The organism is Brevundimonas sp. (assembly GCF_035935935.1).
Classification (GTDB): domain Bacteria; phylum Pseudomonadota; class Alphaproteobacteria; order Caulobacterales; family Caulobacteraceae; genus Brevundimonas.
The window spans coordinates 1-217,141 of the sequence record NZ_DASYWO010000009.1; the positions used below are offsets into that span (position 1 = coordinate 1).

Annotated in this window: 232 protein-coding genes and 4 tRNA genes (1 of these 236 cut by a window edge); 129 read left to right on the forward strand and 107 right to left on the reverse strand. The window is 69.6% G+C overall.

What is annotated here, in order from left to right; genetic code table 11:
• Positions 1-343 precede the first annotated feature (343 nt).
• The gene (locus tag VGR32_RS09110; RefSeq protein ID WP_327449903.1) at positions 344-742 is read left to right on the forward strand and encodes a hypothetical protein; all 399 of its coding nucleotides are present in this window, start codon (positions 344-346) and stop codon (positions 740-742) included.
• A gap of 464 nt (positions 743-1,206) precedes the next feature.
• Positions 1,207-1,551, forward strand: a complete 345-nt coding sequence (locus VGR32_RS09115; RefSeq protein ID WP_327449904.1) for a hypothetical protein — start codon at positions 1,207-1,209, stop codon at positions 1,549-1,551.
• A 469-nt stretch (positions 1,552-2,020) separates the two neighbouring features.
• Here the strand turns inward: VGR32_RS09115 and VGR32_RS09120 are convergent, their stop codons facing one another.
• From VGR32_RS09120 to VGR32_RS09130, 3 genes are all read right to left on the reverse strand, one after another.
• Positions 2,021-2,809, reverse strand: coding sequence for a 3-hydroxybutyrate dehydrogenase (locus VGR32_RS09120; protein WP_327450563.1), 789 nt, complete (start codon positions 2,807-2,809; stop codon positions 2,021-2,023).
• Positions 2,810-2,958: 149 nt separating this feature from the next.
• Entirely contained in the window at positions 2,959-3,726 is a 768-nt protein-coding gene (gene yaaA, locus VGR32_RS09125; protein WP_327449905.1) for a peroxide stress protein YaaA, read from the reverse strand.
• Positions 3,727-3,769: 43 nt separating this feature from the next.
• Positions 3,770-5,218 (reverse strand): FAD-binding oxidoreductase, encoded by a 1,449-nt coding sequence (locus VGR32_RS09130; protein ID WP_327449907.1) that lies wholly within the window; start codon positions 5,216-5,218, stop codon positions 3,770-3,772.
• 54 nt (positions 5,219-5,272) lie between these two features.
• Between VGR32_RS09130 and VGR32_RS09135 the strand changes: the two genes are divergently transcribed.
• The 3 genes from VGR32_RS09135 to VGR32_RS09145 all read left to right on the forward strand — a co-directional run bounded on the left by VGR32_RS09135 (position 5,273) and on the right by VGR32_RS09145 (position 7,236).
• Entirely contained in the window at positions 5,273-5,689 is a 417-nt protein-coding gene (locus VGR32_RS09135; RefSeq protein WP_327449908.1) for an NUDIX hydrolase, read from the forward strand.
• A gap of 76 nt (positions 5,690-5,765) precedes the next feature.
• Complete coding sequence (locus tag VGR32_RS09140; RefSeq protein WP_327450565.1) at positions 5,766-6,773, forward strand: SPFH domain-containing protein; 1,008 nt, start codon at positions 5,766-5,768, stop codon at positions 6,771-6,773.
• Between the two features lie 4 nt (positions 6,774-6,777).
• Positions 6,778-7,236, forward strand: coding sequence for an NfeD family protein (locus tag VGR32_RS09145; RefSeq protein WP_327449909.1), 459 nt, complete (start codon positions 6,778-6,780; stop codon positions 7,234-7,236).
• Here VGR32_RS09145 and rnhA read toward each other — a convergent pair.
• The gene (gene rnhA, locus VGR32_RS09150; protein ID WP_327449910.1) at positions 7,233-7,673 is read right to left on the reverse strand and encodes a ribonuclease HI; all 441 of its coding nucleotides are present in this window, start codon (positions 7,671-7,673) and stop codon (positions 7,233-7,235) included. The genes VGR32_RS09145 and rnhA overlap by 4 nt on opposite strands.
• A 104-nt stretch (positions 7,674-7,777) precedes the next feature.
• Here rnhA and VGR32_RS09155 point away from each other — a divergent pair, with 104 nt between their 5' ends.
• From VGR32_RS09155 to egtB, 6 genes are all read left to right on the forward strand, one after another.
• Complete coding sequence (locus VGR32_RS09155) at positions 7,778-7,996, forward strand: twin-arginine translocase TatA/TatE family subunit (RefSeq protein WP_327449911.1); 219 nt, start codon at positions 7,778-7,780, stop codon at positions 7,994-7,996.
• A gap of 29 nt (positions 7,997-8,025) precedes the next feature.
• Entirely contained in the window at positions 8,026-8,595 is a 570-nt protein-coding gene (gene tatB, locus VGR32_RS09160; protein ID WP_414642905.1) for a Sec-independent protein translocase protein TatB, read from the forward strand.
• Positions 8,592-9,476 (forward strand): twin-arginine translocase subunit TatC, encoded by an 885-nt coding sequence (gene tatC / locus VGR32_RS09165; protein WP_327449912.1) that lies wholly within the window; start codon positions 8,592-8,594, stop codon positions 9,474-9,476. Before tatB ends, tatC begins: the two co-directional genes overlap by 4 nt.
• 74 nt (positions 9,477-9,550) lie before the next feature.
• Positions 9,551-9,856 carry an SCP2 sterol-binding domain-containing protein gene (locus VGR32_RS09170; RefSeq protein WP_327449913.1) on the forward strand — a complete coding sequence of 102 codons (306 nt, stop codon included), beginning with the start codon at positions 9,551-9,553 and terminating at the stop codon, positions 9,854-9,856.
• A 75-nt stretch (positions 9,857-9,931) separates the two neighbouring features.
• Positions 9,932-11,143, forward strand: a complete 1,212-nt coding sequence (locus VGR32_RS09175) for an acyl-CoA dehydrogenase family protein (RefSeq protein ID WP_327449914.1) — start codon at positions 9,932-9,934, stop codon at positions 11,141-11,143.
• A gap of 123 nt (positions 11,144-11,266) precedes the next feature.
• Entirely contained in the window at positions 11,267-13,420 is a 2,154-nt protein-coding gene (egtB, locus tag VGR32_RS09180) for an ergothioneine biosynthesis protein EgtB (protein WP_327449915.1), read from the forward strand.
• A 4-nt stretch (positions 13,421-13,424) separates the two neighbouring features.
• Here egtB and VGR32_RS09185 read toward each other — a convergent pair whose 3' ends face one another.
• Positions 13,425-13,649 (reverse strand): general stress protein, encoded by a 225-nt coding sequence (locus VGR32_RS09185; protein WP_327449916.1) that lies wholly within the window; start codon positions 13,647-13,649, stop codon positions 13,425-13,427.
• Between the two features lie 108 nt (positions 13,650-13,757).
• On the opposite strand from VGR32_RS09185, the gene VGR32_RS09190 reads away from it, so the two are divergent.
• Entirely contained in the window at positions 13,758-13,928 is a 171-nt protein-coding gene (locus tag VGR32_RS09190; protein WP_327449917.1) for a hypothetical protein, read from the forward strand.
• 38 nt (positions 13,929-13,966) lie between these two features.
• On the opposite strand, the gene VGR32_RS09195 is transcribed toward VGR32_RS09190, so the two are convergent.
• The gene (locus VGR32_RS09195; RefSeq protein WP_327449918.1) at positions 13,967-14,638 is read right to left on the reverse strand and encodes an MBL fold metallo-hydrolase; all 672 of its coding nucleotides are present in this window, start codon (positions 14,636-14,638) and stop codon (positions 13,967-13,969) included.
• A 46-nt stretch (positions 14,639-14,684) separates the two neighbouring features.
• Here VGR32_RS09195 and VGR32_RS09200 point away from each other — a divergent pair, with 46 nt between their 5' ends.
• The 5 genes from VGR32_RS09200 (at position 14,685) to VGR32_RS09220 (ending at position 19,839) form a co-directional block, all read left to right on the forward strand.
• Positions 14,685-15,605, forward strand: a complete 921-nt coding sequence (locus VGR32_RS09200) for a polysaccharide deacetylase family protein (RefSeq protein ID WP_327449919.1) — start codon at positions 14,685-14,687, stop codon at positions 15,603-15,605.
• Between the two features lie 142 nt (positions 15,606-15,747).
• Complete coding sequence (gene tig, locus VGR32_RS09205; RefSeq protein ID WP_327449921.1) at positions 15,748-17,091, forward strand: trigger factor; 1,344 nt, start codon at positions 15,748-15,750, stop codon at positions 17,089-17,091.
• Positions 17,092-17,174: 83 nt separating this feature from the next.
• A complete protein-coding gene (locus VGR32_RS09210; RefSeq protein ID WP_327449923.1) occupies positions 17,175-18,098 on the forward strand; it encodes a hypothetical protein in 924 nt (307 codons plus the stop codon).
• Between the two features lie 98 nt (positions 18,099-18,196).
• A complete protein-coding gene (locus tag VGR32_RS09215) occupies positions 18,197-18,838 on the forward strand; it encodes an ATP-dependent Clp protease proteolytic subunit (RefSeq protein WP_327449924.1) in 642 nt (213 codons plus the stop codon).
• A 53-nt stretch (positions 18,839-18,891) separates the two neighbouring features.
• Complete coding sequence (locus VGR32_RS09220; RefSeq protein WP_327449925.1) at positions 18,892-19,839, forward strand: hypothetical protein; 948 nt, start codon at positions 18,892-18,894, stop codon at positions 19,837-19,839.
• 3 nt (positions 19,840-19,842) lie between these two features.
• Here VGR32_RS09220 and VGR32_RS09225 read toward each other — a convergent pair whose 3' ends face one another.
• Complete coding sequence (locus tag VGR32_RS09225; RefSeq protein WP_327449927.1) at positions 19,843-20,487, reverse strand: HAD-IB family hydrolase; 645 nt, start codon at positions 20,485-20,487, stop codon at positions 19,843-19,845.
• A 190-nt stretch (positions 20,488-20,677) separates the two neighbouring features.
• Between VGR32_RS09225 and clpX the strand changes: the two genes are divergently transcribed.
• From clpX to VGR32_RS09250, 5 genes are all read left to right on the forward strand, one after another.
• On the forward strand, positions 20,678-21,946 hold the full coding sequence (gene clpX / locus VGR32_RS09230; RefSeq protein ID WP_327449929.1) for an ATP-dependent Clp protease ATP-binding subunit ClpX: 1,269 nt from the start codon (positions 20,678-20,680) through the stop codon (positions 21,944-21,946).
• A gap of 61 nt (positions 21,947-22,007) precedes the next feature.
• Positions 22,008-22,757 carry a triose-phosphate isomerase gene (tpiA, locus tag VGR32_RS09235; protein WP_327449931.1) on the forward strand — a complete coding sequence of 250 codons (750 nt, stop codon included), beginning with the start codon at positions 22,008-22,010 and terminating at the stop codon, positions 22,755-22,757.
• A 79-nt stretch (positions 22,758-22,836) separates the two neighbouring features.
• On the forward strand, positions 22,837-23,274 hold the full coding sequence (gene secG / locus VGR32_RS09240) for a preprotein translocase subunit SecG (RefSeq protein ID WP_327449933.1): 438 nt from the start codon (positions 22,837-22,839) through the stop codon (positions 23,272-23,274).
• Between the two features lie 91 nt (positions 23,275-23,365).
• On the forward strand, positions 23,366-25,015 hold the full coding sequence (locus VGR32_RS09245; RefSeq protein ID WP_327449935.1) for a CTP synthase: 1,650 nt from the start codon (positions 23,366-23,368) through the stop codon (positions 25,013-25,015).
• A gap of 64 nt (positions 25,016-25,079) precedes the next feature.
• Entirely contained in the window at positions 25,080-25,346 is a 267-nt protein-coding gene (locus tag VGR32_RS09250) for a hypothetical protein (protein ID WP_327449937.1), read from the forward strand.
• A 72-nt stretch (positions 25,347-25,418) separates the two neighbouring features.
• Here the strand turns inward: VGR32_RS09250 and glnA are convergent, their stop codons facing one another.
• Together glnA and VGR32_RS09260 are read right to left on the reverse strand one after the other, a co-directional pair.
• Positions 25,419-26,825: a type I glutamate--ammonia ligase gene (glnA, locus tag VGR32_RS09255; RefSeq protein WP_327449939.1), complete on the reverse strand. Its 1,407-nt coding sequence runs from the start codon at positions 26,823-26,825 to the stop codon at positions 25,419-25,421.
• Positions 26,826-26,897: 72 nt separating this feature from the next.
• On the reverse strand, positions 26,898-27,236 hold the full coding sequence (locus VGR32_RS09260; protein ID WP_327449941.1) for a P-II family nitrogen regulator: 339 nt from the start codon (positions 27,234-27,236) through the stop codon (positions 26,898-26,900).
• 115 nt (positions 27,237-27,351) lie between these two features.
• Between VGR32_RS09260 and VGR32_RS09265 the strand changes: the two genes are divergently transcribed.
• A complete protein-coding gene (locus VGR32_RS09265) occupies positions 27,352-28,191 on the forward strand; it encodes an NAD(P)H-hydrate dehydratase (RefSeq protein ID WP_327449943.1) in 840 nt (279 codons plus the stop codon).
• Here VGR32_RS09265 and VGR32_RS09270 read toward each other — a convergent pair.
• The gene (locus VGR32_RS09270; RefSeq protein ID WP_327449945.1) at positions 28,169-28,837 is read right to left on the reverse strand and encodes a J domain-containing protein; all 669 of its coding nucleotides are present in this window, start codon (positions 28,835-28,837) and stop codon (positions 28,169-28,171) included. The two genes, VGR32_RS09265 and VGR32_RS09270, sit on opposite strands and share 23 nt — an antisense overlap.
• 44 nt (positions 28,838-28,881) lie before the next feature.
• Here VGR32_RS09270 and VGR32_RS09275 point away from each other — a divergent pair, with 44 nt between their 5' ends.
• The 7 genes from VGR32_RS09275 (at position 28,882) to VGR32_RS09305 (ending at position 37,303) form a co-directional block, all read left to right on the forward strand.
• Positions 28,882-29,187, forward strand: a complete 306-nt coding sequence (locus VGR32_RS09275; RefSeq protein WP_327449947.1) for a BolA family protein — start codon at positions 28,882-28,884, stop codon at positions 29,185-29,187.
• A gap of 73 nt (positions 29,188-29,260) precedes the next feature.
• A complete protein-coding gene (locus VGR32_RS09280; RefSeq protein ID WP_327449949.1) occupies positions 29,261-31,069 on the forward strand; it encodes an ATP-binding protein in 1,809 nt (602 codons plus the stop codon).
• 41 nt (positions 31,070-31,110) lie between these two features.
• A complete protein-coding gene (locus VGR32_RS09285) occupies positions 31,111-32,763 on the forward strand; it encodes a cisplatin damage response ATP-dependent DNA ligase (protein ID WP_327449951.1) in 1,653 nt (550 codons plus the stop codon).
• 31 nt (positions 32,764-32,794) lie between these two features.
• A complete protein-coding gene (locus VGR32_RS09290; protein ID WP_327449953.1) occupies positions 32,795-33,319 on the forward strand; it encodes a hypothetical protein in 525 nt (174 codons plus the stop codon).
• Positions 33,320-33,362: 43 nt separating this feature from the next.
• Positions 33,363-34,352, forward strand: a complete 990-nt coding sequence (locus VGR32_RS09295) for a mechanosensitive ion channel family protein (protein WP_327449955.1) — start codon at positions 33,363-33,365, stop codon at positions 34,350-34,352.
• Between the two features lie 2 nt (positions 34,353-34,354).
• Positions 34,355-35,371: a threonine aldolase family protein gene (locus VGR32_RS09300; protein ID WP_327449957.1), complete on the forward strand. Its 1,017-nt coding sequence runs from the start codon at positions 34,355-34,357 to the stop codon at positions 35,369-35,371.
• Positions 35,372-35,416: 45 nt separating this feature from the next.
• Entirely contained in the window at positions 35,417-37,303 is a 1,887-nt protein-coding gene (locus VGR32_RS09305; RefSeq protein WP_327450569.1) for an ABC transporter ATP-binding protein/permease, read from the forward strand.
• Here the strand turns inward: VGR32_RS09305 and VGR32_RS09310 are convergent.
• From VGR32_RS09310 to VGR32_RS09325, 4 genes are all read right to left on the reverse strand, one after another.
• Positions 37,300-37,767: a chemotaxis protein CheE gene (locus tag VGR32_RS09310; RefSeq protein WP_327449959.1), complete on the reverse strand. Its 468-nt coding sequence runs from the start codon at positions 37,765-37,767 to the stop codon at positions 37,300-37,302. The genes VGR32_RS09305 and VGR32_RS09310 overlap by 4 nt on opposite strands.
• 1 nt (position 37,768) lies before the next feature.
• On the reverse strand, positions 37,769-38,314 hold the full coding sequence (locus tag VGR32_RS09315) for a response regulator (RefSeq protein WP_327449961.1): 546 nt from the start codon (positions 38,312-38,314) through the stop codon (positions 37,769-37,771).
• Between the two features lie 89 nt (positions 38,315-38,403).
• Positions 38,404-39,360, reverse strand: a complete 957-nt coding sequence (locus VGR32_RS09320; RefSeq protein ID WP_327449963.1) for an acetyl-CoA carboxylase carboxyltransferase subunit alpha — start codon at positions 39,358-39,360, stop codon at positions 38,404-38,406.
• An 83-nt stretch (positions 39,361-39,443) separates the two neighbouring features.
• Entirely contained in the window at positions 39,444-40,346 is a 903-nt protein-coding gene (locus tag VGR32_RS09325) for a tyrosine recombinase (RefSeq protein ID WP_327449966.1), read from the reverse strand.
• Positions 40,347-40,367: 21 nt separating this feature from the next.
• On the opposite strand from VGR32_RS09325, the gene VGR32_RS09330 reads away from it, so the two are divergent.
• Together VGR32_RS09330 and aroB are read left to right on the forward strand one after the other, a co-directional pair.
• On the forward strand, positions 40,368-40,931 hold the full coding sequence (locus VGR32_RS09330; RefSeq protein WP_327449968.1) for a shikimate kinase: 564 nt from the start codon (positions 40,368-40,370) through the stop codon (positions 40,929-40,931).
• Positions 40,928-42,034, forward strand: coding sequence for a 3-dehydroquinate synthase (aroB, locus tag VGR32_RS09335; RefSeq protein WP_327449970.1), 1,107 nt, complete (start codon positions 40,928-40,930; stop codon positions 42,032-42,034). Before VGR32_RS09330 ends, aroB begins: the two co-directional genes overlap by 4 nt.
• Here aroB and VGR32_RS09340 read toward each other — a convergent pair.
• Both VGR32_RS09340 and tadA read right to left on the reverse strand, forming a co-directional pair.
• Positions 42,031-42,441 carry an MliC family protein gene (locus VGR32_RS09340; protein ID WP_327449972.1) on the reverse strand — a complete coding sequence of 137 codons (411 nt, stop codon included), beginning with the start codon at positions 42,439-42,441 and terminating at the stop codon, positions 42,031-42,033. The genes aroB and VGR32_RS09340 overlap by 4 nt on opposite strands.
• Before the next feature lie 37 nt (positions 42,442-42,478).
• A complete protein-coding gene (tadA, locus tag VGR32_RS09345; RefSeq protein ID WP_327450571.1) occupies positions 42,479-42,925 on the reverse strand; it encodes a tRNA adenosine(34) deaminase TadA in 447 nt (148 codons plus the stop codon).
• A 12-nt stretch (positions 42,926-42,937) separates the two neighbouring features.
• Here tadA and VGR32_RS09350 point away from each other — a divergent pair, with 12 nt between their 5' ends.
• Entirely contained in the window at positions 42,938-44,344 is a 1,407-nt protein-coding gene (locus tag VGR32_RS09350) for a pseudouridine synthase (protein ID WP_327449974.1), read from the forward strand.
• Here VGR32_RS09350 and VGR32_RS09355 read toward each other — a convergent pair.
• Both VGR32_RS09355 and VGR32_RS09360 read right to left on the reverse strand, forming a co-directional pair.
• Positions 44,327-44,998 (reverse strand): CDP-alcohol phosphatidyltransferase family protein, encoded by a 672-nt coding sequence (locus VGR32_RS09355; protein WP_327449976.1) that lies wholly within the window; start codon positions 44,996-44,998, stop codon positions 44,327-44,329. The two genes, VGR32_RS09350 and VGR32_RS09355, sit on opposite strands and share 18 nt — an antisense overlap.
• Positions 44,995-45,381 (reverse strand): hypothetical protein, encoded by a 387-nt coding sequence (locus VGR32_RS09360; protein ID WP_327449977.1) that lies wholly within the window; start codon positions 45,379-45,381, stop codon positions 44,995-44,997. Before VGR32_RS09360 ends, VGR32_RS09355 begins: the two co-directional genes overlap by 4 nt.
• Positions 45,382-45,418: 37 nt before the next feature.
• Between VGR32_RS09360 and VGR32_RS09365 the strand changes: the two genes are divergently transcribed.
• The 3 genes from VGR32_RS09365 to rsmD are packed head-to-tail and all read left to right on the forward strand — an operon-like array spanning position 45,419 to position 47,625.
• The gene (locus tag VGR32_RS09365) at positions 45,419-46,384 is read left to right on the forward strand and encodes a phosphatidate cytidylyltransferase (RefSeq protein WP_327449979.1); all 966 of its coding nucleotides are present in this window, start codon (positions 45,419-45,421) and stop codon (positions 46,382-46,384) included.
• Positions 46,365-47,048: a lysophospholipid acyltransferase family protein gene (locus tag VGR32_RS09370; RefSeq protein WP_327449981.1), complete on the forward strand. Its 684-nt coding sequence runs from the start codon at positions 46,365-46,367 to the stop codon at positions 47,046-47,048. The genes VGR32_RS09365 and VGR32_RS09370 overlap by 20 nt, the downstream gene beginning before the upstream one ends.
• A gap of 1 nt (position 47,049) precedes the next feature.
• Positions 47,050-47,625, forward strand: a complete 576-nt coding sequence (gene rsmD, locus VGR32_RS09375; RefSeq protein ID WP_327449983.1) for a 16S rRNA (guanine(966)-N(2))-methyltransferase RsmD — start codon at positions 47,050-47,052, stop codon at positions 47,623-47,625.
• Here the strand turns inward: rsmD and VGR32_RS09380 are convergent.
• Entirely contained in the window at positions 47,608-47,883 is a 276-nt protein-coding gene (locus tag VGR32_RS09380; RefSeq protein ID WP_327449985.1) for a YjhX family toxin, read from the reverse strand. The two genes, rsmD and VGR32_RS09380, sit on opposite strands and share 18 nt — an antisense overlap.
• 196 nt (positions 47,884-48,079) lie before the next feature.
• On the opposite strand from VGR32_RS09380, the gene VGR32_RS09385 reads away from it, so the two are divergent.
• Complete coding sequence (locus VGR32_RS09385) at positions 48,080-49,162, forward strand: kelch repeat-containing protein (protein WP_327449987.1); 1,083 nt, start codon at positions 48,080-48,082, stop codon at positions 49,160-49,162.
• Between the two features lie 111 nt (positions 49,163-49,273).
• Here VGR32_RS09385 and VGR32_RS09390 read toward each other — a convergent pair whose 3' ends face one another.
• Positions 49,274-49,786, reverse strand: a complete 513-nt coding sequence (locus VGR32_RS09390; protein ID WP_327449989.1) for a hypothetical protein — start codon at positions 49,784-49,786, stop codon at positions 49,274-49,276.
• A 101-nt stretch (positions 49,787-49,887) separates the two neighbouring features.
• On the opposite strand from VGR32_RS09390, the gene VGR32_RS09395 reads away from it, so the two are divergent.
• On the forward strand, positions 49,888-50,391 hold the full coding sequence (locus tag VGR32_RS09395) for a cytochrome C (RefSeq protein WP_327449991.1): 504 nt from the start codon (positions 49,888-49,890) through the stop codon (positions 50,389-50,391).
• A 184-nt stretch (positions 50,392-50,575) separates the two neighbouring features.
• Here VGR32_RS09395 and VGR32_RS09400 read toward each other — a convergent pair whose 3' ends face one another.
• Positions 50,576-51,067, reverse strand: a complete 492-nt coding sequence (locus VGR32_RS09400) for a low molecular weight protein-tyrosine-phosphatase (protein ID WP_327449992.1) — start codon at positions 51,065-51,067, stop codon at positions 50,576-50,578.
• 145 nt (positions 51,068-51,212) lie between these two features.
• Here VGR32_RS09400 and VGR32_RS09405 point away from each other — a divergent pair, with 145 nt between their 5' ends.
• The gene (locus VGR32_RS09405; protein ID WP_327449994.1) at positions 51,213-52,145 is read left to right on the forward strand and encodes a hypothetical protein; all 933 of its coding nucleotides are present in this window, start codon (positions 51,213-51,215) and stop codon (positions 52,143-52,145) included.
• Positions 52,146-52,159: 14 nt separating this feature from the next.
• On the forward strand, positions 52,160-52,723 hold the full coding sequence (locus tag VGR32_RS09410; RefSeq protein WP_327449996.1) for a hypothetical protein: 564 nt from the start codon (positions 52,160-52,162) through the stop codon (positions 52,721-52,723).
• A gap of 21 nt (positions 52,724-52,744) precedes the next feature.
• On the opposite strand, the gene mutL is transcribed toward VGR32_RS09410, so the two are convergent.
• A complete protein-coding gene (gene mutL / locus VGR32_RS09415; protein ID WP_327449998.1) occupies positions 52,745-54,595 on the reverse strand; it encodes a DNA mismatch repair endonuclease MutL in 1,851 nt (616 codons plus the stop codon).
• Positions 54,596-54,644: 49 nt separating this feature from the next.
• A complete protein-coding gene (locus VGR32_RS09420) occupies positions 54,645-55,187 on the reverse strand; it encodes a DUF2061 domain-containing protein (RefSeq protein ID WP_327450000.1) in 543 nt (180 codons plus the stop codon).
• A 132-nt stretch (positions 55,188-55,319) separates the two neighbouring features.
• Here VGR32_RS09420 and guaB point away from each other — a divergent pair, with 132 nt between their 5' ends.
• The 5 genes from guaB to VGR32_RS09445 are packed head-to-tail and all read left to right on the forward strand — an operon-like array spanning position 55,320 to position 60,339.
• Entirely contained in the window at positions 55,320-56,777 is a 1,458-nt protein-coding gene (gene guaB / locus VGR32_RS09425; protein WP_327450002.1) for an IMP dehydrogenase, read from the forward strand.
• 24 nt (positions 56,778-56,801) lie between these two features.
• A complete protein-coding gene (locus tag VGR32_RS09430) occupies positions 56,802-57,200 on the forward strand; it encodes an MAPEG family protein (protein WP_327450004.1) in 399 nt (132 codons plus the stop codon).
• A 10-nt stretch (positions 57,201-57,210) separates the two neighbouring features.
• Entirely contained in the window at positions 57,211-58,440 is a 1,230-nt protein-coding gene (locus VGR32_RS09435; protein ID WP_327450005.1) for an RsmB/NOP family class I SAM-dependent RNA methyltransferase, read from the forward strand.
• Positions 58,437-59,990 carry a glutamine-hydrolyzing GMP synthase gene (gene guaA / locus VGR32_RS09440; RefSeq protein ID WP_327450007.1) on the forward strand — a complete coding sequence of 518 codons (1,554 nt, stop codon included), beginning with the start codon at positions 58,437-58,439 and terminating at the stop codon, positions 59,988-59,990. Before VGR32_RS09435 ends, guaA begins: the two co-directional genes overlap by 4 nt.
• 4 nt (positions 59,991-59,994) lie before the next feature.
• Entirely contained in the window at positions 59,995-60,339 is a 345-nt protein-coding gene (locus VGR32_RS09445) for an arsenate reductase (RefSeq protein WP_327450008.1), read from the forward strand.
• On the opposite strand, the gene VGR32_RS09450 is transcribed toward VGR32_RS09445, so the two are convergent.
• Together VGR32_RS09450 and VGR32_RS09455 are read right to left on the reverse strand one after the other, a co-directional pair.
• Positions 60,336-60,575, reverse strand: a complete 240-nt coding sequence (locus tag VGR32_RS09450) for a DUF2188 domain-containing protein (protein WP_327450009.1) — start codon at positions 60,573-60,575, stop codon at positions 60,336-60,338. The genes VGR32_RS09445 and VGR32_RS09450 overlap by 4 nt on opposite strands.
• Before the next feature lie 14 nt (positions 60,576-60,589).
• Positions 60,590-61,399: an endonuclease/exonuclease/phosphatase family protein gene (locus VGR32_RS09455; protein ID WP_327450011.1), complete on the reverse strand. Its 810-nt coding sequence runs from the start codon at positions 61,397-61,399 to the stop codon at positions 60,590-60,592.
• A 139-nt stretch (positions 61,400-61,538) separates the two neighbouring features.
• Between VGR32_RS09455 and VGR32_RS09460 the strand changes: the two genes are divergently transcribed.
• The 8 genes from VGR32_RS09460 to VGR32_RS09495 all read left to right on the forward strand — a co-directional run bounded on the left by VGR32_RS09460 (position 61,539) and on the right by VGR32_RS09495 (position 68,369).
• Entirely contained in the window at positions 61,539-61,943 is a 405-nt protein-coding gene (locus VGR32_RS09460; protein ID WP_327450013.1) for a DUF6249 domain-containing protein, read from the forward strand.
• Positions 61,944-61,967: 24 nt separating this feature from the next.
• Positions 61,968-62,522, forward strand: a complete 555-nt coding sequence (locus VGR32_RS09465; RefSeq protein ID WP_327450015.1) for an RNA polymerase sigma factor — start codon at positions 61,968-61,970, stop codon at positions 62,520-62,522.
• Positions 62,512-62,931: a hypothetical protein gene (locus VGR32_RS09470; protein WP_327450017.1), complete on the forward strand. Its 420-nt coding sequence runs from the start codon at positions 62,512-62,514 to the stop codon at positions 62,929-62,931. The genes VGR32_RS09465 and VGR32_RS09470 overlap by 11 nt, the downstream gene beginning before the upstream one ends.
• Positions 62,932-62,982: 51 nt before the next feature.
• Positions 62,983-63,819 (forward strand): 3-methyl-2-oxobutanoate hydroxymethyltransferase, encoded by an 837-nt coding sequence (gene panB, locus VGR32_RS09475; RefSeq protein ID WP_327450019.1) that lies wholly within the window; start codon positions 62,983-62,985, stop codon positions 63,817-63,819.
• Between the two features lie 92 nt (positions 63,820-63,911).
• Positions 63,912-64,685, forward strand: coding sequence for a tetratricopeptide repeat protein (locus VGR32_RS09480; protein WP_327450021.1), 774 nt, complete (start codon positions 63,912-63,914; stop codon positions 64,683-64,685).
• A gap of 11 nt (positions 64,686-64,696) precedes the next feature.
• Positions 64,697-66,079 (forward strand): PQQ-like beta-propeller repeat protein, encoded by a 1,383-nt coding sequence (locus VGR32_RS09485; protein WP_414642906.1) that lies wholly within the window; start codon positions 64,697-64,699, stop codon positions 66,077-66,079.
• 41 nt (positions 66,080-66,120) lie between these two features.
• Positions 66,121-67,746 (forward strand): ribosome biogenesis GTPase Der, encoded by a 1,626-nt coding sequence (der, locus tag VGR32_RS09490; RefSeq protein WP_327450025.1) that lies wholly within the window; start codon positions 66,121-66,123, stop codon positions 67,744-67,746.
• A 2-nt stretch (positions 67,747-67,748) separates the two neighbouring features.
• The gene (locus tag VGR32_RS09495; RefSeq protein ID WP_327450027.1) at positions 67,749-68,369 is read left to right on the forward strand and encodes a hypothetical protein; all 621 of its coding nucleotides are present in this window, start codon (positions 67,749-67,751) and stop codon (positions 68,367-68,369) included.
• Positions 68,370-68,394: 25 nt separating this feature from the next.
• On the opposite strand, the gene VGR32_RS09500 is transcribed toward VGR32_RS09495, so the two are convergent.
• The 13 genes from VGR32_RS09500 to VGR32_RS09560 all read right to left on the reverse strand — a co-directional run bounded on the left by VGR32_RS09500 (position 68,395) and on the right by VGR32_RS09560 (position 80,389).
• Entirely contained in the window at positions 68,395-69,150 is a 756-nt protein-coding gene (locus VGR32_RS09500; RefSeq protein WP_327450029.1) for an SDR family NAD(P)-dependent oxidoreductase, read from the reverse strand.
• Positions 69,151-69,187: 37 nt separating this feature from the next.
• Positions 69,188-69,529: a VOC family protein gene (locus tag VGR32_RS09505; protein ID WP_327450031.1), complete on the reverse strand. Its 342-nt coding sequence runs from the start codon at positions 69,527-69,529 to the stop codon at positions 69,188-69,190.
• A gap of 6 nt (positions 69,530-69,535) precedes the next feature.
• Entirely contained in the window at positions 69,536-71,041 is a 1,506-nt protein-coding gene (gene purF / locus VGR32_RS09510) for an amidophosphoribosyltransferase (RefSeq protein ID WP_327450033.1), read from the reverse strand.
• A 26-nt stretch (positions 71,042-71,067) separates the two neighbouring features.
• Positions 71,068-71,664 carry a CvpA family protein gene (locus VGR32_RS09515; protein WP_327450035.1) on the reverse strand — a complete coding sequence of 199 codons (597 nt, stop codon included), beginning with the start codon at positions 71,662-71,664 and terminating at the stop codon, positions 71,068-71,070.
• Between the two features lie 28 nt (positions 71,665-71,692).
• Positions 71,693-73,060, reverse strand: a complete 1,368-nt coding sequence (gene radA, locus VGR32_RS09520) for a DNA repair protein RadA (protein WP_327450037.1) — start codon at positions 73,058-73,060, stop codon at positions 71,693-71,695.
• A gap of 69 nt (positions 73,061-73,129) precedes the next feature.
• The gene (alr, locus tag VGR32_RS09525; protein WP_327450039.1) at positions 73,130-74,161 is read right to left on the reverse strand and encodes an alanine racemase; all 1,032 of its coding nucleotides are present in this window, start codon (positions 74,159-74,161) and stop codon (positions 73,130-73,132) included.
• A gap of 32 nt (positions 74,162-74,193) precedes the next feature.
• Positions 74,194-75,675, reverse strand: coding sequence for a replicative DNA helicase (locus VGR32_RS09530; RefSeq protein WP_327450041.1), 1,482 nt, complete (start codon positions 75,673-75,675; stop codon positions 74,194-74,196).
• Positions 75,676-75,766: 91 nt separating this feature from the next.
• Positions 75,767-76,135: a hypothetical protein gene (locus VGR32_RS09535; RefSeq protein ID WP_327450043.1), complete on the reverse strand. Its 369-nt coding sequence runs from the start codon at positions 76,133-76,135 to the stop codon at positions 75,767-75,769.
• A gap of 119 nt (positions 76,136-76,254) precedes the next feature.
• Positions 76,255-76,836 (reverse strand): 50S ribosomal protein L9, encoded by a 582-nt coding sequence (gene rplI, locus VGR32_RS09540; RefSeq protein ID WP_327450045.1) that lies wholly within the window; start codon positions 76,834-76,836, stop codon positions 76,255-76,257.
• A 1-nt stretch (position 76,837) separates the two neighbouring features.
• Complete coding sequence (rpsR, locus tag VGR32_RS09545) at positions 76,838-77,113, reverse strand: 30S ribosomal protein S18 (RefSeq protein ID WP_327450047.1); 276 nt, start codon at positions 77,111-77,113, stop codon at positions 76,838-76,840.
• 11 nt (positions 77,114-77,124) lie between these two features.
• Positions 77,125-77,514, reverse strand: a complete 390-nt coding sequence (rpsF, locus tag VGR32_RS09550; protein ID WP_125257068.1) for a 30S ribosomal protein S6 — start codon at positions 77,512-77,514, stop codon at positions 77,125-77,127.
• A gap of 169 nt (positions 77,515-77,683) precedes the next feature.
• Positions 77,684-78,904 carry a class I SAM-dependent methyltransferase gene (locus tag VGR32_RS09555; RefSeq protein WP_414642911.1) on the reverse strand — a complete coding sequence of 407 codons (1,221 nt, stop codon included), beginning with the start codon at positions 78,902-78,904 and terminating at the stop codon, positions 77,684-77,686.
• Positions 78,905-78,937: 33 nt separating this feature from the next.
• Positions 78,938-80,389 (reverse strand): deoxyribodipyrimidine photo-lyase, encoded by a 1,452-nt coding sequence (locus tag VGR32_RS09560; RefSeq protein ID WP_327450050.1) that lies wholly within the window; start codon positions 80,387-80,389, stop codon positions 78,938-78,940.
• 105 nt (positions 80,390-80,494) lie between these two features.
• Between VGR32_RS09560 and kdsA the strand changes: the two genes are divergently transcribed.
• From kdsA to VGR32_RS09580, 4 genes are read left to right on the forward strand one after another with little or no spacing between them, the layout of a single operon-like run.
• On the forward strand, positions 80,495-81,355 hold the full coding sequence (kdsA, locus tag VGR32_RS09565) for a 3-deoxy-8-phosphooctulonate synthase (protein ID WP_327450052.1): 861 nt from the start codon (positions 80,495-80,497) through the stop codon (positions 81,353-81,355).
• Positions 81,356-81,373: 18 nt separating this feature from the next.
• Positions 81,374-82,828, forward strand: coding sequence for a D-glycero-beta-D-manno-heptose 1-phosphate adenylyltransferase (rfaE2, locus tag VGR32_RS09570; protein ID WP_327450054.1), 1,455 nt, complete (start codon positions 81,374-81,376; stop codon positions 82,826-82,828).
• On the forward strand, positions 82,825-83,826 hold the full coding sequence (gene rfaD, locus VGR32_RS09575) for an ADP-glyceromanno-heptose 6-epimerase (protein ID WP_327450056.1): 1,002 nt from the start codon (positions 82,825-82,827) through the stop codon (positions 83,824-83,826). The genes rfaE2 and rfaD overlap by 4 nt, the downstream gene beginning before the upstream one ends.
• Positions 83,823-84,962, forward strand: a complete 1,140-nt coding sequence (locus tag VGR32_RS09580; protein WP_327450058.1) for a DUF3089 domain-containing protein — start codon at positions 83,823-83,825, stop codon at positions 84,960-84,962. Before rfaD ends, VGR32_RS09580 begins: the two co-directional genes overlap by 4 nt.
• On the opposite strand, the gene recG is transcribed toward VGR32_RS09580, so the two are convergent.
• A complete protein-coding gene (gene recG / locus VGR32_RS09585) occupies positions 84,911-86,983 on the reverse strand; it encodes an ATP-dependent DNA helicase RecG (RefSeq protein WP_327450060.1) in 2,073 nt (690 codons plus the stop codon). The two genes, VGR32_RS09580 and recG, sit on opposite strands and share 52 nt — an antisense overlap.
• Positions 86,984-87,095: 112 nt before the next feature.
• Between recG and VGR32_RS09590 the strand changes: the two genes are divergently transcribed.
• Together VGR32_RS09590 and mfd are read left to right on the forward strand one after the other, a co-directional pair.
• Entirely contained in the window at positions 87,096-87,398 is a 303-nt protein-coding gene (locus tag VGR32_RS09590) for a succinate dehydrogenase assembly factor 2 (RefSeq protein WP_327450062.1), read from the forward strand.
• Positions 87,398-90,856, forward strand: a complete 3,459-nt coding sequence (gene mfd / locus VGR32_RS09595; RefSeq protein WP_327450064.1) for a transcription-repair coupling factor — start codon at positions 87,398-87,400, stop codon at positions 90,854-90,856. Before VGR32_RS09590 ends, mfd begins: the two co-directional genes overlap by 1 nt.
• A 12-nt stretch (positions 90,857-90,868) precedes the next feature.
• Here mfd and VGR32_RS09600 read toward each other — a convergent pair whose 3' ends face one another.
• On the reverse strand, positions 90,869-92,188 hold the full coding sequence (locus tag VGR32_RS09600) for a GGDEF domain-containing protein (protein ID WP_327450066.1): 1,320 nt from the start codon (positions 92,186-92,188) through the stop codon (positions 90,869-90,871).
• Between the two features lie 161 nt (positions 92,189-92,349).
• On the opposite strand from VGR32_RS09600, the gene VGR32_RS09605 reads away from it, so the two are divergent.
• Positions 92,350-93,282, forward strand: coding sequence for a YihY/virulence factor BrkB family protein (locus VGR32_RS09605; protein ID WP_327450068.1), 933 nt, complete (start codon positions 92,350-92,352; stop codon positions 93,280-93,282).
• Here the strand turns inward: VGR32_RS09605 and VGR32_RS09610 are convergent.
• Both VGR32_RS09610 and VGR32_RS09615 read right to left on the reverse strand, forming a co-directional pair.
• A complete protein-coding gene (locus VGR32_RS09610; RefSeq protein ID WP_414642907.1) occupies positions 93,251-93,487 on the reverse strand; it encodes a sulfurtransferase TusA family protein in 237 nt (78 codons plus the stop codon). The two genes, VGR32_RS09605 and VGR32_RS09610, sit on opposite strands and share 32 nt — an antisense overlap.
• Entirely contained in the window at positions 93,484-93,972 is a 489-nt protein-coding gene (locus tag VGR32_RS09615) for a CinA family protein (RefSeq protein ID WP_327450070.1), read from the reverse strand. The genes VGR32_RS09610 and VGR32_RS09615 overlap by 4 nt, the downstream gene beginning before the upstream one ends.
• 90 nt (positions 93,973-94,062) lie before the next feature.
• On the opposite strand from VGR32_RS09615, the gene VGR32_RS09620 reads away from it, so the two are divergent.
• Positions 94,063-96,336 carry a fused MFS/spermidine synthase gene (locus tag VGR32_RS09620; protein WP_327450072.1) on the forward strand — a complete coding sequence of 758 codons (2,274 nt, stop codon included), beginning with the start codon at positions 94,063-94,065 and terminating at the stop codon, positions 96,334-96,336.
• A gap of 1 nt (position 96,337) precedes the next feature.
• On the opposite strand, the gene VGR32_RS09625 is transcribed toward VGR32_RS09620, so the two are convergent.
• Positions 96,338-97,489, reverse strand: a complete 1,152-nt coding sequence (locus tag VGR32_RS09625; protein ID WP_327450074.1) for a bifunctional 2-C-methyl-D-erythritol 4-phosphate cytidylyltransferase/2-C-methyl-D-erythritol 2,4-cyclodiphosphate synthase — start codon at positions 97,487-97,489, stop codon at positions 96,338-96,340.
• 53 nt (positions 97,490-97,542) lie between these two features.
• Here VGR32_RS09625 and dusB point away from each other — a divergent pair, with 53 nt between their 5' ends.
• From dusB to hflX, 6 genes are all read left to right on the forward strand, one after another.
• Positions 97,543-98,550, forward strand: coding sequence for a tRNA dihydrouridine synthase DusB (dusB, locus tag VGR32_RS09630; protein WP_327450076.1), 1,008 nt, complete (start codon positions 97,543-97,545; stop codon positions 98,548-98,550).
• Positions 98,551-98,610: 60 nt separating this feature from the next.
• Positions 98,611-100,869: a sensor histidine kinase gene (locus VGR32_RS09635; protein ID WP_327450078.1), complete on the forward strand. Its 2,259-nt coding sequence runs from the start codon at positions 98,611-98,613 to the stop codon at positions 100,867-100,869.
• A gap of 9 nt (positions 100,870-100,878) precedes the next feature.
• Positions 100,879-102,300: a sigma-54 dependent transcriptional regulator gene (locus VGR32_RS09640; RefSeq protein ID WP_327450080.1), complete on the forward strand. Its 1,422-nt coding sequence runs from the start codon at positions 100,879-100,881 to the stop codon at positions 102,298-102,300.
• The gene (locus tag VGR32_RS09645) at positions 102,300-103,163 is read left to right on the forward strand and encodes a D-amino-acid transaminase (protein WP_327450082.1); all 864 of its coding nucleotides are present in this window, start codon (positions 102,300-102,302) and stop codon (positions 103,161-103,163) included. Before VGR32_RS09640 ends, VGR32_RS09645 begins: the two co-directional genes overlap by 1 nt.
• An 84-nt stretch (positions 103,164-103,247) precedes the next feature.
• Positions 103,248-103,493: an RNA chaperone Hfq gene (gene hfq, locus VGR32_RS09650; RefSeq protein ID WP_125257087.1), complete on the forward strand. Its 246-nt coding sequence runs from the start codon at positions 103,248-103,250 to the stop codon at positions 103,491-103,493.
• Positions 103,494-104,789, forward strand: a complete 1,296-nt coding sequence (hflX, locus tag VGR32_RS09655) for a GTPase HflX (RefSeq protein WP_327450084.1) — start codon at positions 103,494-103,496, stop codon at positions 104,787-104,789.
• Here hflX and VGR32_RS09660 read toward each other — a convergent pair.
• From VGR32_RS09660 to VGR32_RS09670, 3 genes are read right to left on the reverse strand one after another with little or no spacing between them, the layout of a single operon-like run.
• Complete coding sequence (locus VGR32_RS09660; RefSeq protein WP_327450087.1) at positions 104,786-105,343, reverse strand: DUF1643 domain-containing protein; 558 nt, start codon at positions 105,341-105,343, stop codon at positions 104,786-104,788. The two genes, hflX and VGR32_RS09660, sit on opposite strands and share 4 nt — an antisense overlap.
• Entirely contained in the window at positions 105,340-106,125 is a 786-nt protein-coding gene (gene mazG / locus VGR32_RS09665; protein WP_327450091.1) for a nucleoside triphosphate pyrophosphohydrolase, read from the reverse strand. Before mazG ends, VGR32_RS09660 begins: the two co-directional genes overlap by 4 nt.
• Positions 106,122-107,465 carry an MFS transporter gene (locus VGR32_RS09670; RefSeq protein WP_327450093.1) on the reverse strand — a complete coding sequence of 448 codons (1,344 nt, stop codon included), beginning with the start codon at positions 107,463-107,465 and terminating at the stop codon, positions 106,122-106,124. The genes mazG and VGR32_RS09670 overlap by 4 nt, the downstream gene beginning before the upstream one ends.
• 98 nt (positions 107,466-107,563) lie before the next feature.
• Between VGR32_RS09670 and VGR32_RS09675 the strand changes: the two genes are divergently transcribed.
• The 4 genes from VGR32_RS09675 (at position 107,564) to ygiD (ending at position 110,319) form a co-directional block, all read left to right on the forward strand.
• On the forward strand, positions 107,564-108,442 hold the full coding sequence (locus VGR32_RS09675; protein ID WP_327450094.1) for a D-alanyl-D-alanine carboxypeptidase family protein: 879 nt from the start codon (positions 107,564-107,566) through the stop codon (positions 108,440-108,442).
• Positions 108,435-108,866, forward strand: a complete 432-nt coding sequence (locus tag VGR32_RS09680) for a hypothetical protein (protein ID WP_327450095.1) — start codon at positions 108,435-108,437, stop codon at positions 108,864-108,866. Before VGR32_RS09675 ends, VGR32_RS09680 begins: the two co-directional genes overlap by 8 nt.
• A gap of 89 nt (positions 108,867-108,955) precedes the next feature.
• Positions 108,956-109,567 (forward strand): NAD(P)H:quinone oxidoreductase, encoded by a 612-nt coding sequence (wrbA, locus tag VGR32_RS09685; protein WP_327450097.1) that lies wholly within the window; start codon positions 108,956-108,958, stop codon positions 109,565-109,567.
• The gene (gene ygiD, locus VGR32_RS09690; RefSeq protein WP_327450099.1) at positions 109,564-110,319 is read left to right on the forward strand and encodes a 4,5-DOPA dioxygenase extradiol; all 756 of its coding nucleotides are present in this window, start codon (positions 109,564-109,566) and stop codon (positions 110,317-110,319) included. The genes wrbA and ygiD overlap by 4 nt, the downstream gene beginning before the upstream one ends.
• Here ygiD and pyrC read toward each other — a convergent pair.
• Genes pyrC through ruvX form a run of 4 tightly spaced genes read right to left on the reverse strand, consistent with a single transcriptional unit; the run spans position 110,316 to position 113,981 of the window.
• Complete coding sequence (gene pyrC, locus VGR32_RS09695; RefSeq protein ID WP_327450101.1) at positions 110,316-111,590, reverse strand: dihydroorotase; 1,275 nt, start codon at positions 111,588-111,590, stop codon at positions 110,316-110,318. The two genes, ygiD and pyrC, sit on opposite strands and share 4 nt — an antisense overlap.
• The gene (locus VGR32_RS09700) at positions 111,587-112,570 is read right to left on the reverse strand and encodes an aspartate carbamoyltransferase catalytic subunit (protein ID WP_327450103.1); all 984 of its coding nucleotides are present in this window, start codon (positions 112,568-112,570) and stop codon (positions 111,587-111,589) included. Before VGR32_RS09700 ends, pyrC begins: the two co-directional genes overlap by 4 nt.
• Positions 112,571-112,593: 23 nt before the next feature.
• Positions 112,594-113,517 carry an AEC family transporter gene (locus VGR32_RS09705; RefSeq protein WP_327450105.1) on the reverse strand — a complete coding sequence of 308 codons (924 nt, stop codon included), beginning with the start codon at positions 113,515-113,517 and terminating at the stop codon, positions 112,594-112,596.
• Positions 113,517-113,981 (reverse strand): Holliday junction resolvase RuvX, encoded by a 465-nt coding sequence (gene ruvX / locus VGR32_RS09710; protein WP_327450577.1) that lies wholly within the window; start codon positions 113,979-113,981, stop codon positions 113,517-113,519. Before ruvX ends, VGR32_RS09705 begins: the two co-directional genes overlap by 1 nt.
• A 69-nt stretch (positions 113,982-114,050) precedes the next feature.
• On the opposite strand from ruvX, the gene VGR32_RS09715 reads away from it, so the two are divergent.
• From VGR32_RS09715 to gatA, 4 genes are read left to right on the forward strand one after another with little or no spacing between them, the layout of a single operon-like run.
• Positions 114,051-114,617, forward strand: a complete 567-nt coding sequence (locus tag VGR32_RS09715; protein WP_327450107.1) for a hypothetical protein — start codon at positions 114,051-114,053, stop codon at positions 114,615-114,617.
• Positions 114,614-115,213: a class I SAM-dependent methyltransferase gene (locus VGR32_RS09720; RefSeq protein ID WP_327450109.1), complete on the forward strand. Its 600-nt coding sequence runs from the start codon at positions 114,614-114,616 to the stop codon at positions 115,211-115,213. The genes VGR32_RS09715 and VGR32_RS09720 overlap by 4 nt, the downstream gene beginning before the upstream one ends.
• Positions 115,214-115,269: 56 nt before the next feature.
• Entirely contained in the window at positions 115,270-115,557 is a 288-nt protein-coding gene (gene gatC, locus VGR32_RS09725) for an Asp-tRNA(Asn)/Glu-tRNA(Gln) amidotransferase subunit GatC (protein ID WP_327450111.1), read from the forward strand.
• Positions 115,554-117,032 carry an Asp-tRNA(Asn)/Glu-tRNA(Gln) amidotransferase subunit GatA gene (gene gatA, locus VGR32_RS09730; protein WP_327450114.1) on the forward strand — a complete coding sequence of 493 codons (1,479 nt, stop codon included), beginning with the start codon at positions 115,554-115,556 and terminating at the stop codon, positions 117,030-117,032. The genes gatC and gatA overlap by 4 nt, the downstream gene beginning before the upstream one ends.
• Positions 117,033-117,049: 17 nt before the next feature.
• On the opposite strand, the gene VGR32_RS09735 is transcribed toward gatA, so the two are convergent.
• A tRNA-Cys gene (locus VGR32_RS09735) sits at positions 117,050-117,123 on the reverse strand.
• 166 nt (positions 117,124-117,289) lie between these two features.
• Here VGR32_RS09735 and VGR32_RS09740 point away from each other — a divergent pair.
• From VGR32_RS09740 to VGR32_RS09760, 5 genes are all read left to right on the forward strand, one after another.
• Complete coding sequence (locus tag VGR32_RS09740; RefSeq protein ID WP_327450579.1) at positions 117,290-117,922, forward strand: protein-L-isoaspartate O-methyltransferase; 633 nt, start codon at positions 117,290-117,292, stop codon at positions 117,920-117,922.
• Between the two features lie 121 nt (positions 117,923-118,043).
• Positions 118,044-119,597, forward strand: a complete 1,554-nt coding sequence (locus VGR32_RS09745) for a TolC family outer membrane protein (protein ID WP_327450116.1) — start codon at positions 118,044-118,046, stop codon at positions 119,595-119,597.
• Positions 119,598-119,705: 108 nt separating this feature from the next.
• A complete protein-coding gene (locus VGR32_RS09750) occupies positions 119,706-120,305 on the forward strand; it encodes a DUF2497 domain-containing protein (RefSeq protein WP_327450118.1) in 600 nt (199 codons plus the stop codon).
• A gap of 104 nt (positions 120,306-120,409) precedes the next feature.
• Positions 120,410-123,121 (forward strand): valine--tRNA ligase, encoded by a 2,712-nt coding sequence (locus tag VGR32_RS09755; protein WP_327450581.1) that lies wholly within the window; start codon positions 120,410-120,412, stop codon positions 123,119-123,121.
• On the forward strand, positions 123,118-123,849 hold the full coding sequence (locus tag VGR32_RS09760; RefSeq protein WP_327450120.1) for a TlyA family RNA methyltransferase: 732 nt from the start codon (positions 123,118-123,120) through the stop codon (positions 123,847-123,849). Before VGR32_RS09755 ends, VGR32_RS09760 begins: the two co-directional genes overlap by 4 nt.
• A gap of 108 nt (positions 123,850-123,957) precedes the next feature.
• Here VGR32_RS09760 and VGR32_RS09765 read toward each other — a convergent pair whose 3' ends face one another.
• A complete protein-coding gene (locus tag VGR32_RS09765) occupies positions 123,958-124,533 on the reverse strand; it encodes a hypothetical protein (protein ID WP_327450121.1) in 576 nt (191 codons plus the stop codon).
• A gap of 145 nt (positions 124,534-124,678) precedes the next feature.
• On the opposite strand from VGR32_RS09765, the gene VGR32_RS09770 reads away from it, so the two are divergent.
• A complete protein-coding gene (locus VGR32_RS09770; RefSeq protein ID WP_327450122.1) occupies positions 124,679-125,929 on the forward strand; it encodes a class I SAM-dependent RNA methyltransferase in 1,251 nt (416 codons plus the stop codon).
• A 75-nt stretch (positions 125,930-126,004) separates the two neighbouring features.
• On the opposite strand, the gene VGR32_RS09775 is transcribed toward VGR32_RS09770, so the two are convergent.
• The 3 genes from VGR32_RS09775 to VGR32_RS09785 form a co-directional block, all read right to left on the reverse strand.
• Positions 126,005-127,075, reverse strand: coding sequence for a PA0069 family radical SAM protein (locus VGR32_RS09775; protein ID WP_327450123.1), 1,071 nt, complete (start codon positions 127,073-127,075; stop codon positions 126,005-126,007).
• A 180-nt stretch (positions 127,076-127,255) separates the two neighbouring features.
• A tRNA-Leu gene (locus VGR32_RS09780) sits at positions 127,256-127,340 on the reverse strand.
• 85 nt (positions 127,341-127,425) lie between these two features.
• On the reverse strand, positions 127,426-129,042 hold the full coding sequence (locus VGR32_RS09785) for an amino acid permease (RefSeq protein WP_327450124.1): 1,617 nt from the start codon (positions 129,040-129,042) through the stop codon (positions 127,426-127,428).
• A gap of 150 nt (positions 129,043-129,192) precedes the next feature.
• On the opposite strand from VGR32_RS09785, the gene hrpB reads away from it, so the two are divergent.
• Both hrpB and VGR32_RS09795 read left to right on the forward strand, forming a co-directional pair.
• On the forward strand, positions 129,193-131,619 hold the full coding sequence (hrpB, locus tag VGR32_RS09790) for an ATP-dependent helicase HrpB (protein ID WP_327450125.1): 2,427 nt from the start codon (positions 129,193-129,195) through the stop codon (positions 131,617-131,619).
• A 67-nt stretch (positions 131,620-131,686) separates the two neighbouring features.
• Positions 131,687-133,228, forward strand: a complete 1,542-nt coding sequence (locus VGR32_RS09795) for a cryptochrome/photolyase family protein (protein ID WP_327450127.1) — start codon at positions 131,687-131,689, stop codon at positions 133,226-133,228.
• Here VGR32_RS09795 and VGR32_RS09800 read toward each other — a convergent pair.
• The 3 genes from VGR32_RS09800 to VGR32_RS09810 are packed head-to-tail and all read right to left on the reverse strand — an operon-like array spanning position 133,225 to position 136,324.
• Positions 133,225-134,022 carry an RNA methyltransferase gene (locus tag VGR32_RS09800; RefSeq protein WP_327450129.1) on the reverse strand — a complete coding sequence of 266 codons (798 nt, stop codon included), beginning with the start codon at positions 134,020-134,022 and terminating at the stop codon, positions 133,225-133,227. The two genes, VGR32_RS09795 and VGR32_RS09800, sit on opposite strands and share 4 nt — an antisense overlap.
• Positions 134,019-134,909 carry a class I SAM-dependent methyltransferase gene (locus VGR32_RS09805; RefSeq protein WP_327450131.1) on the reverse strand — a complete coding sequence of 297 codons (891 nt, stop codon included), beginning with the start codon at positions 134,907-134,909 and terminating at the stop codon, positions 134,019-134,021. The genes VGR32_RS09800 and VGR32_RS09805 overlap by 4 nt, the downstream gene beginning before the upstream one ends.
• Positions 134,906-136,324, reverse strand: a complete 1,419-nt coding sequence (locus VGR32_RS09810) for a glycosyltransferase family 2 protein (RefSeq protein ID WP_327450133.1) — start codon at positions 136,322-136,324, stop codon at positions 134,906-134,908. Before VGR32_RS09810 ends, VGR32_RS09805 begins: the two co-directional genes overlap by 4 nt.
• A 121-nt stretch (positions 136,325-136,445) precedes the next feature.
• Here VGR32_RS09810 and VGR32_RS09815 point away from each other — a divergent pair, with 121 nt between their 5' ends.
• The 4 genes from VGR32_RS09815 to VGR32_RS09830 are packed head-to-tail and all read left to right on the forward strand — an operon-like array spanning position 136,446 to position 139,595.
• Positions 136,446-137,078, forward strand: coding sequence for a TetR/AcrR family transcriptional regulator (locus VGR32_RS09815; RefSeq protein WP_327450135.1), 633 nt, complete (start codon positions 136,446-136,448; stop codon positions 137,076-137,078).
• Positions 137,075-137,872, forward strand: a complete 798-nt coding sequence (locus tag VGR32_RS09820; protein WP_327450137.1) for an ABC transporter substrate-binding protein — start codon at positions 137,075-137,077, stop codon at positions 137,870-137,872. Before VGR32_RS09815 ends, VGR32_RS09820 begins: the two co-directional genes overlap by 4 nt.
• Positions 137,869-138,858, forward strand: a complete 990-nt coding sequence (locus VGR32_RS09825; protein WP_327450139.1) for an iron ABC transporter permease — start codon at positions 137,869-137,871, stop codon at positions 138,856-138,858. The genes VGR32_RS09820 and VGR32_RS09825 overlap by 4 nt, the downstream gene beginning before the upstream one ends.
• Positions 138,855-139,595: an ABC transporter ATP-binding protein gene (locus VGR32_RS09830; protein ID WP_327450141.1), complete on the forward strand. Its 741-nt coding sequence runs from the start codon at positions 138,855-138,857 to the stop codon at positions 139,593-139,595. The genes VGR32_RS09825 and VGR32_RS09830 overlap by 4 nt, the downstream gene beginning before the upstream one ends.
• Here the strand turns inward: VGR32_RS09830 and VGR32_RS09835 are convergent.
• Positions 139,585-141,639: a lytic transglycosylase domain-containing protein gene (locus VGR32_RS09835; protein ID WP_327450143.1), complete on the reverse strand. Its 2,055-nt coding sequence runs from the start codon at positions 141,637-141,639 to the stop codon at positions 139,585-139,587. The two genes, VGR32_RS09830 and VGR32_RS09835, sit on opposite strands and share 11 nt — an antisense overlap.
• A 101-nt stretch (positions 141,640-141,740) precedes the next feature.
• On the opposite strand from VGR32_RS09835, the gene dapA reads away from it, so the two are divergent.
• On the forward strand, positions 141,741-142,625 hold the full coding sequence (gene dapA / locus VGR32_RS09840) for a 4-hydroxy-tetrahydrodipicolinate synthase (protein ID WP_327450145.1): 885 nt from the start codon (positions 141,741-141,743) through the stop codon (positions 142,623-142,625).
• Positions 142,625-143,095: an SsrA-binding protein SmpB gene (smpB, locus tag VGR32_RS09845; RefSeq protein WP_327450147.1), complete on the forward strand. Its 471-nt coding sequence runs from the start codon at positions 142,625-142,627 to the stop codon at positions 143,093-143,095. The genes dapA and smpB overlap by 1 nt, the downstream gene beginning before the upstream one ends.
• A 6-nt stretch (positions 143,096-143,101) precedes the next feature.
• Here the strand turns inward: smpB and VGR32_RS13445 are convergent, their stop codons facing one another.
• Positions 143,102-143,932 carry an NYN domain-containing protein gene (locus VGR32_RS13445; protein WP_414642908.1) on the reverse strand — a complete coding sequence of 277 codons (831 nt, stop codon included), beginning with the start codon at positions 143,930-143,932 and terminating at the stop codon, positions 143,102-143,104.
• Here VGR32_RS13445 and folK point away from each other — a divergent pair.
• The 11 genes from folK to VGR32_RS09905 all read left to right on the forward strand — a co-directional run bounded on the left by folK (position 143,931) and on the right by VGR32_RS09905 (position 153,858).
• Positions 143,931-144,491 carry a 2-amino-4-hydroxy-6-hydroxymethyldihydropteridine diphosphokinase gene (gene folK / locus VGR32_RS09855; RefSeq protein ID WP_327450149.1) on the forward strand — a complete coding sequence of 187 codons (561 nt, stop codon included), beginning with the start codon at positions 143,931-143,933 and terminating at the stop codon, positions 144,489-144,491. The genes VGR32_RS13445 and folK overlap by 2 nt on opposite strands.
• A gap of 85 nt (positions 144,492-144,576) precedes the next feature.
• Positions 144,577-144,936, forward strand: a complete 360-nt coding sequence (rpoZ, locus tag VGR32_RS09860) for a DNA-directed RNA polymerase subunit omega (protein ID WP_125257462.1) — start codon at positions 144,577-144,579, stop codon at positions 144,934-144,936.
• 101 nt (positions 144,937-145,037) lie between these two features.
• Positions 145,038-147,200, forward strand: a complete 2,163-nt coding sequence (locus VGR32_RS09865; protein ID WP_327450153.1) for a bifunctional (p)ppGpp synthetase/guanosine-3',5'-bis(diphosphate) 3'-pyrophosphohydrolase — start codon at positions 145,038-145,040, stop codon at positions 147,198-147,200.
• 17 nt (positions 147,201-147,217) lie between these two features.
• Entirely contained in the window at positions 147,218-148,036 is an 819-nt protein-coding gene (locus tag VGR32_RS09870; RefSeq protein ID WP_327450155.1) for a TIGR00730 family Rossman fold protein, read from the forward strand.
• Entirely contained in the window at positions 148,033-148,617 is a 585-nt protein-coding gene (gene pyrE / locus VGR32_RS09875) for an orotate phosphoribosyltransferase (protein ID WP_327450157.1), read from the forward strand. The genes VGR32_RS09870 and pyrE overlap by 4 nt, the downstream gene beginning before the upstream one ends.
• Positions 148,618-148,625: 8 nt before the next feature.
• Entirely contained in the window at positions 148,626-149,366 is a 741-nt protein-coding gene (locus VGR32_RS09880) for a pyridoxine 5'-phosphate synthase (RefSeq protein ID WP_327450159.1), read from the forward strand.
• Positions 149,363-149,767: a holo-ACP synthase gene (gene acpS / locus VGR32_RS09885; protein WP_327450161.1), complete on the forward strand. Its 405-nt coding sequence runs from the start codon at positions 149,363-149,365 to the stop codon at positions 149,765-149,767. The genes VGR32_RS09880 and acpS overlap by 4 nt, the downstream gene beginning before the upstream one ends.
• A 331-nt stretch (positions 149,768-150,098) precedes the next feature.
• The gene (gene lepB / locus VGR32_RS09890) at positions 150,099-150,974 is read left to right on the forward strand and encodes a signal peptidase I (RefSeq protein ID WP_414642912.1); all 876 of its coding nucleotides are present in this window, start codon (positions 150,099-150,101) and stop codon (positions 150,972-150,974) included.
• Complete coding sequence (gene rnc / locus VGR32_RS09895; RefSeq protein WP_327450163.1) at positions 150,967-151,695, forward strand: ribonuclease III; 729 nt, start codon at positions 150,967-150,969, stop codon at positions 151,693-151,695. Before lepB ends, rnc begins: the two co-directional genes overlap by 8 nt.
• Positions 151,692-152,657, forward strand: coding sequence for a GTPase Era (gene era, locus VGR32_RS09900; protein ID WP_327450165.1), 966 nt, complete (start codon positions 151,692-151,694; stop codon positions 152,655-152,657). Before rnc ends, era begins: the two co-directional genes overlap by 4 nt.
• Positions 152,647-153,858 (forward strand): serine hydrolase domain-containing protein, encoded by a 1,212-nt coding sequence (locus VGR32_RS09905; RefSeq protein WP_327450167.1) that lies wholly within the window; start codon positions 152,647-152,649, stop codon positions 153,856-153,858. Before era ends, VGR32_RS09905 begins: the two co-directional genes overlap by 11 nt.
• Here VGR32_RS09905 and VGR32_RS09910 read toward each other — a convergent pair.
• From VGR32_RS09910 to VGR32_RS09935, 6 genes are read right to left on the reverse strand one after another with little or no spacing between them, the layout of a single operon-like run.
• Complete coding sequence (locus VGR32_RS09910; RefSeq protein WP_327450169.1) at positions 153,855-154,514, reverse strand: dihydrofolate reductase family protein; 660 nt, start codon at positions 154,512-154,514, stop codon at positions 153,855-153,857. The two genes, VGR32_RS09905 and VGR32_RS09910, sit on opposite strands and share 4 nt — an antisense overlap.
• Positions 154,514-154,903, reverse strand: coding sequence for a DoxX family protein (locus VGR32_RS09915; RefSeq protein WP_327450171.1), 390 nt, complete (start codon positions 154,901-154,903; stop codon positions 154,514-154,516). Before VGR32_RS09915 ends, VGR32_RS09910 begins: the two co-directional genes overlap by 1 nt.
• Before the next feature lie 35 nt (positions 154,904-154,938).
• On the reverse strand, positions 154,939-155,382 hold the full coding sequence (locus VGR32_RS09920) for a VOC family protein (protein WP_327450173.1): 444 nt from the start codon (positions 155,380-155,382) through the stop codon (positions 154,939-154,941).
• Between the two features lie 23 nt (positions 155,383-155,405).
• A complete protein-coding gene (locus VGR32_RS09925; protein ID WP_327450175.1) occupies positions 155,406-155,885 on the reverse strand; it encodes an SRPBCC domain-containing protein in 480 nt (159 codons plus the stop codon).
• 26 nt (positions 155,886-155,911) lie between these two features.
• Positions 155,912-156,415: an SRPBCC family protein gene (locus VGR32_RS09930; RefSeq protein WP_327450177.1), complete on the reverse strand. Its 504-nt coding sequence runs from the start codon at positions 156,413-156,415 to the stop codon at positions 155,912-155,914.
• On the reverse strand, positions 156,399-156,746 hold the full coding sequence (locus VGR32_RS09935; RefSeq protein WP_327450179.1) for a metalloregulator ArsR/SmtB family transcription factor: 348 nt from the start codon (positions 156,744-156,746) through the stop codon (positions 156,399-156,401). Before VGR32_RS09935 ends, VGR32_RS09930 begins: the two co-directional genes overlap by 17 nt.
• A 108-nt stretch (positions 156,747-156,854) precedes the next feature.
• Here VGR32_RS09935 and VGR32_RS09940 point away from each other — a divergent pair, with 108 nt between their 5' ends.
• Positions 156,855-157,313, forward strand: a complete 459-nt coding sequence (locus VGR32_RS09940) for a nuclear transport factor 2 family protein (RefSeq protein WP_327450181.1) — start codon at positions 156,855-156,857, stop codon at positions 157,311-157,313.
• On the opposite strand, the gene VGR32_RS09945 is transcribed toward VGR32_RS09940, so the two are convergent.
• Positions 157,246-158,268, reverse strand: a complete 1,023-nt coding sequence (locus tag VGR32_RS09945) for a hypothetical protein (protein ID WP_327450183.1) — start codon at positions 158,266-158,268, stop codon at positions 157,246-157,248. The two genes, VGR32_RS09940 and VGR32_RS09945, sit on opposite strands and share 68 nt — an antisense overlap.
• A 90-nt stretch (positions 158,269-158,358) precedes the next feature.
• On the opposite strand from VGR32_RS09945, the gene recO reads away from it, so the two are divergent.
• From recO to parC, 3 genes are all read left to right on the forward strand, one after another.
• On the forward strand, positions 158,359-159,090 hold the full coding sequence (recO, locus tag VGR32_RS09950; RefSeq protein ID WP_327450185.1) for a DNA repair protein RecO: 732 nt from the start codon (positions 158,359-158,361) through the stop codon (positions 159,088-159,090).
• 84 nt (positions 159,091-159,174) lie between these two features.
• Positions 159,175-160,782: a M28 family metallopeptidase gene (locus VGR32_RS09955; protein ID WP_327450187.1), complete on the forward strand. Its 1,608-nt coding sequence runs from the start codon at positions 159,175-159,177 to the stop codon at positions 160,780-160,782.
• Between the two features lie 75 nt (positions 160,783-160,857).
• Complete coding sequence (gene parC, locus VGR32_RS09960; RefSeq protein WP_327450189.1) at positions 160,858-163,059, forward strand: DNA topoisomerase IV subunit A; 2,202 nt, start codon at positions 160,858-160,860, stop codon at positions 163,057-163,059.
• Here the strand turns inward: parC and VGR32_RS09965 are convergent.
• Positions 163,042-163,794, reverse strand: a complete 753-nt coding sequence (locus VGR32_RS09965; protein WP_327450191.1) for an arginyltransferase — start codon at positions 163,792-163,794, stop codon at positions 163,042-163,044. The two genes, parC and VGR32_RS09965, sit on opposite strands and share 18 nt — an antisense overlap.
• Before the next feature lie 103 nt (positions 163,795-163,897).
• Entirely contained in the window at positions 163,898-164,800 is a 903-nt protein-coding gene (locus VGR32_RS09970; RefSeq protein ID WP_327450193.1) for a flagellar motor protein MotB, read from the reverse strand.
• A gap of 130 nt (positions 164,801-164,930) precedes the next feature.
• On the opposite strand from VGR32_RS09970, the gene VGR32_RS09975 reads away from it, so the two are divergent.
• Genes VGR32_RS09975 through VGR32_RS09985 form a run of 3 tightly spaced genes read left to right on the forward strand, consistent with a single transcriptional unit; the run spans position 164,931 to position 166,794 of the window.
• Entirely contained in the window at positions 164,931-165,440 is a 510-nt protein-coding gene (locus VGR32_RS09975; RefSeq protein WP_327450195.1) for a flavin reductase family protein, read from the forward strand.
• Positions 165,437-166,327: an NAD(P)-dependent oxidoreductase gene (locus VGR32_RS09980; RefSeq protein ID WP_327450197.1), complete on the forward strand. Its 891-nt coding sequence runs from the start codon at positions 165,437-165,439 to the stop codon at positions 166,325-166,327. The genes VGR32_RS09975 and VGR32_RS09980 overlap by 4 nt, the downstream gene beginning before the upstream one ends.
• Before the next feature lie 20 nt (positions 166,328-166,347).
• Positions 166,348-166,794 carry a hypothetical protein gene (locus tag VGR32_RS09985; RefSeq protein WP_327450200.1) on the forward strand — a complete coding sequence of 149 codons (447 nt, stop codon included), beginning with the start codon at positions 166,348-166,350 and terminating at the stop codon, positions 166,792-166,794.
• Between the two features lie 2 nt (positions 166,795-166,796).
• Here the strand turns inward: VGR32_RS09985 and VGR32_RS09990 are convergent, their stop codons facing one another.
• Together VGR32_RS09990 and hemB are read right to left on the reverse strand one after the other, a co-directional pair.
• Positions 166,797-167,489 (reverse strand): carbonic anhydrase, encoded by a 693-nt coding sequence (locus VGR32_RS09990; RefSeq protein ID WP_327450202.1) that lies wholly within the window; start codon positions 167,487-167,489, stop codon positions 166,797-166,799.
• A 70-nt stretch (positions 167,490-167,559) separates the two neighbouring features.
• On the reverse strand, positions 167,560-168,564 hold the full coding sequence (gene hemB / locus VGR32_RS09995) for a porphobilinogen synthase (protein WP_327450204.1): 1,005 nt from the start codon (positions 168,562-168,564) through the stop codon (positions 167,560-167,562).
• A 78-nt stretch (positions 168,565-168,642) separates the two neighbouring features.
• On the opposite strand from hemB, the gene VGR32_RS10000 reads away from it, so the two are divergent.
• The 7 genes from VGR32_RS10000 to hemA all read left to right on the forward strand — a co-directional run bounded on the left by VGR32_RS10000 (position 168,643) and on the right by hemA (position 175,581).
• The gene (locus tag VGR32_RS10000; RefSeq protein ID WP_327450206.1) at positions 168,643-169,782 is read left to right on the forward strand and encodes an acyl-CoA dehydrogenase family protein; all 1,140 of its coding nucleotides are present in this window, start codon (positions 168,643-168,645) and stop codon (positions 169,780-169,782) included.
• A gap of 76 nt (positions 169,783-169,858) precedes the next feature.
• Positions 169,859-170,563, forward strand: a complete 705-nt coding sequence (locus tag VGR32_RS10005; protein ID WP_327450208.1) for a hypothetical protein — start codon at positions 169,859-169,861, stop codon at positions 170,561-170,563.
• Between the two features lie 39 nt (positions 170,564-170,602).
• Positions 170,603-171,655, forward strand: coding sequence for an enoyl-CoA hydratase/isomerase family protein (locus VGR32_RS10010; RefSeq protein ID WP_327450210.1), 1,053 nt, complete (start codon positions 170,603-170,605; stop codon positions 171,653-171,655).
• Positions 171,656-171,711: 56 nt separating this feature from the next.
• The gene (locus VGR32_RS10015; protein WP_327450212.1) at positions 171,712-172,476 is read left to right on the forward strand and encodes a hypothetical protein; all 765 of its coding nucleotides are present in this window, start codon (positions 171,712-171,714) and stop codon (positions 172,474-172,476) included.
• 10 nt (positions 172,477-172,486) lie between these two features.
• A complete protein-coding gene (locus VGR32_RS10020) occupies positions 172,487-173,251 on the forward strand; it encodes a methyltransferase (protein ID WP_327450214.1) in 765 nt (254 codons plus the stop codon).
• The gene (mmsB, locus tag VGR32_RS10025) at positions 173,196-174,224 is read left to right on the forward strand and encodes a 3-hydroxyisobutyrate dehydrogenase (protein WP_327450585.1); all 1,029 of its coding nucleotides are present in this window, start codon (positions 173,196-173,198) and stop codon (positions 174,222-174,224) included. Before VGR32_RS10020 ends, mmsB begins: the two co-directional genes overlap by 56 nt.
• Positions 174,225-174,354: 130 nt before the next feature.
• The gene (hemA, locus tag VGR32_RS10030) at positions 174,355-175,581 is read left to right on the forward strand and encodes a 5-aminolevulinate synthase (RefSeq protein ID WP_327450586.1); all 1,227 of its coding nucleotides are present in this window, start codon (positions 174,355-174,357) and stop codon (positions 175,579-175,581) included.
• A gap of 67 nt (positions 175,582-175,648) precedes the next feature.
• On the opposite strand, the gene VGR32_RS10035 is transcribed toward hemA, so the two are convergent.
• Positions 175,649-176,512 carry an RcnB family protein gene (locus VGR32_RS10035; protein WP_327450216.1) on the reverse strand — a complete coding sequence of 288 codons (864 nt, stop codon included), beginning with the start codon at positions 176,510-176,512 and terminating at the stop codon, positions 175,649-175,651.
• 138 nt (positions 176,513-176,650) lie between these two features.
• Positions 176,651-177,262 (reverse strand): RcnB family protein, encoded by a 612-nt coding sequence (locus tag VGR32_RS10040; RefSeq protein WP_327450218.1) that lies wholly within the window; start codon positions 177,260-177,262, stop codon positions 176,651-176,653.
• Positions 177,263-177,425: 163 nt separating this feature from the next.
• On the opposite strand from VGR32_RS10040, the gene VGR32_RS10045 reads away from it, so the two are divergent.
• A complete protein-coding gene (locus tag VGR32_RS10045; protein ID WP_327450220.1) occupies positions 177,426-178,154 on the forward strand; it encodes a glutathione S-transferase family protein in 729 nt (242 codons plus the stop codon).
• Positions 178,155-178,317: 163 nt separating this feature from the next.
• Positions 178,318-178,620: a sel1 repeat family protein gene (locus VGR32_RS10050; RefSeq protein WP_327450222.1), complete on the forward strand. Its 303-nt coding sequence runs from the start codon at positions 178,318-178,320 to the stop codon at positions 178,618-178,620.
• Here VGR32_RS10050 and VGR32_RS10055 read toward each other — a convergent pair whose 3' ends face one another.
• Complete coding sequence (locus tag VGR32_RS10055) at positions 178,621-179,328, reverse strand: polysaccharide biosynthesis/export family protein (protein ID WP_327450224.1); 708 nt, start codon at positions 179,326-179,328, stop codon at positions 178,621-178,623.
• Positions 179,329-179,474: 146 nt separating this feature from the next.
• Here VGR32_RS10055 and VGR32_RS10060 point away from each other — a divergent pair, with 146 nt between their 5' ends.
• Both VGR32_RS10060 and VGR32_RS10065 read left to right on the forward strand, forming a co-directional pair.
• Positions 179,475-180,920, forward strand: a complete 1,446-nt coding sequence (locus VGR32_RS10060; RefSeq protein ID WP_327450226.1) for a GumC family protein — start codon at positions 179,475-179,477, stop codon at positions 180,918-180,920.
• A 52-nt stretch (positions 180,921-180,972) separates the two neighbouring features.
• Positions 180,973-181,674, forward strand: a complete 702-nt coding sequence (locus tag VGR32_RS10065) for a hfsB (protein WP_327450228.1) — start codon at positions 180,973-180,975, stop codon at positions 181,672-181,674.
• Here the strand turns inward: VGR32_RS10065 and VGR32_RS10070 are convergent.
• Genes VGR32_RS10070 through VGR32_RS10085 form a run of 4 tightly spaced genes read right to left on the reverse strand, consistent with a single transcriptional unit; the run spans position 181,655 to position 186,539 of the window.
• The gene (locus tag VGR32_RS10070) at positions 181,655-182,605 is read right to left on the reverse strand and encodes a glycosyltransferase family 2 protein (RefSeq protein WP_327450230.1); all 951 of its coding nucleotides are present in this window, start codon (positions 182,603-182,605) and stop codon (positions 181,655-181,657) included. The genes VGR32_RS10065 and VGR32_RS10070 overlap by 20 nt on opposite strands.
• A gap of 1 nt (position 182,606) precedes the next feature.
• On the reverse strand, positions 182,607-183,536 hold the full coding sequence (locus VGR32_RS10075; protein ID WP_327450232.1) for a glycosyltransferase family 2 protein: 930 nt from the start codon (positions 183,534-183,536) through the stop codon (positions 182,607-182,609).
• Positions 183,533-184,984 carry a lipopolysaccharide biosynthesis protein gene (locus tag VGR32_RS10080; protein WP_327450234.1) on the reverse strand — a complete coding sequence of 484 codons (1,452 nt, stop codon included), beginning with the start codon at positions 184,982-184,984 and terminating at the stop codon, positions 183,533-183,535. The genes VGR32_RS10075 and VGR32_RS10080 overlap by 4 nt, the downstream gene beginning before the upstream one ends.
• Position 184,985: 1 nt before the next feature.
• Positions 184,986-186,539 (reverse strand): exopolysaccharide biosynthesis polyprenyl glycosylphosphotransferase, encoded by a 1,554-nt coding sequence (locus VGR32_RS10085; RefSeq protein ID WP_327450236.1) that lies wholly within the window; start codon positions 186,537-186,539, stop codon positions 184,986-184,988.
• Between the two features lie 126 nt (positions 186,540-186,665).
• Between VGR32_RS10085 and VGR32_RS10090 the strand changes: the two genes are divergently transcribed.
• Both VGR32_RS10090 and VGR32_RS10095 read left to right on the forward strand, forming a co-directional pair.
• A tRNA-Ser gene (locus VGR32_RS10090) sits at positions 186,666-186,757 on the forward strand.
• Positions 186,758-186,796: 39 nt separating this feature from the next.
• A tRNA-Ser gene (locus tag VGR32_RS10095) sits at positions 186,797-186,886 on the forward strand.
• A 7-nt stretch (positions 186,887-186,893) separates the two neighbouring features.
• On the opposite strand, the gene VGR32_RS10100 is transcribed toward VGR32_RS10095, so the two are convergent.
• The 5 genes from VGR32_RS10100 to VGR32_RS10120 form a co-directional block, all read right to left on the reverse strand.
• Positions 186,894-188,012 carry a tyrosine-type recombinase/integrase gene (locus VGR32_RS10100; protein ID WP_327450238.1) on the reverse strand — a complete coding sequence of 373 codons (1,119 nt, stop codon included), beginning with the start codon at positions 188,010-188,012 and terminating at the stop codon, positions 186,894-186,896.
• On the reverse strand, positions 187,985-188,119 hold the full coding sequence (locus tag VGR32_RS10105) for a hypothetical protein (RefSeq protein WP_327450240.1): 135 nt from the start codon (positions 188,117-188,119) through the stop codon (positions 187,985-187,987). Before VGR32_RS10105 ends, VGR32_RS10100 begins: the two co-directional genes overlap by 28 nt.
• 73 nt (positions 188,120-188,192) lie before the next feature.
• A complete protein-coding gene (locus VGR32_RS10110) occupies positions 188,193-188,702 on the reverse strand; it encodes a MerR family transcriptional regulator (protein ID WP_327450242.1) in 510 nt (169 codons plus the stop codon).
• Positions 188,703-188,752: 50 nt separating this feature from the next.
• Positions 188,753-188,914, reverse strand: a complete 162-nt coding sequence (locus VGR32_RS10115; RefSeq protein ID WP_327450244.1) for a hypothetical protein — start codon at positions 188,912-188,914, stop codon at positions 188,753-188,755.
• A gap of 98 nt (positions 188,915-189,012) precedes the next feature.
• On the reverse strand, positions 189,013-189,342 hold the full coding sequence (locus VGR32_RS10120) for a hypothetical protein (protein WP_327450246.1): 330 nt from the start codon (positions 189,340-189,342) through the stop codon (positions 189,013-189,015).
• 301 nt (positions 189,343-189,643) lie between these two features.
• Here VGR32_RS10120 and VGR32_RS10125 point away from each other — a divergent pair, with 301 nt between their 5' ends.
• From VGR32_RS10125 to VGR32_RS10135, 3 genes are all read left to right on the forward strand, one after another.
• The gene (locus VGR32_RS10125; RefSeq protein ID WP_327450248.1) at positions 189,644-190,417 is read left to right on the forward strand and encodes a hypothetical protein; all 774 of its coding nucleotides are present in this window, start codon (positions 189,644-189,646) and stop codon (positions 190,415-190,417) included.
• A gap of 9 nt (positions 190,418-190,426) precedes the next feature.
• Positions 190,427-191,092 carry a hypothetical protein gene (locus VGR32_RS10130; RefSeq protein ID WP_327450250.1) on the forward strand — a complete coding sequence of 222 codons (666 nt, stop codon included), beginning with the start codon at positions 190,427-190,429 and terminating at the stop codon, positions 191,090-191,092.
• A gap of 377 nt (positions 191,093-191,469) precedes the next feature.
• Complete coding sequence (locus VGR32_RS10135) at positions 191,470-192,438, forward strand: hypothetical protein (RefSeq protein ID WP_327450252.1); 969 nt, start codon at positions 191,470-191,472, stop codon at positions 192,436-192,438.
• A 90-nt stretch (positions 192,439-192,528) separates the two neighbouring features.
• Here the strand turns inward: VGR32_RS10135 and VGR32_RS10140 are convergent, their stop codons facing one another.
• From VGR32_RS10140 to VGR32_RS10170, 7 genes are all read right to left on the reverse strand, one after another.
• Positions 192,529-193,173, reverse strand: coding sequence for a hypothetical protein (locus VGR32_RS10140; protein WP_327450254.1), 645 nt, complete (start codon positions 193,171-193,173; stop codon positions 192,529-192,531).
• A complete protein-coding gene (locus VGR32_RS10145) occupies positions 193,170-193,448 on the reverse strand; it encodes a hypothetical protein (protein ID WP_327450256.1) in 279 nt (92 codons plus the stop codon). Before VGR32_RS10145 ends, VGR32_RS10140 begins: the two co-directional genes overlap by 4 nt.
• Before the next feature lie 285 nt (positions 193,449-193,733).
• Positions 193,734-194,966, reverse strand: a complete 1,233-nt coding sequence (locus VGR32_RS10150) for a phage major capsid protein (protein WP_327450257.1) — start codon at positions 194,964-194,966, stop codon at positions 193,734-193,736.
• A 191-nt stretch (positions 194,967-195,157) separates the two neighbouring features.
• On the reverse strand, positions 195,158-195,376 hold the full coding sequence (locus VGR32_RS10155) for a hypothetical protein (protein WP_327450259.1): 219 nt from the start codon (positions 195,374-195,376) through the stop codon (positions 195,158-195,160).
• Between the two features lie 14 nt (positions 195,377-195,390).
• Complete coding sequence (locus VGR32_RS10160; protein ID WP_327450261.1) at positions 195,391-195,612, reverse strand: hypothetical protein; 222 nt, start codon at positions 195,610-195,612, stop codon at positions 195,391-195,393.
• On the reverse strand, positions 195,605-195,769 hold the full coding sequence (locus tag VGR32_RS10165) for a hypothetical protein (RefSeq protein WP_327450263.1): 165 nt from the start codon (positions 195,767-195,769) through the stop codon (positions 195,605-195,607). The genes VGR32_RS10160 and VGR32_RS10165 overlap by 8 nt, the downstream gene beginning before the upstream one ends.
• Positions 195,770-196,088: 319 nt before the next feature.
• Positions 196,089-197,369 carry an AAA family ATPase gene (locus VGR32_RS10170; protein ID WP_327450265.1) on the reverse strand — a complete coding sequence of 427 codons (1,281 nt, stop codon included), beginning with the start codon at positions 197,367-197,369 and terminating at the stop codon, positions 196,089-196,091.
• Positions 197,370-197,705: 336 nt separating this feature from the next.
• Between VGR32_RS10170 and tmk the strand changes: the two genes are divergently transcribed.
• The 5 genes from tmk (at position 197,706) to VGR32_RS10195 (ending at position 201,201) form a co-directional block, all read left to right on the forward strand.
• On the forward strand, positions 197,706-198,332 hold the full coding sequence (gene tmk / locus VGR32_RS10175; RefSeq protein WP_327450267.1) for a dTMP kinase: 627 nt from the start codon (positions 197,706-197,708) through the stop codon (positions 198,330-198,332).
• Positions 198,329-199,312, forward strand: coding sequence for a DNA polymerase III subunit delta' (locus VGR32_RS10180; RefSeq protein ID WP_327450269.1), 984 nt, complete (start codon positions 198,329-198,331; stop codon positions 199,310-199,312). The genes tmk and VGR32_RS10180 overlap by 4 nt, the downstream gene beginning before the upstream one ends.
• Positions 199,306-200,094 (forward strand): TatD family hydrolase, encoded by a 789-nt coding sequence (locus VGR32_RS10185; RefSeq protein ID WP_327450271.1) that lies wholly within the window; start codon positions 199,306-199,308, stop codon positions 200,092-200,094. Before VGR32_RS10180 ends, VGR32_RS10185 begins: the two co-directional genes overlap by 7 nt.
• Positions 200,091-200,894: an MBL fold metallo-hydrolase gene (locus VGR32_RS10190; protein WP_327450273.1), complete on the forward strand. Its 804-nt coding sequence runs from the start codon at positions 200,091-200,093 to the stop codon at positions 200,892-200,894. Before VGR32_RS10185 ends, VGR32_RS10190 begins: the two co-directional genes overlap by 4 nt.
• 124 nt (positions 200,895-201,018) lie before the next feature.
• The gene (locus VGR32_RS10195) at positions 201,019-201,201 is read left to right on the forward strand and encodes a DUF3606 domain-containing protein (protein ID WP_327450275.1); all 183 of its coding nucleotides are present in this window, start codon (positions 201,019-201,021) and stop codon (positions 201,199-201,201) included.
• A 67-nt stretch (positions 201,202-201,268) separates the two neighbouring features.
• Here VGR32_RS10195 and VGR32_RS10200 read toward each other — a convergent pair whose 3' ends face one another.
• From VGR32_RS10200 to lipA, 17 genes are all read right to left on the reverse strand, one after another.
• Positions 201,269-203,107, reverse strand: coding sequence for a hypothetical protein (locus VGR32_RS10200; RefSeq protein ID WP_327450277.1), 1,839 nt, complete (start codon positions 203,105-203,107; stop codon positions 201,269-201,271).
• Positions 203,108-203,123: 16 nt separating this feature from the next.
• A complete protein-coding gene (locus VGR32_RS10205) occupies positions 203,124-203,786 on the reverse strand; it encodes a DUF305 domain-containing protein (protein WP_327450278.1) in 663 nt (220 codons plus the stop codon).
• A gap of 81 nt (positions 203,787-203,867) precedes the next feature.
• A complete protein-coding gene (locus VGR32_RS10210; RefSeq protein WP_327450280.1) occupies positions 203,868-204,482 on the reverse strand; it encodes a DUF998 domain-containing protein in 615 nt (204 codons plus the stop codon).
• A 13-nt stretch (positions 204,483-204,495) separates the two neighbouring features.
• Positions 204,496-205,899, reverse strand: coding sequence for a dihydrolipoyl dehydrogenase (gene lpdA, locus VGR32_RS10215; protein ID WP_327450282.1), 1,404 nt, complete (start codon positions 205,897-205,899; stop codon positions 204,496-204,498).
• Positions 205,900-205,909: 10 nt separating this feature from the next.
• A complete protein-coding gene (locus VGR32_RS10220; RefSeq protein WP_327450284.1) occupies positions 205,910-207,217 on the reverse strand; it encodes a pyruvate dehydrogenase complex dihydrolipoamide acetyltransferase in 1,308 nt (435 codons plus the stop codon).
• A complete protein-coding gene (locus VGR32_RS10225; protein ID WP_327450286.1) occupies positions 207,214-207,531 on the reverse strand; it encodes a DUF5076 domain-containing protein in 318 nt (105 codons plus the stop codon). The genes VGR32_RS10220 and VGR32_RS10225 overlap by 4 nt, the downstream gene beginning before the upstream one ends.
• Complete coding sequence (locus tag VGR32_RS10230; RefSeq protein WP_327450288.1) at positions 207,528-208,910, reverse strand: pyruvate dehydrogenase complex E1 component subunit beta; 1,383 nt, start codon at positions 208,908-208,910, stop codon at positions 207,528-207,530. The genes VGR32_RS10225 and VGR32_RS10230 overlap by 4 nt, the downstream gene beginning before the upstream one ends.
• Before the next feature lie 3 nt (positions 208,911-208,913).
• Complete coding sequence (gene pdhA / locus VGR32_RS10235; RefSeq protein ID WP_327450290.1) at positions 208,914-209,933, reverse strand: pyruvate dehydrogenase (acetyl-transferring) E1 component subunit alpha; 1,020 nt, start codon at positions 209,931-209,933, stop codon at positions 208,914-208,916.
• Between the two features lie 113 nt (positions 209,934-210,046).
• Positions 210,047-210,379 carry an FtsB family cell division protein gene (locus VGR32_RS10240; protein WP_327450292.1) on the reverse strand — a complete coding sequence of 111 codons (333 nt, stop codon included), beginning with the start codon at positions 210,377-210,379 and terminating at the stop codon, positions 210,047-210,049.
• A 90-nt stretch (positions 210,380-210,469) separates the two neighbouring features.
• Positions 210,470-211,747 carry a phosphopyruvate hydratase gene (gene eno, locus VGR32_RS10245; protein ID WP_327450294.1) on the reverse strand — a complete coding sequence of 426 codons (1,278 nt, stop codon included), beginning with the start codon at positions 211,745-211,747 and terminating at the stop codon, positions 210,470-210,472.
• Positions 211,748-211,815: 68 nt separating this feature from the next.
• Positions 211,816-212,445, reverse strand: a complete 630-nt coding sequence (locus VGR32_RS10250; RefSeq protein ID WP_327450296.1) for a hypothetical protein — start codon at positions 212,443-212,445, stop codon at positions 211,816-211,818.
• A 94-nt stretch (positions 212,446-212,539) separates the two neighbouring features.
• A complete protein-coding gene (gene rpmF / locus VGR32_RS10255) occupies positions 212,540-212,722 on the reverse strand; it encodes a 50S ribosomal protein L32 (RefSeq protein ID WP_125257185.1) in 183 nt (60 codons plus the stop codon).
• 114 nt (positions 212,723-212,836) lie between these two features.
• The gene (locus tag VGR32_RS10260) at positions 212,837-213,427 is read right to left on the reverse strand and encodes a GNAT family N-acetyltransferase (protein WP_327450299.1); all 591 of its coding nucleotides are present in this window, start codon (positions 213,425-213,427) and stop codon (positions 212,837-212,839) included.
• Positions 213,384-213,914 carry a GNAT family N-acetyltransferase gene (locus tag VGR32_RS10265; RefSeq protein ID WP_327450302.1) on the reverse strand — a complete coding sequence of 177 codons (531 nt, stop codon included), beginning with the start codon at positions 213,912-213,914 and terminating at the stop codon, positions 213,384-213,386. Before VGR32_RS10265 ends, VGR32_RS10260 begins: the two co-directional genes overlap by 44 nt.
• Positions 213,907-215,016 carry an NAD(P)/FAD-dependent oxidoreductase gene (locus tag VGR32_RS10270; protein ID WP_327450304.1) on the reverse strand — a complete coding sequence of 370 codons (1,110 nt, stop codon included), beginning with the start codon at positions 215,014-215,016 and terminating at the stop codon, positions 213,907-213,909. The genes VGR32_RS10265 and VGR32_RS10270 overlap by 8 nt, the downstream gene beginning before the upstream one ends.
• On the reverse strand, positions 215,013-215,468 hold the full coding sequence (locus VGR32_RS10275) for a type II toxin-antitoxin system RatA family toxin (protein ID WP_327450306.1): 456 nt from the start codon (positions 215,466-215,468) through the stop codon (positions 215,013-215,015). The genes VGR32_RS10270 and VGR32_RS10275 overlap by 4 nt, the downstream gene beginning before the upstream one ends.
• Before the next feature lie 7 nt (positions 215,469-215,475).
• Positions 215,476-216,438: a lipoyl synthase gene (gene lipA / locus VGR32_RS10280; RefSeq protein WP_327450308.1), complete on the reverse strand. Its 963-nt coding sequence runs from the start codon at positions 216,436-216,438 to the stop codon at positions 215,476-215,478.
• 155 nt (positions 216,439-216,593) lie between these two features.
• On the opposite strand from lipA, the gene VGR32_RS10285 reads away from it, so the two are divergent.
• On the forward strand, positions 216,594-217,141 hold the 5' end (the start) of the coding sequence (locus tag VGR32_RS10285; protein ID WP_327450587.1) for an AMP-binding protein. It continues 1,000 nt past the right edge of the window; 548 of the gene's 1,548 nt are visible here — the first part of the coding sequence; the start codon lies at positions 216,594-216,596; its stop codon lies off the right edge, out of view.

The window sequence follows — 217,141 nt, forward strand, 5'->3', positions numbered from 1 at the left end:
GCCGGACGAAGGACGGATCGCTCGAAATCTGGTTGAACCCGGCAGGCCGCGATCTGTTGGTCAGCGAACTTCAGAGACTGAGCGAGCAGAGCGATCATTTCCACATCATGCCGGAAGAAATGGAGCCTGAACTGCCGACACGTAGCCAGCCGTACGAGGACGGCGACGAAGTGATTCAGTGGGGCAAGGTGCTCTTCCGTACAGACGAATGGGACAATGGAGCATTTCCCTCATGTGTTGGGCGGCACCGCCCAAGATGTCAGCTAATGGCTTCCGCTCGGCAGTCCGCTCCCGACCCGTTGCGGACCTTGCTCCTCCGACTTGCGCTGCGCATGTTGTCACTATGTCCAGCCTGTTCTCAGAGATAATGGTCACTGCAACGGTGCTGGGACTTTCCGGCTGTCGGACGGTTTCGGACTGGGGGCCGTCCGCAGGGATCGCGGGCCCCTCTGGCGACGTCATTGTGATCGGTCGACTGCAAAACCTGAGCAGCGAGTCCGTCTATGACCCCGACGATCTGCTCGGCCACAGCTGGTTCTCCGCCAACCTCCACGTCTCGCGAGTCGAGTCGGGCGAACTCCCCGGCAGGATCGTGCCGGTCCGCTACTTTGCGCACACGACGCTCCGAGAGGACGTCACTTTTCGCTTTCGCCTGCGGGGCCACGAAGGTGGCGGATACTTGATCTGCAAGCGACCCGGATCCGGCAGCGGGCTGAACTGTGACGGGCAGAGCGGACTATAGGACACGCCGGGCACCATAGCTGCGGTCCGCTGACAACCCTCGCGCGACGGACCGCTCCCGACCCGTTGCGGACCTTGCGAGAATGCAGCCTTCACGGTCAGGATGCGGGTCGGCGACCGCTCCAGCGAGCAGGAGGCATGATGCGCTATCTTGGAGCGGCTATCGGCTTTTGCGTCATTACGGCGGCCTTTTACACCGCAGCCGTAGTGGTTCTCGGGTCCTTGGTCATGGCCCATTGCGTCCTGAGCGACGCGCAGATCGACGCTGGCGTGACCTGCACCCAGCCCGCTGACCTATTCTTCTGGCCGACACTGATCGCGGCTGTGGTGGGCTTCGTAGGCTCGCAATGGGTCTTCCTGCGCTGGGCTCTTCGCAAACGAACTAGTGGCCGTCCGCTTCCCAGCCATGGGCGGCGGTCTGCTGCCGACCCATAGCGGGCGCGGCGCCGTGGGATATGCTTGGGCATGGACCACCAGCTCGATATTTTGAAACGCGCGCTGACCAACCTCGCGCTGCCCGCCGATAGACAGGCCGAGTATCTCGATGCCCTACTGGGACCCCAAGCTGTCGCTTACGGCACTGACGAACTGGCTCTCGAACTAGACGACGCCTTCGCGCCCCACTTGGCGATGCACGCGCAAGGGCTGATGTCAGAGCGTCAGATCGCTGCCGTCCGAATTGTGGACGAGATGCTGGCGGACTTAAGCGGAAAGGCACACGCCTCCTTCTGGACCCGCGAGGCGCTGACTTCAGATCCTCGGTGGGATCAGGTTCGACTTGTCGCTCAGGCCGCGCTCGGCACGTTCTGATCGGTCCGCATCTCGCCCCTCTGCTCAGGTCCGCTTTCCACCCGTTGCGGACGTGGCCCAGGCTCTGCATTTTCATGCGATGAAGCCTCTCACGGCCTACTCTTTCCGCGACCCCACGTTCAGTCCTGACGGGGACACCCTTGTCTGCGTCGTCGAGCGAGGTGCGCTCTCGAAGTTCATGGGCGTCAGGGAACTGCATAGGGCGTTCAGCGGCACAGTCTTTTATCGACGTGGCTTATGGAGCTGCTACGTCGGCGTCTGGGGGCGTCGAAATGGAAAGCGCCTTCGCCGGTTTCTTGAGGAGAGGGGCGCGACTGTGGTCATCGAGCGGTCGAAGCCTGCCCGTGCACACTTGTCGCTTTGGTCAACACAGTCCGTGCGCGCAAAAATCCGCCAGCTCGAACCCGAGGTCCGCTAACCACCCCTCACCGGTGTGGGGCGCGTCCGCATTCCGGCGCGGAGGCCGCGCCTACTGCGCGGTCCAGCCGCCGTCGATGGAGAAGCTGGCGCCGGTGGCGGAGGCGCCGAGGTCGCTGACGAGGTAGAGGAACAGGCCGGTCAGCTCGTCGGGCGTGACGAAGCGTTTGGTCGGCTGTTTGGCGAGGATGACCTCGTCGACGACGCGCTCCTTCGAGATGCCGTGGGTGCGGGCCTGGTCGGCGATCTGCTGTTCGACGATGGGGGTTTCGACGAAGCCCGGGCAGATGGCGTTGCAGGTGATGCCGTCACGGGCCGTCTCCAGCGCCACGGTCTTGGTCAGGCCGATGACGCCGTGCTTGGCGGCGACGTAGGCCGACTTGTAGGGGCTGGCGCGCAGGCCGTGGGCGGAGGCCACGTTGACGATCCGGCCGCGGCCCTGGGCCTTCATGATCGGGACGGCCGCGCGGATGGCGTAGAAGGCCGACGACAGGTTGATGGCGAGGATCTGGTCCCATTTCTCGGACGGGAATTTCTCGATCGCCTCGACGTGCTGGACCCCGGCGTTGTTGACCAGGATGTCGAGTCGGCCGAGTTCGTGCCGGGCGAAGGCGACCAGATCGGCGACTTCCTCGCCCCGGCGCATGTCGGCGGCGTGGTAGCGGACGCGGACGCCGCAGGCGGCCTCGATGCCCGCGCGGGTGCGCTCGATCTCGGAGGGGTCGCCGAGGCCGTTCAGGACCACGTCGCCGCCGCGCGCGGCCACGGCGCGGGCGAGGGCCAGGCCGATGCCGGAGGTGGAGCCGGTGATGACCGCCACCTGGCCCGACAGGTCGTTCATGTCGCGGGGCGCGGCGGGGGCGGACTCGCCGGGCGCGGCGCCGCGCTTGGGCCAATGCAGCATGGTCGTCTCGTCTCCTGCGCGCCGTTTTCGGCGTCTTGCCCCAGCCTAGCCGTTCGCAGGCGCGAAGGCGACCGCGAGGATATTCCCTATCGGGTGAATATCCAGTCCGAATCCGTGGATGCGGCCTTGTCGAAGGCGTAGCCGTCGGTCGCGAAGTCCTTGAGCCCCGCCGCGCGGTCGATCCGGCCCTCCACGGCGAAGCGCGCCATGGCGCCGCGCGCCTTCTTGGCGAAGAAGGAGACGATGCGGGTCTCGCCGCCCCCGTCCCTGACGCCCTCGCGGAAATGGCAGGTGACGACGGGGATCCTCAGGGCGCGGGCGTCGACGGCCCCGAAATATTCCTGGCTGGCGAGGTTGATCAGCGTCGGGTCGTCATGGCCGTCCGCGTCGGCGTTGAGCGCCTTCGAGATGCGATCGCCCCAGAAATCGTAGAGGCCGGCGCCGCGGCGGGTCTTGAGGCGCGTGCCCATCTCGAGACGGTAGGGCTGGATGCGATCGAGCGGGCGCAGCAGGCCGTAGAGGCCGGAAAGGATGCGCAGCCGGTCCTGCGCCCACGTCAGGTCGGCGCGGGACATCGAACGGGCGTCGAGGCCCTGGTAGACGTCGCCGGCGAAGGCGAGGACGGCCTGAAGCCCCTCGTCGGACGCGGGGTCGAAGGCCTTGAAGCGCTGCTGGTTGAGCTTGGCCAGATCGTCGGAGATGCCCATGAGCCGGCGCAGCTCGGCCTGGGTCTGGCGGCGCGCGGTGACCGACAGGGTGCTGACGTCGTCCTCGAACCTGTGCCGGGTGGCCGGCAGGTCGGCGGGCGTCCCGGCGAAGTCGAGACGCTTGGCGGGGGAAAGGACGATCAGCATGGGCGCCAGATAGGCCGCTTCGCCGCCGATTTGAACCGCAAGGCTAGAACAGCACCGCCGGATTCATGATGCGGTGGGGGTCCAGCGCGGCGCGGATCGCGCGCATGGCCTGCACTTCGACGTCGGACTTGTAACGCCGGGCCTCTTCGGTCTTGAGGCGGCCCAGACCGTGCTCGGCGCTGATCGAGCCGTCGAAGGCGGCGACGAGGTCGTGGACGACCCTTGAGCCCTCCGGCTGGCGCGCCATGAAGGCCGTCGGGTCCGCGTCGAGAGGTCGCATGACGTCGTAGTGGAGATTGCCGTCGCCGACATGGCCGAAGGCGCTGATGCGGGCCCTGGGCTCGAACGCCAGCACGGCGGCTTCGGCCGCCTCGATGAACTCGGCGATGCGCGAGACGGGGACGGACACGTCGTGCTTCCAGCCGGGGCCCTCGGGCTTCTGGGCGGCCGACTGTTCCTCGCGCAGCTTCCAGAAGGCGGCGCGCTGGGCGTCGCTGGTCGCGACGGCGGCGTCGACGATCAGGCCCTGGTCGAAGGCGGCTTCCAGCAGGCGCTGAAGCGCGGCGTCGGCGGCCCCGACCTCTCCGGACGCCAGTTCGATCAGCGCGAGCCAGGGCGTGACGGTCTCCAGCGGCTCGCGCACGCCGGGGATGTTGCGCACGGCCATCTCGACGCCGACGCGGCGCATCAGCTCGAAAGCCTCGACCCCGCCGCCCGTCTCGGCCCTGGCGCGGGAGAGCAGCTCTACGGCGTCGGCGGCGGCGGGCAGGCCGACGATGGCCGTCGCGCGGGAGCGGAGGAGGGGAAACAGCTTCAGGGTGGCGGAGGTGACGACGCCCAGCGTGCCCTCCGCGCCGATCAGAAGCTGCTTGAGGTCGTAGCCGGTGTTGTCCTTGCGCAGGGTCTTGAGCCCGTCGAAGACGCGGCCGTCGGGCATGACCGCCTCGATGCCGAGGACGAGGTCGCGCATCATGCCGTAGCGCAGGACCTGGACGCCGCCGGCGTTGGTGGAGATCACGCCGCCGATCGTGGCCGTGCCTTCGGCGGCGAGGCTGAGCGGGAAGCGGCGACCGGCGGCGAGAGCGGCGTCCTGCGCTTCCTTCAGCGTCACCCCGGCCTCGACGGTCAGGGCGTCGTCGAGCGGGGACACGGCGCGGACCGCGCGCAGTTTCCGGAGCGACAGCAGCACCTCGCCGAAGGGCACCTGTCCGCCGACCAGGCCGGTGGCGCCGCCCTGGGGCACGATCGGAATGCGGCGGCGGGCGCAGATGGCGACGGCCTTCGCCACCTCGTCCGTGGAGCGGGGCGTCAGCATCAGCGGCGTGTGCCCGTGCCAGCGGTCGCGCCATTCCCTGAGCCAAGGGGCGATCGCCTGCGGGTCGTCGGTCCAGCCCCCGGGGCCCAGCGCGGCCTTCAGCTCGGCGAGGCCGTCGGACAGGCCGTCGAGCGCGGTCTTGAGGCGGTCCGGGGGCAGGGGCAGGGCGCGATCCATGCCGTCTTGTCCCAGAGGCTTGCCGGAGTGGGAAGGGGAGAGCTAGCGAAGGCCATGAGCCTGCCCGCCCCCGTGCCCGCCGTCGGCGTGATCTGTTTTCGCGGACACGACGTCCTGCTGATCCGTCGCGGCAAGCCGCCGCGCATGGGACAATGGAGCATCCCCGGCGGCCGGGTGGAGCCGGGCGAGCGGGCGGTGGAGACGGCGCTGCGCGAGCTGCGCGAGGAAACCGGCGTGGAGGCGGAACTGCTGGGGCTGGTCGACGTGATCGACGGCATCTGGCCGGAGCACGGGCGGCACTACGTCCTGATCGATCATGCGGCGCGGTGGATCGCGGGGGAGCCGGTGGCCGGAGACGACGCGGCGGCGGCCGAGTTCGTGCCGATCGAGGAGGCCTGCGCGCGCGTCGACTGGGACGAGACGCGGCGGGTGATCCGGCTGGCGGCGGCGCGGTTTCTTACGCCGAAGTAATCTTTCGCGTCCGGTTTCGATGGATGCGGGGCAAGCGGCGCCTTAGCCTGTCCGGGACAGGAGGATGCCGATGGAACTGCCGACTATCTTCGTTCTGGTGCTGGTCGCCTTCGCGATCGTGCTGCTGTTCAGCGTGGTGAAGATCGTGCCCCAAGGACGCGAGTTCACGGTCGAGCGCTTCGGCAAATACACCAAGACCCTAGCCCCGGGCATCCACATCCTGACACCGTTCGTAGAGAGAATTGGCCGTCGGATGAACATGATGGAGCAGGTTCTGGACGTGCCGACGCAGGAGGTCATCACCAAGGACAACGCCATGGTGAAGGTCGACGGCATCGTCTTCATCCAGGTGATGGACGCCGCGCGGGCCGCCTATCGGGTCGATGACCTGCAGTACGCGATCGCCCAGCTGTGCATGACCAACCTGCGGACGGTGGTCGGCTCCATGGAGCTGGACGAGGTGCTGAGCCAGCGCGACGCCATCAACACCCGTCTGCTGCACGTGATCGACGCGGCGACCGAACCGTGGGGCGTCAAGGCCAACCGGATCGAGATCAAGGACCTGACCCCGCCGACCGACATCACCAACGCCATGGCGCGCCAGATGAAGGCCGAGCGCGAGCGCCGCGCCGTGATCACCGAGGCCGACGGCGAGAAACAGGCCGCGATCGCCCGCGCCGAAGGCGCCAAACAGGCGGCCATCCTGGAGGCCGAGGGGCGCAAGGAAGCCGCCTTCCGCGACGCCGAGGCCCGCGAGCGGGAAGCCGAGGCCGAAGCCCGCGCCACCGCCATGGTGTCGGAAGCCATCGCCCGCGGCGACGTGAACGCCATCAACTATTTCGTGGCCCAGAAATACGTCGAGGCCTTCGCCCAGCTGGCCAACAGCCCCCAGCAGAAGACGGTCATCGTGCCCGCAGAGATGGGCGCGCTGGTCGGCTCCATCGCAGGTATCGGCGAGCTGGTGGGCTTGGCGGGCCGGCAACAGTCGGGCGGATCGACCCCGCCGCCGGCGCCGCGCCAGACCCCGCCGACGGCGCCGCGCCCGCCGCGGCGTCCGGCCGGTTCGGTCCCCGTGACGGAGTAGGACCATGGACGCGATCCTGAGCCTGCACGCCTCGCAGCCGTGGTGGATCTGGCTGGCGATCGGCGTGGCCCTGCTGGCCGTGGAGGCCGCCATCTCCAGCGAATGGCTGTTGTGGCCGGCCGTGGCCGCGGGCGTGGTGGCGGTGCTGACGGCGCTGGGCCTGAGGCTGGGCCTGACGGCGGAGGTCGCCATCTTCGCCCTGCTGACGGCGGCGATGACCCTGTTGTCGCGACGGCTGATCCAGCGGGTGAATCCGAACGACGCGGCGGACGTCAACGACCGGTCCTCGCGGCTGGTCGGCCAGCAGGCGCGCGTGGTGGAGCCGTTCGTCGCGGGCCGCGGCCGGGTGTTCGTCTCGGGCGCGGAATGGGCGGCGGAGATCAACGCGGGCGAGGCCCCGGTCGGGACCTATGTGACCGTCGTCGACGCGTCGGGCGCGACGCTGAAGGTGACGACGGGCTAGCTCCGCCGTTCCTCGATCCACCTGTTCGACAAAGCGTCGGCGCGTTCGTTCAGGGCATGCCCGGCGTGGCCCTTGACCCAGTGCCACTTGACCTGGTGCGGGGCGCGGGCCGCGTCGAGGCGTTTCCACAGGTCGTCGTTCTTGACGGGCTTCCTGTCGGCGGTCAGCCAACCGCGCGACTTCCAGCCGGGCATCCATTTGGTGATGCCGTCCATGACGTAGCGGCTGTCGGTGTGCAGATCCACGCGGCAGGGGCGGTTCAGGGCCTCCAGCGCCATGATGGCGGCGGTAAGTTCCATGCGGTTGTTGGTGGTCAGGGGTTCGCCGCCCCACAGCTCCTTCTCATGACCGCCGCCGGTCTGCAGCACCGCGCCCCAGCCGCCGGGGCCGGGATTGCCCTTGCAGGCGCCGTCGGTGTGGATGATGACGTGACTCATTGGCGCCGTGACTACAGGTCCGCTTGGCTTGGCGCCACCGGAGCGCCTATATGCGGCGCTAGAAGACGGGGCCGACGAACCGGTCCGCATGAGGAGAGTACGCCGTGGGCGCGATCAGCATCTGGCATTGGCTTCTGGTCATCGTCGTCGTCGCCCTGCTGTTCGGCGGGCGCGGCAAGCTGTCGGGCCTGATGGGCGACGCGGCCAAGGGCATCCGCGCCTTCAAGGACGGCCTGAAGGACGACGACAAGAAGGACGGTCCGGCCGAGGGCGTGAGCAGCCTGCCGCGCACGGACGCCGAAAAAGACCAGCTGAACCGCTGACCGCCAACCTGCGTCGGAGACCCTGACGGATGGGTGGCCTGGGCCCCGGGATCGGCGGCTTTGAAATTCTGGTGATCGGACTTGTGGCCCTGCTGGTGGTGGGGCCCCGGGACCTGCCCGTGATGATGCGCAAGCTGGGCAAGGCGATGGCGCGTGCGCGGGCCATGGCCAACGACTTCCGCGCCAGCTTCGACGAGATGGCGCGCCAGTCCGAGCTGGACGAACTGCGCCGTGAGGTCGACGCCCTGCGCCGCACGCAGATGGCGCCGCTGGGCGCCGAGGCGGAAGCGACCTTCCGCGCGATCAACGCCGACCTGAACCGGCCGGTCGAAGCGCCGGCGCCCGCGCCCCAGCCGCTGCTGACGGGACCGGAGGAGTTCGCCGATCCGGGGCCGACGCCTGTGGAGCCGGCCGAGGCGGCGCCGGTGGAGACAAGGGCGCCGAAGGCTCGCACGAAGACGACCGCGCCCAAGGCGACGAAGGCCGCCGCCCCGACCGCCAAGCCTGGCCCCAAGGCGGCCACGAAGCCTGCTTCCGGCAAGGCCAGGGCGTCCGCCGCCAAGCCGAAGGTCGCGCGCAGGAAGGCGGTCGACCTGTGAGCCGGACCGAGCAGGACGAGGCCGAGATCGAGGCGTCGCGCGCGCCGCTGATGGATCACCTGATCGAGCTGCGCGGACGCCTGCTGGTGTGCGTGGTCGCCTTCGTGATCGCCTTCATCGTCTGCTTCACCTTCGCGGCGCAGATCCAGCTGGTCCTGATCCACCCGTTCCAGGCGGCCGCGGCGATGCACGCGGCGCAGGGGCATCAGGTGAACCCCTTCGACCTGATCGCGGTGACGGCCGGGTTTCAGCCCGTGCCGGACGGGGGGCAGGAGGTCGTCCAGCTGATCGCCACCGCGCCGCTGGAGCAGCTGTTCACCAAGATGAAGATCGCCGGCTTCGGCGCCGTGGTGCTGGCCTTTCCGGTGCTGGCCTTTCAGCTGTACCGGTTCGTCGCCCCGGGGCTGTACCGCAACGAGAAGGGCGCCTTCCTGCCGTTCCTGCTGGCCGCGCCCCTGCTGTTCCTGCTGGGTGGGGCGCTGGTCTATTTCGTCATGCTGCCGTTCGTCATGTGGTTCTCGCTGGGGCAGCAGGTGGTGGGCGACGGGGTGTCCGTGGCGCTGCTGCCCAAGATCTCGGAATACCTGAACCTGGTGACCGCGCTGCTGCTGGCGTTCGGCCTGTGCTTCCAGTTGCCGGTGGTGATGACCCTGTTGGGGCTGGCGGGACTGATCTCGTCGAAATTCATGGCCGAGGGGCGGCGTTATGCCATCGTCGCCGTGGTCGTGGTCGCCGCGGTGGTGACGCCCCCGGATCCGATCAGCCAGCTGATGCTGGCCGTGCCGCTGGTGCTGCTCTACGAAATCTCGATCTGGTGCGTGCGGCTGATCGAGCTGCGGCGGAAGAAGGCGGACGACGCAGACGCGCTCGCCGCAACTTGACCCCGCGTGACCTTGGCAGGGCGGTGAGCGCGCGCTAGGCCGGTGGCCACAACCGTTCCCAAGGAGAGACGACCATGGCCGACCTGCCTTCCGTCACCGAACACATCCGCGGCGCCGTGGGCGACAACTCCGGTCTGGGCAAGACCGTGAAGATCGACCTGGGCGACACCGGAAAGATCTACATCGACGGCGCCTCGGTCCCGAACTCGGTGACCAACGAGGACAAGCCGGCCGACGCGACCGTGACGATGTCGTGGGACGACTTCATCGCCCTGTCGGAAGGCAGGCTGGACCCGATGATGGCCTTCATGCAGGGCAAGCTGAAGGTGGCGGGCGACATGATGATCGCCCAGCGCCTAGCCCCGCTGCTGAAGCGCTGAGCCCGGCCCCGCACTGAGTTTTCAGACGGCGCGGTTCCCGACGGGGCCGCGCCGTTTCGCCATCAGGAGGCGTCCATGGACTTCCGTCATTCCGACCGCGGCCTCCACTGGCAGGAGCGGGTCGCGCGCTTCATCGAGGCCAACGTCGTCCCGCGCGAGGCCGAGTACTGGGCGCAGGTTCATGAGGACCCGAAGCGCCAGCCGCCGATCATGGAGACCATGAAGGCCGAGGCGCGCGAGGCGGGGCTGTGGAACATGTTCCTGCCCGGAGAGCACGGGGCGGGGCTGACCAACCTGGAATATGCGCCGCTGGCCGAGATGATGGGGCGCCGGCTGTGGTCGGCCGAGGTGTTCAACTGCAATGCGCCGGACACCGGCAACATGGAGGTGCTGCACCTCTATGGGAACGCGGAGCAGCAGGCGCGCTGGCTGAAGCCGCTGATGGCGGGGGAGATCCGCTCGGCGTTCCTGATGACCGAGCCGGCGGTCGCCAGTTCGGACGCGACGAACATCGAGACGCGCATCGAGCGCGACGGCGACCACTACGTCATCAACGGCCGCAAGTGGTGGTCGACCAACATGGCGCACCCGAACGTCGCCATCACCATCGTCATGGGCAAGACCGATTTCGGGGCCGCCACGCACCAGCAGCAGAGCCAGATCCTGGTGCCGGTGGACACGCCCGGGTTCCGCGTCGAGCGGATGCTGTCGGTGTTCGGGTACCAGGAGCTGCCGATCGGGCACGCCGAGGTGGTGCTGGAGAACGTGCGCGTGCCGGTCGAAAACCTGATCGCCGGCGAAGGCCGGGGATTCGAGATCGCCCAGGGCCGGCTGGGGCCGGGACGCATCCACCACTGCATGCGCGTGATCGGTGCGGCCGAGCGGGCGCTGGACCTGATGGTCGAGCGGCTGCTGGGCCGGACCGCCTTCAGGAAGGCCATCGCCGAGCATTCCGTCTGGGAGCAGCGCGTCGCGGAGGCGCGGACGAACATCGAGATGTGCCGCCTGCTGGTGCTGAAGGCCGCCTGGATGATGGACGAGGCGGGGGCCAAGAACGCCAAGAGCGAGATCGCCCAGATCAAGGTGGCGGCGCCGCGCATGGCGCTGAAGGTCATCGACGACGCCATCCAGGCGTTCGGCGGCGCGGGCGTGTCGGGCGACTTCCCCCTGGCGGAGCTGTACGCCACGGTGCGGACCCTGCGCATCGCCGACGGGCCCGACGAGGTGCACAACCGCACCATCGCGCGGCTGGAGTATGCGAAGCACGGCGGCCGGCCGGTCCGCTGACGGACTGCTGACACGGCGTGGCAGCTTGGCCGTTTCTTCGCCCTTGCAGGCAACGTACGGCATGCCGAGGTGTTCTGTGCAGGGTGGCCGACATCGGGGCGGCGCCCGCGACAGGAGCCTTCCATGAAAGCGTCAGCCAAGGCCGCGCGCGGCGCAGGCGACGATGTGGCGCGCTATCGCCACGTGCGGGCGCGCATGCCGGCGCTCGCCGCGGGGCTGACCGCGGAGGACCTGCAGGCGCAGTCGATGCCGGACGCCAGCCCGGGAAAGTGGCACCTGGGACACGTCAGCTGGTTCTTCGAGACGATGCTGCTGGGCCGGCGCGAGGGCCATGAGCCCGTCGACGCGCAACTGAAGCTGGTGCTGAACAGCTATTACGAGGCGCTGGGCGAGCGGGTGGCGCGGTCGGAGCGGGGGCTGATGACCCGGCCGTCGCTGGACGAGATCCTGGCGTATCGCGCCGAGGTGGATCGGCGGATGGAGGCCTTTCTGGCCGACGGGCTGCAGGACGAGCACGAGCGCTATCTGTTCGATCTTGGCCTGGCCCACGAGGAGCAGCACTGCGAGCTGTTCCTGATGGACCTGCTGCACCTGATGAGCCGGTCGCCGCTGGAGCCGGCGGCATACGACGCCGAGCCGCGGCAGACGCCGGCGCCGGAGGCCGGGCAGGGGTTCGCGCGCGTCGAGGGAGGTCTGGTCGAGATCGGCGCGGCGCCGGGGAGCTTCGCGTTCGACAACGAGACGCCGCGGCACCAGACCTTCGTGGAGCCGTTCGCGATCGCCCGCGGTCTGGCGACGAACGGGCGCTGGCTGACCTTCATCGAGGACGGCGGCTACGAGCGGCCGGAACTGTGGCTGTCGGACGGCTGGGCGACGGTGCAGGCCGAGGGCTGGAAGGCGCCGATGTACTGGCGGCGCGAGGCGGACGGGCTGTGGACGACGATGACGCTGACCGGCCGTCGGGCGGTGGACCCGTCCGAACCGGTGCGGCACGTCAGCTTCTATGAGGCCGACGCCTTCGCGCGCTGGGCGGGCAAGCGCCTGCCGACCGAGGCGGAGTGGGAGGTCGCGGCGGAGGCGGGCCTTCTGGCCGACGCGTTCGGCGAGGTCTGGCAGTGGACCGCCAGCGCCTATCTGGCCTATCCCCGCTTTCATCCGACGCCGGGCACGGCGTCGGAGTACAACGGCAAGTTCATGAGCGGTCAGCAGGTGCTGCGGGGATCGTCGTGGGCGACGCCGGAGGGCCATGCGCGGACGACGTATCGCAACTTCTTCGCGCCCCGGTGCCGCTGGGCGTTATCGGGCATCCGGTTGGCCGACGAGCCGTCGATCGCGGAGCGGGCGCTGGAGCCCGTGCAGACCCAGGCGTTCCGTGAGGCGCTGATCGAGGGGCTGAGCCGTCCGCGCAAGGCGACCTCGCCCAAGTGGTTCTACGACGCGCGCGGAAGCGAGCTGTTCGAGGACATCACGCGCCTGGAGGCGTATTATCCGACGCGGCAGGAGGCGGCGCTGCTGGAGCGGACGGCCCCCCGGCTGGCCGAGGCGTTCGGACCGGGCGCGGTGCTGGTGGAGTTCGGATCCGGCGCCAGCGAGAAGACGCGCAAGGTGCTGGACGCCGCAGGCGATCTGGCGGCCTACGTGGCGGTCGACATCAGCGCCGATGCGTTGAGGGAGGCCAAGGCGCGTCTGGAAGCGGCCTATCCGGACCTGACGATTCACACGGTGGCCGGGGACTTTCTGTCGCCGCTGACGCTGCCGGCCGATCTGCCGCCGGGACGTCGGGTGGGCTTCTTCCCGGGATCCACCATCGGCAATCTGGAGCCGGAGGAGGCGGTGCGGTTCCTGCGCGGGGCGCGTGAACTGCTGGGGCCGGACGCCCTGTTCGTGCTGGGCGTCGACATGATCAAGGACGCCGCCGTGCTGGAGCGGGCCTACGACGATCCGGAGGGGGTCACGGCGGCGTTCAACCTGAACCTACTCGCTAGGGCCAACCGCGAGCTGAAGGCGGATTTCGATCTGGGCGCCTTCCGCCACCGGGCGATCTGGAACCCGGCGCGGTCGGCCGTGGAGATGCATCTGGAATCGATGCGGCCGCAGACGGTTCGCGTCGGCGGCCGCAGCTTCGGCTTCGAGGCCGGCGAAACGATCCACACCGAAAGCTCGCGCAAGTTCAGCGAGGCGACCCTGCGCGACACGGCGTCGGCGGCCGGCTGGGAACTGGTGCGACTGGACGTGAGCCCCGATCCGTCCGTCGCCCTGGCCCTGCTGGCGGCCTGAAGCCTCAGTTCACGCGGGGAACGGGCTCACCGGGCTTGCGGCTGCCGTGGGAGGCTTCGCCGCCCTTGCGGCCGGCCTTGGCGGCCAGGCTGCGGTCCTGGGAGAAGGAACGCTTCTCGCTGGGCACGCTGGCGCCGCCCTTGCGGGCGATCTCACGCTGACGCTCGGGGTCCATGGAAGCGAAGCCGCGCTTGGAGACTCCGGACGCTTTGGGGGGCTGAAGAGACATGGGGCGGTCCATCCTCACTGTGGCGTTTGGGTTGCAGTCACAATCCGTGTGGGGGGCTTACGTTCCCGGTCGCCGGTAACAGGCGCGCGAGCCGCAAACCGCTGACTTATGAGCGAATCAGCTCATGCGGCGGGGCGGCCGGGGTTTCCCGGCTCCGGCATGGGCGGGCCGTCCGGCGAGGGCTGCGGCGGATCGATCTCGGGCCCCGGAGGCGCCGTGTCGGGCACCTCTGGCGGCGAGACGGGTTCGGGCATGGGGTCGTGCATGGGGGGCTCCTGACGAGGTTCAGGAAGCCAACGTCCCGCGAACGGCTCCGTTCAGCCGCGGCCCAGCGCCGCGTCGGACACGAAGGGATTGGTCCGCCGCTCGGCGCCGAAGGTGGATCCAGGGCCGTGGCCGGGCACGAACTGGACGTCGTCGCCCAGCGGCCAGAGCTTTTCGGTGACGGACGAGATCAGCGTCTGCAGGTCGCCGCGCGGAAAGTCGGTGCGGCCGATCGAGCCCTGGAAAAGGACGTCGCCGACCTGGGCGAAGCGCGCGGCGCGGCAAAAGAAGATGACGTGCCCCGGCGTGTGGCCGGGGGTGTGGAAGACCTCCCAGGTCGTCTCGCCCAGCGTCAGGACGTCGCCCTCGTCCAGCCAGCGCGTCGGGGCGAAGCTGCGCATCGGCTCCAGCCCGTACTGCGCCGCCTGGGCCGGGATGCCGTCGATCCAGAACTGGTCCTCCGGGTGCGGGCCGATGATGGGGGCCCCGGACTTCTCCGACATCTCGGCGGCGCCGCCGGCGTGGTCCAGGTGACCGTGGGTGATCCAGATCTGGTCCAGCGTCAGCCCGCGCCGGGCGATCTCGGCGAGGATCGGACCGACGCCGCTGCCGGGGTCGATGACGGCCGCCCTGTTCGTCTTCGTGCACCAGACGGTGGTGCAGTTCTGCTGGAAGGCGGTCACCGGCGCGACGAACAGGCCGAGGGGGGAGGAGGCGTCGGTCATGCGTGCAGAGATAGGCGTGCCGCGCCGATCAGCATAGGCTGGCCGGATGATGCATCGACGCGGCCTTTTGGCGGGACTGGCTTGTGGCGCGGCGGCGGCCGTGCCGGCCGCAGCCGGGGATCGGCCGCGGCTGGCCGTCACGATCGACGATTTTCGATTTGACGACGGGCCGCTGGTCAGCGCGGACACACGCCATCACGGCATCCTCGACGCGCTTTACTTCGAACGGATCAAGGCGGCGGGGTTCGTGACGGGCAAGCACGTCGAGACCGTCGAAGCCCGCGCGCACCTGCAGAGCTGGGCGGAGTCCGGTCATTTCGTCGCCAACCACACCTACAGCCACGCCTACTATGGCGGGGCGGCCCCCGGCGATCTAGGGGCGGACGTCGACCGCGCCGCCGCCCTGATCGTCGACCTGCCGACCTGGCGGCCGTGGTTCCGGTTTCCTTATCTGGCCGAGGGGCGGACCGCCGAAAGCCGGGACCGGATGCGCGAGGTTCTGCATACCCGCGGCCTGATGAACGGGCATGTGACCGTCGACGCCTCTGACTGGTACGTGAACCAGCGCCTGCTGGCCCGGCTCGAAAAGGAGCCAGGCGCGGACGTCATGCCGTACGGCGCGTATCTCGTGCGACATCTGCTGGACCGCGCCGCCTTCTACGATGGTCTGGCCCGGGCCGTGCTGGGCCGGTCGCCGGCCCACACGCTGCTGATTCATCACAATCTCACGACGGCCCTGTTCCTGCCGATGGTGCTCAAGGCGTTTCGGGACGCGGGCTGGTCCCTGATCGACGCCGACGAAGCGTTTGCAGACCCCGTGTTCGCGGCTCGCCCCAACATCGCGCCGTGCGGGCACAGTCTGATTCACCAGCTGGCGACGGAGGCGGGCGGATTCGCCGATCGGCTGCGCACACCGGGCGAGGATGGCCCCTATGAAGCGCCGGCGATGGATGCGCTGGGGCTGTAGCCGCCCGCGTTGACCTTTTCCCCCCGCCTCGACATAAGGGCGGGCTTCGAGGCGCCGCCCTGACCAAGGGCGGCCCTTCTTGCTTTTCCCATCGCGCGTCCGCCCGTCCGTCCGCGCCCCAGAGCGTCAGATCGTCCCGCCCATGCAAGTCGTCGAAAAGTCGAACGAAGGTCTCAGCCGCACGATCGCGGTGACCATCCCCGCCGCCGAGCTGAACGAGAAGCTGGACGCCAAGATCAAGGAAGTCTCGCCGCAGATGAAGCTCAAGGGCTTTCGTCCCGGCAAGGTGCCCGCCGCGCACGTGAAGAAGACCTACGGGCGCGACCTGATGGGCGAGATCGTCAACGAGGCGCTGAACACGTCCAGCCAGAAGGCGCTGGACGAGGCCAAGCTGCGTCCCGCCGCGCCGGCCGAGATGAAGCTGGTCAGCGACATGGACAAGGTGGTCGCCGGTCAGGAGGACCTGACCTATGAGATGTCGCTGGAGGTCATGCCGGAATTCACGCCGGTCGACGTCAAGACGCTGAAGCTGGAGCGTCCCGTCTATGAGGCGACCGACGCCGATCTGGACGAGGCGCTGAAGGATCTGGCCGGTCAGGCCAAGACCTATGAGGACAAGACCGGCAAGACGGTGAAGGCGGCCGAGGGCGACCAGGTCACCATCGATTTCGTCGGCAAGGTCGACGGCGAGGTCTTTGAAGGCGGCTCGGCCACCGACGCGGATCTGGTGATCGGATCGAACCGCTTCATCCCCGGCTTCGAGGAGCAGCTGAAGGGCGTGAAGGTCGGCGACGAGAAGACGCTGAACGTCACCTTCCCCGCCGACTACGGCGCGGGGCACCTGGCCGGCAAGGCGGCGACGTTCGACGTCACCGTGAAGGCGATCAAGGCCGAGGCGGAGGCCAAGATCGACGACGCGTTCGCCACGCGCCTGGGTCTGGAGTCGCTGGACAAGCTGAAGGACCTGCTGCGCCAGAACCTGAACCAGCAGTACGCGGGCGCCGCCCGCTTCAAGCTGAAGCGCGGCCTGCTGGACCAGCTGGACGCGCAGCACAGCTTCGACCTGCCGCCGAAGATGGTCGAGCAGGAGTTCGACGGCATCTGGCGCCAGGTGCAGGCCGACAAGGACGCCGGCCGCCTGGACGCGGAGGACGCCAAGAAGTCCGAGAAGGCGCTGAAGGAAGAGTACCGCAAGATCGCCGAGCGCCGCGTGCGCCTGGGGCTGGTGCTGGCGGAGATCGGCCGGGCCAACAACGTGCAGGTCACGGATCAGGAGCTGAACAACGCCATCATGGCCGAGGCGCGCAACTATCCGGGGCAGGAGCGTCAGGTGCTGGACTTCTATCGCCAGAACCCGAACGCCGCGGCCCAGATGCGCGCGCCGGTCTATGAGGAGAAGGTCTGCGAGCTGATCTTCGGCCAGGCCGAGGTCAAGGACGCGCCGATCAGCAAGGAAGACCTGCTGAAGGACGAAGACGAGGGCTGAGCCGCGCGTCGGCGGGCTTTGCAGGGACCGCCGTCTGAGGCAGGTTGAGTCGTCCGATTCCGGACGTGCCCGGGAGCGTCGCCATGCTGGCCACCGTCATTTCGTTGGCCATGCTCATGGCCGCGCAACAGGATCCGCCGCTTCAGGACCCGCCGCGGCAGGACCCGCCGGAAACGCGGGTCGACGACATCGTCGTCGACGGGCGGCCGCTCCGTGCCGTGGCCGACGAGTTCGTGGAGAACGTCGGTGAGGCGCCGCGCGGCCGCGGACTGGCGCGGTGGTATCGGCCGCTCTGCGTCGGCGCCGTCAACCTGAACCCCGATGTCGCCCAGCCGCTGCTCGATCACATCGCCCGCGTGGCGGAGGACCTGGGGGTCCAGTCCGGCGACGTGGGATGCAGACCCAACGTCATCATGGTGTTCACCGACGATCCGCGCGCCGTCGCGGGCGCCATGATCGAGGCCGATCCGAAAGGGTTCCGCCTGGGCGGCCGGACGTATCACCTGAGCTCCGACTTTCGCGACGAGTTCGTGGAGGGCGACCGTCCGGTTCGTTGGTGGACCACCAGCGTGCCCGTCGACTCCGAAACCGGCCAGCGCGCCACGCGACTGCCCGGCGACGTGGACGCGGAGGGCAATCCCGCGGCGCCCTACATTTTCAGCACCTCCGCCTCGCGGTTGAACAGTCAGGTTCGGGACGATCTGGCCCGCGTCTACATCATCGTGGACGTCAATCAGGTCAGCGGGGTCAGCACCCGACAGTTGGCCGACTATCTCGCCTTCGTGGCCCTGGCGCAGGTCGATCCGCGGGGCGACGTTTCGCGACAGGCCAGCGTCCTGAACGTGTTCGCGGATCCGGCGTCCAGCCCCGGGTTCAGCGATTGGGACCTCGCCTACCTGCGGGCGCTGTACCGTCCGGGCGCTCCGATGCGGACCGCCCAGGGGGCGGTGGCCGAAGGCGTCGCCGCCGAGGTCGCCCGCACGATCAGGAACGCGCCGGCCGAGTGAGGCCCGACCGCCGCCTTGCGTCGCGGGCGGCGGAACGCGATATCCAAAGCCACGAAGGGCGCGTTCGAGTCGCGCCCCGCATCCCGAGAAGGCCCCGAATGCGCGATCCGATCGATCTCATGAACATGAACCTGGTTCCCATGGTGGTGGAGCAGTCCAGCCGGGGCGAGCGGGCCTTCGACATCTTCTCGCGCCTGCTGCGCGAGCGGATCATCTTCCTGACGGGCCCCTTCGAGGACGGCATGGCCAGCCTGATCTGCGCCCAGCTGCTGTTCCTGGAATCGGAGAACCCGAAGAAGGAAATCAGCATGTACATCAACAGCCCCGGCGGCCAGGTCTCGTCGGCGCTCGCGATCTACGACACCATGCAGTACATCAAGAGCCCGGTCTCGACCGTGGTCATGGGCATGGCCGCGTCGGCCGGCTCGCTGATCCTGACGGCGGGCGCCGCGGGTCAGCGGGTGGCCCTGCCGAACGCGCGCATCATGGTTCACCAGCCCTCCGGCGGTTTCCGCGGCCAGGCGTCCGACATCGAACGCCACGCCGAGGACATCCGCTACACCAAGCGCCGCCTGAACGAGATCTACGTCCACCATACCGGCCGGACCTATGAGGAGGTCGAGCGCACTCTGGACCGCGACCACTTCATGTCGGCCGAGGAGGCCAAGGCCTGGGGCATCGTCGATCACGTCTACGACCGGCGCGAACAGGCGGACGGCGACGGCGTCAAGACGGTCTGACGCAGTTGACGCCGGCAGCTCCCGCGCGCCTCATGCGCACGGGAGGCCACGTCATGCGCAATCGGATCACCGTCGCGTTGAGCGGCGCTCTTCTGGGTCTGGCGGCCACGGCGGCGACGGCGCAGGAGATCGGCGAGATTTATCGCGTCGAGGACGTCGTGGTCGTAGGGCGGCGGCTCGACGAGGCGGCGACGCGGTTCGTGGCGGAGGTGGCCGCCCCGGCGGGGAACCGTGGCACGGCGCGGTGGGACGAGGGGGTCTGCGTCGGCGCGGCCAACTTCACCCCTGAGGTGGCGCAATACCTGGTCGACCGCGTTTCGGACATGGTTCGGGATCTGGGTCTGCGCGCCCATGAGCCGCCCTGTCACCCCTCGATCCTGATCATCGGCACGACGGATGGGGCCGCATTCGCCTCCGACCTGGTCTCACGCCGTCCCAAGCTGTTCGTCGTCGGCGGCTCGGGCATGGATCAGGGCTACGACGATCTGGCCGTCTTTCAGCGGAGCGACGCGCCCGTGCGCTGGTGGCACGTCAGCGCGCCCGTGGACGACGAGACGGGGCTGATCGCCGTGCGCCTGCCCGGAATGCATTCGGTCGTGCCCACGACCGATCCGGAAAACCTCATGTTGGAAAATCATGCGCCCACGGTGACGCGCAACTTCGCGTCGCGGCTGCGCCAGCCGCTGCGCGACGTGATGAAGCGGTCCATCGTGATCGTCGACGTGGACAGGCTGGACGGGACGTCGCTGGAACAGCTGGCGGACTATGTGACCTTCGTGTCCCTTGCCCAGGTGGACCCTGAGGCGGACCTCAGCCGGTTCGATTCGATCCTCAACCTCTTCGAGCCCGGTCGGGCGCCGCCCGGCCTTTCGGCCTGGGACCTTGCGTATCTCGAGGGGCTGTACTCGGTGCGGCAGGGCTATGTCGGACGCAATGCGCATGCGTCGGCGCTCGCCCGATCGATTCTCGAGGCCTATGAGGCGCGCGTGCCGCGCGAATGAGGCTCAGGGGCGGCCGGTGAAGACGCGGAAGCCCGGCTGGTCGGCGATCTGGAGCATTTCGCGGTCGCCGGAGGTGTCGCCGTAGGCGGCGGCCAGCCGGAGATCGGGGCCGAAGACGCCGTGCAGGCGACGGACCTTCTCCTCGCCGCGGCAGTTGGGCGTGGCGAAGGCGCCGGCGACGCGTCCCCGGCCGTCGAACGCCAGCTGCGTGCCCAGCAGCATCTCCGCCCCCAGCCGCCGCGCGAAGGGCGCGACGGTGGTCTCGGGGCTGGCGGTCACGATGACGCGCAGGGCGCCTCGGCGGCCCCAGTCGTGCCAGACGGCGAGGGCGTCGGGCCGCATGAAGCGGTCCCAGACGCCCGCGGCGAAGGCTTCGGCCTCGGCCTCCAGCCTCTCGCGCGGCAGGCCGAGCAGGAACTCGCGGACCGAAGCCGCCTTGAGGGCGCCGCGATCGCGGTCGCGCGCATAGGCGGCGATCGCCGGCGACAGGCGCAGAAGGCCCGCCGTCCAGCCGCGACGGCCGGCGCGGCGGCGCAGAAAGGCGGTGAAGCTGTCGCGGACGGTCAGCGTGCCGTCGAAGTCGAAGGCGACGACGGGGCGCCCGCCGGCCGACTGGCGCGTTCCTTGCTGCATCCCCATGTCAGACATTCGCCACCGTGATCCCGCATGCCATCCTGATCGCCTGTTCCTCCGAGTCGAGCCCGCGCGGGGGTTGTGACCCGGTTCGGGATGGGGGATTGTCATTTTTTGAAGACCTTCGCGCCCATCGTTCGGGAATCAAACGCGCAGGAGACGCGTTGAGTCCCGTCAGGGACGGACGCGAGAGTGAGAAGGGTCGATGACCAAAGCCGCCGGAACCGACGCCAAGAGCACGCTGTACTGCTCCTTCTGCGGAAAGAGCCAGCATGAGGTGCGCAAGCTGATCGCCGGACCGACCGTGTTCATCTGCGACGAATGCGTCGAGCTGTGCATGGACATCATCCGCGAGGAGCACAAGATCGGCTTCGTGAAGGCGAAGGACGGGGTGCCGACGCCGAAGGAAATCCGCGAGGTCCTGGACGACTACGTGATCGGTCAGGCGCACGCCAAGAAGGTGCTGAGCGTCGCGGTCCACAACCACTACAAGCGCCTGAACCACGCCACGAAGTCCAACGACGTCGAACTGGCCAAGTCGAACATCATGCTGATCGGGCCGACGGGCTCGGGCAAGACGCTGCTGGCCCAGACGCTGGCGCGCATCATCGACGTGCCGTTCACCATGGCGGACGCGACGACGCTGACCGAGGCCGGCTACGTCGGCGAGGACGTCGAGAACATCATCCTGAAGCTGCTGCAGGCCAGCGACTACAACGTCGAGCGGGCGCAGCGCGGCATCGTCTACATCGACGAGATCGACAAGATTTCGCGCAAGTCGGACAACCCCTCGATCACCCGCGACGTGTCGGGCGAGGGCGTGCAGCAGGCCCTGCTGAAGATCATGGAAGGCACCGTCGCGTCGGTGCCGCCGCAGGGCGGGCGCAAGCATCCGCAGCAGGAGTTCCTGCAGGTCGACACGGCCAACATCCTGTTCATCGTCGGCGGCGCCTTCGCGGGGCTGGAGAAGGTGATCTCCGCGCGCGGCGAAGGGGCCTCGATCGGCTTCGGCGCCAAGGTCAAGGAAGTGGACGAGCGCCGCACGGGCGACATCCTGAAGAACGTCGAGCCCGACGACCTGATGCGCTTCGGCCTGATCCCCGAGTTCATCGGCCGTCTGCCGGTCCTGGCCACGCTGGAGGACCTGGACGAGGTGGCGCTGGTCAAGATCCTGACCGAGCCCAAGAACGCCCTGGTCAAGCAGTACAAGCGCCTGTTCGAGATGGAGAACGTCGAGCTGACGTTCACCGACGACGCCCTGTCGGCGGTGGCGAAGAAGGCCATCACGCGCAAGACCGGCGCGCGGGGGCTGCGCTCCATTCTGGAAGGCATCCTGCTGGAGACCATGTTCGAGCTGCCGACGTTCGAGGGCGTCGAGGAGGTCGTGGTCAACGCCGAGGTGATCGAGGGCAAGGCGCAGCCGCTGCTGATCTATTCCGAGGCGGGCAAGAAGAAGGCCGACGGCGCGGCCTGACGACGCCGGGCTTGTGACGCGGGCTTGTTAGGCGGATGGGGGCGGCGCTAGAAGCGTCGCCATGAAACAATCCGTGAAGCTGATCGCCGGCAACTGGAAGATGAACGGCCTCGCCGCCTCCCTGGCGGAGGCCAAGGCCCTGCGTGAGGCGCTGGACGACGCGCCGTCCGCCGCGCGCGTGGCCCTGTGTCCCCCCGCGACGCTGATCGCCCAGATGGCCTGGGCGCTGAAGGGCGGGCCGGTCGAGATCGGCGGTCAGGACTGCCACGTGCAGGCTTCGGGGGCCTTCACGGGGTCCGTGTCGGCGGCGATGCTGAAGGACGCGGGCGCGGGGCTGGTCATCGTCGGCCATTCGGAGCGGCGGCAGGGGTTCCGCGAGACCGACGCCGACGTGGCGGCCAAGGCGGACGCGGCGATCGCGGCCGGACTGGAGCCGATCGTCTGCGTCGGAGAGACGCTGCAGCAGCGGGAGGCCGGGCAGGCCGTCGAGGTGGTGCGGGCGCAGGTGCTGGGGTCGCTGCCGGACGCGGCGGGGACGGCGCGGTTCGCCGTGGCCTATGAGCCGGTCTGGGCCATCGGAACGGGCCTGACGCCAAGGCTGGAGCAGATCGAGGAAGTTCACCGGGCGGTGCGCGCGGCGATGATCGAACGACTGGGGCAGGGCGGGGCGACGGCGCCGATCCTGTACGGCGGTTCGGTCAAGCCGGACAACGCGAAAGACATCCTCGCCGTGCCCGAAGTCGGCGGGGCGCTGGTGGGCGGCGCGTCACTGAAGGCGGCGGATTTGCTGGGCATCGTCCGGGCGGCGTGATCCGTTTGCCGCAGGTCGACAAGGGTGCTAACAGCCGCCGCTTGATCGGCGCGCCCCTGCGCCACATCTGAATGCGGCCATGCTCCAGACCATTCTCCTCGTCGCCATGATCCTGATCTCGCTGTCGCTGACGGCGGTCGTGCTGCTGCAGCGCTCCGAGGGCGGCGCCCTGGGCATGGGCGGCGGGCCTTCGGGCATGATGACCGCGCGCGGCGCGGGCAACCTGCTGACGACGACGACGTGGTGGCTGGCGGGTCTGGGCATCGTCTGCGCCATCAGCCTGACCATCGTCGGCAACATGAGCCGCGGCTCGGGCTCGATCATCGACGCCGACGCCGTGGGCGCGCTGGCCGCGCCGACGACCCCGGCCGCCGAAGCCGGAGCCGAAGGCGCCGCGGCCGAGGCGGGCGCGACCCCCGCCGCGCCGGCGGCCACGCCTTCGCTGGGCGATCTGGAGGCCGACCTGGCCTCGCCGGCCCCGGCGACGACGCCGGCCAATCCCGCGCCGGCCAACTGAGGATGCGCGGGGAGATTTTTCCCCGCCTTCCTCGCCCGCCCTCAAAGTCTCCGCCGCCCGGCGGGCCGAATCAGCAGTAGGTTGGTCCCCCGTGGCCAAGTATGTCTTCATCACGGGCGGCGTCGTCTCTTCCCTCGGGAAGGGCCTCGCCTCGGCGGCGCTGGGCGCCCTTCTGCAGGCGCGCGGATACAAGGTCCGCCTGCGCAAGCTCGACCCCTATCTGAACGTCGATCCGGGCACGATGAGCCCGTACCAGCACGGCGAGGTCTTCGTCACCGACGACGGCGCGGAGACCGATCTGGATCTCGGCCACTATGAGCGGTTCACAGGGGTGTCGGCGGCGAAGTCCGACAACATCACCACGGGCCGGATCTACCAGACCATCCTCGAGAAGGAGCGTCGCGGGGACTATCTGGGCGCGACCGTCCAGGTCATTCCGCACGTCACCGACCAGATCAAGCAGTTCTGCCTGTCCAAGGCCCTGACCGACGACGGGCAGGACGTCGACTTCGTGCTGGTCGAGATCGGCGGCACCGTGGGCGACATCGAGGGCCTGCCGTTCTTCGAGGCCATCCGCCAGCTGGGACAGGACCTGCCGCGCGGTCAGTCCTGCTTCGTGCATCTGACGCTGCTGCCCTTCATCCCCACCGCGGGCGAGATGAAGACGAAGCCGACGCAGCACTCCGTCAAGGAGCTGCGGTCCATCGGCATCCAGCCCGACATCCTGCTGTGCCGCTGCGAATATCCGATCCCGGCCGAGGAGAAGCGCAAGATCGGTCTGTTCTGCAACGTGCGCGAAAGCGGCGTCATCCAGGCCATGGACAGCGCCGACATCTATGCCGTGCCGCTGGACTATCACCGCGAAGGGCTGGACCGCGAGGTGCTGGCGCACTTCGGGATGACCGACGCGCCGGAGCCGGATCTGGCGGGCTGGGAAGAGATCGTCGACCGTCGCCTGCGGCCGGACGGGGAAGTCACCGTGGCCGTGGTCGGCAAGTACACGGTGCTGAAGGACGCCTACAAATCCCTGATCGAGGCGCTGCATCACGGCGGCGTGGCGAACCGGGTGAAGGTGAACATCGACTGGGTGGAGGCCGAGACCTTCGAGGGCGACCGCGAGGCGTGCAGCGCCCGCCTGCAGGGCGCCCACGCGATCCTGGTGCCGGGAGGCTTCGGCGAACGGGGCTCGGAGGGCAAGATCGAGGCGGCGCGGTTCGCGCGCGAGAACGCCATCCCCTATTTCGGAATTTGCTTCGGCATGCAGATGGCGGTGATCGAGGCGGCGCGGAATCTGGCCGGCTATCCGAAGGCCTCGTCGACGGAGTTCGGGCCGACGGACGAGCCGGTGGTCGGCCTGATGACCGAGTGGACCCAGGGCAACGAACGGGTGAAGCGCCTCGCCGGGGGCGATCTTGGCGGGACGATGCGGCTGGGCGCCTATGACTCGGTGCTGAAGCCGGGGTCGAAGGTCGCCGAGGCCTATGGCTCCACGACCATCAGCGAGCGGCATCGCCACCGCTATGAGGTCAACATCAACTATCGCGAGGCGATCGAGGACAAGGGGCTGGTCTTCGCCGGTCTGTCGCCCGACGGCGTGCTGCCGGAGACGGTTGAGCGGACGGACCACCCGTGGTTCATCGGGGTGCAGTACCACCCGGAACTGAAGAGCCGTCCGTTCGCGCCGCACCCGCTGTTCGCCAGCTTCATCGGCGCGGCGGTGGTGCAGAGCCGGCTGGTCTGAGGGCGAGCGGAACGGGCGAACGGCCTGGCCGTTTCAGCTTCACCATTCACCCGAGGAGGCCCAGATGGCCCGTTCGATCCTGACCCTTGCCGCCGTGAGCGGCGTCGCCCTGATGGCCGCGGCCTGCCAGCCGGCCGCCGAGGAGCCGGCCGAAACCACCACGGTGGTCGAGACCCCCGCGCCCGTGGTCGTCGAAAAGCAGGCGCCGCCGGTCGTGGTCGAAACCCCGGCCCCGACGACGACCCCGCCGGTCGTCGTGCAGAAGGACGGCGACAGCACCACGGTGCGCGCGGGCCGCGACGGCATCGAGGTCGAGACGACCAACAACTGACTTCGCCCCACCGAAGAAGAAGGCCCCGGACGGTTTCCCGCCCGGGGCCTTTTTCGTGACGTCAGCCGCCGGTCAGCAGCTGTAGTACATGTCGAACTCGACCGGGTGGGGATGCAGCTGCAGGCGCATCACCTCTTCCATCTTCAGCTCGATGTAGCTGTCGATGAAGTCGTCATCCATGACGCCGCCCTTCTTGAGGAAGGCGCGGTCCTTGTCGAGGTTCTCGAGCGCCTCGCGCAGGGAGCCGCAGACCTCGGGGATGTTGCCGCGCTCTTCCGGCGGCAGGTCGTAGAGGTTCTTGTCGGCGGCGGCGCCCGGGTCGATGCGGTTCTCGATGCCGTCGAGGCCGGCCATCAGCAGAGCCACGAAGGTCAGGTAGGGGTTGCCCATCGGGTCGGGGAAGCGCGCCTCGATGCGCTTGGCCTTGGGCGAGTTCACCCACGGAATCCGGATCGAGGCGGAACGGTTGCGGGCCGAATAGGCCAGCTTGACCGGCGCTTCATAGCCGGGGACGAGGCGCTTGTAGGAGTTGGTGGTGGAGTTGGCGAAGGCGTTGATCGCCTTGGCGTGCTTGATGATGCCGCCGATGTACCACAGGCACATGTCGGACAGGCCGGCGTACTTGTCGCCGGCGAACAGGGGCTTGCCGTCGCGCCAGATCGACTGGTGCACGTGCATGCCCGAGCCGTTGTCGCCGAAAGTCGGCTTGGCCATGAAGGTGGCCGACTTGCCGTAGGCCGCGGCGACGTTGTGGATCACGTACTTATAGAGCTGAAGGCGGTCGGCCATGGTCAGCAGGTCGCTGAACTTCAGGCCCAGTTCGTGCTGCGCCGGAGCCACTTCGTGGTGGTGCTTCTCGGGCTGCATGCCCAGGTCGCGCATGACCGACAGCATCTCGCCGCGCAGGTCCTGGGCGCTGTCGGTCGGGTTGACCGGAAAATAGCCGCCCTTGTGCCCCGGACGGTGACCCATGTTGCCTTCCGAGTACTCGGCGCCCGTGTTGGCCGGCAGCTCGATGGAGTCGTAGGTGTAGCCGGTGTCGTGCGGCTGGGTGGACCAGCGAACGTCGTCGAAGATGAAGAACTCGGCTTCCGGGCCGAAGAAGACGGTGTCCCCGACGCCGGACGACTGGACGTAGGCCAGCGCCTTCTTGGCCATCGAGCGGCTGTCGCGGTTGTAGGGCTCGCCGGTGTCCGGGTTCAGCACGTCGCAGAACAGGAACAGGGTCGTCTGCTGGTAGAAGGGGTCGATCCAGAAGCCGTCCAGATCGGGCTTCAGGAGCATGTCGCTCTCGTTGATCGCCTTCCAGCCGGCGATCGACGAGCCGTCGAACATGGTGCCCTCCTCGAGGAACTCCTCGTCGACCAGGTCGATGTCGAAGGTGACGTGCTGCATCCGCCCCTTGGTGTCGGTGAAGCGGAGGTCGACGTACTGGACGTCCTTGTCCTTGATCTCCGCGAGGATCTTCTTCGCGCTCATTCTCTCGATGTCCGTTTCTTGGGGAGGAGGAAAGGAAACGGCCGCCCGAAGGCGGCCGCGGTGTGGAGGTGATCAGACGGCCTGGGGGCCGGTCTCGCCGGTGCGGATGCGGATGACGTCGGAGACGTCCGACACGAAGATCTTGCCGTCGCCGATCTTGCCGGTCCTGGCCGAACCGACGATGGCGTCCACGACGGATTGGGCCATGTCGTCGGGCACGACGACCTCGATCTTGATCTTGGGCAGGAAGTCGATGACGTACTCGGCCCCGCGATAGAGCTCGGAGTGGCCCTTCTGGCGGCCGTAGCCCTTGGCCTCAAGCACGGTCATGCCCTGGACCCCGACGTCCTGAAGGGCCTCCTTCACCTCGTCGAGCTTGAAGGGTTTGATGATCGCTTCGATCTTCTTCATGGTGTCCCCGAGGCGGCGAAAAGCGCCCACGCGTCGGGCGCGCATGGGACAGTGCATTGCAGCATAAGGCAAGCGACTTTTGGCTTTCGTTCCGCTCCGTGACCGGATTTTCTTAATGCAGGTGAACGGCCCCGAGCTGTGGGCCCCGGTGTTCCCGTGGCCGGCCGACGACGCGCACAAGCATGCGCGCGGGCGGCTGGGCGTGGTGTCGGGGCCGGCGCACAGGACGGGCGCGGCGCGGCTGGCGGCGCGGGCGGGGCTGCGGGTGGGCGCCGGTCTGGTGCGGGTGCTGTGCCCGCCCTCGGCGACCGGCGTGCTGGCGGCGTCGCTGGAGGCGGTCATGGTCGATCCGTTCGAGGGGCCGTCCGCCCTGCGGCGGCTGGCCGAGCCTCTGGACGCGGCGGTGATCGGGCCGGCGACAGGGGTCGACGAGGGCACGGTGGACGCGCTGGACGTGCTGGCGGAAAGCGGGGCCGCGCTGGTGGTCGACGCCGACGCCCTGACGGTGTTCGAAGGGCGTTCGGAGACCCTGTTCGCCCATCTGGACAGGGACGACGTGCTGACGCCGCACGAGGGGGAGTTCGAGCGCGTCTTTCCCGGACTGCTGGCCGGGGGGCGGGAGGCGGCGGCGGCCGAGGCGGCGCGGCGGGCCGACGCCATCGTGCTGCTGAAGGGCCGTGAGACCGTGATCGCCGCGCCCGACGGCCGTGCGGCGATCAACCCGCCGGCGCCGGCGTGGCTGGCGACCGCAGGATCGGGCGACGTCCTGGCGGGTCTGATCGGCGGCCTGCTGGCGCAGCGCATGCCCAGCTTCGAGGCGGCCTGCTGCGCGGCGTGGGTGCACGCGCAGGCCGCGGCGCTGCATGGGCCGGGGCTGATCGCCGAGGATCTGCCCGACCTGATCCCGGAAGTGCTGGGCGACCTCTATGCGATCAGGCCAGGCCCGACTTCCTGAGCGTCTTCCACGCCTTGATGACGCGTTGAAGCCGGGCCTCGGCGCCGCGGTCGCCGCCGTTGGTGTCGGGATGAAAGCGCTTCAGCAGCAGGTGATACTGCACCTTGATCGCCGCCTTGTCGGCGCCCGGCTCCAGATCCAGGTCGGCCAGGGCGGCCCGTTCCAGCTTGCCGATGCGCCGATCCTCGGCCACCGGTCCGGCCTGCGGGTTCACCTTGCGCCCGAAGAGGCCGAAGGCGTCGCGCCACGAGCCGGCGCCCTCGGTGTTCCCCGTGCCGAACTTCGCGGCGAAGGCGGCGGCCTCGCGGCTCTTGGGGCCGGCCTTCATCTCCCACGTCGGGCGACCGCCCGTCATGGCCTCGTTTTCCTGCGCGGCGCGGATCTCGCCCTCGCTCATGCCGGCGTAGAAGTTCCAGCCCTTGTTGTATTCGGCGGCGTGGCCCTGACAGAAGTCGTAGAAGTCGTTCAGCCGCTCCCGCGACTTCGGCGCGCGGGCGGTGGCGGCGCGGCGGCAGTCGGGCCACTGGCAGGGCTTCTCGCCGGGTTTGAGGTGCAGGACGTCGGCGGCCGCCGCCTCTTCCTCGGGCTTGGGCGGCTTCACCCGGATGTCGGTGAAGCGGGGCCTGTATTGAAACGCGGCGGGCATGGACCGAAGTGTAGGGTCGAATTGGTCCGCATCAAGGAAGCCCCATGCCGGAAGGCCCCGTCGCCGCAGAAATTCGTCGCAAGCTGACCGCAGCCCTGTCGCCGCAGCGGCTGGAGATCGACGACGACAGCTGGCGTCACGCCGGCCATCACCACGAGGGCGGCATGGACGCCAGGCCCGGCGGCGAGAGCCATTTCAACCTGCTGGTGGTGTCGACGGCCTTCGAAGGGCAGGGCAGGCTGGCGCGCCAGAGGGCTGTGAACGCGCTGCTGTCGGAAGAAATGGCGGGGCCGGTCCACGCGCTGTCGATCCGGGCCCTCACGCCCGCCGAGGCTGAGGATCTGCCGTAGCGGCGTTCATCTCGTCTTAGAACCTTCCCCAATAGCGTTCCGGCCGGGTTGAGGAGAGGCAGGGGGCGCCGTCTTGGTTGAATCGGACGCGAACGGCGAGACTCAGGCTCCGGGCGAGGCCGCCGCGGCCCTCCGCGCGATCCTGCAGACGCAGTACCTGCGCTATCTGATCATCGGCGCCTGGGCGCTAGGCCTGTTCTCCATTCTGGATCCACTGATCGCGGGCGCCTGGTTCGCCGGAACGATCGGCGCGGGCGCGGTGCGGGGCGAGTTCGAGCGCCGCATCAGCCAGCGCGTGGGCGCCGGCTGGGGCATGCTGTTCCCGGCCGTGGCCACCGCCACGACGGCGGTGTGGGCCGCCGCGCCGCTGCTGGCGTGGTTCTCGGGCGCGGCCTTCGGTCAGCCGATGGCCATGATGCTGCTGGTGTCGGGCTATGTGCTGGTCTTCGCCCAGCTTCGGTCGTCACCGCGGCAGGCCATGGTCATCTCGTCGCCCTACAGCCTGGTGGCGCTGATCATCACCGGAAGCCTGTGGGGCAGCGAGAGCTTCATCCCCTTCCTGGCGTCCATCCCGTTCGCGGCCGCGGGCCTGTTCGTGCTGGTCATGATGACGATGCTGCGCGAGGAGCGCATCCGCGCCTTTCAGGAGCACCAGTCGCACCTGATCGAGGAGCTGGAGGCGGCCCGCGACAAGGCGAACGCCGCCAACGACGCGAAATCGAACTTCCTGGGCGTCATCTCCCACGAACTGCGGACGCCGATGAACGGCGTGCTGGGCGCGGCCCAGCTGCTGGGCGCGACGCGGCTGGAGCCGACGCAGCGGGAGTACCTGTCGATCATCCGGACCTCGGGCGACAATCTGCTGAGCCTGCTGAACGACATTCTGGACATGACAAAGATCGAGGCGGGCAAGATGACGTTCGACGTCGTCGACGTGTCGATCGACGACCTGCATCGCCGCGTGGTCGGTCCCTTCCAGGCCCAGGCCGAGGCCAAGGGGCTGGACTTCGAGGCCCGGTTCGAGGGCGAGACGCCGGCCGTGGTGCGCGGCGACCCCCTGCGCGTCTGTCAGGTGATCCACAACCTGCTGTCCAACGCGGTGAAATTCACGGACCAGGGCAAGGTCAGCTACGTCGTCCGCTCGACCCGGACCGGGGAGGCGCGGGTGCGGTTCGACTTCCAGGTCAGCGACAGCGGCGCGGGGATCGCCGAAGCGGACGTGCAGCGGCTGTTCCAGCCCTTCACCCAGGTCGACGCCTCCTCGACGCGCAGGTTCGGCGGAACCGGGCTGGGGCTGACCATCTCGCGACGCCTGGCCAACATCATGAACGGCGACATCACGCTGAAGTCGAAGCTGGGCGAAGGCTCGACCTTCACCTTCACGGTCGAAGCCGACGTGGTGGCGTGGGAAACGGCCGCGCAGGCGGAAGCCATGGAGGCCGACGAAGAGGCGGCGGGCAGCCTGAACGTGCTGGTGGTCGAGGACCATCCGGTCAACCGGATGATCCTGGAGGCGTGGATGAGCTCGGCCGGTCACGCCTCGGCCAGTGCCGAGAACGGCCAGATCGCCGTCGAGATGACGCAGGATCAGCCGTTCGACCTGATCATCATGGACGTGAACATGCCGGTCATGGACGGTCTGAGCGCGACCCGCGCCATCCGCGCGGGCGGCGGCGCCAACGCCGAGACGCCGATCGTGGTGCTGTCGGCCTCTGCGCGCATCGAGGATCACGAGGCGGGCATCGACGCCGGCGCTGACGCCTATCTGAACAAGCCGATCGACTTCGCGGCCCTGGCCCGGGTGATGGGCGCGGTGGGGCAGGGACGTTCCGGCGTCCGGGCGATGGACGATCTGGTCCGTCCGGCGATGGCGGCAGCCTGAGCGGGCTCGCGCGCGGGGCCGCCAGTCCCTAGATCGAAGGCATGCGGGCCTTCGCCGAGCTTCTGGACAGACTGTCGCTGACGGCGTCGCGCAACGCGAAGCTGACCCTGCTGCGCGACTACCTGCGCGCGACGCCCGACCCGGACCGGGGATGGGCGCTGGCGGCGATCACGGGCGACCTCAGCTTCGACGCCGCCAAGCCGGCGATGATCCGCGCGGCGGTGGAACGCCGGGTCGATCCCCTGCTGTTCCGGTGGTCCTACGACTACGTCGGCGATCTCGCCGAGACGGTGGCGCTGATCTGGCCGGCCGACCCCACCCGGCGCGCGAACCGGGAGCCGCAGCTGTCGGAGGTGGTCGAAACCCTGAAGACGGCCGGGCGATCGGAGGTGCCGGCGCTGATCGAGCGGTGGATGGACGATCTGGCGCCGAAGGGGCGCTGGGCGCTGCTGAAGCTGATGACGGGCGCGCTGCGGGTCGGCATGTCCGCGCGGCTGGCCAAGACGGCGGCGGCGCGCGTGGCCCCCGACGACGACCCCCGCGGCATCGACGCGTCGGACGTCGAGGAACTGTGGCAGGGGATCGACGCGCCCTACGGCGATCTGTTCGCTTGGCTTGAAGGCCGCTCGGAGCGGCCGGCGGCCGACGCCCCTGGCAGGTTCAGGCCGGTGATGCTGTCCGTCGCCCTCGACGAGGCCGTCGACCTGCCGCGGGTGACGCCGGAGGCCTGGATCGCGGAGTGGAAGTGGGACGGCATCCGCGTGCAGGCGGTGCGCGAGGCGGGTGTGGCCCGCCTGTGGTCCCGCACCGGGGACGAGATCTCGCGCGCGTTTCCGGACCTGATGGCGGCGCTTGAGTTCGACGGGGCCGTCGACGGCGAACTGGTCGTGCTGCGCGACGGCCAGGTGGCGCCGTTCGGCGATCTGCAGCAGCGACTGAACCGCAAGACGGTCGATCCGAAGATGGTCGCCAGCCATCCTGCCGCGCTGATCGCCTATGATCTGCTGGCCGAGGCGGGTGAGGATCTGCGCCCCCTGCCGCTGGTCGAGCGACGGACCCGTCTGGCGGCGATGATCGACCGGGTGGGATCGGAGCGGATGATCCTGTCGCCGGACGTGGCGTTCGCCGACGTGGCGCAGTTGACGGCGTTGCGCGCCGATCCGCCGGTGGGCGCGTCTGCCGAAGGCCTGATGCTGAAGCGGCGGGACAGCGTTTACGTCGCCGGGCGGCCGAAGGGGCCCTGGTTCAAATGGAAGCGCGATCCGCACGTGATCGACGCCGTGCTGATGTACGCGCAGCGGGGGTCGGGAAAGCGATCCAGCTTCTATTCCGACTACACCTTCGGAGTCTGGACGGACGACGGGACGCTGGCGCCGGTCGGCAAGGCCTATTTCGGGTTCACCGACGAGGAGCTGAAGCAGCTCGACAAGTTCGTGCGCGACAACACGGTCGAGCGCTTCGGGCCGGTGCGGTCGGTGACGGCCAGCCGGGAGCATGGCCTGGTTCTGGAGATCGCGTTCGAAGGGCTGCAGCGGTCGTCGCGACACAAGTCGGGCGTGGCCATGCGGTTCCCGCGCGTCAGCCGCATCCGCTGGGACAAGCCGCCTGCGGAGGCGGACACGCTGGGAAACGTGCTGGCGCTGCTGGACGCGCTGGAGCGGGAGGGCGGGAGATTGGCGGCAGCTGCGCCGTGAACCCGAATCGCCCGGCCGCATTACGTCGGGCATGGAACTCTCGATCTCACAACGACGGCTGGCGGTCGCGGCGGGCGTCGGCGTGCTGGCTCTGGGCCTGGCGGCCGGAGTGGCCACGATGGGACCGCGCGACGCGGCGAGGGCGGACGGTCCGGCGTTGCAGATCGCCCTGTTCACCCCGCCGCCGCCGGTGATCGAGCCCGGAACGACCATGGAGGTCGGCGAGCTGACCGACGGCTACGTCCACCGGCCCGCGCCGCGGCCCGAGCCGATCGAGTGGGTCGAGTTCGACGAAGGCTGGTGGGACGCCTCGGTTCAGGATCCGCCGCCGGCGGCGTCGTGGACGCCGGCCGCAGAAGCCCCGCCCGTCGACCCGACGGTCGAGCCGGCGCCCGAGACGCGGCGGGACTCGATGGGCTTCGGATTCGATACCCGGGAAGAGGCCGAGAAGCGGGTCATGCGGTCCGCGCCGCCGGAACGTCGTCCCTTGCCGCAAGGCGGAGAGGCGCCGCCGCGCGTCATGGTGTCGGGCGAACGTCAGGCCGTCTTCTACTGATCCCGGGGTTCCATTGCCTGACCAAGGCGCTAGACCCTAGGGCATGGCTTCCCTTCCTGAACTGGTGACCGGCGCCGTCGCGGCCGGCGAACGCGCGACCGCCGTGGACGCGGCGCTGGTCGCCAAGCTGACAGACATGGCGGGCGATCTGGCGGTGAACCTGCTGGTCGCGGCGCTGATCCTGGGCGTGACGATCGTCGCGGCGAAATGGGCGGGCCGCGTCGTTCGCCGGGCCGCCGGCCGGATCGGCGGGCTGCGGCACGATCCCACGGTCGTCAGCTTCATCGCTCAGGTGGTTCGCGTCGCCGTCTACGTGATCGGCTTCATCGCCGTGCTGCAGCGGCTGGGGGTGCAGACGACCTCCATCATCGCCGTGCTGGGGGCTGCGTCGCTGGCCGTGGGCCTGGCGCTGCAGGGAACGCTGGCCAACGTGGCGGCGGGCGTCGTCCTGCTGATCCTGCGGCCCTATCGCGTCGGCGACGTGATCGAGGTGGGGGGCGCCTCCGGTTCGGTGCAGCGGCTGGATCTGTTCGTCACCCAGATCTCGAACGCCAACAATCACAAGATCGTCGTGCCGAACGGAAAGGTGCTGGGCGACGTCATCATCAACCTGTCGGGGCAGGGGACGCGCCGCATCGAAATCCACTTCACGGTGGGCTACGGCTCGAACCTGAAACAGGCGCGCCACGTGATCGCGACCACCGCGGCGGCCAATGAAAAGGTACTGGGCGACCCCGTGCCGTGGGCCGGGGTCACGGCCCTGCTGGACAATGCGGTGCAGGTGACGCTGCATGCCTGGGTGAAGTCGGACGACTGGTACCAGACCCAGTCGGACCTGCACGAAGAGGTCAAGGTGGCGCTGGACGCGGCCAACATCGAGATCCCGTTCCCGCATCAGGTGGCGGTCGACTATGCGCCGCCTGCGCGCGGGCCGGATCCGGCGACGCCGTTCCCGCAGCCGCCCGAGCCTGTGACGCCGCCGAAACCGCGGGCGAAGCGTGGGCCCCGGTTGCCGCATCTGAAGAAGGCGTGAGCATGCGGTTCGACTTCGCCTCCGACAACGTGGCCGGCATGGCGCCCGAGGCGCTCGAGGCGCTCGCCCGACACAACGACGGCTATGCCCGCGCCTACGGCGGCGACGACCCTGCGCGGCAGGCGGCGGAGCTGATCCGGCAAAGGCTGGACGCCGACGTCGAGGTCCGCTTCGTGTTCAGCGGGACGGCGGCCAACGCCATTTCGCTGTCCATGCTGGCCTTTCCCTTCGAGGCGGTGCTGGCGCACCACGCGGCCCATGTCTGCACGGACGAGACGGGGGCGCCGGGATTTTTCGGCCAGGGCGTCGGCCTGATCGGCCTGCCGGGACACTCGGGGAAGATCGATCCGGCGGCGCTCAAGGCGGCGCTGTCGGAGCCCGACATGGGACATCGGCAGCCGGCGGCGGCCCTTTCGTTGACCCAGGCCACGGAATACGGCGCGGTCTACTCCGTCGAGGAACTGGCAGACCTGGTGGCTCCGGCCAAGGCCAGGGGGCTGGGGGTGCATCTCGACGGGGCCCGCCTTGCCAACGCCGCGGCGGCGGGGTTCGACCTGACGGCCGTCGGCCGGATGGGCGTGGACGTGTTGGTCATGGGCGGCGCCAAGGCCGGCGGTCTGTGCACGGAGGCCTTGGTGATGTTCGACCGGTCGCTGGCGCGCCGCGTGGACAACCGGCTGAAGCAGGCGGGACAGATGGCGTCCAAGGGGCGGTTCCTGAGCGCCCCCTTCCTCGGCCTGCTGGAGACGGGCGCGTGGGAACGGCGCGCCGCGCACGCCAACGCCATGGCGAGCCGACTGGCGGACGCGGTGGAGGCCCGCACGCCGTGGGTGCTGGCCCATCCCGTGGACGCCAACGCCGTGTTCGTCCGCATGCCGGCGGACGCGCACGCACGGCTGAACGCCGCCGGTTGGGCCTGCCACCGGTTCGACGACGGTTCGGTGCGGCTGGTCTGTTCGTGGGCCACCACGGCCGAGGCTGTGGACGAGGTCGCCGAGGCGATGACCCGTCTGTCCTAAACGCTTTGCGTGCGCTCCGACGCGGGCCATATGAGGCCCATGGCGATGCGCGGCGAGCGCTCCGGCCGCCGGCGCGCAGACCCCGCGGTCAAGGCGCTGGGCGCGGAGCCGATCAATCCGGAAGACGAGCCCATCGGCGCCTGGACGGCGCTGAAGGATCTGGCGGGCGTCGTGGGGCGGTCCGGCGCGCCGCAGCTGCATGCACGCGTGATCGGCGCCCTTGGCCTCACCCTCGCCGGCAAGGGACTGGGCGTTCTCGCGCCGCTGGCGCTCGGTGCGGCGGTGAACCGCCTCTCCGAAGGGCAGTCGACCGGCGCCACGGTCGGGCTGTCCTTCATGGCGCTGGCGGTCGGGTGGGCGCTGATCCGGTTCCTGTCGGCGGCCACGCCGCAGCTGTCGGACGTCGTCTTCGCCCCCGTTCGCGCGGCCGCGCAGCGACGCACGGCGGCCGAGACCTTCGCCCACGCCCTGAACCTCTCGCTGGACTTCCATCAGACCAAGCGCTCGGGCGCCCTGTCGCGCACCATGGACCGCGGTTCGCGCGCGGTGGATTTCCTGCTGCGCATCATCGCCTTCAACCTGGGGCCGACGGCGGTGGAGCTGGTGCTGGCCGCGGGCGTTCTGGGCGGGCTGTACGACTGGCGGTTCGGCGCGCTGGCGGTCGCGGTGGTGGCCATCTACGCGGTCGCCACTTTCGGCATGGCCAACTGGCGGCTGGAACACCGTCGGGCGATGAACGCCGCCGACACCGAGGCGGCCGGTCTGTCGGTGGACGCCCTGTTGAACTACGAGACGGTCAAGTCGTTCGGAGCCGAGCGGCGCGCGGCGGAAAGCTATGACCGGGCGCTGGAGACCTACGTATCGGCCGCGCTGAAGGCCAACGGGTCACTGGCGGCGCTGAACCTGATCCAGGCCGCGATCATGAACTTGGGCCTGGGCGTCATGGCGGTGATGGCCGGCTTCGAGGCCGCGGCCGGGCGCATGGGGCCGGGCGACGTCACCGCCGCGGTCCTGATCCTGATCAGCCTGTATCAGCCGCTGAACATTCTTGGCTTTGCCTATCGAGAAATCCGCCAGTCCTTCATCGACATGGAAGAGATGCTGAAGGTGACGCGTCAGACGCCGCAGGTGGCCGACGCAGCCCACGCCCGCGCGTTGACGCGGCCCGCCGACGCGCGGGGAGCCTCATTGGGGTTCGAGGGCGTGGGGTATCGGCACGACGCGCGGGCCAACGGACTTGAGGACGTCGACTTCGTCGCGGCCCCCGGCACCACGACCGCGCTGGTGGGCCCGTCCGGGTCGGGGAAGTCCACGATCGTGAAGCTGGCGCTCAGGCTGCTCGACCCGCAGGCGGGGCGTGTGCTGATCGACGGTCAGGACGCGCGGGACGTTTCGCAGGAGAGCCTGCGCCGCGCCGTGGCGCTGGTGCCGCAGGACGTGGCGCTGTTCAACGACAGCATCCGGGCCAACATCGCCTTCGCGCGGCCGGACGCCGAGGAAGAGGAAATCTGGGCGGCGGCCGAGGCGGCGGAGCTGGCGGCCTTCATCCGGGCGCTGCCGAACGGCATGGACACCAAGGTCGGCGAGCGGGGGTTGAAGCTGTCGGGCGGCGAGCGTCAGCGCGTCGGCATCGCGCGGGCGTTGCTGGCCGATCCCTGCATCCTGATCCTGGACGAGGCGACGAGCGCGCTGGACAGCCGCACCGAGGCGGCCATCCAGAAGACGCTGCGGAAGGCCCGGGCCGGGCGCACGACGCTGGTGGTGGCGCACCGGCTCTCCACCGTGGCGGACGCGGACCAGATCCTGGTGCTGAAAGCCGGCCGGGTGGTCGAACGCGGCGCGCACCATGAACTGGTGGCGCGCGTCGGAGGCGAGTACGCGGCCCTGTGGCGCAAGCAGACCCGGGGCGCGCGGAGCCGCCCGGAGGTCTAGGCCGTCTTCGAGGCGATCAGTTCGTCGAGATGCGCTCTGACCGCAGCGCGCGCCGGCGCCTGACGGTCCAGCTTCAGCATCATGGCCAGCGAGCTGGAAAAGACCTGCGGCACGCGCCAGTCGAAGGGGCGTTCGGCGCCGGAGGCGTCGATCAGGTCACAGAGGCCGCGCACGACGGCGCACACGTCGTCGAGGTCGAACGGTCCCGCCGCGTCGATGATGGTGGTGCAGGCCAGGTAGAGGTGATTGAGCGCGTCGTCCTCGTCGGCGCCCGTCGACGTCGCCGGCGGGACGATCGTGGCCATCAGTTCCGCCTGGCGCGCGACCTCGGCGAGGCTCGGCGGCTTCAACGCTTCCAGATTCTTGTTCGCGGCGGCGAGGGCGCGCAGAACGCTGACGCCGCCGGCCGCGTCGATCATCGTGCCCAGCCGGGACTTGCGGCGGGCGTGGGTGACGACGGCCATGTCAGGACTTCTCCGCGCGTTCGGCTTCAAGCTGGGCGAGGCGCAGGCGGTCGAGGCGGCGCTCGACGTCCGGGGGGTCGTCCCGGAAACGACGATCCGGTCCGAAATAGTCGCCGACCTCCAGGAAGGGCCGCTCGTCCTTCGCCACCCAGACGATGCGCTCAAGCAGGTTCTTCGCGCTGAAGGGCTTGGTGATCATGAAGTTGGCCCCGCAGTCGCGAGCGTCCAGCACACGCGAGCGGCGCACGTGCGCGGCCGTCATGATGACCGGGACGAAGGCGTTGGGCTGGCTCTTCGTGCGGCGCAGCCAGCGGACCAGCTCGTAGCCGTCCATGTCAGGCATGTCGCAGTCGACGACGAGCAGGTCGATGGGCGTTTCGCTCAGGATTTCCACCGCGTCGGTCGGGCGGGTGATCGCGTGGCGCGTGCGGATGCCGAAGCCGAGAAGGCAGGCGGTGGTCAGCTGGAGCGAGAACTGGGAGTCGTCGACGACCATCGTCGCCGCGTTGGACAGGTTCACGACGGCGGTGTCGCGCAGTCCCTCCATTCCCCGACTCCACTGAAACGCCGGTTTGGGATGTAACCGGTTTCCCGACTTGGGGCGCGACTCGTGAGGGAAGGGTTAAGCCCCTGCGCTCAGCCCGGACGGCCTATGGCGTAGAAGCGGTCGGCGCGCGCCTTGCGCAGGGCATCGGGCGTCAATCCGGCGAGAGCGGCCAGTTCGTCGGCCAGCGCCTCGCCCACGCCCGCGACGGCGGCTTCGCGCGCGACGTGCGCGCCGCCGACGGGTTCCGGGATGATGCGGTCGACGATCTTCAGCTCGATCAGATCGGGCGCCGTGATCTTCATGGCCATGGCGGCGTCCTTCGCCCGTGCGCCGTCACGCCACAGGATCCCCGCGGCGCCTTCGGGCGAGATCACCGAATAGATCGAGTGCTCCAGCATCAGGACGCGGCTGGCGGCGGCGATGGCGATGGCGCCGCCGGAGCCGCCCTCGCCGGTGATGACCGCGATCGAGGGCACGCCCAGCGTCAGGCCGCGCTCGGTCGAGCGGGCGATGGCCTCGGCCTGGCCGCGCTCCTCGGCGCCCAGGCCCGGATAGGCCCCCGCGGTGTCGACGAAGCTGATCACCGGCAGGCCGAAGCGGTCGGCCAGATCCATGAGGCGGGCCGCCTTGCGATAGCCCTCGGGCCGCGCCATGCCGAAATTATGGGTCAGGCGGGTGGCGGTGTCGTGCCCCTTCTCCTGTCCCATGACGACGACGGGATCGCCGTTGAACCGCGCCAGGCCGCCGATGATGGCCTGATCGTCGCCGAACTGGCGGTCGCCGCGCAGTTCGACGAAATCCTCGAACAGGCCCGCGACGTAGTCGACGAAGTGGGGTCGGTTGGGGTGACGCGCGACCTGGGTCTTCATCCACGGGTCGAGCGAGGCGTAGGTCTTGCGCCGGAGCTGGTCGGCCTTCTTGCGCAGGCCCTCGATCTCGGAGTCGAAGGAACCGGCCGAGGCGGAGGCGGACAGGAGCGACAGCTCCTCGATCTTGCCCTCCAGGTCGGCGATCGGCTTTTCGAAGTCGAGGTAGTGGGCGGCCATCAGGCGATCCGGGCGACGGGGCGGGAAAGCCCCTGCGAAAGGCGGCGGAAACTAGTCAGGTCGGTCGTGCGGGGCAAGCGGCGTCAAGCTTCGCCTCTCCGCCCCAACGGATGGCGGGTGCGGACGGTTTCGGCCAGGGCGTCCTGCGTCACGTGGGTGTAGATCTGGGTGGTGCCGAGGTCGGCATGTCCAAGCAGCGTCTGAACGATCCTGAGATCGGCGCCGCCCTCCAGCAGGTGGGTGGCGAAGGCGTGGCGCAGGACGTGCGGGCTGACGCGCGACGGATCGATGCCGGCGTCCACGGCCGCCTGATCGAGCAGCTGGGCGAATCGGCGCGGCGTCAGTCTTCCGGCGCGGGCGCTCGCAGAGGGAAACAACCACGGTGAGTCGGGCGTCTCCGGCTTCCGCGCCTCCTCGCGCGCGGTCAGCCACTCGGCGACGGCCGCCCGGGCGGGGGCGTTCAGGGGGGCCAGACGCTCCTTGCCGCCCTTGCCGCGCACGATCAGGTGGGTGGGATCGCGACGAACGGCCTCGACCCGCAGGGCGAGAAGCTCCGACACCCGCATGCCGGACGCGTAGGCGAGCTCGATCAGCGCCTTCAGGCGCAGTCCCGCGGCCCCGTCCCGCCGGGCGGCCGCGTCGACCAGACGGGTCATCTCATCCCGGGACAGCACGCGGGGCAGGGGGCGGCCGCGACGTGGCGCGTCGAGGCGGGCCGAAGGGTCGTCCGGACGCCAGCCCTCGGCCAGGGCGAAGCGGCAGAACTGCCGCACCGCCGAGCGCCGCCGCGACTGGGTCGCGGGCGACAGGCCACGCTCCGACAGGCCTGAGTACCAGTCCTCCACCGCCTCACGCGTCGCCGTCATCAGCCCGCCCGTGCCCGACTCGGCGTCCGCGAGGTCGCGGGCATAGGCCGACAGGGTGTGCGGCGAGGCGTCCCGCTCCACCGCCATCATCTCCAGGAAGGCCTCGATCTGGGGCGTCATGATGTTATGGACGAGGCTTCCATGCCGAAGCCCCCGGACTCCGCGATTCCGTCGATAGACCGCACCATAGCCCTGGTCGGCCTGATGGGCGTGGGCAAATCCACGGTCGGGCGGCGGCTGGCCAGACGCCTTGGACGCGATTTCGTCGACGCCGACGCCGAAATCGAGGCGGCGGCCGCCATGACGGTGTCGGACATCTTCGCGCAGCTGGGCGAGCCCGAGTTCCGTGCGGGCGAGGCGCGGGTCATCCGCCGTCTGCTGGACGGAGCGCCGAAAGTTCTGGCGACGGGCGGCGGCGCCATGATGAACCCCGACACACGCGCGCTGCTGAAGGCACGGACCGTGACCGTATGGCTCAGGGCGGATCTGGACGTAGTGGCCCAGAGGGTGGGGCGTCGCGACACGCGACCGCTGCTGCGGGGCAAGGATCCGAAGGCGACGCTGGCCGCGCTGGCGGAGGCCCGCTACCCGATCTATGCGGAGGCCGACCTGACGGTCGACGTCGGCGCTGGGTCTCACGCCCAGGCCGTCGAGGCGGTGGTGGCCGCGTTGAGGGCCGTCCCCTTGAGGAAGGACGACGCATGACACGGACCGTTCGTGTCGAGGGTGGCGGCTTCGCCGGTTACGACGTCGTCGTCGGCGAAGGCCTGATCGCCGAGGCCGGGGCCCGCATCGCCGACCTGGGATTTTCGCGTGTCTTCGTCGTCGCGGACGCGACGGTCGACGACCTGCACGGCGATCGGCTGCGCGCGGGGCTGGACTCGGCCGGCGTCTCTCACGCGGGCATGCGCCTGGCTTCCGGCGAGGCGAGCAAGAGCTTCGACGGGCTGCGCGAGACGCTTGCGGCGATGGCGCATGCCGGGCTGGACCGGAAGTCCGCGGTGATCGCGTTTGGCGGCGGGGTGACGGGAGATCTAGCCGGGCTGACCGCGGCGCTCTGGATGCGCGGCGTCGCCCTGATCCAGATCCCCACGACCCTGCTGGCGCAGGTGGATTCCTCGGTCGGCGGAAAGACGGCCATCGACCTGCCGCAGGGCAAGAACCTGGTGGGCGCCTTTCATCAGCCGCGACTCGTGCTGGCGGACGTCGCTGCGCTCGCCACCTTGCCGGCGCGTCAGCTGCGGTCGGGATGGGCCGAGGCTCTGAAGCACGGGCTGATCTGCGACCCCGACTATTTCGAGGCCCTGACGGGAGTCGACGGTGCGGCCCTGACCGGAGACGGGACCGCGCTGGCCCGGGTCGTGGCGCGCTCGGTCGAGATCAAGGCGGAGATCGTGGGGCGCGACGAGCGCGAGGCGGGGGCGCGCGCCCTGCTGAACCTCGGCCACACCTTCGGTCATGCGATCGAGGCGGAGCTCGGCTTCGACGACGAGGTGCTGACGCACGGAGAGGCCGTGGCGCTGGGTTGCTGTCTGGCGTTCCGGTTCTCGGAGCGGCAGGGGCTGTGCGACGCCGGCACGGCCGCGCGGGTCGAGGCGGCGTTCGCCGGGTCGGGGCTGCCGACCGGGCTGGACGGCGGCTGGGGCCTTTCGGCGCGAGCCCTGCTGACGCGGATGGCCGGCGACAAGAAGGCTGAGGGCGGTCGCCTGACGCTGGTCCTCGCCCGGGGCGTGGGGGCGGCGTTCGTCGCGAAGGACGTCGACGCCGGCGAGGTGGAAGCCTTGCTGAAGGCCGAGGGCGCGGCCTAGTCGACCGCGCGGCAATCGGTCGGCGGCGAGCCCTCGACCGACCAGGTCGCGAACTGGCCGCGTCCGCGCAGGTCGTGGCCGCTGGCGCGGTACCAGATGCCCTCGGGCGCGCGTTCCATGAACAGGTCGATGGCGTCGCCCAGGGAGGTGCGGGCGGTGGCCATTTCGCGGGCGTTGTCGAAATCGACCGAAAGGCGCTCGCCGTTGTCGCACAGGTAGACGGTGCGGACGACGCGATGAAGGGCGCGCTCCTGGATCTCGGCGCCCGTCCGGCGGCGTGCGGTCTGCGCCTCCTGCGCCCGCTGCTGGACCGCCTCCGCATCGTCCGTGACGGGGGTCGGCTCGCCGCAGGCCACCACGCCGGCGGTCAAGGCGATCAGGATCACTGACGTGGTCGTCGGACGCATGCGGCATTCCCCTCGGCTCGACGCCGAACGCGCCATGTCAGACCGGCGTTCCGCGCCGTGCACGGAAGAACGTCCGCAAGGCGAGCGCGGCGTCCTCGGCGAGCGGACCGCGCTCCGCCACGGGGCGCCAGTGCAGGGTCGGCTGCTCGAACAGCTTCGGGCCGTGGACGATCGCTCCGCCCTTGGGGTCGTCGGCGGCCCAGACGACGCGGCCGATGCGGGCGTGCGACATGGCCCCTGCGCACATCGCGCAGGGCTCCAGCGTGACGTAGAGGGTGAGGCCCGTCAGGCGATAGTTGCCGGTCGCGGCGGCCGCGGCCCGCAGGGCCACGATCTCCGCATGAGCGGTCGGGTCATGGCCGGCGACGGGGGCGTTGGCGCCGGTTCCGACCACCTGACCGGCGGCTTCGTCGACCACGACGGCGCCCACGGGCACCTCTCCGGCCGCAGCCGCCGCTTGCGCGAGGTCCAGCGCCATGCGCATGAACCGCTCATCATGGTCCGCCATACCGACGACAACGACAAGAAGCCCCGCCCGCGTCAAGCCGGCGGCAGGTCCGACGACCGCAAGCCCGGTCCCCGCTCCGGCAAGCCGGGCGGCAAGCCCGGCGCCGGGAAGCCGGAGGAGGCTCCCAAGCGCAGCGAACGCATAGCCAAGGCGATGGCGCGCGCCGGGATCGCCAGCCGCCGCGAGGTCGAGCGGCTGATCGGCCTGGGCAAGGTCGCCGTGAACGGCAAGATCCTGGACACGCCGGCCGTGCTGGTCACGCGCGACGACGTGATCACGGTGGACGGCAAGCCGATCGGCTCGGCACAGGCGACGCGCGTCTGGCGCTATCACAAGCCGGCGGGTCTGGTGACCAGCCACAACGACCCGCAGGGACGACCGACGGTGTTCGACGCCCTGCCGAACGGCCTGCCGCGCGTGATTTCGGTGGGACGGCTGGACCTGAACACCGAGGGACTGCTGCTGCTGACCAACGACGGCGAGCTGAGCCGGGCGCTGGAGCTGCCGTCGACGGAACTGGTGCGTCAGTACCGGGCGCGCGCTCGGGGGCGGGTGACGCAGGAGAAGCTGGACGGGCTGAAGCACGGCGTCACCGTGGACGGCGTGCGGTACGGGCCGATCGAGGCGACGCTGGACAAGGCCAAGGATGCGGCCGACGGCGACGGGCGGGGTCCGGCCAATCTGTGGATCAGCGTGGCGATCACCGAGGGCAAGAACCGTGAGGTCCGCAAGGTCCTGGAGAGCCTCGGCCTGACCGTGAACCGGCTGATCCGGCTGGCGTACGGACCGTTCCAACTGGGCACGTTGCCCGTGGGCGCGGTCGAGGAGGTGGGGCCGCGCGTGATCCGCGAGCTGCTGTCCGGACACATCCGGCCGGAGAACCTGCCGACCGGAAACACGGTCGAGACGCCCGCGCCGATCCCGGGCCGGCGCAGCGCGGCGCCGATCGTCAAGGGCAAGTCGGGTTCGGCCATGTCCGACCCGTCGCGCAAGCCCAGCCGCGTGCGCGCGGCCGAGGCGGCGCAGACCGAAGCCGTCGAGCGCCGCTCAAGGCCGCCGAAGAAACAGGGCTGGGCCAAGGCGGCGCCGAAGTTCGAGCACAAGAAGACCTTCAAGCCCCGCGCGCGCCCGGAAGGGGCCGAGGCGGCGGAAGGCGAGCGGCCGAAACGCGCCTTCAAGCCGCGCGAGGACAAGGTGATCGGCCCGAAGTCCGAGACGTGGGCGCGCGACCGCAAGCCGGCGGGCCGGGCCGGGCCGAAGAAGGATTTCGCGTCCCGTTCCGGCGATGCGCCGAAGCGGGACTTCAAGCCCCGGTCGGGCGCCGACGGACCGCCGCGGGGAGGGAAACCGGGAGGCGCGAAACCTCGTCCGGGCGGGTCACGCGGCGGGCGCTGAGCCTTTCAGACGCGCCGCGAGACGGGCCGTCCGGCGCAGCACGGTGGCGGCCGCCAGCAGGACGACGGTCGCCAGCGCCAGCCACAGGACGGCGCGATCCCAGTCGGGGAGGACCACGGCGCCGATCGCCGAAAGGACGCAGCCCGCGGTCAGCACGGCCATGCGGTGCGGCTTGGCCCCCGGGCCGCAGAAGTCGACCGTTTGCGTCAGGGCGTGGCCCAGTTCGCGCACATAGGCCGTCATGACGGCCAGGACCGCCGCGGCCCAGCCGAGCGCGGGACCAAAGGCGGGATCGTAAACCCGCAGCGCATAGCCGGCCCCGACCAGGAACAGCGCGTCGGCGACGCGGTCCGGAAGCTCGTTCCAGATCGGTCCCAAGGCGCCGCCCCGGCCGTGTTCGACCGCCACCATGCCGTCCAGAAGATTGGCCAGCAGGCGCAACTGGACGCAGAGGCCGGCGAGCAGCAGCCAGGTCGCCCGGGCCGAATCGCTCGCGTCGGCCGACTGCCAGAAGGCCCAGAAGCCCACGGCCGCGAACAGCAGGCTGGACGCCGAGATGACGTCCGGCGTGGCGCCGATGCGGGCAAGGCCGGCCGCGGCGGCGCGGGCCCAGCCGGTTCCCCGCGACTTCAGGGGGCGTCGGGACTCGATCATTTCCGCTCCAGGCTGAGGGCATAGGCGAAGGCGTAGAGGGTGGAGACGGTCCAGGGCACGGCGACGGTGGCCAGGACCTCGGGCGTGCCGACGGCCGTGTGCACGCCGGTCAGGAGCGCCGCGACGGTCGCACAGCTGGCCAGCGGCGGCAGGAGGGGCGCCGCCGGGCCGCGAAGGCGGGCATGCGCCCATTCGAGCCAGCGCTTGATCAGCAAGGTGATGAGACCGGACAGCAGCCCCTGCGCGGCGAAGGCGAGGCCCATGGCCTGAAGGCCGTGATCCCGGTTGGCGAAGGCCGCCCAGCCGCCCATCGCCACGACCGCGAAGGCGACGTGTCCGACTGTGGCGCGCAGGGGGTGCGTCGGGGAGGGCGGCTGGGCCATACTGGGTGCGGACCTGATTCCGGGAGCAGTCTAGGCCATGGGCGACCTGCTGACAGCGGGATTGGGAGAGGTCCGGCCGCCCCTGCTGTGGGGCTTCGCCGCGCTGGCCGTCGTGCTGGTTCTGGCGTCGCTGGCGGTGCTGTTCCTGCAGCGGACGAAGCCCGGCAAGGACTGGACCGAACTGCGACTGCGGGTGCAGTCCTGGTGGGTGATGATCGCGGTCGTCGCCCTGGCGCTGGCTCTGGGGTGGGCGGCGATGACGGTGCTCTTCGCCGCCATCTCGTTCGTCGCCCTGAGGGAGATCCTGTCGCTGGCGCCGCTGAGGCGCGAAGACCGGCTGATCGTGCTGTGGGCCTATCTGACGGTGCCGCTGACCTATGGTCTGGTCGCGCTGGATCAGTACCGCATCCATCTGGTAGCCATTCCGGTCTGGTTCTTCCTGGTGACGCCGTTCCTGATGGCGATCGCGGGCCAGACGCGGGCCTATCTGGCGACGACGGCGACGATCACATGGGCCGTCATCGTCTGCGTCTACAATCTGGCGGTCCTGCCGCTGCTGATGAAGGTTCCTGCAGAGGAGGCGCCGGCCGGAGCGGCGGGGCTGGTCTTCCTGCTGCTGGTGGCGACGGAGGCCAACGACGTCTTCCAGTTCATCTGCGGCAAGGCGTTCGGGCGGCGCAAGATCCTGCCCACCGTCAGCCCGAACAAGACCTGGGAGGGGTTCGTCGGCGGCTGGATCCTGACGGCGGGCGCCTTCTGGTTGCTGGCGCCGGTCTTCACGCCCCTGAACGCGTGGCAGGCGGCGGTCGTGGCGGGGGTGCTGCCGGTGGCGGGCTTCGCCGGGGACGTGACCATGAGCGCGGTCAAGCGCGACCTGGGCGTCAAGGACACCAGCCGCCTGATCCCCGGGCACGGCGGCCTGCTGGACCGGATCGACAGCCTGACCTTCACGGCGCCGTTGTTCTTCCACCTCGTGGCCTACTATGCCCTCACCCCGTACTGAGCCCGCAGAGGCGGCGCGGTCCCACAGCTGGCTGCGTCAGGCGTTTCTGACGGCGCTCGCCGTGCCGGCCGTGCGGTTCCTGACGGGCATGGACGTGATCGGACGCGAGCGGCTGCCGCAGACCGGGCCTGCCATCGTGGCCGCCAACCACGCCAGTCACATGGACGCCTTCATGCTGCTGAGCCTGTTTCCGGCCAAGACGCTGGCCAAGGTGCGGCCCGTGGCGGCGGCGGACTACTTCCTGGCCAATCCGGCCATCAGCTGGGTGTCGCTGAACCTGATCGGCATCAGCCCGATCTCGCGCAAGGTGAAGCGGGGCGAGGACGTGCTGGCCCCGGCGCGCCGGGCGCTGGAGCGGGGCGAGATCATTCTGGTCTTCCCCGAAGGCACGCGCGGCTCGGGTCAGGGCATGGGCGACCTGAAAGGCGGCGTCGCGCGACTGGCGGAAGCGTACCCGGCGGCGCCGGTCATCCCGATCTGGATACAGGGCGCCGACCGGGTGCTGCCGAAGGGCGCGCGGACGCCTGTGCCGATGAACTGCACGGCGCTGGTGGGCGAGCCCCTGGTCTGGGCCGAGCGTCAGGACCGCCCGGGGTTCACCGCGGCGCTGCGCGAGAGTCTGGAAGCGCTGGCGGCCGCGGCGCCGCCGCAGAAGTGGAGTTGAGATGCGGATCGTCGCGGGATCGTTGAAGGGCCGGGCCATCGTCGCGCCGGAGGGGCAGGGCACCCGCCCGACCAGCGACCGGGCGCGGCAGGCGATCTTCAACATCCTGGAGCACGCCCCGTGGGCGGAGGGCCTGACGGGCGCGCGGGTGATCGACCTGTACGCGGGCTCGGGCGCCCTGGGGTACGAGGCGCTGTCGCGGGGCGCGGCCTTCTGCCTGTTCGTGGAGACGGACGACGGCGCGCGCGGCGCCATCCGCGAGAACATGGACGCCTATGGTCTGTTCGGGCGCACGCGGGTGCATCGCAGGAGCGCGACCGATCTGGGGCCACGGCCGGGGTCGGCGGGCGAGGCCTTCACGCTGGCGTTTCTGGACCCGCCTTACCGGCAGGGATTGGGCGAGCAGACGCTGGCGCGGCTGCTGGAGGGCGGCTGGCTGGCGCCCGACGCGATCGTGGTCTTCGAGCGCGGCGTCGACGAGCCGGAGATCGAGACGCCCGGCTATGTGCGGCTGGACGCGCGCGACTGGGGGGCCGCGCGCGTCCTGTTCCTGCGGGTCCTACCAGCGACGGGCTGAGACCCTGTTGTCCAGCTGGGCCCGCATGCGGGCGAGGCCGTCGCGGTTGACGCGATAGGGGCCGCCGCCGAGGCTGGCGATCAACCCCTTGGTCTTCAGCTTCTTCCAGACCGAAAGGGTGCAGTCGGTCAGGAGGAAGCCGTCGCGCGTGTAGCAAAGGGCCGCCAGCACGCGGCCGTCGGGGTCGCGTTCCAGCACGATGCCGCCGCCTTGGGCGAGGCAGTGGAGCGTGCGCTGTTCCGCACGGGAGATGTTCATTTGGGTGATGTCCGAAAGGCGTGACGGGACGCTCCGGCACGACGACCGGAGGGCGGGTCAGAGGCTCTTCACAGCGGGCGCCGCGAGGCCTCAGGCCTGTCGCGCAATCTCGGACATGGACTTCCTGACCGGGCGGAATGCCCAGGGACGACGGCGCATATGGCACAGGTCGCGGTTTCGGGCCAGTCTGGGCCCCATGACCCAGCTTGATCGCCGCGCCCTGATCGCCTCCGCCGCCGCACTCGGGGCGTGTTCCAGCCTGCCAAGGGAGGCGGCCCCCGACGGGGCGGCCGTCGCGCCGCAGGACCGCGCCGTTGAGTGGTGGACGTGGCCGGCGATGCCGTGGGCGGTTCAGGAAATCTATGCCGCCGTGTGGATGGGGCGCATCGCGACGGCGGGCGGTCTCAGGTCCTTGCCGGGACAGCCGTTGCTCATCGAGAACCGCGTGGCGCTGTTCCATCCTGCAACCAACCGGTGGGACGAGGGGCCGATGTTGCCCGCGCCGCGGCACCATCCGATGATGGTCGCGCCGGGCCCGACGCTGTGGGCCATCGGAGGCTACGGCCGGTCCGACGCGGGCGACTGGACGAACGCCACCGAGGTGTGGTCGCTGACCCCCGGTGCGACGGAATGGGCGCCCGGCCCGGCTCTCCCCTTGCCGCAGGCCGAGGCGGTCGGGCTGGTGCACGACGGGCGGGTTCACCTGATCACCGGACGCAGTCCCGGCGGCGCGGCCAACGGAAACTGGAACGATCAGGGGGACGTCGACCGGCATCTGGTCCTTTCCGGCGGCCGGTGGGAGACGGCGCGGCCGTGCCCCATGGCCCGCAACAGCGCGGCGGGCGCCGTGCTGGGCGAGGCGCTGTTCATCGCCGGCGGACGCACGGTCGGCGGCGGCGGCACGGGGCGGCTGGATCGCTACGACTCCCTGATGGACCGGTGGGAGACGCTGGCCCCCATCCCGCCCTCGGCGGAGACGGGGCAGCAGGTAGGCGGCGGCCTGGCCATGGTCGCGGTGGACGGGAAGCTGATCGCGTTCGGCGGCGAGTGGTTCCGCCCGCGCGCCGACGGCGGCGGCGGCGGCGTGTTCCGCGAGACCTGGGTCTATGATCCCAACCACGACGTCTGGGAGCGCGGTCCGGACATGCGGACGCCGCGACACGGGTTGGCGGCGGTGGTCATGGACGGCGTCGTCGTGGCCATCGGCGGCGGCGACGTGGTGTCCGGCGGCAATGCGACGGGGGTGGTGGAGGCGTGGACGCCGGCGCTGTGGTCCTAGCCGCCGTGCTGGCGGATCATCTCGGCCACGTACGACCCGGTGCAGGCCTCGCCGTTCGGCGGCGGAAGACTTGCGTTTTCTGACGACGAGCCGGGCAAGCGGGCGCGAGCGTCAGCCTCCGGCGGCTTTCAGGGCCGGCATGGCCGCCCGCAGCGCCGACAGGGTCGGGCCGGGATCACGACCGCGACGGCGGCGCTCGGCGAAGGCGAGGGCGGCGCGGGCGAACTGAAGCCGCGAGGGCGTGACGCCAAGGGGCTCCGGCGGGCCCTCGGAATCGCCCATGTGGTCCAGGTGTTCGCGGCTGATCTCCACGCCCCAGCGCCGCCGGCCGGACGGCGTCAGGAAGCGGTCGTCCAGAAGGACGGACCGCGCCCACAGGCGGGGCCCGCCGCGTTCGAGATCGGCCAGCCGGATCTTCATCGGGTCGGGGTGACCCAACGCCAGCGCGAGGGCCGCGCGCGGCAGGTCCTCATCGACCCACATCATGTCGACGAAGCCTTCGACCTCCACCACGCGCCCGCCGAAGTCGACGATCAGGAAGTAGAAGAAGGTCGCGTCCTCGAAGCGGACGTCGAACGCCACGTCGGCGGGCTCGGTCGGGTCGGGCGCGTCGGGTTCGGACATGTGTGAACCAGAGACCACCGGGCGCGCCGGGGCAAGGCGGGTCCGGCTTGACGAACGCCGTCCTCCGAAGTCTGCTTCGCCCCGGGACGAGGGAGGCCACCATGCGACGGATGCTGTTTGCGGCGGCGTGTCTGGGCGCGGCCGCCGGTCTGGCAAGCTGCGGGGCGGCCGAGCGCACGGCGAAGGGCGCCGACGCCGGCGCCGGGCCGCGCGTCACGGCCGCCGGCGACGTTGAGGCGGGGCGGTATCTGGTCAGGATCGGCGGCTGCAACGACTGCCACACGCCGCGCTACGCCATGACCAACGGCGCCGAGCCGCCGGAGTCCGAATGGCTGAAGGGCTCGAACGAGCCGCACACCGGGCCATGGGGCGTCAGCTATGGCAAGAACCTGCGCCTGACGACGCGGCGGCTGACCGAGGACGAATGGGTCCGGCTGATGGACGAGGGGACCGGCCTGCCGCCCATGCCGTGGCCCAGCGTGCGGGCCATGTCGGAGGCCGACCGGCGGGCGATCTATCGCTACATCCGCCAGCTGCCGGGCGACCCGGAGCAGCAATCGCCGGAGCCGCGCCCGGCGGGCGGGCCGCCGCCGGCGGCGGGCTGAGGGCGGTGAGAGTCGGCGAAAAAAGACTCTCATTTCCATCACCGCCTGAAAGTCTCGTGAGATCAGGGTTATGGCGTCGTCGTCTGATGCGGCGTGGTGAGAGTTCCATCACGCCGGACTCTCATCAAGCACCCGGACGGTGGCCCGAACCCAAGCCCGGCCTCCAACATATAGGAAGATCGTCCTAATTGCAAGGGCGTCCTGCGGCGGTGTCTGAGGGGATGGCCAGCGCGTCGACGATGGCGCGGGCGGCGGCGGAGACGTCGGTCCAGGTCGTTTCGAACCCGGCCTGGTCGCCGAACCAGGGGTCGGCCACGGCCTGACCCGCGCGGCCGGGGACACAGTCGAGCAGCAGGCTGAGCCGGGCCGTCGCGTCGGCGGGGGCCAGCGCGCGCAGGTCGGCCAGGTTTTCGTGATCCATCGCGATCACATGATCGAAGCGGCGGAAGTCGTCGGACGTCACCTGCCGGGCGCGCAGGCCGGACACGTCCACCCCATGCCGCCGCGCCGTCGCCTGCGCCCGCCAATCCGGCGCCTCGCCCGCGTGCCAGTCGCCCGTGCCGGCGGAGTCGACGGTCAGTGCCAACCCCCGCCGCGCCGCCTCGGCGCGCAGCGCGCCCTCCGCGAGGGGCGAGCGACAAATGTTGTCGAGGCAGACGAAGAGGAGGGAGGGCATCTATCTTGACTTGGGACAATAGTGAGATGTCAGTATAAGCTTATCCATCAAGGCGGGAACTTGGAGAGGGTTTTTGGCACACTGTACCGTGCAGTATCGGCAGCTTAAGACCGATGACCTGCCTGGCACCCCTAATCTGAAGGCCATGATCGTCGCTGCCATGCGGACGGCTCGCGCTGGAGGGCGACTGGGAGATAGCGCCAGAGCAAGGATTTTGGATCTCGATCAGGATGGCAGCTACGTCATTCTGAACAAAATTCCCGAGCCAGATACTTGGGACAATCAGCTTTTTGCTGGCCAGCTAATCCACCTTCAAAGCGGCGCAGACGTTGCAGCCGTGATGCAATCTCTTGATGAGGATGCTGAAGAATTTCTCGTCGAACAGGTCAACCTGGGAGACGCGCGCGTCGCTAAAGGCATTCTGTACTTCGCGACGATCGAAAATCATGTCGGATTAATTGAGGGGCAACAGGTTAAGGGACGCACGCTGGAACGATACCTAACAGCGCTCCTGCAGAGCGTTGGTTCGTTGGAGGTCGGAACGCCGATCATTCTGAACGGAAGCTTTCGTGCCAGTGACGGGAAGGAACTGACGGAGGCGTCGGAGATCACCATTCAGGCCGAGCGGAACGAGGGAGACATGCTCGCCGCTGGCTCAGCGATCATTGACGAAGTCTTGGAAAAAGAAGCAGCACGGCTGCGTCGCGACGGAGCGACCGTTTTCGACGTCCTTCGGACCCTTAACTGGAGTGACGAGGCGATCACGCGGCTAGCAGCTGAAATTCCTGACGACGGATGGATTGAAGGGTTCTTCAAGGTCTTCATCAAACAGCGCAATCGCCGGAAGAAAAACATCGGTCGGGCAGCGATTAACGAAGCTCTGCGCAACATAGACCCGGCAGACATTGGGCTGGACGGTGAAGGCCGAGAAAGGGGCGGCATTGTAAAGCTGTCGACGCGTCAGCGAGTCCAAATGATTGGATCGCTCCTTGACCCTGCCGATGCGGTGGAACAGATTGTGAACTCTCTTAAGGGTTGGGCCTCTGCCGGGAAAATCGATTGCACCTTCGACCCGTAGAATGGCGGACTTGTTTGATCGCCTTCCTCATCGGCGCTTCGTTGCCCCCTGGGGTCTTCGGCGGTGAGGCGGGACGCCTTCTCACAACCTTTCTAGGCTTTGTGACCGCAAGCATCTTGCCGACGATCTCGTTGATCGTCGGCGGGATGGTCGTCGGCGGGCAGTCCGTTCAACATCTTGACGATCTCGGGAAAGAGCTAAGTTCGACCGTAGACGCGCTTTTCGGTGTGTTCGGGCTAATCGGGCTGGCCGTCATAATTCTCATGACGCTGGCGATACCGACCCCGGCCTCGGAGTACATTCCCAACGTTGCGAAGGCTTTACCGTCCAGAGGCGGGCAAGGACTTGTATGTTTTGTGGGCGCTCTAGCAATCGCGCGCTCAGGCACAGTGCCTGGCGCAATCAGGCGTTCCCTGACTTTGCGCACCTCTATTGCTGTCGATGATGCACGCAAGAAGACTGAGGAGCGAGGCGATGCTGCAAAGGCCAAGGTACGGGCCGGCTTCGCGACCAAGGACGGATTCGGACGCACGACCAAGTTAGCCGACATTCAACGCCCGGGTCGGGACGAGCGTTAAAACCCGCCGGCCGGGACGACCTCACCGCCTCCCGAACAGCCGCTCCAGATCGGCCAGCTTCAGCTCCACATAGGTCGGACGACCGTGGTTGCATTGGCCGCTGTGCGGGGTGGCTTCCATCTGGCGCAGCAGGGCGTTCATCTCGGGCGCGGAGAGCACCCGGCCGGCGCGGACGGAGCCGTGGCAGGCCATGGTGCCGCAGACCTCCGCCATGCGCTCCTTCAGACTGAGCGCCGCGCCGTGTTCGGCCAGGTCGTCGGCGATGTCGCGGATCAACCCTTGCACGTCCGTGTCGCCCAGCAGGGCGGGGGTCTCGCGCACCAGCACGGCGCCGCCGCCGAAGGGTTCGACGATCAGGCCCAGCTCGGCCAGTTCGTCGGCGCGGGCGACGACGCGGTCGGCCTCGACGGGGTCCAGCTCGACCACCTCGGGCGTCAGCAGGGCCTGACGGGTCACGGCGCCGGTCGCCATCTGGGCCTTCATCCGCTCATAGACCAGCCGCTCATGCGCGGCGTGCTGGTCGACGACGACCAGGCCGTCGCGGGTCTGGGCGACGATGTAGGTGCCGTGCAGCTGGGCGCGGGCGGCGCCCAGCGGATGGTCGATCTCGGAGGGGTAGGCGGCAGGGGCAGGCTGCAGGGAGGCCTGATCCGGTTCGACGCGGGCGCTCCGCTCCTCCAGGCCGGGGATGATTTGTGGAGCGGGGCGGGCGGCGTCCCAGCCCGTCCAGCCGCTGAAGCCCGACGCGCTCGCGCCGCTTCCCCCTGAGCCCCAAGCCCTGGGCCCCAAGCCCTCGGACCCGCCCCCGGGCCGGAAGCCGGCGAGGGCGTCGGCCGCCACGGTCGTGCTGGCCCGGTGGCCGGCGCCGGCGAGGGCGTGGCGCAGGGCGCCGACGATCAGGCCGCGGACCAGGGCGGGGTCGCGGAAGCGGACCTCGGCCTTGGCGGGGTGGACGTTGACGTCGACCTGCAGCGGATCGAGGTCCAGGAACAGGGCGGCGGCCGGGTGTCGGTCGCGGGCCAGGAAGTCGGCGTAGGCGCCCCGGATGGCGCCGTGCAGCAGCCGGTCCTTCACCGGCCGGCCGTTGACGAACAGGAACTGGTGCGCCGCGTTGCCCCGCGAATAGGTGGGCAGGCCGGCGTAGCCGGACAGGCGCAGGCCCTCGCGCGTCTGGTCGATCAGCAGGGCATTGGCCTCGAAGTCGCGGCCCAGCAGGGCGGCGAGGCGACGCAGGCGGCCCTCGTCGCCTCCAGCTTCGGCGGGCAGGCGCAGCACGGCGCGGCCGTCCAGCAGCAGGGTGAAGGCGACGGCCTCATGCGCCATGGCCTGACGCTTGATCTCTTCGGTGATCGCCATGGCCTCGGCGCGGGCCGACTTCATGAACTTCAGCCGCGCGGGGGTGGCGTAGAACAGGTCGCGCACCTCGACCCGCGCGCCGTGCGGGGCGGGGAAGGGGGCGGGCGCCGGCCCGACGGCGGCGCCGCCGTTGACCTGCATGGCCCAGGCCTCCTCTCCCGCCGTGCGGGCGGTCAGCGACAGGCGGGCGACGGAGCCTATGGAGGGCAGGGCCTCGCCCCGGAAGCCCAGGGTGAAGATGCGAAGCAGGTCGACGTCGCCGGCGTCGTCGGCCTCGAGCTTCGAGGTCGCGTGACGCTCGACGGCCAGCGGGAGTTCGTCGCGCGGGATGCCCTTGCCGTCGTCGGCCACGAGAATCCGCGACAGGCCGCCGCCGTCGGCGTGGATCTCGATGGCGGTGGCGCCGCCGTCGATGGCGTTCTCGACCAGCTCCTTCACCGCGCCGGCCGGGCGGTCGATCACCTCGCCGGCGGCGATGCGGTTGACGGTCTCGGGCGAGAGGCGGCGGATGGGCATGGGACGCCCAAGATAGGCGCGTCGCGGCGGATTCGTCAGTGCGGCCGGATCAGGCCTCGGCCAGCGCCGCCTTGCGCGCCTCGCGCCGGGCCTCGATGCGGCTCCAGACGCGATCGTGCACCGTGAAGAAAACCGTCTGGACCAAGGGCTCGATCACGCCGATGGCCAGCGCCGTGGCGAGGTTTTGCGTCAGGGCGTAGGCGACGGCCACGGCCACGGTGAAGTGCATGAGACCGTAGGTGACGGTCTTGAAGGCGATCTGTTTGAAGGACGTGGGCAGGGCGTGGCTATGCCCGTGGTGGGCGCGCCGCTGCTCCTCGATCGACATGACCTCGAGGCGGGCCGTGAAGGCTTCCGACGCCTCCTCCAGCGAGGACAGGCGACGTCGGCGCTCGATGCGGTGCCAGACGCGGTCGTGGACCGAGTAGGCGATGGTCTGGAAGAAGGGCTCGACCAGTCCGACGGCCAGCGCCAGACGCCAGTCGCGCGTGATGGCGAAGGCGACCAAAATGGCCACCACCAGGTGCATCACGCCGTAGCTCGCGATCTTGAGCGCGAGATTGCGGGCCGTGCTGATCAGCAACTTGACCATTCAGTTCCGAAAATCGTGTCGCGACCGCCGCCGCGCAAGGCAATTTTTCTTGTCGGACAGATAGCTCGCCCGGGGCCCTTGCGGTTCCACCACCCCGGCGGTTATACGCGGCCCGCAAAACGGAGGCTCCTCATGGAGATTCGCGAAGGGCTCACCTTCGACGATGTTTTGCTCGAACCCGGCCCGTCCGAGATCATGCCCGCCGAGGCGGACGTCTCGACGCGCCTGACCCGCGACATCAAACTGAACATCCCGCTGCTGTCGTCCGCCATGGACACGGTGACAGAGGCGCGGCTGGCCATCGCCATGGCGCAGGCCGGCGGCCTGGGCGTCATCCACCGCAACCTGAGCGTGGACGAGCAGGCCGATCAGGTCCGGCAGGTCAAGCGCTACGAAAGCGGCATGGTGGTGAACCCGGTGACGGTGCACCCCGACACGACGCTGGGCGAGGTGCGCCAGATCGTGGTCGCCAAGAAGATCAGCGGCTTCCCGGTGGTCGACCGGACGACGGGCAAGCTGGTCGGCATGCTGACCAACCGCGACATGCGGTTCGAGAACGACCCGAACCGCAAGGCCGCCGAGCTGATGACCACCGGCGAGCTGGTCACCCTGCGCGAGGGCGCGGGCAAGGAGGCGGCGCGGGAGCTGCTGCGGACGCGCAAGATCGAGCGGGTCATCGTGGTGGACGAGGATCAGCGCGCCGTCGGCCTGATCACCATGAAGGACATTGAGAAGGCCCAGGCCTTCCCCAGCGCGGCGAAGGACGAGCAGGGCCGCCTGCTGGTGGGCGCGGCCTCGACCGTGGGCGACAGCGGCTTCGAGCGCGCCATGGCCCTGGCCGACGCCGGCGCGGACGTGGTGGTGATCGACACCGCCCACGGCCACTCGGCCCAGGTGGCGCGGGTGGTGGAGCGCATCAAGCGCGAGAACAACCGACTGCAGATCGTCGCCGGCAACATCGCCACCTATGACGCCGCGCGTGCCCTGATCGACGCGGGCGCCGACGCGGTGAAGGTGGGAATCGGGCCGGGCAGCATCTGCACCACCCGCATCGTCGCCGGCGTGGGCGTGCCCCAGCTGACGGCCGTCATGGAGGCGGCGCGCGCGGCGAAGGACTCGGGCGCGCCGGTCATCGCCGACGGCGGCATCAAGTATTCGGGCGATCTGGCCAAGGCCATCGCGGCGGGCGCCAGCGTCGCCATGATGGGCTCGATGTTCGCCGGCACGGACGAGGCGCCGGGCGAGGTCTTCCTGTACCAGGGGCGCAGCTACAAGAGCTATCGCGGCATGGGTTCGGTGGGGGCGATGGGCGCGGGCAGCGCCGACCGCTACTTCCAGAAGGAGGTCGAGACCCAGAAGCTGGTGCCCGAGGGCATCGAGGGTCAGACCCCCTACAAGGGACCGATCGCGCCGGTGCTGCACCAGATGGTGGGCGGCCTGCGCGCGGCCATGGGCTACGTCGGCGCCGGCACCATTCCGGAGCTGCAGGATCGGGCGCGGTTCGTGCGCATCACCGGCGCGGGCCTGCGCGAAAGCCATGTGCACGACGTGATGATCACGCGTGAGGCGCCGAACTATCGGCAGGGCTAGAAGGGCGGGGAGGCCCGGAACGTCATGGACATGCATCCCGACCTGATCATGGTCGCCTTCACCCTGATCCTGGCCCTGGTCCAGATCGGCTTGGCCGGCATGGCGCGCACCGCCGAACTGGGCGGCAAGTGGAACGCCGGGCCGCGCGACGGCGAAACGCCGCCGCCGGGCAAGATGGCCGGTCGGTTGCTGCGGGCGCAGGCGAACCTGTTCGAGACCCTGCCGCTGTTCATCGGCGCGGTGTTGATCAGCCAGATCGCGGACAAGTCCGGCCCCCTGACGATGTGGGGGGCGCACCTCTATCTGTTCGGACGGGTGCTCTATGTGCCGCTGTACGCCTTCGGCGTGCCCTATCTCCGCTCGCTGGTCTGGCTGGTCGCCACGGCGGGACTGGTGATGGTCATCGCCGCCCTGTTCGTCTGATCGGAGACCCGTGACCCCTTCCGCCCGACTCGCCGCCGCCGCCTCCGTCCTGGACTCCATCGCCCAGGGCCGCCAGCCGGCCGAGGCCGTGCTGAAAGCGTGGGGCGCGGCCAACCGCTATGCCGGGTCCAAGGACCGCCGGGCCATCGCCGACCGGGTCTACAAGGTGCTGCGCGCGCGGGGCCGGCTGAGCTGGATCATGGGCGGGCGCGAGGATGGGCGGGCGCTGGTGATCGGCTCGCTGGCGGCGCTGGACGGGCTGCCGCTGGAAGAGATCGAGGCGCTGCATTCCGGCGAAGGCTACGGGCCGCGCCCGCTGTCGAAGCAGGAGCGCAGCCGGATCACGGCGGGGCAGGACGAACTGCCGGGCTGGGTCGCGGCGGGCCTGCCGGAGTTCGTGGTCGAGGACTTCAAGGCCACCTTCGGCGATCGCTGGACCGAGGAGGCGCGCGAGCTGATGCAGCCGCGCGCGCCGATCGACCTGCGGGTCAATCCGGCCAGGGCGACGGTGGACTTGGTCGAGGCCGAACTGCGCGAGGCGGGGCTGGAGCCCGAGCGGACGGCGGGATCGCCGGTCGGCCTGAGGCTGGCGTCCGAGCCGCCGCCGAACGTGCAGGCGCTGGAGGCCTTCAAGTCGGGCCGCATCGAAATCCAGGACGAGGGCAGCCAGATCGTCTGCGCCCTGGCCGGGGCGGCGCCGGGCATGACGGTAGTCGACTATTGCGCCGGCGGCGGCGGCAAGACGCTGGGGCTGGCGGCGGCGATGCAGGGGCAGGGGACGCTGGTCGCCTCGGACGTCGTGGCCAAACGGCTCGAAAACATCCGGCCCCGACTGGTCCGCGCGGGGGTTGAGGCGGAGCTGCGGCTGATCGGGCAGAACGGCGGCGGGATGGAGGATCTGAACGGCGCGGCCGATCTGGTCTTCGTCGACGCGCCGTGCAGCGGGTCGGGAACCTGGCGGCGCCGGCCCGAGGACGCGTGGCGGCTGACGGCCGAGGAGGTCGAGCGGCTGCATGCGCTGCAGGTGCGGATCCTGGGACAGGCGGCGAAGCTGGTGAAGCCGGGCGGGCGTCTGGCCTACGTCACCTGTTCGATGCTGGGCCGCGAGAACGAGGCCAGCGCCGACGCCTTCGAGGGCGCGCATCCCGAGTTCGCGCCGGTGGGCGGGCGCCGCCGTCTGTCGCCGGCCTCGACGAACACCGACGGCTTCTTCTTCGCCCTGTACGAACGGACCGCATGACCGAGCACCAGAAAGTTCTGATCGTCGATTTCGGCAGCCAGGTGACGCAGCTGATCGCGCGGCGGCTGCGCGAGGCGAAGGTCTATTGCGAGATTCATCCGTACGCGAAGGCCGAGGCCGCGATGTCGGCGATGAAGCCCGCCGCGATCATCCTGTCGGGCGGGCCGGAGAGCGTGCACGAGGCGGGCAGCCCCCGCGCGCCGGACGCCGTCTTCACCGCGGGCGTGCCGGTCCTGGGCATCTGCTACGGCGAGATGACCATGTGCGAGCAGCTGGGCGGCAGGGTCGAGGGCGGCCATCATCGCGAGTTCGGCCGTGCGGCGATCACCGTGCAAAAAGCCTCGCCGCTGCTGGAAGGTCTGGCGGGCGTCGGCGAGGACGAGCCGGTGTGGATGAGTCACGGCGACAAGATCACCGCCATCCCCGAGGGCTTCGACGTCATCGCGACCTCTCCCGGGTCGCCCTATGCCGTCATCGGCGACGAGACGCGGCGTTTCTACGGCATCCAGTTCCACCCCGAAGTCATGCACACGCCGCGCGGCGACCGTATGCTGATGAACTTCACCCACGGCATCGCGGGGCTGAAGGGCGACTGGACCATGGCCGCCTATCGCGAGGAGAAGATCGCCCAGATCCGCGCGCAGGTCGGCGACGCGAAGGTTATCTGCGGCCTGTCGGGCGGGGTCGACAGCTCGGTGGCGGCGGTGCTGATCCACGAGGCGATCGGCGACCAGCTGACCTGCGTGTTCGTGGACACCGGCCTGCTGCGCAAGGACGAGGCGACGCAGGTCACGACCCTGTTCCGCGATCACTACAACATCCCGCTGATCCACGTTGACGCCTCGAAGGAATTCCTTGGCGCGCTGGCAGGTCAGTCGGACCCGGAGACCAAGCGCAAGACCATCGGCCGGGTCTTCATCGAGGTGTTCGACCGCGAGGCCTCGAAGATCGAGGGCGCGGAGTTCCTGGCCCAGGGGACGCTGTATCCCGACGTGATCGAGAGCGTGTCGTCGTCCAGCGGCAAGGCGCACGTCATCAAGAGCCATCACAACGTCGGCGGCCTGCCGGACTACATGAAGCTGAAGCTGGTCGAGCCGCTGCGCGAGCTGTTCAAGGACGAGGTGCGGGCCCTGGGCCGCGAGCTGGGGCTGACCGACGCCTTCGTGGGACGGCACCCGTTCCCGGGGCCGGGTCTGGCAATCCGCATCCCCGGCGAGATCACCCCGGACGCGGTCGCGACCCTGCAGGAGGCGGACGCCATCTATCTGGAGGAGATCCGCAAGGCGGGCCTGTACGACCAGATCTGGCAGGCGTTCGCCGTGCTGCTGCCGGTCAGGACGGTCGGCGTCATGGGAGACGCCCGAACCTATGAGAAGGTGCTGGCCCTGCGCGCGGTGACCTCGACCGACGGCATGACGGCGGACTTCTTCGAGTTCCCGTGGGACGTGCTGGGCAGGACGGCCACGCGCATCGTCAACGAGGTGCGCGGCGTGAACCGCGTGGTCTACGACGTGACGTCGAAGCCGCCGGGCACGATCGAGTGGGAATGACGGCGTGATCCTTTACGGCATTCCCAACTGCGACACCGTGAAGAAGGCGCGCGTCTGGCTGGACGGGCGGGGCACGGCCTACGCCTTTCACGACTACAAGAAGCAGGGCGTCGACGAACCGGCCCTGCGGGGATGGGTGGCCGAACACGGCTGGGAGGCGGTGCTGAACCGAAAGGGCACGACCTTCAGGGCGGTGCCGGACACGGAGAAGGCCGGGCTGGACGGGGAGAAGGCGATCAAGCTGATGCTGGCGCAGCCGTCGATGATCAAACGGCCGGTTCTGGCGCTCGACGACGGGCGGACGCTGGTGGGCTTTCAGCCCGCCGGGTGGGACGCGGCGCTGGGCTAGCCCTCGACGTCGGTGTCCGGGCGGTCGGAGCCGTCGGCGCGTTCGGTGACCCAGCGGCCGTCCGCGGTCTCATACTCGATCCAGGCGGTGCGGTCGGCGACGCGCTGTTCGCGGGCGGCGCGCTCGGCGGCGGCGCGGGCCGCATCGTGGTTGGGGAAGGTCTCCGAGAAGGTGTCGCCGAGGCGGTAGGCCCAGCCGCCGTCGTGCTCGACGATGCGATAGGTGACTTCGGTCATGATGGGCTCCGGGCTCAGGATTTCAGGCGGACGACGGCTTCGACGGCATAATGATCCGAGGGCCAGACGCCGTCGACGTCCGCCGTGCCGCTGACGCGTGCGGAGACGACGTCGAAGCCGTCGCGCTGCACGAAGATGTGGTCGATGACGCGCGGCTGGTGGCCTTCGTTCGTGTTCAGGGTCGTCGGTACGGCGCCGGCGGGCAGGGCGGTGACGAAGCGGGGCGAGGCCGCCAGGCCGGCCAGACCGGCGTCCTCCAGCGGGGCGTTGAAGTCGCCCATGACGATCAGGGGCGCGTCGCCCTCGCCGATCCAGGCCAGCAGATCGGCCGCCTGGCGCGCGCGGATGGAGGCGCCTTCCGAGGTGTGGTGAAAGTGAGTGTTCACGACGTCGATCGGCCGACCGTCGAAATCGACGCGGACCCGCAGGGCGGTGCGGTAATCGTCCAGCGGCTCCAGCTTGCGGGTCCGGGTTTCGAGGATGGGAAGGCGGCTGAGGATGGCGTTGCCGTAGCGCCGCGGCGCCCCCTCGGCGTCGGTGGACGTGAATCGCACCTCGTAGCCGCCCAGGGCCGCCGCGAGGGTGTCGGCCTGGTTCGGCAGGCCGGTCGCGGCGTCCTCCAGCACCTCCTGCAGGGCGATGACGTCGGCGTCGGCGGCGCGCAGGGTCTCGACGATGAGCGGCAGGCGCTTCGGCCAATCCTCGCGGTCGTGCCAGATGTTGAAGGTGGCCAGACGCAGCGGGCGCGACGAGCCGGGCAGGGTCGCGCAGGCGGCAACCGGGGCGGCGGCGAAGGCGGACAGGAGGGCGCGGCGATGCATCATGCAGGGCCGTTCTAGTCCCGCCCGCCGCCTTACGAAAGTTTCACCCGCCGATCCGCATCCGTAAGGCCGCCCGGGCGCCTCTTGTGATCAGAAGGCCGGCGCATCAGGCTGCCGGTCGGGAGAGACAAGGGGATTTCCAATGGACGAAGGTTTCGTCGGCGTCATCGCCATCCTGGCCGTTTTCGGCACCATCACCGCCATCATCGTCGGGCCCAGCTGGCTGAAGTCGCGCGAGAAGCGCGAGATGCAGGAGACGGTGCGCCGCGCCATCGACAAGGGCCAGGACCTGCCGCCCGAGCTGATCGACGCCATGACGAAGGACGTGCAGAAGAACCTGCCGTCCCGGACACGCGACCTGCGCAAGGGCATCATCTGGACCGCCGTGGGCATCGGCATCTCGGCCTTCAGCGTGGTCAGCAGCATGGGCGAGCGCCACTGGGCCGGCGACAATCTGGACAACGGCCTGCTGGGCATCGCCTGCATTCCGCTGACCGTCGGCCTGGCCTTCATCGTCCTGAGCTTCTTCAACAAGAACAAGGACTGAGTCGGCACGGGCAGGGGGATCGTCATGACCCAGTCTCTGATCGACCGGCACGACGTGGAGCTGGCGGCCCAGGCGGCCGCCGGCGGCCGGCGGGAGTTCGGCGAGCTGGTCCGTCGCCACGGATCGGCCGTCCGGGCCCTGCTGCGCCGGATGGGGGCCCAGCCCTCGACCGCGGACGACGTGGCGCAGGACGCCTTCATCCAGGCGTTCGAGCGCTGCGCGGAGTTTCGCGGCGAGGGCACGTTCGCGGCCTGGGTCAAGCGGATCGCGGCCCGTCTCTACCTCAAGCGGGTCGCCAAGGAAGCCCGCTACGTCGCGGAACTGGAAGACGATTCGACGGCTCCGGCCGTCGAGCACGGGGACCGCGTCGATCTGGACGAGGCCCTGAAGTCCCTGAGCGAGGCGGAGCGCCTCTGCGTCAGCCTGTGCCACGGCGCGGGCATGGCGCATCCGGAGATCGCGGCCGCCCTGAATTTGCCACTCGGCACGGTGAAGTCTCATGTCAAACGTGGTCTGGATAAACTCCGCGCGCGGCTCCAGCCCGGCGGCTCCATGGGGAGGGCGCAGCATGTCGGCTGACGAATTCGACCCCGAGATCGAGCGTCTGTTCGGACGCACGCCGCACATGCCCGACGCGACGCTGTTCACCGCGCAGGTGGAGAAGCGTCTGGAACAGGGTTCGCGTGTGCGCTTCCTGGCCCTGTCGCTGGCCGGCGTCATCGGCGGCGCCGTGGCGCTGCGCGAGGCGGTGACCGTCAACCTGAACCTTGGCGACGGCTCCGGCGTGGTGGCGGGCGCGGCGGTGAACCAAGGCGTCAGGACGGTGTCGACGCAGGCGCAGGGGCTGGCGCAGGGCGCGCTGGACGCCGTCGGCCTGAGCGGAATGGAAATCGGCTCGCTGGGCGCGATGCAACTGTTCTGGATCGCGGCGGCGGCTCTGGTCGCGGTGGCGGCGGCCGGGGCGATGCGGCTGGCCCAAGACGTGTGATGACGTGGGGGCTCCGAGCCCCTATCTAGACCTCGCATCGAGGAGGTCGTGATGTCCGCGCAAAAGCAGGAAACCGTCCGACGTCTGGCGGCACCCGACATCCGCGCCCGCAAGGGCGGCGAGCCGCTGGTCTGCCTGACCGCCTATGACGCGCCGACTGCGGAGATTCTGGATCCGCACTGCGACCTGCTGCTGGTCGGGGACAGCGTCGGGATGGTCGTTCACGGCCTGCCCAACACGGTCGGCGTCACCCTCGACATGATGATCCTGCACGGTCAGGCCGTGATGCGCGGCTCGAAGCGGGCCATGGTCGTGATCGACATGCCGTTCGGGAGCTACGAGGGCGGGAAGGAAGTCGCCTACGACAACTGCGCCCGGGTGATGAAGGAGACCGGCGCCCAGGGCGTGAAGCTGGAAAGCGGGCCGACGGTGCCGGAAACGATCGCCTATCTGGTCCAGCGGGGCATACCGGTGATGGGGCACGTGGGCCTCAGGCCCCAGGCGGTGCTGACCGACGGCGCCTTCAAGGCCAAGGGTCGGACGGAGGAGGAGCGGCTGCGCGTCCTGGCCGAGGCCGAGGCCACCGCCGACGCCGGCGCCTTCGCCGTCGTTGTGGAGGGCGTGGCGGAAGGGCTGGCCCGGGAGGTCACGGCCGCGATCGACAAGCCGACGGTCGGCATCGGCGCGTCGGCGGCCTGCGACGGGCAGATCCTGGTGGTGTCCGACATGCTGGGCCTGTTCGACTGGACGCCGAAGTTCGTGCGCCGGTACGCCGATCTGCGCGGCGAGATCGATCGAGCGGTCGCCGGCTATGCCGCGGACGTCCGTGCCCGCCGTTTTCCTGCCGAAGTCGAAACATACTTCTCCAAAAAGCCCGCTTCGGCCTGAGGCCGCGTTGCGGGGGTGACGGCGAGGCTCTAGGGTCGCGCCGGTTTCAATTCAGCGGGTCGTGAACCCCGCTTCGTGGGGGCGACGCATCCGTGACTGACGTCTTCGAACAGGTCGAAGAGGAGCTGCGCTCCGAACGCTGGAAGCGGCTGGCCCGCAAATGGGGCCCCGTGGTCGGCGCCGTGCTGGCGCTGGCGCTGGTCGCGGCCCTGGCCTTCTGGGGCTGGGACAGCTTCAAGACCTCGCAGGGCGAGAAGGCCGCCGTCGCCTATGACCGCGGCATGGACGCGCTGCAGGCCAACGACGCGGCGGCCGCCGAGGTCGCCTTCGCCGAGGCGCAGAAGGTCGGCAACTCGGCCTACAAGGCGCTGGCCCTGAACCAGCGCGCGGGTCTGGCCCTGCAGCGCGGCGACGCCGACCAGGCGGTGGAGCTGCTGGATGAGGCGGCTCGCGCCGACCGCGACCCGATCCTGGCCGATCAGGCCGCGCTGAAGGCCGTGTGGATCCTGATGGATGAAGGCGCCACGCTGGAAGACGTCGAGGGACGTCTGGAGCCCCTGATCAGGGAAGGCCGGCCGCAGCGCGTGCTGGCGCTGGAAACCCAGGCCATGGCCCGCCTGCAGTTCGGCAAGACCGCCGAGGCGCGCCAGACCTTCGTGCAGCTGCAGCTGGGTCAGGACGTGCCGGATTCGGTGCGCCAGCGCGCCCAGATCGGCATCGCGGCCATCGACAACGGCACGGCGGCCGCCATCCCGAACGTGTTGCGTCAGCCCGTTCCCGCCGCGCAGCCCGCCCCGGCGCCTGCCGGCGCGGCGTCGGCCCCGGCTCCGGCCGCTTCCGCCCAGCCGGCGCCGGCCCAACGATGACTTTCGAGAGCATGCCCATGGATCGCCTGTTCAAGGTCGGCGCGGTCGCCGGTCTGGCCCTCGTCGTCGCCGGCTGCGGCACGGTTCAGCGGGTCCTGCCCTTCAACCTCGGGCGCAGCCCCGAGGCGGAAAGCGTCGCCAGCGCCGGCGAGCGCATTCCGGTCATCGAGTTCGATCAGGCCCTGGCCCCGTCCGCGGCGCTCGCCGGCCGCGACTTCTTCCTGCCCGGGCCGCAGGCCGTCGCGTCGTGGCCCAATCCGGGCGGTACGGCCGACAGTGCGGTCGAGCACGTCATCGCCGCCCAGAATTTCCAGATCGCCTGGCGCCGCGACATCGGCGCGGGCGCCGGTCGGACCAGCCAGGTCATGGCCCCGCCCGTCGCCGAGGGCGGCCGCATCTTCGTCATGGACGGCGAGACGGTCGTGTCGGCGGTCGACGCGCGCAACGGCGGCCAGATCTGGCGGGTGAACCTGCGTCCGGAAGGGCGTGAACGCGGCGGCTTCGGCGGCGGCGTGGCCACGGTCGGCGGCAGGGTGTTCGTCTCCTCCGGTTATCGCACTATGACGGCGCTGGACGCCGCGACCGGCGCGGTGGTCTGGCAGTCCCGCGTCGACGTGCCGATCCATGGCGCGCCGACCGTCGCCGGGGGCCGGGTCTACGTCGTCGACGTGGACAACCAGATCATCGCCTTCGACGCCAACACCGGCCAGCAGACGTGGTCGTATCGCGGCATCGTCGAACCGGCGCGCATCATGCTGGCGTCGGCGCCGGCGGTGACGGGCGACACGGTCGTGGCTCCGTTCTCGTCGGGCGAGCTGCTGGCCCTGCGCGCCTCCAACGGCCAGCCGCTGTGGCAGCGCGAACTGTCGCGCACCAGCCGCACCAGCGCCCTGTCGGAAGTACGCGACATCGCGGGTCGGCCGGTGATCTCGCGCGGTTTCGTCTACGCCGTCAGCCACTCGGGCATCCTCGGATCGCTGGACGCACGGTCGGGTCAGCCGCGCTGGCAGCTGCCGATCGGCGGCGTGCAGGCCCCCCTGCCGGTCGGCGACGTGGTCTACGTCGTGTCGAAGGCGGGCCAGCTGACGGTGATCAACCGCGAGAGCGGTCAGGTCTACTGGACGCGCGACCTGAACGAGGGGCGCGTGCGTCAGGTGGGCGGCTTCCTGGGCTTCTGGGACCGCACCGTCCGTCCGTCGTGGGCGGGGCCGATCCTGGCGTCGAACCGGCTGGTGCTGGTCAACTCGGACGGCGAGGCCGTGGCGCTCAACCCGAAGACGGGCGCGACCGAGGGCACGCTGCGTCTGGGTTCGCCCGCCTACGTCGCGCCGATCGCCTATGACGGCGCCCTGATCGTGGTCACGGACAGCGGCGAGCTGGTCAGCATCCGCTGATCCGGCTTCGCCTCGCGTCCAAACGGGTTTAGATCGGCGTCATGGCCATCAAAGTCGCCATCGTCGGTCGGCCCAACGTGGGCAAGTCGACCCTATTCAACCGGCTGGTGGGCAAGCGTCTGGCGCTGGTCGACGACCGGCCGGGGGTCACCCGCGACCGCCGCTATGCCCAAGGGAACATCGGCGACATCGATCTGACCCTGATCGACACCGCCGGGTACGAGGACGTCACCGACGAGAGTCTGGAAGCCCGGATGCGCGAGCAGACCGAGCTGGCGATCGACGACGCGGACCTGATCCTGTTCATGATGGACGCGCGCGAGGGCGTGACGCAGCTGGACCGCATCTTCGCCGACCGCCTGAGGAAGGTGCACAAGCCGGTCGTCCTGCTGGCCAACAAGTCCGAGAGCCGGGAGAGCGGCGGCGGGGTGGGCGAGGCGCACGCGCTGGGCTTCGGCGAGCCGGTGGCCCTGTCGGCCGAGCACGGCGAGGGCATGGCGGACCTGTACGCCGCCGTTCTGGCCGCCTCCGCCGACGTCTTCGTCGAGGAAGAGGAAGAGGCCGACAAGCCGATCCGCATCGCCGTCATCGGCCGGCCGAACGCGGGCAAGTCGACGCTGGTGAACCGTCTGCTGGGCGAGGACCGTCTGCTGGTCGGGCCCGAGGCGGGCATCACGCGCGACTCGATCTCGGTGGACTGGGAGTGGGAAGGCCGTCCGATCCGTTTCGTCGACACCGCCGGCATGCGCCGCAAGGCCCGGGTGCAGGAGAAGCTGGAGAAGCTGTCGGTCGCAGACACCCTTCGGGCGCTGACCTTCGCCGAGGTCGTGGTCCTGATGATGGACAAGGACAACGCCTTCGACATTCAGGACCTGCAACTGGCCGATCTGGTCGAGCGCGAGGGCCGGGCGCTGGTCTACGTGGCGTCCAAGTGGGATCTTGAGGAAGAGCCGCAGGCGAAGCTGGCCGAGCTGAAGCGGCTGGCCGAGGAGAAGCTGCCGCAGCTGCGCGGCACGCCGTTCGTGGCCCTGTCGGCGCACAACGGGCGCGGGGTCGACCGATTGATGCCGGCGATCATCCAGGCCTATGAGACCTGGTCGGTGAAGGTGAAGACCCGCGACCTGAACGACTGGCTGGCCATGGCGACCCAGCGCCATCCGCCGCCCGCCGTCGACGGCAAGCGCATCAAGCCGAAGTACATCGCGCAGACCAAGGCGCGCCCGCCGACGTTCGTGATGTTCTCCAGTCGCGCGTCGTCCATGCCGGACACCTACAAGCGCTATCTGATCAACTCGATCCGCGAGAGCTTCGACCTGGCCGGCACGCCGATCCGGCTGACCGTCAAGTCGGGCAGCGCCAATCCCTATGCCGAGGGCGGCGCCAAGTCGGGCCCGGAGCGGTTCAAGGGCGACGCGAAGACGGCGCCGCGCAAGGTGAAGAAGGCCGAGAAGGCCGAAGCGGCGTCGAAGCTGCCGGGCAAGGCGCTGGAAGCCAGGGTCAAGGCCGGCGCCAAGCCGAAGGTGAAGCCGCTGGGCGGGCTGAAGGCCAGCGCGTCGAAGAAGGCAGGGGCGGGCGTCTTCGTCGGCAAGGGCGTCCGCGGCGGTGCGCGCCAGGTGTCGCGGTCGGGAAGGGTTCGGACGGGGCAGAAGGGCGGAAGCCGGAGGTAGCGATGGCGGCGCCGCGCGGACTGGTCGTGGTGCTGTTTCTGATCGTGCTGGCGTTCGCTCTTTTCGCCGGCTGGTGGAGCAATCGGCGGACGGAATACTTTCCCGTGGGTCTGGCCGATGAAATGGCCGACTGCATCGTTCACGGGATTGAGCGGCCTGCCATGGGGCCGGACGAGGCGGAGGGGTTCGCCGATGCGTTGGCGGACTTCCGTGAGCCTTCGCTCTTTCGAAGGCCGGAACGGGCGGGGCGGTCGGTGCGGCTGACCTACCTGCCGAGCCTGATTGGGGATGATGTGGTGGTGCGGATCGATGCCCTGCCCGACGGTCGACAGCACATGATCGCAAAGCGCAAAACGTCCGGAGGGGACGAGATGATCGATCGGGTTCTAAGTCCTGCGGAAGCGGCGAACCTGGAACAGGTGCTGCAACGCACGGACTTCTTTTCGCTTCCACCCAGCGGCTGCTCGCCATTTCCCGACGGCGTTCAATGGATCCTGGAGGGATGGAGCCCCGCGACGGGCTATGCCTATCGGCAGAGACAGTCTCCGGAGCCCGGGGTCGAACGCACCTTGGGTCTCCACCTTGCGGGGCTGACGGGATGGACCTTGGAGCCCGTGTTCTGACCAACGGGAGGATCGACGGGAGCGACTAAACCAGCGCGCTGGCCGTCGGGCCGTCGCGCCAGTCCTTGAAGCTCAGGGTCAGCGGCGGCTCGCGGGTGGGATCGGCCAGGTCGACGATCAGGGGACCGATCTCGGACGGGTGGGGCAGGGTTTGCGGATCCTCACCCGGAAAGGCCTGGGCCCGCATCTGGGTGCGCATCGCGCCGGGATTAAGCACGCAGATGCGAATGGGCATGGTCTCGGTCTCGTCCGCCCAGCACTTCATCAGCACCTCGGCGCCCGCCTTGGTCGCGGCATAGGCGCCCCAGAAGGCCCGCGGGGCCGTCGCGACGGAAGTGGTCAGGTGGATCACCCGCGCGGCCGTCGACTGTTTCAGCAGCGGCTCCAGCGATCGGATCAGGCGGTACACGGAGGTGAAGTTCACCTTCTCGACCTTGGCGAACTGACGGGGGTCGGCGTGGCTGACCGGGGACAGGCCTTCGGCGCCGAGCGTGGCGGCCGCGTTGACCCAGACGTCCAGCCGGCCGAACCGCTCGAACAGGGCGCCGCCGAGGCGGTCGATGGCGCCGCCGTCCACCAGGTCGAACGGGATCAGGGTGGCGTGCCGGCCGGTCGCGGCGAAGACGGCGTCGTCCAGTTCTTCCAGCGCGCCCTGGGTGCGGGCGGCGGCGACGACATGGGCGCCGGCCCTGGCGAGGGCGAGAGCCGCCTCGAAACCGATGCCGCGCGACGCGCCGACGACCAGGGCGACGCGATCTTTGAGAGGGAGGTCGGAAGTCATGCGGGCTGATAGCCGCCCGCGACGCGGATCGCCAGCGTCAGAAGCCGGCCCTGGGCTGCCACAGGCTGACCCCCACGCCCTGGTCGTCGACGATCGACACCGAGAGGCCCGTCGAACTTTCCGACGGCACTTCGGCCTTGCCGCCGAGTTCGACGACCCGCTTGCACAGGTCGGCGACGTCCTCGACGCGGAAGTACAGGTGGGTGAAGACCTTGCACTGGCCCACGCGGATGCCGAAGGGCGGATCGCTGTCGGCGACGTGGGCGTAGGTGGCGTGCGAGGCCGCCTCGTCGAACGTCCAGCCGAACAGCGCGCCGTAGAAGGCGCGCGCCTTGTCGAGGTCGGGCGTGTCGAGCGTGAAATAGCCGAGCTGGATCATGCCAGCTTAAGCGCTGACCAGCAGGGAAAGTTGCCGCCCGGATTCTTCGCGCCCGCCTTCCTCGATCTCGCGATCCAGCAGGCGTGTGGGGTAGTCGCCGGTGAAGTAGTGGTCCGTGAACTGCGGGTTCTTCGCGTCGCGCGGCCCGGCTTCCATGGCCTCATACAGACCGTCGACCGACAGGAAGCCCAGCGAGTCGACCTCCAGATACTTCGTCATCTCCTCCAGCGACATGCGGGCGGCGATGAGCTGGTCCCGCTCGGGCATGTCGATGCCGTAGAAGTCGGGCCACAGGATCGGAGGGCTGGCGGAACGCAGGTGGACCTCGGCGGCGCCGGCGGCGCGGACGGCCCGAACCAGCTTCACCGAGGTGGTGCCGCGCACGATGGAGTCGTCGATCAGCACGACCCGCTTGCCCTCCAGCACCGCGCGATTGGGGCTGTGCTTCATGCGCACGCCCTTTTGCCGCGCGCCCTGGCTGGGCTGGATGAAGGTCCGGCCCAGGTAGTGGCTGCGGATGATGCCCATCTCGTAGGGGATGCCGCTTTCCTGCGCGTATCCCAGCGCGGCGGGCACGCCGGAGTCCGGGACCGGGACGACGAGGTCGGCCTCGACCCTGTGTTCGCGGGCCAGACCGGCGCCCATGCGCTTGCGCACCCCGTAGACGGACTTGCCGTTCACGATGCTGTCGGGGCGCGAGAAGTAGACGTATTCGAACAGGCAGGGGCGGGCGGGGCGGGCCGGGAAGGGCTTGAGCGACCGCAGGCCCTCGTGGTCGATGACGATGACCTCGCCGTTCTCGACGTCGCGGACGAACTCGGCGCCGATGGCGTCCAGCGCGCAGGTCTCCGACGCCAGCACCCATCCGTCGCCGACCTTGCCCAGCACCAGCGGGCGAATGCCCAGCGGATCGCGGGCGCCGATCATCTTGGTGCGGGTCAGGCAGACGAGGGCGTAGCCGCCTTCGATGCGTGAGACGGCGTCGATGAAGCGGTCGACGATCTTCGCCTTCCGGCTGCGGGCGATGAGGTGGAGGATGACCTCACTGTCCGACGTCGACTGGAAGATGGCGCCTTCGCCGACCAGCTGGCGGTGCAGGAAATGGAAGTTGGTCAGGTTGCCGTTGTGGGCGATGGCGATGCCGCCCTGGTCCAGATCGGCGAACATCGGCTGGATGTTGCGCAGGAAGCTGCCGCCGGCGGTGGAATAGCGGGTGTGGCCCACGGCGGCCGACCCGGGGAGCCGCTCCGCCAGATTGGCGCCGCCGAACGCCTCGCCCACCAGTCCCATGTGGCGTTCGGTGTGGAAGCGCTGGTCGTGGACGCTGGCGATGCCGCAGGCTTCCTGTCCGCGGTGCTGCAGGGCGTGCAGGCCGAGGGCGACGACGGAGGAGCCTTCGTCCCGGTCCGCGCCCCAGACGCCGCAGACCCCACATTCCAGCCTGAGCTGATCGTCGTCGGCTTCGCGCCAGTGGGGCCGGTGGACGACGGGATCGGCGATCGCATGCGACATCGTCGGGGCTCCGATGGCGGCGGAAACTACTTGGGGGCGGCAGGGCGCGAGGTATTGCCGGAATCTGTCCGGGGCAAGGCGTCGTCGCCGGAAAAACCTTGGCGCACGGACGAATTGACCACCGGCGTGACCGCGTCGAGACCGGCCCCGATGCCGGGCAGGACGATCTGGATCAGCCGCGCGGCGCCGGCGCTGACCGGCCAGGTCGCCGCCTTGCCCAGCCAGCCCGGCGTGCGCTCGCCCGGCATGGCGGCGACGATGACGAGATGCACGGCGCCGACCAGCACGAGGCCGCGCGCCGCGCCGACCAGCACGCCGAGGGCGCGGTCGACGCCGCCCAGATGAGGGTGCGCCTGCGCGCGCTTCGACAGGGTCGACCCGAAGATGCGGATGCCGAAGTAGACGATCAGGAAGCCGATCAGGGCCGCGAAGATCACGCCGGCCCAGTCCGGATCCACAAGGCCACGGCCGATCGGCGCCGTCAGCGGCAGGGCGATCAGGGTGACGAAGGCGGCCAGAACGAAGCTGAGCAGGGTGATCAGCTCACGCGTGGCCCCGCGCACGCCTCCGGCGGCCGCTGAGGCGATCAGGACGAGCAGGACGAAGACGTCGTATCCGGTCACGCGGCGCTCCGCCTTGGGTGTCGCGGCATCAATAGCGTCTCTGCGAGATTCGTTCGACCGCCTCGGCCAGCCGCGACACGGCGAGGCAGTCCATGGCGCCGCCCGCGCCCTGGGGCAGGGGCGCGCACAGCGCCTGGTCGAAGCCCAGCTTGGCGGCTTCGCGCAGACGGGCCTCGGCGCGGCCGACGGCGCGCACCTCGCCGGACAGGCCGATCTCGCCGAAGACCACGCAGCCCTGAGGCAGGGGCTGGTCGACGGCGGAGGAGATCAGGGCGGCCGCGGCAGCCAGATCGGCGGCCGGCTCGTTGATCCGCAGGCCGCCGGCCACGTTCAGATAGACGTCGCGGTCCCCCAGCGAGAGGCCGCACCTCGCCTCAAGAACCGCCAGCACCATGGCGAGACGCCCGGAATCCCATCCCACGACGGCGCGGCGCGGCGTGCCGTAGGCGCTGGGGGCCACCAGGGCCTGAATCTCGACGAGCACGGGGCGGGAGCCCTCGATCCCGGCGAAGACGGCGGCGCCGGGCGCGCGGTCCTTGCCCTCGCCGAGGAAGAGGGCCGAGGGGTTGGACACCTGCCGCAGGCCGGAGTCGCCCATCTCGAAGACGCCGATCTCGTCGGTGGCGCCGAAGCGGTTCTTGCCGGCGCGCAGGATGCGGAAGGGATAGCCCCGCTCGCCCTCGAAGCTGAGGACGGCGTCGACCATGTGTTCGACCACGCGGGGGCCGGCGACCTGACCGTCCTTGGTCACGTGCCCGACGAGGATGACGGCCGGACCGCCCGACTTGGCCAGCCGCACCATCTCGCTGGCGCAGGCACGGACCTGGGTGACCGACCCGGGACCCGCTTCATGCACGTCGGACCACAGGGTCTGGATCGAATCGACGATCACGACGTCGAAGCGGTCGCGCTTCAGCGTGCCGAGGATCTCACGCAGCGCCGTGGCGGAAGCGAGTTCGACCGGGGCCTTCTCAAGACCCATGCGACGCGCCCGGCTGCGGATCTGCTCCACCGCCTCCTCGCCGGAGATGTACGCGACGCGACGGCCTGACTGGGCGGCGCGGCCGGCCACGTCGAGCAGCAGGGTGGACTTGCCCACGCCGGGGTCGCCGCTGAGCAGCAGCGCCGAGCCGGGCACGATCCCGCCGCCGCAAACGCGGTCGAACTCGGCCACGCCGGTCTGGATGCGCGGCGGCTCGGGGTTTTCGGATTCGAGGCTTTCGAACTGCAGACCGCGCGAACGCGAGGTGGCGGCGGGCTTCAGCGCGCCGGGCGGGGCCGACTGGCGCTCCTCGACGATGGAGTTCCACTGTCCGCAGGCGCCGCACTGGCCCGACCACTTCGCGTGTACCGCGCCGCAGGACTGACAGACGTAAATCGCGGAGTCTTTCGCCATGAGACCGGCTTACAGCAGTCCGGCCGCGCGGGGCAGGGGCGGGTTCGGAGCCTGCGACCGCTTCTGTCGTCAGACGTGAACCCGGGGGATGCGGGCGCCGACGGACGTGAGCAACTCCCAGGCCACGGTGCCGGCGGCCGCGGCGGCGACGTCCAGCGGTCGGTTGGGCCCGAACAGCTCCACCTGGTCGCCGACGGCCACGTCCAGCCCGGTGACGTCGACGGCAAGGACGTCCATGGACACGCGGCCGACGATCGGGCGAAGCTCGCCGCCGACGAACGCCCGGCCCGCGGGGCTGTTGGACCTCAGCACCCCGTCGGCATAGCCGGCCGCGGCGGTGGCGATGCGCGTCGGCCGATCGGCGACGAAGCCCCGCGAATAGCCGACGCTCTCTCCGGGGCGGACGTCTCGCACCTGCAGGACGTCGGCGGTGAAGGTGGCGACGGGGCGGATGCGCGCGTCGGCACGACCTTCCGGCCCGCCGCCGTACAGGCAGATGCCGGGTCGCACGGCGTCGAAGGCGAAGTCGCGCCCGAGGAAGCAGCCGCCGGAATTGGAGAACGACCGGACGGCGCGGGGCCAACGCGTCGCGACCGTCGCGAAGGCGTCCCGCTGGAGGCGATTCATGGGGTGGCCCGGTTCGTCGGCGCAGGCGAGATGGCTGAGAACCAGATCGACGCCCTCGACGGTTTCCGGAGCGTCGTCGACCCGGAAGCCGAGACGGTTCATGCCGGTGTCGATCTGCAGGCCGCAGGGCCCGCCTCCCGCCGCACGCCATTCGGTCAGCTGATCGTTTGAGTTCAACACCGGCTTGAGCCCGGCGTCCCTGAGCCGCGGAGCACGACCCGGCGCGCAGCCGTCGAGGACGTAGATGACGGCATCCGGACCGAGCGCGGCGCGCAGGCCCTCGCCCTCGGCGGCGCGGGCGACGAAGAAGGTGCGCGCCCCCTCATGCATCAGACGCCGCGCAACCGCGGCGGCGCCCAGACCATAGGCGTCGGCCTTCACGACCGGATGCACCGGGACGCCCGAAACGGTTTCCAGCGCCCGGTAGTTGGCGGCGAGGGCGTCGAGGTCGACGGTCAGGCGGGCGAGGCTCATCCCCGCCTTATGCCGCACCTGCGAAGACGCCGCTATTCGTAGCTGGTGTTGTCCCAACGGTTGTCGCGGGCGAGGTTGCCGAAGCGCGTGGTGTCGGCGTCGAAGCTGAGACGGACGGTGCCGATGGGGCCGTGGCGCTGTTTGCCGATGATGACCTCGGCCATGTTGCGCAGGCGGTCCATGTCCTCCTGCCACTGGAGATGCTCGGGCGAGCCCTCCTGCGGCTCCGTGCGTTCCTTGTAGTAGCTCTCGCGGTACACGAACATCACGCAGTCGGCGTCCTGCTCGATGGACCCGGATTCCCGAAGGTCGGACAGCTGGGGCCGCTTGTCGTCGCGGCTTTCGACCTGGCGGGACAGCTGCGACAGGGCGATGACCGGGACGTTCAGCTCCTTGGCGAGAGCCTTCAGACCGCCGGTGATCTCCGACACTTCCTGCACGCGGTTCTTCTGGCCGCCGGCGTCGCCGGTCGTGATCAGCTGCAGGTAGTCGACGATGATGACGTCCAGCCCGTGTTCCATGCGCTTGAGGCGACGGGCGCGGGCCGCCAGCTTGGACATGGCCAGGCCGCCGGTGGCATCGATGAACAGCGGGCTTTCGCCGATCTCGACCGCCGCGTCGCGCAGGCGGCCGTAGTCGACGGCGTCGATCTCGCCCTTGCGCAGCTTGTCGGACGGCACGCCCGACGCGTCCGCCAGAATGCGCATGGCGAGCTGCTCGGCGCTCATTTCCAGCGAGAAGAAGGCGACGACGCCGCCCTCGACCGTCTTGCGGCCTTCCGGCGTAGGCTCGTAGCGATAGTTGCGGGCTATGTTGAAGGCGATGTTGGTGGCCAGCGACGTCTTGCCCATGGAGGGGCGGCCGGCGAGGATCAGGAGGTCGGACTTGTGCAGGCCGCCCAGCTTCTGGTCGAGATCGTCCAGATGCGTGGCCAGGCCGGCCAGCTTGCCGTCGCGCTGGTACGCCTCGGCGGCCATCTGCACGGCGCCGGCGAGGGCGGTGGAGAAGCCCACGAAACCGGACGACGGCTTTCCGGTCTCCGCCAGGGAATAGAGCGACTGCTCCGCCTGCTCGATCTGGTCCATGGCGGCCGTCTGCGGATCGGGCGCCTCGCGCATGATGTCGCCGCCGATGCGGATCAGCTCGCGCCGCAGCGCCAGGTCGTAGACCACGCGGGCGTAGTCGGGGGCGTTTGCCGCGGGCGGCGCTCGGTCGACCAGGTCGGCCAGGTAGCGGACGCCGCCCAGCTGCTGGAAGGCGGGGTCCTGCTTGAACCGCTCCATCAGAACCGTGGGATCGGCCAGCAGGCCCTGCCGGACGTGATCCTCGATCGCCTCGTACAGCCGTTGATGGAAGGGCTCGTGGAAGTGCGCGCCCTTCAGCCGGTCGGACAGGCGCTCGAAGACGCCGTTGTCGAACATCAGCGCGCCGAGCAAGGCCTGCTCCGCCTCGAGATTGTGCGGAGGCGCGGCCACGACGGGCAGCTCGGGGGTGATGGGGGCGAGGGCGTTCATGGGGAGCCGAGGTTTACCCCTGCCCGCCGGTCACGTCAGGATCGGTCGCCCGTTCCTTTGGGGGCGGACGCCTTCCGCCTGTGGATGCGCGTCAGCGGCAGGGGTGACGCGAGGCGATCCAGGAGCGGACGCCGTCGGTCACAGTCATGCGGCGACGACGCTCCGCCGGAATGCCGTTGAAGTAGTCCAGGAGCTGCCGGGGATTGAGGTTGAGCCGTGCGGGCGGGCAGGCGGGCGGCGTGCGCCCCGCGGCGCGGGCGTCGCGGATTTCCTGGCCGACGGTTCTGAAGGCGCGCTCGGCCTCGCCCTTGAGGCGGTGGGCCTCAGGATTCAACATGGCCGTGGCGTTGAGCGGAATGCGGTTCGCGCGGGTCACGAAGTCGTCGAGCGTCATCGCCGACTGCGCGAGGGCCGAGCCGGCGATCAGGCAGGCGGACAGGAAAGCGGCGAGGCGATGCATGGAAGTCGGTCTCCCCCGGACAGGCATCGAAGCTGCGCCGTCGTAGGCGGCGGAATTAGGGCATGAAAAAAGGCGCGCCCGCATCGGCGGACGCGCCTTCGTTTCGCGGAACGGACCGATCAGGCCTGTTCGTAGACTTCCTGCTGACCGGCGCCGCCGGCGATCAGGTCCTGGGCCGCTTCTTCCGCCGCGGCGCGCTCGTCGGAGAACTGCGAGGCGATGACGTCCTCGCCGCGCGCCTGACGCTCGGCCTCGTCTTCCGAACGGGCGATGTTGATCTTGACCGTGGCGGAGACCTCGGCGTGCAGGCGGACCGGCACCTCGTGGACGCCCAGCGTCTTGATCGCGGTGTTCAGCACGACCTGCGAGCGCTCGACCTTCGCGCCCGAAGCCTGGACGACCTCGGCCACGTCGCGGCCGGCGACCGAACCGTACAGCTGACCGGTCTCACCCGCCTGGCGGATCATGACGTAGGTCTGGCCGTCGATCTTGTCGGCGATCTTCTGGGCCTCGGCCTTGTTCTTCTCGTTGCGGGCCTCGATGGCGGCGCGCTCGACTTCGAAGGCCTTCAGGTTGGCGCTGGTGGCGCGACGGGCCTTGTCGCGCGGCAGCAGATAGTTGCGGGCGAAGCCGTCCTTGACGGTGACGACGTCGCCGATGGCGCCGAGGTTCTCGACGCGTTCGAGCAGAACGACCTTCATCTTACTTCACCACGTACGGCAGGAGGGCGAGGAAGCGGGCGCGCTTGATGGCCTTGGCCAGTTCGCGCTGCTTCTTCTGGGACACCGCGGTGATCCGCGACGGGACGATCTTGCCGCGCTCCGAGATGTAGCGCTGCAGGAGCTTGACGTCCTTGTAGTCGATCTTCGGGGCGTTGGCGCCGGAGAACGGGCAGACCTTGCGGCGACGGTGGAACGGGCGGCGGGCCGGGGCGGCGCCGACGGGCGCGCCGGGGACGGGACGGGTGGTGTCGGTCATGATCGGGATCCTTATTCCGAGACTTCCGCGTCGGCGTCTTCACGCGGGGCGCGTTCGCGCTCGCGTTCACGCTCGCGCTCGCGGCGGGCCAGCAGGGGCGACAGTTCCAGATCGAGCTCGTCGACCTTCACCGTCAGCCAGCGCAGGACGTCTTCGTTGATGGACAGCTGACGCTCGACCTCGGCCATGGCGGCCGGCGGGGCGTCGACGGCGAGCAGCGAGTAGTGCGCCTTGCGGTTCTTCTTGACCCGATAGGTCAGGTTGCGCAGGCCCCAGTACTCGATCTTGGCGACGGAGCCGCCGCCTTGCTCGATCAGGTCCTTGATGGTGTCGTTGAGGGCTTCGGCCTGCTGCGCGCTGATGTCCTGGCGCGACATGACCGTGTGCTCGTAAAGAGCCATGGCAGTCTCCCTTGGGGGCGTCGGCACGGTCGGACCGGGGAAGTCCGTCCACGATGGTTCCCGAAGCGGCGGCCGAGACGACTTCCCGACCCTTTGGTGTTCCGCATCCGGGACCGAGGCCCTGGAAAGCGGGCGCGTATAGGGGAAAAGCCGCCCCGCGGCAAGTCCGTCAGGCGCGGGTCAGCGCCAGCTGGATCACGTCGGTACGGGCCGAACGAAAGCCCGCTTCGCAGTAGGCGAGATAGAAGCGCCACAGGCGGCGGAACCGCTCGTCGAAACCGCCCATGCGGCGGATGTCGGGCCACACGCTCTGGAACCGCTGGTCCCACAGCTTCAGGGTCTCGGCGTAGTCCTGGCCGAAGCGCTCGACGGCGGACCACGTCAGGCCCTCGCGCGCGATCACGGGCTTCAGGCGGTCTTCGGAGGGCAGCATGCCTCCGGGGAAGACGTACTTCTGGATGAAGTCCGTGCGCCGGGCGTATTCCTCGAACAGCTCGTCCTGAATGGTGATGATCTGCAGGCCGGCCAGGCCGCCGGGCTTCAGGACGTCGTGGATCTTGCCGAAATAGGTGGGCCAGTACTCCTGACCGACGGCCTCGAACATCTCGATGGAGGCGACGCGATCAAATGTGCCGTCGACGTCGCGATAGTCGATCAGCCGGATGTCCGTCCTGTCGGCCAGACCGGCGTCGAACAGGCGTCTGCGGGCGAAGTCGTGCTGCTCCTGGCTGATCGTGACGCCGGTGACGCGGGCCCCGACCTCCCTTGCGGCGAACTCGGCGAAGCCGCCCCAGCCGCAGCCGATCTCCAGCACCGTGTGGCCGGCTTTGAGGTCCATCAGGCGGGCGAGTGAGGCGTATTTGGCGCGCTGGGCGGCGGCCAGGTCCGATCCGGCGCCCTCGAAGCGCGCGGACGAATAGGTCATCGTCGGGTCCAGCCACGCCGCGTAGAAGCCGTTGCCCAGATCATAGTGGGCGTGGATGTTCTTGCGCGAGCCGCGGCGGCTGTTGCGCTTCATCCGGTGCGAGGCCCAGTTGACGGCCTGCATGACCGGATTGCCGTCGAACAGCCGGCGGATGTGGTCATAGTTGCGGGCCAGGGTCTCGAGCAGGGTCGCCAGCTGGGGGCTGTCCCATTCGCCGGCCATGTAGCCCTCGGCGAAGCCGATGTCGCCGTTGGCCAGGACGCGCCGGGCGAAGCGGTGATCCCTGACGTCCAGGGTCGCGGTCAGGCCGGGTTGCTTCCCTTCCAGCACGTGCCGCTCCCCGTTGGGCAGCAGGACGTGCAGGCGGCCGAAGGTCCAGTTGGCGGCCAGCAGGCGCAGCATCAGGCCGAACACCCGTGGCGTGCGGCCGGAGACGGTCGGGACGAGGGCGGTCGTCGTCGTCATTCCGGAAGAGGTGGGATCTGAGGCGGTCATGCGTCAATCCTCCCGCTCGTCGCGATGGCGATCGACGGACTTGAGGGCGTCCAGAGCGCGCTTTCGCGCGGCCTCATGCTCGACGATCGGGCGGGGGTAGGTGGAGCCGAGGCGGACTCGGGCCTCGCGGAGGACTTCGGCGGGAGCCTCCCAGGGAGCGTGCAGCCAGCGGTCGGGAAGGCCGGCGATCTCAGGGATCCACCGTCTGACGTATCGACCGTCCGCATCGAATTTCCGCCCCTGCGCAACCGGGTTGAAGATGCGGAAGTACGGCGACGCGTCCGCGCCGGATCCGGCCACCCACTGCCAATTCTGCACATTGGAGGCCAGATCGGCGTCGACCAGGCAGTCCCAGAACCACGTTTCGCCTTCGCGCCAGTCGATCAGCAGATGCTTGATCAGGAAACTGGCGACGATCATGCGGACGCGGTTGTGCATGTAGCCGGTCCGCCAGAGCTCGCGCATGCCGGCGTCGACCAGCGGATAGCCGGTCAGGCCCCGCTTCCAGGCCCGCAGCCCCGTCGCGTCCGCGCGCCACGGCATCCGGTCGTATTCCGGGCGGAAGGCATGGTCCGTGATCTGCGGAAAGGCGTGCAGCAGGTGCGCCGAGAAATCGCGCCAGACCAGTTCGGTGACGAACTTCGCGGCCTGCCCCGGAGGCCCCGCCTTCTCTGCCGCGACGACGGCCCGCCAGGGACTGATCTCGCCGAAATGCAGGTGCGGCGACAGCCGGCTGGTCAGGGCGTCGCCGGGCCGGTCGCGGCCGTCGGCGTAGTCGGCGAGGGCGTGGCGGACGAACCGGCCCAGGGCGGCGACGGCCCCGGCCTCTCCCGGCGTCCAGTCGAAACCCGTGGACCAGTCGGGCCGGGTGGGATGCAGTCGCCAGTCGTCGAGCCGCTCCGACGGGGTAGCGCGGGGGGTGTCGATCCTGTGAGGGCCAAGGGTGTGCTCCGGAGGCGCCGCCTGGCTCAGGAGGGCCTTCGAAAAGGGAGTGAAGACCTTGTACGGCCCGCCAGCGCCCGAGCGGACGGCGCCCGGGGTGGCCAGGTACGTCCCGTTCCAGCCCTTCACCTCGACGCCGTCGGCCTGCAGGGCGTGGGCCAGGTCCGCGTCGCGCGCGGCCGCGTCCGGCTCCCACAGGCGGTTCATGTGGACGCGGTCGGCGCCGGTTTCCTCGATGAGGCGGCGGAGTTCGGCCTCGGCGTCGCCGCGGCGGAGAATCAGACGGGAGCCGCGCTCGCGGAGGGCCGCGTCGAGTGCCCGCAGCGACTTGTCGAGCCACCACAGCGACGCCGCACCCATCGGGCGGACCCGCGACCCTTCGTCCAGAACATACAGCGGCACGATCGGCGCGCCCGTCGCCGCGGCGTGCGACAGGGCCGGATTGTCGGCCAGCCGCAGGTCGCGGCGGAACCAGACGATGACGGGCTTCGCGGTCGCAGTCGCTGTGGTCACCGGGCCTCCCGTCGTGTCATCTTGCGCACAGATACGGCGCGCGCCACCTGTTCGCCGCATAGGCGCGGCATCTGCGCGCCAGATTTCACTCAGAAGGGTCCGCCCGTGAAGCCGAACGCCGTCATCGACATCAAGGAAGGCCTGACCCGGCCCGTCTCGATCGGCGGCGGCCAGCGGATCGTCTTCATCGCCGGACCCTGCCAGCTCGAAAGCCGTCAGCACGCCCTGGAAATGGCGACCGCTCTGAAGGAGATCGGAGAGCGTCTGAACGTCGGCATCATCTACAAGACCAGCTTCGACAAGGCGAACCGCACCAGCGCGACCGCGGCGCGCGGCTTCGGGCTGGAAGGGTCGCTGCCGATCTTCGCCGAGATCCGCGAGACCCTGGGCCTGCCGGTGCTCACGGACGTGCACACCGAGGAGCACTGCCGCATCGCCGGCGAGGTGGTGGACGTCCTGCAGATCCCCGCCTTCCTGAGCCGCCAGACCGATCTGCTGCTGGCCGCCGCCGCCACCGGCAAGGCGATCAACATCAAGAAGGGCCAGTTCCTCGCGCCCTGGGACATGAAGAACGTGATCGCCAAGGTGACGGGCGCCGGCAATCCGAACGTCATGGCGTGCGAGCGCGGCGCCAGCTTCGGCTACAACACCCTGGTGTCGGACATGCGCGCCCTGCCGGTGCTGCGGGAGATCGGATGCCCCGTGGTGTTCGACGCCACCCATTCCGTGCAGCAGCCGGGCGGGCAGGGGACGTCCTCGGGCGGCCAGCGGGAGTTCGTGCCGGTGCTGGCGCGCGCCGCGGTCGCCGTCGGCGTGGACGCGGTCTTCATGGAGACGCACCAGGATCCCGACCACGCGCCCTCGGACGGCCCCAACATGGTGCCGCTGAACCAGTTTGAAGCACTGGCGGCGGAACTGATCGCCTATGACGACCTGACCAAGAGCCGGATGGCGAAGGCGGCCTGAATCCGTTAGGCCGGAGGCATGGCTGAACGCACCCTCGACCTGGGCGGACTGCAGGCGCTGCTGGAGCGCGTGCGCGGCTTGAAAGTGGCCTGCGTCGGAGACCTGATGCTTGACCGCTACGTCTACGGCGAGGTGGACCGCATCTCGCCCGAGGCGCCCATTCCCGTGCTGAAGGTCGGGCGGCGAACGGCGATGCCCGGCGGCGTCGGCAATGTGGCCCGAAACGTGGCGGCTCTGGGCGGGATCGCGCGGCTTGGCGCGGTCTCCGGCCGTGACGCGGCGGGCGACGAACTGGCGACCCTGATCGCGGCCGAGGCCGGCATAGAGGATGCGGTCGAGCGCCGGGCCGGGGCAAACACCGTCGTCAAGACGCGCTTCGTGGCCGCAGGCCAGCAACTGCTGCGTCTCGACGAAGAAGCCTCGACCCTGCCCGCTGCCGGCAGCGCAGCGTTTTCCGGTGCTTCCGTCGTGCTTCTGTCCGATTACGCGAAGGGCGTGGTCAGCGACGCCCTCATCGCGGAGGCGCTCGACGAGGGTCGAAGGGCCGGCGTTCCGGTGATCGTGGACCCGAAAGGCCGCGACTTCGCGCGCTACGGCGCGGTCGATCTGATCAAGCCGAACGCCAGCGAACTGGCGGGCGCCACGGGGCTGCCGGTGGGCGACGACGCCGAGGTCGAGGCGGCGCTGGAGGCGCTGCTGCGGGCGACCTCGGCCAAGGCGGTCGTGGTGACGCGGGCCGGCAAGGGCATGAGCCTGATGCGCCGCGGCGAGGCGGCCAGGCATTTCCCCGGCCGGGCCCGGGAGGTCTTCGACGTGTCCGGAGCCGGGGACACGGGTCTGGCGGCCCTGGGGCTGGCCTTGGGGGCCGGCGCCCCGCTCGAGACGGCCGTCGAGTTCGCCATTCTTGCCTCGGGCGTGGTGGTGGGCAAGGCGGGCACCGCCACCGTCTCGCCCGCCGAGCTGATCGACGCGGAGATGAGCCAGCACGCCGCGGGAGCGCATGCCAAGGTCATGCCGCTGGAAGAGCTGGCGCACGTCGTCGAGGGGTGGAAGCGGCAGGGCCTCAGGGTCGGCTTCACCAACGGCTGCTTCGACATCCTGCACCGCGGGCACGTGGCCTATCTGGCGCAAGCGCGGTCGTGGTGCGACCGGCTGGTGGTGGCGCTGAACACCGACGCGTCCGTGCGGCGGCTGAAGGGTGAGGGACGGCCGATCAACGATCTGGACAGCCGGGCCGTGGTGATCGGCGGTCTGGGCAGCGTGGACCGGGTCACCAGCTTCGACGATCCGACGCCGCTGGCGCTGATCGAACGGCTGCGGCCCGACGTCCTGATCAAGGGCGCGGACTACACCCGCGAGGGCGTGGTCGGCGGCGATCTGGTCGAAAGCTGGGGCGGCGAGGTCAGGCTGGCGACGTTCGAGGACGGGTTCTCGACCACCCGCACCATCGAGAAGATGAAGGACCCCGGATGAGCCGACGCATGATCGTGGTGACCGGCGGCGCCGGCTTCATCGGCTCCAACGTGGTCGCGCGCCTGTGCGCCGAGGACCGTCGTGACGTCGTCGTCTGCGACCGGCTGGAGGACGCGGCGCTGGGCAAGTGGAAGAACCTCGCCAAACATCGCATCGCCGACTTCTGGCAGCCCGAAGAGCTGTTCGAGAAGCTGGAGCGGCATGCCGAGCGAGTCGAGGCGGTGGTGCACATGGGCGCGATCTCCGCGACGACCGAGCCGGACGCCGACCTGATCCTGCGCACCAACTTCAGCCTGTCGCGGGACCTGTGGGACTGGTGCGCCCTGAGGGACGCGCGGCTGATCTATGCCTCCTCCGCGGCGACGTACGGTGACGGCGCGCAGGGGTTCGGGGACGACGACGACCTTGAGAGCCTGTCGTCGCTTCGGCCTCTGAATGCCTATGGCTGGTCGAAATTCCTGTTCGATCAGTACGCCGTCCGCCAGGCGCAGGAGGGCCACGCGCCCAGCCAGTGGGCGGGGCTGAAGTTCTTCAACGTCTACGGGCCCAATGAGGGGCACAAGGGAACGATGAAGTCGGTCGTGGCGCAGATCTGGCCCAAGGTCGCGGCGGGCGAGACCGTGACGCTGTTCCGCTCGCACAATCCCGACTACGCGGACGGCGGCCAGATGCGGGACTTCGTCTTCGTGGACGACGTCGTGGATGTGATCGCGTGGCTGCTGGAGACGCCGGGCGTGTCCGGCGTCTTCAACGCGGGGTCCGGGCGAGCGCGTTCTTTCCTGGATCTGGCGCACGCGACGTTCGCCGCCGCGGGCGCGGCGCCGGCCATCGCCTACGTCGACACGCCGGAAAGCATTCGCGACAAGTATCAGTACTTCACCGAAGCCCGCATGGACCGGCTGCGGGCGGCGGGATTCCTGGGGCAGTCGACGCCTCTGGAGGAGGGTGTGCGCCGCTACGTGCAGGACTTCCTGATGACGGCGGATCCGCATCGATGAGAGGACCGCGGCTGACCTGGCGGCAATGGGTCGGCTGGGCCGGTTTCGCGGTCGTGTTCGTTCTGACGGCGGCGGCTCTGGTGTGGCGCGGCGACATTCTGCGTGCGGGTCTGGACCCGCAGGTGCCTTTCCAGACCTATGATCCGCCGCCGGCGCCGGATTATCGCCAGAAGTCGGCATGGGCGCTGCATGAGGCCCGCGCGCCGGGGGCGGGGGACGTTCCCGTCTTCTTCGTGCATTCGACCACCTATGACGGCGGCCCGCACTGGAATGCGCCGATCGGCGAGCGCGCCGCCGATGCTCACCTGAGGCGGGTCGTCCTGCCGAACCACGCCGGCCCCTTCGCCAAGGCCGGGCCGGTCAGCGCCCCCAGGTACCGGCAGGCGAGCCTTTATGCGCGGCTGACGCTGCGCGACGACGCGCGCGAAGCGCGGGCCTTCGCCTACCGCGACGTGGAGGCGGCCTTCGAGGCCTGGCTGGCCCGGCACCCGCAGGGCCCGATCGTTCTGGCGGGCATGGAGCAGGGGGCGGAGCTGCTGGACCGGCTGTTGAAGGAACGCGTCGCACCGGACGCCGCCCTGGCTCGCCGGGTGGCGGCCGCCTATCTCATCGACGCCGTGGTCGCGGCGGACGACGTCTCGCCTGCCTTCCCGCCCTGTGCACGGCGACGGCAGGCCGGGTGCATCGTCGCCTTTTCCGCCATCGGCGAGGACGGGGAAGCCGGACGGCGCAGGCTGAGGCGGGCCCTGGTCTGGGACGAGGCCGGCCGGCTGGTGGACCTGGACGGTCGCGCGGCCCTCTGCGTCAATCCGATCAGTGGCGTGCGCGACGGCGGCCCGACCGCAATCCGCGATCATGCCGGCGCGACCAACGCCACAGGGCTGGAGTGGGAAGCCCATCCCGCCCTGCAGGGCGGCCTGATCACCGCCGAATGCCGCGACGGCCTGCTGCGTCACACGAAGGCTCGGGGCGAGTCGTTCCGGCGGGGCGGGTCTTGGGCCGATCGCCGAAAAGCCATGCCATACAACCTGTTTTATGGGGACATTGAGCGCGACGTCGAGGCCCGGATCGCGGCGTGGCGAGGTCAGTCGGACGTTCGTCCGTCGCGCCAGTCGAACAGCGCCTCCAATACCTGAAGCGCACGGCCTCGCGGGCTTTGCAGATCGGGATCACGCCCGAGGATCAGCCGTGCGTCGTCGGCCGCCGCGCGAAGCAGGTCGCGGTGACGAACGGGATCGGCGAAGCGGTAGGCGGGAAAGCCCGACTGTCGCAGCCCGATGGGATCGCCGCCGCCCCGCAGGCGGAAGTCGGCCTCCGCAATCTCGAAGCCGTCCTCCGTGTTGCGAAGAATTTCCAGCCTTTCCCGTGCGGTTTCGCCCAAACCTTGCTCACCGCTTCCATACAGCAAAATGCAGGAGCTGGCCTTCGACCCGCGGCCGACGCGCCCGCGTAGCTGATGGAGCTGCGCCAGACCGAAGCGGTCGGCACGCTCGATCACCATGATCGAGGCGTTGGGCACGTCGACCCCGACTTCGACCACCGTCGTGGCGACCAGCAGGGGAAGCGAGCCGGCTGCGAAGCGGCGCATGACCTCTTCCCGCTGCGCGCCGGGCATCTGACCGTGCGCGAGCCCGACCTCAAGGCCCAGTTTGCGCGCGAGGTCGGCGGCGCGGGCTTCCGCCGCGGCCAGATCGCCGGTCTCCGATTCCGCCACCAGCGGGCAGATCCAGTAGGCCTGCGCGCCCTCCGCGACCGCCCGGCCCAGACGGGCGGCGACCTCATCGAGGCGCTCCATCGGCAGGACCGCCGTGGTGACGGGCGTTCGGCCCGGCGGCTTCTCGTCGAGGCGCGAGACCTCGAGGTCGCCGAACCGCGTCAGTTCCAGCGTCCGCGGAATGGGCGTGGCGGACATGGTCAGCATGTGCACGCCCTCGCCCTTGGCCTGCAACCGGGCGCGCTGTTCGACGCCGAAGCGGTGCTGCTCGTCGACGACCACCAGGCCCAGGCGATGGAAGGCCACCGCGTCCTGGAACAGGGCGTGGGTGCCGATGGCGACGTGACCCGAGCCGTCGGCCAGCGCGGCCAGCGCGGCGCGCCGCTGGGAAACCGTGTCGCGACCGGTCAGGAGCACGGCGGTCAGCCCCGCGGACGCCAGCAGCGGCTGAAGCCGCTCGCAATGCTGACGGGCGAGGATCTCGGTGGGCGCCATCAGCGCCGACTGGAAGCCGGATGCGGCCGCGTCGGCCATGACCAGCGCGGCGACGGCCGTCTTGCCGGAGCCGACGTCGCCCTGCAGCAGCCGCGCCATGCGGGCGCCCGAGCCCAGATCGGCGCGGATCTCGGCCACGGCCCGCGACTGGGCCGCGGTCAGCCGAAACGGCAGGGCGGCCTGCAGCGCGTCGGAAGAGGCGCCGGGCGCGATGACCGGCGCGGCAAGGTCCAGTCGCGCGGCGCGGCGGCGGGCGAGGGCCAACTGGTGAGCGAGCAGTTCGTCGTAGGCCAGGCGCTGGCGTGCGGCGGCGTCGGGCTCCAGTTCAGGGGGAGACTGCGGCGCGTGCAGGGCCTCCATCGCCGGTCGCCAGCCGGACCAGCGATTGTGCCCCAGCCAGGCCGGGTCCTGCCATTCCGGCAAGTCGGCGGCGGCGTCCACGGCCTGCTGTACCAGCTTGCGGATCTGGCGGGAGGACAGACCCTGCGTCGCCGGGTAGACGGGCTCAGCGGCGGCGGGCTGCTCCTCGCCGTCGATCCTATAAACGTCGGGGTGCACGATCTGCACCTCGCCGTTGAACCGCTCGACCTTTCCGGAAACCCGGCGCGTTTCGCCGGCCGGCAGCAGCCGCGCCACCTGCTGGGCGGATCCGCCGAACCAGACGAGATGCACGAACCCGGTTTCGTCCGACGCGCGGACCTTGAGCGGCACGCCGGGCTTGCCGGGAGCGATGACGCGGTCGACGACGACCGTGAAGACGCCCACCTCCTCCTCGACCGCGGTCTGCGCCGTCATCGCGCGGCGCTGGATCAGGCCGGTCGGCGCAAGGAAGAGCAGGTCGCGCACCAGCGGCCCCGCGATCTTCTGCACCAGAGGCAGCACCTTCTGGCCCACGCCCTTCAGGGTGGAGACCTCGGCGAACAGGGGGAACAGAATCTCAGGCCGCATCCTTGTCAGCATAGGGCCGCCTCCCGGGTGGCGAAATCGGGTCGGGGCGTCTATCTGGGCGCTTCAGATCATCTCTTGGGACCGGGCAAGAATTCTTGTGACCGAACACGTCGTGCGTTCAGAATCCGAACCGTCGGAGCGGCTGCGTCGGCTGACGTTCCGCGCCTGGCGTCGGGGCTTCCGTGAGGCCGATCTGGTGCTGGGACCGTTCGTGGAGCGGGAGGGAGCGGACCTGTCGGAGGCGGACCTGACGGCTTTGGAAGCCTTGCTGGACGTCGACGACGACCACCGCATCTACGCCTGGATCATCGGATCGGCGGACACGCCCGACGCGCATGAGACGCCGGTGATGACGCGCATACGCGCCTTCATGCGCCGCCATGTCGCGGCGGCGGTCGCGGAGGGGGCCGGCTGATGGACGGATCGCGCCCCAAGGCCGGAGAGGCGGAGATCGGCGGCGCGCCGGAGGGACTGGACGCCCTCGTGGTCGCCGACGCGCTGAAGGACGAGGGCGGGATCGCCCTGTTCGTGGCGCGCGATCTGTCGCGGGCGACGCAGTTCGCGCAGGCCTTCGCCTTCTTCGCGCCGGAGATCGAGACGCTGACGTTCCCGGCGTGGGATGTTCTGCCCTACGACCGGTTGAGCCCGACGGCCGGGGTGTCGGCGGAGCGCATGGCGGCCCTGAGCCGCCTGGGGCGACGCGACCCGAAGGACAGGACGCCGTTGCTGGTGGTGAGCACCGTCTCGGCGGCGACGCAGCGCGTTCCGGCGAAGAGCCTGACCCAGGACGCGGCGTTCGAGGCGAGCGTCGGCGACGAGGTCGATCTGGCCGAGCTGGAGCGCCACTTCGCGGCCAACGGCTACGTCCGCGCCTCGACGGTGTCGGAACGGGGCGAGTTCGCCGTGCGCGGTGGGGTCGTGGACGTGTTTCCTCCCGGGTTCGAGGAACCGGTCCGGCTGGACCTGTTCGGGTCGGAGCTGGAGCAGATCCGCACCTTCGACCCGGAGACGCAGCGATCGACGGGCAAGCGGGAGAGCCTCACGCTGGCGCCGGTGTCCGAAGCCTTGTTGACGCCGGAAAGCATCTCGCGGTTCCGGACCGGCTGGCTGAACCTGTTCGGCGCGGCGGGCGACGACATGATGTACGCCGCCGTCAGCGAGGGCGCGCGGCGGCAGGGGCTGGAACACTGGCTGCCGCTGCTGCACGAGCGGCTGGACACGCTGTTCGACCACCTGCCTGAAGGCGCGCCGGTGTTTCTGGACCCGCAGGTCGAGGCCGCGCGCGCGGAGCGCTGGTCGCTGATCGCCGACGCCTTCGACGCGCGCAAGGCGTCGAAGGACGGCCCGTCGAAGTCCTCGGGGGCCTGGAGAGTGCTGCCGCCGGAAAGGCTGTACCTGCCGGAGGTGGACTGGAACGCCGCCCTGGCCGGCCGGAAGGTGCGGCGCCTGTCGCCGTTCGACGGCGCCGGGATCGACGCCGGAGGACGGCTGGGTCGGACGTTCGCGGCCGAGCGCGCGCAGGACAGCGTCAACCTGTTCGAAGCCGTCGCGGAGCATGTGAAGGCCCTGCGCGGCGAAGGTCGCAAGGTGATCTTCGCCAGCTGGACCGAAGGCAGCTCGGAGCGTCTGGCCGCCATGCTGGGCGACCATGGCGTGCAGCCGGTCGTCGCCGTCCGCGACTGGGCCGACGTGGGCAGGGCGTCGAAGGACATGATCCTTCGCGCAGTGGTCCCGATCGACCACGGCTTCGTGGCGCCCGGCTTCGCGGTCATCAGCGAGACGGACATCCTTGGCGACCGGCTGGCCCGCCCGCGGCGCAAGCGTCGCGCGGCCAACTTCCTGGCCGAGGCGTCGGCCCTGACCGCCGGCGATCTGGTGGTCCACCTCGACCACGGCATCGGCCGCTATGAAGGCCTGCGGACGCTGGAAATCCAGGAGGCGCCGCACGACTGCCTGGAGCTGCTGTACGCGGGCGAGAGCAAGCTCTACCTGCCGGTCGAGAACATCGACCTGCTGACGAGGTACGGCTCGGACGCCGACGGCGTGCAGCTGGACCGGCTGGGCGGCGCGGGCTGGCAGGCGCGGAAGGCGAAGGCCAAGGCCCGCCTGCGCGAGATGGCGGAAGGGCTGATCGCCCTGGCGGCCAAGCGCGCGCTGCGGACCTCCGACGCCGTGACGCCGCCGCAGGGCCTGTTCGACGAGTTCTGCGCCCGGTTCCCCTACGAGGAGACGGACGACCAGCTGAACGCCATCGGCGACGTCCTCGAGGATCTCGGCAAGGGAATGCCGATGGATCGTCTGGTCTGCGGCGACGTGGGCTTCGGCAAGACCGAGGTGGCGCTGCGGGCCGCCTTCGTCGTGGCGCTGTCGGGAATGCAGGTGGCCGTGGTGTGCCCGACGACGCTGCTGGCACGGCAGCATTTCAAGACCTTCAGCGAGCGCTTCGCGGGCTGGCCGGTGAAGGTGCGCCACCTGTCGCGCATGGTCACGGCGAAGGAGGCCGCGGAGACGCGGGCGGGCCTGAAGGACGGCTCGGTCGAGATCGTCGTCGGCACGCACGCGGTGCTGAGCGCCCAGGTCGGATTCAAGAACCTGGGCCTGGTCATCGTCGACGAGGAGCAGCACTTCGGCGTCAAGCACAAGGAGAAGCTGAAGGAGCTGCGGGCGGACGTGCATCTGCTGACGCTGACCGCCACGCCGATCCCGCGGACTCTGCAGATGGCGCTGTCGGGCCTGCGCGAGATGTCCATCATCGCCACGCCGCCCGTCGATCGTCTGGCGGTGCGGACGTATGTGACGCCGCAGGACCCGGTGCTGATCCGCGAGGCCCTGCTGCGCGAGAAATACCGTGGCGGGCAGGCCTTCTACGTCGTGCCGCGGCTCAAGGACCTCGAAAACGTCGAGCGGTTCCTGCGCGAGCAGGTGCCGGAAGTGACCTTCACCGTCGGTCACGGCCAGATGAGCCCGACCCAGCTGGAAGACGTGATGAGCGCCTTCTACGACGGGCGTTACGACGTTCTGGTGTCGACTACGATCGTCGAGAGCGGCATCGACATTCCGACCGCGAACACCCTGATCGTGCACCGCGCCGACATGTTCGGACTCGCGCAGCTGCACCAGATCCGCGGCCGCATCGGACGTGCCAAGGCGCGGGCCTTCGCCTATCTGACCACGGACCCGAACAAGCCCCTGAGCCTGTCGGCCGAGCGGCGGCTGCAGGTGCTGCAGTCGCTGGACAACCTCGGCGCCGGGTTCAATCTGGCCAGCCACGATCTGGACCAGCGGGGCGGCGGAAATCTGCTGGGCGACGAGCAGTCCGGGCACATCCGCGAGGTCGGGGTCGAGCTGTATCAACAAATGCTGGAAGACGCCGTCGCCAGCCTGAGAGAAGCCGGTGGGGAGGTGCAGGACCGCGGCTGGTCGCCGACCATCAACACCGGCGCGGCCGTCCTGATTCCAGAGGAGTACGTGCCGGACCTCAACGTGCGTCTGAGCCTGTACCGGCGCCTGTCGGACGCGGAGAAGGGCGAGGATCGTGAAGCGATCGCGGCGGAACTGATCGACCGGTTCGGCCCCCTGCCGGACGAGGCGAAGCAGTTGCTGCGGATCGTCGGCATCAAGGCGAACTGCCGCGAAGCGTGCATCGAGCGGATCGACGTGGGACCGAAGGGCGCGGTCCTGACGCTGCGCGACAACCGCTTCCCGAACCCGGCCGGGCTGGTCGGCCTGATCCAGAAGAACCACGCCAGCTGGAAGCTGAGGCCGGATCAGAAGGTGGTGGTCAAGGGCGACTGGCCCGACGCCGACGAGCGGTTGAAGGCGGCCGAGCGGGTGACCGCCGATCTTGCGAGGGTGGCCAAGGCGGCCACCTGAGTCCGTCGCCGGTCAGGCGGAGGCGGGGGCCGAGCTTCGCGCGGCGCGCTCCAGCAAGGCCGCCGGCCGCTCCACGCCGTCGTGCTGGGCGACGCCGACGTCGAAGGCGACGGTGAAGGGCCGCGCGCCCGGGCCGGCGTCGAAGGCGGTGCAGCCGACGACGGCGGCGATGCGGTCGGCGACCAGCCGCGCCTCGACGGCGTCGGTGGCGGGCAGGGCGAGGGCGAACACTTCGGGCGACAGCCGCGCGGCGGTGTCCTCCACGCGGATCAGGCGCGAGATCATCGCGCCGATCTGGGGGAGGGCGCGGTTGAGCCAGCCGCCTTCCCGCGCAAGACGCAGTTCCTGGTTCTGGGAAACCCGCAGGATGCTGACGGAGATGGGCCGTCGCCGCGTCGACGCCGCCTCGACGACACGGCCCAGATGGGCGGCGAAGAGATCGTCGGTGAACAGGCCGGTGGCGGGATCGGTCAGACCCGAGGCCCGGGCCGCCTCAAGCGCGCGACGGACGGCCTGATGCTCGCGATAGGTGCGGGCCAGCGACACGATCCGGTCCGCCGTCTCGGCCTCCGGCACTGTGGCCTCCGCCACGTCGGCGAATCCCCGTCCGTAGAGGTCGGTCAGGTCGACCGGGTCCTCGCCGGACAGGTAGAGCACGACGGGGATCTGCTGCAGGCGGGTGTTGCGGCGCATGCCCGCGGCGATGGACTGGGCAGGGGCGCGGTCGGGCCCGCTCCACAGCACGGCCGCGTCGAAGGCGCGCTCGTGAAGGTAGTCGAAGGCGGTGTAGGGCGTCGGCGCCGCGACGACCTCGCAGCCTGCGGCCTCCAGGGCGTTGCTGAGCGCCAGCACGCGACGGTCCGGCGGCCCCGCCGCCAGCACGCGCAGCGGCGAAGCGTCGGGCGCGTCCGGCTGAAGGTGAACGCCGCGCGCGCCGAACGTCGCCGCCCGAAGGGCGATCTCCTCCTCGGCGACGGCGCCCCGCATCAGGCTTTCCAGCCGAAGACGGACCTGGGCGGGGTGGCCCGCTCCGGACATCGCCAGGTCGAAACTGGCGCGATCGCCCGGAGCCAGACCGGAAGCGGCGACGGCCAGCGCCGGAAGGGCACGGGGAAGCGCCGCGGATTTCAGGGCCTCGGTCCACCGGGGCGCGTCGGCTAGGCGGGCGTCCACGACGAGGGCTTCCACGGGCAGATCCCCCAGCGCGGACAGGGCGCCGCCGAGGCCCCGCGCGGTGACGGTCCGCCACCCGATGGCGTCCAGCCCGTGGCAAAGCGGGCCGACGACCGAATCCTCGGCCGCCAGAACCAGAATGCGCGGTTCCGCCTTCACGCCACCCAACTTTCCCGAGCCCCAGAAGCGGCCGGACCATAGACGCGGCCGCACGCGCGCCGCAACGCCGCATTCGCCCGAACGGCGAGCGCGCATCAGGCCTTTCGTGACGGAAATAATGCGTTACGTTCCGCGTCCTCTGGGGCGCGGGAACCGACGATTTGCGAAACGACGACGGCAGGACGCCGATGTGGTGGCTGAGGCTGTCCGGGCGAGCGTTCGCGCGCAGCTGGGGCCGCGACGTCATGCTCTACACGGGGGGCGTCTCCTTCTTCGCCCTGCTGGCGGTCTTCCCGGCCATCGCGATCCTGATCGGGGTCTACAAGGTGGGCCTGTCGATCGGCGAGGTCAGCGCCCAGGCGGCCGCGCTCGCCGACCTTCTGCCGACGGCGGCGCGCACGATCTTCCTGACGGAGATCGAGCGTCTGGCCTCCGCGTCCGCACGGACCGTCTCGGCCCAGTCGGCTTTCGCCCTGGTCGTCGGCGCCTACGCCGCGCACAGGGGATTCAAGGCCTTGCTGGCCGGTCTTCAGTTGATCCACGACGAACAGGAGCCGCACGGGTTCCTGAAGTTCAACCTGCTGGCCTTCTTCGTCGCCCTGTTCGCCTTCGCCCTCTTCACCGTGGTGTCGGGTTCTGTCGTGACCTTCCGCCTGATGTCGCATGCCGCCGCGGGCGGAGCGGCGTCGACGGGCGGCGGGCTGCCGTTCGACGGCTTGCTGCCGGCGCTCGGACTCGGGCTCGGCCTGTCGCTGCTCTATCGCTACGCCATGAGCCACCGGACGCGCGTGGCTTGGGGGCCGTCGATCATCGGCGGCCTGATCGCCACAGTGCTGTCGATGGTCAGTTCCTGGCTGTGCGCCATCTACGTCGAGCAGATCGCGCCGCTGGGCGCCACTTATGGCTCGGTCGGCGCCATCGTGGTGCTGCTGATCTGGCTGTCTTGGAACGTCAACGCCATCTTCTACGGCGGGGCTTTCGCGACCGAGATGGAGATCGCCGACCGGGCGCGTGGCGCGCCCGTATTCGACGATGACGATGGCACGACGTCCGCCGAGGTCGTCAGTCTTGCGGCCCGCCGGTCTCGACGCTGAAGCGCAGGGCGCCGTCCGCCTCTTCCACCGCCGCGAGCCGGTGCGGTCCGGAGCCGAGAAGGTGCGGGACGTCGATGCGCGCCATGGGGTCGTCCGCCAGCAGCACCACGACGACGCCGGCCGGGGCCGTCTCCAGCGCCTTGCGAAGGCGCAGGGACGGAACCGGGCACCGATGACCGCGCGCGTCGACGATGACCGGGATCACGTCGTCGCCCGATCGAGCAGCAGATCGAGGGCCTGAAGCAGCGCGGCGTGGCGGACCCCGTCGCGCCCCAGATCGCCGAACCGGCGCTCGAGATCGATCCGTCCCGCGGGTCCGTGCGCCGCGAACCAGACGAGACCCACGGGTTTGTCCGCAGACCCGCCGCCCGGCCCCGCGACGCCGGTGACGGCCACCGAAAGCGGCGCTCCCGTCGCCGCCGCGCCCGAAACCATCGCCCGGGCCACCTCGCGGGACACGGCGCCATGCGTTGCGATCAGGGCGGCCGGCACGCCCAGCATCTCGCTCTTGGCCGCGTTCGAATAGGTGACGAAGCCGCGGTCGACCACGTCGGACGAGCCGGCGACGGCGGTCAGGGCGGCGGCCACCAGTCCGCCGGTGCAGCTCTCGGCCGTGGTCAGGGTCAGGCCGCGCGCCCGGACCGCCCTGAGGACGGCGTCGGCGCGGGTCATGACGTCGCGGTCGAACATGGGGCTTTCCAGAGCGTGGCCGAGTCGTCTTAACCTGCGCCCGACTGGGGCCGCGTGTCGACGGCGCGCCTGATTTCCACCGGAGCCTTCATGAGCGCAGCCGACGTTCCCGCCGGAGCCGCCCCCACGGGCGACCGCCTGACGCCCGCCCTGTTCGCCCTCGCCATCTTCACCTCCGCCTCGCTGGTCTTCGTGGTCCAGCCGATGGTGACGAAGCTGGTCCTGCCGATGCTGGGCGGCTCGCCGCAGGTGTGGAACACGGCGATGGTGTTCTTTCAGGCCGCGCTGCTCGCCGGCTACGGCTACGCCCACCTGCTGCAGCGGATCGCGTCGCTGCGAACGCAGGTGATCATGCACCTGGCGCTGCTGCTGCTGGCCGCGCTGTTCCTGCCGCTGGGGGTCAGCGGGGTGCTGGGCGATCCGGACCCGGCCGCGCCGATCCTGTGGCTGCTGGGCACGCTGACCCTGTCTATCGGCGCGCCGTTCGCGGTGCTGTCCGCGACGGCGCCGCTGCTGCAGGCGTGGTACGCCCGCGTCCGCGCTGGCCATGCGGACGGGAAGAACCCGTACGTTCTGTACGCCGCCTCCAACCTCGGCAGCTTTCTGGCGCTGCTGAGCTATCCCGTTCTGATCGAACCTCTGGCCACCCTGTCGGGGCAGCGGTGGGGATGGACGGGCGGGTACGCGGTCTTCATCGCCCTCGTCGTCGTGCTCGCCCTCACGGTCTGGCGTCGGCAGGTCGCGGCGGCGGAGCCGGCGCCGCTGGAGCGCAGCGCCCCGCTGGGCTGGAAGGACCGGCTGATCCTGATCGGTCTCGCCGCAGCGCCGTCCAGCCTGATGCTGGGCGTGACCGCGCACCTGTCGACGGACGTGGCGTCGGCGCCGTTCCTCTGGGTCATTCCGCTGGCCCTGTACCTTCTGACCTTCGTCATCGCCTTCCAGTCGAAGCCGTGGATCCCGCTGCCGATCACCCTGGTCGTCCAGGCCGCGATCGGCGCGGTGGCGGTGACGCTCGCCGCGTTCCGGAGCGACGAATGGCTGGTGCTGTTCGGCATCAGCATCCTGGCCTTCTTCTTCACGACGCTGATGTGCCACCAGTTGCTGGCGGCCCGTCGCCCCGCGCCTGACCGACTGACGGAATTCTACCTTCTGATGTCCCTCGGCGGCGTCGTGGGCGGGGCGTTCACGGCCCTGCTGGCGCCGGTCATCTTCAACGACGTCTGGGAATACCCGCTGATGCTGGTGCTCGTCGGCTTCGCGCGTCCTTGGGGGCGCGGCTGGAAGCTGGACTATCGCGACGCCTACTTCCTGCTGGCCGGCGTCGTCATCGCAGCCCTGCCGCCGGTGATCCACATGGTGGTTCACGCCAACGAGATGCTGTGGCCGCTGTTCCAGTCGCCGGCCATCTTCCGCCAGATCACCGTCCTGCTGCTGGGGGCCGCGGCCGTCTGCGCCTTCCTGATCCGGGACCGCGCGCCGGCCTACGTCGCCCTGCTGACGGCGATGACGCTGTCCGCGCAGTGGATCAACAAGGGGGCGGATTCGGCCTACACCGAGCGCAGTTTCTTCGGCGTCATGCAGGTGGCCAACCAGCCGGACGAGCGGCTGGGCGGCGACGTCCATGCGCTGATGCACGGCACGACGCTGCACGGAGCCCAGGCACGGGATCCCCGGTACGCCTGTTCGCCGATGACCTACTACGCGCCGACGACGCCGATCGGGCAGGCCGCGGTGATGGTTCAGAACCGCGGACCGTCGGTGAACATCGGCGTGGTGGGGCAGGGCTCGGGCGCCATGGCCGCCTACAAGCGGGCCGGGGACACGCTGACCTTCTTCGAGATCGACCCCATGGTCGACCGCCTGTCGCGCGATCCCCAGTGGTTCACGTACATCAGCGGCTGCGCGCAAGGACCTGTGCGGACGGTGCTGGGCGACGCACGCCTGACGCTGGCCGACGAGCCGGCAGGGTCTTACGACCTGCTGATCATCGACGCCTTTTCCTCGGACGCCGTGCCCACCCACCTGCTGACGCAGGAGGCGATCGCCGGCTATCTGAAGCTGCTGAAGCCGGACGGGGTGGTGCTGCTGCACCTGTCGAACCGCAATCTGGACATCACCCTGCCGGCGCTGGCCGCGGCGCGCGCGCTGGGCGCACCCGAGCGGCATCAGATCTACGTCGAGAACCGCGAGGCGCCCGACATGGCCGAAGCGTCGACGGAGGCGATGATCCTGTCGCCGACCGAGGCGGGCATGGCCGACTTCGCCGCCGACCCGCGCTGGCGCGTGCTGGCGCCGACCGATGTCCGCCCGTGGACGGACGACTACGTCAACCTGTTCGGCTCGCTGGTGCGCGCGACCTTCTAGGTCACTCCGGCAGGTCGAGGGTGGCGGTGGCCATCGCCGCCAGCCCTTCGTCGCGGCCGGTGAAGCCGAGCCCCTCGGTCGTGGTCGCCTTCACGCTGACCGCGTGCAGGGGCAGGTCCAGCACGGCGGCGATGCGTTCCCGCATCGCCTGTCGGTGCGGCTTCACCTTGGGACGTTCGCAGATCAGGGTCACGTCGGCATGGACGATGCGGCCGCCGCGCGCCCGGGCCAGATCGCGGGCGTGGGCGAGGAAGGCGTCGGAGGCCGCCCCTTTCCAGCGGGGATCGGACGGCGGAAAGTGGTCGCCGATGTCGCCGTCGGCCAAGGCTCCGAGGATGGCGTCCGTCAGGGCGTGCAGTCCCGCGTCGGCGTCGGAATGACCGACCAGGGACCTGTCGTGAGGGATCTCGACGCCGCAAAGCCACACCGCGCCGCCCGGGCCCCAACGATGCACGTCATAGCCATGGCCGACGCGCGTGACGCGACGCTCCGTCGAGGCGAGCAGAGCTTCGGCCATGGCGAAATCCTCGGGATGGGTCAGCTTCATCAGGCGGGCGTCGCCGGGCACGTGGATGACCGTGAGGCCCGCGCTGCGCAGGGCTTCGGTCTCGTCGGTCGGGGCGACCGGGCCCGTCCAGGCGTCGAGCGCCGCGACGAGCGGGCCCAAGCGTGCGGCCTGCGGGGTCTGGATCCGCAGGAGACCGTCGCGAACCACAGTCTCCCCGACGCGGCCGGCGTCGTCCCGACCCAGGCTGTCCGGCACGGGCAGAACGGGCGCGGCGGCGTCGGCGGCTTCCAGCGCCGCCAGCAGGGCGTCGATCACCGTGGCGCCAAGCAGAGGGCGCGCCGCGTCGTGCACAAGTATCGGTCGGTCCTCCGGCGCGGCGGGGAGGGCGGCCAGCCCCGCGCGGACCGAGGCGGCCCGGTCGGCGCCGCCGGTGACGGCGATCCAGCCTTCGAGGCCGGCGAGGGCGCGTTCCGCCTCCGCGTCGGCGCCTTGCGGGATGCACACGACGACCGGATGCGCGCCGGCGTCGAGCAGCGCCTTCACGGAGCGGCGCACGACCGGAACGCCGCCCAGCAGGCGCCATTGCTTGGCGCCGCCCGCGCGGCTTCCGGACCCGGCGGCGACGACGACGGCGGAAAAGGTCATGCGCCGCTTCTAGTCAGGCCCGCGCCGGCTGGCGAGGGGGCGCGGAAGCTCGTATGAGCGCCCCCGTGACCGGCCAGACCCTTCAGATCGGCGACGTGACGGTGCCCGGTCGGGTGCTGATGGCGCCCATGACCGGCATCACCGACCTGCCGTTCCGTCGTCTGGCCAGCCGGCTGGGCGCGCCGTATGTGGCGACCGAGATGGTGGCCTCCTCAGAACTGGCGCGGGGCAGGCCCGACGTCGTGCGCCGCGCCGCGGTGGGCGAGGGGCTGCCGCTGACGGTGATCCAGCTGGTGGGCCGCGACCCGGTCAGCATGGGAGAGGGCGCCCGCATGGCCGAACAGGCGGGGGCGGACCTGATCGACCTGAACTTCGGATGTCCCGCCAAGGAGGTGACCGGCGCCGCCGCGGGATCCGCGCTCATGCGGCAGCCGGAGCTGGCGGTGCGCATCATCGACTCCGTCGTGAAGGCGACGTCGCGGCCGGTGACCGTGAAGATGCGCCTCGGGTGGGACGACCGCGACCGGAACGCGCCCGCCATCGCCGCGCGGGCCCGCGACGTGGGCGTCAGGGCGATCACGGTGCACGGACGCACGCGCTGCCAGTTCTACACCGGCACGGCGGACTGGGACGCCGTGGCGGAGGTGAAGGCGGCCGTCGACGTGCCCGTCGTGGTGAACGGCGACGTGAAGTCGGCGACCGACGCCATGCAGGCGCTGGACCGATCCGGAGCCGACGCGGTGATGCTGGGGCGGGGCGTCTACGGACGTCCCTGGCTGGCCGCGGACATCCAGACCGCTCTGGACGGACGCCCGCCGGCCGCGGAGCCGGATGCGGCCCGCCGCCACGCTCTGGTGGTGGAGCATTTCCGCGCGGTGCTGGAGTTCTACGGCGCGGGCCTCGGCCTGCGCATGTTCCGCAAGCACCTCGGTTGGTACGTCGAGCAGGCGCCGTGGCCCGTCGACGCGCTGGAACGTCGTGAAGCCAAGGCGCGGCTCTGCCGGCTGGAAAGCCCCGATGCGGTTGAGGCGGAACTCGCCATCCTTTGGCGCGTGAAGTGACGCCGTTCGGCAACTGATCTGTTGATTTCGCGCAACAGGTCGGGAACACTGGCGTTCCGCATGAGTTCGCCGTCGATCCTGCCCGACGTTCAGAGCCCCGCGCCCCGGGCGCGCGAGGCCGCGGCTCCCTTTCTGTCCGGTCTTGGCGGCCGCCCGCTCTTTGGGCTCGCCTATGTCGTCGCCTTTCTGATCGTCGGGGGCGCCATCTGGGTCGTGGCCACAGCGCCGTCGGCGCCGGGCGTCGAGGCGGACCGCGACTTCACCAGTCAGATCGTGCTGGCCGCGCTGCTGCTCAATCTTCTGATCATCGCGGCCTTGGCGGCGGTCGTGGCCCGCCAGGTGCTGGCGCTGGTCAGGGACCGGTCGCGGGCGGGGGCGCGACTGCACCTGCGGTTCGTGACCCTGTTCTCGCTGGTGGCGGTGGCGCCCGCGGTCGTCATCGCGCTGGTCTTCGGCGCCCTGGTCAGCCGCGGCGTCGACCAGTGGTTCAGCCAGAACGTCTCCGATGCAGTGAACAACGGCGCCGGCATCGGCCGGGCCTATGTCGAGGACGTCAGCGCGGCCATGGACGCCGATCTGGCGACGATCGCGGATCAGCTCCAGGACGCGCGCCCGCTGTTCGACTCGCGCATCCAGTTCAGCGAGGCGCTGACCCAGATCGCGGGGCTGTTCGGATATCCGGCCGCCTACGTGCTGGACGGCGAGGGGCGCGTGCTGGCCCGCGGCGAGGCGCCGGGCGCGCCGCGATACGTCGCGCCGGCCGCATCGGAACTCGAGGCGGCTGCCGAGGGCGGGCCGCCCCCGCAGGCGCTGACCGAAGGTCCCGACGCGGTCCGGTCGCTGACCCGGCTGGACGGCTATGGCGACGCCTACCTTTACCTGGTGCGGCCGCTGCGCGCCGGGCTGATCGCCGACCTTCGCACCGCCGACGAGGCCATCTTCGGCTACCGGCAGGCCGAGCAAAGCCGCGAGCGGCTGCAATGGGCCTTCGCCCTCAGCTACCTGGAAACGGCGCTTCTCGTTCTGGTCGGCGCGGTCGGCCTGGGCATGGCGGCGGCCAGCGCCATATCGGCGCCGATCGGAAGGCTGATATCGGCGGCCGACCAAGTGGCGGCCGGCGATCTGTCGGCCCGCGTGGACGCGCCGTCGGACGTCGACGATCTGGCCGCCTTGTCGAACGCGTTCAACCGGATGACGGGCGATCTTCAAGCGCAACAGACGGCCCTTCTGGCCGCCAGTGAAGAAGCGGTCGGCCGCAGCCGGTTCATCGAGACGGTTCTGTCGGGCGTGTCGGCGGGCGTGATCGGCCTCGATCGGAAGGGACGGATCTCGGCGGTGAACGACAGCGCGGTGATCCTGCTGGGCATCTCCGAAACCGAACTGATCGGCATGACGCTGGCCGAAGTCTCTCCGGAGCTGAGCGACCTGTTGAAGCGGGGCGAGGCGCACATCGAGGAAGACGTCGACGTGACCCGGGAGGGCGAGACGCGCCGCCTGCGCGTGCGCATCGAGGGCGGTCTGGGCGGCGAGATGGTGCTGACCTTCGACGACATCACCCGCCTGGTCACGGCCCAGCGCAACGCGGCCTGGCGCGACGTGGCGCGGCGCATCGCGCACGAGATCAAGAATCCCCTGACGCCCATCCAGTTGTCGGCCGAGCGGCTGCGTCGCCGCTATCGCAGCCGGGTCGAGGACGACGTGGAGACCTTCGATCGCTGCACGGAGACGATCATCCGGCAGGTCGGCGACATCGGGCGCATGGTCGACGAGTTCTCGTCCTTCGCGCGCATGCCGACGCCCCGCTTCACGGCCGAGAACCCTGCGGAGCTGCTGCGGGAGGCCGTCTTCGCCCAGCGCGTCGCTCAGCCCGAGGTGGCGGTGGACATGCCGAAGCCGCCGGCGAAGGTCGTGGCGCACTGGGACGGCCGCATGGTCGGGCAGGCGCTGACGAACATCCTGAAGAACGCCGGCGAGTCCGTCCTGGCCCGTCGTGCCGTCGAGGGAGGGGCCGACGCCGGCGCGACGGCCATCGTCGCCCGTCTGACGATCGAGGATCATCAGGCCTGCTTCGTCGTCGAGGACGACGGGATCGGCCTGCCCGAAAAGGACCGCGACCGCCTGACCGAGCCCTATGTGACCACGCGCGAGAAGGGCACGGGGCTGGGCCTGGCGATCGTGCGGCGCATCTGCGAGGACCATGGCGGTGAGCTGAAGCTCGGCGACGCCGAGACCCTGCGTGGGGCGCGCATGACTCTTGTTTTCCCCCTGAAGCCGGGCGTGACCCGGACCCCCAATTCCGCACACGCGACGGCGAACTAGCGAGGCGACATGCGACCCACAGGCGCTGACATTCTGGTCGTGGACGACGAGGCCGACATCCGGGAGCTGGTGTCCGGACTGCTGGAGGACGAAGGGCATGCCGTTCGCGTGGCCTCCAACTCCGACGAGGCGATCGCGGCCATCCGCGCGCGGCGGCCCTCGCTGGCCCTGCTGGACATCTGGATGCAGGGCGGCGGTCTGGACGGGCTGGAACTGCTGGACGTCATAAAGGGCGTCGACGAGGACCTGCCGGTCGTCATGATCTCCGGTCACGGCAACATCGAGACGGCGGTCAGCGCGCTGAAGCGCGGCGCCTACGACTTCATCGAGAAGCCGTTCAAGTCGGATCGACTTGTGGTCGTCATCCAGCGGGCGCTGGAGGCGGCGGCCCTGAAGCGCGAGAACCGGCGCCTGCGCACGCAGGTCATGGCCCCGCCCGGCCTGATCGGGAAGTCAGCGGCGGCGCAGACCCTGCGGGCCACCATCGCCAAGGTGGCGCCCGCCAACAGCCGGGTGCTGATTTCCGGCCCCCCGGGCTCGGGCAAGGAACTGGTGGCGCGCCAGATCCATGACGCCAGCCCGCGCGCCCGCTGTGAGTTCGTCGCCATCTCGGCCGCGGGCATGACGCCCGAACGGCTGGACGTCGAGCTGTTCGGGGAGGAGGGCGAGCAGGGTCGCCCGCACAAGGTCGGGGTGTTTGAGCGCGCCCACGGGGGCACCCTGTATCTGGACGAGGTGGCGGACATGCCGCGCGAGAGCCAGAGCCGGATCCTGCGGGTGCTGGTCGAGCAGCGTTTCCGGCGCGTGGGCGGCGAACAGGACGTGCAGGTCGACGTCCGGGTCGTCTCGTCCAGCAGCCGGGATCTGAAGGGCGAGATCGAGCAGGGGCGCTTCCGCGAGGACCTGTTCCACCGCCTGAACGTCGTGCCGGTGCGGGTCCCGCCGCTGTCCGAGCGTCGCGAGGACATCGCCGAGCTGGTCGAACACTTCGTCGACTCGATCTGCGCGGCCCAGGGACTGACGCGTCGGCGGATCGCCGACGACGCGGTCGCCGTGATGCAGGTTCACCCCTGGCCAGGCAACGTGCGCCAGCTGCGCAACAACGTCGAACGGCTGCTGATCCTGGCGTCCGGCGAGGCGGGCGACCCGATCACCGCCGACATGCTGCCCCAGGAAACGTCGACGTCGTCGGGCGGCGGCGGACTGGGCGCGGACAAGATCATCGCCCTGCCGCTGCGCGAGGCGCGCGAGGTTTTCGAGCGCGAGTATCTGGCGGCGCAGATCATGCGTTTCGGCGGGAACATCAGCCGCACGGCGGGCTTCATCGGCATGGAACGGTCGGCCCTGCACCGGAAGCTGAAGTCGTTGGGCGTCTCGCCTTCGCGAGGAGGCGACGACGATGCCGACGACGCGGCGGGAGACGAGGCCTGATGTCGCGCGTCGCCTACGTCAACGGCGTCTATCGCCCGCACCGTGACGCCGTGGTTCACGTCGAGGATCGGGGCTATCAGTTCGCCGACGGCGTCTATGAGGTCTGGTCCGTGTTCGACGGCCGGCTGGCCGACTTCGACGCTCACATGACGCGGCTGCACCGCAATCTGACGGAACTGAGGATCCGCAGTCCGATGACGCGCGACGCCCTGACCCAGGTGCTGCGCGAGACGGTACGGCGCAACCGGGTGCGCGACGGTCTGGTCTACATCCAGGTGACGCGGGGCACGGCCCGGCGTGACCACGTGTTCCCGGGCGAGGACACGGTGCCCAGCGTGGTGGTGACCGCCCGGCCCATGGACCTGCGAAAGGCCGAGGCCGCGGCGAGGAAGGGCGTCGCCGTGGTGACCCAGCCCGACATCCGATGGGGGCGATGCGACATCAAGACGGTGGGCCTGCTGCCCAACGTGCTGGCCAAGCAGGCGGCGCGGGAGGCGGGCGCGGCCGAGGCGTGGATGGTCGACGAGATGGGTCTGGTGACGGAAGGCGGCTCGACCAACGCCTGGATCGTCGACGAGCACGGCGTGCTGCGGACGCGCGACGTTCAGGCCAACATATTGCGGGGCTGCACGCGCGCTGCGCTGCTGGATCTGGTGCGCGAGACCGGGATCACGTTCGACGAGCGCGCCTTCACGGTCGAGGAGGCGAAGACGGCGAGGGAGGCCTTCTACACCGCCGCCAGCGCCTGGGTGATGCCGGTAACCTCCGTCGACGGGGCGAAGATCGGCGACGGCAAACCCGGCGAGATCACGAAGCGCCTGCGCAAGCTCTATCTTGAACGGGCGCGCGACGAGGCCATCTAGGCGTTGCCCCTGCGCGCCGTCGCCCGCTAGGGTGCCCGCGCCGCCCGCCCGGACGGAAACAACAAGAACAGGGGCCAACCCGCCATGTCGCAAGACAAACGCCAGAACCTGCAGGACACCTTCCTGAACGCGGTCCGCAAGACCAAGACGCCGCTGACCATCTTCCTGGTCAACGGGGTCAAGCTGCAGGGCATCGTCACCTGGTTCGACAACTTCTGCGTGCTGCTGCGCCGGGACGGCCAGTCCCAGCTGGTCTACAAGCACGCCATCTCGACCATCATGCCGTCCGCGCCCGTGCAGCTGTACGAGCCCGACGCCGAAGAAGACTGATTGTCCAAACTCGTCGATCACACCGTCCCGCTGATCCGGGCGGTCGTCGTGCATCCCGACCGGCGCGAGGGCGCCGACCGGGCGGCGGCCGAACGCCTGGAAGAGGCCGTCGGTCTGGCGCGCGCGCTGGATCTCGACGTGCGCGCCGAGGAAATCGTGCGCGTGCGCAAGCCCGTGCCCGCCACACTGTTCGGTTCGGGCAAGGTCGAGGAGCTGGCGGCGCTGGTGCGGGCGGCGGAGGCCGAGGCCGTGGTCGTCGACGACCAGCTCAGTCCGGTGCAGCAGCGCAATCTGGAAAAGGCCTGGGACGCCAAGGTCATCGACCGGACAGGCCTGATCCTGGAGATCTTCGGCCGGCGCGCCCGGACGCGCGAGGGCAAGCTGCAGGTCGAACTGGCGCGGCTGGAGTACGAGCGATCGCGGCTGGTGCGGACCTGGACCCACCTGGAGCGGCAGCGCGGCGGCACGGGCTCGACCGGCGGCCCCGGCGAGACCCAGATCGAGATCGACCGGCGCCTGATCGCCGACCGCATCGTCAAGCTGAAGGGCGAGCTGGAGGAGGTGCGGCGCACGCGCGGCCTTCAGCGGAAGCAACGGGCCAAGGCGCCGCATCCGACCGTGGCCCTGGTCGGCTACACCAACGCCGGCAAGTCGACGCTGTTCAACCGTCTGACGGGGTCGGAGGTGCTGGCCAAGGACCTGCTGTTCGCGACCCTGGATACGACGCAGCGGACCCTGAAGCTGCCGCAGGGGCGGCCCGCGATCATCGCCGACACCGTGGGCTTCATCTCCGACCTGCCGCACGAACTGGTCGACAGCTTCCGCGCGACGCTGGAAGAGGTGGGCGAGGCTGACCTGATCCTGCACGTGCGGGACATCGCGTCGGAGGACACTGAGGCACAGGCCCGGGACGTCGAGGCGGTGCTGAAGCAAATCCCGCCGGTCGAGGGCAAGGCGCGGCGCGTGCTGGAGGTCTGGAACAAGATCGACCTGCTGACGCCCGAGGCGCGCGAACTGGCCCAAGGTCAATCCACGCGGGCGGGGCCAGACGGGGCGGTGCCGGTTTCGGCCTGGACCGGCGAGGGGATCGAAACCTTGCGCCGCGCGATCGCCGACCGGATCGACGACGAGCCCGAGATGGAGCTGACGCTGGAACCCTCGCAGGGCGAGGCGCTGGCCTGGCTGTACGAGAACGGCCGGGTGACCGGGCGCGAAACGGATGCGGACGGGCGCACGCGTCTGACCGTGCGGCTGCACCCCGCGGCGCTCGGCCGATGGGAGCGGCAGTTCGGCTAGGCCTGAGGGGGCGTCCACCGGACCAGCGGCGTATCTCCTCGCAGGTAAAGCGGATGCCTGGGGCTGCCGTCGGCGTTCGTGCCGAAACACCAGAGGTCGACGCCGTCGTTCCTGAGCGCCTCGACCAGCAAGCGGCCGGCGGGGGCGAGGGCGCGGTTCAGCTTGCCGTGGCAAAGGATGACTTTCTCCGCCCCCGCGGCGGCGGGGCGTATGATCGGCAGGTTGTCGGGCGAGGAGACGACGACGCCCGGCGCCAGCAGCATCTTCGGATCGGTGGCGCGGTAGTCGCCGACGTTGGCCTTAACCATGGCGTCGTACCCCTCGCGGCGGGCGAAGGTCCATTCGCGTGCGCAGGTGGGGTCGTTGACCGTGGCGTCGGCGGTGGAGGGGTTCATGCCGACGAACAGCAGATACCTGTCGGGGAAGGCGTCCCCCAGCCAGCGCCGCATGAGCGGGCGGTGGCGGCCGTCGGGGCTGAACACGGCGTCGCCGTTCACGCCTTCCATCAGCGCCAGGCGCACCTTGCCGCCGGGGTCGTGAGCTTCCGCGGTCACGCGCGCTCGGCCCGCTTCGCGTCATCCCACAGGGCGTCCATCTCAGCCAGATCGGACTGGTCGGGTCTGCGGCCGTCGCGGGCGAGCGCCGCCTCGATGAAGTGGAAACGGCGGACGAACTTGGCGTTCGCGGCGCGCAGGGCGTCTTCCGGCTCCACGCCCAGCTTGCGCGCCAGGTTGGCGACGACGAACAGCAGGTCGCCCATTTCCTCGGCAGTCTTGTGCGTGTCGCCGGCGGCGATCTCGGCGCGCAGTTCCGCGACCTCCTCGTCCAGCTTGGCGAAGACCTCGTCGGTCGAGGGCCAGTCGAAGCCGACGCGGGCGGCGCGCTTGGTCAGCTTGGCGGCGCGGTGCAGGGCGGGCAGGCCGACGGGCACGTCGTCCAGCACGCCATGCTGGGCCCTGTCGGCACGCTCGGCGGCCTTGATGTCCTCCCACCGCAGCTTCTGCGACGCCCCGTCAGGGCGGGCGGTCTCGTCGCCAAAAACGTGAGGGTGTCGGCGTTCCAGCTTGTCGGCGATGGCGGTCGCCACGTCGTCGAAGGCGAAAAGGCCCGCCTCTTCGGCCATTCGCGCGTGAAAGATCACCTGAAACAGCAGGTCGCCCAGTTCGGAACGCAGGTCGTCGAAGTCGCCGCGGTCGATGGCGTCGGCGACCTCATACGCCTCTTCCAGCGTGTAGGGGGCGATGGTGGCGAAGGTCTGCTCCACGTCCCACGGGCAGCCGCCGACCGGATCCCGCAGGCGCACCATGATCGACTTCAGGCGCTCGATCGGCGTCATCCGCGCGCTTCCAGCGCCCGACGCACTTCGTCGTGCCGGGCAGGCGTCAGGGGGTAGTTCCTCAGCACCAGAGCGGCGGCGGCGATCAGCACCGCCGGGACGGTGACGAACATGATCTGCAGCGCCAGAAGCGACGTCTCGCTGTTGCCTCCGGGGCCCGGCACGGCCTGGAAGCCGATCCACCCCAGGACGGTGAAGGGGATCAGGGCGAAAACATGCCCCAGCTTGGTCGTGGCCGACAGGATGGAGAACATCAGGGCGGTTCGATCCACGCCCGTCTCCAGCCGCACCTCGTCGCCCGCATCGGCCATCATGGCGCGCAACAGGAACAGGCCGGCGGCATAGGGCAGGCCGGCGACGAACATGGCCGTGCCCGTCAGGGCGAAGCTGCCGCCGGGCAGCAGGGTCGCGACGACGTAGAGCGAGGCGAAGATGGCGCTGGCGACGATCAGGGCCTTGTCCTTTCCGATGCGGGTGGCCAGCCGCGCCCAGATCGGCGCGCCGCAAAGGCCGCCGACGAAATAGAGCAGCATGAAGATCGAGGCCTCGGCCTGGCCGTAGCCCTTGATCTCGTCGAAGAAGAAGAACAGCAGCGCTCCGGTCACGCCGGGCGCGACGCCCAGCAGCAGGTCGGCCAGCAACAGGCGCGACACGGTCGGGCGCTTCAGCAGGTCGACGTAGACGCGCCAGCCGCCGTGCGGGGCATCGCCGGGATTGACCGGTTCGGGCACCGCGGCGAGCGCCAGGCTGATGGTCAGGGGCAGGGCGGCGACGATGGCCCAGCCCATGACGTGGACACCGGCGACGTAGTCCCCGAGCCCCAGCTGAACGATGGCCGCGGGCAGGATCAGGATGGCGATGACGCCGACGATGTTGAACGCCTGCCACCACGCGTACACGCGGCTGCGCTGGTCATATTCGGGCGCGAGCACGGAGGCCCAGCCCAGCTGGCTGAGCGTCCCGACGGAGAAGCCGAGGTAGAGCACCAGCAGCCAGCTGAACAGATATGCCGGTCCGGCGCCCGGCCGCACCATGACGAAGATCATCAGCGCGGCCAGCATCAGCACCGGAGCCGACGCGGCCATCCACGGGCGATAGCGCCCCCAGCGCGTGCGCGTGCGATCCATGGCCGAGCCGATCAGGGGGTCCAGCACGATGTCGATGGCGCGCACCGCCATGAAGATGTAGCCGACCGTCGCCAGGTCCAGTCCGACGTGCCGCGCGTAGTAGTCCGGCAGGACGACGGGCAGGGCGACGCCGAAGGCCGCCAGCGGCAGGCAGACGCTCGAGAACGCCGCCAGCACGGCATTGGATCGGCGGGAAGAAGGGGGCGCGGCCATCAGCGGCTCCGACTCGGGACGCCAAACTCTGCCAGTCTTTGACCCGCGACGGGAGCGCGCACTTGATGCGCGGAGAGGTTCAGGGCTTTGCTGGAGCGATGAGGCGGACCCTGCTCTTTCTGGCGGCCATCACGAGTCTGGCGACGGCCGGCGCCGCGCGGGCGCAGGACGACGTGTGCGCGGCGTCCACGCCCGGCATGTGGGGAGGTTCGGCTGCGGCGAACGGCAACTCCCTGTGGGGCATGACATGGTCGCCGTTCGGGACGGTCGAATACGGCTGGGAGACCTACCTGCCGCTGATCCAGCGCGAACTCGGCACGCCCTGCGGCCCCGGCACGCCCGCCTTCGCCGAAGGCCTGGCGCGCTTTCAGGAGCGCCACGACCTGACCATCACCGGTCAGTTCGACGGGCCGACCTTCCAGGTGTTCCGCGGGCTCTGGCAGGAGCGCCGGCCGTTCATCATGGCGCGCGTTCGCGGCGAGGACTGTCCGGAAGCCGCATCGCAGCGCGACCTGGGCTATCTCCAGCTGGACGAGGAGCATGCGGACCGGCTCACCCGACTGCTGAGATACGACGTGCTGCACGCCTATCGGGCCATGCGTGCGGCGGCGCGCCGCGAGGTGCCGGAGGTCGCGGCGAATCCCGAACTGCTGCAGGTGTTTTCAGGCTGGCGCGACCCGGCGGCCGACGCCGCGCGGTGTGCGGCGGAAGGCAACTGCGACGGCCAGCGCAGGGCCGTGTGCTCTCCTCACCGAACCGGCACGGCCGTCGATCTCTACGTCGGTCACGTCGAGGGACTGGGCGTCGATTCGACCAGTCCGGTCAGCCGTCAGTACATGAGCCGCGGACCGACCTATCGCTGGCTGGTCCAGAACGCCCACCGATTTGGATTCGTGCCCTATGTCTTCGAACCCTGGCACTGGGAATGGACCGGCCCGACCGCCGAGACGCAGGCCTATTCTCACCCGGTTGACTGAGGGCGAGAAGGCGCTGGGCGCGCGGGTCTTCGGCCCGGCGCTGGACGTCGACCGCATCCGGGTCCTGGCAAGCCCCTTCCCGCGCGCCTTCGTGCCCGGACGCTGGTTCGGCCTGGACTGGATCTGCTGGCCGCGCGCGAGCCTGGGCGCCGACCTGAGCACGTCCCCCCTGACGACGCGGGCGACGTTCGTGCACGAGCTGGTGCATGTGTGGCAGGCCCAGGCCGGGACGAATCTTCTGCTCGGCAAGCTGAGGGCCGGAGATGGACCCGCCGCCTATGCCTATGCGCCTGTGCCCGACTGCGTGTGGGACGGTTTGAACATCGAACAGCAGGCGATGGTGGTGGAGCACCGGTATCGGCTGGAAGAGGGCGGAACCGCCCCCGGCGACCGGGCCTTCTATGATCGGGTCTGTCCTTTTTGACGCACGGGGCTTGAAGGCCCGATCGAGGTCGCCATATCCGCAACTGATACGGTGACGAATGGGCGTCGCCAGTTCAGACAGAGGGCGCGATGCCGAAGATCCTGGTCCTGTACCATTCCACCTATGGCCACATCGAAAAGATGGCGGAGGCCGTGGCCGAAGGCGCCCGCTCGGTCGACGGCGCGACTGTTGACGTCATGCGCGTGCCCGAGCTGGTGCCCGAGGAGCTGGCGAAGCAGAGCGGCTACAAGCTCGATCAGGCGGCGCCGATCGCGAAGCCCGACGACCTCGCCGGCTATGACGCCGTCATCGTGGGCGCCGGCACGCGATACGGCACGGCGGCCAGCCAGATGCGCAACTATCTGGACCAGACCGGCGGGATCTGGATGAAAGGCGCCCTGGTCGGCAAGGTCGGCTCGGCCTTCACCTCGACCGCGACCCAGCACGGCGGACAGGAGACGACGCTGATCGGGCTGATCCAGACCCTGCTGCACCACGGCATGCTGATCGCCGGACTGCCCTATGCATGGGCCGGCCAGAACCGGATCGACGAAGTGACCGGCGGCAGCCCCTACGGCGCCACGACGATCACGGGCGGCGACGGCTCGCGGATGCCGTCGGACAACGAGCTGGAAGGCGCGCGCTGGCAGGGACGCTACGTCGCAGAAACCGCGGCGAAACTGCTGAAGGGCGCGGCGTGATCCAGCCCGCCGTCTTCTTCGGCCACGGGTCGCCCATGAACGCCCTGGGCGGGCCGTATGCCGAGGCGTGGCGACGCGTGGGCCGCGAGATCGGCAAACCCCGAGGCGTCGTGATGGTGTCCGCGCACTGGGAGACGGACGGGCTGGGCGTGACGGCGCAGGCCCGGCCGGAGACGATCCACGACTTCGGCGGCTTCCCCGCAGAGCTCCACGCGTACGAGTATCCCGCCCCGGGATCGCCGGAACTGGCGGCGCGGGTCGCCGACCTGACCGGCGCCACGCCGACGGACAGCTGGGGTCTGGACCACGGCGCCTGGTCCGTCCTGACCCACGTCTGGCCTGAGGCCGACGTGCCGGTCGTGCAGGTGTCGCTGGATCGGAGCCTGGACGCGGCGGGCCATGTCGAGACCGCGCGGCGCCTGAACGCGCTGCGGGATGAAGGCGTGATGATCGCGGGCTCCGGCGATTTCGTGCACAACCTGCGGACCTGGAAGCGGCAGGGAGGCGACGCCTTTCCCTGGGCGACGTCGTTCAACGAGGCTGTGAAGTCGGCCCTCGTCCGGAACGATGTCGAGGCGCTGACGAACTGGGTGGGCCTGGCGGAGGACGCCCAGCTGAGCGTCCCGACCGACGAGCACTTCCTGCCGCTGCTCTACGTCGCGGCGCAACGCCGGCCGGGCGACGAGGTCAGTTTCTTCAACGACGTGATCGAGGGCGGATCGATCTCCATGACGGGCGTCCGCATCGGCTAGCCGAAGACACGTCTCCCGCCGACCCACGTCCCGATGACCTTGCCCTGCAGTCGGCGCCCGTCGAACGGGGAGTTGCGCGACTTGGAACGCAGGGCGTCCGCGTCGATGACGACGGGCGCGTTCGGATCGAACAGCACGAGGTCGGCCGGCGCGCCCTGGGTGAGGCGGCCCCCGTCCAGACCCAGCAGTTCCGCCGGACCCAGCGTCAGCGGGCGCAACACTTCCAGCAGGGTCAGGTCGTGCTCGTGGTGGAGGCCCAGTGCGGCGGGCAGCAGCGTCTCCAGCCCGACGGCGCCGGGGGCGGCCTGGGCGAAGGGCCGACGCTTGTCTTCGGCCGGCGCGGGCGTGTGGGCGGAGGTGATGACCTCGATCCGGCCGTCGCGCACGCCTTCGATCATCGCCAGTCGATCGCTCTCGGTGCGGAGCGGCGGATCGAGCCGGTAGAACGTGCGCCAGTCGCCGGCGTCCAGATCGTTGAAGCACAGGTGATTGATCGACACGCTGGCCGCCACCTCGAGCCCGCGCGCGCGGGCCCGGTCGAGCGAGTCCAGCGCGGCCTCCGTGGAGATCAGGTCGATCAGGACGCGCGCGCCGGTCAGTTCGGCCAGGGCGAGATCGCGGTCCAGCTGGATGCGCTCGGCGAGCGCCGGAGCGGCGGCCAGACCCGACCAGGCGGCGGCGTCGCCGGAAGTGGCCACCGCGCCGTCGCTCAGCCACGGCTCGACCGGACGTGCCGCCACCAGGGCGTCGAAGGCGGCCGCGTACGTCATCACCCGCAGCAGGGTGCGGCTGTTCACGATGGTGCGGTCGCCGTCGGTGAAGTAGGCGGCGCCGGCCTCGGCCATCAGGCCGATCTCGGCCATGCGTTCGCCCGCGCAACCCCGGGTCAGGGCGCCGGCGGCCAGAATCCGGACCAGATCCAGCGCGGCGCCTCGGCGGTGGACGAAGTCGATCATGGCCGGATCGTCTACGGCCGGATCGACGTCCGGCTGCACCACCATGGTCGTGACCCCGCCCGCCGCCGCCGCGAGGCTGGCCGATTTCAGGGTCTCCTTGGGCTCGGCGCCGGGCTCGCCCGTCTTCACGCGGACGTCGATCAGACCAGGCGCGAGGCAGAGGCCCCCCGCGTCGATCACCTCCACCCCCGACGGCGCCGAGCCGCCCGTGGCGACGTCGACGATGCGACCGTCCTCGACCAGCACGGCGCCGGTCGCGTCCAGACCCGAGCCGGGGTCCAGAAGGCGCGCATTGACGAAGGCGAGGGCCCTCATCGGCCGCCTCCGTGACGGCGCTCGGCAAGGGCGGCCAGCACGGCCATGCGCGCCGCGACGCCCATCTCGACCTGCTGCTGGATCAGCGAGACGGACAGGTCGTCGGCGACGTCGGAGTCGATTTCCACGCCGCGGTTCATGGGGCCGGGATGCATGACCTTCGCGCCCGGGGCCGCCCACTCCAGCTTCTCGCGGTCGAGGCCCCAGAAGCGGAAGTACTCGCGTGTGGAGGGGATCAGGGCGCCTTCCATCCGTTCCAGCTGCAGACGCAGCATCATGACCACGTCGGCGCCCGCCAGGCCCTCGCGCATGTGGTGGAAGACCTCGCAGCCCCAACGCTCTGCGGCCGAAGGGATCAGGGTGGGCGGTCCTACGAGACGCACGCGGGCGCCGAGCATCGACAGCAGGGCGATGTTCGAGCGGGCCACCCGGCTGTGGGCGACGTCGCCGCAGATGGCGACCGTCAAGCCGCCCACGTCTCCGAAGGCGCGGCGGATGGTCAGGGCGTCGAGCAGGGCCTGGGTCGGGTGCTGGTGCCGGCCGTCGCCCGCGTTCACGACCGCGCAGCCGACCTTCTGCGACAGCAGATGCGCGGCGCCCGACGCGCCGTGGCGCACGACCAGAATTTCCGGGGACATGGCGTTCAGGGTGACGGCCGTGTCGATCAGCGTCTCGCCCTTGGCCACCGACGAGGCCTGCACGGGCATGGTCACGACGTCCGCGCCCAGACGCTTGGCCGCGATCTCGAAGGAGGATGAGGTGCGCGTCGAATTCTCGAAGAACAGGTTCACCACGGTGCGCCCGGCCATCAGGTCCAGCGGACGCGCAGAGGCCGAGCGGTTGTGATCCGCAAAGGCGTCGGCCAGATCCAGCAGCGCGTGCGCGGCGGGAGGATCGAGGTCGGTCGCCGACAGGAAATGGTCGGCAGGAAACGGCGTCAGCCGCTCTCGGATCGCGTCGGGGACGGCGGCCTCGGTCATCAAAGCCGCGTCATAGGCCAGACTCAGGCCAGATGGAACAGCACCAGCAGGATCGGGATGACGGCGGCGGCCGCGACCGTGGTCAGGGCGACGATGCCGGCCATCAACGGCGCGTCGCCGCCCATCTGACGCGCCAGCATGTAGCTGGCGGCGGCGCCCGGGGCGGCCCCGCACATCAGCGCGATGCCCTGGGCCGTCGCGTCTCCGCCGTAGAGGACGCAGAGGCCCCACATCAGCGGCGGCGTGACGACCAGCTTGACGCAGGTCACGGCGGCGATGGTGACCTTGCGCCGCGCGACCTCGGCGAAGCTGAGACCTGCGCCCGCGACGATCAGGCCGAGGGGCAGGGCGGCCGCTCCCAGCAGTTCGAGCGTGTCGGACAGACCCGGCAGGCGGGGGACCCGGGCGAGGTTCAGGGCCAGCCCGATCAGACAGGCGACCAGGATCGGATTGGAGATGATGGCCCGTGCCAGCGACAGGGCGGACAGCGGCTTGCGGTCGGCGCCCCACCGTTCCAGCACGACGACGCACAGGACGTTGGTCACCGGGATCATCGCGCCGATGACGACGGCGGCGAGGGCGAGGCCGTCTGGACCGTAGACCGACTGGATGACGGGCAGGAAGACGAAGCTGTTCCAGCGGATCACGCCCTGGAACACGCTGGTGTAGGCCGGGCCGTCCAGCCGGATGACCCGCTTCAGCGCCAGGGTGACGGACGCGATGAGCAGAACGGCGCTGACCGCGGCCATACCCGCCGCGCCCGCGCCGCCGCCCGAGATGTCGGCGCTCCAGATCGCGGGGATCAGGAAGCCGGGATAGAGCAGGTTGATCGACAGCTTCTCGATCGGCCGCCACGTCGCGTCGGGCAGGAAGTCGGACTTGCGCAGGCCGTAGCCGATGGCGATCAGCACGAAGACGGGCAGGACGCCTGCGAGCAGGGCCGCCATCAGGCGCGCAGCCGATCCAGCGCGCCCTGCAGGATCCACGCGGCGGCGGTGCGGTCCACGACCTGGGCGCGGCGCTTGCGGTTCAGGTCCAGGTCCTCGATCAGGAACCGCTCGACCGCGCTGGTGGACAGGCGCTCGTCCTGGAAGGCCACTGGCACGGCGCGCAAGCGCTGAAGATTGCGGGCGAAGGCACGACAGGACTGGGCGCGGGGCCCCTCGCTGCCGTCCATGTTGAGCGGCAGGCCGATCACCAGCCCCGAGGCGCCGCGGCCGTCCATGAGCTTCAGCAGCGCGTTGGCGTCCTCCGTGAACTTCGTCTTGCGGATCAGCTGAAGCGGGCTGGCGATGACGCGCGCGGGGTCGGAGGTGGCGACGCCGATCGTCTTTTCGCCGAGATCCAGTCCGAACCACGGCGTGTTCGCGGGCGTTTGTTCGCGGAGCTGTTCAAGCGTCAGGTCGATCACCCCGCGGCGGTGGGACTGGCGCAGCCGCAAGTCAAGGCGCAAGCTGCGCTTTCAACATCGGAGGTTCCCATGCGCGTCCGGGTTCTCGCGCCGTTCGCGGCCCTGCTGGTTCTGGCGGCGTGCGACGCGCCCTCTGACGGAACGCCCGGGGCGTCGACGCCCGGCGCCCAGCCGGGAGCGACGCCTCCCGAGCCGGCGCCCGCCGGTCCGCCGCCGCCGCCGCAGGCCGGTCCGCTGACGCCGGCCGGGCCGCCCCAGACGCTGGCGCCCGACGGGGCGGCCGACGTCCAGCAGGCCGCCGCGGTCGTGCAGCTGGACCAGTTGCAGGGGCAAGGCGGACTGACCGTGAAGATGTTCGGCACGGGCGGCGGGGACCCGGCGATGAACGGCCTCTACACCCACGTCGCCTTCTTCGTGGATCCGGCCGAGGGCTGGCGCGTGTTCCGCGTCGGGGATTTCCTCGCCTACCGCGTGCTGTCGAGCGGCCCCGGGCGGGTCGACGTCGAGGTCGAGGAAAGCGTCATGGATCCCGCGACCAGCGCCATCTCCTCGCGCAGTCGCCGCCTGATAGTCGGCTGGGCGGCTGGGCCGAACGGGGCTGCGCCCGCACAGGTGACGGTCACGCCCGCCCGGTGACCGGGAACCGCACCCGCACGGTCGAGGCGTACGACGCCTACGCGCCCACCTATGCCGAGCTCACCCGCGACGGCCATCCTCAGACGCGGATGGCGATCGAGCGGTTCGCGCACGAGGTGGGAGCGGGCGCGGGCGTGCTGGAACTGGCGTCGGGCCCGGGCTGGGACGCCGACGCGCTGGAGGCCTTGGGTCTGACGGTCGTGCGCACCGAGCTGTCGGATGGCTTCATCCGTCTTCAGCGGGCACGGGGGAAGGGGATCGAGCGCCTGGACCTGGTCACCGAGGATCTGGGCGGGCCGTGGGACGGGATCGTCGCCCTTTACGTCATGCAGCACGTCGAGCGGTCCGAAACGGCGGACGTCCTCACCCGCATCGCGGTCGCGCTGAAGCCGGGCGCACTGCTGCTGACGAGCTTTCAGGAAGGCGCAGGCGAACGCGATCAAACGGGATCCGAAGGCGGGACGTACCGCGTGATCCGGCGATCGGAGTCGGAGGTCGCAGCGGCCGCAGCGACCGCCGGTCTCATCTTGACGTGGCGCCACGCCTTCGAGGGCGACGACGCCCGCTGGATCCTGCTGATCGCGCGCCGTCCTTGAGGTTTGGCCACCGCGCGGCTAATCCCGCCGCTTCACCGCACGCGCAGGAGGGCCGCATGGCCATCGACGCCGCGACGGTGCGCAAGGTCGCGCACCTCGCCCGCATCAAGACGCCCGAGGAGCGGCTGGAGCCGCTGGCCGCCGAGCTGAACGGCATCCTGGCGTGGATCGAGCAGCTGAACGAGGTCGACGTGGACGGCGTCGAGCCGATGACTTCGAATGTGGCCCAGCCCCTGCGCCTGCGGGACGACGTCGTGACCGACGGCGCGAAGGTGGACTCGGTGCTGTCGAACGCCCCGAAATCGGCGGACGGCTTCTTCGTCGTGCCCAAGGTGGTGGAATGAGCGAGCTGACCGCCCTGACGTTGAAGGCCGCGCTGGATGGCCTGAAGGCGCGCGACTTCTCGTCGGAAGAAATCACCACGGCCTTCCTGACCCGCATCGATGCGGCCAATCCGACGCTGAACGCCTACGTCGAGATCACGGCCGACAAGGCGCTGGGCATGGCCAGGGCCTCGGACGCGCGGCTGAGGGCCGGCGAGGCGGCGCCGCTGGAGGGCGCGCCGCTGGGCATCAAGGATCTGTTCTGCACCGACGGCGTCCAGACGACGGCCGGATCGAACATGCTGCGCGGGTTCGTGCCGCCGTACGAATCCACCGTCACCGCCAATCTGTGGCGCGACGGCGCGGTCATGCTGGGCAAGCTGAACATGGACGAGTTCGCCATGGGCTCGTCCAACGAGACCAGCGCTTTCGGCCCCGTGGTCAATCCGTGGAAGTCGAAGACCTCGAACGCCGACCTGACACCCGGCGGGTCGTCGGGCGGTTCGGCCTCGTCGGTCGCGGGCGATCTGTGCCTGGCCGCGACGGCCTCAGACACCGGCGGGTCGATCCGTCAGCCGGCGGCCTTCACCGGCACGGTGGGCATCAAGCCGACCTACGGCAGGGCCAGCCGGTTCGGCATGGTGGCCTTCGCCAGCTCGCTGGATCAGGCCGGGCCGATCACGAAGACGGTCGAGGACGCGGCGATTCTGCTGCGCTCGATGTGCTCATGGGACCCGAAAGACTCCACGAGTCTGGACGTCGAGACGCCGGACTGGACCCAATCGCTGGGCAAAGGCGTCAAGGGGCTGCGGATCGGCGTGCCCGAGGAATACGTCGTCGACGGCATGCCCGCCGAAATCCAGAAGCTGTGGGACCAGGGCGTCCAGTGGCTGAAGGAGGGCGGGGCGGAGATCGTCGAGATCAGCCTGCCGCACACGAAGTACGCCCTGCCGGCCTACTACATCATCGCCCCCGCCGAGGCGTCGTCGAACCTCGCCCGCTATGACGGCATGCGTTTCGGCCACCGCGCGGGCGAGGCGAAATCGCTGACCGACCTCTACGAGACCTCGCGCGCTGAGGGCTTTGGCAAGGAGGTGCAGCGTCGCCTGACCATCGGCGCCTATGTGCTGTCCGCCGGCTTCTACGACGCCTACTACGTCCGCGCGCTGAAGGTGCGCCGCCGCATCGCGCAGGACTTCGACGACGTCTGGGGTCGCGTGGACGCCATTCTGACGCCCTCGACGCCGTCGGCCGCCTTCGCGCTGGGCGACAAGCAGATCGATCCGCTGCAGATGTATCTGAACGACATCTTCACGGTGACGGCCAATCTGGCCGGCCTGCCGGGCATCTCGGTGCCGGCGGGGCTGGACTCCGGCGGCCTGCCGCTGGGTCTGCAGGTCATCGGCAAGGCGCTGGACGAGGCGACGGTGTTCCAGGTGGCCGACGCGCTGGAACGCGCGGCCGGCTTCACGGCGCGGCCGCATCCGTGGTGGTGATCTGACGGAAATCGCGATGGAGGCCTGACCGAGAATCGAACTCGGGTTCGCGGATTTGCAGTCCGCTGCGTCACCACTCCGCCATCAGGCCGCGGGGCCTCGAAAAGGCCCGCGTCATCGCGAGGGGCGTCAGCTATCAGATCGGATCACGCGCCGCAACGCGACTTTGAAATCAGCGCGTCACGACCGTATTGACGGTTCCCCACGCGCGCGGCTTCGCCTATAAGCGCGCTGTAAATCAACGGCTGGTGACAAAGATGGACATGACGGCGGCGCGCAAGGCGATGGTGGACAGCCAGGTCCGCGTCAACGACGTCACCGACCGGGCGCTGCAGGCGGCCCTGCTGGCCGTTCCGCGCGAGATGTTCTGCTCCCCGGGGCGCGAGTTCTCGGCCTATGCCGAGGTCGAGGTCGAGATCGCCGCGGGCCGTAGCCTGATGGAGGTCCGCGAGGTCGCCAAGATGCTTCAGTTCGCCGTGCCGCGTGACGGCGAGCGCGCCCTGGCGGTCGCCGGCCCCTATGCCGCCGCCGTGCTGTCGCGCATGGGCCTGAAGGTCACCGCGCAGGAAGCCGATCCCGCCGTCTTCGACGTCGTCGGAGCCGCGCTGGAAGAGCAGGGCGTGACGACCGTGGTCGCGCCGCTGGACCAGCCTCACGGCGAAAGCTGGGACCTGATCGTCAGCGAAGCCGGCGTGCCGGTGCGGCCCGAGGCCTGGCTGAACGCCCTGAAACCCGGCGGGCGCGCCGTCCTGGTCGAACGGGACGGACCCGTCGGCCACGCCGTCCTCTACGTCCGCGGAGAGCAGGGCGGTCTGTCGCGCCGCGAGCTGTTCGACGCGGCGCCGCCGGTCCTGGAAGCGCTTCGCCCGGCCCCTGTCTTCGCCCTGTGACGACGGATCGCGGCCCTTCGCGCGTGAATAAAACTTAACTGGCGTGCGGCAGAGGGTTTCCGCACTTACCTCGGTCACAATACGGCGCCGCTCCCCCGACGCCGGGTCTCAAGGTCTGAACATGCTGAACCGCACCCGAGCGTTGGTCTCCGCCGCCGTCCTGGCCGTCGCGGCCGGTCTGGCGGCCCCCGCCTTCGCGCAGGACAACCTGCAGAACGCGGCGGATCTGGCCTATCGCACCAACCCGACGGTCCTCGGGCAGCGGGCCAGCCAGCGGGCGCTGGACGAGTCGGTGCCGCAGGCGCGGTCGGGGCTGCGTCCGACGATCGACGTGTCCGCCAGCGCCAACTATTCCCGCACCGACAGCCCCAGCGTCACCACGCTGGTCGACACGAACATGGACGGCATCCCCGACACGCCGGTGACCACCGGCGGCGTGCAGGAAAGCGACACGGGCAGCGTCAGCATCGGCCTGTCGCAGACCCTGTGGTCCGGCGGGCGCATCGGGCTGGGCATCTCGGTCGCGGAGGCCAACGTTCTGGCCGGACGCGAAAATCTGCGCGGCATCGAGCAGCAGGTGCTGGCCTCGGTGATCCAGGTTTATGCCGACGTGCTCCGCGACGAGGAGATCCTGCGGATCCGCGAGTCCAACCTGACCGTTCTGCAGCGCCAGCTGGACGAGGCCAACGCGCGGTTCGAGGTGGGCGAGATCACGCGGACGGACGTGGCGCAGGCGGAAGCGCGTCTGGCCCAGTCGCAGGCCGACCTCGCCAACGCCCGCGCCCAGCTGGCCGTCAGCCGCGCGGCCTATGCCGCCGTGGTCGGTCAGGCCCCCGGCACGCTTGCGCCCTTGCCGCAACTGCCGGGCATTCCGGCGGACTTCGACGGCGCGCTGGAAGTCGCGCTGATCGAGAACCCGTCGATCCGTTCGGCCCTCTACGGCCTGTCGGCGGCCGAGGCGCGGGTCGCCCTGGCCCGCGCCGAGTATCTGCCGTCCGTGCGCGCCACTGCGTCGTACGGCGGATCGACCAGCAGCCTCGGCGATCTGGGCGAGCTGGCCGACAACACCGCGTTCCGCGCCGGCGCGACCCTGTCGGTCCCGATCTTCACCGGCGGCCTGAACGGCTCGCGCGTCGCCCAGGCCCTGGAACAGGCCAACGTCGCCCAGATCGCCATCGAGGGCGAGCGTCGCGACGTGCTCCAGTCCGTGTCGAACGCCTATGCCCAACTGGTGTCGGCGCGCGCCACGGTGCTGGCCGGCGAGGAGGCCGTCCGGGCCGCCACCGTCGCCGCCGAGGGCGTGCGGCAGGAAGCGCAGGTCGGCCTGCGCACCACGCTGGACGTGCTCAACGGCGAGCTGGAGCTGCGCAACGCCGAGGTGTCGCTCGCGACGGCCCGCCGCAACGAATACGTCGCCCAGGCCAACCTGCTGCTGGCCATGGGCCGGCTGGACATCGGCGTGCTGGCCCCCGGCACGGAGGTCTATGATCCGGCCGCCAACTACCAGCGCGTGCGCAATCGCGGCGCCCTGCCGTGGGAAGGCGCCATCGAGGCGCTGGACCGCATCGCCGCCCCGCCGATCACCGCCACCCCGGACGCGCCGGACGCCCCGATCGACCAGCGGCTCAAGGGCGACGTGATCCAGACGGCGCCGGGCGAGCTGCGTCCGTATTAACCTGAGACGCGAAAAACGTCCGTTGATTCCGCCTGCCGATGGTGCGACGACAGGGCGTCCCTTCACGCCGTCGGCCGCTCCTCGCGGCTCCTCGTCCAAGGTTGAACCATGACCGATCAGACCGCCCAGGAACCGACGATGGAGGAAATCCTGGCGTCGATCCGCCGGATCATCTCCGAAGACGACGCGCCCGCCGAGACGGCGCAGGTCGCCGCCGCCGAGCCGGCCCCGGAGCCCGCGCCGGCCTATGAGTCCGAGCCCGAACCGGTCGACGTCTCGCCGGCCATGATGGACGAGACGCCTTCGGTGCAGGAGGACGACGTCCTCGAGCTGACCGACCGCTACCAGGAACCCGTGGCCGCCGAGACCATCGGCGATCTGGACGTGACCCCGTCGGCCCCGGAGCCCGCGTGGGCGCCGGAGCCCGAGCCCTTCCCGGTCGCCGCTCCGGCAGCCGCGCCCTCGGGCGACGGCCTGATCGGGGCCGCCGCCGCGGGCGCCGCCGCTTCGGCCTTCGCCGGCCTGACCGCCGCGGTGCGCAAGCCGGCCGAGCCGGACCTGCCGGCCGGCGCCGGCACGTCGCTGGAGGCGCTGGTCGGCTCTCTGCTGCGCCCGATGCTGAAGGAATGGCTGGACGCCAACCTGCCGGCCATCGTCGAGGCCCAGGTACGCAAGGAAGTCGAACGCATCGCCCGCAACGCCGGCTGAGCCCTCGCACCCTCGCGATCCCATCCAGGGGCGGCTCCCACGGCGGGGCCGCCCTTTTCCTTTGCGCGCTGGACAGACGCGCCGCCATGACCGAGACGACCCATATGCTTGAGAAGAATTTCGACCCGAAGTCCGCCGAACCGCGTCTGTACGCCCAATGGGAGGAGAGCGGCCTGTTCGCGCCGCGCGACGACGCGAGCGAGACCTATTCCCTCGTCATCCCGCCGCCGAACGTGACCGGCAGCCTGCACATCGGCCACGCGCTGAACAACACGCTGCAGGACGTGCTGGCGCGCTATCACCGGATGCGGGGGAAGGCGGTGCTGTGGCTGCCGGGCACCGACCACGCGGGCATCGCGACGCAAATGGTCGTTGAGCGTCAGCTTGCGGCGGCCGGCAACGTCGGGCGCCGCGACATGGGTCGCGACGCTTTCGTCGAGACGGTCTGGAAGTGGAAGGCCGAGAGCGGGGGCACGATCGTGCGCCAGCTGCGCCGGCTGGGCGCCAGCTGCGACTGGTCACGCGAGCGGTTCACGCTGGACGAGGGCCTGTCTGCGGCCGTGCGCAAGGTCTTCGTGCAGCTGCACAGGGAAGGCCTGATCTATCGTGACAAGCGCCTGGTGAATTGGGACCCGCATTTCCAGACCGCCATCTCGGATCTGGAGGTCGAGCAGAAGGAGGTCGATGGGGCCTACTGGCACTTCGCCTATCCGCTGGCCGACGGGGTCACCTATGAGCACCCGATCGCTTTCGACGAGGACGGAAAGGCGACGGAGTGGGAGACGCGCGACTTCATCGTCGTGGCGACGACTCGACCGGAGACCATGCTGGGCGACACGGGCGTGGCGGTGCATCCGGACGACCGGCGCTATGCCGGGCTGGCCGGCAAGTCGGTGATCCTGCCGATCACCGGTCGGCGCATTCCGATCGTGGCGGACGACTACGCCGATCCGACCAAGGGTTCCGGCGCCGTGAAGATCACGCCGGCGCACGACTTCAACGATTTCGGCGTCGGCAAGCGGGCCGGGCTGGCGGCGCTCAACGTCATGGACGGCTTCGGCCGCATCACCGCCGCGGACACGTCCGACGTGCCGGCCGAGTATGAGGGCATGGAACGCTTCGCCGCGCGGAAGGCGATCGTCGCGCGGGCCGAGGAAGAGGGTTGGCTGAAACAGGTCGAGAAGACCCGCCACGTGGTGCCGCACGGCGACCGGTCGGGCGTGGTCATAGAGCCCTGGCTGACGGACCAGTGGTACGTCGACGCCAAGGTGCTGGCGCAGCCCGCGCTGAAGGCCGTCGAGGACGGCGACACGGTCTTCGAGCCGAAGAGCTATGAGAAGATCTATTTCGAATGGCTGCGCAACATCGAGCCGTGGTGCATCAGCCGCCAGCTGTGGTGGGGGCACCGCATCCCCGCCTGGTACGGCCCGAGCGGCGAGATCTTCGTCGCCGAGACGGAGGCGGAGGCCCGCGCCCAGGCCGGCGACCTGCCGCTGACGCAGGACGAGGACGTGCTGGACACTTGGTTCAGCTCGGCCCTGTGGCCGTTCTCGACCATGGGCTGGCCGGACGAGACGTCGGATCTGAAGCGGTTCTACCCGACCAGCGACCTGGTGACGGCGGCGGACATCATCTTCTTCTGGGTCGCCCGGATGATGATGATGGGCCTTCACTTCACCGGCGAGGCGCCCTTCAAGCGCGTGATCATCAACGGCCTGGTCCGCGACGAGAAGGGCCAGAAGATGTCGAAGTCCAAGGGCAACGTCATCGACCCGCTGGAGATCGTCGATGAGGTCGGCGCCGACGCCCTGCGCTTCACCATGGCCATCCTGTCGGGCACACGCGACATCAAGCTGTCCAAGCAGCGCATTGAAGGCTATCGCAACTTCGGCACCAAGCTGTGGAACGCCGCGCGGTTCAGCCAGATGAACGACTGCGCGCGCGTGGCCGGGTTCGACCCGGCGGGCGTGACGTCGACGCTGAACCTCTGGATTCGTGGCGAGGTGACCAAGGCGGAGCGGCAGGTGTCCGCGGCGCTGGAAGCAGGTCGGTTCGACGAAGCGGCGCACGTGCTCTATCGCTTCGTCTGGAACGTCTTCTGCGACTGGTATCTGGAGCTGGCCAAGCCGGTGTTCCAGGGCGCCGACGAGACCGCCAAGGCCGAGACGCGGGCCATGACCGCCTGGACGCTGGACCAGACCATCAAGCTGCTGGCGCCGGTCATGCCCTTCATCACCGAGGAGCTGTGGGCCGAACTCGGCAAAACCGGCGCGCCGCGCGACGAAGGCATGCTGCTGGGGGCCGCCTGGCCTGATCTGCCCGAAAGCTTCGTCGACGCCGGGGCCGAGGCCGAGATCGGCTGGCTGATCGAGGTGGTCGAGGCCATCCGGGCCCTCAAGGGCGAGATGGGCGTGGCGACGACGAAGCCGCCGCTGACCTTCATCGCGCCGGATGCGGCGACGGTGGACCGCGTCAAGCGTCACCGCAGTCTGCTGACGGGTCTGGCCCGCGTCTCCGGCGTGGAGATCGCGGATCAGCCGCCGGCCGGGGCGGTGTCCTTCGTCGCCGGCGGCGGAGCGGCGGCGCTGACGCTGGCCGGGCTGGTCGACGTGGCGGCCGAACGCGCGCGCCTGGACAAGGAGGTCAAGGCCATCGAGGCCGACGTCGCCGTGTTCTCGAAGAAGCTCGACAACCCGAACTTCGTCGGCCGGGCCGCGCCGGACGTCGTGCAGGAGCAGCGCGACAAGCTGGCCGCGGCCGAGGCCGACCGTGCGCGTCTGGAAGCCGCGCGCGAACGTCTGGCCGCCCTGGGTTGACGGTCAGGCTGGACCAGCTTCTGGTCACGCGCGGGCTGGTTTCCAGCAGGGCGCGCGCGCGCGCCGCGATCGAGGCGGGCGGGGTGACCGTGAACGGCGCCGCGGCCACCACAGCCTCCCAGAAGACAGCCGAGGACGCCGTGCTGACGGTGCGTGAGGCGCACGACTGGGTCGGCCGCGGCGCGCTGAAGCTGGCGCACGCGCTGGAGCTCTGGCCCGTGGCCGTCGAGGGGCGGACGGTGCTGGACGTGGGGGCGTCCACGGGGGGCTTCACGGAGGTCTGCCTGCGGGCCGGCGCAGCTCGCGTCTATGCGGTGGACGTGGGCCGCGGACAGCTGCACCCGGCCGTGGCGGACGACCGGCGTGTGGTGAACCTCGAAGGGACCGACGCGCGGGATCTGACGGCGGACACGATCCCGCAGGCGCCGCACCTCATCGTTTGCGACGCCAGCTTCATCGGCCTGGCCAAGGTGCTGCCGGCTGCGCTGGGATTGGGCGCGCCCGGTGCGGACCTCGTGACGCTGGTCAAGCCGCAGTTCGAGATGGACAGCCGCAGCGAGGTGGGGCGCAAGGGCGTTGTGCGTGACGCCGCGGCACGACAGGCGGCGCTGGACCGCGTGGCGGCCTGGCTGGAGACGTCCGGCTGGCGGGTTCAGGCCACGACCGAAAGTCCCATCGTCGGAGGCGACGGGAACCGTGAATGGCTGCTGTGGGCCCGTCGCGCCTGAAGCGGCGCTCCCTCGCAAGGAAAAGCCCCCGGCGGATCGCTCCACCGGGGGCCTCCGGCCCGTCGCCGATCGACAGGGGGGCTGGAAAAGAACGGCGACGGGATCTCGTCAGTAGCCGTAGCCGTCGCAGACTTCGCGGCTGGTGATCACCTCGCGGCCCCAGCGGTCGCGTTCGCGATACTGGACGGTGCGGCAGCCGTAGCCGTCGCGTCCGTAGGCGTCGTAGCCGTAGCGGCGATCGTCATGGCGCCGGTCGTCGTAGCGGCGGTCGTAGGGCTGCTGATAGCCGTAGGATTGCTGATAGCCGTAGCGGCGGTCGTCATAGCTGCGGTCGTAGCCGTAGCGGTCGTCGTAGCCGCGGCATTCGGACGAGCTCGAGCCGGAGCCGACGCCGGCCCCGATCATGGCGCCGACGACGCCGCCCAGAACGCTGCCCTCCGTGCGGCGACCACGCGCCGCGATCTGCGACCCGGCGACCGCGCCGATCGCCGCGCCGAAGGTGGCGCCCGCAGCCTGACGCTGGCCGCGGTCGTGATCGCAGTAGGCGGCCGAGCCGCGGTCGTAGCCATACGGCGAGCCGTAGCGGTAGTCCTGGGCCTGGGCCGGGACGGCCAGGGTCGCCAGCGTGCCCGCCGCGACGGCGGCGGAAGCGAGGGCGACGAGCGGGCGGGTCGAACGGGCCATGGAACTCTCTCGTGAAATCAGGGGGCGGGGTCGCCCGATGAGACGCTTATCGGCCAGCCGGCCTGAACGGTCGTTGAGCGCTGCGTTCATGTTCGTTCAGGAAACGTCCCTTGCGCGCGGCCTCCGCCCCGGCGAGAAGCCGCCGATGGCGATCAGGCTGAACATCGAGCGCGTGGCGGGGCAGGGCGACGGCGTCGCGCGCGGCCCGGACGGCGCGGTGTTCGTGCCGTTGACCCTGCCGGGCGAGGTGGTCGACGCCGAGGTGGCCGAGGGGCGGGGCGAGATGGTGGACCTGGTCGCGGCCAGCGCCGCGCGCGTCGCGCCGCCGTGTCCGCACTTCGGCGACTGCGGCGGGTGCGCCCTGCAGCACTGGGCCGACGCGCCGTATCTGGACTGGAAGCGCGAGCAGGTGATCCACGCCCTGGCGCGCGAGGGGCTGAGGGCGGAGGTGGTCCAGACGGCGGCCACGCCGCCACACGTCCGGCGTCGGGTGGCCCTGCACGCGCGGCGACGCCCCGACGGATCGGTGGCTCTGGGGTTCAAGGCGCGCAAGTCGTGGCGGCTGGTGGAGATCGAGACCTGCGTCATCGCGGATCCGCGCATCGTGTCGGCCCTGCCGGCGCTGGTCCAGGTGGCGGCGGCCGTCTTCGAGCACCCGAAGTCGGCGCCCAGCCTGCACGTCACGGCGACCGACGCCGGGCTGGACGTGGACGTGACGGGGGTCGAGCGGAAGACCGGCGGGGGCCTGTCGGCCGACGGTCGGGCGCGGGCCATCGCGGCGGCGACGCGGGCCGATCTGGCGCGGCTGAGCCTGGCCGGCGAGGTGCTGGCGATGCGCCGGGCGCCGACGGTGCGGTTCGGGCGGGCCACGGTGGCGCTGCCGCCGGGCGGCTTCCTGCAGGCGTCGCCGCAGGCCGAGGCGATCATGGTGGCCGAGGTCATGGCCGCCGCGAAGGGCGCCAGAGGCATCGCGGACCTGTTCTGCGGGGCCGGCACCTTCACCTTCCCGCTGGCCGAGATCGCGCCGGTGCTGGCGGCGGATGCGGGCGCCGAGGCCGCGGCGGCCCTGAACGCCGGAAGGCGGACGGCGACGGGCCTGAAGACGATCGAGGCCCAGGCGCGCGACCTGTTCCGACGGCCGCTGTCCCCCTTCGACCTGAAAGGGGTGGACGTCGCCGTGATCGACCCGCCCCGTGCCGGGGCGATCGAGCAGACCCGGCAGCTGGTGGACGCCCGCAAGGTCGAGCGGATCGCCTATGTCAGCTGCAATCCCGTGACGTTCGCGCGCGACGCGGCGGCTCTGGTCGCCGGCGGGTACCGGTTGGGGCGGGTGCTGCCGGTGGACCAGTTCCTGTGGTCCGGTCACGTGGAACTGGTGGCGACGTTCGTCCGGTGAGGGCGTGAGAGTCGGAGAAAAAAAAGACTCTCATTTCCATCATCGCAACACGCCGACCCCAAGGAGCCCCGCGCCTCAGGCGGCGTCGAACAGATCCATCTGGGGGCGCAGGTCGGGCGGGACGCGAAACCGGGTGACGTCCAGCTCGTGGCGAGGGCCGTCGAGCCCCAGCCGCTTCACTGCCGCCTTGAACCGGGCGGCGATCAGATCAGCCACAGGCCCCGATCCTTTCATGCGCTGGGCCCAGTCGGGATCATAGTCGCGGCCGCCGCGCGTCTGGCGCACCAGAGACATGACGCGTGCGGCCCGGTCCGGTCTGGCTTCGGACAGCCACTCGCGGAACAGGTCCTTGATCTCGAGGGGCAGGCGCAGGGTGACGTACATGGCGGTGGAGGCGCCGGCCGTCTTCGCCGCCTCGAGCACGGCCTCGAGTTCGTGGTCGTTCAGACCGGGAATGACGGGGGCGAAGCCTACGCCCACCGGCACGCCGGCCTCGGCCAGACGCGAGATGGCCTCGAGTCTTTTCGCCGGCGTCGACGCGCGCGGTTCCATGGCGCGTGCCAGCGACCGGTCCAGGGTGGTGATAGAGACGAAGGCCGAGGCCAGACCTTCTCGTCCCATCGGTCCCAGCAGGTCGAGGTCGCGCGCTATCAGCCCCGACTTGGTGATGATCGAGAGCGGGTGGTTGAAGCGGCGCATGACCTGCAGGATCTCGCGCGTGGACTTCAGGTGGCGCTCCACCGGCTGATAGGGGTCGGTGTTGCCGCCTATGTGGATGCGTTTGCAGACGTACCGGGGCTTTGACAGCTCCTGTTCCAGGAGACGTGCGGCGTCCGGCTTCCAGAAGATCCGGCTCTCGAAATCCAGGCCCGGGGATAGGCCCATCCAGGCATGGGACGGACGGGCGTAGCAGTAGATGCAGCCATGTTCGCAGCCCTTGTAGGGGTTGATGGAGCGGTCGAAGCCGATGTCGGGGCTCTGGTTGCGGGCGATGATGGTGCGCGCGCGTTCGGGCGTGAGCTGGGTGCGCAGGGGCGTGGCCGGGGCGTCGTCGGCGGTCCAGCCGTCGTCGACGTCGTGCATGGTCTCAGGCTCATATCGCCCCGTCGCATTGGATCGCGCCCCTCTGCCCTTGGTCTCGGCCATGCGCACAAGATAGCGCGAAGCGAGAACAAAGCAAGAACGTCGCAGGCATGTCGAACTCGGGGTGCTCCGAAGCGGCATGCAGAGAGTGCTGGCCCTGCTAGGCCAAGGCTTCGCAGGGCATCCTGCTTCGCCGTTCCGGCTGAGGTCTGGTCCTGCGTAGCCTGCAAAGGCGAAGCAGGATGGTGCGGATGAGAGGACTCGAACCTCCACGCCTCGCGGCGCTGGAACCTAAATCCAGTGCGTCTACCAGTTCCGCCACATCCGCAGGTCCGTTCCGGGCAATAGGGCGCCGGGCGGCAAAGCAAAAGGCCCGGGATCGCTCCCGGGCCTTCGCGTTGCTGATCCGGAGATCAGAGCTTGTCGTGCGGATCCGTCGGCGACGGCGCGCCCGGCATCGGCGGAACCGGTCCGGGAGGGGCGTCGGCGGCCAGTTCCGGCACGTCGACGATGCCGCGGCCCACGTGGCTCTTGCGGATGCCGTAGAGCAGATAGATCACCAGACCGATGCCGCCCCAGATCGGCAGCACCATCTTGGCGTCGTGCGGCAGGTTCCAGAACAGGAAGGCGCAGCCGGCGGCCGACAGCGGGGCCATGATCCAGACCAGCGGGGTCTTGAACGGCCGGCGCCGGGTCGGATCCTTCACCCGCAGCATCAGCACGGCGATCGACACCATGAAGAAGGCGAACAGGGTGCCCGAGTTCGAGATGTCCGCCAGCTGGCCGACCGGGAACAGGGCGCCCGCCGTGGCCACGGCCATGCCGGTGAACAGGGTGACGATGTGCGGCGTCTTCCACTTGGGGTGAACCCGCGAGAAGGCTTCGGGCAGCAGGCCGTCGCGCGCCATCACGAAGAAGATCCGGGTCTGACCGAAGATCATCATCAGGATGACCGAGGGCAGGGCCAGGACGGCGGCGGTGCCGACGGCGTTGCCGACGCCCTCATGGCCGACGACGCGCAGGACGTGGGCGAGGGCCTCGTTCGAGCAGACCAGCGCCTGGCTGTTCTCGGCGAGGGCGCAGGCGGCGGTGAAGGCGGCCGAACCGGGCTGGACCGCGGAGCCGTCGGCGCCGAGGACGGGCTGGGCCCCGATGGCGCCCACCGCGCCGGCGGCGACCAGCAGGTAGAAGATGGTGCAGATGGCCAGCGAGCCGATCAGGCCGATGGGCACGTTGCGCTGCGGGTTCTTGGTTTCCTCGGCGGCGGTCGAGACGGCGTCGAAGCCGACGTAGGCGAAGAAGATCGAGGCCGCGGCGCCGACGATGCCCATGCCCGACGTGCCGGCCGGGCCGAACGCGCCGTTCGGGGCGAAGGGCGAGAAGTTCGCCGTGTCGATGATCGGCAGCGTCAGGACCACGAAGGCGCCCAGGGCGGCCACCTTGATGGCCACCAGGACGGCGTTCACGCGCGCCGATTCCGTCGTGCCGATCATGAGCAGAAGGGTGACGGCCATGGCCACGATGATGGCCGGAACGTTGATCAGGCCGGCCGAGAAGTCGGGCGACGGCATCCAGCCGTTCATGCTCCAGACCGGTCCGGCCTGCAGCAGGTCGGGCCAGTCGAAGCCGAGCGCGTTTTCGATCTGGCCGAGCATGTAGCCCGACCATCCGACGGACACGGCCGAGGCGGCCACGGCGTACTCGAGGATCAGGGCCCAGCCGACGCACCACGCCAGCAGCTCGCCCATGACGGCATAGGTGTAGGTGTAGGCGGAGCCGGACACCGGGGCCATGGCCGCCAGTTCCGAGTAGCAGAGCGCCGCCACCGCACAGACGGCGCCGGCGATGACGAAGCTGTACATCATCCCGGGGCCGGCCTTCTGGGCCGCGGCCGCGGTCAGCACGAAGATGCCGGTGCCGATGATGGCGCCGATGCCCAGCAGCGTCAGCTGCAGCGGGCCCAGCGAGCGATGTAGAGACTTCTTCTCGGCCGTGGCCAGAATGGCGTCGAGTGACTTAACGCGCCACATGTGAACTCCTCCCCCCTATGGGACAGCTTGATGCTGGCGCGGACGCTAGCGGCGCCCGCCCCGCGTGGCAACGCGGTTTCCGTTTGATGAACGCGCCGTGACGATCGGGAAGGTTGGCCGTGAGCGCGCGGGCGGGCTAGGGGACCGGCGATGCGCCTGCCCATCCACGAGGTCCTGAGCCAGCTGACGGCGGCGCTGACGACGTCGAACGTCGCCGTGCTCGCGGCCCCGCCGGGCGCCGGCAAGACGACGGTCGTGCCGCTGGCGCTGCTGGACGCGCCGTGGCGGGGGGACGGGCGCATCCTCGTGCTGGAGCCGCGCAGGCTGGCCGCGCGCGCGGCGGCGGAGCGCATGGCCGGCACGCTGGGCGAGGCGCCGGGCGGCCGGGTCGGGTACCGCACGCGCCTGGAGAGCCGGATCGGACCCGACACCCGCGTCGAGGTGATCACCGAGGGCGTCTTCACGCGGATGATCCTCGATGACCCGGGCCTGGAGGGCGTCGCCGCCGTCCTTTTCGACGAGTTCCACGAGCGCAGTCTGGACTGCGATCTGGGTCTGGCCCTGGCGCGGGAGAGCCAGAAGCTGTTGCGCGATGATCTGCGGCTGGTTGTGATGTCGGCGACGCTGGACGTGACGGGCGTCGCGCGCCTGCTGGGCGGTCCGCCGGTCATCGAGGCGCAGGGGCGCGTCCATCCCGTCGAAACGCGGCATCTGGGCCGCGATCCCCGCGAGCGGTTCGAGGAGGCCATGGCACGCGCGATCCGCCACGCGCTCGCGGCCGAAGACGGATCCATCCTGGCCTTCCTGCCCGGACAGGGCGAAATCCACCGAACGGCGCGCCTTCTGGCCGAGCGCGTCCGCGACCCGGCCGTCGAGATCACGCCGCTCTACGGGGCGATGGACAAGGCCGATCAGGACCGGGCGGTGAAGCCGGCAGGGCCGGGGCGGCGGAAGATCGTGCTGGCGACCCCCGTGGCGGAGACCAGCCTGACCATCGAAGGCGTCAGGGTCGTGGTGGACGGCGGCCTGTCGCGCGTTCCGCGTTTCGACCCCGCGAGCGGACTGACGCGGCTGGCGACGGTGCGGGTCAGCCGGTCGTCGGCAGAACAGCGCCGCGGGCGCGCGGGACGCACGGAGCCGGGCGTGTGCCTGCGGCTGTGGGACGAGGAGCAGTCCCGGGGGCTGGTCCCGCACCAGCCGCCGGAGATCGTCCAGGCCGATCTGACCGGACTGGCGCTGGCGCTGGCGCGGTGGGGGGCGAGGGACGCCGGGGGACTCGACCTGCTGGACCCGCCGCCGAAGGGCGCCTTCGCCGAGGCGCGGGCCGTGCTGACCCGGCTGGGGGCGCTGGACCCTACCGGGGCTCTGACGGCGCATGGCCGGCGGATGGCGGACGTTCCGCTCAGCCCCCGCCTGGCGCACATGGTCGCTTTCGCCTCGGACGCCAGCGACGCCGCGACGGGCGCGCGGATCGCAGCGATCCTGTCGGAGCCGGGGCTGGGCGGGACGTCGACCGACCTCCGGGACCGCCTGAGGGAGCTGGACCATGACCGGTCGGCCCGGGCGCGCGATGCGCTGAAGCTGGCCGAACGCTGGGCCCGTGCGGCTGGCGGCGGCAAGGGCGGGTCGGCGGCGCCGGGCCGGCTGGTGGCCGAGGCGTTTCCCGAGCGCGTGGCCCGCTCGCGCGGCAAGGCCGGGGAAGCCCTGCTGGCGTCGGGGCGAGGGGTCCAGCTGGACCCGACCGACGCCCTGGCGCGCGAGCCCTGGCTGGCCGTGGCGGAGCTGTCGGGCGGGGACGGCGGGGATCGGGTGCGGCTGGCGGCGCCTGTCGATCCCGCAGATCTGGATCATCGCGTCGAGGAAGAGGACCGGTTGGCGCGCACGCCGGGCGGGCGGCTGGAGCTGCGGCGGGTGCGGAAGATCGGCGCGCTGGTGCTGGAGGAGAAGGTGATCGGCCCGCCTGATCGGGCGCAGATCACCTCGGCGCTGAGGTCCGGAGTGGACGCCCGGGGGCTGAAGGACCTGCGCTGGGGCGAGCGCGCGTCGGCGCTGCGGGCGCGGCTGGCGTTTCTGGGCGAGCTCGAGAGCGGCTGGCCGGACGTGTCGGACGCGGGACTGATTCAGGCGCGCGCGGTCTGGCTGTGGCCGCTGCTGGACGACGTGCAGGCGGTTGAGGCGATCCCTGACGGCGCGCTGGAACAGGGGCTGCGGAGCCTGATCCCGTGGGAGCTGCAGCGCGATCTGGAGCGGCTGGCGCCCGCGAGACTGGAGACGCCGCTTGGCTCGGCGGCGATCGACTACGCCGCGGAAGGCGGTCCGCGTGTGGACGTCAGGGTGCAGGAGCTGTTCGGGGTGACGACGCATCCGACCGTCGCCGGCGGCCGCGTGCCGTTGACGTTGGCGCTGCTGTCGCCGGCGCGGCGGCCGGTGCAGGTGACGAAGGACCTGCCCGGCTTCTGGGCGGGATCGTGGACCGCCGTGCGGGCGGAAATGCGCGGACGCTACCCCAGACACCCGTGGCCGGAGGATCCTGCGACGGCTCAGGCGACCACGCGGGCGAAGCCGCGCGGGACCTGATGCCTGCGACCGCCGGTCTCATCGCGCGAAACGTCCCCGGCGCGTTCAGAAGGCACTGGGAGGCGTGATGACCGCGACGCTGAGACTGGTGCTGGGCGACCAGCTGTCGGACGGGCTTAGCGCCCTGAGCGACCTGGACGTGGCGTGCGACGTGGTCCTGTTGGCGGAGGTGTGGGACGAGGCGACCTATGTCCGGCATCACAAGCAGAAGATCGCCCTGGTCTTCGCCGCCATGCGCAAATTCGCGACGCGGCTGGAAGGGCGTGGCGTGCGGGTGCGCCATGTCCGCATCGACGACCCCGACAACAGCGGATCGATCGCTGGAGAGCTGACGCGCGCGGTCGCGGCATCGCACCCGGATCGCGTCGTCATGACCGGGTGCGGCGAGTGGCGGCTTGCCGGCGCCCTGAAAGCCTGGGCGGAGGGAGCGGGCGTGCCGGTGGAGGTGCGCGAGGACCGACGGTTCATCTGCTCGCACGATCGCTTCCGGCGCTGGGCCGAAGGAAAGCGGCAGATGCGCATGGAGTTTTTCTATCGCGAGATGCGGCGCGAGACGGGTCTGCTCATGGAGGGCGACGATCCTGTCGGCGGGCGCTGGAATTTCGACGCCGAGAACCGGAAGAAGCTGCCACGGGGCGTGGCGCCGCCCACCCGGAAACGCTTTGCGCCCGATGCGATCACGCGCGGGGCCATGGCGGACGTGGAGCGCCTTTTTCCAGACCATTTCGGCACGCTGGACGGCTTCGACTGGCCGACGACTCCGGAAGAGGCGGAGCTGGCGCTCCGACATTTCCTCAGCGACTGCCTGCCCGGCTTCGGGGACTGGCAGGACGCCATGAAGGACGGGGCGTCGTGGATGTGGCACTCGCTGACCTCCACCTCGCTGAACCTCGGACTGCTCGATCCGCTGGACGTCTGTCGCCGAGCGGAGGCGGAGTTCGTTGCCGGGCGCGCACCGCTGAACGCGGTCGAGGGCTTCATCCGCCAGCTGCTGGGATGGCGCGAGTTCGTGCGCGGGGTCTACTGGCTCAAGGTTCCGGAGTACCGGGCGCGGAACTTCCTCGACGCCGACCGCACCCTGCCGTGGTTCTACTGGTCGGGTGAAACGGACATGGCCTGCGTCGCCGACGTCGTCGGCCGCACCCGCGATCACGCCTACGCCCATCACATCGAGCGGCTGATGATCACCGGCAACCTGGCCATGCTGCTGGGCGTGGACCCGGACCAGGTCGACGACTGGTACATGGTCGTCTTCGCTGACGCCTATGAATGGGTCGAGATGCCCAACACGCGGGGCATGGCCACCTTCGCGGATGGCGGGATCGTGGGCTCGAAGCCGTACGCCGCGTCGGGCGCGTACGTCGACCGCATGAGCGACTGGTGCGCCGGCTGCCGGTACGACGTGAAGGCCAGGAGCGGGGACGGCGCCTGTCCGTTCAACCGGCTGTACTGGGGCTTTCTGGAACGAAACCGGAAGCGTCTGGGCGGCAATGCGCGGCTGGCCATGCCCTATCGCACGCTGGACGGCTGGAGCGAGCAGCGGCGGCGCGAAGTGGTGGAGGAGGCGGAGGCGTGCCGGACGGCGCTGGGGGCCGTGCCGCGTCCCTAGAGCCCCTCCGTGGCCGCATAGATCATGATGCCGGTCGCGACCGAAAGGTTCAGGCTGTCGGCCCGCCCCCGCATGGGAATCTTGACGTTGACGTCGCAGGCGGCGGCCAGGGCGTCCGAGAGCCCGGCCTGCTCATTGCCCATCAGGATCAGGGCAGGGCGCGTCAGGGCGGCGGCGCGGTGATCGACCACAGCGTCCAGCCGGGTGCCGACCACGGCGCCGGGCCAGCCCGCGCGCCAGGCCAGAAACGCCTCCGGCGTCGCCTTCGACACCGACACGGCGAAGATCGAGCCCATGGTCGCGCGGACCGCTTCGGTCGAGAAGGGGTCGACGCAGTCGCCGACCAGGATGACGCCGCCGCAGCCGGCCGCGTCGGCCGTGCGGATGATCGTGCCGAGGTTCCCGGGATCGCGGACCTGTTCCAGCGCGACCCAGCACGGGGCGCTTTCCGGTTGGATCGAGGTCAGCGGCAGGTACTCCTGGTCGAAGACGGCCAGCACGGTCTGCGGGTTCTCGCGGCGGCTGATCTTTTCAAGGATGGCGTGGGTGACGATCACGACCTCGCCGCCGGTCCGGGCCGTTTCGGCGCGCGCCCGATCGAGCAGGGGATGAGGCCGTGCGTCCTGCCCCACCAGAAGCAGGCGCGGCGCGCGCCCGAGATCCAGCGCCTCGCCGATGAACTTCAGGCCCTCGGCGAGGAAACGCCCGGTCTGCTGACGTTCCTTGCGCATGTGCAGGGCGCGGACCGCCTTGACCGTCTCATTGGTCAGCGAGGTGATGAGCCGGTCGCTCACGCCGTCCACCGCGAGAAGAAGCTGAGCCCGATGGACCGACCCGCCGGATCGGCTTCACCCAATGCCAGCTCGCCCCAGTCGACGACGCCGGATCGGTCACGCAGGACGTCGGCCGTGAGATGGGCCAGCGAGAGGCCGGAGATGCGGGCGGCGTAGGCGTTCAGCAGCAGGAAGTCCGCGTCGTCGGCCAGCAGTCGCGCGCAGTCGGTCATCAGGCCGGGCAGGTCCTCGAAGAGGCGCCAGACCTCTCCCGTCGGGCCCCGGCCGTATTTGGGCGGATCGAGGATGATGCCGTGGTATTTCGACCCGCGTCGCACCTCGCGCGCCACGTATTTGCGGGCGTCGTCGACGATCCACCGAACGGGGGCGTCCGCCATGCCGGACAGCCCGGCGTTCTCCCGCGCCCACGTCACCGACTTCTTCGACGCGTCGACGTGGGTGACCTCCGCGCCTGCGGCGGCGCAGACGAGGCTGGCCACGCCGGTGTAGCCGAACAGGTTCAGGATCCGGGGCCGGCCCAGACGACGCACGCGCGCATCCAGCCAGTCCCAGTTGGCCGCCTGCTCGGGAAAGACGGCAAGGTGGCGGAAGGCGGTCAGGCGCGCGGTGAAGCTGACGTCCCGCCAAGACATCACGAACGGATCGATCGGCGCGCGCTTGAAGCGCCAACGGCCCTCGTCGTCCTCTCCCTGCGGGTCGAAGACGGCGTCGGCCCGGTCGAAGCCCGTATGATCACGTGGGGTCCAGAAGCATTGGGGCTCGGGCCGGACCACGGAAATCCGGCCGTAGCGCTCCAGCTTTTTCCCCTCGCCGCAGTCCAGCAGGCCGAAATCGTCCCACGGACGAGTGATCAGCGTCGATGGGGAGGCGGCGAGGGCAGGCGTCATCCGGCGCTGATAGGCCGTGCGTGCCCCTCGGGTCCAGCGTCCCCCGCCATATCAGGACGGTGGCGCGTCTTGTCCCACGCAAAGGGTTCGCTGATCAGCCGCCAGGCCGCATGGGCGAAGGCGATCGACAGCAGCGACCAGTAGGCCGGGGACTCAGCCATGGCGAGGGGGCCGAACCGCAGCCTCGCCCGCTGCGCGCCGATGCCGGTCGTCAGCCAGGCGCCGAGCACGCCGGAACCCAGCACGGCCATCGCGCCGAGCGGCGTCGCCGGGGTCAGCCCCATGGCCGCCGCGACCAGCACGGACGCCGTCACCCACGCGACCGACGGCGCGTGCGCGGCCGCCGAGGCGACAGCCATGCCGAGGGTCATGACGAGACTGAGCGATCCGCGCAGGCCGAGACTCCACGGTCGACGGGTGTGAACGCCCCACGTCTGCATGAAGCCTTTCATCCAGCGCGTGCGCTGGGGCAGCCAGTCCTGCAGTTCGCCCGGCGGCGTCTCGACGGTCGGGCGCGTGATCACGTCGAGCCGCCATCCCCGTCGATGCAGCCGGAAGCCGAGATCGGCGTCCTCCGTCACGTTATGGGAGTCCCAGCCGCCCACCTGGCGAAGGGCGTCGGCGCGGAAGTGATTGCTGGTCCCGCCAAGGGGGAAAGGCAGCCCAAGACGGGCGAGGCCGGGCAGCGTGACCTCGAACAAGGCGGCATATTCAAGCGCGAACTGGCGGTCCAGAAAGGGTGAGCGCGTCGCGCCGAAGCGCACCACGCGCAGCGGCGCCTGCACGCAGGCTAGTCGGCCGTCGCGGTCGGCCGCGAAGCGCGCCGCCGCTTCCCGCAGCTGCAGCGGATCGGGGCGGTCCTCGGCGTCGTAAACGGTGACCAGTCGGGCCCTGCAGCGCGCCAGCCCGTGGTTCAGGGCGCGAGGTTTGGTGGTCGGGGCCCCCGGCGGCACGATCAGGATCTTCAGCCAGGGCGGTCGTTCCAGCCCCTCCAGCGCGGCGAGCGTCGCTTGGTCGTGGGCCTCGAGCAGCAAGAACCCCTCCATCAGCTCCGCCGGGTAGTCGATCGCCGCGAGGGCGCCGAGCAGCTGGGGCGCCACTTCCGCCTCGTCGTGGAGGGCGACCAGCACGGCATAGGTCGGGAGCTGTTCCGGGATCGGGCGGGCGGCAGGCCGCCGCAGACTCGAGATCACAAGAAGGATGCGCCAGGCGGCGCAGACGGAGAACGCGACCTGCGCCGCGACGACCGCCAGGCCGGCGACCAGCGGCGCGTTCCACCAGAGGCCCAGACCCAGCGCGGCGACGGACGTCGCCAACGCGCCCGCCTGAAAGGCCGACGGTCCGCGCACTCTGGCGCTGTCCTGCGCCGCGAGGGCGAAGGCATGCGGAACGCGGTCCTCCCCGTCGGCGCCCACCCCTGATCCTCCCGTCTCGAGAACACGGTTAGGCGGGCGCGGCGTGTCGGGCAAGGTCGAGCGCGGTTGTGGGCCGTCGCCCAAAGCCGCTATGTCGCGGAAAGAACCACGGAGCCGTCCTTTGCCCGTCGCCCAAGCACCGGCCGCGCGATCGATCCGCAAGCCCAAGGGCGGCGGCCACGAACGGCGGGCGGAAATCCTTTCGGCGGCCGAGCGGATTTTCGTCGAGCACGGCTATGAGGGCGCGACCATCCGCAAGATCGCGGACGAGGTGGGCCTGTCCTCGACCGCGCTGTACATGCATTTCGCCGACAAGGCCGAAATCCTTCACGAGATCTGTCGTGAGGCGTTCGAGGCCCTGACGGCCGCCAACGCGGCGGTGATCGCCGAGCCCGCCCCCCCCGTGGCGAGACTGCGCAAGATGATGCAGGCCTACGTCGATTTCGGGTTCGCCAATCCGAACGCGTATCGGCTGATCTATCTGACCCGTCCGCTGGAAGCCCGCGACGGGGCCCAGACGGCCGCGCAGGAGGTGGGAGCGGGGTTGTTCCGGGCCTTTGAGGACGTCGTGCGCGAGGCCGAGGTCGCGGGGCAGTTGAAGCGCGGGGCCCGCGAAACGGCGCAGGCGCTTTGGGCGGGGGGCCACGGCGTGGTCTCTCTGATGATCACCAAGCCCTATTTCGACTGGACGTCGCGCGAGGCCCTGACGGCCGCGGTTCTGGACGGCCTGTTCGACGGCCTGTTCCGCCCATGATCCGGGCGGCGGCGCTGGCCGTGGCGGTGGCGGCCGCGGGTTGCGCGGCCGCGCCCGAGGCCGACGACGGCCGCCTGCGCGTCATGTCCCTGGACGGATGCGCCGATCAGTACGTGCTGGCCATGGTCCCTGAGGCCGAACTGGCCCTGTCGCCGCGTGCGGACGATTCGGACTCCTATTTCGGCGACGCGGCCCGCAGCCGGCGTCGCGTCCGGCCGGGCCTGGAGGCGGCGGTGGGCTTTCGACCGGACGTGGTCGTGCGGCAGTGGGGAGGCGACGCGCGGCTGCTGGCGGCGCTGAGGCGTCGCGGCGTCCGGATCGTGGAGATCGGCGACGCCTCCGATCTCCCGACCGTGCGGGCCAATGTCGTTCGCGTGGCGGGCGAGCTCGGGCGCCGCGAAGCTGGCCTGAACCTGGCGTCCCGGATGGACGCGCAGCTCGACCGCGCCGCGAGGACCGCGGGATCGGGCGAGCCTGCTCTCTACCTGACCGCGGCCGGCTGGACGTCGGGCCCCGGCACCCTGGTCGACGCGGTGATGACGGCGGGCGGCCTGCGGAACGCCACCCGGGCGCCCGGATTCGGCGCCGTCGGGCTGGAGCAGCTGGCGCTGCACCCGCCCCACCGGTTCGTGTTGAGTTTCTTCGACCGGCCGGGATCGGATCGTCACGGCGTCGGTCGCCACGAGGTGGTGCGGCGCGCGGTGGCTGCCGGCGAAGCGAAGCGGATTCCCGCCGCATTGCTGTCCTGCCCGGCCTGGTTCACCGCCGAGGCCGTCGAGGTCCTCGCTCGATGAAGACGTGGGGAGGCGCCACCCTCTCGCTGGGCCTTGCCTGCCTGCTCGCCTTCGCGCTGGCGGTGGCGTTCGGTGAGACGGCGTTGACGACCGGTCAGTGGCGCGAGGCCGTTCTGGATCCCTGGTCCGGACCGGCCGACGTCCTCTGGCGGATACGGGCGCCCCGCGCCCTGTGCGCCCTGTGCGTGGGCGCGGCCCTGGGGGCGGGGGGCGCCGTGATGCAGGGGCTGCTCCGCAATCCGCTGGCGGAGCCGGGCGTGCTGGGCGTCTCGGCGGGGGGCGGCGCCGCGGCGGCGCTGGCCATCGTGGCGGGGCTCGCCGTCGTGCCGGGGGCGGTGGAACTGGCGGCGATCGCGGGCGCGGGTCTGGTGGCGGCCGCGCTTCTGGTATTCGTCGGCCGGGTGTCGTCGCCGGCGGGTCTGATTCTGTTCGGCGTGGCTCTGTCGTCGCTCGGCGCGGCCGGAACGGCGCTGGTGTTCAATCTCGCCCCCACGCCTCTGGCGGCCGCTGAAGTCATGGCGTGGTTGATGGGCTCAGTCGAGAATCGTGGATGGACGGAGGTCTTGTGGATCGCCGTGCCGACGGCAGTCGCCGGATGGCTTGCCCACCTTTGCGGGCCCGGCCTTCGTGCGCTGGCATTGGGAGAGGACACGGCGCGCACGCTCGGGCTCAGCCTCGACCGGTTGCGGCTTTTTGCTCTGCTGTCCGCCTCGCTGGCGGCGGGTGCGGCGGTCGCGGTGGCGGGGGCCATCGGTTTCGTCGGGCTCGTCGGGCCGCACCTCGTGCGCAGGTTCGTGCGGGACGATCCGGCGCGGCTGTGGCTGCCCTCAGGCCTGGCGGGCGGTCTGATCCTCGTGCTCGCGGATCTGACGGTTCGCGTGATCCCGACCGAGCAGGAGCTGAAGCTGGGCGTCGTGACGTCGCTGATCGGCGCGCCCCTGTTCGCCCTGATCGCGGCACGCGCGGCCCGGAGCTGGCGGTCGTGACCGCGCTGGAGCTGGTCGGCGCCCGCGTGACGCTCGGCGGTCGTCCGGCGCTCGACGGCGTCGATCTCGCGGTCAGTCCGGGCGAACTGGTCGCCCTGTGCGGTCCCAACGGAGCCGGGAAGTCGACGGCGATCCGCGCGCTGGCGGCGTTGCTGACGCTGGACGGAGGCGCCGCCCGGCTGGGAGGCGTCGTCGTCACCGGCATGGCGCCGGCCGAACGCGCCCGCAGGGTCGCCTATCTGGCGCAGGAGCGCACGGTCGCCTGGAACATGACCGCGGCGGACGTCGCCGCCCTCGGCTCGCTGCCGGGATCGCAGGCGCGCGTCACGGCCGCGCTGGCGGAGATGCAGGCCGACCATCTGGCGGCGCGCGGCGTCAACGACCTGTCGGGCGGCGAGAGGGCGCGGGTGCTGATCGCGCGGGCGCTGGCGCAGCCCGCCGACGCCCTTCTAGCCGACGAGCCGACGGCGGGGCTCGATCCGGACGGGCAGCTGCTCGTGATCGAGCGGCTGGCCGCTCGGGCGCGGGCGGGGCAGGCCGTGCTGGTCAGCCTTCACGACCTTGATCTGGCGACGCGCTGGTGCGACCGGATCGTCGTTCTGGACCGGGGTCACGTGCGCGCTGACGGCGACCCGCGCACGTCGCTGTCCGGCGAGGTGCTGGCCTCGGTCTTCGGACTGGCGGCCGAGTGGATCGACGGCCGTCCCCGTTTCGACCGCCTGCGCGTCAGGGCGTGAGCTGGTCGTAGGCGATCGGGCCGGAGCCGGCGCCGCGGGCCAGATCGTCGGACAGGGTCAGCGGAGCGGAACCTCCCGCCAGGCGCGCCTTGTAGACGCCCATGTTTTCCATGACCCGCATCATGTAGTTGCGCGTCTCGGTGAACGGCGCGCACTCGATGAAGTCGACCGGATCCACCTGACGCCCGCGCGGGTCGCCGCAGCGCGCCACCCATTGGGGCGGCCGCGCCGGTCCGGCGTTGTAGCCCACCGTCGCCAGCAGCATGGAGCCGCCGAACTGGCCGGTCAGCTCGGCCAGATGATAGCTGCCCAGCTGCATGTTGTAGTCCGGGTCCCAAAGTCGGTCGGCGGAATAGGGCAGGCCGAGGCGACGAGCCACGCCCGACGCGGTCGACGGCAGGAACTGCATCATGCCGCGGGCGTCGGCGCTGGACCGCGCCATCGGATCGAAGCTGGATTCCTGGCGCGTGATGGCGAGGGTGAAGGCCAGAGGCGCCGCGCCGGCCACCTCGGGCGGGATTCGGATGGGATACTGACGCTCCGGCATCAGGAAACCGCGCTGGCTAGCCGCGCGGCCGACCATCATCGAGCCGAAGCGGTCTCCGTAGGCGAGCACCAGATCCATCAGCTGGGCCAGGTCGGCGGCGCCGGGCAGGCGGTCGTCCAGATGGTAGGCGAAGACGCGCATCAGGCCCTGCTCATTCGCCTCGCCGAGGATGCGCGTGGCGCGCACGACCTCGTCGGTCTCGAACCGTGCGCGGTCGGCCTCGGTGATCACGGGATCGGCCGGCAACGTCAGCGTCGTGATCCCGGCCTTCTCGGCGGCCAGCTGTCCGTAGAAGGTCTGGATGTGTTGGGCTCCCGCCTCGTAGAAGCGGCGCGCGCCCGGAGCGTCGCCCTGGGCCTCGGCGGCCCGGCCCAGCCAGTAGAGCGCGCGCCCCTGGGTGATCGGCGTCGAGGAATAGGACCGCAGCGCCTCGAAATGCCCGGCCGCGCGGCTCGGGTCATTGAGCTTGGTCAGGGCGACCCAGCCGGCGAAGAACTCCGCGTCCACCTTGCGCTCGCCGGCCGGAAATCCGTGGCCAGCCATGGCCCCGTAGGCGCCGCGCCAGTCGTTCCGCTGGAGCGCGTCTAGGAACCAATTCCGGCGCTCGCTCCAGAGCGTGTCCTGTCCCGCCTCATGCGATGGCGCGGGCGGCAGCATCGCCAGCAGCTCGAAGCCTTCCGACTGGCGGTTCTGCGACCGCAGCAGACGCACGCGCTCCAGCACGACGGCCGGGTGCGCGGCTTGCGCGGCCGTCAGACCGGCCACGACCGCGTCCGGCGCATAGGCCGTGCGCAGGGTCATGACGGCCTGCGCCACGCCGCGCATCTCGGGGCCGGCGAGGTCGAGCATCGCGCGGGTGGCCGGACCGTGGGGGCCGACGATCAACATGCCGAGGCGCTGGTCATGATCGGCCGTCGTCAGGACCTGACCCCAGCGGGTGAGGGCCCGTGACTGCACGTCCGCCTCGAACGACTGATCGGTCCACCAGCGACGGACGAGCGTCACCGCGTCCTGTTCCCGGCCTGATGCGGACAGGGCGTCGGCGAGGGCGAAGGCCCCGGCCGCCGTCGCAGGGTCGCGGCCGTCGAAGAAGGCGATCACGGTCTGCGGGGCCGCGTACCCGCGCGCCAGGGCGGTCTCCGCCTCCGTACGCCGCGATTCGGCGCGCGGCCACGCAGAGAAGGCGCGGTCCGCGACCTGAAGTTCGTCGAAGCTCATGGTCCGCCCCGACACGTCGATCACGGCCCATTCGATCAGCTTGCGCGCCGTGGGATCGGCCATCTGCTGGGCGAGGGCGCGTGCTCCGGCCACGTCGCGATTCCGCGCTGCGGCGAGGGCGCGCGGAAAGATTTCGGCGTCGGCGGACGACAGGACGCGGGCCTGCGGACGATAGGGAACCTCCTGAACGGGCGTCACCGCCGCGGCGATTTTCTCGGGCGCGGGCGCGAACAGGGCGGTCACGGCCGCCAGCAGGGAGGCGAGGAAGTTCTGGGCCATGCTTCTCCGGACCGGGTTGCGACCGCGCGGGCCCATCCCTAAACCTTCAATCGATCGGACGGCGGCGCACGCCGCGCCCCCTGACAGGACCCATCGTCACCATGACCGCCCCCTTGTTCAAGGGCGTGATCACCGCACTGATCACACCTCTTCGTGACGGCACCGTCGACGAAGCCGCCTTTTCGGCCCTGCTGGAACGTCAGATCGCGGCCGGGGTTCACGGCGTCGTGCCCATGGGGACGACGGGAGAAAGCGCCACGCTGACGCTCGACGAGCACAAGCGCGTGGTCGACCTATGCGTGGAAAAGGCGGCCGGGCGCATCCGCGTGATCGCCGGCGCGGGCTCGCCGTCGACCGACAAGGCGATCGATCTCGTCCGGCACGCCAAGACGACGGGCGCGGACGGCGCCCTGGTCGTCACGCCCTACTACAACCGGCCGTCCCAGGCGGGCCTCCAGGCCCATTTCCAGACCGTCGCGGACGCGGTCCAGCTGCCGCTGCTGCTCTACAACGTGCCCGGCCGGACGGGCGTCGACCTGTCGGACGACGTGACCATCTCCTTGTCGCAGCATCCGAACGTCGTCGGGATTAAGGACGCCACCGGCGACATGGGGCGCGTCAGCAGGATGCGGGCCGAGATCGGCGAAGGCTTCGCGCTGATCAGCGGGGACGACCCCAGCTTCCTAGGATATCTGGCCCACGGCGGCCATGGGGTGATCTCGGTCAGCTCCAACGTCGCGCCGGAGGGCATGGTCGCGCTGTTCGATGCGGTCCAGCGGGGCGATCTGGAGTCGGCGCGCCTGTGGCAGGACCGTCTGATCGCCCTGCACAAGGCCCTGTTTCTCGACAACTCCCCGGCCCCGACCAAGTACGCCCTTGCGAAGCTGGGTCTGTGCGGGGAGGAGGTGCGCCTGCCGCTGGCGCAGACGAACGACGCCGCCCGCCCGGTCATCGACCGCGCCATGGCCGCCGCAGGCGTGGCCTGATGGCGGAAAAGACGTCCCAGGCGAAGACGCTGGCGGAAAACCGTCGGGCGCGGTTCGACTATTTCCTGGAGGACTTCACCGAGGCCGGCATCCAGTTGCTGGGCACGGAGATCAAATCCCTGCGGGAAGGCCGCGCCAACATCGCCGAGAGCTACGTCGCTCCCGAAGGTCTCGAACTGGTCCTCATCAACGCCGACATTCCGCCCTACAGACAGGCGGCGCGCTTCAACCATGAACCGCGTCGGCACCGGAAGCTGCTTCTGCACAGAAAGCAGATCGACCGCATGATCGGCGCCGTTCAACGCGACGGCCAGACCATCATCCCCGTGCGGCTGTATCTGAACGACGCGGGCAAGGCGAAGATCGAGATCGCCTTGGCCAAGGGCAAGAAGTTGCACGACAAGCGCGAGGCGCAGGCCGACCGTGACTGGGCGCGCGACAAGGCGCGCCTTCTGCGGGACCGCGGCTAGCCGGCGTCAGCCCAGAGGCTGGGCCTCAATGACGCCGTCCAACGTCTGGCCGACGCCCGTCTGGGCGTACCAGCCGAGCGACGGACTGATGAACCGGTCGGCGGCGGCGCCGAGGGATGCGACGATCACGCACCCGACCACGACCCACATCGCCCCCCGACGTTCCGACGGCGTGAACACTCCATTCGACCTGCGCATGGCGAGCCTCCTCCAGGCCCGAAAACGCGACGCGGACGAGCCCGGTTGCACGACCGGCAGGCTACACCCGAGAGCGCCTGATTCGCGTGGCGGGAGAGCCACACTTCCCGCTGCGCGCCGGGCGACGTCGGGGAGGAGGTCGGCGAGGTCGATGAAGACGTCCGCCTGGCGCCGCAGCTCGTCCGCGATCTGGGGCGGCTGACTTTTCAGAGTGGACACGACGGTGACGCGCACGCCTTTGGCCTGCACCGCCTCCACCACCCGGCGGAAGTCGCCGTCGCCGGTGAACAGAACGACGTGGTCAAGCCGCGGCGCCAGATCCAGCAAATCCACGGCCATTTCCATGTCCATGTTGCCCTTGATGCGCGAGCGTCCGTCGGCGTCGATGAATCGGCGGGCGGGCTTCGTCACCACGGAAAAGCCGTTGTAGTCCAGCCAGTCGATCAGCGGTTTGACCGGCGAGAACTCCTCACCCTCCACGACGGCCGTGTAGTAGAGCGCGCGCACCAGCCGACCCTGTGCCGCGAAGCGCTCCCGCAGCTTGCTGAAGTCGAGATCCACGTGCAGCGCCCGCGTCGTCGCGTGCAGATTCGCCCCGTCGATGAAAATCGCGAGCCGATCTGGCATGATGGCGGTCATGGAAGCGTCTTTCGTCGACAACGGACGCCCGGGCGGGGCGGAATGCGTGACCGACCTCGATCTGGACGAGGCCGTCATCGTCGCCCTCGGCTGCAATGACAAGGGCCCGTGGGCGGACTGTCGCCAGGCGCTGGAGGCGGCGCTGGCCAGGTTCCGGGCCGAGGGCATGGACGTGGTGGCGCGATCGTCGTGGTGGCGGTCGGCGGCCTGGCCGGACCCGCATGATCCCCCCTTCCTGAACGGCGTGGTCGTTGTGCGGACGGAACTGTCGCCCGGCGACCTGATGGCGGCGCTGGGGCGCATGGAAGAATCGTTCGGTCGCGTGCGCGGCGAGGCGAAGAACGCGCCGCGAACCCTGGATCTCGACCTCATCGCCTATGGCCGACGCACGGGCGACCTCGACGGCCTGATCCTCCCGCATCCACGCGCTGCCGAGCGAGGCTTCGTCATGGGGCCGCTGGCCGAGATCGCGCCGGAGTGGCGGCATCCGACCTCCGCAGAGCCGGCGCGCATGCTCGCGGCGGCGGTCACCGTGGGCAAGGACGCGAGACCGGTCTGACCCGCCGTCTTTCCGCCTTCGCCGCGTTGCACAATGTCCCGCGAGCCGCTATTTTCAGCGGTTCTCTCCGCCTCCCGAGGAATTCATGGCCCGCGTCACCGTCGAAGACTGCATCGAAAAGGTCCCCAACCGCTTCGGCCTGGTGCTGCTGGCCGGTCATCGCGCCCGCAACATCGCGAACGGCGCGCCCCTGATGCTGGATCGCGACAACGACAAGAACCCGGTCGTCGCCCTGCGCGAGCTGGCCGAGGACGCGGTGAAGCCCGACGAGCTGTCGGAAGCGATCGTCACGACGCTGCAGCGCGTCGACGAGCGCACGGAGGCCGAGGACGAGGCGGAGACCGTCGCCCTGCTGGCCGAGCCGCAGCACATGAACATGGCCGAGGCCGAACTGATCCGGGCGCTGCAAAGCGATCGCGACGGCGGCCAGGAGGAGCGCTACTGACGCCGGACGGCGACAGCGGCGTCACCATCCTGCCGGCGCGCCAGAACGCGCCGGCCCCCCAGCCTGAGACGACCGGACCCGCCGCCACGCGCGCCAGGGTCATGCGTCAGTTCGAGCTGATCGAGGCCGTCAAGGCCTACGACCCGTCTGCCGACGAGGCGTTGCTGAACCGCGCCTACGTCTACGCCATGAAGATGCACGGCTCGCAGCTGCGCGCGTCCGGCGATCCGTACTTCGCGCATCCGATCCAGGTCGCCGGCATCCTGACGGACTACCGGCTCGACACGGCCACCATCGTCACGGCCCTGCTGCACGACGTGGTGGAGGACACCACGGCCACGCGCGACGACATCGCCGAGATGTTCGGCGAGGAGATCGCCGGTCTGGTCGAGGGGGTCACCAAGCTCAGCCGGCTCGAGCTGCAGGCCGAGCACACGCGGCAGGCGGAGAACCTGCGCAAGTTCATCCTGGCCATCTCGAAGGACGTTCGCGTTCTGCTGGTGAAGCTGGCCGACCGTCTGCACAACATGCGGACGCTGCAATACGTGAAGCCGGAGAAGCGCGAACGCATCAGCCGGGAAACGCTGGAAGTCTATGCGCCGCTGGGTCGGTCGATCGGCATCCACTCGATCGCGCAGGAGCTGGAGGAACTCTCCTTCGAGCACCTGAATCCGACGGCGCGCACCGCGTTGCAGCGCCGGCTGGACGCCCTGAAGCTCGAGCACGGCGAGGCGCTTGAAAAGGTGACGAAGGAGGTCGGCGCGGTGCTGGCCGAAGCCGGCATCGAGGCCCAGGTCATGGGCCGGCAGAAGACGCCCTATTCGATCTGGCGCAAGCTTCAGCGCAAGTCGGTCGGCTTCTCCGCCCTTTCGGACATCTACGCCTTCCGCGTGATCGTCGCCGACGACGCCGACTGCTATGCCGCGCTGGGCGTGATCCACCGGCGCTGGCCGATGGTGCCGGACCGGTTCAAGGACTACATCTCGACGCCGAAATCCAACAACTACCGGTCTTTGCACACGACGGTCGTGGGGCCGGGCGGCCTACGCATCGAGATGCAGATCCGGACCGAGGCCATGGATCGCGTCGCGGAGGACGGCGTCGCCGCGCACTGGGCCTACAAGAACCACGCCTATGGCTTCGACAAGGAGGCGATGGAGGCGGACGGTGGGCGCGACCCGCTGCAGAACCTCCGGCATCTGGTGCAGGTGGTCGAGAGCGGCGAGGGCCACGAGGCCAACGACGACTGGGTCGAGCACGCCAAGCTGGAGATGTACCTCGACCAGGTCTTCGTCTTCACGCCGAAGGGGGCGCTGATCACCCTGCCGCGGGGGGCCATGCCGCTGGATTTCGCCTATGCGGTTCACACCGGCATCGGCGAGACGGCCGTCGGGGTGAAGATCAACGGCGAGCTGAAGCCGATGCGCACGCCGCTGGTGAACGGCGACGTGGTCGAGATCGTGCGCGGCGCCAAGCGCGAGGTGCCGGCGGATTGGCGCAGCCTGACCGTGACCGGCCGTGCGCGGTCGGCCATCCGGCGCAACATCCGCACGACCGAGCGCACCGAATACCTCAAGCTGGGCAAGGCCACGCTGGAGCAGACCCTGGGCCGCGTGGGCAAGAGTCTGAAGGACGTGGCGCTGGCGCCCGCGCTCGAGACGCTGGCCATCGGCGGCGAAGACGAGCTGTTCACCGCCGTCGGGCAGGGCAAGGTGTCGCCGGCCAAGGTCGCCGAGACGCTGTTTCCGGCGCTGAAGGGCACGGTGAAGTCGGTCAAGGCGCGCAAGCGGATCAATGACGAGGAAGCCCGCCTCTTCGTCAACGGCGGCGGGTTGACGCCGGGGGTAAGCATCCACTTCGGCGCCTGTTGCTCTCCGCTGCCGGGCGATCGCATCGTCGGCATCCTGGAGCCGGGGCAGGGGCTCACCGTGCACACCATCGACTGCAATCGTCTGGCGGACGCGGCCGACGACGACACCATCTGGCAGGATCTGCAGTGGACGCCACGCGCGGAGACGAGCGGGCTGGCGGCGACGCGTCTGCGCACCACCATCCGCAACGCCCCCGGGGTGCTGGGCGCCGTGGCCACGCTGATCGGCGAGGCCGGCGGCAACATCCTGAACCTGAACATGACGCGCCGGCAGCAGGACTTCTTCGACGTCGACATCGACGTGGAGGTTCTGGACGCCCGGCACGCGACCAGCATCATGGCGGCCCTCCGCGCGAACCCGGCGGTGGACACCGTCGAACGCATCCGCGGCTGAGGCGTTCGCAGCCCGACATGACCGACCCGCATCCGCAAACCGCCGCCCAGCTGGCCTCGCCGTCCTATCGCCTCGCCGCCCTGGATCAGGACTTCCTGCTGTCGGAGGCGCTCCGTGGCGTCCGCTTCCAGCTTGAGTACGAAAAGGTCGAGAGCGCGCTGAAAGCCTGGGGCGTGCGCTCCACAATCGTCGTGTTCGGCTCGGCGCGCGTCGGCGTGGACGGCCAGGGTCGGCACGCGCACTGGTACGACGAGGCCCGCAAGTTCGGGAAACTGGCCTCGGAGCGGGGCGGAGCCATCAAGGGCGAGGTCGGGCAGCCGCGCGACAACGTGATCGCCACCGGCGGCGGGCCGGGCATCATGCAGGCGGCCAACCAGGGCGCGTTCGAGGCCGGCGCGCCGTCGATCGGCTTCAACATCACCCTGCCGCACGAACAGTTTCCCAACCCGTGGTCGACGCCGGAGCTGACATTCCAGTTCCACTACTTCGCCATGCGCAAGATGCATCTGGCGATGCGGGCCAACGCCCTGGTGGTGTTCCCCGGCGGGTTCGGCACGCTGGACGAGCTGTTCGAGATCCTGACGCTGCGCCAGACCGGCAAGGCGCCGGAGATCCCCATCGTGCTGTTCGACCGGTCCTACTGGGAGGGCGTGATCAACTTCGACGTCCTGATCGAACACGGCATGGTCAAGCCGGACGACATGCGGCTGTTCAGCTATGCCGACGACGCCGAGGCGGTCTGGGAAGCGCTGCTGGCCGCCGGGCTGAAGCCGCACGAAAGCATCGACAAGCCGGCATTGCCGCACACCAAGGTCAGGGCTAATCGGGAGGCATGACCTCCGACGACGTTCTGAACGAGTTCCGGGCCGCGGGCGCCCTGCGCGAAGGCCATTTCGTGCTGTCATCCGGCCTTCACAGCCCGGTCTTCCTGCAGAAGAATCTGGTCTTCATGGATGCGGAGCGGTGCGGCCGGCTGTGCCGGGCGCTGGCGGAGAAGATCGAGGCGGCGGTAGGCCCCGTCGACGTGGCGATCTCGCCGGCGGTCGGCGGGATCATCCCGGGCTATGAGACGGCGCGCTGGCTCAAGGTGCCGTCGATGTACGTCGAGCGCGAGGCCGGCGAATTCAGGCTGCGCAGGGGCTTCCACGTCGAGGCGGGCCAGAAGGTCGTGATGGTCGAGGACATCGTCACGACGGGGCTGAGCTCACGGGAATGCATCGCGGCGATCCGGGCGGCGGGCGGCGACGTGGTGGCCGCGGCGTGCATCGTCGACCGCTCGGGCGGCCGCGCCGACGTCGGCGTGCCGCTGGTGGCCCTCGCGACGCTGGACGTTCCGGCCTATCCCGCCGACGCCCTCCCGCCCGAATTGGCGGCCCTGCCGGTCGAGGATCCCGGCAGTCGGCGACTGTCGAAATAGGGCGGGCGATGACGGCGCACGTCAGGCTGGGCGTCAACATCGACCACGTGGCGACGGTTCGGAACGCGCGCGGCGGTTCGCACCCGGATCCGGTCAGGGCCGCGCGGGAAGCGCTGGCCGCGGGGGCGGACGGCATCACCGCCCATCTTCGGGAAGATAGACGCCACATCACCGACGCGGACATCGCCGCCCTGAGCGACCTGTGTGCCGAGGCCGGGCGGCCGCTCAACCTCGAGATGGCCGTCACCGAAGAGATGCTCGCCATCGCCTTGCGTCATCGGCCGCATGCCGCCTGCCTGGTGCCGGAGCGGCGCGAGGAGGTGACGACCGAGGGCGGACTGGCCGTGGCGGGGCACGAAGCGCGGATCGCGCCGGTCGTGAAAGCGCTGGCCGAAGCCGGCATCCGGGTGTCCCTCTTCATCGAGCCGAGCCCCTCGCAGGTCGAGGCCGCGCACGCCGTCGGCGCGCAGGTCGTGGAGTTCCACACCGGCCGCTATTGCCACCTGTCCGGGGACGACCGTCTGGCGGAGTTTGACCGCCTGCAGACGGCGGCCAGCCGGGCGGCGGGCCTCGGTCTGGAAGTGCATGCCGGGCACGGGCTGGACTACGTCACGGCCGTCGACATGCTGGCCATTCCCGAGGTGCGGGAGCTCAACATCGGCCACTTCCTGATCGGGGAAGCGGTGTTCGTTGGACTGGCGACGGCGATCGCACGGATGCGGGCGGCCATGGACGGAGCGGGTTCGTGATCGTCGGCGTCGGCGCCGATCTATGCGACATCCGTCGCATCCAGGAGTCGCTGGACCGGTTCGGCGACCGGTTCAAGCGGCGGTGCTTCACCGAGATCGAGCGCGCGCGTTCGGATCGCAAGCCGGACGCGGCCTGGAGCTACGCCAAGCGGTTCGCGGCCAAGGAGGCCTGCGCAAAGGCGCTGGGCACCGGCATGCGGCGCGACGTCTACTGGAAGGACATGGGCGTGGTGAACCTGCCGTCCGGGCGGCCGACCCTTGCCCTGAGCGGTCCGGCGGCGGAGCATCTGAAGCGGATGACCCCGCCGGGGCATGAGGCGACGGTGCACCTGACGCTCAGCGACGAGCATCCCTATGCGCTCGCCTTCGTGGTGATCGAGGCCTTGCCCGTCGCAAAATGAGACTATACGCCTGCGACGCCATGAAAACCCGCCGCAGCGCGGGTGGGGGACCCTCGAGATGAGCGACGTCGACAAGCCGCAGGACCACGCCGAGCCGGGACACGAGCCCCAGGCCGAGCCCCACCCCGCACCCGATGCGAACGGGCACGTCGAGCCCGAAGGCCAAGCCGACGGCACGCCGGCCGCCGACGTCCATACCGACGCCGAAGCCGGTGGGGACGTGACGCCCGATCCGGTGCAGTCCGTCAGCGACGGCCACGAGCCGACGCACGAGGAAGCGCCGCACGAGCCCGCTCCCACCCCGCCGGCGGAGCCGATGGCCGCCGCAGCCGTGGCCGGAAGCGCGGCCGCGTCCGCCGGTCGCGTCGACGCCGCCTCGCCGATCTGGAGCGATCACGGCGATGCGCGCGACCACGCGACGCCGACCCCGATCTACAAGGAGCGCAAGGCGAAGAAGGACAGGAAGTCCGGCGGTTCGGGCGACGAGTTCGCGGAAATCCTGAAGACGGTCTTCTTCGCCCTGCTGATCGCCGTGGTCCTGCGAGTGGTGCTGTTTCAGCCTTTCACCATCCCGTCGGCGTCGATGGAGCCCAACCTGTACGAGGGCGACTACATCGTCGTGTCGAAGTGGTCGTACGGCTATTCGAAGCACGCCATCCCGTTCAGCCCGCCGATCTTCGAAGGCCGCATCTTCAACAAGGCGCCGGCGCGCGGCGACATCGCCGTGTTCAAGCTGCCGCGCGACGACAAGACCGACTACATCAAGCGGGTGATCGGCCTGCCCGGCGACCGCGTGCAGATGATCGACGGCACGCTGCACATCAACGGCCAGCCGGTGCGCGACGTCGTGGTGGCCGCGTCGGAAGTCGGGGAGACCTTCGGCGCCCGTCCGGCGACCCAGCTGCGGGAGACTCTGCCCAACGGCCGCACCTTCACCATCCAGGACTTCGGACCGGGCGGCATGCTGGACTCGACGCCGGTGTTCGAGGTGCCGGCGGGTCACTATTTCATGATGGGCGACAACCGCGACAACTCGGTGGACAGCCGTGACCAGACCTCCCAAGGGGTCGGGCTGGTGCCGGAGGAGAACCTGATCGGCAAGGCCGAGATCATCCTGTTCTCGTGGTCCCCGGGGGCGTCGCTGTTCAACCCCGTCAGCTGGTTCAGCAAGGTGCGGTTCAGCCGCTTCTTCACGGACCTTGACTGACCCGCGGCAGAACCGTCGCGCGGACGCCGTCCGCGACCTGACCGCGCGTCTGGGCCACGCCTTCACGCGGCCCGAGCTGCTCGAGACCGCCCTGACCCACGCCAGCGTGGGCGAGGGCGCCGAGCGGGACGCGCGCGGTCGGCCCTTCGCGGACAACCAGCGTCAGGAGTTTCTGGGGGACCGGGTGCTGGGCCTGCTGGTGGCCGAGCGTCTGATGCGCGACCTGCCGGACGCCGACGAGGGCGAGATGTCGTCGCGCCTGCATGCGCTCGTCGACAAGGCCGCCTGCGCCCGGGCCGCCGAACGGCTCGGCGTCGGCCCGGCCATGCGGCTGTCGCCGGGAGAGACGAAACAGGGCGGCCGCCGTCGTGAGGGCGTGCTGGGGGACGCCATGGAGGCGATCCTGGCCGCGGTCTATCTGGACGCGGGGCTGGATGCGGCCCGCGCGGTGTTCGCACGGGCGTGGGCGGAGGAACTTGCGGCGCCGGCGAGGCGAAGCCTCAGCAACCCGAAGTCGGCGCTGCAGGAATGGTCGCTGGGCGGGGGACGCGGCCTTCCGACCTACCGCATCGTGGAAAGGACCGGCTCGGACCACGCGCCGACGTTCACGGTCGAAGTCCTGGTTCCGGGCCTGCAACCCTTGACCGGGCAGGGGCGCTCGCGTCAGGAGGCGGAGAAGGCGGCCGCCGCCGCCCTGTTGTCCAGTGAAGGCGTCATTTGACCGAAGACTCCACTCCCCATTCTCCTGGCCAGACCCGCGCCGGGTTCGCCGCCATCATCGGCGCGCCGAACGCGGGCAAATCCACCCTTGTGAACCGCTTGGCGGGCTCCAAGGTCTCCATCGTCACCCAGAAGGTCCAGACCACGCGGTTCCCGGTCCGCGGCATCGCCATGCACGGCGACGCCCAGATCGTGCTGGTGGACACGCCCGGGATCTTCAGCCCGCGCCGCCGACTGGATCGCGCCATGGTCGCCTCGGCCTGGGGCGGGGCGGACGACGCGGACGTGGTGGTGCATCTGGTCGACGCCGCGTCCCACATCGCCTCCGGGACGAAGGACGGCACGGCGGCCGACCGGCGCGGCGCCGAGGACACCGAGACCATCGTCAAGGCCCTGACCGAGGCCGGAAAGCAGGTGGTTCTGGCGCTGAACAAGATCGACGGCATGCGCCGCGATACCCTCCTGGCTCTGGCGCAGAAGCTGGACGCCACCGGCGCCTACTCCGAGGTCTTCATGATCTCGGCGGCGACGGGAGACGGCGTTGACGACCTGAAGGCGCGGCTGGCCGACGCCATGCCGGCGGGGCCGTGGCTCTATCCCGAGGATCAGGCCGCGGACGTGCCGATGCGCGTGCTGGCCGCCGAGATCACGCGCGAGAAGGTCTATCTGCGCGTCCACGAAGAGCTCCCGTACTCGGCCGCCGTGGAGACGACGGCCTTCGACGACCGCGCGGACGGGTCCGCCCGGATCGAACAGACCATCTACGTCGAGCGTGACAGCCAGCGGCCGATCGTGCTCGGCAAGGGTGGGCAGACGCTGAAGTGGATCGGCCAGAAGGCACGCGAGGACCTGACGGAGATTCTGGGCCGCCCGGTGCACCTGTTCCTGACGGTGAAGGTCGACCCAAAGTGGCAGGACAGCCGCGCCCTGTATGCCCAGTTCGGACTGGACTATGACGCCTAGTCCGGCGGCCCGCTGGGCCGGACCGGTTCTGGGGCTGGCGCTCGCCGTCGCGGCGCTCGCGGGCGGGGCCTGGTGGTGGACGTCGCAGGACAAGACCGCCGCCGCGGTCCCGGGCGCGCCCGAGCGGCCGCCGGCGGTCGTGGTCGAGGATCTGCCGATGTTGAAGGCGTCGCTGGACGAGCAGGCGGCGCGAGGACGTTTTGGCGGTGTGGTGCTGGTGGCGAAGGGCGACCGCGTCCTGTTCCGTCAGGCGTACGGGCTCGCGGATCGGGAGACCGGGGCCCCCGTCGAGCTGAACTCACGTTTCAGGCTGGCCTCGGTCAGCAAGCAGTTCACGGCCGCGGCGATCCTGCGGCTGCAGGACGAGGGCGTGCTTTCGGTAGACGATCCCCTGTGTCGCTGGATCCAGCCCTGTCCCGAGGCATGGGCGCCGATCCGGCTTCGTCACCTGCTGTCGCACACCGCAGGGGTGCCGGACCTGATGGCGCAGGCGAACTGGGGCCACCGCCGCACGACCCCCACGACGCTGGCGGATCTGACGACCGCATCCGGCTTCTATCGGCTGCAGTTCGAGCCGGGGACGAAAATCCGGTACTCGAACGCCGGCTACAACCTGCTGGCGGCCGTCGTGGAGGCGGCGAGCGGCATGGAGTTTCACGCCTGGCTCCAGGCGAACTTCTTCACGCCGCTGGGCATGCACGACACCGGCTATGACGGCTCCGGCACGATCGTCATGGGCTATGCCGATCTGGCCGGCGGCGTCACGCCCCAGCCGAACGCCAACGTCAGCGTCATCACCGGGGCGGGCGCGCTGTACTCGACGGTGGACGACCTGCTGGTCTGGAACCGCAAGCTGCACGGCGGCGGCCTGGTCTCGGACCGGAGCTATGCCGACATGATTCGCGACCATGGCCCGGCCGACGCGCCGCCGGAGCGGGGACGGCGGCGCCGCGACTGGGGCTACGGCCTGTTCGCCAACACGCTGGGCGATCGCGTAACCCCGGGGTTTCACGATCGCCAGATCTATCACACGGGGAGCTGGTCGGGGTTTCGCAACATGGTCGTTCATCAGCCGGAGACGGACGTGACGGTGATCGTGCTGTCGAACAACTACCACCGCCAGCCCGAAGTGTTCCTCGTCAGCCAGCAGGCGTTGGCCGAGACGCTGGGCCGGCCATTCCCGACCGCCCTGTTGCGCTAGCCGCCCTGGGCCCAGCGTTCCCGGCGCTTGAGCTCCGCGTCACTGGGCGGCTGCGTCTCGAAAGTGCCGACGGGCACGTCTCCGGCGCGGCGATAGGTGGCGAAGATCACGCCCTTTGGAGTGACGTGGCCCGTCTCCATCTCCCACGCGTGCGGCGACGCCCCGTGCTCGAACAGCCGGCGGCCTTCGCCGAGAATGACGGGGAAGGTGATGACCGTCAGCCGGTCGATCAGGTCGTGCGCCAGCAGGCTCCGTATCAACGTGCCGGATCCGTTGATCAGCAGGTCGCGATCGCCGTCGGCCTTCAGCGCGCGGACCGCGCCCGGCACGTCGCCTTCGAGGCGCTCGCTGTTGACCCAGGTCAGCGGCGTGCCCGGCCGGGCCGCCACGTATTTGGTCGCAGCGTCGAATGCGCGACCGATTTCGTCGCCCTGATACGGCCAGAAAGCGGAGAAGATTTCGTAGGTGCGGCGGCCCAGCAGCAGGTCGTAGTCGGAGCCCATGGCGCCGCCCATCAGGCCTTCAAGGGTCTCGTCCCACCACGGCGCGTTCCAGCCGCCGAAGCGGAAGCCGCCGGTCGGATCCTCTTCTGGCCCGCCCGGGGCCTGCATCACGCCGTCCATGGAGACGAAGACGGCGGCCCTGATCTGTCTCATCACGTCCTCCGCAGGGGGAGCAGTGCGCGCAGGTCCGCATCCCGCAGCCAGAGGCCGGCCCACATCACCAGGCCCAGCCACACGCCGAACAACGTATGACTGGCCAACGGGCTGCCGGCGTTCATGTGCGTGGCGATCGCGCCGCCCAGCAGGGCCGTCATCGTCACAGCGCCGAGAAGGGCCGTGCGCCGCCAGGCGTAGAGCAGCGTGCCGATAAGCTCGATCACGCCGATCAGCGGGATGTTCTCGTCGGCGACGCCGATCGGCCGCGAGGCTTCGCGCGCGATCTCCGGCATGAAGAATTTGGGCGCGACCGACGCGCCGAGCATGAAGAGTACGAACAGGGCGCTGAGCACCCGCCCCGTCCAGACGAGGGGTGTGGCCTTCATCACAATATCTCCGGGTGAGGGGAGGACGGCCGGGATCAGCCGTGCGGCGGCTTCCAGTCGGCCGATGGGATGGTGTTGATCATCCACGGCACGCCGAACCGGTCGACGAAGCCTCCGAAGCCGGGCGACCAGGGCGATTCGCCGAACGGCATGGACCGGGTTCCGCCGTCAGAGAGCTCGTCGTACCAGCGCCGCGCCTCGGCGAGGTCGGCCGTGTGCAGCGTGACGTCGAACCCGTTTCGGGGTTTGTCGTGGCCCGGCGCGAACTCCGGCAGCAGGTCCGATCCCATGAGCGACTGATCGCCGAGATCCATCCAGCAGTGCATGAGCCGGTCCTTGTACTTCGGATCGACCGGCATGCCGGGGAATCCCTCGCCGTAGGGGATGGCGGCCGTGATCTTGCCGCCCAGCACGCGGGCGTAGAACTCGAAGGCTTCCCGGCAATCTCCGTAGAAGCTGACGCTCGTCACGATCTTCATGGTCGTCTCCTCGCGTGAAGGGTTCAGTCGGGATTGGCGGCCAGCCAGGCCTCCAGCCGGTCGACCGTGGAGGTCCAGCCGTGGCGGTGGCCGGCAAGGCTGCGTTCGTTCTTCAGGCCCTCATGGGTGAAGTCCATGACGGTCCGGCCGTCATCCGTCTCAGAAAGCCGGACGGTCACCAGGGTGTCGACCGCCGGGCCGTCCTCGTGGTTCTCGCCCTCCCATCTGAAGGTGAAGGAGAGGCGTTCGCGTTCGACGATCTCGCGGTAGACGCCGCCCTGCCACAGCTCCTCGCCGGTTTCCGGCGAGCGCAGGCCGATGCGCCAGGCGCCGCCGACGCGGAAGTCAGAGGTCACGCTGAACGCTGGCCATTCGACCGGGCCCATCCACAGCACCAGTATCTCCGGCCGCGACCACGCCGACCACACCAGGGCGCGGGGTGCGTCGAAGGCGCGACGCATGTCCAGGCGGGGACGAAGGGCGAGATCTTCGGCAAGGGGCATGAGACGGGCTCCGGTCGGTCAGTCGCTCAGAAGGTCTTCACGATCTCGTTGAGCTGATCGGCGACCTGACCCCAACCCTCGTGGAAGCCCATTTCGACGTGCTGCTTCATCGTCGCCTCGTTCCAGTGGCTGGCCGTGGCCTTGTAGCGGGTCTTGCCGTCGCCGGCGGGTTCGAAGTCGATCCGGGCCACCATGAACGGGGCCCCGGCCGGTTTCCAGTCGGGCGTGAAGGCGTCGGTCGAGATCAGGCGGCGGTTCTCGACCACCTCCAGAAACACGCCGGAGTTCGGGAAGACCTCGCCTTCGGGCCCGTGCATCACGAAGTTGAAGCGGCCGCCCGGGCGGGGCTCGATCACCGCGTCGGTGATGCTCCACGGCCTGGGCGCGAACCACTGCGACAGGATCTCAGGGTCCGTGTAGGCCCGGAAGACCTTTTCCGGCGGGGCGTCGATGACGCGCTCCAGAACCAGGTCGAAGGCGTGGGCGACCCCGTCGGTGTCGCAGGGATTGGTCTCAGTTCCGTTTGCCATCGTCGTTTCCTTTCTGAACCTTGCGCAGATAATCTTCCAGGCGATCGAAGCTCTGGTCCCAATAGCGGCGGTAGTGCTCGATCCACTCCGCTATGCCCTTCAGGGCCATCGGCTCCAGTCGGGCGGGGCGCCACTGGGCCTCCCGTCCGCGGCTGATGAGCCCCGCCTTTTCCAGAACCTTCAGGTGCTTCGACACGGCCGGCAGGCTGATGTCGAAGGGCTCGGCCAGCTCGTTCACCGACGCCTCGCCCTCACACAGCCGGGCCAGAATCGCGCGACGGGTCGGGTCGGCGAGGGCGGCGAACTTGAGGCTCAGGGGATCGGAGGACATGGCGGACCGGTGGTGAACTGATCGGTTAAATGCACCGATCGCCGTTTGTTGTCAACCGTTCGGTTAAATACCGTCGCGCGGCCTAGGCTGTCGTCGAAGGAGCTCGCCATGTCCCTGATCCTCGCTCTCGTCGCCGCGCTGGCCGCCGATCCGGAGACCGCCGCGGTCGAGGCCGCCATAGACCGGATGCATCAGGCGGCTTCAGCCGCCGACGGCGCGGCCTATTTCTCTCAGTTCACCCCGAACGCGCGGTTCGTCGGCACCGATGCGAGCGAACACTGGCCGCTGCAGGATTTCCGCGCCTATGCGGAGCCGTATTTCGCCCGGGGTCGCGGCTGGACCTACGTGCCCCGCGATCGGGTGGTGACGATCGCGCCGATCGACTGCCGCTGCGTGGCCTGGTTCGACGAGAAGCTGACGAACGAGAGCTACGGCGATCTGCGGGGATCAGGCGTTCTGCGCCTGACGCCGGACGGCTGGAAGATCGAGCAGTACGTGCTCAGCTTGACCGTACCGAACGATCGAGCGGCTCGCGTGGTTGAGGTGATCGCCGCTCCCGCCGAATGAGGGCGCCGTCGGCCTCGTCCTCGATGACGCGATCGATGCCCTCGTTGGTGCGGGCGTCGATGGCGAGCATCTGGCGCTCCAGCTCATACCCCTCGTCCATCAGCTTCATGGCCTCGATGCGCCGGGCCTCGAACTGGGCGAAGACGCCGCGGTTGCTGAACATGAACAGGCCGCCCATCGGCTGCCACGACCCCTTGTTGGCCTCCAGCATGTTCAGGTGCGCGTCCAGAAGATCCAGCAGGCGGGCCTGCACTTCCCAGTAGCGCGTGAGCAGCGGAGCCTTGTCCCCGGCGCCGATGTCGAACCGTTCCAGCACGGCGGTCCGGGAATAGCGGTCCATCACGTTCTCCTCGAGAACCGTGCGCGCGGCGGCGTCGGCGGCCGCCAGCCGGGCCGGCGCCTCCGTCACCAGCTGGCGCGCCTGCGCCAGACGTTCGCGGGCCTCGCCGAAACCGCCGTCGCGGTCCAGTCCGCGCGGGCTGAAGGAGCTGCGCCCCATCGTGAACGCCAGCTGCCGGTGCACGGCCTGATACGCCCAGGTCTGCTTGTTGCGGGAATTGGTCAGCGCCTCGACCAGCCGCACGGCATAGCCGGCGCGATCCGCCTCCATCGTGCGGGCCACGGTCTGCGGCGCTCCGGCCAGCAGGGCGACGCCCGCAAGACCGGCCGCGTAGGCGAGGCCGTTGCGCCGGTTCGCGGGCTGCAGGATCAGGGCGTTGACCAGTCCGCCGACCGCCGCCGCGATCAGCAGCGAGGTCAGGACCAGGGCGCCGACGGAGGTGATCCAGATCGTCAGGCTGCCGGCGTCCGTGCCGTCGCCGAAGGCCTCCGCCTCCAGCGCGCCCGACGTCCACCACGCCGCGCCGGCCACCAGAACGGCGCCGACGGCCAGAAAGGGCCAGCTGGGCACCTTGGTCTGCCACGCGCGGCGACGGGATCCTGAGTACATGTCCATGATGAGCCTCCCCACCGCGGAGCTAAGCGTGACCGCCGGCGGGATGGCAAGAGGGGTTGCGTCGGCCAGTCGGACCGCTAAGGCGGGGGCATGGAGATCAGCGACGAAGCCGTGGTGCTGGCCGCCCGGGCGCACGGCGACACCGGCGCCGTGGTCGATCTCCTGACCCGGGACCACGGTCGGCGTACGGCCTATGTGGCCGGCGGCGCGTCCCGACGCATGAAGTCGTTCCTCCAGCCCGGGGCCCGCGTCGCTGTCGAGCTGAGGGCGCGGACGACGGACCAGCTCGGCTCGGCCCGGCTTGAGCCGATGGGGGAGGGGCCCAGCGCCCTGTTCGACGATCCGCTGGCCCTTCTCGGCCTGTCGTCCGCGGCGGCCGTGGCGCAAGCCGCACTGCCGGAGCGCGAGGCCCACCCAGGCGCCTTCCTGGCCTTCGAGGCGCTGACGTCGGCGCTGGCGCTGCGCGACCTCTGGCCCGCCGTCTACGTGCGGTTCGAAAGCGGCCTTCTGGAGGAGCTGGGGTTCGGCCTGGACCTGACCAGCTGCGCGGTGACCGGAACGGTCGACGATCTCGCCTGGGTCAGCCCCCGCACCGGGCGCGCCGTATCTACGGAGGCGGGGACGCCCTATGCCGAAAGGCTGCTGCGCCTGCCGGCGTTCCTGCTGGGGGCCCAGGCCGGCGTCGCGGACGGCGACGTGCGCGACGGCCTCGCCCTGACCGCGCATTTCCTTCAGCGCTGCGTGTTCGATCCGCTGAATCGCCCGCTGCCCGAGGCCCGCGACCGGATGGTGGAGCGGCTGCGGGCCGCGCGGCTGGCTTGATGACCGGAATGTAATTCGTGCGCGCGTGACTTGCGCGCGTCGCCGATGTTAGCTGCGCGCCGAAAAGTTCGGGGAATTCTCACCATGTTCAAGCGCGTCTTCGTCGCCGGCCTGTCGGCGCTCCTGCTCGCGGGCGCCTCGTCCGCCGCTCTCGCCCAGTCCGTGGAAGCCCAGCTGGGCGATCGGATGAAGGGGCACATCACCTATCTGGCCTCGGACGAGCTGGAAGGTCGCGACACCGGTTCGGCGGGGCACATCCTCGCCGCCGAATACGTCGAGCGTCACTACGCCGAGTTCGGCCTGAAGCCGCTGGGCAACGCCGAGGGCACCAGCTGGCGCCAGCCGATCACCTTCGCGAACATCACCACGACCGGCGGCACGATGCGGGTCGGCGACAAGGTCTTCAACCAGGCGGAACACGCCGCCCTGTACAGCACGGTCATCGGCGAGCAGTCGTTCGACGCCGAGATGGTCTTCGTCGGCCATGGCGTCGTCGCGCCGACGGAAGGCATCGACGACTACGCCGGGCTGGACGTGCGCGGAAAGATCGTCGTGGTCCTGTACGACATGCCGCAGGGTCTGCCGAGCGAGCTCAGCGCGCACATCCAGTCGTCCAAGGCGACGACGGCGGCCGAGCGCGGCGCCATCGGCGTCCTGACTCTGTTGCCCGCGCAGGCGCGCCCGGCGCCGTGGTCCTATCTGATGACCTTCCTCGGCGAGCCGCAGATGAAGTGGACCGACGCCCAGGGACGCCCGCAGTCCGACGCGAAGGGCCTGCAGTTCGAAGGATACCTGAGCACGCCGATGAGCGACGCCCTGTTCGCCGGCGCGCCGGCGTCGGCGCAGGAAGTCCAGACGAAGGGCGCCACGGAGCGCGTTCAGGGCTTCGCCCTGCCGGGCCGCATGAGCGGCACGATCTCCACGACCGCCGAAATGATCGAGAGCCCCAACGTCGTCGGCGTGCTTGAAGGCTCGGACCCCGAGCTGAAGAACGAGTACGTCGTCGTCCTCGGTCACCTCGACCACGAGGGCGTCGATCCCGAGCAGGAGGGAGAGGACAAGATCTTCAACGGCGCCATGGACAACGCGTCCGGGATCGCCACCATGATCGAGGTCGCCCGCGACCTCTCGACGAACCGTCCGAAGCGCTCCGTGATCTTCCTGGCAGTCACCGGGGAGGAGAAGGGCCTGCTGGGCTCCAGCTACTTCGCCGCCAATCCGACCGTGCCGATCGAGAACATCGTCGCCGCCGTGAACCTGGACATGCCGATCCTGACCTATGCCTTCGAGGATCTGGTGGCGTTCGGCGCGGAGCACTCGACGCTGGGCGTGGTGGTGAAGCAAGCGACCGAGGCCGTCGGCGTCGGCCTGACGCCGGATCCCACGCCGGAAGAGGCCTTCTTCGTCCGCTCCGACCACTACGAGTTCGTCAAGGCCGGCGTGCCGTCGGTCTATCTGGACCCGGGTCCGGCCGGTCCGGGCGAGGCGGCCAGCGCCGACTTCCTCGAGAACCACTATCACAAGGTCTCCGATGAGGTGACGCTGCCGTTCGACTGGAATGCGGCCGGCCGCTTCGCCGTCGTCAACACCTCCATCGCGCGGACCATCGCCAACGGCGAGCGGCCGATGTGGTACGCCGACAGCCCGTTCGCCTCGCCGGATCGTCCCACGGCCCAGCGCCCGGCCAACTGATCCACAGCTGAACGCAGGCAATCGCGGGCGGGTCGCTTAGACTGAAGCGCCCCGCTTTCGATTCGTAAGACCGGAATGACCATCCACGCCCCGCCGCCCGAAGGCGGCCGCATCGTCGAAGAGCCCATGGGCGAGGCGCTGAGCCGGCGCTACCTGGCCTACGCCCTGTCGACCATCACGAACCGGGCCCTGCCGGACGTGCGAGACGGGTTCAAGCCGGTCCATCGCCGCATCCTGTACGCCATGCACCAGATGCGGCTGAACCCGCAGGCGGCGGCGCGGAAGTGCGCCAAGGTGGTCGGCGAGGTGATGGGCGGCTATCACCCCCACGGCGACGCCTCGATCTATGACGCCCTCGTGCGGCTGGCGCAGGACTTCTCGCAGCGATATCCCCTGGTCGACGGGCAGGGCAATTTCGGCAACGTCGACGGCGATAACGCCGCGGCCATGCGCTACACCGAGTGCAAGCTGACCGCGGCCGCGACCCTGATGCTGCAGGGCATCGATCAGGACGCCGTCGACTTCCGCCCCACCTACGACGACCAGGATCAGGAGCCCGTCGTCCTGCCGGCGGGATTCCCCAACCTGCTGGCCAACGGCTCGTCGGGCATCGCCGTTGGCATGGCGACGTCCATTCCGCCGCACAACGCCGCCGAACTGATCGACGCCTGTCTGGAACTGCTGAAGCGTCCGGAAACGACGACGGAGGAGCTGGTGGCCCTCGTGCCCGGCCCCGACTTCCCGACGGGCGGGGTCGCGGTCGAAGGGCACGCCAGCCTGCTGGACGCCTATGAGACCGGACGTGGCGGCGTCCGCCTGCGCGCGCGCTGGGAGACCGAGGACCTCGGCCGGGGCATGTGGCGGATCGTCGTCACGGAGGTGCCGTACCAGGTTCAGAAGGGCCGCCTGATCGAACAGCTTGCCGAGCTGATCGAGCAGAAGAAGTCGCCCCTGCTGGCCGACGTGCGCGACGAGTCGGCCGAGGACGTGCGCATCGTTCTGGAGCCCAAGAGCCGCACCGTCACGCCCGACGTGATGATGGAGAGCCTGTTCCGGCTGTCCGATCTGGAGATCCGCTTCCCGATCAACATGACCGTTCTGGACGCGGACGGCACCCCGCGCGTCATGGGCCTGAAGCCGTGCCTCGTCGCCTTCCTGGATCACAGGCGGGAGGTGCTGCTTCGCCGCTCGCGTTGGCGGGCCGACAGGATCGAAGCCCGCCTGCACCTGCTGCAAGGCCTTCGTATCGTCTTCCTGAACCTCGATGAGGTGATCCGGATCGTGCGCGAGGAGGAGACGCCGAAGGCCGTCCTGATCGCCCGGTTCGGCCTGACCGAGACGCAGGCGGACTACGTGCTGGACACACGCCTGCGTCAGCTGGCGCGGATCGAGGAAGTGGCGATCGAGAACGAGTTCAAGGCCTTGTCGGAAGAATTGGCCGGCCTGAACGAAATGTTCGCATCCCCCGCCAGGCAGACGAAGTTGCTGGCCGTCGGGCTTGAGGACGTGCGCAAGGCGCTCGTGTCGCCTCGTCGGACGACCATCGCCGAGGCGGTCGACCTTTCGGCCCCGACTCCCATCGACGCCTTCATCCCGCGCGAGGCCATCACCGTGATCCTGTCGGAGCGGGGCTGGATCCGGGCCGCGAAGGGCAAGGTCGAGGATCCGTCGGAACTGAAGTTCAAGGAGGGCGACGCCCTGGCCTTCCTCGTCCCCGCCTGGACGACGGACAAGCTGCTTGTCGCCGCGTCGGACGGCCGGATCTTCACCGTGGGCGCGGACAAGCTCGCGTCCGGGCGCGGGCACGGCGAGCCGCTGCGCCTCATGATCGACCTCGACGAGAAGGCGGACATCGTGAACCTGCTGGCCCACAGGCCGGGTGGGAAGCTGTTGGTCGCGTCCAAGGCCGGTTACGGCTTCATTGCGCCGGAGGACGAGCTGCTGGCCCAGAAGCGCGGCGGCAAGCAGGTGCTGAACGGCGAGATGCTGGCGGCCATCCGGGTGTCCGGCGACCACGTCGCCACCGTCGGGGACAACATCAAGGCGCTGGTGTTCCCGCTGGCGGAGCTGCCGGAGATGGGGCGCGGCAAGGGCGTCAGGCTGCAGAACTTCAAGCAGGGCGGCCTGGCCGACGTAACGGTCTTTTCGGCCGACGCCGGGCCTGAATGGGTCGACGGCGGCGGGCGTCGCCGCAACTGGCCGGACTGGAAGGACTGGCTGGGCAAGCGGGCCCAGTCCGGACGTCAGGGGCCGCGCGGTCTACGGAAGTTCCGCTAGGTCGGGCAGGGGCTCCCACCCGGAGCGCGTGAGCGCCTCCAGCGGACGGAAGCGGGCCTTGTAGTCCATGGTCCGCGACCCCTCGACCCAGTAGCCGAGATAGACGAAGGGCAGGCCCAGACTGCGCGCCTGAACGACGTGATCCAGAACGGCGAAGACGCCCAGGCCGCGCTTCTCCTCCGCCGGGTCGAAGAAGCTGTAGACCATGGACAGGCCGTCCGAGAGCACGTCGGTCAGGGCCACCCCCATGAGCCGGCCCGGGCCGCCGTCGACGGAGGGAAGGCGGTATTCGACGAGGTGCGTCCGAACCGCCGTGTCCTCGACCATGGAGACGTAGTCGAGCCAGCCCATGTCGCTCATGCCCCCGGTCGGGTGCCGGGCGCCGAGATAGCGGCGGAGCAGGTCGAACTGCTCGACGGTCGCCTCGGCCTCCACGAAATGGCGCACCAGATCGGCGTTGCGGCGCAGCGTCCGAAGACGGCTTCGCGACGGCTTGAACCGCGCCAGCGGAATGCGCACGGACACACAGGCGTCGCAGGCGTCGCAGGCCGGGCGGTAGGCGATGTTCTGGCTGCGGCGAAAGCCGGCCTGCGTCAGCTCGTCGTTGACCCAGGCGCCGTCGGAGAAGGGCAGGTTGGCGAAGACCTTCCGTTCCGTCCGGTCCGGCAGATAGGGACAGGGGGCCGTCGCCGTCATGTAGAACCGCAGCTGACGACGCGGGACGTGCTGGGTCACGGCCGTTTCCGAGAGGATCCGTGGCGAGGGAGCGGACTCATCGCCGGATTTGAACCCGCCCGGAAGGCGTGGGCAAGGCGTTTCGCGGGGCGACCCCCGCGCGTCACAGGCTTGTGTCGCGCGGCAGAACCGGCGCCTCCCGCAGCAGGACGATCGAGATGCGGCGGTTGCCGGCCAGGCTGGGGTCGTCCGGATAGAGCGGATCGGACCCCGCCTTGCCCGACACGGAGTAGACCCGATCCGGATCGACCCCGGCGGCCTGCAGCAGCAGACGCGACGCGTCGGCGCGCTGGGCCGACAGGGACCAGTCGCCCGGCGCGCTGGCCCGGCTGGACCCGGCCACCGCGCTGGTGTGGCCGGTGATGGAGATGCGGTTCGGCAACTGGACGATGACCTTGGCCACCGCGCGCAGCAGCAACTGCGCGCGCGCATTCGGGCGCGCCGAGTTCTGGTCGAACATGGAGCGGCCCTCCTGATCGACGATCTGGATGCGCAGCCCTTCCGGCGTCTGATCGATGATCAGCTGCTTCGACAGCTCCGCCAGCTCGGGCATGGACTGCATCGCCTGGCGCAGCGAGGCGGCCGCGGAGGCGAACTCGGCCGCTTCTCTTCGTGCGATCTCCTCGCGCAGATCTTCCTCGCTGGCGGCGGCCAGGTTCGAGCTTTGACCCGCCTCCTGCGGCGCGTCCGGCGGGGCTTCGGGGGCCAGTTCGGTGATCACCGACATGGAGCCGGAGCCCTTGGCTCCGTCATCGCCCAGGGAGGTGCCCCCCAGGATGCCGCCGGAGCCCGAGGTCGTGGCCGACACGCTGGCCGGGGCGAAATATTCGGCGATGCCGCGCTTCTGCTCCGGGTCCGTGGTGTTGATCAGCCACATCAGCAGGAAGAAGGCCATCATCGCGGTCACGAAGTCCGCATAGGCCACCTTCCACGCGCCGCCGTGATGGCCGTGGCCCGCGACCTTCTTGACCTTCTTGATCAGGATCGGGCGGTCGCTGGGGGTCATGGACGTCCTGTCGGCGCGAGAGTCGTCGGGACCATCGCGGGAACAGGGTTAAGGCGGCGTTTCCCATGGCGGCCACGACGGAACTCCACGGCGGGTTGAGACGGGCGGCGAAGACCCTTAGGTGCGAGGCATGTCCCTGGAACCCGTGCCCGAAGATCTGGCCGATGCCTCGCTGGCCTATCGTCGCGCGCTGGGCGCCTTTCCCACCGGCGTGTGCGTCATGACCGTGGACGGACCCGACGGTCCGGTGGGCATCACCGCCAACTCGTTCGCGTCGGTGTCGCTGGAGCCGAGATTGATCCTCTGGTCCATCGCGCTGTCCAGCGAGCGGATGCCGGCGTTCGCCGCCGGGGAGCGTTTCGCCGTGCACGTGTTGACGGCCGACGACGCGGAACGGGCGGACCGCTTCGCCCGCGGCGACTGTCGCCTGACGCCGGACGACGCGGAGTTGAGGCCCGGCGTCGCGCCGCGACTGGCCGGCGTACTGGCACGGCTGGACTGCTGCGTGCACGCAAGGTCGGAGATCGGAGATCACCTGGTCCTGGTCGGGCGCGTCGAGGCGTTCGAAGCCTCCGCCGGCGAGGCCCTGACGTATTTTCGCGGTCGCTACGGCCGGGCGTCGTCGGAGATTTCGGCATGAGGATCGGCTTCGTCGGGATGGGCGTCATGGGCGCGCCGATGGCAGGGCACCTGCTGAAGGCCGGTCACGAGGTGACCGGCTTCAACCGATCGTTCGAGAAGGCCGCGCGCTGGGCCGAGCGGCATGGCGGACGCGCGGCGCAGAGCGTGGCGGAAGCGGCCGACGGCGCCGAACTTCTGATCCTGTGCGTCGGCGCCGACGAAGACGTGCGTCAGACGGTGTCGGCGGGCCTGCAGGCGACCGCCACCGGCGCGGTCCTGGTCGACCACACGACCACGTCCGCCGTCGTGGCGCGCGACATGTCGGACCTTTCGGAGGCCTCCGGCCGAAGCTTCCTCGACGCTCCCGTCTCGGGCGGACAGGCCGGGGCCGAAAGCGGGAAGCTCAGCGTCATGGTCGGCGGTGACGCGGATGCGCTGGATCGTGCGCGCCCGGCCTTGGAGGCCTATTCGAAGGCGATCCGCCACATGGGTCCGGCCGGCGCCGGTCAGCTGACCAAGATGGTCAACCAGATCTGCATCGCCGGCGTCGTGCAGGGACTGGCCGAAGCGGTCCACTTCACGGAGCGGGCGGGCCTCGATCCCGAAGCCGTGCTCGCCGCCGTGTCGCAGGGCGCGGCCCAGAGCTGGCAGATGGACAATCGCTGGAGCACGATGAGCCGCGGCGAGTTCGAATTCGGATTCGCCGTGGACTGGATGCGCAAGGACCTCGGTCTCGTGCTCGACGAGGCGCGGCGCAACGGCAGCCGACTTGCCCTGACGGCCCTGGTCGACCAGTTCTATGCCGAGGTGCAGGCGATGGGGGGATCGCGATGGGACACGTCGAGTCTGGCGGCGCGGCTGGGCGACCGGACCGCGAGCGGCTTTGGGAGCTCTGGCGCGCGCTGATAAAGCCGTTCGGGGCCTGGATGCTGATCCCCTCCAGCTTCGTCACCCCCGGCGCATGGGGGTACTTCGGGGTGGATTTTCTGAGCGGCTTCCGCGCCAACCCGTCGACCCACAAGACCTTCGACGCCTTGGGCGACCTGGATGGGGCGACCTTTGACGCCCTTTCGGCGCTCGCCAACCTGAACGCCCGGCGACAGGAGCAGATGCTGAAGGCCGTCGTCATCGGCTACCTGACCATTCCGGTCACCGTCCTCGCGGTCGTGGCCGAGGTGGCGGGCGACAGCCTGCTCGTCTTCGCGCGCGCTCATATGCGGGACGTGATCATCATCGCAGCCATGGCCGCCCTCGGGCCGCTTGGCTACTTCCTCAGCAGCTGGCGCTCGCACCAGATCGTCGGCGTGCTCGACCTGATCCGGATCGAGCGCGGGCAGGCGCCCTACACGGCGCTGGAGCTCCGCGACGACTAGGTTCAGACGTCGAGAAACTTCACCTCGCCGGAATGCATCTGCTTCACGGCGGCCACGATCTTCAGCGTGCCGGCCTCGACGGCGTCGGCCAGGCTGGCGTCGGCCGTGGCCAGCTTGCGGGCCACCCAGCGGGCGTTCTCCTCGACTGGCACGCCGTCATGCGCCCGCGCAGCCAGAACCGGCGGGATGATCGGCACGATCATCTCCTCCAGAGACGGATCCAGCGGCGCGCCGTCGACGATCGATTCGGCCGCGGCGACGGCGCCGCAACCGGTGTGGCCCATGACCACGACCAGCGGGCATTTGAGGTGCTTCACGGCGTAGACGATCGACGACAGTCCGCGGCGGTCCACCGTGTTGCCGGCCACCCGAATGGAGAACAGACGGCCGAAGCCCTGGTTGAACAGGATGGTCGGCGGCGTGCGGCTGTCGGCGCAGCCGACGACCGTGGCGATGGGGTTCTGGCCGCCCTGCAGGTCGTCCAGATCGCCCGCCTTGACGTGCCCCAGGTTGTTCTCGCCGCGGAGGAAGGCGGCGTTACCGTCCCGCAGCAGCTGCAGGGCTTCTTCGGGCGCGGGGCCTCGCGCGATCGGCGGGGCCATGGTGGTTTCCTCAACGGCCGCGTCCACGGGAGGCGGCGGCGTCTCGACCGTCGGGCTGGACGACCCGGACTTCTTCCTGCCGAACCCGAACATGGCGCACCCCCTGCGTCAGACTGAGCGGCCGCCGTCTTCACAGCGTGGCCGTTAACCGTCAAGTCCGAACTCAGCCGCCCAGCAGCCGGGCCGCGTGCGGTGCGAAGTAGGTCAGGACCCCCGCGGCTCCCGCGCGCTTGAAGGCGTGGAGGCTTTCGAGGATGGCGCGGTCCTCGTCCAGCCAGCCGTTGGCGGCGGACGCCTTCATCATCGCGTACTCGCCGGACACCTGGTAGGCGAAGGTCGGCACCCTGAAGGCCTCCGACACGCGCTGGACGACGTCGAGATAGATCATCCCCGGCTTGACCATCACCGCGTCGGCGCCTTCGGACAGGTCCATCGCGACCTCGCGCAGGGCCTCGTCGGTGTTGGCGAAGTCCATCTGATAGGTCTTCTTGTCCCCGGTCAGGGCCTTGGCCGAGCCGACCGCGTCGCGGTAGGGGCCATAGAAGGCCGAGGCGTATTTGGCGGCGTAGGACAGGATCAGCGTGTCCTGGAACCCGTTGGCTTCCAGGGCCTCGCGGATCGCCTGGACCCGGCCGTCCATCATGTCCGACGGGGCGACCACATCCGCGCCGGCGTGGGCGTGGATGAAGGCCTGCTCGGCGAGCCGTTCCAGGGAGGCGTCGTTGACGATGCGCCCGTCCTCCAGCACCCCGTCGTGGCCGTGGTCGGTGTAGCAGTCCAGCGCCACGTCGGTGATCACGCCGATCTCCGGCGCTGCGTCCTTGATGGCCTTGATGCAGTCCGGGATCAGGCCGTCGGGGTCGGTGGCGCCCGTGCCCGTGCCGTTCTTGATCGCCGGATCGACGTTGGGGAACAGCGCCACGGCCGGGATGCCCAGGTCGCGCGCCTCCTTCGCCGCCTCGGCCGCGGCCCGGGGCGACAGGCGGAAGACGCCGGGCATGGAAGGCACCGCGATCCGGTCGTCCTCGCCGTCGTGCACGATCAGCGGCCAGACCAGATCCGCGGGCGTGAGCACGGTCTCGGCCACCAGCCGCCGCACCCAGGGACTGGCTCGCAGTCGGCGCGGGCGAGCGAAGGGGAAGGCGGCGGGCTGGAACGGCACGGTCATGGGCGGCGGTTTAGCTTCCTTCTCCCCCTGCGAGAAGGTTTGGCCTAGAAGCCGACGAAAGACTCGAGGAAACGCTTCATGGACTTCGCCCTCACCGACGACCAGCGCGCCATCCAGGACGCGGCGCGCGCCTTCGCCGACGCCGAACTGGCGCCGCATTCGGCCGAGTGGGACGAGACCAAGCACTTCCCCGTCGACGTCATGCGCCAGGCCGCCGAGATGGGCTTCTGCGGCATCTACACGGGCGAGGAGCACGGCGGTATGGCGCTGGGCCGCGTCGAGGCGGCGGTGATCTTCGAGGAGCTGGCGCGGGGCGACGTGTCGACGGCGGCCTTCGTCTCGATCCACAACATGGCCACGTGGATGATCGACGGCTTCGGGTCCGACGATCTCCGCGCCCGCTATGTGCCGGCGCTGACGACGATGGAGAAGATCGCCAGCTACTGCCTGACCGAACCCGGCTCGGGCTCAGACGCCGCGGCCATGCGCACGACGGCGACCCGCGACGGCGAGCAGTGGGTGCTGAACGGGTCCAAGGCCTTCATCTCCGGCGCCGGGACCAGCGACGTCTATGTGGTCATGGCGCGGACGGGGGAGGCGGGTCCGAGGGGCATCAGCGCCTTCGTCGTCGACCTGGGCACGCCGGGCCTCTCGTTCGGCGCGCAGGAGAAGAAGATGGGCTGGAACAGCCAGCCCACGGCCATCGTCAGTTTCGACGATTGCCGCATCCCTGCGGCCAACCTGCTGGGCAAGGAGGGCGACGGGTTCCGCTATGCCATGATGGGCCTCGACGGCGGACGTCTGAACATCGCCGCCTGCTCGCTGGGTGGAGCGCGGCTGGCGCTGGAGACGGCGCAGATCTACGTCGCCACGCGAAAGCAGTTCGGCAAGTCACTGAACGAGTTCCAGAACATCCAGTTCAAGCTGGCCGACATGGCGACCCAGCTGGAAGCCGCGCGCCTGATGGTGCTGCGGGGAGCCTGGGCGATCGACACGGGGCATCCGGAGAAGACCAAGTGGTGCGCCATGGCCAAGCGCCTGGCCACCGACGCCTGCTTCCAGATCGCGGACGAGGCGCTGCAGATGCATGGCGGGTACGGTTATCTGAAGGACTATCCGCTGGAGCGCATCGTGCGTGACCTGCGCGTCCACCGCATCCTGGAGGGGACAAACGAGATCATGCGGGTCATCACCGCCCGCGAGATGATGCGGCAATAAGGCGGCGTCAGCTTTCGTCGGCATACGGCGACGCTCGCCCGTGACCTGATGGCTTCAGCAACACGGAGCCACCGCCATGCGTCTCATGATCCCGCTCGTCGCCGTCGCCTGCCTGATCGCCGGAACGGCGCAGGCCCAGGAGTACCGGTTCAGCGCCAATTCCAGCCGCGGCTATTCGGCCGTCGACGTCGACCTGCCCAACGTGCAGGTGTCGCGTCGGGCCGACAATCTGGTGGTGTCGGTCCGGGTGGCCTGCGACACGCGCGAGGCGGCCCAGCGTCGCAGCGAGATCACGCAGACCCTGGCCGCGATGGCCCGTGAGGCCGGTCTGGACGCGTCCATTGAGCTGGGCCTGGACTCCGGCGGCCACGTGGTCGCCTTCGACGCGCGGATGATCCCGACCCTGCGCTTCCATTCGGACGACGGCCGTCCGGACACCAGCGCCGTGACCCTCGTCATCAAGACGCCGATCGCCGAGGGCGACACCCTGGAGGCCTCGTCGGCCCGGATTCGCGCCTTCATCGAAAAGACCCAGCGGGTCGGCCGGACCGAGCTGCGCCTGATGGACGACTGGGAGCCGACCGTCATCAGTCCGGATCAGTACCGTCCGGCGATCCTCGCCGCCATCGCGGCCGACGCCGGAACCACGGCCGGGGCCTTCGGTCCCAGCTACGGGGTCGAGGTCACGGGGCTGTCGCGTCAGGTGACATGGCGTCAGGCCGGGCCGTTGGAGTTGATGCTCTACATTCCCTACGAGCTGAGCGTCACACCCGGCGGCTGAGCCTTTACCGTTCCGGCGACGCCGCCTATTCCGGCGCCCATGAACGACGCGCCTGAAGTCCTGACCCGTGTGCAGTCCGGGGTCGGACGGATCACCCTGAACCGCCCGAAGGCGCTGCACGCGCTCAACAAGGCGATGTGCGAGGCGATGACGACGGCCCTGCTGTCGTGGCGCGACGATCCGGCGGTGAAGTCGGTGCTGATCGACCACGCCGGCGAGCGCGGCTTCTGCGCCGGCGGAGACATCCGCATGATCGCGGAGAGCGGCGCGGGAGACGCGGCGGAGGCCAGGGCGTTCTTCCTGACCGAGTATCGCCTGAACCACCTGATGTTCGAATATCCCAAGCCGATCACGGCCATCGTGGACGGCATCGTGATGGGCGGCGGGGTGGGAATCAGCGAACCGGCGGAGGTGCGGATCGCGACCGAGCGGACGACCTACGCCATGCCGGAAACGGGAATCGGCCTGTTTCCTGACGTCGGCGGCGGCTGGTTCCTGTCGCGTCTACCCGGCGAAACGGGAACATGGCTGGCCCTGACGGGCGCGCGGTTGAAGGCGGCGGACACCGTCTTCCTCGGCATCCACTCCCACTACCTGCCGTCCGACGCCCTGGAGGCGTTTCACGCGATCCTGAAGACGGATCCGGCGCATCCCGCCGACGTCGCGGACGGGCTGGAGGACGATCCGGGCGAACCGCCGATCGAGCCGCACGTGGAGGCCATCGACCGCCTGTTCGCTCACGATCGGGTCGAGGCGATATTCGCCGCGCTGGAGGCCGAGGGGACGGAGTGGGCTCTCGCCCAGCTCTCGACGCTGAGAACCAAGTCGCCCCAGTCGCTGAAGGTGACGTTGCGCCAGCTGCGGCTGGGCCGGGACATGCCCGATTTCGCAGCCAACATGGCGATGGAGTACCGGCTCGGCGGCCGCGTGGTCCGCACCCACGACTTTCAGGAGGGCGTCAGGTCGGTCATCGTCGACAAGGACGGTCAGCCGAAGTGGAGGCCAGACAGCCTGGCCGGCGTGTCGGACGCGGACATCGAGACGCTTTTCGCGCCCCTGCCGGCCGATCAGGAATGGACGCATCTGGACTGAGGCTTGTGCCGAACCTCGTTCCGCGCGCAGATGGCGCGGCTGTTCGGGAGAGTCTCATGCGTCGCTTGCTGGTCGTGTCCGCCGCCCTGGCCCTGACGGGCTGCATGATGACGATGTCGGACGGGGAGGGGACCGTCGACTGGGGCGCCGACGCCGACGGACGCTACGCCACAGCTCTCGCCGATGGGCGGCGCCCGGCGGAAGAAGTCGCCCGCGACGCCGCGCGCAAGCCGGAAGCCATGATGGCCTTCGTCGGGCTGAAGCCCGGAGACCGCGTGGCCGACATTCGGCCCGAGGAAGGGTATTTCACCCGCCTGTTCGCCAACGTCGTGGGCGAGAACGGCCGGGTCTACGCCTTCGTGCCGACGCGCACGGCGACGCGCGAGACGCCGCTGGCCCAGGGACTGGCCGCCACCTATCCAAACGTCGTGGCGCTTGAAGGCGCGCTGGACGCCATGACGTTTCCGGAACCGCTGGACGCGGTCTTCATGGTGCAGGAGTACCATGACTTTCACATCCCGGCGTTCGGCGTGGACGTGGGCCGGATGAACAAGGCCGTATACGACGCCCTGAAACCGGGCGGGTACTACGTCGTCATCGACCACGCCGGCCGCGACGGCACCGGCGCGAGCGAGGTTCAGTCCCTGCACCGGATCGAAGGCGCGTTCCTGAAGCGTGAGGTCGAGGCCGCGGGCTTCGTCTTCGACGGCGAGAGCGACGCCATTCGCAACCCGGAGGACGACCGGACCATCAACGTCTTCGACGAACGCATCCGCTATCGCACGGACCAGTTCGTCTACCGCTTCCGCAAACCGGGCTGAGGAGCCGAGCATGCGTGGACTGAAGGTGGGACTGGCGGCCGCGGCGATCGCGGCGGCCCTCGGCGCTGCGGCCTGCGGGGCCATGATGGGAGGCCCCGCTCCGGAGAGCTATGCGGAAGCCCTGGCCGGCGCGCCCCGCACGGACCAGGACCGGGCACGGGACGCCGTGCGCATGACGGCCGGGACGCTGGCGTTCGCCCGCGTCGAACCAGGCGACCGGGTGATCGACATGATCATCGGCGGCGGCTTCTTCACCCGCGCCTTCGCCGCGGCGGTGGGGCCGGAAGGTCACGTCACGGCCTGGCAGCCGCAGGAGTTCGTGCAGTTTCAGGCCAGCTACGGGGATGCGGTGACGGCGGCCGACGCGCTCGCCAACGTCGACGGCGTGAGTTCGCCGATCGCGGCGCCGGTCTGGCCGTCGGGCGTGGACGTCGTCTTCACGGCGCAAAACTATCACGACCTGCACCTCGACCCGTTCGCCGACGACACCGCCCGACGCGTCAACGCGGCCGCTTTCGCCGCGCTCAAGCCCGGCGGGCACTACGTCATCGTCGACCACCATGCCGCCGAAGGATCCGGTCTGGCGGCCACGAACACCCTCCACCGGATCGACGTGGAGCAGGTGAAGCGCGAAGTGCTGGCCGCCGGCTTCGTGCTGGAGGGTGAAAGCGACCTGCTCGAACGCGACGGCGACCCCCTGACGGCCAACGTCTTCGACGATTCCATCCAGGGCAAGACGAGCCAGTTCATGCTGCGCTTCCGCAAGCCGGGCTGAACGGCGGCGCTGGCGACGCCGCCGCGAACCCGCTAACGCTCCCGCCGAGTCAGGACAGGGAGAGTTCGCCATGACGCAGACCGTCGCCTTCATCGGCCTGGGCAACATGGGCGGGGGCATGGCCGCCAATCAGGCCAAAGCCGGCCACGTCGTGAAGGCGTTCGACCTGTCCCGGGAGGCGGTGCAGCGCGCCGTGGCGGCCGGGTGTCAGGCGGCCGGCTCGGTGGCCGAGGCTGTGAAGGACGCGGACGTGGTCATCACCATGCTGCCCGCGGGACCGCATGTGCTGAAGGTCTATTCGGAGCAGATCATCGGCGCGGCGCCGACTTCGGCCCTGCTGCTGGACTGCTCTACCATCGATGTCGACACCTGCCGAAAAGTGGCGGGCCTGGCCGCCGAGGCGGGCTACGTCTTCGCCGACGCGCCCGTGTCCGGGGGGACGATGGCGGCCGATGCGGGCACGCTGGCCTTCATGGTCGGCTGCGACGAGCCCCAGTTCGCGCGCATCGAGACGGCGCTGGATCCCATGAGCCGCGCCACCTTCCGCGCCGGCGATCACGGCGGGGGGCAGGCGGCCAAGATCTGCAACAACATGATTCTGGGCATCACCATGCTGGGCACCTGCGAGGCCATCGCCCTGGCCGAGAAGCTGGGTCTGGATCCGGTCAAGATGTTCGACATCGTGTCGAAGGCCTCGGGACAGAGCTGGTCCGTCACGACATACTATCCGTGGCCCGGCCCCGTGCCGACCGCGCCGTCGAACCGAAACTATGACGGCGGCTTCGCCACGGCGATGATGCTGAAGGATCTGAAGCTGGCCCAGCAGGCCGCCGCCGCGGCCGGGGCTTCCACGCCCTTGGGGGCGCAGACGGAGGCCCTTTACCAGATGTTCGACCGGCTGGGCTTCGGCGGCCGCGACTTCTCCGCGATCCTGCAACTTCTACGCGGCAAGCTGGACGAGCTGCCGCGCTGAATGCGCACGAACGTGCCTGCGAACCGCTCGCAAGTGGTTGATTGCGACCATTTAACCGGTGCAGGAGGTGGACTTTCACGCCCCTCCGGCGCAGAACCCGCCTGATCCGAAGCCGTCAGAGTTCACCGGGTTGTACGACTACAAGGCCGCATTCCAGACCGCCGTGGAGCAGGTGAAGGGCGAGGGGCGCTATCGCGTCTTCGCCGACCTGAAGCGCGTGCGCGGCAGGTTCCCTCGCGCCGTCCGTCGTCGGGCCGACGGCACGGAGCAGGACGTCGTCGTCTGGTGCTCGAACGACTATCTGGGCATGGGCCAGCATCCCGTGGTCCTGGACGCCATGAAGTCGGAGATCGACGCGGCTGGCGCAGGCGCCGGGGGCACGCGCAACATTTCAGGCACCACGCGATCGGCGGTGAATCTGGAGGCCGAACTGGCCGACTGGCACGGCAAGGAAGCGGCGCTGCTGTTCACCTCCGGCTACGTGGCCAATGAGGCGACGCTGGCCACGCTGCAACGCATCCTGCCGGGTCTGATCATCTTTTCGGACAGCCTGAACCACGCCTCCATGATCGCCGGGATTCGCCATGGCGGAGGCGAGCGTCACGTCTTCCTGCACAATGATCTGGAGCATCTGGAGACCCTGCTGGCCGCGGCGCCGGCCGGGGCGCCCAAGCTGATCGCCTTCGAGAGCGTCTATTCCATGGACGGCGACGTCGCCGACCTGAAGGGCACGATCGCGCTGGCCAGAAAGTACGGCGCCCTGACCTATCTCGACGAGGTGCACGCCGTCGGCCTTTACGGGCCGCGGGGCGCGGGGATCGCGGAACGCGACGGCGTTCTGGATCAGATCGACGTGATCGAGTGCACCCTGGGCAAGGCCATCGGCGTCATGGGCGGCTACATCGCGGCGGACGCGGTGATCGTCGACGCCATCCGCAGCTGGGCTTCGGGCTTCATCTTCACCACCTCGCTGCCGCCGGCGCTCACGGCGGGCGCCCTGGCCTCGGTCCGGCACCTCAAGGCCCATCCGGAGCTGCGCGAGCGCCATCAGGAACGCGCCGCGGCGCTGAAGGCGCGGTTCGAGGCGGCGGGCATTCCCGTCATGCCGTCCGAGAGCCACATCGTGCCCGTCTTCGTCGGCGATCCGGTGCACACCAAGATGATCTCCGACATGCTGCTGGAAGAGCACGGCATCTACGTCCAGCCGATCAACTATCCGACCGTGCCCAAGGGGACCGAGCGGCTGCGCTTCACCCCGTCGCCCGACCATGACGACGGCATGATGGACGCTCTGGTGCAGGCCATGGACAGGCTCTGGACCCACTGCAACGTCGCGCGCCTCCCTGCAGTGGCCTGAACGATCCTAACGCCGGACATGAAAAAGGCCCCGGAGCGATCCGGGGCCTTTCTCGTCGTGGCGCGACCTACCAGCGCCAGGCGTCGTGGATCGCCTCGATCACGTAACCGTCGAAGCGGTCGACCAGGTAGATGTTGTTGTCCACCCAGACCCACATCGTGCCCGGCTGCGGCCACGGCAGGCCCCAGTAGCCCGGGTCGGTGATCTCGTAGCGCCAGAACAGCGAGGGCAGATACTGACCCTCGTGATACCTGCGACCCCAGTACGACCGCGGGACGCTGTAATAGCCGTACCCGGGCGAGAAGTAGAAGCCGACCCGCACGCCGGACCAGCCGCGGAAGTGGCGGTCGTTGCGCCACCAGTCGGTCCGGCCGTGACGACGGCTCCAGTCCCGCTGCCAGGCGTCGCGGTTCCAGCCGCGCCGGAACTCGCGATAGTCGCGGCGGTCGTCGCGGCGCTCGGTCCGGTCCTCGCGGCGGTCGCGACGGTCGTCGCGCCGCTCCTCGCGGCGGTCCCACCGATCGTTCCGGCGGTCGTCACGCTGATCAGGACGATCGGGCCGGTCAGGACGATCGGGCCGGTCGGGGCGCGGCTGGTCAGGTCTGTCCGGTCGATCCGGTCGATCCGGACGATCGGGACGATCGGGCCGGGGTTGCTCGGGTCGGTCCGGCCGATCGGGGCGATCGGGCCGATCCGGTCGAGGTTGTTCGGGACGGTCCGGCCGGTCGGGACGATCCGGACGCTGCTCTCCGCCGTCGGCGCCGCCGCCTCGACGTTCTTCCCGCGCCTCGCGACGCTGCTCGCGTCGTTCTTCACGGGCTTCGGTGCGGTCGCGCCGACGCTCGGGGTCCTGGGCCGCGGCGATCGCCGGGGCCGCCGCCGGGACGACGAAGGCCGTCAGGGCGGAAAAGACCAACAGGGTTCTTTTCATTCTCGTGGGTTCCTGCACGCCCTCAGGGGGCGGCTTGGGATGACGCTGGGCTTCGCAAGCTGAACGGTGACTGAACCGGGCGTGGAAAGGCCCCGCGGCGGCGCCGCGAGGCCTTCGCCCTGCGCAGGCGCGCGTTCGTCAGAAGACGTCGAACAGCACGTCCGCGATCACGCCGGTCGCCAGGGCGACCAGAAGGATGTCGTTGTCGGCGTGCACCCAGCGGTGGCCGCGCGGGGCGTCGCGCAATCCGTAGAAGTACGGATCGTTGACGTAGTAGCGGTGATAGCTGGACGGCAGATAGGCGCCGCGGCTCCAGCGCTGGCCGTAGTAGCGGGGCTCGACCCGGTAGTAGCCGTAGCCCGGGGCGTACCAGTAGCCGTCGCGACGGCCGCGATAGTTGCGGAAGTCGGCCCGGCCGCGCCACCAGTCGCGGTTGTTGCGATCCCACCGGCGGTCGTCGCGGAACTCACGGCGGTCGTCCCGGCGCTCGGCGCGATAGTCGCGGCGGTCGTCCCGGCGATCCTCGCGGTAGTCGCGCCGGTTGTCGTATTCTCCACGTCGCCAGTCGCGACGGTCGTCGCGTCGCTCGTCACGGAAGTCACGGCGATCGTCGCGGCGGTCCTGGCGGTAATCCCGCCGGTCGTCGCGGCGCTCCTGCCGATCGCGGCGGCTCTGGGCTTCGGCGGCCAGCGGCACCGCCGTGGTCGACAGGGCGACCGCCACAAGGGCGGCCTTGGTCAGGCGTTTCATGAACGGGCCTCGTTGAAAGCCGGACGTGAAGGCGGTCCGGAACCGATGATGACCGACGGTCGGCCGTCCGGCATGAACCGTCCCTGAATGGGACGGTCAGCTTGGACCCCCATTGCACGGAGCCCGGTCGCCCCCACCTGTGACCTCTGAACGGAGGTCCCGAATGACGCGCCCCATCGAGCTCTGGTACTGGCCCACGCCGAACGGGTGGAAGGTCGCCATCGCCCTGGAGGAGATGGGCCTGCCGTACGAGCTCAAGCCGGTGAACATCGGCGTGGGCGAACAGTTCGAGCCGGCCTTTCAGGCCATCAGCCCGAACGGGCGGATGCCCGCGATCGTCGATCCCGAAGGCCCGGACGGCCAGCCGCTGTCGATCTTCGAAAGCGGCGCGATCCTGCAGTATCTCGGCGCCAAATCGGGCCGCTTCTATCCGTCCGACGTCCGGGGCCGCGCAGAGGTCGATCAGTGGCTGTTCTGGCAGGTCGGCGGCCTGGGCCCCATGGCCGGCCAGACCCATCATTTCCGCCAGTACGCCTCGGCGCTGACGGCGGACCAACGCCATCTGGCCTATGGCGTGCGACGCTACACCGACGAGACTCACCGGCTGTACGGCGTGCTCGACCGGCGCCTGTCCGACCGCGAGTTCGTGGCCGGCGACTATTCCATCGCCGACATGGCCATCTGGCCGTGGATCGTCCCGTGGGAGCGGCAGGGGCAGGATCTGGACGAGTTCCCGAATCTCAAGCGCTGGTTCGACGCCGTCGGCGGTCGGCCCGCCGTCCAGAAAGGTCGCTGGCTCGGCAAGGATCTGGGCAAGGATCTGGCCAAGGCGGGCCGGGAGGCGGACGGGCAGCGCGCCGTCCTGTTCGGTCAGAGGGCGCGAAAGTCCTAAGCAAAGATTGTCCAATGGTTTCGGGACGTTGAACAGCCGCCGGCGTCTTCATTCTCCGTTGGCGAAAAACTTCCGGCCGGCATTTCGCCATTAACTTTAACTTCAAACCGCGGGTATTTGATCGCGTCATCAAGCGAGGCCAGAACGGCCTGGAGGACTGGTGATGACCGCGCAAGAACTGGCGCACGACGCTGCGGAAGAGGGCGCTCTGCCCCTGCCCACCCCGGACATGGACGGCGCGGCGCTGTTCCAGCTGGGGCTGAAGTACTCCACCGGCACGGGCGGCTGCCCGATGGACCGGGTCTCGGCCCACATGATCCTGAACCTGGCGGCCATGATGGGTTCGCAGGAAGCGCGCGAATACCGTCGCGAGCTGTCCCAGGAGATGGACCGTGAGGAGATCGGCGAGGCGCAGCGTGCGGCCCGCCGTTGGATCGACGCGGGAACCAGCCGCCTGGCAGCCTGATCAGAACTGCTGATACTGCCCGTTGATGGTATAGTTGAACCCTATGGGCAGGGCGTTGCGGATCTGGGTGAAGAAGTTGGCCAGCTCGCCCAGCGTCGAGCGGGGAACGAAGATGACGTCACCCCGTCTCACGGCCACCGCCGTCCCGCGCCGGAGCCGAAGGTCCAGCACCCGCAGCATGCGGCGTCCGCCCGGTCCCCGGCGGATCAGCGCCACTTCCTGAGTCCGCGCGGTCGGCAGGAAGCCACCGGCTTGAATGACGGCCTGGTAGGCGTCGATGTCTCCGGTCATCTCATAGACGCCGGGTGTGCGGACCTCGCCGTCGACCCACACCCGGATCGGTCCGGCCTGCCTCAGCGTGATCTCCACGACGGGGCGCACCAGCTGAGCCGCGTACCCCGCCGAAACGTCGCGCTCCAGTTCCGCCAGCGTGCGGTCCGCGGCCATCACCTGGCCGAGCAGCGGCAGGGATATCCGTCCGTCCGGACCGACCTTCAGCGTGCGCGTCAGCTCCGGAGCGGTCGGCGTGGCGACCTCGATCTCGTCGTTGGGATAGAGCACGTACTCCGGCTCGTCGTCCGTCCAGTCCGCGAAGGGAATGTCCGGAAAGCCACGGCTGGTCGCCGGGCCGGCCAGCGCGTCGGACACCGCCGGAACGCGCACCCCTCCGCAGGCCGCCAGCGGCAGGGCGGCGAGGCAAAGCATCATATGCCTGCGGCTGAAGGTCATTCCGAATCCCGGCGCGACGGATCGTGGTGAGGGCAGGGTGGCGGCGTCATGGGTAACCGATGGTTAACGCCGACCGGCGAAGGCTGAGGCTCCGGTTCAGTCTCACGGATTCGCGTCCAGCACTCATGCGCACGACGGCCACAGTCATCGCCCGACCGCGCTACGGCCTGATGGACGTGATCGGCCTGCTGTTCCGCGAGATCTGGATCATGCTCGTGATCTTCCTGGCGGTCGTGGCGATCGGCACGGCCGTCGTCCTGACCATGGGCAAGACCTACACGGCGCGCGGCAGCGTCTACGCCGGGGTCGGGCAGGAATACGTGTACCAGCCGCGCGTGGGCACGGCCGAGCGAGGTCAGACCCCCGACGTCGACACCGTCACCCAGTCGGAGGCGGCGCTGCTAAACAGCCGGGCCGTCAAGGAGCGAGTGGTCGATCAGCTGGGCGCGCCGGCCATTCTGGGGCCCAAGGCCACCGGCACGCCGGCCCAGATGCGGGTCTCCGCGATCAGGGCGCTGGAAGGCGGACTGTCGGCGGGCGCCGTGACCGGCAGCCCCATCATCGGAATCACCTATGAGGCCGACGACGCCCAGCGGGCCGCGACGGTTCTGAACGCCGTCATCGACCAATATCTGATCCACCGTCGCGAGGTCTTCGCCGACGCGAGCGCGCCGGCCCTGACCGCGCAGCGGCTTGTGTTCGAGGACGCGCTGGCCGACGCCGACGCGGCCTACGAACAGTTTCTGCGCACCGAGGACATAGGCGACTTCGCGGCCACGAAGGCCGCGCTGGCGGCCAATTGGCAGACCGTCTCCGCCGATCGTCTGTCGACCCAGGCCCAGGTCAACCAGATGACGCGACAACTCGCCACGCTGGAAAGCCAGCTGGCCTCGACGCCTCCCGAAATCGCCCTCCAGCAGGACCTGAACGTGGCGGCCCGCGACCAGATCCTCCAGCTGCGCACCGAACGGGAGCAGCTGCTGGCCCGTTACCTGCCCGACAGTCAGCCGATCCAGGACATCGAGGCCCGGATCGCCGGCCTCGAGCAGTACGTCGCCTCGGGGCAGGGGGTCGGCGTCAAGGAGGTGCGGACCGGGCCCAACCCGATCTGGGTCGAGTTGGAGACGACGCGGGCGACGACCCTCGCGCAGCGCGACTCCCTGCTCGCCCGCCTCGGAGTGCTCGACGCCCAGCTGGGGGAGCTGCGCGCGCGACAGGCACGGCTCACGGCCGTGGAGTCGGAGAACGCCACCCTGGCCGGCGCCCGCGACGTGCAGAGCGCGACGGTTCGCGAGTTCCAGCAGCGTGAGGCCCAGGCGCTGGCCGATCAGGGGCTGGTGAAGGCGGGCGCCGACGACGTCCGGGTCATGGAGCGCGCCGCGCCGCCGCTGCGTGGCAAGAGCCTTAAGCTGCCGTTGCTGGCGGCGGTGATCTTGTTCGCCGGGTTCACGGCCCTTTCGGTCGGATTGATCCGCATCTTCTCCCGGCGCGGCTTCACGACCCCCGCGTCCGTCGGACGGACGCTGGATCTTCCGGTTCTGGCGGCCGCGCCCGTCAAGGTCGCGCGATGAACGCGCGGGGCATGATAGCCTTCGCGTCGTGCGCGAGCGTTCCGGCGATTCGATGATCGATCTGACATCCGAGATGGCCGCCCTGTGGTCCGCCCTCGGCCCCGCCCCGGCGCGCGGCGGCCGGACGGTGCTGATCGTGTCGGCCCTGTCGGGCGAAGGCGCGTCCACCGTCTCACGCGAGTACGCCCGGCTCGCTGCGGTGCGCGCCAGGCGCCCCGTCTGGCTCATCGACGCGGATCTGGATCAGCCGGGCCAGCAGGAAGCCGTGGCCGCCGCGCCCGAGCGTTTCGGCGGTCTGAGCAAGCCGGCGCTGGCGTCGCCGGACGGCTCCTGCTTCTTCGACGTGCATCCGCCGGTGAAGAGCCGGGACGGCCGGATCGTGCCGCCGGCGCGGTTGCTGACGGCGCGGTCCTGTCTGGGAGGGCGTCTGTGGGTCTCGCGTTTCGCGGCCGAGGCGATCCGGACGGGTCAGCGCGTCGAAGCCTCGCCCGATCCCGCCTGGTGGAACGCCATCCGGCCGCATGCCGAGACCGTCGTCGTGGATTGCCCGGCGGCCGAGCGATCCGACACGGCGCTGGTTCTCGCGCCGCTGGCCGACGCCGTCGTGCTGGTCGTGGCGGCCGAATCCACCGGCGCGAACGAAGCGTCGGCGCTGCGTCAGGAGATCGAGGCCGTGGGCGGGCGCATCGCGGGCGTCGTGCTGAACCGCACGGCGTGGTCGCCGCCGACCTTCCTCAGCCGCCTGACGGGCTGACGCGCTCCAGTCGCGCGAGCTCCGGCGCGCCATAGAACTTCGGCTCGAACACCGGCGCCCAGAGCACCTTCCCCAGTCCTCTCGCCGCACGATCCAGCGCACGGGCGCGCGACGGGCGTCGCAGGAGCCACAGAACCGCCGAGGCCGCGGACCAGAGCAGGGTTTGAAGCAGGCCGACGGCCATCCACTTTCCCACGCCCGTCCAGTCGCCCCGCAACCGGGCCTCCTGGCTCGGTCCCTGACCATAGGCGAAGGCTCGCCTGAGCGCGTACGACATCGTGGCCCTGTGGGGCGGCGCGATCTCGGACACGCGCGCCGCGGCCGCCCAGCCGAAGCGGCCACCGGCGGCGCGGACCTTGGCGAACAGGGCGTCGTCTTCTCCGCCCAGCTGATCGGCCGCCACGTCGAACGGCTCAGTGCCGGGCAGGGCGGTCGCGCGCACCAGAAGGGCGTTTCCGCATCCCCAAGGCTTGTCGATGAGGCGGTCGTCGGCAGGGCCCGTCCTGCCGAAAAAGTCGTCGAGATGGCCGCGCGCCCAGTCCGGTGCGCCCTCGGCCACGCCCGTTATCGGACCGAAGACCACGTCGGCGGCCGTGCGGGCCTGCGCGGCGATCAGCGCCGCAAGCCACCCGGCCGTCGCTTCCTGATCGTCGTCAAGAAACGCGATCAGCGGCGCCGCGGTCGCGGCGAGACCCGCGTTGCGCGCGGTGGCGATGCCGGGGTTAGGAGCGCTCGCAAGAGTCAGTGGAAACGGGCTTTCAGTACGTAGAGCCTCCACCGGCCCGGACGCCGTGCGCGCCGGATCGTTGTCCACGACGACGATCTCGACGTCGTGACCGTCGGGATTCTCCTGGGCGAAGACCGAACGAAGGGCGCGCGCGAGGCTGTCCGGACGGCGCAGGGTGGGAATGACGACGGCGACGTGGGCCACGTCACACCCGGTCCGCATAGAGGGCGGCGCGGTACAGGCGCAGCGAGAAGGCCCGCGCGCCGACCGGGGCGGCTTCGCTCAGCGCCAGCCGCTTCAGCCATGGCCGCAGGAGAGCGAGTCCGGGCAGGGCTTTCAGTCGCCGTGCGACGCGGTAGCTGGGGTAGGACGACACGAGGTCGAAATGACGCTGGACGACCCGGGCGAAGTTGGCCGCGGACTGCTCGTACTTGCCGGCGAGCGCGGCTGCGTCGTCCAGACCCATGTGCGTCGCCGTGATGTCCACGTGGCGCACGGGCCAGCGGCGTGACACGCGCATGGCCCATTCGACGTCCTCCCACCCCCAGCCGGCGAAACCTGGATCGAAGGCCTCCGCCTCGAACACGTCGCGCCGGACCAGGAGATTGGACGTGAAGACGTATTTCTCCGGCGTCTTCGCGCGCGTGGCGGCGTCGAGCGTTTCCGAGCGCCCCGCCATGGCCCGATGCACCGCGAACCGACGGTCCGTGGAAGCCTGTTTCAGGGAGAAGCCCCCGAACGCCACCGCCGGGTCTTCCGTCTCCACCAGCCTGACCCACTCGGCGAGGAAATCCGTGGCGTCCGGGAGCATGTCGGAGTCGAGGAACAGCAGGTGCCCGCCCCGGGCGGCCTGGGCCAGCCGATTGCGACCGCGCGAACGCCCCTCGTTGGCCGGCAGGGTGACGAGACGGGCCGGCAGCGCGAGATCCCGAATGGTCAGCTTCAGTCTCGCCGTCAGATCCGGATCGCCCGTGCCGTCGTCCAGCACGATCAGTTCCGCCGCCGAGGTCGGCGTCGCTCCGAGCGCGGCCAGCAACGTCATGGGGTCGTCCCGCAGGAAGGGGATCAGAACGGACAGGCGAGGGCGTGCAGACGGCCACGCCGGGTTGTCGAACAGGTCGGCGCGCGGGCTCATGCCGGCGCTCCCGAGCGACGCCGACGCCGGATCAGCGACGTCGCGACGTCGCGCACGCCGGCGGCGTTCATCGTGAGGGCCAGCACCCCGTAGACCAGACCGCCGACGCCGGCCTTGAGCATGAGCTCGGCAAAGCCTCCGATCGGGGGCAGGGCGGCGACCACGGCGGCCATGCCCGCCGTCGCGACGCCGCACCGGGCCAGTGACTCCCACGCCATTGGAAGCGGCAGCACGCGGCGGCCCAGCACCAGGGTTGCGATCAGACCCGCGCCGAAACTGGCGGCCGTGGCCCAGGCCGCGCCGATCAGGCCGAACCGCGGCACCAGGATCACGTTCAAAACCACGTTCAGCACGGCCGGCACGGCCATGGCGCCCAGCAGGGCCGTGGTCTTGCGCCCGAGGGTGAACGCCTGTCCGAAATAATAGGCCGTCAGGCCGTACAGCAGGGCCGACAGCGCGATCCACGGCGTCACGGTCACCGCCGCCGCACGGAGATCTTCGCCGATCAGCACGTCGGCCAGCGGCTGCGCGACGAGCGCCACCCCGGCCGCGGCCGGCAGGCCGATCAGCAGAAAGGTCGACAGCTGTTCCCGGGCCGCGATCGTCAGGCGGTCACGGCCGCCGCGCTCCAGCGCCATCACGAGTGCCGGCTGACCGGCGGCCCCCAGCCAGAGGAACAGCACGTCCAGCGTGCGGTTCGCGATCGAATAGCCGGCGTGGTAGGCGCCGACCGCCGCTTCGTCGAGGAAGGCGGCCAGAAGGAAGCGGTCGGTGGACGCGAGCACGACAGTCAGCGCCAGCGACGCGGCGATAGGGTAGCCATAGGCGGCATAGGCCCGCATGCGCGCGGGCTCCAGCCGCGCGCCGCGTCCCTTGCGCCACTCGCCCGGCAGCACGAAGGGCAGCACCAGCAGTGGGCCGATGCCCAGCCCCAAGAGCGGCGCCGCGCCGCCGGCGCCCGCCAGCGCGAAGCCGACGCCGATCAGCAGGCTGCCGACCGTGACGGTCATGTCGATGCCGGCGGACTTCGACACTTCGCCCTCGGCCCGCAGGCGTTCCTGCGCCAGCTTGACCAGACAACGGATCGGACACCCCATCAGCCCCGCCGCCACCGCGACGCGGAACAGGGGATCGGCCGGCCACAGCCAGACGGCGAGAAGCGCGAGGGGCACGAAACCCGCCGTCAGGATCAGCGCCGTGCGGTACAGGCCGGCGAAATGCCCCTGCAGGTCGGCGCCCGGCGTCGAGGCCGCCCAGAAGCGCGCCATGGACGCCTCCAGCCACGTGAAGATCGCCACGTGAGCCAGGGTGAAGACCGAAAAGGCGAGCGCGTAGCGGCCGAACTCCTCGGCCGACAGCAGGCGGGTGAACAGAACGATGGCCAGAAAGCCGGCCACGCCCTGGACCACGTTGGCGGGCAGGTAGCCCCAGACACCCCGCCAGAACACGTCAGCGCACCGCGGCGCGGTCGCCGAGCAGCACGGGCACCGTCACCAGCATGATCCAGAGGTCCAGCCAGACCGACTGACGCTCCACGTATTCGACGTCCAGCTGCACGCGGCGCCGGACGTCCTGGGCGGAATGCAGCGGCCCGCGCGAGCCCTTGATGGCGGCCCAGCCTGTCATGCCGGGCTTGATGCGGTGGCGATGGGCGTAGTCGGCGACCAGACGCGCCGATTCGATCTGGCCCGTCTTCATGCCGACGGCGTGCGGGCGAGGACCGACGAGGCTCATTTCGCCCGTCAGGACGTTCAGCAGCTGGGGCAGCTCGTCCAGGCTGGTCGAACGCAGAACCCTGCCCAGCCGGGTGATCCGGTCGTCGTCATGGGTGACCTGGCGGCTGGCGGTGGCGTCGGCGCTGGCGTGCTTCATCGTGCGGAACTTCCACACCACGATCTCTTCCTGGTTGAACCCATGTCGACGCTGGCGGAACAGGGCCGGCCCCGGGCTGTCCAGCTTCACCATCAGGGCGATCAGGGCCATGCCCGGCAGCAGCGCGAGAAACGCCGCTCCGCCGACGGTCAGGTCCAGCAGCCGTTTGTGAAAGGCGCGCCGGTCGTCGTCCTTGCGCCCGTCGAGGGGCGCCAGACGGCTGTCGGCCAGCTTGCGCAGGGCGTCCTCGCGATCCCCTGCGCGGGCCGGATCGACCAGCAGCGTCACCTCGTTCGGCAGGGCGCCGAGCCGGCCCATCAGGTGTCGGACCCGCGCTTCCGCTTTGGGATCGATGGCCACGACGATGCGATCGACGAACGGAAGGATGCGGTGGCTGAGCAAGGCCTCGGAATCGCCCAGCACAGGCACGCCCTCGACGGTGTCGGGACTGCGCGCCAGCCGATCGTCGAAGACCCCCAGAACGTTGACGTCGCGCCGCTTCAGCGCCGCCCGGATCAGGGTTTCGGCGTGGCGCGTCGCGCCGACCACGACGACGTTGGGCGTCAGGGCGCCCGAACGTCGCCACGCCGCGACCTTTTCCAGCCAGACCAGATGAAGCCCATAGAGCGCCGCCATGGTCACGCCGGCCCAGACCACGATGCTGGAGATCCCGGCGCCGTCCAGCGTCAGGGCGACCGCGACGGCGAGCAGGGCGGCCGCCGACGTGATGCCGGCCAGCGCCGCGAGATGGAGCACGGCGGAGCGCGCCGCAGGAAAGCTGTAAAGGTTCAGAGAGCGGAGCAGGCCCAGAAGGGCGACCGCGCCGACCGCAAAAGGCGCCGCATGGGCCACGGGCGCCTGCGCCAGGTCGGTCGGCGAGGCGGCCCAGGCGCAGAGCAGGGACACGGCGCTGACGACCGCCACGTCGATGGCCCGGAAGTAGTGCGCGGCCAGCCGGGCGGCGTGCCGCTGACGGGCGTTCAGCCAGACCTCCGGCCGGAACGGTCCGCGCTTCGCCGCGCCGTCGGCCATGCCTTGCTCCGCCATGTCCTGCAGTCCGCGCGCGTCGAGCGAGGCGGCGACGTCCGGACCGCGCTCGGTCGGCGAAAGCAGGGCGGCGGTCGAGGTCATGCGGGCCGTCGGTCCGGTTTCAGGGTCGCCGAACCTTGGCACGCGGGCCTGACCATCCCCTTAATGCCTCAGCCCCAAGGGCCCGGTTGCGCCGCCCGCGCGCCTCCGCTATCGACGCCGTCTGCCGGAGACGTGGCCGAGTGGCTGAAGGCAACGGTTTGCTAAATCGTCGTACCGGGTAACCGGTACCGAGGGTTCGAATCCCTCCGTCTCCGCCAGACTTCCGGCACCTCCAGCCACCCGCCTGGCCGGCGACCGGACAGGTGGCCGAGTGGTTTAAGGCAGCGGTCTTGAAAACCGCCGTGGGTGGAAGCTCACCGTGGGTTCGAATCCCACCCTGTCCGCCATGCTGGATCATGCGCCCTTACCTTTCAGGGACTTGCGGGGCGATTTGGCTAACCGGTCGGCAGGGTTAGCCAACGTCTGTTCCTCTTTCGCCCCGGCGACCTGCTGCAGCGCGGCCGCTGCAAGGCGCCGCTGATCGCGTTTGGCGGTGTACCGGCGCACCTCCTTCGACGTGGCATGGCCGGTGAAAGCCATGATCTGCGACTCGGTGCAGCCAGCGTCGGCCAAGCGAGTGGCGGCTGACTTCCTCAGCCCGTGGGCGGAGCAATGTCCGACCCCCGCGTCCCGGCAGGCATCCTTGAACCAGTTGCCGAACCCCGCTGCGGTGAAGGCTTCACCCTTGGCGGTCTGCAGGAACAGCATCTGGTTCGCTGGCACGGTCGCCAGCGATGCGCGAAGGGCGGTGTGCAGGGGCAGCTCCAGCTCGGCACCGGTCTTTTCCTGCCGCACCTTCAGGACGCCGTTCCGAAGGCTCTGGCGCCCCATCTGGCGCACGTCGCCGGAGCGTTGTGCGGTGTGCAGCAGCAGATCGAAGGCCAGGCGCTCGCGCGTGCCGACAGGCCATCGCGCCTCAAAGGCGGCGATCTCGTCCTCGGTCCAGGTGTGGAAGCCGTCGGTCGCCACCTTCAGCGGCTTGATGCCGTCGGTCGGGTTCTCCCTCAGCAGCCGGCGTGCGACGGCGAAGGCGAGGGCCCAGCGGAGAACTTTCACCAAGTTGTTCGCGGCCGTCGGATGGTCGCGTTTCTTGTCCCGCATGCGGAGCACGCGATCTCTGGTCAGCCCGGCTATCAGGAGCTCGCCGTACCGGTCGCGCAGGCCCTCCAGAATGCCGCGATAGGTCGTCTGGGTCGCCGTCGATAGCTGTGCCCACTCGGCCGACGCGTAGATCTCGACCGCCAAGGCATGCAGCGTGCCGGGCTGCGTGCGAGCGGCGCCCGGCTGAAGCTTGGTCGTCTGACCGAGGGTCGCGGCTGCGTAAGCCGCCGCGAACTCGGCAGAGCCGGGCAGCCCGGGCAGGTAGACGGCAGCCAGCCCCTTTTTGCGGAAGCGCCAGCGAACCTTACCGTGGCGATCTGTGAAGGCCGCCGCGTTCGGGAACCCTAGTCTGCGTCCAGCGCCGCGTCCCATGCTGCCCCTCCCTCGTCGTCGTTGGCGGGCCTGAGGCCAAGAACGGCCGGATCGACGCACACGAACATGCCGCCGCCAGGAAGGATGGTGATGCCGGCGAAGGACACGCCGCGGGCATTCAAGACGTCCAGCGCCTTCGCCAAGTCGCGCTTGCTTGCAATAGGTGTTCGGGGTCTGCGATCAGCCATGGCTGGGCTCAATCGACGCGACCGGCCGGCGGGCGTCCTGCACGAGCTCCCGGGCCAGCCGGTCGAGATCCAGCACTGCGCTTGCCGCCCCGATTTGGTCGGCCAGGGAGGCGGCATCGTCGGCATACCCCCAAGTGCGCTCGTCGTCCGCGATCGCCCAGCGCGCCATGACGTCCGATTGGCCCGACGTCTGGACCAACGGACCCCGCGCCAGCTCCTGAAGGTCGAGCACGCCGTGCCGACGATTCATGATCCGCGTGTAGATCATCGCTCCACAAGATCGGGCCAAGGCCCATCCTGTGGTTGGAGCGATGCCGAGCCCCTGCAGCTTCTTCGCGGCGAGCATGCCCGCCAGCAGCTTCACGTCGAACTTGGCTTTTCCGCCGTCGATCGGCGGAAGGAAGCCTCGCTTGCGCCAGTCGCGCTGTTCGTCCTGCGACACCCCGGTGATGCGGGCGGCGTCGGCGGCGCTGAACTGAGTGTACATGATCGAATAGGCCATGCGGGGAGGATGCCCCGCAACTGATCCGGTGTAAACCCCCCGATTTGCATTCAGTACTGCTGACGACGCCACACGCCCGCTCCCGTCGCATAGACAGTCACCGAAGCGTCGGGGGCTGTGAACCACAGGGCAGGGTAGGGACCGCCGCTGACCGCCCGCACGTCGGCGGGCATGAAGCCGGCGCGGCGGGCGTGCGCGGCAATCTCGGCCATGCCGGGTCCGGTCGGGAACTCCGCAGATTTGCGGGCTTCAGCAGGGCCGGCCGGAGCGACGCATGCGGCTCCTACTGCCGCGAGCAGGGCTCGGCGGTTCATGCGCGCCCCTCCGGATAGGCCCGCATCACGAGATCGCTGACCAGGTTGCCCGCCCGCAGCAAATCGTCCGGCTGTTCAGTTACCGGAGCACTGGACATGCGGCACATAAGCGACGTCACGAAGTCCGGTCCGCCAGCGGCGATGCCCGCTTTCTGAAGGACGTCGACGATCCCGAGGATCAGCATGAGCTCAGGCGACCGGTCAGGGCGCTTTGCGATCGCTTCCTGATACGCTGCGCGTTCCTTCGCGCGGCGATGCCGGGCTAAGTCGATGAGGTTGTCGGCGGGCGCCCGAGGCGCACCTGTGCTAGTGGCGTGCGAAGCCATGACGCGATCTCCAGAGGATCCGTTGCGGTTAGGGCCGGGCTTGTGCTCGCAACACTTGCTCGGCCCGCCTTTTATGTTATCCCTAAATCATGACGTCAAGCCGGGTTAACACAAAATCGCGGGGGCGCCCGGCGACGGGCAAGGGGACGCTCGTCGGCGTCCGCCTCCAGCCAGATCAGCTCGGCAAGCTGGACGCCTGGTGCCAAGCGCAAGACGACGAGCCGTCTCGGCCTGAGGCTGTGCGGCGGTTGTTGGCCAAGTCGCTGTGACAAGCTCAAATCTGGATCGCTACAGGTCTGATTTGGCCCGTCTGATCGCGGCGACCGAGAAGCTCACCATTTCAATGCAGCGCGGCGTCGCAAAGGATGATGTCGACAGGCAGCTGAAGAAAGCGCTCGGCGACAAAGCTTCGGCGTACATAGAATCATTGCCTGTCTTCGAGACCGCATACCAGGCGTGGTATTCAGAGGCCCTCGCTATCGTAAAGCAGATACTTCCCGACCGGTTGGCCGATTTCCGCGCGCATTACGAGCGTCCGAAAGTCGCGCGGAAAGAACTTACCGCTGCGAACTATGTGATCGAAGACTATATGCATGGCCTGACGAGCCGTCGGTACGACAGGGTCATCGTGGATGCCACTGCAGCCATCCCGCGGCTGCAGTCTCAGGTCGCGATTTTAAAGGCCTGCGAAGGCCGGTTTACGTCGTCCCTTTACGACATACGTCAGCTTGTGCAGGCGGACGTGTTCGATGACGAACTCGCTTCCGCACGCGAGCTTCTCCGGCACAAATTCAACCGGGCAGCCGGTGCTATCGCCGGAGTAGTGCTGGAGCACCACTTGCTGGAGGTAGTCGCAAACCGGGGGATCAAGCTTTCAAAAAAGGCGCCAGGCCTCGGGGATCTCTCGTCAGCGCTGAAGGAGGCGGATGTGATCGACACAGCCGGCTGGAGGCGACTTCAGCACTTGGGTGATCTCCGCAACAAGTGCGATCATAAGCGTGCCCAGGAGCCGACCGCGGAAGAGGTTAAGGATCTCATCGACGGTGTTGAGCGGACTATTAAAAACCTGTTCTGAGGCGGTGTCATGAGCGATATCCGGGACAACCTTAATCGCCGTCGTGAGGCACTCCTACCTCGAGTGCCATTGGCCGAGGCCCATCTTACTGGCGCCCAACCTGGTTCGGTCGCGTTCGATGAGGCGCAGCAACTTATCAAAGAACTACGAGAAATCGAAAGTATTTTGGCAACGATGCAGCTCGCCGATGCACAGCGAGAGGTGGCAAGCGCACAGCGCCAAACCGCAGATGCCCAACGCAAGGCAAACGAGCAAGCTTCCGAGCGCCAGTCCCAAGGAGAGGAGATCAACTTCTGGCTAAGAAGATTTCTTCTCAACTTAACAGTTGGAAACGTGGCCGGGCTATTCGCAGCCTTGCTGTTCATAACGCGCGCCGATGCGCCGCTTATGCCTGTGTCTTCGGTGCGACAAGCAGTGGTTTGGTTTCTCATCGGCTCCGTGATCGGGGCTCTATTTCCCTTAGCTCGGGCCGGCGAAGCTTGGGTCAAGCAGAACTGGACATTTGGGACGACTGCCGCCGCAGGCCTGCAAGCGTTCTGTTTGGCCTTTGGAACCTACACGGTGATCACAACCGGTCTAGACCACTATCAGGGCAGATCGGCGGAAGATGATGCTTCGCGGTCTCCCGCTGCAGCGTCGGCGACGTTGTCGCATCGACCCCAGTCAACGGCCTAATGCTATCGAGGTCCAGGCCTGCGAGCGGGTCGCCCGACCATTCCACCATGCACGCGCGAACCGTGGCGATCGACGCATAGAGCGGCAGGAAGCCGGCGCAGGCCGGGTGAAGCCCGACGGTGATCTGCTGCAGGAGCCGGTGAGCGTCCTTCAACCGGGCGAGATCGTTGGCGTCAGGCGCGCGTCGCAGGCGGGTCCGCATTGGTGAACTCCAGGCGGCGCCACCGACCCGGGCCCCCAACCTCGGGGCGTTGGCCTCCGAAGGCAATGGCGCGCCTGTCCAGACCTGTGGACCCCCAACGTTGCTATGCGGAGCCTCGCGCTCTTTCCTCCGGCTACCTTTTGCCGTTAGCTGAACGGCGTCGAGGAGGGGACCGATGGCCAAAGCGGTGAAGGGCGAAGGCGCGCGCACGACGCAGACCGACAGGCCTCAGAAGGCTGACGTGAAGCCTCCACGGCGCCCTTTTCGCAGCACGGTAGATGCGTTCCGAGCTGACCGCCGGCTGCTCTATCTCTTTTACGGCTTTGTGTTTTTTCTGATCGTCACTTTAGGTGTGACGGCATACGCCGTCAGTTACGAGGTGGAGAACTTCCCATCCTTCTGGCTGAGCCTCACGGCTTCGTTCTGGGAGGATCTGACCTTCTTTCTGATGCTGGGAGGCGTCGCCGCTCTGTTGACGCTCAACCGACCGGGAGACGAGGGATTCGACAGCCGAGTCCGCTATTTTTTCAACGGGCGGCACGTCACCGACGGATCGAGGAAACACATTGCCGACGAGATGAAGAGGCTCGGCATCTTCTCCCCCCGCTATCAGGTATGCCTCACGGTGACCGATTACGACGCGAAGATCGGCGCTGTGAAAACGACCTTTCAGGTCGATCGAACGGTCGTGAATATGTTCAAGGACCAGTCGTTTGATGCCGAGGAACACAGCTATCTGATAGAGCCGGACGAGCTGGACGTTGAAGTTTGCGGCGAGCTTCTGGACGTCTATCGGGGCGAGGGCCTGCGACGAATCCACGAGCCGGGGACTCCCAAGGCATTCGGTGTGCAGGGGGTCCGCGACTCGGTGTGCCTAAAGCTCCACGAAGACGAATCAGTGCTTTTCGGGTTTCGAGCGTGGATGTGGTTCAAGGTTGGCGAAGCTTATGGGGTGAAGCCTTCGCGGTACACAGAGGAGATGGAGGTAAGGATTGTTAACGATTCGTGCGTCACACTCTCGCTCGAAACGGCCGATAAAGAAGCCGTGCTCTTGACCACCGGAACCGACCGTACATACGTATGTTCCAAGGTATCGGCGGGCTCGAGCTGGGTGCCGTTCGTACTCACAGGAGTGACCCAATGAAGATGCCTACCACCGGCGGCTAACCGCCTCACGAAGCCCCTGGGAAACTGGGGGCTTCGCCAATTTCGGCGTCCGGCTAGGCGGTTCCCGTCATCCACCCTCGCAGCGGTCCGGCCAGCGATCGATCACGGCCGTCTCGATCTTGTGCTGCGTCAGGATCGTCAGCTGGTGGAAGCCGCCGATCACGTGGCCGATGGACGCCGCGACCTCACGCTGGATCTGCATGACGCGCTTGAAAGTGCCGACGACGTCCTTGTTCGCCATGATCGCTTGGGGCCCGACGCCGGCCTCGATCAAGGCGCTGACGAACTCGGGTCCGCCGGGCTGGATTGCCAGCAGCCCCACCAGACTGGTTTGCGGATCAGCCTTGCCGTCGTAGCTGCAGACGTGCGCCTGAAATGCCTGGGCGCTGCGCGACCATCCGACGGCGTAGAGGTCGAACGGCTCCCCGGCGGAATTCATTTCCTGCAGCCAAGCCGCCTTATCATGTAGGGCGTCGGTCATGGCCGGCGCGAGGTCTGCGACCAAGTCGTCGAAGTCGTAGCAGTCGCCGCCGATGTACTCGTCAACGAGCGGCCCGTGCGCGCTGCGCCCGGTGTAGACGAGCACGGCCGGCAGATGGGGAAAATGGCGCATCTTCGTCCCGATCCACAGGACGCGCTTGCCCTCAGCCGTCACGGCGTCGGTGCACACGATGGCGCAGTCGCTCGCCACCCAGATGTTGATCGCGGTCATGCGGCGCTCCGATAGGCAGGGGCGAGGCGGGAGGTGCCGCCGATCGGAAGGACGCGGGGCGGCCGGGTCTGCTTCCGGGTGGTCTTCTGCGTCTCGACGTCGGGTATCTGAGCCTGTGCAGCGGCGCCCAGCCCGATGTGAACGGCCGCCGTCAGCCCGGTAAAGGCCGCGGCCGAGACGTACGACGCCACAAGGGGCGTTGCTCCCGCCTGCAGCGCCAGCCCGCCGGCAAACTTTCCGAAGGCGGCGGCCGCTGTGAGGATCGCTTCAGCCATGTTGGCTCCTATCCTGCGCAGCGTTCACAGAGGAGCATCCGCAGATTTGCGGACCCTTGCGAACTGCGAACCGCGCGAAATGCCCGCTGTGATTGGGTTTCGGGCGGTTCGCATGACCTGCCCTGCCGAAACTAATTCTCTCTGTGAGGCCCCCACCGGTCCGTCTGAGACGGATGCTCTGAACTTTCGCCCGGGGGAGGGGCAGGCGAGCGTGGGGAATGGCGCCACCACCACAGGGCGCCATCCCGGACCTAGACGGGATTCCTTTCGTCCAGGCCATCACGGTCAGCTCGCCGCGATCTTCAGCAGCCGGATGGCCTGCGGGTCGTCGACCCCGCCACCGACACGCTTCGTAGTGTAGAAGTGGACGTACGGCTTGTTCGTGTACGGGTCACGCAGGACACGGACGCCCTGACGGTCGTTGATGACATAGCCGCGCTGGAAGTCGCCGAAGGCGATGGGGATGGCCCCCGCTCCGACGTCCGGCATGTTCTGGTCGATCTCGACCGCGTAGCCCAGCAGGGTGGCCGGCTGGCCCGCGACGTAGGTCTCCCGCCACAGGTAGTTGCCGTCGCCGTCCTTGAACTTAGCGATGGCCGCCGCCGTCATGCTGTTCATCAGCCACTTGGCGTTCTGGCGATACGGCGACGACAGGCCGTAGACGAAGTCGATCAGGCCGTCGGCGTTCGGCAGGGCCGAGGCGGCCCCGGACAGAACCACGGTCAGATTGCCGCCAGGGTGGTGATCGTCGCTCGCCCCGCCGGTGACGTAGGTCAGCAGGCCGCGGGGCTTGTTCGTCCCGTTGCCGGAGATGAAGGCGATGCCTTCCTGCTTCGCGAACTCCTCGGCCACCTCGTCCGCCAGCCAAGCCTCCAGATTGAAGTCCGCGTCGTCCAGCAGGTTCTGGGTGATGCCGGGGTTCGCGTAGATCTCGCCGTGCGGGAAGATCAGCGGATCCAGCGTCGGCGTCGTGGTGGCCGGGCGCGCGGCCGTCTCACCCACCCAGCCCGATCCCCAGCCGTCCTTGCTGTAGAGGGTCGAGTAGGCGCGGACGGTCGTCGGCACGATCCGCGCCAGACGGCGCATCGGGCTGACGGGGACGAGCGCCTTGTTGACGCGGCGGTCCCATTCGACCGGCGCCAGATAGCCGCCGGCACCGTCCGTGCCGGCCGACATGGCCGCTTGGACCGCCTGCCGGGTTCCGGTGGCGTTGGCCTGCTTGAGCTCGGCCTCCTGATCGCCGCGGCGGAACCACGACGCGAAGAGACCGGAGTATTCCGGGTCGGGCGCCGTCAGCGTGGTCATGCCGGCCCCGCTGGGCGAACCGGCGGCGATGCGCGCGTTCAGGTCGTCGATCGTCCGTTGGGCAGCGTCCCACCGGCTTTCGTTCTTGTCCTTGAACTGGTCGAAGGCGTTGGTGATCTGAGCGATGGCCTCGGCCACCGGGGTTTGAGCGCGCACCGGACCGCGCAGCGCGCGGGGAGCGGCGGACGCCAGGCACGCGGTGCGCGTGTTCATGGTCGTGTCCTTGAAATCGGTTGGGTGTGCGTCCGATGCACCGGCAGCGTCTGGCGTGCCGATCCGTCGGTTAGGCGGTGCCTGCGCCTTTTGGGCGACGGCTGGTCCCGGCAGAGTCCGTCATGCCGGGAAGGGATTGCAGCGCCTGGCGTACAAGCCCAACCAGTAGTGAGTGTGCTCCTGTGGGTCATCTAGATCAAGTGCCTCGGTCGTAGGTCGCCACTTTCGAGGATGGTGTCCGCGATGCGCTGCAGGCCCTCGGCGACTTCAGCGGGCGAGGCTTCGGCGCTGGCTTTCTGCAGACCCCAGGTCACGCACGCGACGGCGAGGCTGCTCAGCGGCAGGCGATGGCGCTCCCAGACGCTCGCCATACGCTCCAGAAAGGCTGCTGCGAGCTCATCTTGATTCATGTTCTCGGGAGAGCTCAAAGCCCACCCCCTTCGCCTTCCCAGCCCTGCACGTCGGTGACTGAGGCGGAGAACCGGCCGATCTCCTCCAACGTCGCGCACGTTCGGCCGGCGACCGAGAATGTCTGGATCTCACCGCGCTGCATGGCGCGCTGCGCTGCCGCGCGCGTGATGCCGAGATATCGACTGATGTTGGTGGTCCCGTAGATGGCTTCCACCACAGGGGAGATCTCAGCCATGGGCTGCCTCCTTCACCGTCAGCCGCAGGTACTTTGCGGCGAGCTCGCGGGTCTTCCGCCGGTGATCTCGGATCGACCGTTCCGTGTAGCCGCGGCCGCGCAGGCCGGCCTCCAGCTTCTCCACCAGGCGATCCAAGGGCTCGGTCTGGGCGCTCATTCGGCCCCCTTCGCGCGCGCGCGCGAGAAAACGCGGTTAGCGTTATCTTTGCAGGCTGCCGCCGGTCCGCTTGGCCGTGAGCTGTGAACTTCCGACGCCCCCCATGCCCACCAGTGCATCGGCTCACCGTCGTGCAGGCTGAGGGTGTCGGAGATCGTCAGTCCAAGGTGGCGCACACCGTCGTCGCCCAGCAGGGCGGCATCCGCGCCACCACCACCTAGCCACCCTATAGGTGGTGGCGCAGGTGGCGCAGTAGCGCAGCCAGTGTTTGCGACACCTTCAGAGGCGTGGTGGCGCAAGGTGGCGCAGTGGCGCGTTTTCATCCGATCTCTGCCCATTTTCCTACCTCGATGACGGGGCGCTCCTTCCGGTGTTCGTCGACCGCCAAGGTCCGGACGAGCGCGCCCGATTTGATCCACGTCGCCAGCAGTGCCTTGACCTTCTGGCGCTCGGCCTTGTCGTCGAGGTCCAGACCCAACGCCTCGGCGACGGCCTTCCCGACCCACTCATTCGCCTGTGCGTTGTCGCGCCATTTCCCGCCGTCGATCAGGCGCTGAACGGCCAGCAGGTCGGCCGCCTGGACGCCGTCGAAGGGGTCCGGCCACTTCCATGGGATGACGACGCCGACCTGATCGCTGGGCCCGGTGTCGCCGTTGCCGAGGTCGAAGCTGATCACGCGGTGCCAGGTCGCGACGTCCGACCGCGGCGCCATGTTCGCCTTGCCGGTGTCCGCCCTGAAGAACTGGTAGGCATTCTCGACGCCGGCGCGCTCGGCCTCTTCCTTCGTCATGCCGTTGAGCGCCCGGGCCGATCGGGCACCGTACAGGAGCGCCGAAGCCCCGCGGCCATCCTCGACCGTGGTCTCGGCTCCGTTGGCCTTGCGGGTATGGTGGATCAGCTCGATCGCGACGTCGTAGTGGTCGGCGATCCGCGCCCACTCCTTCACGACCCGGTCGATCGCGTTGTTGTCGTTCTCCGTCACGCGGTGAGAAGAGACGAAGGGGTCGATGATGATGCAGTCCAGGCGCAGGGACCGAATCATCGTCTCCAGCGCCTCGACTTGAGGCACCATGATCTCCACGCCCGACGGCGTTTGCTCCGCCATGACGATGGGGGTTGAACGACCGCTGCCGACGTAGAGGCGCAGCGCGTCAGGGTCGCCACCGATGCCGAGGTCGGCCGGCGTCAGGCCGTAGTGCGAGGCGGCCGCCATGAAGCGCCGATCGTTCTCGTCGCCCGGATCCTCGCCGCTCCAGTAGGCAACCCGCAGCTGACCGCTGGGCCGCAGACCGAGAAGCGGCTTCCCGCTCGTCATCGCCAAGGCTTCGACGACTGCCAGGGACGACTTGCCGAGGCCACCTGGGGCGAACGTCGCCGAGACGAACTTGCGGATGTAGTGGCGGCCGTAGAGCCACTCTCGCCGGGGAATGGTCGCCGGCTCGCGCCAGACAAACGGGCGGCAGGGGAGGGTGAGACCGGAGGGGTGCGCGTCGACCATCCAGTCATTGTCCGGGAGAACCGCAGCCGGCAACGCGGTCTGCCGCTGGCGGGCGGCGACGGCCTCTGCGGCCGCTTCGAATTCGGCGTCGTAATCTCGCATGGCGCTCACGACAGCACCTCGCGGAGCGGGCCAGAATGCACCGGCCTCAATTTGCCGCCCGTGCTCACCAAACGGGTAGCCATCGGGCGAGATTGTCGAAGGAAGTCAGGGGGCCAGCAGAACGGGTTAGACAACCCATCGCTCTGATTTGTCAGGGCTGCGGCATTTCCACCCTGTCCGCCACGGTCCGGAACAGCCTTGGTCTCCGGCCTTCTCCCTGACGAGCGACGTGCTCGATCGAACGCTGGGGCCCGAGCCTGCACACCGTTGGGGAAAGCCCGGCTTTCTGACACCGCAGCCCTTGGCCGCACTGCACGCGACGGCCATACAGGGCGGGTGTCGCGCGGTCGGTTCATCACGTTCGAGGGCGGGGAGGGGGCCGGCAAGTCCACCCAGGCCCGTCTGCTGGCCGACGGCCTGCGGGCCCGGGGGCACGACGTCGTTCTGACGCGCGAGCCGGGCGGGTCACCCGGCGGAGAGCGTATACGGGCGCTGGTGGTGTCAGGGGCGGCCGAGGACTGGTCGGCGATGACCGAGACCCTGCTGATGTTCGCCGCCCGCGACGACCATCTGAATGCGGTCATCCGCCCGGCCCTCGGAGCCGGGAGATGGGTGATCTGCGACAGGTTCAGCGACTCGACGCGGGCGTATCAGGGGGCCGCCGGCGGCGTGGACGGCGCCTTCGTGGAGGCCCTGGACGTCGCCGTCGTGGGCAAGGACCAGCCGGACCTGACGTTGATCTTCGACCTGGCGTCCGAGCGCGGTCTGTCCAGGGCACTGGCGAGGGGCGAGGCCGAGACGCGGTTCGAGGGCAAGGGCCCGGACTTTCACGCGCGGTTGGCTGAAGCCTTTCGGGGCATCGCGGCGCAGCACCCCGATCGGTGCCGGCTGATCGACGCCGACGGCGACGTCGACGCGGTGGCCGCGCGCGTGTGGGCGGCGGTGGAGGCCGCCGGCCTGTGACGAAACATCCTCGCGACCGGTTCGACCTGACGCCCGACGTGGAGGCGGAGGTCGCGTTTCTCGATGCGCTCGATCGGGGTCGGCTGCATCACGCATGGCTGCTGTGCGGGCCGGAAGGCCGGGGGAAGGCGACCTTCGCCCACCGCGCGGCGAGGCGGCTGCTCGGCGCGGCTCCCGACCCCTCGCGCGGTCCGCTGGGCGCGCGCCGGGACGATCCCGTCAGCCGGCTGATCTCGGCGCAGTCGCATCCCGACCTTCTGGTGCTGGAGCGCGTCGTCGAGGGCGGCCGGACGAAGCGGAACATTTCGGTCGATCAGGCCCGGGAACTGCCCGAGTTCTTCTCAAAAAGTCCGGCGCAGGCGGGCCGGCGCGTCGCCATCATCGACGCCGCCGACGATCTGAACGCCAACGCGGCCAACGCCATCCTCAAGACGCTGGAGGAACCGCCGGCCAGCGGCGTCCTCCTGCTCGTGTGCCACGCGCCCGGCCGCCTTCTTCCGACCATCCGTTCGCGATGCCGACGGCTGGTGTTCAAGCCCTGGACGGAGACGGCGATCGCCGAACTTCTGCGCAACGGCGTCGGACTGGACCGAGGGGAGGCGCAAGCCGTGGCGGCCTCGGCCGGAGGCTCGCCCGGCGCGGCGCTTGCGGCCGTCGGCGACGAGGCCCGGGCAGGGGGCGAACTTGCGCGCAGGTGGGTCGAGGGCGCCGGTCCACTGGACCGCTCCGAGCGTCTGGCGCTTCAGGGCACGCTGAGGGGGCAGGAGGGCGCCGCGCGCTTTGAGGACATCATGCATCACCTGGCGACCGCGGTGCGCGACCGCGCTCTGGCGGGCGGGCATGGGGCGTCTGACTGGGCCGACCTGTGGACGCGGCTGACGGATCTGCCCGGCCGCGCAGCGGGGCTCAACCTCGACCGGGGGGAGGTGCTGGCGTCCGCGCTCAACGATCTGGAACGCATCAAGGCGCGCGCATGCTGATCGACAGCCACGTCAACCTGCACGCACCCCAGTTCGACGAGGACCGCGACGCCGTCATCGCGCGCGCACGCGCGGCCGGCGTTTCGCTGATGGTGGAGATTTCGGACCGGCTGGCGACCTTCGACGCCACCCATGGACTGGCCATGGCGCACGACGACGTCTGGTGCACCGTGGGCGTTCACCCGCACGAAGCGCGGCATTACGAGGGGCTGGCGGCAGAGCGCCTTGTGGAGCTTGCCAAGCGGAAAAAGGTCGTCGGAATAGGGGAGTGCGGCTTGGACTTCCACTACGACCTGAGCCCAAGGACCATTCAGGAAACGGTGTTCCGCGAGCACGCCCGCGCCGCCCGCGTCAGTGGTCTCCCGCTCGTGATCCACACGCGCGAGGCGGACGATGCGATGGGGCGGATCCTTCAGGAAGAGATGGCGGACGGCCCGTTCCGGTTTCTGATGCACTGCTACACGTCGGGCGCCCAGCTCGCGGATCTGGCTGCAGAAATGGGCGCCTGGTTTTCGGTTTCCGGCATCGCCACCTTCAAGGCCGCCGACGATGTCCGCGCCGTGATCCGGTCGATGCCGTCCGACCGCATCGTCGTCGAGACGGACTGTCCGTACCTTGCGCCTGTGCCGCACCGGGGGCGCCGAAACGAGCCGGCCTACGTCCGTCATGTCCTGGATAAGCTGGCCGAAATCCGCGGCTGGTCGCGGGAAGAGGCGGAGACGATCACGACGGACGCCTTCTTCTCCCTGTTCGGCCGCATTCCCCGACCGGCCGGCGCATGAGCGACACGCTTGAAGTCGTGATCCTCGGCTGCGGATCCTCGGGCGGCGTGCCCCGCGGAGACGGCGACTGGGGCGTCTGCGACCCGACCGATGCGCGGAACCGGCGTACGCGGTGCTCGGCTCTCATACGGCGGCGCGGCGCGCGTGGCGTGACCAGCGTGCTGATCGACACCTCGCCGGACTTGCGGGAACAGGCGCTGGCGGTCGGGATCACTCACGTCGACGGGGTCGTCTACACGCATGACCACGCGGATCAGACCCATGGCATCGACGATCTGCGCGTTTTCGCCATGCGGGCGCGAAGCCGCATTCCGGCATGGATGGACGCGCCGACGCGAGCCGCGCTGACGACGCGCTTCGGATACATCTTCGAGAGCGTGCAGGGCTATCCGGCGATCGTCGAGGCGCGGGAGCTTCCGCCACACGGCGTGGCATGGGTCATCGGGGGCCGGGGCGGCGACGTTCCCGTGGTGACGTTCGACCAGGGACACGGGCCGATACGCAGCGTGGGCGTGCGCTGCGGTCCGGTCTGTTACTCCAGCGACGTCGACGTCCTCGACGCGGCCGCGCTCGAGGCCGTCAGGGGAAGCGACCTCTGGATCGTCGACGCGTTGCGATTCACGCCGCATCCGACCCATTCGCACCTGGACCGGACGCTGGACTGGATCGCGCGCGCCGGGATCGGTCGTGCCGTGCTGACGAACCTGCACATCGACATGGATTACAGAGCACTGGAAGGGCTTCTGCCTGCGAACGTCGAGGTCGCCCATGACGGCTGGTCGGCCGTGCTGCCGGCCTGAAGCGGCACTCAATTTCGCATAATATGTCTTAGGCGATGATCCGGCATGAGCGCCCGGGCGGCGCGGCTCGCGTCCCCGGCCGGCTCCGCCTATCCTCTCGAAGGCGCAACGAACAGGAGCATCCATGGCCGGCCTCAAGGACAAGCGCGGCTTCATCGACAAGGACCGTCTCGATCTTTCGGAGCGTCAGGCCGTCGAATACTGGATGAAGCGCTGGGGCGTGACGCGGGACCAGATCACCGCGGCCCACCGCAAGGTCGGCCGGCTGACGAAGGACATCGCCGCCGAGCTGGGCAAGAAGCGCTGAGGCGAAACGAAGAGCGGCGGGAAGGACCTGCCCCTTCCCGCCGCCGTTCGTGAACCGGATCGGCTGATCAGCCGATGCGCTCGAACACGCCGGCCAAGGCCCGCATGCGGCGGGCGTCCACCGCCGGAACGCCGCGCGCGCCCGCGGCCTCGGTCAGCCGCGCAGCCACCGCGTCGGCGGTGGCGGCGTCGGCCGAGCCCCGCCGCCAGCCGTCGATCACGGCCCCGGCCTCACGCATCAGCGCCGCGTCGGCGCCGGCGCGCGTCAGCTGGTCGACATAGGACATGGCCACATCCGGGGTGTCGGCCCACTCGACCCGGGTCTGGGTCTGCGGGTTGATCACGTCCATGCGCACCGCTTCGGCCGCGGCGATCTCAGCCGCCGACAGCTGGTCGGAAGGAACCAGCCGCAGGACGTCGAGGCCCCGCGCGATCTCGCTGGAATAGATGCGGCCGTTGAGCCAGTAGGCCGACCACGAGCCGCCGACCATCAGGCGGTCGCCGTTCAGAGGACCGCGATCGAAGTAGGCGATCTCCACCGGCTTGCCGGGGTCGGAGAAGTCCATCACCGAGATGCCGCCCTGGTACCAGGCCTGGACCATCAGGTCGCGCCCCGGAACCGGGATGAGGTTGCCGTTGTGGGCGACGCAGTTCTCGGTGGCGTTCTGCGCCGACGGCAGCTTGTGGAAGGCGCGACCGCGCAGCTTGCCGTCGCCGCCCACCGTCGCGATCAGGTTGGCGCCCCAGGTGCCCGGGTCCTCAAGCTGGCACCGGGCGCCGATGCCGCCGCTCCACTCGTCGGTGAAGATGACCTTGTCGCCCGTGTTGTCGAACGTGGCGGAGTGCCAGTAGGCCATGTCCGGATCGAACAGGTCGGAGATGCGCTTCGGATTTTCCGGGTCCGAAATGTCCAGGAAGATGCCGTTGCCGGCGCACGCGCCGGCGGCGCGGTTGATGCCCGGGAAGACGGTGATGTCGTGGCACTGGTTGGTCTGGGCCGTCTCCTGGCTGGTGACGCCGATGCGACCGCCGGTCCACAGCCCGTCGATGCGGCCGTTCTCGTCGGCGAAGATGCGCGGACGGTTGACGATGGCGGCGTCCTGCGGACGGTCCAGCGGCACCTTGATCACATCGATGGAGTACAGCGCCGTGTCGGCGTTGCGGCTCGGCTCGCCGGACGAGCAGATCGAGAGCTCCTCGGCGCGACGCACGCCCGACGTGCCCGAGTTGTAGACGTAGAGCACGTTCGGATCCGAGCTCGGCACGAGCGTGTGGGTGTGCGAGCCGCGGCAGGTCTGCACCGCCGCCACCTGGCGCGGGTTCTGCAGGTCCGAGATGTCGAAGATCCGCACGCCGCGGAAGCGTTCGGCGTTCACCGCGCCCCCTGCCCCGCTCGCGCCGCAGTCGACGCGGCCGCGGTTCTCCTCCACCGACATGAACAGCAGATTGCCGTGGACCGACAGATCGCCTTGCCCGCCGGGACAGACGACCGACAGGATCAGCTTCGGCTCTCCCGACGACACGTCATAGGCGTTGAAGCCGTTGAAGTTGCCGACGAACAGGCGGCCGTTCGACATGGCCATGTCGGTGTTGGACAGCGCCAGGGGGCTGAAGGTGTCGGGGCTGGCCTGGATGCGGGCGTTCAGCGCCTGCCCCTCTTCCTGGGTCGTCGGCGGCGCGAAGATCATGGCGGGGTCGTAGAAGCCCGGCGGCGGCGCGACGGCGTGCTCCAGGTGCATGCCCTTCTCGGCGCGACCGGCGTCCAGGATGCCGTCCGACAGACGGGTGCGCTCGTCGACGGCGACGACCGGGGTGGACGGCTGCTGGGCCTGGGCCTGGGCCGCCGCGGCGCCGGACAGAACCGCCAGGGCGGCCGCGGAGGAAAGCAGGGTCTTGCGAACGAACATGGCCGCTCCTTCTTGATCAGAGTTCAGCGAGAAGACTGCGCATGCGCAGAATTTCAGAGGACTGGTCGGCGACGACCGAGGTGGCGAAGTCGGACAGCAGGGTGTCCTCGGCCGAGTCCGGCAGGGCCAGCAGCTCCTCGACCATGTCCAGCGCACCCTGGTGATGCTGGATCATGCCTTCCAGAAAAAGCCGGTCGAACTCGGCGCCCTCGGCCGCCGCCAGTCGCGCCATCTGGGCCGGGGACAGCATCCCCGGCATGAGAGCCGTCTCCGACGGCGACGCGGCATGGCCCGCGTGCAGGTCACGGGCCTCCACGGGCTGACCCCGGGCCTGAAGCCAGCCACGCATGAGGTCCATCTCGGACGCCTGCCCGATCGCGATGCGGCGGCCCAGCGCCTTCACCTGCGGAGAGTGCCCGCGCACCTCCAGCAGCCTGGCCATCTCCACGGCCTGGGCGTGGTGCACGATCATGTGCTGCATGAAGCGGACGTCGGCGTCGGTGTAGGTGGTCCGTGCCAGTTCCGCTGCCTGCTCGGCCGTCACCGTGCGGGTGGGTTGTCCCGGAGCGCCCGGCTGGAAGATGGGCGGAGACGTCGGCGGATCCTGCCGCACGGGCGTCGTCGGATCCTGCGCGCCCAGCGACAGGATCCCGATGGCGATGCCCAGCAGGTGCGGCAAATCACGAACTCCCCACGCGACTTGGGCGGACACTAGGGCGCGCCGAAGCCGGCGGGCAAGCAAGAAAGCGTGTCGTTTCGTTCATGTGCCGTCGGGACGGCGGGCGCGAAGGCGCAGCAAGGCCAGGCTGCCCAAGGCGAACGGCCCCAGCAGGGCCAGAGCGACGGGGCGCTGGATCGCGCCGGCCCACCGGCCCCGGTCGACGCCGGCCGCGCCGCTCATGACCCAGATCGCGGCGACCACGCCGACCACGCAGAGGCCGAAGATCACAAGCCACGATCGTTCCTGGCGCAGCGCGATCGCCATCACGACGGGATAGGCCATGCACAAGACCACCAGCGGACCGCCGGCCGCGTGTCGCGGGTCCGGCAACGGGAACAGGCCGGCCACGATCGTGGACGCGCCGAACAGGGCGATCGCCGCCGCGGCGGCCGACGCCAGCCAGGCGCCGTCGCGCCTCAGCGCCGCGAAATGGCCTGCGGCGTTGACCAGGGCCAGCAGACCCACCACGACGATGGCGGCGTTGAACGGCCCCGCGACGGGCGATGGGGCCGCGCCCAACTCGCTGGCGACCTGTCTGACGGGATCGTATCCGGGCCAGGCCGCGGCCCCCGCGACCTGAGCGCCGTAGTAGATGGCCAGAAGAACCGGCCCCGCCCATAAAGCCGTCCGGACGAGCCCCGCCTTCGTCGCCATGCCCCTTCCGCCGTCAGATGTGGATGACGCGGCCGAAGGCGTCCAGCGCCGCCTCGTGCATGGCCTCGGACATGGTCGGGTGAGGATAGACGATGCCGTGGACGTCCTCTTCGGTCGCCTCCATGGTGATGGCGGTGACGTAGCCCTGGATCATCTCGGTGACCTCGGCACCGATCATGTGGGCGCCGATCAGGGCCCCGGTCCTGGCGTCGAAGATGGTCTTCACGAAGCCCTCGGTGTCGCCCGACGCGATGGCCTTGCCGTTCACCTTGAAGGGGAAGCGGCCGATCTTCACGTCCCGCTTTTCGGCCCTCGCCTGCTGCTCGGTGACGCCGACCGAGGCGACCTGCGGCTGGGCGTAGGTGCAGCCGGCGATGGGCGAATGGACGCTCGGCGTCTTGAAACCGGCGATATGCTCGGCGGCGTGGATGCCTTCGTGCGAGGCCTTGTGCGCCAGCCATGGCGCGCCGGCGCAGTCGCCGATGGCGTAGAGACCCTTCACGTTCGTCTGGCAGTGGCCGTCGATGACGACATGGCCCCGGTCCATGTTCACGCCCAGCGCCTCCAGTCCGATGCCGTCGGTGTTGGCGGTGATGCCCACGGCCGAGATGCAGACCTCGGCCTCCAGCGTTTCGGCCTTTCCGCCGGCCTCGATGGCGACCTGCACCCCCTGCCCGCCCTTCTTGACGGCGGTGACCTTGCAGCCGGTGCGGAACTTCAAGCCGCGCTTCTCGAACGCCTTCTGGGCGGCTTTCGAGACCTCCTCGTCCTCGACGGGCATGATCCGATCGACGGCCTCCACGACCGTGACGTCCGCGCCCAGAGCCCTGTAGAAGCTGCCGAATTCAATCCCTATGGCGCCCGACCCAATGACCACGATCGACTTCGGCATCGACTTCGGCGCCATGGCCTCGCGATAGGCCCAGATGCGGTCGCCGTCGGCCTCCAGCCCGATCTGCGGGATCGCCTTCGCCCGCGCGCCGACGGCCAGCATGACGGCCTTGGCCTCGACCGTGCGCGACCCGCCGGCCTTGAGCGCGATCACGACCTTCGGCGCATCCTTGCCCTTCTCCAGCTTCGCCGTGCCCTCGATGACCTCGATCTTGTTCTTCTTCATCAGGAAGCCGACGCCGGCGTTCAGCTGTTTCGCCACCCCCCGCGAGCGCTGGATGATGGCGTCGAAGTCGAACCCCACCTTGTCGGCCGACAGGCCGTAGTCCTTGAGGTGCGACAGGCTCTCGTACTTCTCGCCCGACTTCAGCAGCGCCTTGGTGGGGATGCAGCCCCAGTTCAGACAGATGCCGCCCAGGTTCTCGCGCTCCACGATCGCGGTCTTCAGTCCCAGCTGGCTGGCCCGGATGGCGGCCACGTAGCCGCCAGGGCCCGAGCCGATGACGATCAGGTCGAATTCAGCCACGGTCTCGTCCTCAGGCCAGCATGGTGACGGGGTCTTCGATCATCGCCTTGAAGACCTGCAGGAAGCGGGCGCCGACCGCGCCGTCCACAACGCGATGGTCGCACGTCAGGGTCACGGTCATCACGGTGGCGACGGCCAGTTGCCCGTCCTTGACGACTGGGCGCTGCTCCCCTGCCCCCACGCTCATGATCGCGCCCTGCGGCTCGTTGATGATCGAGGCGAAGTGCTTGATGCCGAACATGCCCAGGTTGGACACGCTGAAGGTGCCGCCCTGGAACTCGTCGGGCTTCAGCTTGCGGTCGCGGGCGCGCCTGGCCAGGTCCTTGGACTCGTTGGCGATTTCGCGCAGCGACTTGGTCTCGCACTTGCGGATGATCGGCGTGATCAGGCCACCGTCGATCGCCACCGCCATCGCCACGTCGGCGTGGTGATGCATGGCGATGCCTTCGGGGCTGTAGGAGGCGTTCGCTTCCGGCACCGCCTTCAGCGCCATGGCGGACGCCTTGAGCACGAAGTCGTTGACCGAAACCTTGATCCCGTCCTTCTCAAGCATCGCGTTGACCCTCGCCCGGGAGGCCAGCAGGCCGTCGATCTCGCAGTCGATGGTCAGCGGGAAGTGCGGCACGTCGCGGAAGCTGTCGGTCAGGCGTCGCGCGATCGCCTTGCGCATGCCGTCCAGCGGGATCAGGTCGTAGCTGCCGGCCGGGATGCCCTGTTGTTCCAGCGACAGGACCTGACGCGGTTCGCCCTTGGCCGGCGCGACGGCGGAGGCGGGCGCGGATCCGCCCTTGAGCCCCTCCACGTCGCGCCTGACGATCCGCCCATGCGGCCCCGTGCCCTTGACCGTCGCGAGGTCGACGCCGTTCTGCGCCGCGATGCGTCGGGCCAGCGGCGAGGCGAAGAGCCGTGAGCCGTCCGCCTTGCCGGCGGAGGGCTTGGCCGGCAGAGCCGCGTCCGCGGCCTTGACGCCCTCCGGCGTCGCCACCGCCTGGCCGCTCTCATGACCGGCCGGAGCCGGTTCCGCCTCCGCAGGCTCGGCGGGTTTCGTGGCCGGCTTCGGAGACGGAGCGGCGGTGCCGCCCTCGTCCTTCAGCCGCGCGATCGGCGTGTTGACCTTCACGCCCTCGGTCCCCTCGGCCACCAGAATGTCGGTGACCTCACCCTCGTCGACGGCCTCGACTTCCATGGTCGCCTTGTCGGTCTCGATCTCGGCGATGACCTGGCCGGCGGAGACGACGTCGCCGACCTTGACGTGCCACTTGGCCAGCACCCCCTCTTCCATGGTGGGCGACAGGGCGGGCATCAGGATGTCGGTCATTGCACGCTCCCCTTCGCCGCGTCAGGCTCGGCCAGGGTGCGCACGTCGTCGGCGGCGATGACCTCCGACATGCCCTTCAGGATCTGGTTGTAAGCCTGCTTCTCGTTCATGCCGTGCCGGACGCCATAACCGTGGGCCATGTGGCGCGCCGCATAGGCCAGCATCCGGCCGAACTGGGCAGGGTCCGAAAAGGCCGGCTTGATGGCCATGACCGGTTCGCGGTTCGACCACCACATGCGCAGGATTTCGATCGCAGCAGGGTCGGCCGCGACGGTGTCCGGCACGTTCAGTTGGTGCTCGACGGGTTCGCTCATGCCGTCACCTGCTTCACGGCCGCGATGATCTTGTCCACGCCCGGCAACGACAGGGCTTCCAGGTTGGCGGCGTAGGGCAGCGGCACGTCCTCCTGGTGCACCCGCAGCGGCGGCGCGTCGAGGTAGTCGAAGGCGTGCTCGATGACCCGCGCCACGACCTCGCCGCCGACCCCCATCGGGCCCCAGCCTTCCTCCGCCGAGACCAGCCGACTGGTCTTCTTCACGCTCGCGACGATCGTGTCGGTGTCCAGCGGGCGCAGGGTGCGCAGGTCGACGACCTCGCAGCTGATTCCCTCCTCCGCCAGCTTCTCGGCGGCCTGCAGGGCGAAGCCGACCATGCGGCTGTGCGCCGTGATGGTGACGTCGGTCCCCTCGCGACGGACCTTGGCCTTGCCGATCGGCACGACCCAGTCCTCGACGTCCGGCACGTCGAACTCCAGCCCGTACATCATTTCGTGTTCGAGGAAGACGACGGGGTTCGGATCGCGGATCGCGGCCTTGAGGAGCCCCTTGGCGTCCGCCGCGTCGTAGGGCGCGAGGACCTTCAGACCGGGCACGCTGGCGTACCAGGCCGAATAGTCCTGGCTGTGCTGGGCGGCCACGCGGCTGGCGGCGCCGTTGGGGCCGCGGAACACCATCGGACAACGGATCTGACCGCCCGACATGTAGAGCGTCTTGGCCGCCGAGTTGATGATGTGGTCGATCGCCTGCATGGCGAAGTTGAAGGTCATGAACTCGACGATGGGCTTCAGTCCGCTCATGGCCGCGCCCACGCCGACGCCGGCGAAGCCGTATTCGGTGATCGGGGTGTCGATGACCCGGCGCTCGCCGAACTCCTGCAGCAGCTCCCGGCTGACCTTGTAGGCCCCCTGATACTGGGCCACTTCCTCGCCCATCAGGAAGACGGCCTCGTCGCGGCGCATCTCCTCGGCCATGGCGTCGCGAAGGGCGTCGCGGATGGTCGTCTTGACCAGCTTGGCGTCGGCGGGGATTTCGGGGTCTCTCAGCTCGACCTTCGGCTTGACCAGCTCCTCGGCCGCTCCCCCTGTCGGCGGCGCCTTTTCCGGATCGCCGGTCTTGCCCTCGGCGGTCGCTTTCGGCGCTTCAGCGGCGGCTTCGGACTTCGGAGCGGACCCCGCGTCGTCGCCCGACAGGCGGGCGATCGGCACATTGACTTTCACGCCTTCGGTCCCCTCAGCGACGAGAATTTCCAGCACCTCGCCCTCGTCGACGGCCTCGACCTCCATGGTCGCCTTGTCGGTCTCGATCTCGGCGATCACCTGACCGGCCGACACGGTGTCGCCCGCCTTGATATGCCACTTGGTGAGCGTGCCCTCTTCCATCGTGGGGGACAGCGCCGGCATCAGGATGTCGGTCAACGGTCAGGCCTCCACATAGACGTCGGTGTAGAGCTCGGAGGGGTCCGGCTCCGGGCTTTCCTGGGCGAACTGCACGGCCTCGGCCACGATCGCCTTGATCTCGGCGTCGATGGCCTTGATCTCCTCATCGGTCGCCCGCGCGTCGGACAGCAGCTTCTTCACATGCTCGATCGGATCGCGGGTCGTCTTGACCTCATCGACCTCCTCCTTGGTGCGATACTTGGCCGGATCCGACATGGAGTGGCCGCGATAGCGGTAGGTCTTCACTTCCAGGATGAAGGGACCGCAGCCTTCGCGCGCGCGCTTCACGGCCCGGGCAGTGGCGTCACGCACAGCCAGAACGTCCATGCCGTCGACCTGCTCGCCCGGGATGCCGAAACTCGCGCCGCGCATGTACAGCTCGGTCGTCGCCGAGGCGCGCTCGATCGAGGTGCCCATGGCGTACTGGTTGTTCTCGATGATGAAGATGGCCGGCAGCTTCCACAGCTGCGCCATGTTGAAGCTCTCGTAGACCTGCCCCTGATTGGCCGCGCCGTCGCCGAAGTAGATGAAGCTGACCGAATCGTCGCCGCGGTACTTGCCGGCGAAGGCCAGGCCTGTGCCCAGCGCGACCTGGGCGCCGACGATGCCGTGGCCGCCATAAAAGCCGGTGGCCGTGTCGAACATGTGCATCGACCCGCCCTTGCCCTTGGACGAGCCACCGATGCGGCCGGTCAGCTCGGCCATGACCTCTTTCGGGTCCATGCCGGCGCACAGCATGTGGCCGTGGTCGCGATAGCCGGTGATGATCTTGTCGTGGCCCTGCTTCACGCTCTCCTGAACGCCGACGGCCACGGCCTCCTGACCGATGTACAGGTGGCAGAACCCGCCGATCAGACCCATGCCGTACAGCTGCCCGGCCCGCTCCTCGAAGCGTCGGATCAGCAGCATCTCGCGGTAGAAGCGGAGAAGATCTTCCTTCGACGCCGTCGGCGTGTTCGGAAGCTTTTTGGGGGCAGTCTTTTCGGAGGGGGCTTTCGCCATCCGCCATCTCCCGGCTGGACCCCAGGGCCGGGGCCTTCTGACTTAACGGAAAGGGGCTTTAGCAGCCTTGGTTCCGGAAAGGCAAAGCCGGGATCACGCGCTGTAACAACAGTTCAGGCGGCGGCGCGCCGCTCGTTCCGCGGCGTCGCCGGAGCCTGCACCTCGACCACCACGTCGCGGGGATCGGAGTAGCCCAGAAGCGCCCTCGCCCGCTCTTCCAGCAGGTCGCGCGACAGGTTGTCGTCGCCGAGATGGCGCACCCGCATTTCGAGGTCCGCCCGCTCGCGCTCAAGACGCAGGGCCTCCGCCTCCCTGGCCTGCAGCGCCTCGGCCCGGGCGTGCGCGGACAGCAGGCCCAGCTGGCCCGTCAACGCCTGGATGGACAGGTAGACGACCGCCAGGAACAGGGCGACGGTCACGCGATACGGCTTCATTCGGTCCAGCAAGTCGGACGCTCCTTCTGAGCGCGGGGGATTCCCTGCTCAGGGATGACCGAAAATGCCTAATGAACCGTAGCTTCGCCGTAAGAGCGGAGCCTATCTCAGCAGCATGCCGTCGCCGTAGTACTGGCCCTGATCGCCCAGCATCTCCTCGATGCGCAGCAACTGGTTGTACTTGGCCGTGCGGTCCGAACGCGCCAGCGAACCGGTCTTGATCTGCCCGCAGTTCGTGGCGACGGCCAGGTCGGCGATCGTCGAATCCTCGGTCTCGCCCGACCGGTGGCTCATAACCGCCGTGTAGCCGGCGCGATGGGCCATATCGACCGCATCCAGCGTCTCTGAAAGCGTCCCGATCTGGTTGACCTTGATGAGGATCGAGTTGGCCAGCCCCTCGCCGATGCCGGCCGCCAGACGCACGGGGTTGGTGACGAACAGATCGTCGCCGACCAGTTGCACCCGGTCGCCCAGACGTTCCGTCAGCGCCTTCCAGCCGTCGAAATCGTCCTCGGCGCAGCCGTCCTCGATCGACACGATCGGGAAGCGCTCGCACAGGTCGGCGAGGTAGCCGACCATGCCCTCGTGGTCGAAGGTCTTGCCCTCGCCGGCCATGACGTACTTGCCGTCCTTGAAGAACTCGGTCGCCGCGACGTCCAGGCCCAGATGAAAGTCTTCTCCGGCCAGATACCCTGCCGCCTGCCCCGCCTTGGTGATGAACTCGAGGGCCTCCTTGGCCGAGCCCAGGTTCGGCGCGAAGCCGCCCTCGTCGCCGACGTTGGTGTTGTGGCCCGCGTCCTTCAGCGCCTTCTTCAGCGCATGGAAGATTTCCGTGCCCATGCGCAGGCTCTCCGAGAAGCTCTCGGCGCCCGTCGGCAGGATCATGAACTCCTGGATGTCGATCGGATTGTCCGCGTGGGCGCCGCCGTTGATGATGTTCATCATCGGCGTGGGCAGGATGCGCGCCGAGATGCCGCCGACGTAGCGGTGCAGCGGCAGACCGGCCGAGATGGCGCTGGCCTTCGCGCAGGCCAGCGACACGCCCAGGATGGCATTGGCCCCCAGCCGGCCCTTGTTCTCCGTGCCGTCCAACTGGATCAGGGCCTCGTCGATCCGCCGCTGGTCCTCGGCGTCCATTCCCGACAGGGCGTCGAAGATTTCGCCGTTGACCGCGTCGACCGCCTTCTGGACGCCCTTGCCGCCCCACAGGTCCTTGTCGCCGTCCCGCAGTTCGACGGCCTCATGCGCGCCGGTCGACGCGCCGGACGGCACCGCGGCGCGGCCGAAGCTGCCGTCGTCCAGGATGACGTCGACCTCAACCGTCGGATTGCCGCGGGAATCGAGGATCTGGCGGGCGACGATGTCGGCGATGTCGGTCATGGGAACGTCCGGTGGCTGAGGGGTCCGCGCCGTTTAACGCAGACCCCTCGCGAGCGCCACCGGCGGCGTCAGGAACAGCCTTCGACGTACTGGATCGACGGGCCCCCGCCGCGCACTGCGGACACGCGGCCGTCGGCGCCGATCTCGTACACCAGACCCCGGGCGTTCGGATCCTGCACGTAGGCGGTCCCGGAGGTCGGGGGGCTCCAGACCGTCACGTACTCCGCGGGGGCCGAGCTGTACTTGTGCGGGCTGGCAACGGCCGACGGACCATAGGCGGCCTTCACCGCCGCCGCCTCGTCGCCAACCCCGAAGCCGCGGTCGCTCTTCAGCGTGGAGCCGCGGATCAGGGAGATGCGCGTCAGCCGGTCGTTCTCGATCATCACCAGCGTGCCTTCCGGCGCCCGCGCGGGACGGAACTCGTCGCACTGGGCCGGGTCGGCACCGCCGACGGCGCCGGGGTTCGCGTCGTCGCCCCACGCGGCCACGACTTCCGCGCGGGTCATGCCGACGCGCAGCGGTCCCAGCCCGGTGGCCGTGAGGACGTCGCCCGTCGCCGGGGGCGTCGTCGGGCTCGGGGTCGTCGGCGCCCCGGGTTGGGTCGGGCCGGCGGGCGCGGCGGGTTCCTCGGCGGGCGGCGCGCCGCACGCGGCAAGGGCGAGCGCGGAGGCGGCGACGGTGATCAGGGTCAGGCGCATGAAGGGCTCCGTAAGCATGGAAGCCGACACAACGCACGAAAACGGCGCGCGGGGCCACCGCGCGCCGTAAAAGCTCAGCTTTTCTGCGCCGGGACTATTCGTCCTTGGGCGTCAGCACCTGCCGGCCGCGATAGGTGCCGGTCTTCAGGTCGATGTGGTGCGGACGCTTCAGCTCGCCGGTGTCCTTGTCCTCGACGTAGGCGTTGGTGCCGAGGGCGTCGTGGGCGCGGCGCATGTTGCGACGCGACGGCGATACTTTGCGCTTGGGAACGGCCATGTCCGTCTCGATCTTCAGGCTGGGCGCCCGAGAAGCCCGGGGCGCGAATACGAAAGCGGCGGCCGAGAGGGGCCGCTGCGGGAGGCGGGCTTATGCCGGAAGGTCATGGCGATTTCAAGCCTCGCCGCGAGACGCCCACTCCCCGCGCGACAGGCCGTAGAAAAAGCTGTCCTTCCACTCTCCGCCTACGTTCCAGGTCCGCGCCCGAAACCCGGTGCGGACGAAGCCCAGTTTTTCCAGCAGGCGAATCGACGCCGCGTTCTCCGGATCCACGTCGGCGGTCGCCTCGGCGTGTCCGGTCGTCGTGAACAGATGATCCAATGCCGCGCGACAGGCCTCGAACGCCAGACCCCGCCCCCACACGTCCGGATGCAGGATGTAGCCGATTTCGGGCGGGGTGAAGAAGCCGGCCTTGCCGACCGCGCGGCCCTCGACCTCGACGACGAAGTCCGGATTTTCCGGGCCCTTGGCGATCATGGAGGCCAGCCAGTCGTGGGTCTGGTCCATGTCCACATGCGGCGGCGTGGACCACCAGCGGGTCGCCTCGACGCTGGACAGCACCACATGCATCGCCGCCAGGTCGTCCGGACGGGCGGTGCGCAGGGTCAGCCGAGGCGTCCTGATCTCCATCCCGCGCCGATGCGCCGCCGCCGTCGTCCGGTCAAGCCAGCGACCGCTCCAGCACCACGAAGGCCAGGTCGTCACGCTTCGGCAGTCCGAAGCGCGGATCGGTGGCCGGGAAGGGCCGCGTTTCGCCGGTGCGGACGTAGCCGAGGCGTTCGTACCAGGCGATCAGCTCGTCGCGCTGGACGATGACGGTCATCTCCATGCGACGGGCGCCGAATCGCTCGACCGCCACGCGCTCCGCCTCCCGCACCAGCACGCCGCCCACCCCGCCGCCCTGCAAATCGGGCTCGACCGAGAGCATCCCCAGATAGGCGAGGCCGTCGCCCTTCGACGTCACCTGCACGCTGCCGATGATGTCGCCCTGTCGTTCCGCCAACACGACGACCTGCAGGGGATCGGCGACGATCGCGGCCACGCTCTCCAAGTCGATGCGGTTCCCGTCCAGCAGATCCGCCTCGTGCGTCCAGCCTTTTCGCGCCGTCTCGCCGCGATAGGCGCGATGCACCAGCGGCTGAACGCGCGCGGCGTCTTCCGTAGTCGCCAACCTGAGCGACGTGTCAGACATTCAACATGTCCGCGACCGCCTCCCCGATCGCCAGCGAACTGGTCAGGCCGGGGCTCTCGATGCCGAACAGGGTGACCAGCCCTTCCAGCCCATGATCGTCCGCGCCCCGCAACTGGAAGTCAGGCTGGGTCTCACCCGGCCCGTGCAGCTTGGGCCGTATGCCGGCGTAGTCGGGGGTCAGCCGATCGGCCTCCACGCCCGGCCAGAAGCGCGCGATGTAGCGCGCAAACGCGTCGCGCTTGCCGGGGTCGACGGAATAATCCTCCGCCTCGACATAGGTCAGATCGGGTCCGAACACCGCCTGTCCGCCCAGATCCTTGCGATAGTGGGTCCCCAGCGCGCCCGGAATGGGCGGTGGGTAGATCAACCGGTTGAAGGGCGCGGGGCCCGTCAGTCGGAAGTAGACGCCCTTCCCGAAATGGCCGTCGGGGATGTGGTCGGACGGAAAACCTTCGATCCGCGCTGCCACCTCCTGAGCCTGCAGTCCCGGAGCCGTGACCAATCGACGGCAGGTCAGCGTCGCCCCGCCCTCCCCGCCTGCGACGATGGAAAACCCGCCGTCCGGCAGCGGCTCGGCCCGCTCGACCGGCGTGCCGACCACGACCGAGCCGCCGGCGTCCTCGATCTCGCCCTGCAGCGCCAGCATGTAGCCGTGACTGTCGAACACGCCGCTCTCCGGCGACAGGACGGCGGCGTGGACGTTCAGGGCCGGCTCGAGCGCCTTCGCCTGCGCGCCGGTGAGGTGCTCCAGCGCCTCCACCTCGTTGGTGGTCGCCTGCTGGAAGATGGCTTCGATCCGCTCGACCTCGGCCGCATCGGTCGCCACGACCAGCTTTCCGCACTTCCAGTGATCGACCTTGTGGCTTTCCAGAAAGGCGTAGAGCGCGCGGCGGCCGGTCACGCACAGGCGCGCCTTCAGCGAACCGGTCGGATAGTACAGCCCGCCGTGGATGACTTCGCTGTTGCGGCTGGAGACGCCCTGGCCGATGTCCGGTTCCTTCTCCAGCACCAGCACGGTCTGGCCGCGTTTCGCCAGGGCCCGCCCGCAGGCCAGGCCGACCGCCCCCGCGCCCACGACGACGGCGTCGAAGTCGAAGCTCACGCCGCCCGACCGTACCGACGCGCGGCCTCGGCCTCGAAGCACCCGATCAGTCGTCCGACGGCGCGATCGAAGTTGGCGTGCAGCATGGCGTCCAGAATCCGGCTCCTGAAGGCGAAGTCGATCATGAAGTCGATCCGCGTCCCCTGCTGAACCGGCACGAATTCCCAGCGGTTCCGCAGATGTCTGAAGGGCCCGCTCAGCAGGCCTACCTCGACCACGTTCCTGATCCGATCATGCCGGACCCAGGTCGCGAACCGCTCCTTCAGGAAGCTGAAGCCGACCTGCGCCTCGGCGTCGATGAGATCCACGCCCGCCGCCTCCTCGCGCGCGTTCCACGTCCGCATCGCGGTGACCCACGGCACGAAGTCCGGATAGGCCCGCACGTCCGCCACCAGAGCGGCCAACTGCTCCGGCGCATACGGGAGGACGCGGCTGACGCGGTGGACGGCCAAGCGGGGCTCAGCGCCCCGTCGTCGACAGCCGCGCCGCCTTTAGCCGGGCGAAGTCTTCGCCCGCGTGGTGCGAGGAGCGGGTCAGCGGGCTGGACGAGACCATCAGGAAGCCCTTGGCCCGGGCGATCGCCTCATAGGCCTTGAACTCCTCCGGCGTGACGAAGCGCTCGATGGCGGCGTGCTTCCGGGTCGGCTGCAGGTATTGGCCGATGGTGATGAAGTCGACGCCGGCGGAGCGCATGTCGTCCATCACCTGCATGACCTCTTCCCGCGTCTCACCCAGCCCGACCATGATGCCGGACTTTGTGAACTGGTTCGGGTCGCGCTCCTTGACCATCTGCAGCAGACGCAGGGAGTGGAAGTAGCGGGCGCCGGGCCGGATCTTCAGATACAGCCGCGGCACGGTTTCCAGGTTGTGGTTGAAGACGTCGGGCCGGGCGTCGATCATCACCTCGGCCGCCCCGTCCTTGCGCAGGAAGTCAGGCGTCAGGATCTCGATCGTCGTGCCGGGGGCCTGCAGCCGGATCTGCCGCACCACCTCGGCGAAGTGGGCCGCGCCGCCGTCATGCACGTCGTCCCGATCGACGGAGGTGATCACGACGTGGTTCAGGCCCATCTGCTGCACCGCCAAGCCCACCTTGCCCGGCTCTTCCGGGTCCAGCGGCTGGGGCAGACCGGTCTTGACGTTGCAGAAGGCGCAGGCCCGCGTGCAGGTGTCGCCCATGATCATCAGCGTGGCGTGCTTCTGGCTCCAGCACTCGCCGATGTTGGGGCAGGCCGCCTCCTCACAGACCGTGTGAAGACCCTTCTCCTTAACGATGGCGCGAGTGGCGTTGTACTGGCCCGATCCCGGCGCCTTGACCCGCAACCACTCAGGCTTCTTCAGCACCACGGTGTCCGCGCGCTTCCGCTTCTCCGGATGGCGAAGTTCGGCCGGCGTCTTCGTCAGGGCGTCGATGAGGGTGACCATGTCGTCGGCTATGTCGTCCCTGCGGCCGATCAAGGCAAGTGCGCCGGGAACCTCACGCCCCGTTACGCATCTTTTCAAGCCGCGGGCCGGGCCCTAGTTTGCGCCGCGTAAACCAGACCGGCGAGCGAGCCGGCGGGGAGGATTCCGACTTGCGCATGCCGCTGAACGCCAAGGATCCGGAAACGGTCTTCGACGCCCTGATCGCGGCCCGGGACACCTATGGCGACAAGGAGATCCTGGAGGATCAGGATCGCAAGCCGCTGACCTACACGGGCCTGATCCGGGCCGCCTTCGTGCTGGGCCGCAAGATCGCCGCGATGACGGAGCCCGGAGAGCGGGTCGGCGTCCTGCTCCCGTCGTCGGCCGGCGTGGTGGTCACCTACTACGGCCTGCACGCCCACGGCCGCGTGCCTGTGATGATCAACTTCACCTCGGGCGAGCGGAACATAAAGGCCGCCATCCAGGCCGCGGGCGTGAAGCGGGTCCTGTCGGCGAAGCGTTTCGTCGATCAGGCCAAGCTGGACGACCTGATGACCGAGATCGCCGCGGTGGCGGAGGTGGTCTGGCTCGACGACGTGCGCAAGACGATCGGCCTGCCGGACAAGCTCTACGGTCTCATGGCCGGCCTGATGCCGAGGCGGTTCCGTGTGAGGACCGATCCCGCGTCCCCCGGCGTCATCCTGTTCACCTCCGGCAGCTTCGG

Excerpts from the sequence above, each read along its gene's own strand:
- VGR32_RS09110 (WP_327449903.1), top strand. The coding sequence starts at position 344 with ATGTCCAGCCTGTTCTCAGAGATAATGGTCACTGCAACGGTGCTGGGA.
- VGR32_RS09115 (WP_327449904.1), top strand. The coding sequence starts at position 1,207 with ATGGACCACCAGCTCGATATTTTGAAACGCGCGCTGACCAACCTCGCG.
- VGR32_RS09120 (WP_327450563.1), bottom strand. The coding sequence starts at position 2,809 with ATGAACGACCTGTCGGGCCAGGTGGCGGTCATCACCGGCTCCACCTCC.
- yaaA (WP_327449905.1), bottom strand. The coding sequence starts at position 3,726 with ATGCTGATCGTCCTTTCCCCCGCCAAGCGTCTCGACTTCGCCGGGACG.
- VGR32_RS09130 (WP_327449907.1), bottom strand. The coding sequence starts at position 5,218 with ATGGATCGCGCCCTGCCCCTGCCCCCGGACCGCCTCAAGACCGCGCTC.
- VGR32_RS09135 (WP_327449908.1), top strand. The coding sequence starts at position 5,273 with ATGAGCCTGCCCGCCCCCGTGCCCGCCGTCGGCGTGATCTGTTTTCGC.
- VGR32_RS09145 (WP_327449909.1), top strand. The coding sequence starts at position 6,778 with ATGGACGCGATCCTGAGCCTGCACGCCTCGCAGCCGTGGTGGATCTGG.
- rnhA (WP_327449910.1), bottom strand. The coding sequence starts at position 7,673 with ATGAGTCACGTCATCATCCACACCGACGGCGCCTGCAAGGGCAATCCC.
- tatB (WP_414642905.1), top strand. The coding sequence starts at position 8,026 with ATGGGTGGCCTGGGCCCCGGGATCGGCGGCTTTGAAATTCTGGTGATC.
- VGR32_RS09170 (WP_327449913.1), top strand. The coding sequence starts at position 9,551 with ATGGCCGACCTGCCTTCCGTCACCGAACACATCCGCGGCGCCGTGGGC.
- VGR32_RS09175 (WP_327449914.1), top strand. The coding sequence starts at position 9,932 with ATGGACTTCCGTCATTCCGACCGCGGCCTCCACTGGCAGGAGCGGGTC.
- egtB (WP_327449915.1), top strand. The coding sequence starts at position 11,267 with ATGAAAGCGTCAGCCAAGGCCGCGCGCGGCGCAGGCGACGATGTGGCG.
- VGR32_RS09185 (WP_327449916.1), bottom strand. The coding sequence starts at position 13,649 with ATGTCTCTTCAGCCCCCCAAAGCGTCCGGAGTCTCCAAGCGCGGCTTC.
- VGR32_RS09190 (WP_327449917.1), top strand. The coding sequence starts at position 13,758 with ATGAGCGAATCAGCTCATGCGGCGGGGCGGCCGGGGTTTCCCGGCTCC.
- VGR32_RS09195 (WP_327449918.1), bottom strand. The coding sequence starts at position 14,638 with ATGACCGACGCCTCCTCCCCCCTCGGCCTGTTCGTCGCGCCGGTGACC.
- VGR32_RS09200 (WP_327449919.1), top strand. The coding sequence starts at position 14,685 with ATGATGCATCGACGCGGCCTTTTGGCGGGACTGGCTTGTGGCGCGGCG.
- tig (WP_327449921.1), top strand. The coding sequence starts at position 15,748 with ATGCAAGTCGTCGAAAAGTCGAACGAAGGTCTCAGCCGCACGATCGCG.
- VGR32_RS09210 (WP_327449923.1), top strand. The coding sequence starts at position 17,175 with ATGCTGGCCACCGTCATTTCGTTGGCCATGCTCATGGCCGCGCAACAG.
- VGR32_RS09215 (WP_327449924.1), top strand. The coding sequence starts at position 18,197 with ATGCGCGATCCGATCGATCTCATGAACATGAACCTGGTTCCCATGGTG.
- VGR32_RS09220 (WP_327449925.1), top strand. The coding sequence starts at position 18,892 with ATGCGCAATCGGATCACCGTCGCGTTGAGCGGCGCTCTTCTGGGTCTG.
- VGR32_RS09225 (WP_327449927.1), bottom strand. The coding sequence starts at position 20,487 with ATGTCTGACATGGGGATGCAGCAAGGAACGCGCCAGTCGGCCGGCGGG.
- clpX (WP_327449929.1), top strand. The coding sequence starts at position 20,678 with ATGACCAAAGCCGCCGGAACCGACGCCAAGAGCACGCTGTACTGCTCC.
- tpiA (WP_327449931.1), top strand. The coding sequence starts at position 22,008 with ATGAAACAATCCGTGAAGCTGATCGCCGGCAACTGGAAGATGAACGGC.
- secG (WP_327449933.1), top strand. The coding sequence starts at position 22,837 with ATGCTCCAGACCATTCTCCTCGTCGCCATGATCCTGATCTCGCTGTCG.
- VGR32_RS09250 (WP_327449937.1), top strand. The coding sequence starts at position 25,080 with ATGGCCCGTTCGATCCTGACCCTTGCCGCCGTGAGCGGCGTCGCCCTG.
- glnA (WP_327449939.1), bottom strand. The coding sequence starts at position 26,825 with ATGAGCGCGAAGAAGATCCTCGCGGAGATCAAGGACAAGGACGTCCAG.
- VGR32_RS09260 (WP_327449941.1), bottom strand. The coding sequence starts at position 27,236 with ATGAAGAAGATCGAAGCGATCATCAAACCCTTCAAGCTCGACGAGGTG.
- VGR32_RS09265 (WP_327449943.1), top strand. The coding sequence starts at position 27,352 with ATGCAGGTGAACGGCCCCGAGCTGTGGGCCCCGGTGTTCCCGTGGCCG.
- VGR32_RS09270 (WP_327449945.1), bottom strand. The coding sequence starts at position 28,837 with ATGCCCGCCGCGTTTCAATACAGGCCCCGCTTCACCGACATCCGGGTG.
- VGR32_RS09275 (WP_327449947.1), top strand. The coding sequence starts at position 28,882 with ATGCCGGAAGGCCCCGTCGCCGCAGAAATTCGTCGCAAGCTGACCGCA.
- VGR32_RS09285 (WP_327449951.1), top strand. The coding sequence starts at position 31,111 with ATGCGGGCCTTCGCCGAGCTTCTGGACAGACTGTCGCTGACGGCGTCG.
- VGR32_RS09290 (WP_327449953.1), top strand. The coding sequence starts at position 32,795 with ATGGAACTCTCGATCTCACAACGACGGCTGGCGGTCGCGGCGGGCGTC.
- VGR32_RS09295 (WP_327449955.1), top strand. The coding sequence starts at position 33,363 with ATGGCTTCCCTTCCTGAACTGGTGACCGGCGCCGTCGCGGCCGGCGAA.
- VGR32_RS09300 (WP_327449957.1), top strand. The coding sequence starts at position 34,355 with ATGCGGTTCGACTTCGCCTCCGACAACGTGGCCGGCATGGCGCCCGAG.
- VGR32_RS09305 (WP_327450569.1), top strand. The coding sequence starts at position 35,417 with ATGCGCGGCGAGCGCTCCGGCCGCCGGCGCGCAGACCCCGCGGTCAAG.
- VGR32_RS09310 (WP_327449959.1), bottom strand. The coding sequence starts at position 37,767 with ATGGCCGTCGTCACCCACGCCCGCCGCAAGTCCCGGCTGGGCACGATG.
- VGR32_RS09315 (WP_327449961.1), bottom strand. The coding sequence starts at position 38,314 with ATGGAGGGACTGCGCGACACCGCCGTCGTGAACCTGTCCAACGCGGCG.
- VGR32_RS09320 (WP_327449963.1), bottom strand. The coding sequence starts at position 39,360 with ATGGCCGCCCACTACCTCGACTTCGAAAAGCCGATCGCCGACCTGGAG.
- VGR32_RS09325 (WP_327449966.1), bottom strand. The coding sequence starts at position 40,346 with ATGACGCCCCAGATCGAGGCCTTCCTGGAGATGATGGCGGTGGAGCGG.
- VGR32_RS09330 (WP_327449968.1), top strand. The coding sequence starts at position 40,368 with ATGCCGAAGCCCCCGGACTCCGCGATTCCGTCGATAGACCGCACCATA.
- aroB (WP_327449970.1), top strand. The coding sequence starts at position 40,928 with ATGACACGGACCGTTCGTGTCGAGGGTGGCGGCTTCGCCGGTTACGAC.
- VGR32_RS09340 (WP_327449972.1), bottom strand. The coding sequence starts at position 42,441 with ATGCGTCCGACGACCACGTCAGTGATCCTGATCGCCTTGACCGCCGGC.
- tadA (WP_327450571.1), bottom strand. The coding sequence starts at position 42,925 with ATGCGCATGGCGCTGGACCTCGCGCAAGCGGCGGCTGCGGCCGGAGAG.
- VGR32_RS09350 (WP_327449974.1), top strand. The coding sequence starts at position 42,938 with ATGGTCCGCCATACCGACGACAACGACAAGAAGCCCCGCCCGCGTCAA.
- VGR32_RS09355 (WP_327449976.1), bottom strand. The coding sequence starts at position 44,998 with ATGATCGAGTCCCGACGCCCCCTGAAGTCGCGGGGAACCGGCTGGGCC.
- VGR32_RS09360 (WP_327449977.1), bottom strand. The coding sequence starts at position 45,381 with ATGGCCCAGCCGCCCTCCCCGACGCACCCCCTGCGCGCCACAGTCGGA.
- VGR32_RS09365 (WP_327449979.1), top strand. The coding sequence starts at position 45,419 with ATGGGCGACCTGCTGACAGCGGGATTGGGAGAGGTCCGGCCGCCCCTG.
- VGR32_RS09370 (WP_327449981.1), top strand. The coding sequence starts at position 46,365 with ATGCCCTCACCCCGTACTGAGCCCGCAGAGGCGGCGCGGTCCCACAGC.
- rsmD (WP_327449983.1), top strand. The coding sequence starts at position 47,050 with ATGCGGATCGTCGCGGGATCGTTGAAGGGCCGGGCCATCGTCGCGCCG.
- VGR32_RS09380 (WP_327449985.1), bottom strand. The coding sequence starts at position 47,883 with ATGAACATCTCCCGTGCGGAACAGCGCACGCTCCACTGCCTCGCCCAA.
- VGR32_RS09385 (WP_327449987.1), top strand. The coding sequence starts at position 48,080 with ATGACCCAGCTTGATCGCCGCGCCCTGATCGCCTCCGCCGCCGCACTC.
- VGR32_RS09390 (WP_327449989.1), bottom strand. The coding sequence starts at position 49,786 with ATGTCCGAACCCGACGCGCCCGACCCGACCGAGCCCGCCGACGTGGCG.
- VGR32_RS09395 (WP_327449991.1), top strand. The coding sequence starts at position 49,888 with ATGCGACGGATGCTGTTTGCGGCGGCGTGTCTGGGCGCGGCCGCCGGT.
- VGR32_RS09400 (WP_327449992.1), bottom strand. The coding sequence starts at position 51,067 with ATGCCCTCCCTCCTCTTCGTCTGCCTCGACAACATTTGTCGCTCGCCC.
- VGR32_RS09405 (WP_327449994.1), top strand. The coding sequence starts at position 51,213 with ATGATCGTCGCTGCCATGCGGACGGCTCGCGCTGGAGGGCGACTGGGA.
- mutL (WP_327449998.1), bottom strand. The coding sequence starts at position 54,595 with ATGCCCATCCGCCGCCTCTCGCCCGAGACCGTCAACCGCATCGCCGCC.
- VGR32_RS09420 (WP_327450000.1), bottom strand. The coding sequence starts at position 55,187 with ATGGTCAAGTTGCTGATCAGCACGGCCCGCAATCTCGCGCTCAAGATC.
- guaB (WP_327450002.1), top strand. The coding sequence starts at position 55,320 with ATGGAGATTCGCGAAGGGCTCACCTTCGACGATGTTTTGCTCGAACCC.
- VGR32_RS09430 (WP_327450004.1), top strand. The coding sequence starts at position 56,802 with ATGGACATGCATCCCGACCTGATCATGGTCGCCTTCACCCTGATCCTG.
- guaA (WP_327450007.1), top strand. The coding sequence starts at position 58,437 with ATGACCGAGCACCAGAAAGTTCTGATCGTCGATTTCGGCAGCCAGGTG.
- VGR32_RS09450 (WP_327450009.1), bottom strand. The coding sequence starts at position 60,575 with ATGACCGAAGTCACCTATCGCATCGTCGAGCACGACGGCGGCTGGGCC.
- VGR32_RS09455 (WP_327450011.1), bottom strand. The coding sequence starts at position 61,399 with ATGATGCATCGCCGCGCCCTCCTGTCCGCCTTCGCCGCCGCCCCGGTT.
- VGR32_RS09460 (WP_327450013.1), top strand. The coding sequence starts at position 61,539 with ATGGACGAAGGTTTCGTCGGCGTCATCGCCATCCTGGCCGTTTTCGGC.
- VGR32_RS09465 (WP_327450015.1), top strand. The coding sequence starts at position 61,968 with ATGACCCAGTCTCTGATCGACCGGCACGACGTGGAGCTGGCGGCCCAG.
- VGR32_RS09470 (WP_327450017.1), top strand. The coding sequence starts at position 62,512 with ATGTCGGCTGACGAATTCGACCCCGAGATCGAGCGTCTGTTCGGACGC.
- panB (WP_327450019.1), top strand. The coding sequence starts at position 62,983 with ATGTCCGCGCAAAAGCAGGAAACCGTCCGACGTCTGGCGGCACCCGAC.
- VGR32_RS09485 (WP_414642906.1), top strand. The coding sequence starts at position 64,697 with ATGCCCATGGATCGCCTGTTCAAGGTCGGCGCGGTCGCCGGTCTGGCC.
- der (WP_327450025.1), top strand. The coding sequence starts at position 66,121 with ATGGCCATCAAAGTCGCCATCGTCGGTCGGCCCAACGTGGGCAAGTCG.
- VGR32_RS09495 (WP_327450027.1), top strand. The coding sequence starts at position 67,749 with ATGGCGGCGCCGCGCGGACTGGTCGTGGTGCTGTTTCTGATCGTGCTG.
- VGR32_RS09500 (WP_327450029.1), bottom strand. The coding sequence starts at position 69,150 with ATGACTTCCGACCTCCCTCTCAAAGATCGCGTCGCCCTGGTCGTCGGC.
- VGR32_RS09505 (WP_327450031.1), bottom strand. The coding sequence starts at position 69,529 with ATGATCCAGCTCGGCTATTTCACGCTCGACACGCCCGACCTCGACAAG.
- purF (WP_327450033.1), bottom strand. The coding sequence starts at position 71,041 with ATGTCGCATGCGATCGCCGATCCCGTCGTCCACCGGCCCCACTGGCGC.
- radA (WP_327450037.1), bottom strand. The coding sequence starts at position 73,060 with ATGGCGAAAGACTCCGCGATTTACGTCTGTCAGTCCTGCGGCGCGGTA.
- alr (WP_327450039.1), bottom strand. The coding sequence starts at position 74,161 with ATGAGCCTCGCCCGCCTGACCGTCGACCTCGACGCCCTCGCCGCCAAC.
- VGR32_RS09530 (WP_327450041.1), bottom strand. The coding sequence starts at position 75,675 with ATGAACGCCCTCGCCCCCATCACCCCCGAGCTGCCCGTCGTGGCCGCG.
- VGR32_RS09535 (WP_327450043.1), bottom strand. The coding sequence starts at position 76,135 with ATGCATCGCCTCGCCGCTTTCCTGTCCGCCTGCCTGATCGCCGGCTCG.
- rplI (WP_327450045.1), bottom strand. The coding sequence starts at position 76,836 with ATGAAGGTCGTTCTGCTCGAACGCGTCGAGAACCTCGGCGCCATCGGC.
- rpsR (WP_327450047.1), bottom strand. The coding sequence starts at position 77,113 with ATGACCGACACCACCCGTCCCGTCCCCGGCGCGCCCGTCGGCGCCGCC.
- rpsF (WP_125257068.1), bottom strand. The coding sequence starts at position 77,514 with ATGGCTCTTTACGAGCACACGGTCATGTCGCGCCAGGACATCAGCGCG.
- VGR32_RS09555 (WP_414642911.1), bottom strand. The coding sequence starts at position 78,904 with ATGACGACGACGACCGCCCTCGTCCCGACCGTCTCCGGCCGCACGCCA.
- rfaE2 (WP_327450054.1), top strand. The coding sequence starts at position 81,374 with ATGGCTGAACGCACCCTCGACCTGGGCGGACTGCAGGCGCTGCTGGAG.
- rfaD (WP_327450056.1), top strand. The coding sequence starts at position 82,825 with ATGAGCCGACGCATGATCGTGGTGACCGGCGGCGCCGGCTTCATCGGC.
- VGR32_RS09580 (WP_327450058.1), top strand. The coding sequence starts at position 83,823 with ATGAGAGGACCGCGGCTGACCTGGCGGCAATGGGTCGGCTGGGCCGGT.
- recG (WP_327450060.1), bottom strand. The coding sequence starts at position 86,983 with ATGCGGCCTGAGATTCTGTTCCCCCTGTTCGCCGAGGTCTCCACCCTG.
- mfd (WP_327450064.1), top strand. The coding sequence starts at position 87,398 with ATGGACGGATCGCGCCCCAAGGCCGGAGAGGCGGAGATCGGCGGCGCG.
- VGR32_RS09615 (WP_327450070.1), bottom strand. The coding sequence starts at position 93,972 with ATGTTCGACCGCGACGTCATGACCCGCGCCGACGCCGTCCTCAGGGCG.
- VGR32_RS09620 (WP_327450072.1), top strand. The coding sequence starts at position 94,063 with ATGAGCGCAGCCGACGTTCCCGCCGGAGCCGCCCCCACGGGCGACCGC.
- VGR32_RS09625 (WP_327450074.1), bottom strand. The coding sequence starts at position 97,489 with ATGACCTTTTCCGCCGTCGTCGTCGCCGCCGGGTCCGGAAGCCGCGCG.
- dusB (WP_327450076.1), top strand. The coding sequence starts at position 97,543 with ATGAGCGCCCCCGTGACCGGCCAGACCCTTCAGATCGGCGACGTGACG.
- VGR32_RS09635 (WP_327450078.1), top strand. The coding sequence starts at position 98,611 with ATGAGTTCGCCGTCGATCCTGCCCGACGTTCAGAGCCCCGCGCCCCGG.
- VGR32_RS09640 (WP_327450080.1), top strand. The coding sequence starts at position 100,879 with ATGCGACCCACAGGCGCTGACATTCTGGTCGTGGACGACGAGGCCGAC.
- VGR32_RS09645 (WP_327450082.1), top strand. The coding sequence starts at position 102,300 with ATGTCGCGCGTCGCCTACGTCAACGGCGTCTATCGCCCGCACCGTGAC.
- hfq (WP_125257087.1), top strand. The coding sequence starts at position 103,248 with ATGTCGCAAGACAAACGCCAGAACCTGCAGGACACCTTCCTGAACGCG.
- mazG (WP_327450091.1), bottom strand. The coding sequence starts at position 106,125 with ATGACGCCGATCGAGCGCCTGAAGTCGATCATGGTGCGCCTGCGGGAT.
- VGR32_RS09670 (WP_327450093.1), bottom strand. The coding sequence starts at position 107,465 with ATGGCCGCGCCCCCTTCTTCCCGCCGATCCAATGCCGTGCTGGCGGCG.
- VGR32_RS09675 (WP_327450094.1), top strand. The coding sequence starts at position 107,564 with ATGAGGCGGACCCTGCTCTTTCTGGCGGCCATCACGAGTCTGGCGACG.
- wrbA (WP_327450097.1), top strand. The coding sequence starts at position 108,956 with ATGCCGAAGATCCTGGTCCTGTACCATTCCACCTATGGCCACATCGAA.
- pyrC (WP_327450101.1), bottom strand. The coding sequence starts at position 111,590 with ATGAGGGCCCTCGCCTTCGTCAATGCGCGCCTTCTGGACCCCGGCTCG.
- VGR32_RS09700 (WP_327450103.1), bottom strand. The coding sequence starts at position 112,570 with ATGACCGAGGCCGCCGTCCCCGACGCGATCCGAGAGCGGCTGACGCCG.
- VGR32_RS09705 (WP_327450105.1), bottom strand. The coding sequence starts at position 113,517 with ATGGCGGCCCTGCTCGCAGGCGTCCTGCCCGTCTTCGTGCTGATCGCC.
- VGR32_RS09715 (WP_327450107.1), top strand. The coding sequence starts at position 114,051 with ATGCGCGTCCGGGTTCTCGCGCCGTTCGCGGCCCTGCTGGTTCTGGCG.
- gatC (WP_327450111.1), top strand. The coding sequence starts at position 115,270 with ATGGCCATCGACGCCGCGACGGTGCGCAAGGTCGCGCACCTCGCCCGC.
- gatA (WP_327450114.1), top strand. The coding sequence starts at position 115,554 with ATGAGCGAGCTGACCGCCCTGACGTTGAAGGCCGCGCTGGATGGCCTG.
- VGR32_RS09740 (WP_327450579.1), top strand. The coding sequence starts at position 117,290 with ATGGACATGACGGCGGCGCGCAAGGCGATGGTGGACAGCCAGGTCCGC.
- VGR32_RS09745 (WP_327450116.1), top strand. The coding sequence starts at position 118,044 with ATGCTGAACCGCACCCGAGCGTTGGTCTCCGCCGCCGTCCTGGCCGTC.
- VGR32_RS09750 (WP_327450118.1), top strand. The coding sequence starts at position 119,706 with ATGACCGATCAGACCGCCCAGGAACCGACGATGGAGGAAATCCTGGCG.
- VGR32_RS09755 (WP_327450581.1), top strand. The coding sequence starts at position 120,410 with ATGCTTGAGAAGAATTTCGACCCGAAGTCCGCCGAACCGCGTCTGTAC.
- VGR32_RS09765 (WP_327450121.1), bottom strand. The coding sequence starts at position 124,533 with ATGGCCCGTTCGACCCGCCCGCTCGTCGCCCTCGCTTCCGCCGCCGTC.
- VGR32_RS09770 (WP_327450122.1), top strand. The coding sequence starts at position 124,679 with ATGGCGATCAGGCTGAACATCGAGCGCGTGGCGGGGCAGGGCGACGGC.
- VGR32_RS09775 (WP_327450123.1), bottom strand. The coding sequence starts at position 127,075 with ATGGCCGAGACCAAGGGCAGAGGGGCGCGATCCAATGCGACGGGGCGA.
- VGR32_RS09785 (WP_327450124.1), bottom strand. The coding sequence starts at position 129,042 with ATGTGGCGCGTTAAGTCACTCGACGCCATTCTGGCCACGGCCGAGAAG.
- hrpB (WP_327450125.1), top strand. The coding sequence starts at position 129,193 with ATGCGCCTGCCCATCCACGAGGTCCTGAGCCAGCTGACGGCGGCGCTG.
- VGR32_RS09795 (WP_327450127.1), top strand. The coding sequence starts at position 131,687 with ATGACCGCGACGCTGAGACTGGTGCTGGGCGACCAGCTGTCGGACGGG.
- VGR32_RS09805 (WP_327450131.1), bottom strand. The coding sequence starts at position 134,909 with ATGACGCCTGCCCTCGCCGCCTCCCCATCGACGCTGATCACTCGTCCG.
- VGR32_RS09820 (WP_327450137.1), top strand. The coding sequence starts at position 137,075 with ATGATCCGGGCGGCGGCGCTGGCCGTGGCGGTGGCGGCCGCGGGTTGC.
- VGR32_RS09825 (WP_327450139.1), top strand. The coding sequence starts at position 137,869 with ATGAAGACGTGGGGAGGCGCCACCCTCTCGCTGGGCCTTGCCTGCCTG.
- VGR32_RS09835 (WP_327450143.1), bottom strand. The coding sequence starts at position 141,639 with ATGGCCCAGAACTTCCTCGCCTCCCTGCTGGCGGCCGTGACCGCCCTG.
- dapA (WP_327450145.1), top strand. The coding sequence starts at position 141,741 with ATGACCGCCCCCTTGTTCAAGGGCGTGATCACCGCACTGATCACACCT.
- smpB (WP_327450147.1), top strand. The coding sequence starts at position 142,625 with ATGGCGGAAAAGACGTCCCAGGCGAAGACGCTGGCGGAAAACCGTCGG.
- folK (WP_327450149.1), top strand. The coding sequence starts at position 143,931 with ATGGAAGCGTCTTTCGTCGACAACGGACGCCCGGGCGGGGCGGAATGC.
- VGR32_RS13445 (WP_414642908.1), bottom strand. The coding sequence starts at position 143,932 with ATGACCGCCATCATGCCAGATCGGCTCGCGATTTTCATCGACGGGGCG.
- rpoZ (WP_125257462.1), top strand. The coding sequence starts at position 144,577 with ATGGCCCGCGTCACCGTCGAAGACTGCATCGAAAAGGTCCCCAACCGC.
- VGR32_RS09865 (WP_327450153.1), top strand. The coding sequence starts at position 145,038 with ATGCGTCAGTTCGAGCTGATCGAGGCCGTCAAGGCCTACGACCCGTCT.
- VGR32_RS09870 (WP_327450155.1), top strand. The coding sequence starts at position 147,218 with ATGACCGACCCGCATCCGCAAACCGCCGCCCAGCTGGCCTCGCCGTCC.
- pyrE (WP_327450157.1), top strand. The coding sequence starts at position 148,033 with ATGACCTCCGACGACGTTCTGAACGAGTTCCGGGCCGCGGGCGCCCTG.
- VGR32_RS09880 (WP_327450159.1), top strand. The coding sequence starts at position 148,626 with ATGACGGCGCACGTCAGGCTGGGCGTCAACATCGACCACGTGGCGACG.
- VGR32_RS09905 (WP_327450167.1), top strand. The coding sequence starts at position 152,647 with ATGACGCCTAGTCCGGCGGCCCGCTGGGCCGGACCGGTTCTGGGGCTG.
- VGR32_RS09910 (WP_327450169.1), bottom strand. The coding sequence starts at position 154,514 with ATGAGACAGATCAGGGCCGCCGTCTTCGTCTCCATGGACGGCGTGATG.
- VGR32_RS09915 (WP_327450171.1), bottom strand. The coding sequence starts at position 154,903 with ATGAAGGCCACACCCCTCGTCTGGACGGGGCGGGTGCTCAGCGCCCTG.
- VGR32_RS09920 (WP_327450173.1), bottom strand. The coding sequence starts at position 155,382 with ATGAAGATCGTGACGAGCGTCAGCTTCTACGGAGATTGCCGGGAAGCC.
- VGR32_RS09925 (WP_327450175.1), bottom strand. The coding sequence starts at position 155,885 with ATGCCCCTTGCCGAAGATCTCGCCCTTCGTCCCCGCCTGGACATGCGT.
- VGR32_RS09930 (WP_327450177.1), bottom strand. The coding sequence starts at position 156,415 with ATGGCAAACGGAACTGAGACCAATCCCTGCGACACCGACGGGGTCGCC.
- VGR32_RS09935 (WP_327450179.1), bottom strand. The coding sequence starts at position 156,746 with ATGTCCTCCGATCCCCTGAGCCTCAAGTTCGCCGCCCTCGCCGACCCG.
- VGR32_RS09940 (WP_327450181.1), top strand. The coding sequence starts at position 156,855 with ATGTCCCTGATCCTCGCTCTCGTCGCCGCGCTGGCCGCCGATCCGGAG.
- VGR32_RS09945 (WP_327450183.1), bottom strand. The coding sequence starts at position 158,268 with ATGGACATGTACTCAGGATCCCGTCGCCGCGCGTGGCAGACCAAGGTG.
- recO (WP_327450185.1), top strand. The coding sequence starts at position 158,359 with ATGGAGATCAGCGACGAAGCCGTGGTGCTGGCCGCCCGGGCGCACGGC.
- VGR32_RS09955 (WP_327450187.1), top strand. The coding sequence starts at position 159,175 with ATGTTCAAGCGCGTCTTCGTCGCCGGCCTGTCGGCGCTCCTGCTCGCG.
- parC (WP_327450189.1), top strand. The coding sequence starts at position 160,858 with ATGACCATCCACGCCCCGCCGCCCGAAGGCGGCCGCATCGTCGAAGAG.
- VGR32_RS09970 (WP_327450193.1), bottom strand. The coding sequence starts at position 164,800 with ATGACCCCCAGCGACCGCCCGATCCTGATCAAGAAGGTCAAGAAGGTC.
- VGR32_RS09975 (WP_327450195.1), top strand. The coding sequence starts at position 164,931 with ATGTCCCTGGAACCCGTGCCCGAAGATCTGGCCGATGCCTCGCTGGCC.
- VGR32_RS09980 (WP_327450197.1), top strand. The coding sequence starts at position 165,437 with ATGAGGATCGGCTTCGTCGGGATGGGCGTCATGGGCGCGCCGATGGCA.
- VGR32_RS09985 (WP_327450200.1), top strand. The coding sequence starts at position 166,348 with ATGCTGATCCCCTCCAGCTTCGTCACCCCCGGCGCATGGGGGTACTTC.
- VGR32_RS09990 (WP_327450202.1), bottom strand. The coding sequence starts at position 167,489 with ATGTTCGGGTTCGGCAGGAAGAAGTCCGGGTCGTCCAGCCCGACGGTC.
- hemB (WP_327450204.1), bottom strand. The coding sequence starts at position 168,564 with ATGACCGTGCCGTTCCAGCCCGCCGCCTTCCCCTTCGCTCGCCCGCGC.
- VGR32_RS10000 (WP_327450206.1), top strand. The coding sequence starts at position 168,643 with ATGGACTTCGCCCTCACCGACGACCAGCGCGCCATCCAGGACGCGGCG.
- VGR32_RS10005 (WP_327450208.1), top strand. The coding sequence starts at position 169,859 with ATGCGTCTCATGATCCCGCTCGTCGCCGTCGCCTGCCTGATCGCCGGA.
- VGR32_RS10010 (WP_327450210.1), top strand. The coding sequence starts at position 170,603 with ATGAACGACGCGCCTGAAGTCCTGACCCGTGTGCAGTCCGGGGTCGGA.
- VGR32_RS10015 (WP_327450212.1), top strand. The coding sequence starts at position 171,712 with ATGCGTCGCTTGCTGGTCGTGTCCGCCGCCCTGGCCCTGACGGGCTGC.
- VGR32_RS10020 (WP_327450214.1), top strand. The coding sequence starts at position 172,487 with ATGCGTGGACTGAAGGTGGGACTGGCGGCCGCGGCGATCGCGGCGGCC.
- VGR32_RS10035 (WP_327450216.1), bottom strand. The coding sequence starts at position 176,512 with ATGAAAAGAACCCTGTTGGTCTTTTCCGCCCTGACGGCCTTCGTCGTC.
- VGR32_RS10040 (WP_327450218.1), bottom strand. The coding sequence starts at position 177,262 with ATGAAACGCCTGACCAAGGCCGCCCTTGTGGCGGTCGCCCTGTCGACC.
- VGR32_RS10045 (WP_327450220.1), top strand. The coding sequence starts at position 177,426 with ATGACGCGCCCCATCGAGCTCTGGTACTGGCCCACGCCGAACGGGTGG.
- VGR32_RS10050 (WP_327450222.1), top strand. The coding sequence starts at position 178,318 with ATGACCGCGCAAGAACTGGCGCACGACGCTGCGGAAGAGGGCGCTCTG.
- VGR32_RS10055 (WP_327450224.1), bottom strand. The coding sequence starts at position 179,328 with ATGATGCTTTGCCTCGCCGCCCTGCCGCTGGCGGCCTGCGGAGGGGTG.
- VGR32_RS10060 (WP_327450226.1), top strand. The coding sequence starts at position 179,475 with ATGCGCACGACGGCCACAGTCATCGCCCGACCGCGCTACGGCCTGATG.
- VGR32_RS10065 (WP_327450228.1), top strand. The coding sequence starts at position 180,973 with ATGATCGATCTGACATCCGAGATGGCCGCCCTGTGGTCCGCCCTCGGC.
- VGR32_RS10075 (WP_327450232.1), bottom strand. The coding sequence starts at position 183,536 with ATGAGCCCGCGCGCCGACCTGTTCGACAACCCGGCGTGGCCGTCTGCA.
- VGR32_RS10085 (WP_327450236.1), bottom strand. The coding sequence starts at position 186,539 with ATGACCTCGACCGCCGCCCTGCTTTCGCCGACCGAGCGCGGTCCGGAC.
- VGR32_RS10100 (WP_327450238.1), bottom strand. The coding sequence starts at position 188,012 with ATGGGACGCGGCGCTGGACGCAGACTAGGGTTCCCGAACGCGGCGGCC.
- VGR32_RS10110 (WP_327450242.1), bottom strand. The coding sequence starts at position 188,702 with ATGGCCTATTCGATCATGTACACTCAGTTCAGCGCCGCCGACGCCGCC.
- VGR32_RS10115 (WP_327450244.1), bottom strand. The coding sequence starts at position 188,914 with ATGGCCGAGATTGCCGCGCACGCCCGCCGCGCCGGCTTCATGCCCGCC.
- VGR32_RS10120 (WP_327450246.1), bottom strand. The coding sequence starts at position 189,342 with ATGGCTTCGCACGCCACTAGCACAGGTGCGCCTCGGGCGCCCGCCGAC.
- VGR32_RS10130 (WP_327450250.1), top strand. The coding sequence starts at position 190,427 with ATGAGCGATATCCGGGACAACCTTAATCGCCGTCGTGAGGCACTCCTA.
- VGR32_RS10135 (WP_327450252.1), top strand. The coding sequence starts at position 191,470 with ATGGCCAAAGCGGTGAAGGGCGAAGGCGCGCGCACGACGCAGACCGAC.
- VGR32_RS10140 (WP_327450254.1), bottom strand. The coding sequence starts at position 193,173 with ATGACCGCGATCAACATCTGGGTGGCGAGCGACTGCGCCATCGTGTGC.
- VGR32_RS10145 (WP_327450256.1), bottom strand. The coding sequence starts at position 193,448 with ATGGCTGAAGCGATCCTCACAGCGGCCGCCGCCTTCGGAAAGTTTGCC.
- VGR32_RS10150 (WP_327450257.1), bottom strand. The coding sequence starts at position 194,966 with ATGAACACGCGCACCGCGTGCCTGGCGTCCGCCGCTCCCCGCGCGCTG.
- VGR32_RS10155 (WP_327450259.1), bottom strand. The coding sequence starts at position 195,376 with ATGAATCAAGATGAGCTCGCAGCAGCCTTTCTGGAGCGTATGGCGAGC.
- VGR32_RS10160 (WP_327450261.1), bottom strand. The coding sequence starts at position 195,612 with ATGGCTGAGATCTCCCCTGTGGTGGAAGCCATCTACGGGACCACCAAC.
- VGR32_RS10165 (WP_327450263.1), bottom strand. The coding sequence starts at position 195,769 with ATGAGCGCCCAGACCGAGCCCTTGGATCGCCTGGTGGAGAAGCTGGAG.
- VGR32_RS10170 (WP_327450265.1), bottom strand. The coding sequence starts at position 197,369 with ATGCGAGATTACGACGCCGAATTCGAAGCGGCCGCAGAGGCCGTCGCC.
- VGR32_RS10185 (WP_327450271.1), top strand. The coding sequence starts at position 199,306 with ATGCTGATCGACAGCCACGTCAACCTGCACGCACCCCAGTTCGACGAG.
- VGR32_RS10190 (WP_327450273.1), top strand. The coding sequence starts at position 200,091 with ATGAGCGACACGCTTGAAGTCGTGATCCTCGGCTGCGGATCCTCGGGC.
- VGR32_RS10195 (WP_327450275.1), top strand. The coding sequence starts at position 201,019 with ATGGCCGGCCTCAAGGACAAGCGCGGCTTCATCGACAAGGACCGTCTC.
- VGR32_RS10200 (WP_327450277.1), bottom strand. The coding sequence starts at position 203,107 with ATGTTCGTTCGCAAGACCCTGCTTTCCTCCGCGGCCGCCCTGGCGGTT.
- VGR32_RS10210 (WP_327450280.1), bottom strand. The coding sequence starts at position 204,482 with ATGGCGACGAAGGCGGGGCTCGTCCGGACGGCTTTATGGGCGGGGCCG.
- VGR32_RS10220 (WP_327450284.1), bottom strand. The coding sequence starts at position 207,217 with ATGACCGACATCCTGATGCCCGCCCTGTCGCCCACCATGGAAGAGGGG.
- VGR32_RS10225 (WP_327450286.1), bottom strand. The coding sequence starts at position 207,531 with ATGAGCGAACCCGTCGAGCACCAACTGAACGTGCCGGACACCGTCGCG.
- pdhA (WP_327450290.1), bottom strand. The coding sequence starts at position 209,933 with ATGGCGAAAGCCCCCTCCGAAAAGACTGCCCCCAAAAAGCTTCCGAAC.
- eno (WP_327450294.1), bottom strand. The coding sequence starts at position 211,747 with ATGACCGACATCGCCGACATCGTCGCCCGCCAGATCCTCGATTCCCGC.
- VGR32_RS10250 (WP_327450296.1), bottom strand. The coding sequence starts at position 212,445 with ATGCGCCTGACCCTGATCACCGTCGCCGCCTCCGCGCTCGCCCTTGCC.
- rpmF (WP_125257185.1), bottom strand. The coding sequence starts at position 212,722 with ATGGCCGTTCCCAAGCGCAAAGTATCGCCGTCGCGTCGCAACATGCGC.
- VGR32_RS10265 (WP_327450302.1), bottom strand. The coding sequence starts at position 213,914 with ATGTCTGACACGTCGCTCAGGTTGGCGACTACGGAAGACGCCGCGCGC.
- lipA (WP_327450308.1), bottom strand. The coding sequence starts at position 216,438 with ATGGTCACCCTCATCGACGCCCTGACGAAGACGCCGGCCGAACTTCGC.